203 protein-coding genes, 1 rRNA gene, 1 other RNA gene and 1 riboswitch are annotated in these 213,395 nt (G+C 60.4%); of the genes, 77 read left to right on the top strand and 128 right to left on the bottom strand.

Annotation, left to right across the window (positions count from 1 at the left end; genetic code table 11):
* Window positions 1-183: 183 nt before the first annotated feature.
* Window positions 184-535: RNase P RNA component class A (gene rnpB, locus HDE72_RS14670), an RNA gene on the bottom strand.
* A 204-nt stretch (window positions 536-739) separates the two neighbouring features.
* Here rnpB and HDE72_RS14665 point away from each other — a divergent pair.
* Complete coding sequence (locus HDE72_RS14665; protein ID WP_183742115.1) at window positions 740-2,443, top strand: thiamine pyrophosphate-binding protein; 1,704 nt, start codon at window positions 740-742, stop codon at window positions 2,441-2,443.
* A gap of 67 nt (window positions 2,444-2,510) precedes the next feature.
* On the opposite strand, the gene HDE72_RS14660 is transcribed toward HDE72_RS14665, so the two are convergent.
* The 9 genes from HDE72_RS14660 to HDE72_RS14620 form a co-directional block, all read right to left on the bottom strand.
* Entirely contained in the window at window positions 2,511-3,041 is a 531-nt protein-coding gene (locus HDE72_RS14660) for a hypothetical protein (RefSeq protein WP_183742113.1), read from the bottom strand.
* Window positions 3,042-3,213: 172 nt separating this feature from the next.
* Window positions 3,214-4,335, bottom strand: a complete 1,122-nt coding sequence (locus HDE72_RS14655; protein WP_183742111.1) for a porin — start codon at window positions 4,333-4,335, stop codon at window positions 3,214-3,216.
* A gap of 973 nt (window positions 4,336-5,308) precedes the next feature.
* Window positions 5,309-5,770: a nuclear transport factor 2 family protein gene (locus tag HDE72_RS14650; RefSeq protein WP_183742109.1), complete on the bottom strand. Its 462-nt coding sequence runs from the start codon at window positions 5,768-5,770 to the stop codon at window positions 5,309-5,311.
* Window positions 5,771-5,779: 9 nt separating this feature from the next.
* On the bottom strand, window positions 5,780-6,547 hold the full coding sequence (locus HDE72_RS14645) for an SDR family NAD(P)-dependent oxidoreductase (RefSeq protein WP_183742107.1): 768 nt from the start codon (window positions 6,545-6,547) through the stop codon (window positions 5,780-5,782).
* A complete protein-coding gene (locus tag HDE72_RS14640; RefSeq protein WP_183742105.1) occupies window positions 6,528-7,808 on the bottom strand; it encodes an MFS transporter in 1,281 nt (426 codons plus the stop codon). The genes HDE72_RS14645 and HDE72_RS14640 overlap by 20 nt, the downstream gene beginning before the upstream one ends.
* A gap of 7 nt (window positions 7,809-7,815) precedes the next feature.
* Complete coding sequence (locus tag HDE72_RS14635) at window positions 7,816-8,397, bottom strand: chalcone isomerase family protein (RefSeq protein ID WP_260176701.1); 582 nt, start codon at window positions 8,395-8,397, stop codon at window positions 7,816-7,818.
* A 2-nt stretch (window positions 8,398-8,399) separates the two neighbouring features.
* The gene (locus HDE72_RS14630) at window positions 8,400-9,629 is read right to left on the bottom strand and encodes an SAM-dependent methyltransferase (protein ID WP_183742101.1); all 1,230 of its coding nucleotides are present in this window, start codon (window positions 9,627-9,629) and stop codon (window positions 8,400-8,402) included.
* A 10-nt stretch (window positions 9,630-9,639) separates the two neighbouring features.
* Entirely contained in the window at window positions 9,640-10,443 is an 804-nt protein-coding gene (locus HDE72_RS14625; protein WP_183742099.1) for a DUF1365 domain-containing protein, read from the bottom strand.
* Window positions 10,433-11,746, bottom strand: coding sequence for an NAD(P)/FAD-dependent oxidoreductase (locus HDE72_RS14620; protein WP_183742097.1), 1,314 nt, complete (start codon window positions 11,744-11,746; stop codon window positions 10,433-10,435). Before HDE72_RS14620 ends, HDE72_RS14625 begins: the two co-directional genes overlap by 11 nt.
* 282 nt (window positions 11,747-12,028) lie before the next feature.
* Between HDE72_RS14620 and ftsY the strand changes: the two genes are divergently transcribed.
* From ftsY to rpoH, 4 genes are all read left to right on the top strand, one after another.
* Window positions 12,029-13,096, top strand: coding sequence for a signal recognition particle-docking protein FtsY (gene ftsY / locus HDE72_RS14615; RefSeq protein WP_183742095.1), 1,068 nt, complete (start codon window positions 12,029-12,031; stop codon window positions 13,094-13,096).
* A 6-nt stretch (window positions 13,097-13,102) separates the two neighbouring features.
* Window positions 13,103-13,840, top strand: a complete 738-nt coding sequence (locus tag HDE72_RS14610) for a cell division ATP-binding protein FtsE (RefSeq protein ID WP_183742093.1) — start codon at window positions 13,103-13,105, stop codon at window positions 13,838-13,840.
* Entirely contained in the window at window positions 13,837-14,760 is a 924-nt protein-coding gene (gene ftsX / locus HDE72_RS14605) for a permease-like cell division protein FtsX (protein WP_183742084.1), read from the top strand. Before HDE72_RS14610 ends, ftsX begins: the two co-directional genes overlap by 4 nt.
* A gap of 449 nt (window positions 14,761-15,209) precedes the next feature.
* A complete protein-coding gene (rpoH, locus tag HDE72_RS14600) occupies window positions 15,210-16,109 on the top strand; it encodes an RNA polymerase sigma factor RpoH (protein WP_183742082.1) in 900 nt (299 codons plus the stop codon).
* A 90-nt stretch (window positions 16,110-16,199) separates the two neighbouring features.
* Here rpoH and HDE72_RS14595 read toward each other — a convergent pair whose 3' ends face one another.
* Window positions 16,200-16,466 (bottom strand): hypothetical protein, encoded by a 267-nt coding sequence (locus HDE72_RS14595; protein WP_183742079.1) that lies wholly within the window; start codon window positions 16,464-16,466, stop codon window positions 16,200-16,202.
* 187 nt (window positions 16,467-16,653) lie between these two features.
* On the opposite strand from HDE72_RS14595, the gene HDE72_RS14590 reads away from it, so the two are divergent.
* Complete coding sequence (locus tag HDE72_RS14590; RefSeq protein WP_183742077.1) at window positions 16,654-17,106, top strand: hypothetical protein; 453 nt, start codon at window positions 16,654-16,656, stop codon at window positions 17,104-17,106.
* 3 nt (window positions 17,107-17,109) lie between these two features.
* Here HDE72_RS14590 and HDE72_RS14585 read toward each other — a convergent pair whose 3' ends face one another.
* Window positions 17,110-17,457 carry an antibiotic biosynthesis monooxygenase family protein gene (locus HDE72_RS14585; protein ID WP_183742075.1) on the bottom strand — a complete coding sequence of 116 codons (348 nt, stop codon included), beginning with the start codon at window positions 17,455-17,457 and terminating at the stop codon, window positions 17,110-17,112.
* Window positions 17,454-18,560, bottom strand: a complete 1,107-nt coding sequence (locus HDE72_RS14580; protein ID WP_183742073.1) for a cytochrome P450 — start codon at window positions 18,558-18,560, stop codon at window positions 17,454-17,456. The genes HDE72_RS14585 and HDE72_RS14580 overlap by 4 nt, the downstream gene beginning before the upstream one ends.
* 76 nt (window positions 18,561-18,636) lie before the next feature.
* On the opposite strand from HDE72_RS14580, the gene HDE72_RS14575 reads away from it, so the two are divergent.
* The 4 genes from HDE72_RS14575 (at window position 18,637) to HDE72_RS14560 (ending at window position 23,096) form a co-directional block, all read left to right on the top strand.
* The gene (locus HDE72_RS14575) at window positions 18,637-19,332 is read left to right on the top strand and encodes an ArsR/SmtB family transcription factor (protein ID WP_183742071.1); all 696 of its coding nucleotides are present in this window, start codon (window positions 18,637-18,639) and stop codon (window positions 19,330-19,332) included.
* 51 nt (window positions 19,333-19,383) lie between these two features.
* Window positions 19,384-20,109 carry an ABC transporter ATP-binding protein gene (locus tag HDE72_RS14570; RefSeq protein WP_183742069.1) on the top strand — a complete coding sequence of 242 codons (726 nt, stop codon included), beginning with the start codon at window positions 19,384-19,386 and terminating at the stop codon, window positions 20,107-20,109.
* Window positions 20,106-22,436, top strand: coding sequence for a type II CAAX endopeptidase family protein (locus HDE72_RS14565; protein WP_183742067.1), 2,331 nt, complete (start codon window positions 20,106-20,108; stop codon window positions 22,434-22,436). The genes HDE72_RS14570 and HDE72_RS14565 overlap by 4 nt, the downstream gene beginning before the upstream one ends.
* Before the next feature lie 132 nt (window positions 22,437-22,568).
* Window positions 22,569-23,096 (top strand): hypothetical protein, encoded by a 528-nt coding sequence (locus HDE72_RS14560; protein ID WP_183742065.1) that lies wholly within the window; start codon window positions 22,569-22,571, stop codon window positions 23,094-23,096.
* Window positions 23,097-23,170: 74 nt separating this feature from the next.
* On the opposite strand, the gene HDE72_RS14555 is transcribed toward HDE72_RS14560, so the two are convergent.
* The 5 genes from HDE72_RS14555 to HDE72_RS14535 form a co-directional block, all read right to left on the bottom strand.
* Entirely contained in the window at window positions 23,171-23,389 is a 219-nt protein-coding gene (locus tag HDE72_RS14555; protein WP_183742063.1) for a YqaE/Pmp3 family membrane protein, read from the bottom strand.
* A 95-nt stretch (window positions 23,390-23,484) separates the two neighbouring features.
* Window positions 23,485-24,066 carry a TerD family protein gene (locus HDE72_RS14550; RefSeq protein WP_183742061.1) on the bottom strand — a complete coding sequence of 194 codons (582 nt, stop codon included), beginning with the start codon at window positions 24,064-24,066 and terminating at the stop codon, window positions 23,485-23,487.
* 40 nt (window positions 24,067-24,106) lie between these two features.
* Window positions 24,107-24,802 (bottom strand): TIGR00266 family protein, encoded by a 696-nt coding sequence (locus tag HDE72_RS14545; RefSeq protein ID WP_183742060.1) that lies wholly within the window; start codon window positions 24,800-24,802, stop codon window positions 24,107-24,109.
* Between the two features lie 45 nt (window positions 24,803-24,847).
* Window positions 24,848-25,423 (bottom strand): TerD family protein, encoded by a 576-nt coding sequence (locus HDE72_RS14540; RefSeq protein WP_183742058.1) that lies wholly within the window; start codon window positions 25,421-25,423, stop codon window positions 24,848-24,850.
* A gap of 130 nt (window positions 25,424-25,553) precedes the next feature.
* On the bottom strand, window positions 25,554-26,627 hold the full coding sequence (locus tag HDE72_RS14535; protein WP_183742056.1) for a DUF475 domain-containing protein: 1,074 nt from the start codon (window positions 26,625-26,627) through the stop codon (window positions 25,554-25,556).
* A 113-nt stretch (window positions 26,628-26,740) separates the two neighbouring features.
* Between HDE72_RS14535 and nhaR the strand changes: the two genes are divergently transcribed.
* Together nhaR and HDE72_RS14525 are read left to right on the top strand one after the other, a co-directional pair.
* Window positions 26,741-27,643, top strand: a complete 903-nt coding sequence (gene nhaR / locus HDE72_RS14530; protein ID WP_183742055.1) for a transcriptional activator NhaR — start codon at window positions 26,741-26,743, stop codon at window positions 27,641-27,643.
* Between the two features lie 106 nt (window positions 27,644-27,749).
* Window positions 27,750-29,090 (top strand): hemolysin family protein, encoded by a 1,341-nt coding sequence (locus tag HDE72_RS14525; protein WP_183742053.1) that lies wholly within the window; start codon window positions 27,750-27,752, stop codon window positions 29,088-29,090.
* Here HDE72_RS14525 and HDE72_RS14520 read toward each other — a convergent pair whose 3' ends face one another.
* From HDE72_RS14520 to HDE72_RS14495, 6 genes are read right to left on the bottom strand one after another with little or no spacing between them, the layout of a single operon-like run.
* On the bottom strand, window positions 29,091-30,149 hold the full coding sequence (locus tag HDE72_RS14520) for an AI-2E family transporter (protein ID WP_183742051.1): 1,059 nt from the start codon (window positions 30,147-30,149) through the stop codon (window positions 29,091-29,093). It abuts the gene before it with no gap.
* A 45-nt stretch (window positions 30,150-30,194) separates the two neighbouring features.
* Window positions 30,195-30,791 (bottom strand): SCO family protein, encoded by a 597-nt coding sequence (locus HDE72_RS14515; protein ID WP_183742049.1) that lies wholly within the window; start codon window positions 30,789-30,791, stop codon window positions 30,195-30,197.
* A gap of 22 nt (window positions 30,792-30,813) precedes the next feature.
* Window positions 30,814-31,707: a heme o synthase gene (gene cyoE / locus HDE72_RS14510; RefSeq protein ID WP_183742047.1), complete on the bottom strand. Its 894-nt coding sequence runs from the start codon at window positions 31,705-31,707 to the stop codon at window positions 30,814-30,816.
* On the bottom strand, window positions 31,708-32,877 hold the full coding sequence (locus tag HDE72_RS14505) for a COX15/CtaA family protein (protein WP_183742149.1): 1,170 nt from the start codon (window positions 32,875-32,877) through the stop codon (window positions 31,708-31,710).
* A gap of 29 nt (window positions 32,878-32,906) precedes the next feature.
* A complete protein-coding gene (locus HDE72_RS14500) occupies window positions 32,907-33,545 on the bottom strand; it encodes an SCO family protein (RefSeq protein ID WP_409254968.1) in 639 nt (212 codons plus the stop codon).
* Window positions 33,526-34,230, bottom strand: a complete 705-nt coding sequence (locus HDE72_RS14495; protein WP_311735235.1) for an SURF1 family protein — start codon at window positions 34,228-34,230, stop codon at window positions 33,526-33,528. Before HDE72_RS14495 ends, HDE72_RS14500 begins: the two co-directional genes overlap by 20 nt.
* Window positions 34,231-34,308: 78 nt before the next feature.
* Here HDE72_RS14495 and HDE72_RS14490 point away from each other — a divergent pair, with 78 nt between their 5' ends.
* Complete coding sequence (locus HDE72_RS14490) at window positions 34,309-34,509, top strand: twin transmembrane helix small protein (protein ID WP_183742043.1); 201 nt, start codon at window positions 34,309-34,311, stop codon at window positions 34,507-34,509.
* 112 nt (window positions 34,510-34,621) lie between these two features.
* Here HDE72_RS14490 and HDE72_RS14485 read toward each other — a convergent pair whose 3' ends face one another.
* From HDE72_RS14485 to HDE72_RS14460, 7 genes are all read right to left on the bottom strand, one after another.
* The gene (locus HDE72_RS14485; RefSeq protein WP_183742041.1) at window positions 34,622-35,482 is read right to left on the bottom strand and encodes a cytochrome c oxidase subunit 3; all 861 of its coding nucleotides are present in this window, start codon (window positions 35,480-35,482) and stop codon (window positions 34,622-34,624) included.
* A 65-nt stretch (window positions 35,483-35,547) separates the two neighbouring features.
* Entirely contained in the window at window positions 35,548-35,760 is a 213-nt protein-coding gene (locus HDE72_RS14480; RefSeq protein ID WP_183742039.1) for a DUF2970 domain-containing protein, read from the bottom strand.
* Entirely contained in the window at window positions 35,757-36,341 is a 585-nt protein-coding gene (locus HDE72_RS14475; protein WP_183742037.1) for a cytochrome c oxidase assembly protein, read from the bottom strand. The genes HDE72_RS14480 and HDE72_RS14475 overlap by 4 nt, the downstream gene beginning before the upstream one ends.
* A complete protein-coding gene (locus tag HDE72_RS27585) occupies window positions 36,338-36,469 on the bottom strand; it encodes a cytochrome oxidase small assembly protein (RefSeq protein ID WP_221291274.1) in 132 nt (43 codons plus the stop codon). The genes HDE72_RS14475 and HDE72_RS27585 overlap by 4 nt, the downstream gene beginning before the upstream one ends.
* Window positions 36,470-36,524: 55 nt before the next feature.
* Window positions 36,525-38,126: a cytochrome c oxidase subunit I gene (ctaD, locus tag HDE72_RS14470; RefSeq protein ID WP_183742035.1), complete on the bottom strand. Its 1,602-nt coding sequence runs from the start codon at window positions 38,124-38,126 to the stop codon at window positions 36,525-36,527.
* A 13-nt stretch (window positions 38,127-38,139) separates the two neighbouring features.
* Entirely contained in the window at window positions 38,140-39,348 is a 1,209-nt protein-coding gene (gene coxB / locus HDE72_RS14465; protein WP_183742033.1) for a cytochrome c oxidase subunit II, read from the bottom strand.
* A 464-nt stretch (window positions 39,349-39,812) separates the two neighbouring features.
* A complete protein-coding gene (locus HDE72_RS14460) occupies window positions 39,813-40,730 on the bottom strand; it encodes a methyltransferase domain-containing protein (protein WP_260176697.1) in 918 nt (305 codons plus the stop codon).
* Window positions 40,731-40,787: 57 nt separating this feature from the next.
* Between HDE72_RS14460 and HDE72_RS14455 the strand changes: the two genes are divergently transcribed.
* Both HDE72_RS14455 and trmL read left to right on the top strand, forming a co-directional pair.
* Complete coding sequence (locus HDE72_RS14455; protein ID WP_183742032.1) at window positions 40,788-41,525, top strand: ComF family protein; 738 nt, start codon at window positions 40,788-40,790, stop codon at window positions 41,523-41,525.
* 38 nt (window positions 41,526-41,563) lie between these two features.
* Window positions 41,564-42,034 carry a tRNA (uridine(34)/cytosine(34)/5-carboxymethylaminomethyluridine(34)-2'-O)-methyltransferase TrmL gene (gene trmL, locus HDE72_RS14450; protein ID WP_183742031.1) on the top strand — a complete coding sequence of 157 codons (471 nt, stop codon included), beginning with the start codon at window positions 41,564-41,566 and terminating at the stop codon, window positions 42,032-42,034.
* Here the strand turns inward: trmL and HDE72_RS14445 are convergent.
* The 8 genes from HDE72_RS14445 to HDE72_RS14410 form a co-directional block, all read right to left on the bottom strand.
* Entirely contained in the window at window positions 42,031-42,765 is a 735-nt protein-coding gene (locus HDE72_RS14445; RefSeq protein WP_183742030.1) for a hypothetical protein, read from the bottom strand. The two genes, trmL and HDE72_RS14445, sit on opposite strands and share 4 nt — an antisense overlap.
* Window positions 42,766-42,785: 20 nt before the next feature.
* Window positions 42,786-43,898, bottom strand: a complete 1,113-nt coding sequence (locus tag HDE72_RS14440) for a hypothetical protein (RefSeq protein WP_183759317.1) — start codon at window positions 43,896-43,898, stop codon at window positions 42,786-42,788.
* A gap of 56 nt (window positions 43,899-43,954) precedes the next feature.
* Window positions 43,955-47,632 (bottom strand): tubulin-like doman-containing protein, encoded by a 3,678-nt coding sequence (locus tag HDE72_RS14435; protein WP_183742026.1) that lies wholly within the window; start codon window positions 47,630-47,632, stop codon window positions 43,955-43,957.
* 20 nt (window positions 47,633-47,652) lie between these two features.
* Window positions 47,653-48,087: a hypothetical protein gene (locus HDE72_RS14430; RefSeq protein WP_183742017.1), complete on the bottom strand. Its 435-nt coding sequence runs from the start codon at window positions 48,085-48,087 to the stop codon at window positions 47,653-47,655.
* Between the two features lie 51 nt (window positions 48,088-48,138).
* Window positions 48,139-49,623, bottom strand: coding sequence for a hypothetical protein (locus HDE72_RS14425; RefSeq protein ID WP_260176695.1), 1,485 nt, complete (start codon window positions 49,621-49,623; stop codon window positions 48,139-48,141).
* On the bottom strand, window positions 49,620-51,110 hold the full coding sequence (locus tag HDE72_RS14420; protein ID WP_183742014.1) for a hypothetical protein: 1,491 nt from the start codon (window positions 51,108-51,110) through the stop codon (window positions 49,620-49,622). The genes HDE72_RS14425 and HDE72_RS14420 overlap by 4 nt, the downstream gene beginning before the upstream one ends.
* A gap of 266 nt (window positions 51,111-51,376) precedes the next feature.
* Window positions 51,377-51,853: a D-glycero-beta-D-manno-heptose 1-phosphate adenylyltransferase gene (gene rfaE2, locus HDE72_RS14415; protein ID WP_183742012.1), complete on the bottom strand. Its 477-nt coding sequence runs from the start codon at window positions 51,851-51,853 to the stop codon at window positions 51,377-51,379.
* 31 nt (window positions 51,854-51,884) lie between these two features.
* Window positions 51,885-52,088 carry a DUF3717 domain-containing protein gene (locus HDE72_RS14410; RefSeq protein WP_183742009.1) on the bottom strand — a complete coding sequence of 68 codons (204 nt, stop codon included), beginning with the start codon at window positions 52,086-52,088 and terminating at the stop codon, window positions 51,885-51,887.
* A gap of 153 nt (window positions 52,089-52,241) precedes the next feature.
* Here HDE72_RS14410 and HDE72_RS14405 point away from each other — a divergent pair, with 153 nt between their 5' ends.
* The 8 genes from HDE72_RS14405 (at window position 52,242) to HDE72_RS14370 (ending at window position 57,426) form a co-directional block, all read left to right on the top strand.
* Entirely contained in the window at window positions 52,242-53,177 is a 936-nt protein-coding gene (locus tag HDE72_RS14405; protein WP_183742007.1) for a hydrogen peroxide-inducible genes activator, read from the top strand.
* 76 nt (window positions 53,178-53,253) lie between these two features.
* Complete coding sequence (gene ubiA, locus HDE72_RS14400; protein WP_183742005.1) at window positions 53,254-54,108, top strand: 4-hydroxybenzoate octaprenyltransferase; 855 nt, start codon at window positions 53,254-53,256, stop codon at window positions 54,106-54,108.
* A 128-nt stretch (window positions 54,109-54,236) separates the two neighbouring features.
* Entirely contained in the window at window positions 54,237-54,590 is a 354-nt protein-coding gene (locus HDE72_RS14395) for an ElaB/YgaM/YqjD family protein (RefSeq protein WP_183742002.1), read from the top strand.
* Between the two features lie 78 nt (window positions 54,591-54,668).
* Window positions 54,669-55,055, top strand: coding sequence for a phage holin family protein (locus HDE72_RS14390; protein ID WP_183742000.1), 387 nt, complete (start codon window positions 54,669-54,671; stop codon window positions 55,053-55,055).
* Window positions 55,052-55,417 (top strand): hypothetical protein, encoded by a 366-nt coding sequence (locus HDE72_RS14385; RefSeq protein WP_183741998.1) that lies wholly within the window; start codon window positions 55,052-55,054, stop codon window positions 55,415-55,417. The genes HDE72_RS14390 and HDE72_RS14385 overlap by 4 nt, the downstream gene beginning before the upstream one ends.
* Window positions 55,418-55,512: 95 nt before the next feature.
* Complete coding sequence (locus HDE72_RS14380) at window positions 55,513-56,073, top strand: DUF3455 domain-containing protein (protein WP_183741996.1); 561 nt, start codon at window positions 55,513-55,515, stop codon at window positions 56,071-56,073.
* Between the two features lie 82 nt (window positions 56,074-56,155).
* Entirely contained in the window at window positions 56,156-56,713 is a 558-nt protein-coding gene (locus HDE72_RS14375) for a sigma-70 family RNA polymerase sigma factor (protein WP_183741994.1), read from the top strand.
* A complete protein-coding gene (locus HDE72_RS14370) occupies window positions 56,710-57,426 on the top strand; it encodes an anti-sigma factor (protein WP_183741991.1) in 717 nt (238 codons plus the stop codon). The genes HDE72_RS14375 and HDE72_RS14370 overlap by 4 nt, the downstream gene beginning before the upstream one ends.
* Window positions 57,427-57,430: 4 nt before the next feature.
* Here the strand turns inward: HDE72_RS14370 and proC are convergent, their stop codons facing one another.
* Window positions 57,431-58,261 (bottom strand): pyrroline-5-carboxylate reductase, encoded by an 831-nt coding sequence (gene proC / locus HDE72_RS14365; RefSeq protein ID WP_183741989.1) that lies wholly within the window; start codon window positions 58,259-58,261, stop codon window positions 57,431-57,433.
* An 18-nt stretch (window positions 58,262-58,279) separates the two neighbouring features.
* Entirely contained in the window at window positions 58,280-58,990 is a 711-nt protein-coding gene (locus HDE72_RS14360) for a YggS family pyridoxal phosphate-dependent enzyme (protein WP_183741987.1), read from the bottom strand.
* Window positions 58,991-59,070: 80 nt separating this feature from the next.
* Here HDE72_RS14360 and HDE72_RS14355 point away from each other — a divergent pair, with 80 nt between their 5' ends.
* The 4 genes from HDE72_RS14355 (at window position 59,071) to HDE72_RS14340 (ending at window position 64,023) form a co-directional block, all read left to right on the top strand.
* The gene (locus tag HDE72_RS14355) at window positions 59,071-60,114 is read left to right on the top strand and encodes a type IV pilus twitching motility protein PilT (RefSeq protein ID WP_183741985.1); all 1,044 of its coding nucleotides are present in this window, start codon (window positions 59,071-59,073) and stop codon (window positions 60,112-60,114) included.
* 5 nt (window positions 60,115-60,119) lie between these two features.
* Window positions 60,120-61,250, top strand: a complete 1,131-nt coding sequence (locus HDE72_RS14350) for a PilT/PilU family type 4a pilus ATPase (RefSeq protein ID WP_183741983.1) — start codon at window positions 60,120-60,122, stop codon at window positions 61,248-61,250.
* 1 nt (window position 61,251) lies between these two features.
* On the top strand, window positions 61,252-61,737 hold the full coding sequence (locus HDE72_RS14345) for a glutathione peroxidase (protein ID WP_183741981.1): 486 nt from the start codon (window positions 61,252-61,254) through the stop codon (window positions 61,735-61,737).
* A 186-nt stretch (window positions 61,738-61,923) separates the two neighbouring features.
* Window positions 61,924-64,023, top strand: coding sequence for a putative bifunctional diguanylate cyclase/phosphodiesterase (locus tag HDE72_RS14340; RefSeq protein WP_183741979.1), 2,100 nt, complete (start codon window positions 61,924-61,926; stop codon window positions 64,021-64,023).
* Here HDE72_RS14340 and glcF read toward each other — a convergent pair.
* Genes glcF through HDE72_RS14325 form a run of 3 tightly spaced genes read right to left on the bottom strand, consistent with a single transcriptional unit; the run spans window position 64,004 to window position 67,815 of the window.
* Window positions 64,004-65,236, bottom strand: a complete 1,233-nt coding sequence (gene glcF / locus HDE72_RS14335) for a glycolate oxidase subunit GlcF (protein ID WP_183741977.1) — start codon at window positions 65,234-65,236, stop codon at window positions 64,004-64,006. The genes HDE72_RS14340 and glcF overlap by 20 nt on opposite strands.
* Window positions 65,237-65,242: 6 nt before the next feature.
* Window positions 65,243-66,328, bottom strand: a complete 1,086-nt coding sequence (gene glcE / locus HDE72_RS14330; RefSeq protein WP_183741975.1) for a glycolate oxidase subunit GlcE — start codon at window positions 66,326-66,328, stop codon at window positions 65,243-65,245.
* A 2-nt stretch (window positions 66,329-66,330) separates the two neighbouring features.
* The gene (locus HDE72_RS14325; RefSeq protein WP_183741973.1) at window positions 66,331-67,815 is read right to left on the bottom strand and encodes an FAD-linked oxidase C-terminal domain-containing protein; all 1,485 of its coding nucleotides are present in this window, start codon (window positions 67,813-67,815) and stop codon (window positions 66,331-66,333) included.
* 119 nt (window positions 67,816-67,934) lie between these two features.
* On the opposite strand from HDE72_RS14325, the gene HDE72_RS14320 reads away from it, so the two are divergent.
* Window positions 67,935-68,489 carry a cob(I)yrinic acid a,c-diamide adenosyltransferase gene (locus HDE72_RS14320; RefSeq protein ID WP_183741971.1) on the top strand — a complete coding sequence of 185 codons (555 nt, stop codon included), beginning with the start codon at window positions 67,935-67,937 and terminating at the stop codon, window positions 68,487-68,489.
* A 350-nt stretch (window positions 68,490-68,839) separates the two neighbouring features.
* Here HDE72_RS14320 and HDE72_RS14315 read toward each other — a convergent pair whose 3' ends face one another.
* The 5 genes from HDE72_RS14315 to HDE72_RS14295 all read right to left on the bottom strand — a co-directional run bounded on the left by HDE72_RS14315 (window position 68,840) and on the right by HDE72_RS14295 (window position 74,740).
* Window positions 68,840-69,223: a glutaredoxin family protein gene (locus HDE72_RS14315; protein WP_260176694.1), complete on the bottom strand. Its 384-nt coding sequence runs from the start codon at window positions 69,221-69,223 to the stop codon at window positions 68,840-68,842.
* Between the two features lie 252 nt (window positions 69,224-69,475).
* A complete protein-coding gene (locus tag HDE72_RS14310) occupies window positions 69,476-71,587 on the bottom strand; it encodes an FUSC family protein (RefSeq protein WP_260176693.1) in 2,112 nt (703 codons plus the stop codon).
* Window positions 71,588-71,711: 124 nt separating this feature from the next.
* A complete protein-coding gene (dxs, locus tag HDE72_RS14305) occupies window positions 71,712-73,580 on the bottom strand; it encodes a 1-deoxy-D-xylulose-5-phosphate synthase (protein WP_183741969.1) in 1,869 nt (622 codons plus the stop codon).
* Entirely contained in the window at window positions 73,581-74,492 is a 912-nt protein-coding gene (locus tag HDE72_RS14300) for a polyprenyl synthetase family protein (RefSeq protein ID WP_183741967.1), read from the bottom strand. It lies immediately after the preceding gene.
* Entirely contained in the window at window positions 74,489-74,740 is a 252-nt protein-coding gene (locus tag HDE72_RS14295; RefSeq protein ID WP_183741965.1) for an exodeoxyribonuclease VII small subunit, read from the bottom strand. The genes HDE72_RS14300 and HDE72_RS14295 overlap by 4 nt, the downstream gene beginning before the upstream one ends.
* Before the next feature lie 451 nt (window positions 74,741-75,191).
* Between HDE72_RS14295 and HDE72_RS14290 the strand changes: the two genes are divergently transcribed.
* Genes HDE72_RS14290 through HDE72_RS14280 form a run of 3 tightly spaced genes read left to right on the top strand, consistent with a single transcriptional unit; the run spans window position 75,192 to window position 78,143 of the window.
* Window positions 75,192-76,292 carry an aromatic ring-hydroxylating oxygenase subunit alpha gene (locus HDE72_RS14290; RefSeq protein WP_183741963.1) on the top strand — a complete coding sequence of 367 codons (1,101 nt, stop codon included), beginning with the start codon at window positions 75,192-75,194 and terminating at the stop codon, window positions 76,290-76,292.
* Between the two features lie 55 nt (window positions 76,293-76,347).
* Window positions 76,348-77,274: a DMT family transporter gene (locus HDE72_RS14285; RefSeq protein WP_183741961.1), complete on the top strand. Its 927-nt coding sequence runs from the start codon at window positions 76,348-76,350 to the stop codon at window positions 77,272-77,274.
* Between the two features lie 14 nt (window positions 77,275-77,288).
* A complete protein-coding gene (locus tag HDE72_RS14280; RefSeq protein ID WP_183741959.1) occupies window positions 77,289-78,143 on the top strand; it encodes a sulfurtransferase in 855 nt (284 codons plus the stop codon).
* A 56-nt stretch (window positions 78,144-78,199) separates the two neighbouring features.
* On the opposite strand, the gene HDE72_RS14275 is transcribed toward HDE72_RS14280, so the two are convergent.
* The 3 genes from HDE72_RS14275 to polA form a co-directional block, all read right to left on the bottom strand.
* Window positions 78,200-78,958 (bottom strand): ZIP family metal transporter, encoded by a 759-nt coding sequence (locus HDE72_RS14275; protein WP_183741957.1) that lies wholly within the window; start codon window positions 78,956-78,958, stop codon window positions 78,200-78,202.
* Window positions 78,959-79,216: 258 nt separating this feature from the next.
* A complete protein-coding gene (locus tag HDE72_RS14270; RefSeq protein ID WP_183741955.1) occupies window positions 79,217-80,101 on the bottom strand; it encodes a dienelactone hydrolase family protein in 885 nt (294 codons plus the stop codon).
* 46 nt (window positions 80,102-80,147) lie between these two features.
* On the bottom strand, window positions 80,148-82,898 hold the full coding sequence (gene polA, locus HDE72_RS14265) for a DNA polymerase I (RefSeq protein ID WP_183741953.1): 2,751 nt from the start codon (window positions 82,896-82,898) through the stop codon (window positions 80,148-80,150).
* Between the two features lie 300 nt (window positions 82,899-83,198).
* Between polA and HDE72_RS14260 the strand changes: the two genes are divergently transcribed.
* From HDE72_RS14260 to HDE72_RS14250, 3 genes are all read left to right on the top strand, one after another.
* Window positions 83,199-83,594 (top strand): hypothetical protein, encoded by a 396-nt coding sequence (locus HDE72_RS14260; RefSeq protein ID WP_183741951.1) that lies wholly within the window; start codon window positions 83,199-83,201, stop codon window positions 83,592-83,594.
* An 84-nt stretch (window positions 83,595-83,678) separates the two neighbouring features.
* A complete protein-coding gene (locus tag HDE72_RS14255; RefSeq protein WP_183741949.1) occupies window positions 83,679-84,635 on the top strand; it encodes a homoserine kinase in 957 nt (318 codons plus the stop codon).
* Window positions 84,636-84,638: 3 nt separating this feature from the next.
* Window positions 84,639-85,421, top strand: coding sequence for a BPSS1780 family membrane protein (locus tag HDE72_RS14250; RefSeq protein WP_183741947.1), 783 nt, complete (start codon window positions 84,639-84,641; stop codon window positions 85,419-85,421).
* A 66-nt stretch (window positions 85,422-85,487) separates the two neighbouring features.
* Here HDE72_RS14250 and HDE72_RS14245 read toward each other — a convergent pair whose 3' ends face one another.
* The 14 genes from HDE72_RS14245 to HDE72_RS14180 form a co-directional block, all read right to left on the bottom strand.
* Window positions 85,488-87,800, bottom strand: coding sequence for a UvrD-helicase domain-containing protein (locus tag HDE72_RS14245; RefSeq protein ID WP_183741946.1), 2,313 nt, complete (start codon window positions 87,798-87,800; stop codon window positions 85,488-85,490).
* Between the two features lie 24 nt (window positions 87,801-87,824).
* Window positions 87,825-89,390 (bottom strand): MFS transporter, encoded by a 1,566-nt coding sequence (locus HDE72_RS14240; protein WP_183741944.1) that lies wholly within the window; start codon window positions 89,388-89,390, stop codon window positions 87,825-87,827.
* A 116-nt stretch (window positions 89,391-89,506) separates the two neighbouring features.
* Window positions 89,507-90,358 carry a hypothetical protein gene (locus HDE72_RS14235; RefSeq protein ID WP_183741942.1) on the bottom strand — a complete coding sequence of 284 codons (852 nt, stop codon included), beginning with the start codon at window positions 90,356-90,358 and terminating at the stop codon, window positions 89,507-89,509.
* A gap of 351 nt (window positions 90,359-90,709) precedes the next feature.
* A complete protein-coding gene (locus HDE72_RS14230) occupies window positions 90,710-91,816 on the bottom strand; it encodes an S-(hydroxymethyl)glutathione dehydrogenase/class III alcohol dehydrogenase (protein WP_183741940.1) in 1,107 nt (368 codons plus the stop codon).
* A gap of 106 nt (window positions 91,817-91,922) precedes the next feature.
* Window positions 91,923-92,555: an ANTAR domain-containing response regulator gene (locus HDE72_RS14225; protein WP_183741938.1), complete on the bottom strand. Its 633-nt coding sequence runs from the start codon at window positions 92,553-92,555 to the stop codon at window positions 91,923-91,925.
* Window positions 92,556-92,647: 92 nt separating this feature from the next.
* Window positions 92,648-93,259: a thiamine phosphate synthase gene (thiE, locus tag HDE72_RS14220; RefSeq protein ID WP_183741936.1), complete on the bottom strand. Its 612-nt coding sequence runs from the start codon at window positions 93,257-93,259 to the stop codon at window positions 92,648-92,650.
* On the bottom strand, window positions 93,259-94,056 hold the full coding sequence (gene thiD / locus HDE72_RS14215) for a bifunctional hydroxymethylpyrimidine kinase/phosphomethylpyrimidine kinase (RefSeq protein ID WP_183742137.1): 798 nt from the start codon (window positions 94,054-94,056) through the stop codon (window positions 93,259-93,261). The genes thiE and thiD overlap by 1 nt, the downstream gene beginning before the upstream one ends.
* Entirely contained in the window at window positions 94,056-94,850 is a 795-nt protein-coding gene (locus HDE72_RS14210) for a thiazole synthase (protein WP_183741934.1), read from the bottom strand. Before HDE72_RS14210 ends, thiD begins: the two co-directional genes overlap by 1 nt.
* Before the next feature lie 17 nt (window positions 94,851-94,867).
* A complete protein-coding gene (thiS, locus tag HDE72_RS14205; protein ID WP_183741932.1) occupies window positions 94,868-95,071 on the bottom strand; it encodes a sulfur carrier protein ThiS in 204 nt (67 codons plus the stop codon).
* 16 nt (window positions 95,072-95,087) lie between these two features.
* Window positions 95,088-97,001 (bottom strand): phosphomethylpyrimidine synthase ThiC, encoded by a 1,914-nt coding sequence (thiC, locus tag HDE72_RS14200; protein ID WP_183741930.1) that lies wholly within the window; start codon window positions 96,999-97,001, stop codon window positions 95,088-95,090.
* Between the two features lie 96 nt (window positions 97,002-97,097).
* Window positions 97,098-97,211, bottom strand: a riboswitch (TPP riboswitch).
* Window positions 97,212-97,272: 61 nt separating this feature from the next.
* Window positions 97,273-97,530 (bottom strand): hypothetical protein, encoded by a 258-nt coding sequence (locus tag HDE72_RS14195; protein ID WP_183741928.1) that lies wholly within the window; start codon window positions 97,528-97,530, stop codon window positions 97,273-97,275.
* A 38-nt stretch (window positions 97,531-97,568) separates the two neighbouring features.
* Window positions 97,569-98,381, bottom strand: coding sequence for a response regulator (locus HDE72_RS14190; protein WP_183741926.1), 813 nt, complete (start codon window positions 98,379-98,381; stop codon window positions 97,569-97,571).
* Between the two features lie 24 nt (window positions 98,382-98,405).
* Window positions 98,406-100,310 (bottom strand): hybrid sensor histidine kinase/response regulator, encoded by a 1,905-nt coding sequence (locus HDE72_RS14185; RefSeq protein WP_260176691.1) that lies wholly within the window; start codon window positions 100,308-100,310, stop codon window positions 98,406-98,408.
* A gap of 50 nt (window positions 100,311-100,360) precedes the next feature.
* Window positions 100,361-101,101 (bottom strand): Crp/Fnr family transcriptional regulator, encoded by a 741-nt coding sequence (locus HDE72_RS14180; RefSeq protein WP_183741924.1) that lies wholly within the window; start codon window positions 101,099-101,101, stop codon window positions 100,361-100,363.
* 242 nt (window positions 101,102-101,343) lie between these two features.
* Between HDE72_RS14180 and HDE72_RS14175 the strand changes: the two genes are divergently transcribed.
* Complete coding sequence (locus tag HDE72_RS14175; protein WP_183741922.1) at window positions 101,344-103,428, top strand: putative bifunctional diguanylate cyclase/phosphodiesterase; 2,085 nt, start codon at window positions 101,344-101,346, stop codon at window positions 103,426-103,428.
* 6 nt (window positions 103,429-103,434) lie between these two features.
* On the opposite strand, the gene HDE72_RS14170 is transcribed toward HDE72_RS14175, so the two are convergent.
* Window positions 103,435-104,481 carry a porin gene (locus HDE72_RS14170; protein WP_183741920.1) on the bottom strand — a complete coding sequence of 349 codons (1,047 nt, stop codon included), beginning with the start codon at window positions 104,479-104,481 and terminating at the stop codon, window positions 103,435-103,437.
* Between the two features lie 505 nt (window positions 104,482-104,986).
* Between HDE72_RS14170 and HDE72_RS14165 the strand changes: the two genes are divergently transcribed.
* From HDE72_RS14165 to HDE72_RS14145, 5 genes are all read left to right on the top strand, one after another.
* Window positions 104,987-107,806: a valine--tRNA ligase gene (locus tag HDE72_RS14165; RefSeq protein ID WP_183741918.1), complete on the top strand. Its 2,820-nt coding sequence runs from the start codon at window positions 104,987-104,989 to the stop codon at window positions 107,804-107,806.
* Between the two features lie 110 nt (window positions 107,807-107,916).
* Window positions 107,917-110,571 (top strand): M1 family metallopeptidase, encoded by a 2,655-nt coding sequence (locus tag HDE72_RS14160; protein WP_183741910.1) that lies wholly within the window; start codon window positions 107,917-107,919, stop codon window positions 110,569-110,571.
* A 156-nt stretch (window positions 110,572-110,727) separates the two neighbouring features.
* Complete coding sequence (locus HDE72_RS14155) at window positions 110,728-111,183, top strand: DUF2147 domain-containing protein (RefSeq protein ID WP_183742133.1); 456 nt, start codon at window positions 110,728-110,730, stop codon at window positions 111,181-111,183.
* A gap of 271 nt (window positions 111,184-111,454) precedes the next feature.
* Window positions 111,455-113,767, top strand: a complete 2,313-nt coding sequence (locus HDE72_RS14150; protein WP_183741908.1) for a beta strand repeat-containing protein — start codon at window positions 111,455-111,457, stop codon at window positions 113,765-113,767.
* Window positions 113,768-113,779: 12 nt separating this feature from the next.
* On the top strand, window positions 113,780-114,925 hold the full coding sequence (locus tag HDE72_RS14145; RefSeq protein WP_183741906.1) for an OmpA family protein: 1,146 nt from the start codon (window positions 113,780-113,782) through the stop codon (window positions 114,923-114,925).
* 53 nt (window positions 114,926-114,978) lie between these two features.
* On the opposite strand, the gene HDE72_RS14140 is transcribed toward HDE72_RS14145, so the two are convergent.
* The 11 genes from HDE72_RS14140 to tyrS all read right to left on the bottom strand — a co-directional run bounded on the left by HDE72_RS14140 (window position 114,979) and on the right by tyrS (window position 124,017).
* Window positions 114,979-115,437, bottom strand: a complete 459-nt coding sequence (locus HDE72_RS14140) for a YaiI/YqxD family protein (RefSeq protein WP_183742131.1) — start codon at window positions 115,435-115,437, stop codon at window positions 114,979-114,981.
* Between the two features lie 8 nt (window positions 115,438-115,445).
* Complete coding sequence (ruvB, locus tag HDE72_RS14135; protein ID WP_183741904.1) at window positions 115,446-116,501, bottom strand: Holliday junction branch migration DNA helicase RuvB; 1,056 nt, start codon at window positions 116,499-116,501, stop codon at window positions 115,446-115,448.
* A gap of 7 nt (window positions 116,502-116,508) precedes the next feature.
* Window positions 116,509-117,087 carry a Holliday junction branch migration protein RuvA gene (gene ruvA, locus HDE72_RS14130; RefSeq protein WP_183741902.1) on the bottom strand — a complete coding sequence of 193 codons (579 nt, stop codon included), beginning with the start codon at window positions 117,085-117,087 and terminating at the stop codon, window positions 116,509-116,511.
* A gap of 36 nt (window positions 117,088-117,123) precedes the next feature.
* Entirely contained in the window at window positions 117,124-117,663 is a 540-nt protein-coding gene (gene ruvC / locus HDE72_RS14125; RefSeq protein ID WP_183741900.1) for a crossover junction endodeoxyribonuclease RuvC, read from the bottom strand.
* Between the two features lie 81 nt (window positions 117,664-117,744).
* Window positions 117,745-119,331, bottom strand: coding sequence for a bifunctional phosphoribosylaminoimidazolecarboxamide formyltransferase/IMP cyclohydrolase (gene purH, locus HDE72_RS14120; protein WP_183741898.1), 1,587 nt, complete (start codon window positions 119,329-119,331; stop codon window positions 117,745-117,747).
* A 97-nt stretch (window positions 119,332-119,428) separates the two neighbouring features.
* Entirely contained in the window at window positions 119,429-119,662 is a 234-nt protein-coding gene (locus HDE72_RS14115; RefSeq protein WP_008445162.1) for a helix-turn-helix domain-containing protein, read from the bottom strand.
* Window positions 119,663-119,777: 115 nt separating this feature from the next.
* Complete coding sequence (gene dusB / locus HDE72_RS14110; protein WP_183741896.1) at window positions 119,778-120,818, bottom strand: tRNA dihydrouridine synthase DusB; 1,041 nt, start codon at window positions 120,816-120,818, stop codon at window positions 119,778-119,780.
* Between the two features lie 138 nt (window positions 120,819-120,956).
* Window positions 120,957-121,601, bottom strand: coding sequence for a histidine phosphatase family protein (locus tag HDE72_RS14105; protein ID WP_183741894.1), 645 nt, complete (start codon window positions 121,599-121,601; stop codon window positions 120,957-120,959).
* A gap of 6 nt (window positions 121,602-121,607) precedes the next feature.
* Complete coding sequence (locus HDE72_RS14100; RefSeq protein WP_183741892.1) at window positions 121,608-122,270, bottom strand: YbhB/YbcL family Raf kinase inhibitor-like protein; 663 nt, start codon at window positions 122,268-122,270, stop codon at window positions 121,608-121,610.
* Between the two features lie 23 nt (window positions 122,271-122,293).
* Window positions 122,294-122,755, bottom strand: a complete 462-nt coding sequence (dtd, locus tag HDE72_RS14095; protein ID WP_183741891.1) for a D-aminoacyl-tRNA deacylase — start codon at window positions 122,753-122,755, stop codon at window positions 122,294-122,296.
* On the bottom strand, window positions 122,752-124,017 hold the full coding sequence (tyrS, locus tag HDE72_RS14090; RefSeq protein WP_183741889.1) for a tyrosine--tRNA ligase: 1,266 nt from the start codon (window positions 124,015-124,017) through the stop codon (window positions 122,752-122,754). Before tyrS ends, dtd begins: the two co-directional genes overlap by 4 nt.
* 151 nt (window positions 124,018-124,168) lie before the next feature.
* On the opposite strand from tyrS, the gene HDE72_RS14085 reads away from it, so the two are divergent.
* On the top strand, window positions 124,169-125,536 hold the full coding sequence (locus HDE72_RS14085; RefSeq protein ID WP_183741887.1) for a M23 family metallopeptidase: 1,368 nt from the start codon (window positions 124,169-124,171) through the stop codon (window positions 125,534-125,536).
* 90 nt (window positions 125,537-125,626) lie between these two features.
* Window positions 125,627-126,718 (top strand): anhydro-N-acetylmuramic acid kinase, encoded by a 1,092-nt coding sequence (locus HDE72_RS14080; RefSeq protein ID WP_183741884.1) that lies wholly within the window; start codon window positions 125,627-125,629, stop codon window positions 126,716-126,718.
* A gap of 77 nt (window positions 126,719-126,795) precedes the next feature.
* Here the strand turns inward: HDE72_RS14080 and erpA are convergent, their stop codons facing one another.
* From erpA to rplM, 5 genes are all read right to left on the bottom strand, one after another.
* On the bottom strand, window positions 126,796-127,158 hold the full coding sequence (erpA, locus tag HDE72_RS14075; protein WP_183680207.1) for an iron-sulfur cluster insertion protein ErpA: 363 nt from the start codon (window positions 127,156-127,158) through the stop codon (window positions 126,796-126,798).
* Between the two features lie 92 nt (window positions 127,159-127,250).
* Window positions 127,251-127,640 carry a bactofilin family protein gene (locus HDE72_RS14070; RefSeq protein WP_183741882.1) on the bottom strand — a complete coding sequence of 130 codons (390 nt, stop codon included), beginning with the start codon at window positions 127,638-127,640 and terminating at the stop codon, window positions 127,251-127,253.
* A gap of 95 nt (window positions 127,641-127,735) precedes the next feature.
* On the bottom strand, window positions 127,736-128,773 hold the full coding sequence (argC, locus tag HDE72_RS14065) for an N-acetyl-gamma-glutamyl-phosphate reductase (protein WP_183741881.1): 1,038 nt from the start codon (window positions 128,771-128,773) through the stop codon (window positions 127,736-127,738).
* A 164-nt stretch (window positions 128,774-128,937) separates the two neighbouring features.
* Entirely contained in the window at window positions 128,938-129,330 is a 393-nt protein-coding gene (gene rpsI, locus HDE72_RS14060; RefSeq protein ID WP_010393285.1) for a 30S ribosomal protein S9, read from the bottom strand.
* 9 nt (window positions 129,331-129,339) lie between these two features.
* Complete coding sequence (gene rplM / locus HDE72_RS14055; RefSeq protein WP_010393282.1) at window positions 129,340-129,768, bottom strand: 50S ribosomal protein L13; 429 nt, start codon at window positions 129,766-129,768, stop codon at window positions 129,340-129,342.
* A gap of 225 nt (window positions 129,769-129,993) precedes the next feature.
* Here rplM and HDE72_RS14050 point away from each other — a divergent pair, with 225 nt between their 5' ends.
* Window positions 129,994-130,416, top strand: a complete 423-nt coding sequence (locus HDE72_RS14050; protein WP_183741880.1) for an OsmC family protein — start codon at window positions 129,994-129,996, stop codon at window positions 130,414-130,416.
* A gap of 115 nt (window positions 130,417-130,531) precedes the next feature.
* Here the strand turns inward: HDE72_RS14050 and coq7 are convergent, their stop codons facing one another.
* Window positions 130,532-131,176, bottom strand: a complete 645-nt coding sequence (gene coq7 / locus HDE72_RS14045; RefSeq protein WP_183741878.1) for a 2-polyprenyl-3-methyl-6-methoxy-1,4-benzoquinone monooxygenase — start codon at window positions 131,174-131,176, stop codon at window positions 130,532-130,534.
* Window positions 131,177-131,263: 87 nt separating this feature from the next.
* Window positions 131,264-131,695, bottom strand: coding sequence for a hypothetical protein (locus HDE72_RS14040; protein WP_183741876.1), 432 nt, complete (start codon window positions 131,693-131,695; stop codon window positions 131,264-131,266).
* Between the two features lie 153 nt (window positions 131,696-131,848).
* Between HDE72_RS14040 and HDE72_RS14035 the strand changes: the two genes are divergently transcribed.
* From HDE72_RS14035 to HDE72_RS14020, 4 genes are all read left to right on the top strand, one after another.
* The gene (locus tag HDE72_RS14035) at window positions 131,849-132,637 is read left to right on the top strand and encodes an ATP-binding cassette domain-containing protein (RefSeq protein WP_183741874.1); all 789 of its coding nucleotides are present in this window, start codon (window positions 131,849-131,851) and stop codon (window positions 132,635-132,637) included.
* A gap of 4 nt (window positions 132,638-132,641) precedes the next feature.
* Window positions 132,642-133,838: an ABC transporter permease gene (locus HDE72_RS14030; RefSeq protein WP_183741863.1), complete on the top strand. Its 1,197-nt coding sequence runs from the start codon at window positions 132,642-132,644 to the stop codon at window positions 133,836-133,838.
* 181 nt (window positions 133,839-134,019) lie between these two features.
* Window positions 134,020-134,913: an ABC transporter ATP-binding protein gene (locus HDE72_RS14025; RefSeq protein ID WP_183741861.1), complete on the top strand. Its 894-nt coding sequence runs from the start codon at window positions 134,020-134,022 to the stop codon at window positions 134,911-134,913.
* A gap of 9 nt (window positions 134,914-134,922) precedes the next feature.
* On the top strand, window positions 134,923-138,501 hold the full coding sequence (locus tag HDE72_RS14020) for an ABC transporter permease/M1 family aminopeptidase (RefSeq protein ID WP_183741859.1): 3,579 nt from the start codon (window positions 134,923-134,925) through the stop codon (window positions 138,499-138,501).
* Between the two features lie 45 nt (window positions 138,502-138,546).
* On the opposite strand, the gene HDE72_RS14015 is transcribed toward HDE72_RS14020, so the two are convergent.
* From HDE72_RS14015 to HDE72_RS13995, 5 genes are all read right to left on the bottom strand, one after another.
* Window positions 138,547-138,915, bottom strand: a complete 369-nt coding sequence (locus HDE72_RS14015; protein ID WP_183741857.1) for a hypothetical protein — start codon at window positions 138,913-138,915, stop codon at window positions 138,547-138,549.
* Window positions 138,916-139,133: 218 nt separating this feature from the next.
* Window positions 139,134-140,597, bottom strand: a complete 1,464-nt coding sequence (locus HDE72_RS14010; protein ID WP_183741855.1) for a catalase — start codon at window positions 140,595-140,597, stop codon at window positions 139,134-139,136.
* Between the two features lie 105 nt (window positions 140,598-140,702).
* Window positions 140,703-141,359, bottom strand: a complete 657-nt coding sequence (locus HDE72_RS14005; protein WP_183741853.1) for a DsbA family protein — start codon at window positions 141,357-141,359, stop codon at window positions 140,703-140,705.
* A 41-nt stretch (window positions 141,360-141,400) separates the two neighbouring features.
* Complete coding sequence (locus tag HDE72_RS14000) at window positions 141,401-142,267, bottom strand: MBL fold metallo-hydrolase (protein ID WP_183741845.1); 867 nt, start codon at window positions 142,265-142,267, stop codon at window positions 141,401-141,403.
* A 97-nt stretch (window positions 142,268-142,364) separates the two neighbouring features.
* Window positions 142,365-143,285, bottom strand: coding sequence for a LysR family transcriptional regulator (locus HDE72_RS13995; protein ID WP_183741843.1), 921 nt, complete (start codon window positions 143,283-143,285; stop codon window positions 142,365-142,367).
* Between the two features lie 97 nt (window positions 143,286-143,382).
* Between HDE72_RS13995 and HDE72_RS13990 the strand changes: the two genes are divergently transcribed.
* The 7 genes from HDE72_RS13990 (at window position 143,383) to HDE72_RS13960 (ending at window position 150,243) form a co-directional block, all read left to right on the top strand.
* A complete protein-coding gene (locus HDE72_RS13990; RefSeq protein WP_183741841.1) occupies window positions 143,383-144,405 on the top strand; it encodes an NADP-dependent oxidoreductase in 1,023 nt (340 codons plus the stop codon).
* Window positions 144,402-144,857: a hypothetical protein gene (locus tag HDE72_RS13985; RefSeq protein WP_183741839.1), complete on the top strand. Its 456-nt coding sequence runs from the start codon at window positions 144,402-144,404 to the stop codon at window positions 144,855-144,857. Before HDE72_RS13990 ends, HDE72_RS13985 begins: the two co-directional genes overlap by 4 nt.
* A gap of 201 nt (window positions 144,858-145,058) precedes the next feature.
* Window positions 145,059-145,562 carry a cupin domain-containing protein gene (locus HDE72_RS13980; RefSeq protein ID WP_221291273.1) on the top strand — a complete coding sequence of 168 codons (504 nt, stop codon included), beginning with the start codon at window positions 145,059-145,061 and terminating at the stop codon, window positions 145,560-145,562.
* Window positions 145,563-145,760: 198 nt separating this feature from the next.
* A complete protein-coding gene (locus tag HDE72_RS13975; protein WP_183741837.1) occupies window positions 145,761-146,471 on the top strand; it encodes a hypothetical protein in 711 nt (236 codons plus the stop codon).
* A 90-nt stretch (window positions 146,472-146,561) separates the two neighbouring features.
* Window positions 146,562-148,007 (top strand): alkaline phosphatase, encoded by a 1,446-nt coding sequence (locus tag HDE72_RS13970; RefSeq protein WP_183741835.1) that lies wholly within the window; start codon window positions 146,562-146,564, stop codon window positions 148,005-148,007.
* Window positions 148,008-148,035: 28 nt separating this feature from the next.
* The gene (locus HDE72_RS13965) at window positions 148,036-149,463 is read left to right on the top strand and encodes an alkaline phosphatase (protein ID WP_183741833.1); all 1,428 of its coding nucleotides are present in this window, start codon (window positions 148,036-148,038) and stop codon (window positions 149,461-149,463) included.
* Window positions 149,464-149,541: 78 nt separating this feature from the next.
* Window positions 149,542-150,243, top strand: a complete 702-nt coding sequence (locus HDE72_RS13960; RefSeq protein ID WP_183741831.1) for a hypothetical protein — start codon at window positions 149,542-149,544, stop codon at window positions 150,241-150,243.
* Between the two features lie 50 nt (window positions 150,244-150,293).
* Here HDE72_RS13960 and HDE72_RS13955 read toward each other — a convergent pair whose 3' ends face one another.
* From HDE72_RS13955 to dprA, 3 genes are all read right to left on the bottom strand, one after another.
* On the bottom strand, window positions 150,294-152,942 hold the full coding sequence (locus tag HDE72_RS13955) for a DNA topoisomerase III (protein WP_183741829.1): 2,649 nt from the start codon (window positions 152,940-152,942) through the stop codon (window positions 150,294-150,296).
* Between the two features lie 272 nt (window positions 152,943-153,214).
* On the bottom strand, window positions 153,215-153,679 hold the full coding sequence (locus HDE72_RS13950; protein ID WP_183741827.1) for a Smg family protein: 465 nt from the start codon (window positions 153,677-153,679) through the stop codon (window positions 153,215-153,217).
* Between the two features lie 94 nt (window positions 153,680-153,773).
* On the bottom strand, window positions 153,774-154,889 hold the full coding sequence (gene dprA, locus HDE72_RS13945) for a DNA-processing protein DprA (RefSeq protein ID WP_260176688.1): 1,116 nt from the start codon (window positions 154,887-154,889) through the stop codon (window positions 153,774-153,776).
* A 335-nt stretch (window positions 154,890-155,224) separates the two neighbouring features.
* Between dprA and def the strand changes: the two genes are divergently transcribed.
* Entirely contained in the window at window positions 155,225-155,767 is a 543-nt protein-coding gene (def, locus tag HDE72_RS13940) for a peptide deformylase (RefSeq protein ID WP_183741825.1), read from the top strand.
* A 26-nt stretch (window positions 155,768-155,793) separates the two neighbouring features.
* A complete protein-coding gene (gene fmt / locus HDE72_RS13935; protein WP_183741823.1) occupies window positions 155,794-156,750 on the top strand; it encodes a methionyl-tRNA formyltransferase in 957 nt (318 codons plus the stop codon).
* Window positions 156,751-156,820: 70 nt separating this feature from the next.
* On the opposite strand, the gene HDE72_RS13930 is transcribed toward fmt, so the two are convergent.
* Complete coding sequence (locus tag HDE72_RS13930; protein WP_183741821.1) at window positions 156,821-159,313, bottom strand: hypothetical protein; 2,493 nt, start codon at window positions 159,311-159,313, stop codon at window positions 156,821-156,823.
* Window positions 159,314-159,976: 663 nt separating this feature from the next.
* Here HDE72_RS13930 and metH point away from each other — a divergent pair.
* Together metH and HDE72_RS13920 are read left to right on the top strand one after the other, a co-directional pair.
* Entirely contained in the window at window positions 159,977-163,771 is a 3,795-nt protein-coding gene (gene metH / locus HDE72_RS13925) for a methionine synthase (RefSeq protein WP_183741819.1), read from the top strand.
* 115 nt (window positions 163,772-163,886) lie between these two features.
* Entirely contained in the window at window positions 163,887-164,258 is a 372-nt protein-coding gene (locus HDE72_RS13920) for an SPW repeat protein (RefSeq protein ID WP_183741811.1), read from the top strand.
* A gap of 183 nt (window positions 164,259-164,441) precedes the next feature.
* Here the strand turns inward: HDE72_RS13920 and HDE72_RS13915 are convergent, their stop codons facing one another.
* The 8 genes from HDE72_RS13915 to rsmB all read right to left on the bottom strand — a co-directional run bounded on the left by HDE72_RS13915 (window position 164,442) and on the right by rsmB (window position 172,672).
* On the bottom strand, window positions 164,442-165,722 hold the full coding sequence (locus HDE72_RS13915) for an EAL and HDOD domain-containing protein (protein ID WP_183741809.1): 1,281 nt from the start codon (window positions 165,720-165,722) through the stop codon (window positions 164,442-164,444).
* Between the two features lie 149 nt (window positions 165,723-165,871).
* Window positions 165,872-166,642, bottom strand: a complete 771-nt coding sequence (locus tag HDE72_RS13910; protein WP_183741807.1) for a class II glutamine amidotransferase — start codon at window positions 166,640-166,642, stop codon at window positions 165,872-165,874.
* A gap of 72 nt (window positions 166,643-166,714) precedes the next feature.
* Window positions 166,715-166,972 (bottom strand): BTH_I0359 family protein, encoded by a 258-nt coding sequence (locus HDE72_RS13905; RefSeq protein ID WP_071325424.1) that lies wholly within the window; start codon window positions 166,970-166,972, stop codon window positions 166,715-166,717.
* A 145-nt stretch (window positions 166,973-167,117) separates the two neighbouring features.
* Window positions 167,118-167,519: a GTPase gene (locus HDE72_RS13900; protein WP_183741805.1), complete on the bottom strand. Its 402-nt coding sequence runs from the start codon at window positions 167,517-167,519 to the stop codon at window positions 167,118-167,120.
* Window positions 167,520-167,537: 18 nt separating this feature from the next.
* Entirely contained in the window at window positions 167,538-168,260 is a 723-nt protein-coding gene (locus HDE72_RS13895) for a response regulator (RefSeq protein WP_183741804.1), read from the bottom strand.
* 113 nt (window positions 168,261-168,373) lie between these two features.
* Window positions 168,374-170,650 carry a sensor histidine kinase gene (locus HDE72_RS13890; protein WP_183741802.1) on the bottom strand — a complete coding sequence of 759 codons (2,277 nt, stop codon included), beginning with the start codon at window positions 170,648-170,650 and terminating at the stop codon, window positions 168,374-168,376.
* Window positions 170,650-171,156 carry a DUF4390 domain-containing protein gene (locus HDE72_RS13885; protein WP_260176687.1) on the bottom strand — a complete coding sequence of 169 codons (507 nt, stop codon included), beginning with the start codon at window positions 171,154-171,156 and terminating at the stop codon, window positions 170,650-170,652. The genes HDE72_RS13890 and HDE72_RS13885 overlap by 1 nt, the downstream gene beginning before the upstream one ends.
* 97 nt (window positions 171,157-171,253) lie before the next feature.
* A complete protein-coding gene (gene rsmB / locus HDE72_RS13880; RefSeq protein WP_183741798.1) occupies window positions 171,254-172,672 on the bottom strand; it encodes a 16S rRNA (cytosine(967)-C(5))-methyltransferase RsmB in 1,419 nt (472 codons plus the stop codon).
* A 478-nt stretch (window positions 172,673-173,150) separates the two neighbouring features.
* On the opposite strand from rsmB, the gene argS reads away from it, so the two are divergent.
* From argS to HDE72_RS13845, 7 genes are read left to right on the top strand one after another with little or no spacing between them, the layout of a single operon-like run.
* Window positions 173,151-174,860, top strand: a complete 1,710-nt coding sequence (argS, locus tag HDE72_RS13875; RefSeq protein WP_183741796.1) for an arginine--tRNA ligase — start codon at window positions 173,151-173,153, stop codon at window positions 174,858-174,860.
* Window positions 174,861-174,880: 20 nt separating this feature from the next.
* Window positions 174,881-175,615 carry an SPOR domain-containing protein gene (locus HDE72_RS13870; protein ID WP_183741793.1) on the top strand — a complete coding sequence of 245 codons (735 nt, stop codon included), beginning with the start codon at window positions 174,881-174,883 and terminating at the stop codon, window positions 175,613-175,615.
* Window positions 175,616-175,624: 9 nt separating this feature from the next.
* Entirely contained in the window at window positions 175,625-176,296 is a 672-nt protein-coding gene (locus HDE72_RS13865; RefSeq protein ID WP_183741791.1) for a thiol:disulfide interchange protein DsbA/DsbL, read from the top strand.
* Window positions 176,297-176,342: 46 nt separating this feature from the next.
* Window positions 176,343-177,125, top strand: coding sequence for an SDR family oxidoreductase (locus HDE72_RS13860; protein ID WP_183741789.1), 783 nt, complete (start codon window positions 176,343-176,345; stop codon window positions 177,123-177,125).
* 4 nt (window positions 177,126-177,129) lie between these two features.
* Window positions 177,130-177,921 carry a biotin--[acetyl-CoA-carboxylase] ligase gene (locus tag HDE72_RS13855; RefSeq protein WP_183741787.1) on the top strand — a complete coding sequence of 264 codons (792 nt, stop codon included), beginning with the start codon at window positions 177,130-177,132 and terminating at the stop codon, window positions 177,919-177,921.
* Window positions 177,922-177,924: 3 nt separating this feature from the next.
* Complete coding sequence (locus HDE72_RS13850) at window positions 177,925-178,668, top strand: type III pantothenate kinase (protein ID WP_183741785.1); 744 nt, start codon at window positions 177,925-177,927, stop codon at window positions 178,666-178,668.
* A complete protein-coding gene (locus tag HDE72_RS13845; protein WP_183741783.1) occupies window positions 178,662-179,351 on the top strand; it encodes an SPOR domain-containing protein in 690 nt (229 codons plus the stop codon). The genes HDE72_RS13850 and HDE72_RS13845 overlap by 7 nt, the downstream gene beginning before the upstream one ends.
* Before the next feature lie 3 nt (window positions 179,352-179,354).
* Here the strand turns inward: HDE72_RS13845 and HDE72_RS13840 are convergent, their stop codons facing one another.
* The 6 genes from HDE72_RS13840 to HDE72_RS13815 all read right to left on the bottom strand — a co-directional run bounded on the left by HDE72_RS13840 (window position 179,355) and on the right by HDE72_RS13815 (window position 186,282).
* The gene (locus tag HDE72_RS13840; RefSeq protein ID WP_183741781.1) at window positions 179,355-180,395 is read right to left on the bottom strand and encodes a septal ring lytic transglycosylase RlpA family protein; all 1,041 of its coding nucleotides are present in this window, start codon (window positions 180,393-180,395) and stop codon (window positions 179,355-179,357) included.
* 30 nt (window positions 180,396-180,425) lie between these two features.
* On the bottom strand, window positions 180,426-181,541 hold the full coding sequence (gene rodA / locus HDE72_RS13835) for a rod shape-determining protein RodA (RefSeq protein WP_183741779.1): 1,116 nt from the start codon (window positions 181,539-181,541) through the stop codon (window positions 180,426-180,428).
* 12 nt (window positions 181,542-181,553) lie between these two features.
* The gene (mrdA, locus tag HDE72_RS13830) at window positions 181,554-183,548 is read right to left on the bottom strand and encodes a penicillin-binding protein 2 (RefSeq protein WP_183741777.1); all 1,995 of its coding nucleotides are present in this window, start codon (window positions 183,546-183,548) and stop codon (window positions 181,554-181,556) included.
* 14 nt (window positions 183,549-183,562) lie between these two features.
* The gene (mreD, locus tag HDE72_RS13825) at window positions 183,563-184,075 is read right to left on the bottom strand and encodes a rod shape-determining protein MreD (protein ID WP_183741775.1); all 513 of its coding nucleotides are present in this window, start codon (window positions 184,073-184,075) and stop codon (window positions 183,563-183,565) included.
* Entirely contained in the window at window positions 184,072-185,133 is a 1,062-nt protein-coding gene (mreC, locus tag HDE72_RS13820; protein WP_183741773.1) for a rod shape-determining protein MreC, read from the bottom strand. Before mreC ends, mreD begins: the two co-directional genes overlap by 4 nt.
* A 105-nt stretch (window positions 185,134-185,238) precedes the next feature.
* Window positions 185,239-186,282, bottom strand: a complete 1,044-nt coding sequence (locus HDE72_RS13815; protein WP_010393186.1) for a rod shape-determining protein — start codon at window positions 186,280-186,282, stop codon at window positions 185,239-185,241.
* Between the two features lie 353 nt (window positions 186,283-186,635).
* Here HDE72_RS13815 and gatC point away from each other — a divergent pair, with 353 nt between their 5' ends.
* The 5 genes from gatC to HDE72_RS13795 all read left to right on the top strand — a co-directional run bounded on the left by gatC (window position 186,636) and on the right by HDE72_RS13795 (window position 191,530).
* Window positions 186,636-186,938: an Asp-tRNA(Asn)/Glu-tRNA(Gln) amidotransferase subunit GatC gene (gene gatC / locus HDE72_RS13810; RefSeq protein WP_183741771.1), complete on the top strand. Its 303-nt coding sequence runs from the start codon at window positions 186,636-186,638 to the stop codon at window positions 186,936-186,938.
* 63 nt (window positions 186,939-187,001) lie between these two features.
* Entirely contained in the window at window positions 187,002-188,483 is a 1,482-nt protein-coding gene (gatA, locus tag HDE72_RS27760) for an Asp-tRNA(Asn)/Glu-tRNA(Gln) amidotransferase subunit GatA (RefSeq protein ID WP_409254967.1), read from the top strand.
* A gap of 8 nt (window positions 188,484-188,491) precedes the next feature.
* Complete coding sequence (gatB, locus tag HDE72_RS13805; protein ID WP_409254970.1) at window positions 188,492-189,967, top strand: Asp-tRNA(Asn)/Glu-tRNA(Gln) amidotransferase subunit GatB; 1,476 nt, start codon at window positions 188,492-188,494, stop codon at window positions 189,965-189,967.
* A gap of 58 nt (window positions 189,968-190,025) precedes the next feature.
* Window positions 190,026-190,400, top strand: coding sequence for an energy transducer TonB (locus tag HDE72_RS13800; protein ID WP_260176686.1), 375 nt, complete (start codon window positions 190,026-190,028; stop codon window positions 190,398-190,400).
* An 83-nt stretch (window positions 190,401-190,483) separates the two neighbouring features.
* On the top strand, window positions 190,484-191,530 hold the full coding sequence (locus HDE72_RS13795) for an oxidoreductase (RefSeq protein ID WP_183741767.1): 1,047 nt from the start codon (window positions 190,484-190,486) through the stop codon (window positions 191,528-191,530).
* On the opposite strand, the gene HDE72_RS13790 is transcribed toward HDE72_RS13795, so the two are convergent.
* The 5 genes from HDE72_RS13790 to HDE72_RS13770 form a co-directional block, all read right to left on the bottom strand.
* A complete protein-coding gene (locus HDE72_RS13790; RefSeq protein ID WP_260176685.1) occupies window positions 191,523-191,843 on the bottom strand; it encodes a hypothetical protein in 321 nt (106 codons plus the stop codon). The two genes, HDE72_RS13795 and HDE72_RS13790, sit on opposite strands and share 8 nt — an antisense overlap.
* 2 nt (window positions 191,844-191,845) lie before the next feature.
* Complete coding sequence (locus HDE72_RS13785; protein WP_183741765.1) at window positions 191,846-192,304, bottom strand: carboxypeptidase-like regulatory domain-containing protein; 459 nt, start codon at window positions 192,302-192,304, stop codon at window positions 191,846-191,848.
* Between the two features lie 108 nt (window positions 192,305-192,412).
* Window positions 192,413-192,604, bottom strand: coding sequence for a YqaE/Pmp3 family membrane protein (locus tag HDE72_RS13780; RefSeq protein ID WP_183741763.1), 192 nt, complete (start codon window positions 192,602-192,604; stop codon window positions 192,413-192,415).
* Between the two features lie 101 nt (window positions 192,605-192,705).
* A complete protein-coding gene (locus HDE72_RS13775; protein WP_260176684.1) occupies window positions 192,706-193,584 on the bottom strand; it encodes a lysophospholipase in 879 nt (292 codons plus the stop codon).
* A gap of 17 nt (window positions 193,585-193,601) precedes the next feature.
* Window positions 193,602-194,495, bottom strand: coding sequence for a LysR substrate-binding domain-containing protein (locus HDE72_RS13770; RefSeq protein ID WP_183741762.1), 894 nt, complete (start codon window positions 194,493-194,495; stop codon window positions 193,602-193,604).
* A 124-nt stretch (window positions 194,496-194,619) separates the two neighbouring features.
* On the opposite strand from HDE72_RS13770, the gene HDE72_RS13765 reads away from it, so the two are divergent.
* On the top strand, window positions 194,620-195,363 hold the full coding sequence (locus HDE72_RS13765) for a sulfite exporter TauE/SafE family protein (RefSeq protein ID WP_183741760.1): 744 nt from the start codon (window positions 194,620-194,622) through the stop codon (window positions 195,361-195,363).
* Window positions 195,360-195,602 carry a GNAT family N-acetyltransferase gene (locus HDE72_RS13760; RefSeq protein WP_183741757.1) on the top strand — a complete coding sequence of 81 codons (243 nt, stop codon included), beginning with the start codon at window positions 195,360-195,362 and terminating at the stop codon, window positions 195,600-195,602. The genes HDE72_RS13765 and HDE72_RS13760 overlap by 4 nt, the downstream gene beginning before the upstream one ends.
* On the opposite strand, the gene pyrE is transcribed toward HDE72_RS13760, so the two are convergent.
* Window positions 195,599-196,261 carry an orotate phosphoribosyltransferase gene (gene pyrE / locus HDE72_RS13755; RefSeq protein ID WP_183741755.1) on the bottom strand — a complete coding sequence of 221 codons (663 nt, stop codon included), beginning with the start codon at window positions 196,259-196,261 and terminating at the stop codon, window positions 195,599-195,601. The two genes, HDE72_RS13760 and pyrE, sit on opposite strands and share 4 nt — an antisense overlap.
* A gap of 100 nt (window positions 196,262-196,361) precedes the next feature.
* On the opposite strand from pyrE, the gene HDE72_RS13750 reads away from it, so the two are divergent.
* Window positions 196,362-197,138, top strand: coding sequence for an exodeoxyribonuclease III (locus HDE72_RS13750; protein WP_183741753.1), 777 nt, complete (start codon window positions 196,362-196,364; stop codon window positions 197,136-197,138).
* Here HDE72_RS13750 and HDE72_RS13745 read toward each other — a convergent pair.
* From HDE72_RS13745 to HDE72_RS13685, 13 genes are all read right to left on the bottom strand, one after another.
* Window positions 197,135-198,049: a pseudouridine synthase gene (locus HDE72_RS13745; protein WP_183741751.1), complete on the bottom strand. Its 915-nt coding sequence runs from the start codon at window positions 198,047-198,049 to the stop codon at window positions 197,135-197,137. The two genes, HDE72_RS13750 and HDE72_RS13745, sit on opposite strands and share 4 nt — an antisense overlap.
* Before the next feature lies 1 nt (window position 198,050).
* Entirely contained in the window at window positions 198,051-198,965 is a 915-nt protein-coding gene (locus HDE72_RS13740; protein WP_183741749.1) for a M48 family metallopeptidase, read from the bottom strand.
* Complete coding sequence (locus HDE72_RS13735) at window positions 198,946-200,202, bottom strand: AmpG family muropeptide MFS transporter (RefSeq protein WP_183741747.1); 1,257 nt, start codon at window positions 200,200-200,202, stop codon at window positions 198,946-198,948. The genes HDE72_RS13740 and HDE72_RS13735 overlap by 20 nt, the downstream gene beginning before the upstream one ends.
* Window positions 200,202-200,813 carry a methionine biosynthesis protein MetW gene (metW, locus tag HDE72_RS13730; protein WP_183741745.1) on the bottom strand — a complete coding sequence of 204 codons (612 nt, stop codon included), beginning with the start codon at window positions 200,811-200,813 and terminating at the stop codon, window positions 200,202-200,204. The genes HDE72_RS13735 and metW overlap by 1 nt, the downstream gene beginning before the upstream one ends.
* Complete coding sequence (gene metX / locus HDE72_RS13725) at window positions 200,810-201,979, bottom strand: homoserine O-succinyltransferase MetX (protein WP_409254969.1); 1,170 nt, start codon at window positions 201,977-201,979, stop codon at window positions 200,810-200,812. Before metX ends, metW begins: the two co-directional genes overlap by 4 nt.
* 170 nt (window positions 201,980-202,149) lie before the next feature.
* Window positions 202,150-203,892: a phosphoenolpyruvate--protein phosphotransferase gene (gene ptsP, locus HDE72_RS13720; protein ID WP_183741741.1), complete on the bottom strand. Its 1,743-nt coding sequence runs from the start codon at window positions 203,890-203,892 to the stop codon at window positions 202,150-202,152.
* Between the two features lie 44 nt (window positions 203,893-203,936).
* Complete coding sequence (locus tag HDE72_RS13715; RefSeq protein WP_183741739.1) at window positions 203,937-204,206, bottom strand: HPr family phosphocarrier protein; 270 nt, start codon at window positions 204,204-204,206, stop codon at window positions 203,937-203,939.
* Window positions 204,207-204,301: 95 nt separating this feature from the next.
* Entirely contained in the window at window positions 204,302-204,706 is a 405-nt protein-coding gene (locus tag HDE72_RS13710; RefSeq protein ID WP_183741737.1) for a PTS sugar transporter subunit IIA, read from the bottom strand.
* Between the two features lie 15 nt (window positions 204,707-204,721).
* Window positions 204,722-205,684 (bottom strand): glutathione synthase, encoded by a 963-nt coding sequence (gene gshB / locus HDE72_RS13705; protein WP_183741735.1) that lies wholly within the window; start codon window positions 205,682-205,684, stop codon window positions 204,722-204,724.
* 111 nt (window positions 205,685-205,795) lie between these two features.
* Window positions 205,796-207,094: a glutamate--cysteine ligase gene (gene gshA / locus HDE72_RS13700; RefSeq protein WP_183741733.1), complete on the bottom strand. Its 1,299-nt coding sequence runs from the start codon at window positions 207,092-207,094 to the stop codon at window positions 205,796-205,798.
* A gap of 213 nt (window positions 207,095-207,307) precedes the next feature.
* Window positions 207,308-208,837: an ammonium transporter gene (locus tag HDE72_RS13695; protein ID WP_183741730.1), complete on the bottom strand. Its 1,530-nt coding sequence runs from the start codon at window positions 208,835-208,837 to the stop codon at window positions 207,308-207,310.
* An 11-nt stretch (window positions 208,838-208,848) separates the two neighbouring features.
* Window positions 208,849-209,187, bottom strand: coding sequence for a P-II family nitrogen regulator (locus HDE72_RS13690; protein ID WP_010393464.1), 339 nt, complete (start codon window positions 209,185-209,187; stop codon window positions 208,849-208,851).
* Between the two features lie 11 nt (window positions 209,188-209,198).
* Window positions 209,199-209,972, bottom strand: coding sequence for a TorF family putative porin (locus HDE72_RS13685; protein ID WP_183741728.1), 774 nt, complete (start codon window positions 209,970-209,972; stop codon window positions 209,199-209,201).
* Window positions 209,973-210,251: 279 nt separating this feature from the next.
* Here HDE72_RS13685 and HDE72_RS13680 point away from each other — a divergent pair, with 279 nt between their 5' ends.
* From HDE72_RS13680 to HDE72_RS13665, 4 genes are all read left to right on the top strand, one after another.
* Entirely contained in the window at window positions 210,252-210,500 is a 249-nt protein-coding gene (locus HDE72_RS13680; protein WP_183741726.1) for an accessory factor UbiK family protein, read from the top strand.
* Window positions 210,501-210,593: 93 nt separating this feature from the next.
* Complete coding sequence (locus HDE72_RS13675) at window positions 210,594-212,111, top strand: YifB family Mg chelatase-like AAA ATPase (protein WP_183741724.1); 1,518 nt, start codon at window positions 210,594-210,596, stop codon at window positions 212,109-212,111.
* 42 nt (window positions 212,112-212,153) lie between these two features.
* Entirely contained in the window at window positions 212,154-212,699 is a 546-nt protein-coding gene (locus HDE72_RS13670) for a lipocalin/fatty acid-binding family protein (RefSeq protein WP_221291271.1), read from the top strand.
* A 202-nt stretch (window positions 212,700-212,901) separates the two neighbouring features.
* On the top strand, window positions 212,902-213,246 hold the full coding sequence (locus HDE72_RS13665; protein WP_183741720.1) for a DUF1840 domain-containing protein: 345 nt from the start codon (window positions 212,902-212,904) through the stop codon (window positions 213,244-213,246).
* 61 nt (window positions 213,247-213,307) lie between these two features.
* Here the strand turns inward: HDE72_RS13665 and rrf are convergent.
* A 5S ribosomal RNA gene (rrf, locus tag HDE72_RS28130) occupies window positions 213,308-213,395 on the bottom strand; the annotation flags it as partial.

Raw genomic sequence — 213,395 nt, 5'->3', positions numbered from 1 at the left:
CGGCCCGATCGAAAATTCGACCGGGCCGTCAAGGCAAAACCTCAGCGCTATGCCACTCGCGTTCTACGAAAACCTGCTTAAGTGAACGGCATTACCCCATTGCGGGGGCTTTTTGGTATTACAGCGGAGACATCTTTGTGCTCCGGTCGGTATCACCCTGGCCAGCCAGGATGATCGATATTCAAGTGAAGCAGGCCGGTAGGCCGGATTTTGTTACGGCGCTTTTTCTTGCGAATCGGCGCTATGACAGTCATTCCTCTAGGCGCCAAATTACTCGGGCGCTCAAGCTTTCTACCCGCACGCTCCGCGAGCAGCATCATCGCGTGCCTATTTGAAATTGCACCAGGTGGAGGTTACCGCGTTTCACCGTAACTTAATACGCTCGTCTCTGTGGCCCTATTCCTCGCCTTATACCATGGGCTTGCGCTTGCGGCTTTCAGCGGACGGCCGTTAACCGTCACCCCGCTCTATGGAGTCCGGACCTTCCTCCCGCCAATGCATTGCTGCACCGGCCAGCGACTGTCTGGCCTGCTTCACCCGCCATTGTACCGCGCCGCAGCATGATTCTGCAAAAGCTGCGTGCCGCAGCACTGCGGGGGAATTGTAGAATTCCGTGTCGCCATTTCAAAAGCCGCAACAAATCACCTCACATAGAATGGAGCGAGCCGCGCGCATCGCCGCGCCCGCCCGCGCTTGACCCTGTTTTCTTTGACGATACAACTAGAATAAAGAGCCAACCATGACGCAACAATCCCGTACCGGCGGCCAGATCCTGGTCGATGCCCTGCAGATCCACGGTGTCGACACCGCCTTTGGCGTGCCTGGCGAAAGCTACCTCGACGTGCTCGACGCCCTGCACGATTCCGGCATCCGCTTCATCATCAACCGCCAGGAGGGCGGCGCCGCCTTCATGGCCGAAGCCCATGGCAAGCTGACGGGCAAGCCAGGCATCTGTTTCGTCACGCGCGGACCCGGCGCCACCAATGCCTCGATCGGCGTCCACACGGCCTACCAGGATTCGACGCCGATGATTTTATTCATCGGCCAGGTAGGCAACGATTTCATCGACCGCGAAGCCTTCCAGGAAATCGATTACCGCCGCATGTATGGCCAGATGGCCAAATGGGTGGCGCAGATCGACCGCGCCGAGCGCATCCCGGAATACCTGGCGCACGCCTTCCAGGTGGCCACCAGCGGCCGCCCCGGCCCGGTAGTGCTGGCCTTGCCCGAGGATATGCTCACCTCGCTGGCGACCGTGGCCGATACGCAGCCCTACCAGCCCGTGCAGGCATCCCCATCGGCATCGCAGATGGCGCAGCTGCGCAGCATGCTGGCCTCGGCACAGCGCCCGCTGCTGCTGCTGGGCGGCGCCACCTGGACGCCGCAAGCCTGCGCTGATCTGCAACATTTCGCTGAAGCGAACCACTTGCCGGTCGCCTGCGCCTTCCGCTTCCAGGACTTGCTCGACAATGCGCACCCGAACTATATCGGCGACGTGGGCATCGGCATCAACCCCAAGCTGGCCGCGCGCGTGAAACAGGCCGACCTGGTGATTGCCATCGGTCCGCGCCTGGGTGAAATGACGACCGGCGGCTACACCTTGTTTAGCTCGCCGGTACCGCGCCAGCGCCTGGTACATTTCCATACGGATGCGCTGGAACTGGGCAGCGTCTACCAGGCCGAACTGATGATCAACAGCGGCATGCCGCAAGCCTGCGCCATGCTGGCCGCCCTGGAGCCCGTCGACGCCGTTGCCTGGCAGCATACGCCGGCCGAAGCGAAGGCCGAACTGTCCGCCTGGCAGCAACAGCCGCCCGTCTTCCAGGATGGCCAGGCGCCATTGAACCTGTGGCAAGTCACGCAAGACATCATGGCGCAAGTGCCGCACGACAGCATCGTGACGAATGGCGCCGGCAATTACGCCTCGTGGGCGCACCGCTTCCACCGCTACGGCGGCATGCGCACGCAGCTGGCGCCCACCAACGGCGCCATGGGCTATGGCGTGCCATCGGGCGTTGCCGCCAAGATCGTGCACCCCGAGCGCACCGTGATCACCTTTGCCGGCGATGGCGAGTACCTGATGAATGGCCAGGAACTGGCGACTGCCGTGCAATACAAGGCGGGCCTGGTGATCATCGTCTTCAATAACCAGATGTTTGGCACCATCCGCATGCACCAGGAGCGCGATTATCCGGGCCGCGTGTCGGGCACCACCCTGCACAACCCGGATTTCGCGGCGCTGGCGCAAGCGTATGGCGCGCAGGGTGAAGTCGTCAACACGACGGCAGAGTTCGCACCTGCCCTGCAACGGGCGCTGGCCCATGCGGCAACCCACAGCCTGCCTGCCCTGATCGAGCTGCGCTATGACGGCGACCTGATCACGCCGAACACCACCCTGGCCGCCATCCGCAGCACGGCGCAAAAGGCCAGAGCGGCAAAGTAAGCTTGCACGGGTCGCAAAAAAACAAAGGCCCGGTCAACACCGGGCCTTTTTACTGAACAGCCTGCGTTTAACCCACAGGTGCGCTGGCATTCTCGGGTTCCACCGGCGCTGCCGGTACGGCCGGGCATGGCGTGCAGTTTTTCAAGGCACGGCCAAAGTCGCGGATGCGGCTCAGCTTCATGGGCATGTGCACATTGCCGCCGCAATAATCGCCTTCCAGGGTCAGGGTTTGCCCATCTTTGGAAAACTTGCCGGCGAGCTTGCGCTCTTCGCCGTCGGCAGACTGGATGGTGAAATCGAAGGCACCCGTGGCCGCATCCAGATTGACGTCATTGCCGACGATAGGGTAGCTCAGGGAACCGGCCGTAAATTCATAGATGACCGTGTCGGCTTCGGCAAAACGATGCAGGGTGACGCGCTGTCCACCGATTTCGCCGCTATCCTTTTGCACGCACAGGTCCGAATACACGGCCACGCCATAGCGTTCCAGGCCGGCCGCTTTCTTGACTTTTGCGTTTGCGAATGCAGCGCCGGTGGCGCTGGCCAGCAGCAATGCGGCCAGCATGGCAGCGGCGCGCGGCGATTTCATTTGGTACATGGGATTCCCCCTACTTTAGTAACAGCAACATTGTAAGCGATGTGCAGATGCAAAAAACAGACGTAAAAACGCGCCGCCAGACTAAAGCCTGGCGGCGCGTTTTCTTTTCTGCCTACAACAAACATTCCCGGAGGAATGTGTGTTGCAGATCTAAGCTTCGTTTACACGAAGATTAGAACGAGTGACGCAGACCGACGTTGAAGGCTTTGTCGCCCGAACCAACTTCGCTGTTGCCACCAACGGTGTAGACTGCACCGTTTTTGTTTTTGATCTTGGCGTACGAAGCGTAGGTGCTCGTGCGTTTCGACAGAGCGTACGAGTAGCCCAGTGCGAATTGATCAGCATCAGCGTTAGCGATACCTTTGTCGTTGGCTTTGATGTACGAAGCCATGAAGGTGCCGGCTTCGCCGACTGGTACGGTTGCGCCAACCAGCAGGGTGGTGCTGTCTACGCTAGGAGCAGCAGCGTTGTAGGCGTAGCTGTTCAGGCTGCCCGAGTTAATGTAAGCACCGCCATTAGCAGCAAAGTTGCTGTTGCTCAGACCCGAGTTGTACACTGCGCTGTTTGCGCCTTTGTTCACGCCATATGCCAGGTAAGCCTTGGCAACAGCGAAATCGTAGTTACCAGCCAGCAACAAGTTACGGCCGCTACCCATGTGACCCAGAGCTGCGGTGTCGTTGTTGACCAGGTTGTACACCAGGCGTGCGTTCAGAGGACCGTTGGCGTAGCCAGCCGATGCGCCGATTTGACGACCGGATTTGTTCGAATCAGCTTGTTCGCCGAACGAGTAAGCCACGTCAGCGTCAAAGCCGTTGAAGTTAGGCGAGGTGTAGTACACGGTGTTGCTGGTACGGGTGTTCGCTGGGAACAAGTTTTTAGCGGAACCAGCGTAGCCAACTGCGAACGGGTCAGCAATTTTCGACAGCGTGTTGTAGTACGGGGTGTATTGACGACCCAGGGTCAGGGTACCAGTGTCTTTGCTGGTCAGACCAACGTACGATTGACGATTGAACAGGGAACCGGCTTTGTCTTGCGCGCCAGTGTCAACACTGAAACCCGACTCCAAAACGAACAGAGCCGACAGGCCGTTGCCCAGATCTTCATTGCCTTTGAAACCGATACGCGACGACGAAGCCGTACCGCTGCTGATTTTGTTAACCGTGCCTGCTGCACCGCCACGCTCGCTGACGAAAGCTGCGTCAACGGTACCGTAGATGGTGACGCTCGATTGAGCGTGAGCGATGCCGGTGCTAGCTGCTGCCAGAACTGCCAGGGAGATCAGAGTTTTTTTCATTGCATGTTTCCTTTAATTTTGAAGCAAAAAGTAATACGGCCTATGCATCTCGTGCTGCGCTCTACAAGAACGCTTTTTATGAGTGAGGGCAAGGTCTCCACCTGCCGCTGTACTGTTCCGGTCAGAGGAACATTCATATCGGCATCGGCACGCTATTGCACCGACAAGCAAGAAGGCTGCATGACGACCGTATTTCGTACGCCGGTTCGGTGCTCAAGTGGCACCGGAAGCGGCACTATAACGACCGTTTCACATTCCATCAAGTTCCGACATGTTACTTCCAGTACCAGGCCAGGGGGCTTTTTCAGGCATCCCGACCATCGCTAACCAGACTGCACGACAGAGCCAGTGCCCCTTGCCAAACTATGCATTGGCCTGATTGACCCTTCCATCATAACGCATGCCATCTTGGCGTCCGTTGTATTAGCGCAACAGTAGCAGGGTCGTGATCAAAAGGCCAACATGCTTAAGCCATCATTTCCTTTACATAATTTACGCGACAAAGCGGACAATTTGTAAGGTGATAATGGATAAACGGGACGAAGCATACACCGCATCTCGAATCTTTGCTGTCGACCGCCCAAAAACGCGCAAGCGTACGCCCCAATTTGGTGCGTCGGCGCCTTATTCAGGGGCGTAGCGGGCGATTTTGACGTTGACATACACGCTGGAGACAGTGGCAGAGTCATAAGTGAATTACTGACTCTTCGGTAATTTAAATTGCCGCTCTAGACATATTTTCCTGCCCCACCATGTCGTCCTTCACAAGCGGGCCTGATACTGCTGACAACGACTGTTGCTGGTAAATCTCGCGGCAATTGAAACAATTTCTTACAAACTTGCTTTCTAAATATCAGGATTTTCTTGTGTCGGAAAAACGACACCGCGCGCACCATGCCTCTTTTCGCTGGCCAGTCTGACAAGATTATCTTTTTCTTTGAGGGTTTTCGACGGAATACTGTTGCCTGCTACGCTAGCGCTGGCCTGCGCGCCGCAGCCAGCGCATCAAGCCACCGAGTAGCGGCAGTTTCTGATACAGCTCCTCGGCCACGTCCCAATAATCGCGATGCAGCGATACGCGGCCCTGTGCATCGAAACGCACATGGCTTGCCCCACGCACGCATTGCTCTCCTGACACAAAGCGCCGCATGCGGAAACGGAACTCCCAGGTCAAAAACGCTTGCCCATTCTGCTGCATGCTTTCAAGCACGACAAAGCGGGGGCCATCGACCTGCACAAACATGTGTTCAAAGATAGACAAAATGGCCGCATGGCCCTGCACTTCATTGAAGGGATCCTTGAAACTGGCGTCAGGCGCGTACACGGCGCCCAGCTGGGCCAGGTTTTCCAGGCTCAGGTTTTCGTAGAACGCCACCAGGCGCACCAGGGCGTGTTCGCCATCGAGCGGCGGCACTGCAATTTCCGTGTTCGTCATTCTGTCACCTTATAAACCTGTCACCTTGTTGATCAGCCAAAAATACGCGCGGTACGGCAACAACCGCGCCAGCCGCAGGCTATTCGTAAAACGTTTGGGGAAATGGATATGGAACTGGCCCCGCTCGATGCCGTCCAGCATGGCCACGGCCGCATCGTGCGCCGTCATCAGGGCCGGCATCTTGAAATCATTGCCCGCAGTCAAAGGCGTATCGACGAAGCCGGGATTGATCTGGTACACATCGATGCCGCGTGGATGCAAGTCCAGATACAGTGATTCCGTCAGGTTGATCAGCGCCGCCTTGCTGGCGCCATACACCAGCGCCTTGGGCAAGCCGCCATAACCGGCCACCGAAGCGACGATGCCGATGCCGCCCGCCCCCTGCTTCAGCAGCAGCGGCAAGACTGGCGCAAGACAAGCAAAGACGCCGCCCAGATTCAAGTCCATCAAACGCTGCGCTTGCGCCAGGTCAAAATCGTCGGCGCGCATGGCGGTATAGCCACCGGCCACCACCAGCACCAGGTCGATACCTGACCATTGCTGTGTCAGGGCAGCGCACACGGCCTGCACCTGCTCAGGCTGCGTGATATCGAGCGGCATGGCCAGCGCCAGCGGCTGCCCTGCGCATAATTGTTCCAGCTTGCTCCGCTGGCGCGCCGACAAGGCCACGCTGGCGCCCCGCTCCAGCAGCAGGCTGGCACAGGCGGCGCCGATGCCGGTCGATGCACCGATAATCCACACCCGCTTGCCTGCCCAGCTATCGATCTTGCGATTCATGGAGTCTTGTCTCCTTATATATATGTTGTAGCGGCGCGCGCCATAGCAGCAAGGCAGCGGCCACCTTCAAAACGCAGGGCAGTAAAGCATAGGCGGCGGACAAGGCAGGCAAGCCGCCGCCCTGCCCCGGCACATAACCAAGCCAGGCCAGGAGGGGCAATGCAATGCCGGCCGCCAGCGCCAGGCTCATCTGCACACCCCAGTTCCACCAGCCGAAATACGCCGCCTCATGCCGGCCCGCGTGACCAGCCGCGCCGATCAGGCCGGCCAGCAAGGCGGAAGGCAAGGCCAGGTCGGCGCCCAGCGCCAGGCCCGACAACAGGCAAATGGCGCCAAAACCCCAGGCAGCCCCGGCGCCCAGGCCATACGCCCAGACAAACACCAGCGCTGCCGCCAGCATGCTGGCCGACCAGGCGCGCGCCTCGCCATACCGGCGGGCCAAGCCTGCCCACAGCGGCATCGAAGCGGCGGCCGCACAGAAATACACGATCAGGAACAGGCCCGCAGAATGGCCCAGGCGCAAATAGTCGCTGGCAAAGAACAGGAACAGGGTAGCGGGAATGGCGGCTGCCACGCCGTTGATGAGCAAGACGGCAAACAAATAGCGGAAAGCCCGTTGGCGAAATGGCACGCGCCATGAGCTGGCGGACGTTGTGAGGGACGCCAGCCGCTGCGGCGGACGCGGTGCATAGCGCAGCAACACGGCGCCGCAAGCGAGCAGGCAGACGGCAAACGCCAGCGACAGGCCTTCATAACCGAGCACGGACGTGAGACCGGCCGCCAGTATCACCCCCACCAGGCCACAGCCTTCGCGTACCGCCGTCACTCTTGAACGCTGGGCCAGCGCCTGGCTCAGCGCCGCGCCCCAGCTCTGGTGCGCGATGCTGGCCAGGCCGTAAGCGGCATACACCAGCAGCAAGGATGCCAGGAACCAGGCCAGGGTAGCGCCCGCTGGCAGTAGCGGTGGATGAAACAGGGCGCCAAAGCCCAGCAGCAGCAAAGGCAGGGCCAGCGCGATGCAGCTGGCATAGCTGCGTGGGCCACGGGCGATCCAGGCGCCCAGGGCCGGGTCGATGAAGGCGGCGGCAATACGCGCCGCCAGCAGCACGGCGCCTATCTGCGCCAGTCCCAGGCTGCTGCGCTGCGTATAAAACGGTGCAACATATATATAGATGGGCAAGGCCAGCATGGCCAGCGGCAAGCCAAACAGGCCATACGAGAACAAGGCAGGCAGCGCCAGCGGACTGCCTGATGTGCTCATGGCATGCTCATGGCAAGGCGGATGCCTGCGGCAGCGCATTTTGCAGCAAGGCGCTGCGCAGCTTGGGCGCCGTGGTTTCCGGCGAGAGCCAGATGGCAAAGAAGGCGCGTGCAAAATCGCCATCGCTCACATCGGCCATGACCTTGCCATCCAGATAGAAGCGTACGCCAGGCGCCACGCCGGCCCGGTAGGCACCGGCGATGCGCTGGCCTTGTTTGACGTCCGGGAAGATGCGCTGCATGGTGCGCAGCCATTCCAGGCGCTGCGCTTCCGTGCCGGCCTGGATTTTCTGCATCTGTTCATAACTGGCTTCGGCGATCTTGCTGCCGTCGAGTCCGCGCGCATAACGCAATTCCAGCACGAAGGGCGCGGTGGCCGAGGCCAGGCCTTGATAGCCTTGCGGCCCTACCCATAGCTGGGCCTGGTAAATGCGCATGCCAAACCAGGTATAGTCGCCCTCGCCCGCCAAGCGGGCTTCGGGCACGTCGGCGCTGATAAAAGCGGCAGGCGATGAGGGGGATGCTGGCGGCGCGGCATGGGCCGCCACCGACAGGAATGAGAATAGAAAAACAGACAGCAAACGGCGCATGGTCATCCTTTCAGCAGGGTAAATTGCATGACATCCGTATTATGAGCCTGAAAGGCCGCCTCACAATAGGCCAGATAGAATTCCCAGGTCAGCAGGAAACGGCCATCGAAGCCCTGTTTTTCCAGCGCCACGCGCTGGGCCAGGAAAGTGGCCCGCCATTGGCGCAGGGTTTCCGCGTAATCGAGGCCAAAGCTAAAGGCGTCGACCACGCGCAAACCCTGCGCTTCGGCGGCGCGGCGAAATTCGGTCGGCGAAGGCAGCATGCCGCCAGGGAAAATGTATTGCTGGATAAAGTCGGTGCTCTTGCTATAGCGCTCAAACAGCTCATCGGCGATGACGATGGTCTGGATGCAGGCGCGGCCGCCCGGCTTCAGATTGCGCGCGACACACTCAAAATAGCCGGGCCAGTAGCTTTGCCCTACGGCTTCAAACATTTCTATCGAGGCGATGGCGTCGTACTGGCCAGCGCTGTCGCGGTAATCGCACAGCTGCAAATCAGCCTGCTCAGCCAGGCCAGTTGCCTGCAGGCGCTGGCGCGCATAGGCCAGTTGCTCGGTAGACAGGGTCAAGCCCGTGACATGCGCGCCATGCTCGCGCGCCGCTGTTTCCGCAAAACCACCCCAGCCGCAGCCGATTTCCAGCACTGTCGCACCGGGCTGCAGCTGCAACTGGCCGGCGATGCGGCGGTATTTGGCCAGTTGCGCCTGTTCCAGGCTATCGCCCTCGCTGAACAGGGCGCTGGAGTAGGTCATCGACGGGTCCAGCCATAGTTGATAAAAGGCATTGCCGATATCATAATGGGCGTGGATGTTTTTCTTGCTGCCTGCACGCGAGTTGCGATGCAGCAAATGGCGCAATCGATACAGCAAATTACCCCACCAACTGCCATAGATCAGCGATTCGATCTGGGCGCGGTTGCGTATCATCAACTCAATCAGGCCGGGCAGATTGTCCGTGCGCCAGTCGCCGGCGATAAAGGTTTCCGCAAAACCAATGTCGCCCGAGCGCAAGACGGCCGCACACATATTCCAGTTATGCAAGTCCAGGTGGATGGGCGCGCTGCCGTCGCCATACACCAGCACGTTGCCATCGGGCGTGCGCAGGCGCAAGGCGCCAAATTTCAATTTGTCGAGCAAGGATAAAATCATGCGCGCCGGCGCCGACAAATCCAGGTGCTCGTACGCTGCGCCGCTGCGCGCATGCAGGCCATTGGCCAGGGATTCCGTATTCATCGTACACCTTTCATCGTGACAGCTTTTCTTGGGGAGGATGGGGTTTGCTGAAAAACGGCACGCGCCGCAGCCACAGCCGCAGCGCCTGCCAGTGAATACGGGCCATCACGCCGAAGGTCATCAGCGGATAACGCAGCAAAGCTGCGCCGAGCGCGCGGTCGCGCAAGGGCACGGCGATGCCGGACAAGCTGGTTTGCAGCAGCGGGCCGCTGGCGTCGTCGTAATCGACACAGGCGAGGTGATGCTCATTCTGGCCCGCGTCTTTCTTTGCGCGCAGGAAACGGAAGCGATAGCCACCCTCGACCTTGCAAAAGGGCGAGACGTGAAAAATTTTGTTGGCGCGCAACTCGCTGCCATAGGCAATCGCTGCGCCATGGTCGAGCAGATACAGATGGCGCTCGCCAAAGGTATTGCGCACATCGCACAGCACGGCGCGCAAAGCGCCATCGGCACGGTGGCAAAACCAGAAACTGACGGGGTTGAATACATAACCGAATACGCGCGGCATGGTTTGCAGCCAGATTTCGCCATCGGCGTCCCTCACGCCTTGTTCCTGCAGCACGCCATCTATCCAGGCCAGCAAAGGTGTGCTGCCATCGCCATGGTCGCTATCGCGAAACGACAGCAGATTGGCGCGGTTGCGCGAAATCAACCGCGCGCTGAAATCCTGTTCCCCCATGCTGCGCAAGGGCAGACGCAGGTAATAAATACCGTAACTAAAGAAATGCCGGCGCGGCCGCAAGCGCGTATGGCGCACTTGCCCCAGGCACAGCTGCGGCTGCGCCATGAAGGGCTGCGAGGGATCACGCGGCATGGCCCAGCTCCGCCGCCGCCATGCTCGCCAGGGTGGCGGCCACGGCCAGGCCCGATTTCAAGCCATCTTCATGGAAACCGTAACCTGTCCAGGCGCCCGCAAACCAGGTGTTTTGCATGCCCTGGAAACTGGCCAGCCGCTTTTGCGCCGCGATGGCTGCGCCGTCGAACACGGGATGCGCATAGGAAAACTCGGCGATGACTTTGGCGGGATCGGGTTCATCGAGCGGGTTGAGCGACACCATCACGGGCGTGCTGAAGGGCAGCGGCTGCAACTGGTTCAGCAAATAATGCACGCACACTTGCGGCGCCTCGCCCTCTTCGGCCGCCGGGCGGCCCTGGTAATTCCAGGCCGACCAGGCACGCCGGCGTTCTGGCAAGCAAGAAGCATCCGTATGCAATACCGCCCGGTTCGGCTGGTAGCGCACGGCTTGCAGTACCTTGCGCTCGTCCTCGCGCACGTCCGACAACAAGGCCAGCGACTGGTCGCTATGGCAGGCAAGCACCACCTGATCGACATGCTCGATACCGTGCGCCGTCAGCAGTTCGACCGTGCGCGCACCGCCCTGCGTATGGCGGCGCACACCCAGCACGGGGCAAGCCAGGCGCTGCTGAGGAATGCCCGCCAGCAGTTTTTGCACGTACACGCGCGAGCCGCCACGCACCGTGCGCCACTGGGGCCGCTCATTGACTTGCAGCAAACCGTGGTTGTGACAGAAACGAATAAAAGTGGCCAGCGGAAAGGCCAGCATCTGGCGCGCCGGGCAAGACCAGATGCAGGCAGCCATTGGCAGCAGATACCAGTGCCGAAATTCGCTGCCATAACCGTGCAGATCCAGAAAATCGCCCAGGCTCATGGCTGGCGCCGGCAACTGGGCGGTGGCGATGGCGCTGGCCTGGCGGTTGAAACGCAAAATGTCGCGCAACATGCGCAAGAAAGCAGGCCGCAGCAGATTGCTGCGCTGGGCAAACACGGTATCGAGATTGGCGCCGGCCCATTCCAGCACGCGCGCACCCGGCTCGCTGCCCAGCGGCATCTTGACGGAAAAAGACATATCGCTGTCGGCCGCCTCGACACCGAGTTCGTCGAACAGCTGCACCAGATGCGGATAGGTCGCGTGGTTAAACACCAGGAAACCCGTATCGACACCATGCGTGACGCCGTCCAGAGTGACATCCACCGTGTGGCTATGGCCGCCAAAATAATCGTCCGCTTCATACAGGGTGACGTCCTGCCCCCCTTGCGCCAGACGATACGCACATGACAACCCTGCAATTCCAGCTCCAACGACCGCGATTTTCATATCAGCACCTGTGTGATGTTGATCCTGGACAAGAAAGGCTGCATTAATAATTAATAGTCAGATAATTATTGACTCATGTCAATGCGTGTTCCAGGAGTTCACAAACTTATACGCAGGCAACTTTCAATCGGATTCAGCTATTTGATAGAGGTGTAGAGCAAGAGCGTGCAATGTTGCCAATCGAGCAGTTAAGAATGAAGCCCGCTGCGCGCTCTGGTAGAATACCCAGTCAAAGTGTCCGGCGCCGCCGGGCCTAGCGTAAGCACCCGCCACCATCTATCCATGTTTAGTTTCTTCAAGAAAAAACCTGCCGCCCCTGAAGCTGCGCCCGCTGCTATTCCTGCCACTCCCCCGGTTGCGGCGCCCGACACTGCGCCGCCGTCCTCCGCCCCAGCCAGCCTGAGCGGCGCCCCGGCCCAGCTGGTGCCCGCGATCGTGGCTGCCGAGCCGGAGAAAAAATCGTGGATGACACGCCTGAAAGCGGGTTTGTCGAAGACCTCGTCCACCTTGTCGGTGCTGTTCGTGGGCGCGAAGATCGATGATGCGCTGTATGAAGAGCTGGAAGCGGCGCTGTTGATGTCCGACGCCGGTATCGATGCCACGGAGTACTTGCTCACGGAATTGAAGAAAAAGGTCAAGGAAGACAAGCTGCTCGATGCAGCCGAGGTCAAGGCAGCCTTGAAAGAATTGCTGATCAATCTGTTGACGCCGCTGGAAAAACGCTACGAGCTGGGCCGCCACAAGCCGCTGGTAATGATGATTTCCGGCGTGAATGGCGCTGGCAAGACCACCACCATCGGCAAGCTGGCCAAGCACATGCAATCGAACAATCAATCGGTCTTGCTGGCTGCGGGCGACACCTTCCGCGCCGCTGCGCGCGAGCAGCTGATGGTCTGGGGCGAGCGCAACAACGTTACCGTGATTTCGCAGGAATCGGGCGATCCGGCTGCCGTGGCCTACGACTCGGTGCAATCGGCCAAGGCGCGCGGTATCGACGTGGTGATGGTCGACACGGCCGGCCGCCTGCCGACCCAGTTGCACCTGATGGAAGAATTGAAGAAAATCAAGCGCGTAATCGGCAAGGGCATGGATGGCGCACCGCACGAAACCCTGCTTGTCATCGACGGCAACACGGGCCAGAATGCGTTGACGCAAGTAAAAGCCTTCGACGATGCCTTGCAGCTGACTGGCCTGGTGATCACCAAGCTGGACGGTACCGCCAAGGGCGGCGTGCTGGCGGCGATTGCCCGCGTGCGTCCGGTGCCCGTGTATTTCATCGGCATCGGTGAAAAAATTGAAGACTTGCAGCCTTTCGTGGCTGCCGAATTTGTCGAAGCGCTGCTCGGATAAGCCTACATGATTGAATTTCAGCACGTCTCAAAGCAATATTCCCCCGATGCAGTGGCGCTCAGCGACATTTCGCTGAGCATTGCCAAAGGCGAGCTGGTGTTTTTAGCAGGGCCTTCGGGCGCCGGCAAATCCACCCTGCTGAAAATGATCGCCGCCATGGAGCGCCCTAGTTCAGGCAAGCTGATCGTCAACGGACAAGACATCGGCAAGATCAAACCAGCCGGCGTACCGTTTCTGCGCCGCAATCTGGGCCTGATCTTCCAGCAACAAAAACTGCTGAACGACCGCTCCATCCTGGCCAACGTCATGCTGCCGCTGCTGGTGGTGGGTGCGCACAAGGTGGCCGCTGAGCAACGCGCCCGCGCCGCGCTCGACAAGGTCGGCCTGCTGGACCGCGCCCTGGCGCGCCCGCTGTCGCTGTCTGGCGGCGAACAGCAGCGCGTGTCGATTGCGCGCGCCATCGTCAACCGGCCGCAAATCATCCTGGCCGACGAACCGACCGCCAACCTGGACCGGGCCGCTGCCGACAAGGTGCTCGATGCCTTGAAAGCCTTCCATTCGGTGGGCGTGACTTGCCTCATTTCCAGCCATGATGAACAGATGCTGGACGCCGCCGCGCGCGTAATCCACCTGAAAAACGGTCAATTGGTCTCCATCGAAAAAGCCACGCAAGCGCCCGTGTTCGCGCCGCCCGATCCGAACTTTGCGCCTGGCCTGGGCCACGCCGAAGGAGAATCGCCATGAGAGGCTGGTTCCGTCAACACCGCTTTGCGCTCGGCTCGGCGCTGATTCATTTGCGCAAGTCGCCGGGCGGCTTCTTGCTGAACGTGTTCGTGGTGGCGATTGCCCTGTCGCTGCCGTTTGCCGGCTTGACCATGCTCGACAATGTACGCCCCATGTCGGAACAGATGTCGGTCGACCCGGAAATGAGCGTGTTCCTGAAAATCGATACGCCGCGCGAACAGGCCAAGGGCCTGGCTGGCGAAATACGCAAGATCGTGCAGGACAACAAGAAAGCCAAGATCGTCTTCATCCCGCGCGAAGATGCGCTGGACTCGCTGAAAAGCAAGAATGGCCTGGCCGATGTCTTGAATACCCTGGGCGATAATCCCTTGCCTGACAGCTATGTGCTGAAGCTGGACGCGTTTAATAGCGCCACCGAAGCGCAAGACGTCGATGCGGTAGCGGAACAATTGCGCCAGTTGCCGGGCGTGGAATCGGTGCAAGTCGATTCGGCCTGGGTCAAGCGCCTGGCCGCACTGCTGGGCGTGCTGCGCCTGGTGTTGCTGTTGCTGGCCATCACCCTGGGTGCGGCCGTGATTGCCGTGGTCTTCAATACCATCCGCCTGCAAGTGATGACGCAGCGCGATGAAATCAGCGTCTCGAAGCTGATCGGCGCCACCGACACGTTCATCCACCGGCCGTTTTATTACACGGGCGCCCTGCTGGGCCTGTGCGCAGGCGTGCTGGCGCTGGGCGCCGTAGCGCTGGCGCTGCGGCCATTGAATACGGCGATCGCCGAATTTGCCCGCCTGTATGCCTCGGAATTCCAGCTGGTGCCGCTGGCGCCGCTGCCGATGGCGGCCTTGCTGGCGATGAGCGCGGGCCTGGGCCTGATTGGCGCCTTTTTATGCGTGCAGCGCCACCTGGCGCGCGTCAACTAAGTCTGTAATCACAGGCGGCGCTACCGGCGCCGCCTTCTTCCTCTCCTGCGCCATCCCAATTTACTTGATATTTGACAAGTATTCTTAAGGTAGGCTTCAGTCAAACCCCGTAGACTCGATTACTCAGAAAGCACGCTCGCGCAGTTGTCCATGAGCTGATCATGGCTCAGGCTGCGGCTTGTACGGTGTGCATGATCTTATTATCAAATGTCATCGGCTCATAGCATTAAGGCTATCGGGGTGATTGGAGGAGCCGATTGGCACTCATCACCAGAGAGTGCTAATATATGGCATACCGTTAGCAGAACAGTCATGCGCACCTGTAACAGATGGTGGCGCAATCTGCCCAGAACAAGAGCATCAAGATCAGATAGAGCGACTGACAGAATACAAAATGGCTCCGTGTGCACATGGCCACATGGAATAAAGCAAGACTACGAGGAGTAAACATGACTACGATGTCCGCAACGTCCGCACTGGTTACGAGCAAGAGTAATGCACTGGGCCTCGGTTTTACCGGCAACCTGGGCAATATCGACGCCTACATTTCGGCCGTGAACCGTCTGCCCATGTTGACCCACGAAGAAGAAATGTCGCTGGCTACGCGCCTGCGTGAAAAAAATGATTTGGGCGCCGCCCAGGAGCTGGTGCTGTCGCATTTGCGCCTGGTGGTATCGATCGCCCGCGGTTACCTCGGTTATGGCTTGCCGCACGCCGACCTGATTCAGGAAGGCAATATTGGTTTGATGAAAGCCGTCAAACGCTTCGACCCGAATCAGGGCGTGCGCCTGGTGTCGTACGCCATGCACTGGGTGAAAGCCGAGATGCACGAGTACATCCTGAAAAACTGGCGCCTGGTCAAAGTGGCGACGACGAAGGCACAGCGCAAGCTGTTCTTCAATCTGCGCAGCCACAAGACGGGCCTGGACGCGATGACGCCGAAACAGATCGATGCGCTGGCCAAGCTGCTCGATGTGAAACGCGAAGAAGTGATCGAGATGGAAACCCGCTTGAGCGGCCGCGACATCGCGCTGGAATCGCCGAGCGATGATGAAGACGACAAGTTTTCGCCTATCGCCTACCTGTCGTCGGAGCAAAGCGAGCCGACCAAGGTGCTGGAAGCGGAACAAGTGACGCGTTTGCAATCGGAAGGCCTGGAAACAGCGCTGGGCAAACTGGACGACCGTTCACGCCGCATCATCGAATCGCGCTGGCTGGCCAACGATGACGGCTCCGGCGCTACCTTGCACACGCTGGCGGAAGAGTTCGGCGTATCGGCCGAACGCATCCGCCAGATCGAAGTGGCGGCATTGAAAAAAATGAAGGGCGCACTGGCAGCCTACGTGTAACACCGCTCCAGAGCCGCAGTAAAAAAGGCGCCGCAAGGCGCCTTTTCCATTGTTCTTCGATATTTAGCAACAGGCTAATATTTCCTGCAGTTATGCTGCAGCGAGACCCTTGGTCAACACTTCAGCGACGGCTACGTTCAAGTCCACGCCGCGCTCCTTGGCCAGGGTTTGCAATTGCAACACCAGCTCGCTGTTGAGTTTGACGGCGAATGGCACCAGGCCCAGGGCCTGGTCGAGCTTGCGCTGCTCGCGGCGGTCAACGACCACCGCTTCTTTACCGAATGCACCGGCGCCGGGAACGTTCATCTTTCCCATCAGTTTCTTGGCATCGCTTTTCGCCAGGGCAGTTTTTTTCATGGTTGTTTCCTGATTTTCAAAGCAGCCATTCTACGCAGTATTCAAGACGCCGCGTAGCCAGCGCAGCAATTCATCTCCATGGCGCCAAGAGAGCGCCAAAAAAATAACAATTTGTTATGATCATTTCAATCTCACGCGTGCAGAACACGCCAAGGACGCCTCAGCTAGAGTACCTGAAAGGAAAAACATGTTTTATCTGACCCACACCTACCGTCGCCTGCTGCTACCTTTATTCATCACCTGCCTGGCCGTGCTGGCCGGCTGCGGCGCGCCCAGCAGCGCCAGCGACGCTGAAAACACCCCGCGCACGGTCACGCAAGTGCTGACACCCGGCCAGCAAGTGCCCATCACGGCCAGCGACACCCTGAAACTGGAACGCGTCAACGACAGCCGCTGCCGCAAGGGCGCCGTCTGCGTCTGGAAGGGTTATGTCAGCTACAGCTTCAGCCTGATCGGCACGACGGGCACGAGCGACATCACCTTGTCCGACTCCATGCCCGGCGGCGCCAGTTCCGTCACGGTGAACCACCTCACCTTCACCCTGCTCGACGTCGACCCGGATACGCCGCCGGCCATGAATGCGGCCGAGCCTGTTTATCGTGTGAAGGTCAAGATTACGCAGAACGCCGTACCGCGCTAAGCGCTAAGCCTGGTGGCGCTGGCGGCTGTCTGATGGCGCCTGCTGCCGGTCTTGCATGCCGTAATCGCGCACCACGCCGGCGATGCGCAGCCGGTAATCGTCAAACACACCCTGCCGCCCCGCACTCTGCGCCGCGCGGTGTGCTTCCAGCTGCCGCCATTGCGCCAGCGCCGCCTCATCGCGAAAGAACGATAGCGACAATAATTTGCCCGGCTCGCTCAAGCTGCTGAAGCGTTCGATGGAAATAAAGCCATCGACTTGATCCAGCAAGGGGCGCAAGAATGCGGCCAGGTCCAGATAATGCGCGCGCCCGTCAGCGCTGGGCCAGACTTCAAATATCACGGCGATCATGCGGTTGCTCCTTCCATAAACACGGGGATGCGGGCATTCAATGACGGCTGGTAACGCCAGCCCAGTGGCATGCCGGCCAGCGCATCTGCCCAGGCCTGCAGACAAGCCGCCGCCATCGTCTGCGCCAGTTGCTGGCCCGGACAGGCATGCCGTCCATGGCCATACGTAAGCATCGGCGAAACCGGCCGCTGCAGCACGAAGTCGCCCGGCTCTGCATGGACCGACGCATCGTGGCCGGCGCTGGCCAGCAGCACCAGGATCATCTGCCCCGGCGGCAAGGCCACGCCGCCGATCTCCACGGCACAAGCCGTATAGCGGCGCGTGTTGTGGATAGCCGGGTCGTGCCGGCTGACTTCACGCAGCATGGCTGGCCACAAGCCGGGGTCGCTACGCAGTTGTGCCTGCAGTCCCGCCTGCGTGCGCAAGGCCAGCACGGCATTGCCGACCAGACCCGCCGTGGCTTCGCAGGTTTGCGACAGCAGGCCGATCAGATTGGCCAGCAAGCTGTCAGGCACAGGCTCACGCAGCAAGAATTTAAACCTCTGCAACAAGGACGCAGCGGCCAGCTGCGCGCCAGCCAGCTGGGCGCTATTGGACAGTGGCGACAGACAGGCCACAAAGTCGCGCGTCCAGGCGGCCAGCTGCGGCCATTGCGTGGGGGCAAAGCCCAGCAAGTCTGCCATGGCAAACAGCGGCAATTCAAACATCGCATCGTTCAGTCTGGCTGCGCTAAGGGGAATATGGTCGCAGGCAATCTGCAGCGTACTTTGATGCACGCGCGCCAGGTCCACCTGGCCCAGCGCACTGGCCAGCATTTGTTTCGGCTGTGTATGGCGAACACCATCATTCATGCGCACCAGTTCGGCGAAGATCGCCCCACAGGAAGTACCTGCCAGGTTTTCCGGCACAGCCATGCCAAGTGGGCGCACGCGGCAATCCGCATGCGCCAGCACGGCTTGCACGCCAGCAGTACCCGTAGCTAGCCAGCAATCAAGCCGGGCATCGAAACGTAAGGGCGGGCCTTCGGCCAGGCGCCGATAATAATCATGGGGCGCCGCATGCGTGACGGCGGCGAGCGGGTGGACGGGATCATCAAGAGACATGGCACTTCCATTGCGGTAAGAGATGCCGACGAGTATGCTGACTATTTCACCACAATACTTCGCCTGAGAACGAATCATGGATGACACGCCTGCGTCCGACACGGCCGATGCCAGCCTGGCGCAACTGGCAGGCGCCATCGCCGAACCGGCCCGCGCGCGCATGCTGTGCGCGCTGCTCGATGGCCATGCGCGCACGGCCACCGAATTGTCGGTGCTGGCCGAAGTAGGCGCCTCGACGGCCAGCGCGCACTTGAGCCGATTGCGCGACGACGGCTTGCTGTCCGTCGTCGCACAAGGCAAGCACCGCTACTACCGGCTGGCCAGTACCGAGGTTGGCCATGCACTCGAAGCGCTACTGGTGGTGGCCGGCGTACCGCGCCAGCCCTTCATACCCGCCACACCAGACCGTTTGCGCCATGCGCGCACCTGCTATGACCATATGGCCGGCACAGTCGCCGTCACGCTGCACGACCAGCTATGCACGCAGGGCTGGCTGATCGCAGAGGAAAACAATTACCGTCTCTCGCCTACCGGCGCAACTGCCCTGTCTGGCCTCGGTATCGACGTGGCCGCGCTGCAGCGCCAGCGGCGCCGCTTCGCCTGCCCCTGCCTGGACTGGAGCGAACGGCGCGCCCACCTGGGCGGCGCATTGGGCGCCGCCATCTTGCAACTGGTCCTGCGCCAAGGCTGGGCCGAACGCGAACTCGACAGCCGCGCCCTGCGCATCACGCCCAAAGGCCAACAACGGTTGATAGAAGCATTTGGCAACTAATTAAGTGCAGGCTATTATCTTGCAACCTACTTATTCTTTCCGGGATGCAAGATGATCGCTTTCGAAGGTTTATCCAAGCAGTACGGCAGTTTCGAGGCGCTCAAGCCGCTCACATTGCAAGTGGGCAAGGGAGAAGTATTCGGTTTCCTGGGCCCGAATGGGGCTGGCAAAACCACCACCATCCGCATGATGATGGGTATCCTGGTGCCCAGTGCGGGCCGGGTATTGATCGATGGCCTCGATTGCCACCGCGATGGCGCCGCCGTCAAGCGCAAGGTGGGCTATCTGCCCGACAATCCCATCTTTTATGATTATTTGCGCGGCCGCGAAATCCTGCAGTTCGTCGCTGAAATGCACGGGTTTTCGCGCGCGGAAGCGGCCCAGCGCACGACACGCCTGCTGACAGAATTCGGCCTCGATGAAGCGAGCGAGGATTTCGCCGTCAATTACTCGCTGGGCATGAAGAAAAAGCTGGGCCTGGCCTGCGCGCTGATCCACGATCCCGCCGTGCTGATACTCGATGAACCGATCAACGGCCTCGATCCGCGCGCCTCGCGCGAGGTGCAGGAACGGCTGCTGCGCATCGCCGCCGCCGGCACCACCATCTTCGTTTCCACCCACTTGCTGGACATGGCGGAAAAGCTGTGCAGCCGGGTCGCCATCATCCACCAGGGCGCACTGGCCGCCACCGGCAGCCTGGACGATATCCGGCAGCAACTGTCCAGCGAGGGCAGCCTGGAAGAACTCTTCCTGCAATTGACGGAGTCAGCAGAATGAATGCCGTGCCCGTCACACCCATGCGCGCCATCTGGCTGCTGATCCGTTTGCGCCTGCAACGCATGCTCAATATCGGTGGCGCCCGTTTTATGTTCAAACGCAAGAAAGCCGGGGCTATCTCCCGGCCCGCCACGGCCGGCAAGCGCCGGGGCATGTGGCTGGTCAGCGCACTGGTCATGGGATTGATGCTGTTTTCCTTCGGCAACATTTGCAAGCAGAGCGTGCTGAACCTGCATTGCGGACTCGATGCCATCGCCAGTTGCCAAGGGAACGGCGCCATGGACGCGGTGGCGCCGCAGCTCACGGGCGCGCCGTTCAGCGCGGCGCTGATGGCAGGCCTGAGCTTGCAATTAGGTCTGCTGTGGCTGGTCAGCGTGCTGCTGCCACTGGGCACTGGCGAACTGTCCAGGCCGGACTGGGACCTGGAATGGCTGGTCACCCTGCCCGCCTCGAAAAGCACCTTGCTGTGGGCACGCGTGCTCGAGCGCAGTATCGCCAATCCGGTCGGCCTGGTTGCCTTGCTGCCATCGACCACCGTGCTCGCCTGGTATGGCGGCTATGGCTGGCTGGCGCCCTTGCCTGCACTGGCACTCAGCCTGTTGCTCATGCTGACTGCCGCCATGCTGCGCACCCTGGTCGATACAGGGCTGCGCCTGAAGCTGTCTCCGTCCAGCCTGGGCAATTTGCAAGCTTTCATTTCCATCGGCGGCGTCGTACCCATGTATATCGCCATGTCTTTCGGCATGAACCCACAGGGTTTTGCCATCGGCTGGGCCGCCGCCATGCCTGCCTGGAGCGTCTGGACGCCACCGGGCCTGGTGATACAACTACTGAATCGCCCCAGCTTGGCCTTGGCCGCAACGCTGCTGGTGCAAGTGGCCGCGTTGCTGTGGCTGGGCATGCTGGTCTTGCGCCACCAGCTACGCGATGGCGTGGTCGGCAGCGGCCAGCGGGCCAGCGTGCGCATGCTCCCCAAGGCAAATGCGCCAGTGCTACCATCCAGCCGCTGGCAGATAGGCACGGTGATACAGCGGCGCGAATTGAGCCTGCTCAAGCGTGACCGCAACTTCTTCGTGCAAACCTTGCTGCTGCCACTCGTGATTCTTGGCAGCCAGGTGATATTTGCAGGCCGCCTGCATGATGTCCACGAATTGCTGGACAGCCCGGCCCTGCTGGTCTCGACCGGCTTTTTCCTCGGCACCTACACCCTGATGATGTCCGCCTTCCAGACCCTGAACAAGGAGGGCGGTTCGCTGTGGATGCTGTACACCTTCCCCTTGCCTGTCGAACAGGCTTTGAAGGAAAAAGCCCAGCTGTGGGCCGTGCTGTCCATGATTTATCCACTGATATTGTTTGGCGCAGCCCTATTGTTCATGCCGCAATGGCGCTGGGACATGGCCGGCCTGATGCTGCTGGCACTGGCAGGGATTCCCCTGTATAGCGTGATCGCCGTGGCGCTGGGCGTGTTTGCCAGCGATCCCCTGGCTACCGAGGTGCAGGCGAAGGTGCGCTCTACCTATCTGTATCTGTACATGCTGCTGACGGGCCTGTATATCGGCGCCCTGTCGGCCGGCAGCCTGGTGCAGCGGCTGGTCTTCCTTGTGCTGACGGTGGCGCTGGCGCTGGCGCTGTGGCAAAAGGCGCGCGACCAGATACCGTATCTGCTCGATCCGGCCGCCTCGCCGCCAGCGCGCGTATCGGCCTCGGACGGCTTGATGGCGGCCATGCTGTTTTTCGTGGCGCAAGTGCTGATCTTGCTGCTGCTCAAAGGCAAGGGTACCGCCACCCTGCTGCACATCGCGCTGGCCTTCGGCGGCGCGGGCGGGCTGACCTATCTGCTGGTGCGCCTGCTGTACTGGCGCAGCAAGACGACCGGCGTGCCGTCCGTGCTGGGCGGAAAGCAGCCTCTGCGCTGGGGCAGTCTTGGCGCTGGTCTGGCAGCCATGTGCGGCATAGCCTATCTGTTCGCCTTGCAGGCCAGCGGGCAATTGCCGGCAGCGCCGCTATTGCATGCGGCCGGCTGGAGCCGGGACTGGCTGTGGCTGGCCGGCCTGACTTTGCTGGCCGCCCCACTGTGCGAGGAATTCATCTTCCGTGGCTTGATACAGGGCGGCTTGCGCCGTTCGCTGCCCGCCTGGCAAGCAATTACCATCAGCGCCGCCATCTTCGCCATCGTCCATCCGCCCGCCTCGATGCTGCCCGTGTTCGTGCTGGGCTTGTGCACAGGATACGCTTACCAGCGCAGCGGCTCCTTGCTGGCGCCCATGCTGACCCACGCCGGCTATAACGCCGCGATTTTGCTATGCCAGCGATTCTGGATGTCCTAAGATATACACGCAGCGGCAAATCTTGACTGCAATCAAGACAGAAAATGCTCGCGGGAAGAACAATGGTATTGACATCGTGTAGAAGATAGATACCTCTCCGATCTGCCCACAGCCAACCGTGAAGGATAGAGCATGTTTTGCACTGCGTGCGGTACCAGAAGGCAGCAAGACGATGCGCCATTTTGCGCACACTGTGGTGCAGGATTTCATTCCGGCGCCAATCCGGCAGCGCAGCACCGTAGCACGCCAGGCGCGCTGCCCGATGGCATAGCGGGATGGAGCTGGGGCGCATTCCTGCTGAACTGGGTATGGGCGATAGGCAACCGCACCTGGATAGGTTTATTTTCGCTGCTACCCTATGTCGGCTTCGGCTTCGCCATCTGGCTGGGTATCAAAGGGCGCGAGATGGCCTGGAAAAATGGACAATGGCAAAGCGTCGAACATTTCAACCGCGTGCAAAAAAAGTGGTCACAGTGGGGGATCGGTATTTCTATTGCCTTCGGCATGATCAGCATGTTGTTCCTGCTGCTTATTATCTTTCACATAAGTTCCACCTCAGATAGCGAGGACATGTCTGACAAGGTAGCAACCGTCATCGCGAGTGCCGCCGGTCAGCAGGAAGCCGAGCTGGATCAATGCCCGGTACCGGAAGCAGAATAAAAAAGCCCGCACGCCGATGTTGACACATCGTTCGTGCGGGCTTTAGCGCAAGGATTTCCCGGCGCCCGGGGGATTTAAATCACCCGGCTACGCCTGCGCATGTAGCTGCGGCTTACGGCCCCTTCCAGTTCCTGCTCCGTCTTGTGCTGGTTCACCTTGTGCAGGGCCCACAAGGCCCCCGGCACCCAGCCGATCACAGTGCACTGCAAGATCAGGGCGGCGACACCGGCCAGCGGGCGCCCCAGCATAAAGAACGTGAGACATGGAAGTAGCAGGGCTATCAGCAAACGCATCACAACATACTCTCCTTCAATCTAAGAGCAGCGGGCAAGACCCGGTATCCGGTCCGTGCCCTGCCCGCTGCGGACTACTCCTTGGGGTGATCCCCCTATAAATGCGCCGCGATCTGTGGCATCAAATCGTCAAAGGTACGGCCATTGCCGTTTTCGCCGATCGCGTGCATTTTCCATTCGCCGTTATGGCGGTACAGCTTGGCCATGATCTGCGCCGTGTGGGCGCCTTGCACCGACAGGTTGAAACGCGCGATTTCCTGGTTATTGCCGGCATTGACGATGCGGCAATAGGCGTTTTCCACCTGCGAGAAATTCTGGCCCGTAAAGCTGTTGACGGTGAAGACCAGGCTTTTTACCTGCGACGGTACTTTGGTCAGGTCGACATTGATCTGCTCGTCGTCGCCATCACCGGCGCCGGTGCGGTTGTCGCCCGTGTGAACGATGCTGCCATCGCGGCTTTTCAGCTGGCGGAACCAGACGATGTCGGCCAGCTTGCTGCTGTCATCGAACAGCACGCATGACGCGTCCAGGTCGATGGCTTCCGTTTTCGCGCCGAAACCGAAAAAGCCCTTGGTCTTGATCGAGTCCCAGCCCAGGCCCATGGTGATACGGCTCAGGCTGGCGCCAGCTTCCTTGTCCAGAGATATCTTCTGGCCCTTGCTCAAATTGACAGACATACGCTTTGCTCCTGATGATTAAATTAAATAAATTGCTTGCTTACGCCGGCTTGCTTTGCGTCCAGGCAAGAAAGGCTGCACGGTTGCGCGAGCACACGAGGATTTTCCCGCTGCCGCTGAACTTCAGCACGATGCCCTCACCGCTGGTCTGGCTATTGATCAGATTACCCAGGAACCCTCCGCTGCTGCCGGTGGTCATTGAAATGTCGTACTGCAGGCGGTTGTCCCAGCACACCACGTGCGAGTTATCGATCACCACGTCCTTGCCGGGCGTCACTTCCAGTTCGGACATCGCGCCAAAACCGGACACCGCCAACTGGCCGCTGCCTGCCGTCTCGGTGATGAAGAATCCACCGCTCTGGGCAAACAGCGCATTGCCCAGGCTTTGCGTGCGCACCTTCAATTCCACGCCAGAAGTGGCCGCCACGAAAGCGCCATCGCTGATCATGTATTGCTGGCTACCAATGTCCAGCACCCGCATGGCGCCCGGCAAGATGGGCGACAGCAAACAATCGCCATCGCCGCGCAAGGCCTCGATATGCTGCTGAAAGAAGGACTCGCCGTTGGCAAAGGTGCGCATCAGCGCAGCGCCCAGGCCACCGCTCATCTTGCCTTTCAGCTCGAGATTGGTTTCCATCATCACCATCGCATCGGATTCGCAATAAATCTTTTCGCCCTTGGCCAGTGAAATATGCAAAAACGGATCGACCTCTCCGGTCACATTGAAAATTGGCATACAGCAACTCCTTCTTGACGATGGTGATAATAGAACTATTGCAACTTAGACGCCCACACCGAACGATGCGGCCAAAGGACCTAAACCGCCTTTGTAACCCTGGCCGATAGCCTTGAATTTCCAATCGGCGCCGTTGCGGTAGATTTCACCGAAGACCATCGCCGTTTCCGTCGAGCCGTCTTCCGACAGGTCGAAGCGGGCGATTTCCGTATTGCCGTTTTCATTGACGCAGCGCACATAGGCCTTCGATACCATGCCGAAATTCTGCTTGCGCGCTTCGGCGTCGTGGATGGTCACGCAGACGGCGATCTTGTCGACGTCGGCCGGGACTCTGGACAGGTCGACGATCACGCTTTCATCGTCGCCATCGCCATCGCCGGTGCGGTTGTCGCCCGTGTGGGTGACGGAGCCATCGCTCGATTTGAGGTTGTTATAAAAAATCATGTCGATGTCGGCGCGGACCTTGCCATCCGCCTTCAGCAGGAAGGCTGAACCGTCGATATCGAAGGCGGCGCCGTCGGTGACGCGGGCATCCCAGCCCAGGCCGATGATCATTTTGGCGAGGCCAGGTGCTTCCTTGCTCAGGTTGACGTTGCCGCCTTTTTGCAGATTGATAGCCATGATGTTGTTGCTCCTATATAAAATAAAAACACCTGGCGCCCTCCGCCGGCCCGACTCCCCAGGCCGGCGGCGACGCTTGCTGCCTCATGCTGGCAAACGGGTGTGAACGTTTGCCGCGGTTTTCTGATGCTTACGCCTTGACTGTTTCCGATGCCGGCTCCGGCTCGCCTTCCAGCAAGGCCATCCTGCGCTTGTAGCGTATCGACGACCACAGCGAAGCCAAAATAAACGCTACACCGATCAGGCCCGTGAAGATCTCGGGGATGTGGAACTTCATGCTGGCCAACATGATCAGTGCCAGGATGCCGATCGCATAATGCGCACCATGCTCCAGGTACACGAACTCGTCCAGGGTGCCCTTGCGTACCAGGAAGACCGTCATCGAACGCACGAACATCGCGCCGATGGCCAGGCCCAGCATGATGATCACGACATCCTTGGTGATCGCAAACGCGCCGATCACGCCGTCAAAGCTGAACGAGGCATCGAGCACTTCCAGGTAGAGGAAACCGCCAATACCGCCGCGCTTGACGATGTCGCCCACATTGCCATTGCCGTTCTCGCCTTCCAGCAAGCCGCTGATCACATCCACGCCCACATACGTCAGCACGCCCCACAAGCCGGCCGTCAGCACCACCAGTTTCTGGCCCGCATCGATCATGCTCAGGCTGGCCATCAGGGTGCCCAGCGCGATCATCACGGAGATCGACGAAACCTTGCCCAGCGCGCCCAGTTTTTCTTCAAAGCGGCCCAGCCAGTGGGTTTCTTTCTCGTCATCGAGCAAGAAGTTCAGGAACACCAGCAGCAGGAAAATACCGCCGAAGGCCGCCACTTCTGCATGGTGATTAGTCAGGTGCATCGAATACTGTTGCGGATCGCTCAGCGCCAGATTCCACACTTCAAGCAAGCCCAGGTCAGCCGCCTGCGCCACGATCACCAGCGGGAACAGCAGCCGCATGCCGAATACGGCGATGATGATGCCGACGCCCAGGAACAGGTTTTGCCAGAATTTGTCCCAGGTCTTCAGCACGGACGCATTGACCACCGCGTTATCAAAAGACAGCGACACTTCCATCACGCCCAGGATCACCGCGATGCCCAGCGCCGACATCATGGTCGACACGCCGCCATGCGTATAACCCCACCAGGCCGCGATGGCCAGGCAGATAAATGTCACCAGGAATGACACTCTGAAATGCTTCATGATTCTCCTTGTTGTCACGATTGAATGACAAGCAGTATAGGGACAGTACACTTATTTAAAAATAGAAGATAATGGAAGCATTACTTCATAAAAACAGAAGATAGGACGCAGGCATGAAAACCACAGGCTTCAATTACCGGCATTTGTATTTCTTTTGGGTCGTAGCCCGCGAAGGCGGCGTGACGCGCGCGGCAGAACGGCTGGGCCTGGCCGTGCAAACCATCAGTACCCAGCTGGCGCTGCTGGAAAAGGAGCTGGGCAAATCCCTGCTGCAGCCGCAAGGCCGGCGCCTGGTGCCCACCGAGGCGGGCCGGCTGGCGCTCGGTTATGCGGACCAGATTTTTTTGCTCGGCGAACAGATGCAGGATGCCCTCAGCGACGCCGACGCCGAAAAGATGCGGCTGACAGTCGGCATTTCCGATTCCCTGCCGAAACTGATGGCCTACCGCATGCTGGACGCCACGCGCAGCCTCGACAAACCGGTCAAGCTGGTCTGCCTGGAAGATGAATTCGAATCCCTGCTGGCCGACCTGGCCCTGCACAAGCTGGACCTGGTGCTGACCGACCGCGCCGTGCCGGCCGGCGCCAGCTTGCGCGTATCGAGCTATTTATGGGGAGAAAGTCCGATGAAGCTGTTCGGCGCGCCCGCGCTGGCGGCCCAGTATCGTCCCGGCTTTCCGGACAGCCTGAACGGCGCGCCCTTCTTGCTGCCAGCGCGCAATAACGCCTTGCGCGGGCGCATCGATGAATGGATGGTGCAGCAAGGCGTGCGGCCCGACGTGGTGGGCGAATTCGAAGACAACGCCATGCTCAACGCCTTTGGCCGCAAGGGCCTGGGCCTGTTCTTCGCTTCGGCCAGCCTGGCCGACGAGATCGAGGAACAATTCGGCGCCGTGCTGGTGGGCGAGGCAGCGAGCTTGCGCGAACAGTTTTATGTGATCTCGAACGAACGCAAGATCAAACACCCGGCGTTGGACGTGATCCTGGCCTCGGCAGAGGCCGCGCAAGCGCATTGAAGCGCTTGTCAAGGTCAAGATTGACGCAGGGAACGCGGCAAAATTAGGTTATGCCGCCCTTCGTCGTTTAAGATGACGTTTTTATAGCCCATCTTATTGCGCCCCCATGCACAATGTCTTGCTAGTCCTGCTCGCCCTCTTCCTGGTCGCGCTGAACGGTTTTTTTGTTGCCGCCGAATTTGGCATCGTCACATTAAGGCGCACACGCATACGCGCCATCGCCAAGACACAGGGACTACGGGGACGCATCCTGGCCAAGGTGCATGGCCAGCTGGACGCCTACCTGTCCGCCTGCCAGCTGGGCATCACGCTCGCTTCGCTGGGCCTGGGCTGGGTCGGGGAACCGGCCTTTGCCGGCCTGGTGACACCCTTGTTCTCCACCATCGGCCTCACTTCGCCAGAACTGATACACGGTATTTCCTTCGTGCTGGCCTTCAGCGTGATTTCCTTCCTGCACATCGTGGTGGGCGAACTGGCGCCAAAATCGCTGGCCATCCGCAACCCGGAAGCGATCGGCCTGTGGAGCGCGATTCCTTTGTACGGCTTTTACTGGACCATGTACCCGGCCATCTACCTGCTCAACGGCAGCGCCAACTGGGTGCTGCGCGTGGCAGGTCTGTCCGGCAAAGGTAGCCACGACGCCCATTACTCGTCCGATGAACTGAAACTGATATTGCGCACCAGCCAGCCCGGCGAGAAATTCACGCGCGACGAGCGCAACATCCTGGCCCAGTCGCTCGATTTCGAGCAAATGACGGTGTCGGACCTGATGCGTCCGCTCAATGAAGTAAGCGCCCTGTACGCCTCGCAAAGCTTGGCAGAAAACCTGGAGACGGTGCTGCGCAACCGCTTCAGCCGCTACCCGTATTTCGATACCAACGGCGACGATGTGCTGGGCGTGGTGCACTTGAAAGACTTGTTTTTCGCGCAGCAGGCTGGCAAGCCGATCACCTCGCTGACGCCGTTTTTGCGTCCGGTGGACATCATTTCCGCGCGCACGCCGGCGCTGGAACTGTTCCGCCGCTTCCGCGACGGCGCGCCCCACTTTGCGCTGATCGGTGAAAAGAACAAGCGTCCACTGGGTTTTATTACGCTCGATAACTTGCTGGGCGCCATGGTCGGTGAAATCCGCGATGAATTCCGCCGCAATGAAAACGATTGGCTCAAGCAAAGCGACGGCACCCTGATCGGCAAGGCCAGCCTGCCCATCTTTTCGCTCGAGCGCATCCTCGGTATCGATATCGAAAACGAGGAACTGGGGCTGGAAGACGTGGAATCGGTGGGCGGCTTGATCATGGTCAAGCTGGGTGATATCCCGAAACAGGGCCAGCGCATCACTTTTGTCGACTTCGACATCGTCGTCAAGAAAATGAACGGGCCCCGCATCGTGCTGATCAAGGTGATCCCGAAGCAGGAACGGGATCTGGACGCCGATTCGCGGGACTAACTATTCCTTCACCTGCGGCACGGAGCTTGCTCCCACCGTCCAGGTTTGCAGCAGGCTGTACAGCACCGCCAGTAAAGTCGGGCCGATGAACAGGCCCACGAAACCAAAGGCCAGCACGCCACCGAGCACACCGAGCAGCACCAGCAGGAATGGCAGGCTGCTGCCGCGGCTGATCAGCATGGGCTTGACCACATTGTCTACGCCGCTGATCAGCAAGGCGCCCCACACCAGCATGAAAATGCCCCAGCCCGTATGGCCCTCGTTGAACAGCCAGATGGCGGCGCCGCCCCAGATCAGCGGCGGCCCCACGGGCACCAGCGACAAAATAAAGGTGGCGATGCCCAAAAGGGCCACGGCCGGCACGCCGGCGATCAAAAAGCCCGCCACCGCCACCAGCGCCTGCGCCAATGCCGTGCCCAGCAAACCATACATCACGCCGCGCACGGTGCGGCTAATCGTCAGCAGCACGCCCGGTGCGCTGTCGCCGATGATGCGTGTGCTGCCCTTGAGCAAGACCAGCTGCAATTGCTGGCCATCGCGGTACAGGAAAAAGCTGACGAACACAGCCAGGCTGGTTTGCGCCACACCGCTGCCCAGCACGATGCCGCCGGAAGTCAGGAAATGGCGCGCCGGTTCCAGCAAGGTCTTGCCCACTCTCAGCAATTCTTCGCGGTCGCCGATCAGCCGGCGCAGATAACCATCGATAGTTTCGCCCACCAGCGGAATGCCGGCCAGCCAGGAAGGCGGTTGCAAGCCGCCCGCTTCCAGCGCGGCACGTATCTGGTCAACCAGGCGGGAAACGTTGTCGGCCAGATTGTAGGTGACCAGCACCAACGGCAGCACCACCACCAGCACCAAAGAGACGGTCATGATGGCGGCGGCCAGGTTGCGCCGGCCTTTCAGCATATGCAGCAGGCGCAGATACAAGGGCCAGCTGGAAATACTGACGCAGACGGCAAACAGCATCGCCGCCAGGAAGGGCCGCAAAACAAAAAAGCAGCCGATCACCAAAAAGATGACGGCTGCCAGACGGGCATACGGCTCGAAACGTTTTTCCATAAGCCACGATTATCCTGAAGAGGGCGCCCCACGGGCGCGACCGGATCAGGATAGCAGAAGTTTAAGATCGTGGGCGACGGCGGCCGGGGTTTCGCCGTGGCGGATAAACAAACGGATCTTGCCTTCGCGGTCAAATACATAGGTGCCAGCCGTATGGTCGACCGTGTAGCTGCTGTCGGTTTCGCCCTCGACCTTGGCGTAATAGACCTTGAATTCCTTGGCGACCTTGGCCGTTTCAGCTAGCGTGCCATACAGGCCCACGAAACGCTTGTCGAAGGCTGGCACGTATTCGGCCAGCAACTTCTGCGTATCGCGTTCAGGATCGACGGTGACGAACAGCACTTGTACCTGGTCTGCCTGCGGGCCCATTTCCTTCATCACCTGGGCCATGTCGGCCATGGTGGTGGGGCAAACGTCCGGGCATTGCGTATAGCCAAAGAACATCAGCACCAGCTTGCCCTTGTAGTCAGCCAGGGTGCGGCGCTGGCCGGTGTGGTCGGTCAGCGAAAATTCGCGCGCATACGCGGCGCCCGTGATATCCATATTCTTGAACGCCGGCTTGGGCGCTTCCGGCTTGCCGCAGCCAGCCAGCAAGGCGGTGGTCAGTAAAGCAGTCAACAGCAGATAAAAACGTTTTTTCATGGTCAGCGTGCTCGAAAGAGGCTTAGAAGAAGAAATAATGGTCGATCAGCAAGGCCAGGAATAACAACGCCAGGTAGACGATGGAATACGTAAAAGCCTTGCGCGCGATCAAGTCCGTGTAATGGCGGTACATCTTCCATGAGTAATACAGGAAACCGGCGTTCAAGGCGATGGCGGAAAATAAATAGATCAGGCCGCTCATGCGCACGGCGTACGGCAGCAAGGTGGTGGCGGCCAGCGCGATCGAATACAGCCAGACGTGAAATTGCGTAAATTTCAGGCCGTGCGTGACGGGCAGCATGGGCAGGCCGGACTTGGCATAATCGTCGCGGCGGTACATGGCCAGCGCCCAGAAATGCGGCGGCGTCCAGACAAAGATGATCAATACCAGCAGCCAGGCTTGCATCGGCACGTCGTTGGCAATAGCGGCCCAGCCCAGCGCAGGCGGCATGGCGCCAGACAAGCCGCCGATGACGATGTTTTGCGGCGTGGCCGGTTTCAGTATCAGGGTATAGATCAGCGCGTAGCCGACAAAGGTGACAAAGGTCAGCCACATGGTCAGCGGATTGACCAGGTAATACAAAATCGCCATGCCCAGCCCGCCGATCAGCAGCGCGAACACCACCGTCTGCTTGACGGAGATATCGCCCATGGCCATCGGACGGCGCGCCGTGCGGGCCATGCGCGCATCGATTTCGCGCTCTGCCAGGCAATTGACGGCAAACGCTGCGCCCGCCAGCAACCAGATGCCGATGGTGCCGAACACCACGGCATGCCAGTCCGGCATCTCGTCGCTGGCCAAAAACATGCCGATCACGGCGCAAAATACGGCCAATTGAGTCACGCGCGGCTTGGTCAGCGCCCAATACTGGGCGATTCTGGGGGCAGGTTTACGGCTGAGTGTCTGTGTAGTCATTTATGGGGTACGGGAAATACTGCCGAGTGCCGGGGGCACTGTCGCGGCGGCGGAAGCGGAGGTCCGCGCAACATCGAGTTGGAATTTAGCCTTGTAGTTTAACATGGTCAGCAACAACACGAGCAGCGCCGCCCCACCGTTATGCAGCACGGCAATCGCCAGCGGCCAGTTCAGGTAGATGGTCGCCAGGCCCGTGCAAGCTTGCACGGCCAGCACCACGGCAATCAGGCGGGCTGGCGTGCGCAGCGAGGGCAAGGACCAGGCGCGATAGACCGTGTAGCCTATGCCGAGCAGCACGAAAAAGGCGAAATTGCGGTGCACCCAATGGATCGCCGTCAGCGCGGAAAATGGCAGATAGTGGCCGGCGGCTGTCTTGCCCAATTCGCGCCACAAATGGAAACCGTGCTCAAAATCCATCTCCGGTATCACCTTGCCGCCGCACAGGGGGAAATCCGTGCAGGCCAGGGTGGCGTAGTTGGTGCTCACCCAGCCGCCCAGCGCGATCTGCGCCGTCAGCAGCACGGCCGAGAAAATCGCCAGCGCACGCACGGGGCGCAGCACGGCCACATCGGCATCGGCGCGCAGCACGGGCGAGACGGCATTATCCTGGCGCCCGCCCAGCCACGTCAGCAAGGCCAGCAGCCCCATGCCCAGCAGCAAATGAATGGTGACGATGATCGGTTGCAGCTTCATGGTCACGGTCCAGGCGCCAAACGCGCCCTGCAGGCAGACGAACAGGAATAGCGCCGTCGGCAAGGCCGGGGCGAATTCGGCACGGCGGTGCTTGATCCACTGGCGCCAGGCTTGCACCATCATCGCCACGATCAGCACGCCAATGGCCATGGCCAGGTAGCGGTGCGTCATTTCTATCCATGCCTTGAACACCGTCACGGGTCCGGTCGGCATCAAGGCTTCGGCCGCCACGATATGCTCATGCGCCAGGAAAGGGTTGGCCAAACCATAGCAGCCTGGCCAGTCCGGGCAACCCAGGCCGGAATCGGACAGGCGCGTAAAGCCGCCGAACATGATCAGGTCGATGGTCAAAAACACGGCGACCCAGACCAGCTTGCGGTATTTATTCGCGTCGGACGAAATCCAGACCACGGTCAGCGGCAGCAAGGCCACCAGTAAACCGGTCAGGCCCAGTTGGGCCAGTGCAGAAAAATGCATCGTAGGCATAGTAGACATCAAGCTCTTCTTTAACCGATCGCCGAAGCTTTGAGCAGCTTGGCGATATCTTTTTTCACTTTGCCCGGATCGGCGTCTTTCGGGAAACGCATCATCAGGTTGCCCAGCGGATCGATCAGATACAGATGATCTTCTGCCCTGTCGCCCGCGTCCACCGGCAGCCAGGCCTTCAAGGCGTCGGCATTGACGCGCAGCATATTGGTGCCATCATATTCGCGCATGATCATGGTTTCCAACGGTTGCGCATCCGTCACCAGCCAGACGCGCTCGATGCGCTCCATTTCCTTGCCTTGCATCAGCCGCATCTGCTGCATGAAAAACAGCTGCTTCTGGCATGCTTCCTGGCAATCGGACGGCCCCGTTTGCAGCAAGATCCACTTGCCCTTGAATTGTTCCAGGGGCGAGGCCTTGCCGTCGAGCTCGGTCACATGCAGCTGCGCCTCAGGAATAGGATGCAAACGTGGGTCGATCAGCGCGCCATAATTGGTGCGGCCCGTGGGCTTGATCACGTAATACGTCAGGTAGGAAGCGACGATGGGAAAAGCGCACACCGCGATCACGGCCAGCAGTTTCAAACGGCCGCTATGTTGCGCCTGCCGCTCATGCCGATCCTGGCTGCCTTGCTGTATTTCAGGGTTGTTTGTTTGCACGTCGAAATCCTGTCAAAACAAAAAATAAAAAGGCCATCAGAGCCAGCGCATACCACTGGAATGCATAGCCGCGGTGCTTGTCCGCGCCCAGGTCGGGCGCGGGCCAGTCGCGTACGGGAAGCTGGCTGATGGCTGGCGCGTGGTTGGTGTCGACTGTTTGTTCTATCAAAATGGGTTGGAAAGCCATGCCGCTGGCCTGGGCCAGCTGGGCGATCTCGGCATTTTGCACGATGGCCTGCGGCGTCAACGGCGGCGCCGTGCCCAGTTGCATCACGTGGCCGGCATTCAGGCGCGCGATGCCGCTGATGGTGACAGTGCCTGTGGGCATTGTGTAGTCGGGGATGCGCGTGCGCTCGACATTATTGCGCGGCAACCATCCCTGCGCCACCAGCACATGCATGCCGGAACCGTCAATCTGGAATGGCGTCAGCACGTGGAAGCCGGCCTGGCCGTGGTAGGGGCGGTTGTCCAGATACACCGTCCAGGCGGGCACAAAGTGGCCGGTGACGCTGACGCGGCGAAATTCCATGGCTGGCGCTTCAGCAGGCGACAGCGGTGCCGCCGTCAGCACCAGCGGCGCGGCCAGGTTGCCCGTTTCCAATTTCGCGGCGCGGGCAAGTTTTTCTTCGGCGCGGCGCTGCTGCCATTGCGCCAGAGATATGCCCAGCGCCACCAGTAGCAGCATTACAACAAAGGGTATCCATCTAAAACGGAAGCGTATACGCATTACAATGGAACCTCCTCAAACAGGGCCTTGCCATCCATGAAAATCATCGTCGCGATTGCCTTTATCCTGATACTGGCCAGCCTGGGCTCAGCCCTGTTTTTCCTGATGCGCGACAAGGGCAAGAGCAACCGCACCGTGCAGGCGCTGGCCATGCGCGTAGGCTTTTCAATTACCCTGTTCCTGCTGATCTTGCTGGCGTACAAGCTCGGCTATATCCAGCCAACGGGCATCCACTAATATTGCCGCATTAGCAAAATTCTCAAACCAAGAAAAAAGCCGTACCCGGGATATCCCGGCACGGCTTTTTTCTATGGGCGCACAGTTCAACAGCGCGCGCCCTGCCCCGTCATTATAACCAATACACGACCACGTACAGGCCCAGCCAGACGACGTCGACAAAGTGCCAATACCAGGCGGCGCCTTCGAAGCCGAAGTGCTGCTCGGGCGTAAAGTGGCCTTTCAGCACGCGGTACAAAATCACCGACAGCATGATGGCGCCCATGGTCACGTGGAAACCGTGGAATCCCGTCAACATGAAGAAGGTGGCGCCGTAGATGCCCGACGTCAATTTCAAATTCAGCTCGCTGTAGGCATGCACATATTCATACACCTGGAAACCCATGAAGACGGCGCCCAGCGCTATGGTAGCGAACAGGAACAGGGCCGTGACACTGCGGTGGCCGGCGCGCAGCGCATGATGCGAGATGGTCAGGGTGACGCCCGACAGCAGCAGTAGCGCGGTGTTAATCGTCGGTATCCAGAACGGCGTCATGGTGACGAAGTCCTGTACCGTGCCGGCCGGCCCCGTATTGCCCCAGTGGGCAGAAAAGTCTGGCCAGATCAGCTTGTTATCGAGGTCGCCCAGCCACGGCATCGAGATGCTGCGCGCATAAAACAGGGCGCCAAAGAAGGCGCCAAAGAACATGACTTCGGAAAAGATGAACCAGCTCATGCTCCAGCGGAAGGAGTGGTCGATGCGCTCGCTATACAAGCCTTTTTCGGATTCGCCGATGGCGTCGCCAAACCAGAAGTACAGCACCAGCAAGATGCCGGCTATGCCAGCCAGGTTCAGATACGGTCCCCACGACACATCGTTGACCCAGGCCGAGGCGCCTATCATGGTCAACAGCAGGCTGGCGCCGCCCAGCAGGGGCCAGCGCGAAGGCCCGGGCACAAAATAATACGGGACGGCGGCATGGTTGGAACTCATCATCATCTCCTCAAAAACTTGTAGGGTGGTTTTTATTTGTTATAGAGAACTTATTGAATCACTGATTATGGAACGACAAATTTGACGATCGTAATCAAAATGCCGATCAGGCAAGCCACGGCCAGCAGCGCCGCGATCACCACGTGTACGGGATTGAGCCTGGCCGAATCCGTATCGAAATCGCTCTTGCGGCGCAGCCCCGTAAACGACCAGACCACTGCCCTGAGCGAATACAGGAAAGAGGCCTGTGGCGGTTTGGCGGGCTTCTCGTCAATCATAAATTACCCTGCTGAACGGAGGGCGCCGGCGCCTTGCTCAGCCCGGCGATCTCGAAAAACGTGTACGACAGGGTGATGGTCTTGACCTCTTTCGGCAGGGCGGGATCGAGGAAGAACACCACTGGCATCTGGCGCGCCTCATGCGGTTTCAGGGTTTGCTGCTTGAAACAGAAACACTCGACCTTCTTGAAATGCGGCGTTGCGCTCTGCGGCGCATAGCTGGGTATCGCCTGTGCATTGACGGTGCGGTCTTGCGTATTGACCACTTCATACATGACGGTGGCCAGCTCGCCCGGATGCACTTGCATGGACGACACGACAGGCCGGAAACGCCATGGCCCCTGCGCATTGCCGTCGAATTCGACGGTGATGCTGCGCGTGGTATCGACCTGGGTATTGTTGTCGTAAGCTACCGTGCCATCTTTTTGCGTCAGCACATTGATGCCCATCACTTCGCAAATTTGCTTGTAGACGGGAATCAGGGCATAACCAAAGCCAAACATCACGCAGGCAATCACCACCAGCTTGCCCAGCATCTTGCGGTTCAGTCCGCGTGTTTCCTGTTGTTCTGGCGTTGTCACGACAGCCACAGCCGCTTGGCGAACACAGACAGGAAGAAGAAGGCGGCCAAGGCAGCCAGTATCAGTCCGGTACGCAGGTTATTGGGTTTCTTGCGCTCAGTATTACGCGCAGTATCAAGGTCGGTCATGGCAGGCACTTTATTCAAAGCGGGCCGGCGAACACGCCGGCCCGTGCTACCGGGATTATTTCACTGTCGGCGGCGTTTCAAAGGTGTGGAACGGGGCCGGACTCGGTACGGTCCATTCCAGGCCTTCCGCGCCTTCCCATGGTTTGGCTTCGGCAGCCTTGCCGCCGCGTATGGTCGGCAAGACCACGAACAGCAGGAAGTACACTTGCATGAAGCCGAAACCGAAGGCGCCTATCGAAGCGACCATATTGAAGTCCGTGAACTGCGCCGGATAATCGGCGTAGCGGCGCGGCATGCCGGCCAGGCCCAGGAAGTGCATCGGGAAGAAGGTCACGTTAAACGTGATCAGCGACAGCCAGAAGTGAATCTTGCCGCGCGTTTCGTTGTACATATGACCAGTCCATTTCGGGCTCCAGTAATAGAAACCGGCGAACAGGGCAAACAGCGAGCCGGCCACCAGCACGTAATGGAAGTGGGCCACCACGTAATAGGTATCCTGCAACTGGATGTCAATCGGCGTGACGGCCAGGATCAAGCCTGTGAAACCGCCGATGGTGAACACAAAAATAAAACCTACCGCGAACAGCATCGGCGTCTCGAAGGTCATCGAACCCTTCCACATGGTGGCGATCCAGTTGAACACTTTGACGCCCGTCGGCACGGCGATCAGCATGGTGGCATACATGAAGAACAGCTGGCTGGTCACCGGCATGCCGGTAGTAAACATGTGATGCGCCCAGACGATGAAGGACAGGATCGCGATCGAGGCCGTGGCGTAGACCATCGAGGCATAACCGAACAGCGGTTTGCGGGCAAACGCGGGCAGGATTTGCGAGACGATGCCGAAGGCCGGCAAGATCATGATGTAGACCTCGGGGTGGCCGAAGAACCAGAAGATGTGCTGGTACATGACGGGGTCGCCGCCGCCTGCCGCATTAAAGAACGAGGTGCCGAAGTGGCGGTCCGTCAGGGTCATGGTGATGGCGCCGGCCAGCACAGGCATGACGGCGATCAACAGATAGGCGGTGATCAGCCAGGTCCAGCAGAACATCGGCATTTTCATCAGGGTCATGCCCGGTGCGCGCATGTTCAGGATGGTGACGATGATGTTGATCGAGCCCATGATGGACGAGGCGCCCATCAGATGCATGGCGAAAATCGCCATATCCATGCCAGGGCCCATCTGCGTCGACAGCGGCGCATACAAAGTCCAGCCGGCAGCCGTGGCGCCACCTGGCACCAGGAAAGACGTGGCCAGCAGCAGCGCCGCCGGCGGCAGCAGCCAGAACGAGAAGTTGTTCATGCGCGCAAACGCCATGTCGGACGCGCCCACCTGCAGCGGGATCATCCAGTTGGCGTAGCCGACGAAGGCCGGCATGATGGCGCCGAACACCATCACCAGGCCGTGCATGGTGGTCAGCTGGTTAAAGAATTCAGGGTGGAAGAACTGCAAGCCAGGGTGGAACAGTTCCGTACGTATCATCAGGGCCAGCACGCCGCCCGACATGAGCATGATGAACGAGAACCACAAGTAAAGCGTGCCGATATCCTTATGGTTAGTGGCAAACAGCCAGCGGCGCCAGCCGCTAGGGTGATCGTGATGCGCGTGGTCGTCATGATGGTCGTGACCGGCCTGATCCAAGATACTCGTGCTCATAGACAGCTCCTGATTACTTGCGTGCAGCCACGACTTCGGCTGGTTGAACGATATTTTCTTCGGCCTTGTTCGACCAGTTATTGCGCGTGTAAGTGATCACTGCCGCGATATCCGTGTCAGACAGTTGTTTCCAGGATGGCATTTCAACCTGGTACTTGCCGCTCTTTTGCCCGTTCAACAAAACATGGATCTGTTCCGCCTTCGGACCGTTCACCACGGCCGAACCATCGAGTGGCGCATACGTGCCCGGTACACCCTTGCCTGTCGCCTGATGGCACATTGCACAGTTGGCTGTATAGACTTTTTCACCCTTGACCTTCAACTCGTCGATGGTCCAGGTCTTGTTCGGATCATCGGCCAGTGCCGCCATTTCTTTCAGCTTGCCATCCACCCACACCTTGTAATCTTCTGCCGAGACGACTTTCACGACGATGGGCATGAAAGCGTGTTCCTTGCCGCACAGTTCAGCGCAATTGCCGCGGAAGGTGCCGATATGGTCAGCCTTGAACCAGGTATCGCGCACGAAACCGGGAATCGCATCCTGTTTCACGCCGAACGCCGGCACGGACCAGGCATGGATCACGTCATTGGCCGTCAGCACCATGCGGACCTTCTTGTGCACCGGCACCACCAGTTCATTGTCGACTTCGATCAGATAGTTTTCGCCGCGTTTCTCGGTTGGCGGCATGCCAGGCGCGCCCACTTGCGAGCGCGGTGTGGCCAGGTTGGACAGGAAGGAAATGCCCTCGCCTTCACCCTTCAGATAATCATAGCCCCATTTCCACTGCATGCCAGTCGCTTTGATGGTCAGGTCGGCGTTGGACGTGTCTTTCATGCCGACCACGGTGCGCGTGGCAGGCAAGGCCATGCCGATGACGATCAGGAAAGGCACGACGGTCCAGGCGATCTCGACGGTGGTGCTTTCGTGGAAAGTGGCCGGTTTGTGGCCCACGGACTTGCGGTGCTTGAAGATCGAATAAAACATGACGCCAAACACGGCCACGAAGATCACCAGGCAGATGATCATCATCCAGGTGTGCAGATCGTAGATTTCGTGGGCAATCTGTGTTGCCGGCGGTTGCAGATTCAGCTCCAACGGCCTGGGACCACCGGTGCCGGGATAGGTACTGGCAGCCGGTGCCGCCGTGGCCCATCGCCCGACGCCTAGCGCTGTCAGCGACAGCCCGAGCATCAACGATAGCAATCGCTTTGCATGTTTCATGTTTTCCCCAACCACCCAAAAATAATGATATTTTAAACGGCTGCGGAAAGCTCCGTGTTACACCGCTGCCGCTCCTCCAGGAAAGCATCGCGGCATTCATGCCGCCGCGAGTGCCAAGCACCAGCAAATCCCATGCTGTTTGCACACACAAAGTCTAGTACGAACAACCATGCTGGAATTCTATTTTTCTTGCACGGCCAACCATGGCCCTGCGTGCAAGATGGTTACTATACTAATGCAGTAACTTCTAATAATCTTGCTTTGTTTGATAATTTTTTTCTGGCCACTTGTTTTTATGGCTTAACAAGCTGACAAACAATCAACGATTATAAGCAAGAAAAGTTGAATGCATCAACAATAATCAGCGAGTGTGCGCGCACCCGTGCCAACGCTGGCGCGCTTTGCAACACTTGCTAGTTGGATAAAGATGGAATGGCGGCGCGAGGCGGTGCCTCCTGCAAAGATCAGGGCTTGCGCGGCGTAAACTGGATGATCGCTTCACCATTGCGCGTGACGCGCGGCGCCGGGCGGAAAGCGTGGCCATAGATGACTTCAAAACTCAGGCCCAGCTTGCCGTCGGGCCGGCGCATCTTTTCCAGCGCGTCCAGCATGCGCTGCCAGGCCGCCTTGTCCATCAGGCTGCGGCGGCGTGTGGTCAAGGGATTGCCGCCAAAGGCGCGCACGTCGGCCAGCAGTTTTTCAGCCGTGTCATAGGTGACGGTGATGATTTCCATGTCCAGCACGGGCGTGGAAAAACCGGTCTCGACCAGCATGTCGCCAAAGTCGTGCATGTCGACAAAGGGCAGCGCGTGGGGGAACAGATCCGCTTGCGCAAACGCGTCGCGCACCTCGCGGAAAGTGTCGGGACCGAAACAGGAAAACATCAGCAAGCCATCGAGGCGCAGCGCGCGCCGCCATTCGGCAAACACGCGGTCGGGCTGGGCATGCCAGTGCAGCGCCAGGTTGGACCATACCAGGTCGATGCTGTTGGCGGCTAGCGGCAAGTCGCCCAAGTCGCCGCACAGCAAGTCCACGCCCGTTTTCGAAGGCAACAATTTGCTGAGGAACTGGTTCAGACCAGACAGTTTGGACGCGGGTCCGCGCGCCGCCTGCAACATCGCTTGCGATGCATCGAGGCCGATAATCTGCGCGGCCGGATAATCCTTGTGCAGCTGCGCCAGGTCGGCGCCGGCGCCGCAACCGGCGTCAAGCACGCGCAAGGGGGTGATTTTTACCAGTTCCAGGCGTTCATGCATGCGCTTGGACACTTCGCGGCGCAAAAAGTCCGATGGCGCAATCCGCGCCGGACGGGAAAATAAATCGCGTACTTGCACCGCATCGATGGGCGCACTCATTTTAGGCGGACTGGTGGGAACTGACATGGGCAATCGGGTGAGATGAGATAATGTCGGCAGTGTACATGGAACGGGGCCATCGCGATGGGGAGCGGCTTTTACCAGGTGGTAGCCACTGCGCTGCAATCGCTGAGCTCGCGCCTGCTGCCGGCCCAGTGCGCGCTGTGCGGCGGTGCTTGTGCGCAAGTGCTGTGCGCGCCGTGCCGCGCGCAATACCTGGGCCAGCTTCGCCCCCGCTGCCGCCGCTGCGCCAATCCGCTCGATGATGTGTCCACCTTGTGCGGCCGCTGCCTGCGCCATCCGCCTGCCTATGACGCCACCGTGACGGCGGCCGATTACGCGGCGCCCGTCGATCAGTTGCTATTGCAGCTGAAATTCGGCGCCCGCCTGGCGCTGGCGCCGCTGTTTGCGCAGCTGCTGGTGGACGCGGTGCAGCAGCAAACAGAGTGGCAAGCGCCGCAATGGCTGTGTCCCGTGCCGCTGGGCCCTGCCCGCCTGGCCGAGCGGGGCTTTAACCAGGCGCTGGAAATTGCCCGGCCGCTGGCGCGGGCGCTGGCCATTCCCTTGCTGCCCAGGCTGGCCATCCGGGTGCGCGACACCAGGGCGCAAAGCGCTCTGGAGCCACGCAAGCGGCAAGCCAATCTGGTGCGCGCCTTTGTGGTGGCGCCCGAACACGCGGCCAGGGTGCGCGGCGGCCATGTCGGCATCGTCGACGACGTGATGAGCAGCGGCCACACGGCAGACGCGCTGGCCGCCGCCTTCAAGCGGCATGGCGCAGCCAGGGTCACGATATTGGTGATGGCGCGCACGCCACCGCATTAAACGAACTTTATTGAACTGTCGTATTTGAGGAGAGCATCTTGTTTCACGTCGTCCTGGTAGAACCTGAAATCCCGCCCAACACGGGCAACGTCATCCGCCTGTGCGCCAACACGGGCGCGCAACTGCATCTGGTCGAACCACTGGGCTTTCCGCTCGACGATTCCAAGATGAAACGCGCCGGCCTCGATTACCACGATTATGCCAACATGAAAGTGCACAAGAACTGGGCAGCTTTCCTGGCTGACACGCAACCTGACCCGGCGCGCATGTTCGCCATGACCACGCGCGGTTCACGCCCGTTCGGCGACGTCGCCTTTTTACCTGGCGACGTGTTTGTATTCGGTTCGGAAACCAAGGGCCTGGACCCTGCCCTGCGCGACGGTTTTCCTGCCGAACAACGCATCCGCCTGCCGATGCGCCCGGACAACCGCAGCCTGAACCTGTCCAATACCGTCGCCGTGGTTGTCTATGAAGCCTGGCGCCAGCACGGCTACGCGGGAGGAAGTTAACGCAAGGCCAGTTGTGGGGCCTTATGATCTGTGTCAAGTATCACCAGCTGCGTGCGCATGTCGCGCGTGGCGGCCAGTTTGCCGTTCACGTACAGATTGGTCTTGACGCCGTACACGCCCTGCGACACGCCGGGCGGCAAGGTCAGCTCGAACGAATTTTCAAAGCGTCCACCCGACTTGCTGGTGCTGGACAATTCTTTCGAGCCTGACTTGAAGGGCTGGCCTTGCGGGTCCAGCACCACCAGTTCTTCGCGCACATCGGTGACGTTTTGCGCGCTGCCATTGACCAGCTCTACCACGGAAGTGACTTTGAAAGGCTGGCCGCGCTTGACGGTGCCGGCGCTCAGCTGCGGCGTGTACGACACCACTTGCGGCTCGCGCGGCAGCGAACCACGGGCGCGGATATAGTCGCGGTCAGCCTGGGCCGCCGTCTTGGTCTGGCGTGAATTGACGTTGAAGGCCAGGCAACCGGCGGCGGCCAAACCACCGCCGATGGCCGCGCCTTTCAACGCGCCGTTCTTGCCGCTGACCAGGGCGCCCAGCAAGGCGCCCACGGCTGCACCAGCGGCCGCCGTCGTACCCACGCTGCAAGGATCTGCATCGGCAGCCTGCGGATACTGGCTGTTATCCTGGCGCACACCATTCGGATGCATGGGTGCCGTGGCGCAGCCGGCCAGCATGGCGGCCAGTGTCAATGCGGCAGTGGTCTGCACGGTGGTCTTGTTCAGCATGAAACTCCCCGGTGATTTTCTTATTTGATCGTCGTTTCCGTTTGCAGCACTTGCCGCTCGCGCTCACGGATGCGGCGCGACAAGTTGTCGATGCGCGCATTATCAGGATCAACGCGGCGCGCGCTGTCCAGGTAAGTCTTGGCGGCGTCAAATTTACCGTCGTTCATCGACCGTTCGGCATCGCGCAAAAAGGACAAGGCCATCTCCTTGCGCATGGCCGCGCCATTGTCGACGGGCGCCGGGCTTACACGTTCGACCACGCTGGGCGGCGCAGGTTCACTTTGTATCGGGCGCGCTGGCGCCGTCTCTATCACCCGGGCTGGCGCGGGCACAGGTTCGGGCGCTGGCGCAGCGGCTGCCGTCAAGGCTTGCAAGTCTGCCTTCAATTGCGCCAGCTCAGGATACTCGCGGTCGAGCGCTTCCAGCTTGACGATGCCGCTCCTTGCCGCCGCACCATCCTTGCTATCCAGCGCCTGACGCACGCCCACCTGTATCGACGCGGCTGCCGCCTGCTGGCGTGCCAGCTGCTTGCGCAACTGGTCTACCGTCGAGGCACCCGCACAATCAGTATCGAGCGCGGCAAGCGCTTTGACCACACTTTGCAAACGGCGGGCATTCAAATCGCGTTCGATGGCCCGCACGCTGCGCTGGCAGCCGCCAGAACCCGCCACGGCCTTGCTGATTGCCGCCTGCAAGTCGTCCACCTTGGCGCCGGACTTGCCGGTGCAGACATTCTGCGCTTCCGACAGTTTGACGCGCGCACCATCGAAGCTGCCCTTGCTCACCAGCGCCAGGCCACTGTCGATGGCGTCATTACATAAAGTATCTTGCTTGTTAGAAAACTTGTCGTTGATATAGACGATAGCCAAGCCTGCCACGATCAAACCGGCCAGCCAGCGCGGCCATTGTTTGGCGGGCAGACGTTCCGGTGGCGGCGCAAGCGGCTTCGCTGCCGGTGCAAGCTTGGGTTCAAGCCTGGCCTCGATTTTAGTTTCAAGCTTGGGCGGCAGCCTGGACACGGCGACAGGCGCGACCTTTGTTTCGGTTTTCGGCTCGGTTTTTACCGGCGCCGGTGGCGCCTTGGGCGCAGCAACGCCGGCGACGGCCTGCCCGCAAAATGGACAGAATGGCACGCCCTCCACCAGCATCCCTGGGCACTTGACACACTTGATCACAACACTTCCTTCATTCAAAGCAACGGCGGCGGCGTCATCAAGGGTGGCGGAGCACTCAACAGTAAAGCAGCCAGTTCCGGGAACTGCGCCAGTTCCACCCAGGCCGGCAAACCTTCGCGCCAGACCTTGGTGGCGGCCGGCACAATTTGCCCGGCGCGCACAAACTGCACGATATGCTGGGCCGTGAACGGCCCCTGCTGCTTGCCATCGATACCAAGGAAATACTGGTATTCCAGCAGTGGTGGCGGAGCGCCATTCAGGGATGGCGCGGCAAACACAGGCGCTGGCGCAAACAGCGCTTGCAAGGTTCCCGTTTCCAGCACTTCCGGCTTGAGCGCGTATTTCAGGCGCGGCAAGCCATCTTCATCGGCTTCGCGCACTTCCCATTCATGCGCATCGGCATCGGAATCGGCGATCACATTGGCCCACAGCTTCAGGTTGTCAAGCAGCTTTTCTTCCTGGCGCTTGATTTCGCTATCCGTCATGCCCTTGCGGCGCGCGCTTTCGCGCAGGTCGCCAGCGATTTCATTGGCGATGGCGTTGCCGAAGCCCTTGTTGTCGAGCTGTCCGCCACCCGTCATGTCGACCAGGCGCGGCGTATAAACATTGCTGGCGTAATAGCTGGCCAGCGCGGCCAAGGCGACCGTCTGCACGTCGTCGAATTCGGCCAGGCGGGCGGCCACGCGCTCTTCGATCAAGCCGCGGAAGACGGACAATAAGCCGTTCTGGCGTATCGAACGCTCATTGCCGATGCGGCGCATGTCGCCACGGCCCATGGCAAACAGGTATTGCCCCAGCGGCACCACGCGGCCGTTGTGGCGCGTCAGCACGCCCAGCATGATGGCTTTCAGGAACAAGCTGAAATCTTCGGCCAGACGCCGTATTTCATCCGTACTTGGCGCGATCGGATGATTGAACTGGGTCGTGTCGATATGCGTGTGGATCGGCGCCTTGTCGTTATCGCTTTCCTTGCGATAACTGGTACGCCAGCCTTCCAGGCCGCGCAGCACCGTCATCGGCACGCCGGCCAGTTCGCAATACGCCACGGCGCGGCCCTGGATGCCAGTTTCCACGATTTCCACCTGGCTGCTGGTGATGCCGGCCTGGGTTTGCACGCAGGCATAAATTTCGGCGCCAAACCTGGCCTTGAACGCTTGCGCGCCCGCCACGCCAATCACGCATTTGTACTGGTCAGCCGCCACCGTGAATTCGCCCACCATATTGGCGTCGATCCACGGCATGGCGCAGGCCAGCAATTTACGGAAATAATCCTGGCGCCGGCCTGGCTCCATCTGTTCCAGCGCGTCAAACAGGGGATCTGGCTGGGCAGCACCGCCATCGTTGACGCCCATGCTGGCCAGGCGGTTTTCCGCCATGCGCTTGACCTTGTTCAATATCTCCGTGCGCTGGGCCGGTTCACCGAGCATGGGGAACAGGGTTTTGGAACCGCCAATATCCTGGAACGCTTCATCGGCCCACTCACGCAAGGTGGCCGGGGCCGGCATGACGATGTCGCGCACGGTAACAGGCACCACGATGGCGGTGGCATGGTCTTTCTTTAAATCCTTTTGCACGATCACATTGGCCGTCTGCAATTGCTCCAGCATGTCGAGCACGCCTGCGCGGCCGATCTGCAATTCGCCCACCAGGCCATTCCAGACGGCGCGGCCCTGGCTGTCGACGCCGGTGCGGTTGCCCAGCCAGCGCGACACATCGCGCAGCAGCAGCACGGCTTCTTCGGCCGCGCGCCCGCGCAAATGGAATTTGAGCGTATTGGCGATCTCGGTGCGTAAATGGTCGATCACCACGCCCGCCTGTTTCTCGCCACTGCCGAACACGCCACTGAACATGCCGCCGCGCGTTTGCTCCAGATTGTTCAGCAAACGCTCATACTCGCGCGTGCGCAAGGCTTCCTTGATTTCGCGATAACGTTCGGCATTGGTGTCGATCTGGGCGATCAAGCCGCTGCCTGGCGCTTCGATACGGTCCTTGATCTGTTCCACCAGCGACAGCACATACTCCAGGCCGCCAAACTGCTTGTTGTCCAGGTAGCCATACAACTGGTCGCGCACGACTTTCTTGATGTTTTCGAACAATTCCTGGCGCCGCTTGGCGATGCGGTCTTCCGTCGTGTCGGCCGTGGAATCCTGGTCACGCACGGCGTCGCGTTCAAGCTGGCGCATGGCGTCGCGCACCTGCGCCGGCCATTCCTTGCGGTCGTAACCGGTGCGGATGTCATCGATGCGGCGGTTGACACGGTCTTCCACGCCACTGAGCAAGCTGCCCTGGCGCTCGGCCAGCAAATCGTCGACGATCTGGAAATCCTCGAACGCGCCGTTGGAACGCTTCAGTTCGATGCTCTTGTCGGAAAAGCCAGGGAAATCGTTGAAAGGCGTAGGACGCAAGCCCATGTGGGCGGCCAAAAAGGTATTGCGCTGATCGTCATTGGCGCGGTTGACGCCGGCGTCCACGCCGCCGACGCCAAAGAAGGCTTTCAACATGGCGCCGGCCCAGCGATGGGCGCGTTCGTCGCGCGCCGCTTCCTGGCGCGTATCGAGCACGGCCATGCCGAACGAGGAAAAACGCCTGGAGAAATACAAACGCATGTCGCCGAAGCGGTTTTGCGGCACCGGTGCCTTGTACATGGAATTCTTGTGCTGCGCCTGGTTGACGGCGATCGAGCGCTTGGCGCGGGCAAAATCGGCCGAGGCAAAGTCTTCGAACAGGGAATCGGCCACCATGTGATAGATGTCGTCGATGCTGTCCGTGTGCTGCTGGGCCAAATTGCCCGAATCGACCAGAAATACTTCGTTGTAGGGCACGCTCGTCAATGAGGGATGCTCAACATCCTCCCAGCGGCTCAGATAGTTCTTGTTGCCCATCATCGCCGACTCCAGTTCCATCAGCGCTGCATAAGCATTGCCCTCGGTCCTGTCCTTGTTGTTCTTGCTAAAGCCGCTGGGCAAGAACAGCATCAGCTCCACATCCGCTTGATCGACTTCAGTCCTGGCGATCCAGCGCGCCAGATAACCCATGTCGAGGAAGGAACCGGAACCGGTACCGCCGGCCACCGAGCCCACCACCACGATGCGGAAGCGACGCGTTTCCATGCGCAGGCCCAGTTCGCTCAGCTGGCGCTCGTGCGACAGGCCCGCCTTCAGGGTTTTCAGCTTGAGGCGGATCTTGTCGCGCACCTTGCTGTATTTATCGAAGAAATACAAACGCGATACGGCGCGCACCTGGCCCGCACCCGACTGCATGTCGAAGTTCAGGTCGCGGATTTTCTGCGGCGTCAGCGGCAGCCACTCCTTGATATGCGGATAACGTTCCAGCGAATCGTCATCACGGCTATATTTGTCTGCATCAAAGGACCCGACCACTTTTTCATCATCGGTAAATTTCAGCAAGTCGAACTGCAGGTCTTGCGCCTGCGATTCGCCGCTTTCCACCAGCGCGCCATTGTCGAGATCGAAATGGATGAACTGGGCGACGGGAAACTCGGTCAGGTTCTCGACGCGCGTGCGCTGGCCGGCATTGCCCCACAAGGTGTTGAGGATGCGCCGGCGCACGCGCATCAGCACTTGCATGCCGGTACCGCCCACGCCGATGAACAGCGTGGGGCGCAAATCGATGATCTTGTCCTGCTTGCGCTCGCCTTGCGCGCCGACGGTCTGGTTCAAGGTGTCTGACATGGTATGTGGCCCGCTCAATTTTAGTTACGGCTGGAAGTAAACGTCAGCACCAGCGCCACCAGGCCCACCAGCAGCAGCGGTCCCATGAACAACGGCGCGAGGAATTTATGCGCATTGACGGCTGCCAGCACGACGGCGGTGGCCAGGCTGGCCAGGAAAATGAACAGCCACCAGCCCGAGGCGTTGGCCTTGTTGGGCGGCAAGCGCTTGCCCACCAGGCCATTCGCATACGCATTCTTGGCAAAGAAAAAGGCTATCAACAGCAGCAGCAGCACGGCGCCGCCGATCAGGGTATCGCGCGCCGAGGTATCGGTGGCGCTGGCCGGGTCGAGCGTGGCGGGCGCCTCGACGCTGGCCGTGGTGGCCGAAGCGGCAGCTACGCTGGCTTCCGTGGGCGTGCTCGCTGGGGCTGGCAAGGTGAAGCCTGCATTGTCTTTGGGAGTATCTTGTGCCATCGTCTGCCTCGAAAGAAGGGTAGTGTCATCAGGGGTAAAGGAGATGCGGGCTTAGCCCAGCACCAGCGTCTGGCCATCGGCAACGCGCACGATGACGGGCTTGCCCAGACCGCGCCGCAAGGTGCCTATCTCGCGCCCGCCATCATCTTTGATGACGAGACTCTTGTATGGTTTCAGCAAAACCTGGCGCGGCAGACCATTGACCACGATCCGATAGCGCTTGCTGCTGGTCGATAGCACGCCAAACAGCAAAAAAGCCAGCAACAGCAGCAAAATTGCGCCGGTGATCAGCAGCACCGGCAACAGCGGATACTGGATGCGCACCAGCAGCGGCACCGTCGCTTGCGAAGCGCGCACGCTGTCGGGCGGCGTAAATACTTCCGAAATCGGGTCGCCAGGGAACAAATCCTGCAACTCGTGCGAAAACTCCGGTGACAGGGCCAACTTCTGGCCCGTCAGGCCCACGGTCGCCTTCATCGGCAGCAGCACTTGCTTGCCCATCGCGGCCAGCGCCTGGGCCGACCATGGCGAAGGAATCTGCGCCATCGGCAAGTCAAACCGCACTTCCACCTTCTGGCTGGCGCCTGGCAACAAGCCGCTGATCTCGCCCGGGCTCACCTGCAGCGGCGCGGCCTGGCCCGCCAGGGTGGCTTGCACGGTGGCGTGTTCGATCACATACGGGAAAAACATGTTTTGCAAGGACGCCTGCAAGACCACCCTGGGCACCAGTTTCTCGGCGTCAACGTCGAGCACGATGGTGCGCCCGTCGCGGCCCAGGCTGGCGTGTACATTGGCGCTGTTCTGCACCGATTGCGGCACGATGCGCACGGCGTCCTGGTCGACCGGTTTCAAGCGGGCCGGCGCGCGCGTCAGCACTTGCGACAAGCGGCCCTCGGCCTGGATGCGGTTGAGCGCTTCGGCGGCCGGCTGGCCATACGCCAGCGCATACACCATCAAACCCCTGGCGCTGTAAAGCTTGCCCTGCACCGGCATGCGCAAGGCATACACCAGGGTCTTGGTGATCGATGGTTCCAGATGCAGCAAGCGGTAAAAGTCGCGGTTGCGCTCGGCCGTCTGGCTGTCGTTATTCGGGCTATTCTTGTTGTTCGTAAAAATCCATACGATGCCGGATGCCGAACGAAAAGGGCCGGTGATGGTTTTTGTCACGGCTTCCTGGAAATCCGTGTCGGCCAGCGCATGGCCGCTGCCCTTGCGCGCCAGGCCCAGCGGCGCCAGCTGGCCCGCGATGGCGGCCGCGCCACGGCCTTGTCCCAGCAGCGCAGGCGAGACATTGCCGCCATTGCTCTGGCTAAAGGCCAGCAGGAACAATGGATCGTCAGGCGTGCTGGCCGCCTGCGCCACGGCGCCCACCAGCGCTTTCAACTGCGATTGCGGGTCCGTATAAAACGGCTCCATCCAGCCCGAGTTTTGCACCAGGAAAGCTTGCTGGATGCCGGCCGCCTGTGATGACAAGCCCAGCGACAGGGCAGCCACGGCGATGATGCAGCGCAATAATCGGGGCAGGGAAACCATCATGCTTGCAATTTCCAGCCATCGATGCGGCCCAGCGACGGGTGATACGCCCACAAGGTGCCCTGGTGCGTGAACAAGCGCATGCGCCACGGCTCATCGACAAAAAAGGTGTGGAAAGGCAGTATGCGCACTTCGTCATCCTGCACCAGGGTGGCATACATGCGCTCTTTCGAGCGCAGCACGGTGTCCAGGCTGACGCGCGTATCGAAACGCACGCCCAGCACGCTGTCACCGGCTTCCAGCAGCGGCATCACCGACTTGCTGCTGCCGCCATCGTCGCCCTGTTCCGGCTCTTGCCACGGCGCGCTTTTAAGTTTGGTGGAAAAACGGTAATTAAAGCTGCCCGAGCACAGGCGCGGCTCCATCGCCACGGCGAACTCGCTCACCGTCCCGAGTTTCAGATAACCATAACGGTCGCTGCCGCTGTCAAAGCACAGTTGCCACAGGTCACCATCGCGCGACAGATAGGGGCAGCCAAAATCGAATTGCGGCAGCAAGCCGTCCGGCCATGGGGTCCAGTTCGCCACCATGCTGCCATCCTGGCGCTGCTGCAAGCGCAGCTGGCCATGTTCGCACGGCCAGATCACGCTGCGGCCATAGGCCACAGGCGCGCTGACTTTGCCCAGCGCAATGGCGCCCTCGAGCACCACTTCAGCACCCACCACGTTATGTATATCGAGATTGAGAAAGCGAATCGAGCCGTCTTCGCCCTGCAGCGGCGCCCACAAGCGGCTCTGGAACCAGATCGGCGCCGCCACCGATGGCGCGTCGCCCAGATGCTCGACCTGATAACTGAGCGAGGGGAAATCGGCGGTGATGCAAGCGAGGCCATGGCCACTGGGCACATACAGGCGGCTATTGTAGCCGCTGGCCAACTCGGCGCGCCAGGCCATCTCGCCCAGCAGGCATTCAGACAGCAAGCCGCCTTGCGTTGACTCCAGCGCCAGCCAGAGTTTCTGTCCTGGCAGCCAGCTATACAAAGACCCCTTGCGCGCATCGAGCGCCAGCAAGGCGGCGCCAGTGGTGCCGAAGCGGGCCGAAAAAAATGCATATTCGCCAGGCGGCGGCGCGGGTATGCTGACGTCTGGATCGGCGTTGGCGCCAGCGTCGGCCGACGCCTCGCGCGCAGGGCTGCGCGCCAGCTTCAGCGCTTGCCCCGTCTGGCGCAAGCCGATGGCGCCCGGCATGGCGCTGCTGTTGATGGCACGCGCGCCAAACGGCGGCACCCAGGCGCTGGCCTGCCCGCTCTGGATCGGCGTCTTCAGGGCGATGCCCGTAAAGGGACTGTACTGGAATTCAGGTGGGAAATGCACGTCGGCATCGTCAGGCAGACGGTGGGTACGCATCAGTTGCCCGATATCGTCGGCGTCCAGGCGCGGCGACACCGCATGACCCAAGGCACTACGCTTGAATTGCAAGCCTGACTGCGCTTCATCGGCGATCCATACGCCGGACTGCAGCAGCCATTCTCCCGTGGTTTTATGATCCATTGATTTCTTCTGTCGCAAACGATGACCGCCATGGGACGTGGCGTGTGGCGTAAATTATGACCTAACAGGAAAGGCGGCACTACGCGCTGCGGCTGATTTTCGCTCAGCCGTGGCATGCTGATCATAGTAACGCTTTTTTATCCTTCTGGAAACATTGACCACGCCGATCACATTTCCATTGATATTGTAAATGTAACAAATGAGTGCATCTTTGTGCGGGCGCAAGACGCCCGCCTTGATCTTGCGCTTGCGCTTGCTGAACTACTTTATTTCTCGCGCACTTTGCTCAGCAGTTTGGTAGTCGAGCGGTCGTGTTCAAAATCGATGGCCACGGCTTGCCCGCCATAGGCCAGCACGGCCTTGCCTTCGGGAATCGCCGTCATGTCGTAGTCGCCGCCCTTGACATAGATTTCAGGGGTGATTTCCTGCACCACTTCCAGCGCGCTGTCTTCCGAAAACGGCACTACCAGGCTCACCGATTCCAAAGCGGCCAGCACGGCCAGGCGGTCTTCGCAGCTGTTCAGGGGACGGTCATCGCCCTTGCCCAGGCGCTTGACGGAGGCATCCGTGTTCAAGGCCACCACCAGCGAGGCGCCCAGTGCACGCGCTTGCGCCAGGTAGGTCACATGGCCGCGGTGCAAAATATCGAACACGCCATTGGTGACGACCACCGGTTTCGGCAGGGCAGCGGCACGCTCTTTCAATGTGTCGCGGCTGCAAATCTTGTTTTCAAAATCAGGCATAAAGATAGTCTCTATTAGTTCAGTATGGGTTTCAGTCCCGATGGTGGATCAGCGCCAGGACGGCCGGTTCCAGGCTGTCTTGCTCGATAGTAAGTTGGTGACGGTAAATCATCAGCGCATACACGGTGGCCAGCCGGCTGACGGGCGGCGACAGCGCATATTCGTTGCCGCGCGCCGGTTGCCGCGCCCGCCAGTAATTGATCGCCGCTTCCAGTGTCTGCACACTCAGTTCCATGACCGTCTCCATCGTGACCCTGCCCCGCATTATAGGGGCCGATCCGCTACAATACGCCATCCGCGCCACAGTTTGGCGCTTTCGGCTGTATTCGCCACCTTACATTCATTGCAAGTAATTGCAAGTAAGCACATACTGTGTTCCAATCTCCTTATGACACTGACTGAACTGAAATACATCGTTGCAGTCGCGCGAGCGAAACACTTCGGCCACGCCGCCGAAGCCTGCTTCGTTGCCCAGCCTACTTTGTCAGTGGCCATCAAGAAACTCGAAGACGAATTGGGCGTGGTGCTGTTCGAACGGGGCGGCGCCGAAATTTCCGTCACCCCGCTGGGCGCGCAAATCATCGCCCAGGCCGAAAGAGTGCTGGAACAAACAGCCGCCATCAAGGAACTGGCCAAGCAAAACAAGGACCCGCTGGCGGGCCCCTTGCGCCTGGGCGTGATCTACACCATCGGCCCCTACCTGCTGCCGCCGCTGGTCAAGGCCATGATCGGGCAAGTGCCGCAAATGCCCTTGATTTTGCAAGAAAACTTCACGGTGCGCCTGCTGGAACTGCTGCGCCAGGGAGAACTGGATGTGGCCATCATGGCCTTGCCGCTGCCCGAACACGGCATGGCCATGCAGACTTTGTACGATGAACCGTTCGTGGTCGCCATGCCGCGCCACCATCCGTGGGCGGCGCGCAAGCAGATTGCCGCCCAGGACCTGAAATCGGAAACCATGCTGCTCTTGGGCAATGGCCACTGTTTCCGCGACCAGGTGCTGGAAGTGTGCCCTGAAATGGCGCGCTTCTCTTCACCCGGCAACGGCATGCAGCGCACGTTTGAAGGTTCATCCCTGGAAACTATTCGCCACATGGTGGCCAGCGGTATCGGCCTGACCGTGCTGCCGCGCGCCTCCGTACCCGATATGGATGCCGCCGATGGCATGCTGGCCTACCGTCCTTTCGAAGAGCCGGCGCCATCGCGCAGGGTAGTCATGCTGTGGCGCAAGAGCTTTACCCGCAAGGCAGCCATCGACGCCCTGTGCGCCGCGATTGCCAGCTGCAACCTGCCTGGCGTCGATACGCTTTGCATCGAAGAATAAGAAGCGGCGCTGAAATAGTACATCGCCATACTATTTGCGATAATCGACGTTTCTCTTCAACAAGATTGAGTTATCCATGAATAAGCTGGCGCTGTATTTTCGCCTGATCCGGCTCGACAAGCCTATCGGCACCGTGTTGCTGCTGTGGCCTACCCTGTGCGCGCTGTGGCTGGCGCAGCAAGGCGTGCCGGACTGGCGTCTGATCCTCATCTTTACCCTCGGCACGTTTTTGATGCGTTCGGCAGGCTGCGCCGTCAATGATTATGCGGACCAGGATATCGACAAATTCGTCAAGCGCACGGCCGAGCGCCCGATTACCAGCGGGCGCATCAGCGGCAAGGAAGCGCTGGCCGTGGCCGGCGTACTGACCTTGCTGGCCTTTTGCCTGGTGCTGCCCCTCAATACGCTGACCAGGCAATTGTCGGTGGCCGCCGTCATCATCGCCGCCACCTACCCCTACTTCAAGCGCTTCTTTGCCATCCCGCAAGCCTATCTGGGCATCGCCTTCGGTTTCGGCATCCCCATGGGCTTTGCCGCCATCACGAACGCCGTGCCCGTGGTGGCCTGGCTGCTGCTCTTGGGTAATGTATTCTGGGCCGTGGCCTATGACACGGAATACGCCATGGTCGACCGCGACGATGACTTAAAGATCGGCATCAAGACCTCGGCCATCACCTTTGGCCGCTATGACGTGACCATCATCATGTTGTGCTACGCCGCTTTCCTGCTGCTGTGGCTAGCCTGCGGCTGGTATCTGGGCTTGCGTACCTGGTTCGTGGCAGGCTTGCTGGTCGCTGCCGGCTGCGCGGTTTACCACTACACCTTGATACGCGCACGCGAGCGTATGCCGTGTTTTGCGGCATTCCGGCATAATAACTGGCTAGGAGCAGCAGTATTTGCGGGCGTAGTCCTGGACTTTGCTTTCCGCTAGTCACGCAACCTTGCTTTCAATCCATCTTGACGGTGGCTAGCGCTGCCGTTGAGGCGGCGCAAGACAGCGTGGCCGCTGCTGCCTACACTGGTATTTCATTGTGCAGTTTCACTTCCATGAGGTAATACATGAGCTCAACACATACCGGCAAATCCAATAGCGAAAAAGTCCTGGCGGACGCCGACAAGGCACGCGACAAACTGATCGGCGATTTGAAAGACGTCATCGACGAAGCCGAAGGCTGGCTCGATGGCGCCACCGGTCAGACGGGCGAAAACATCAAGGCCGTCAAGGAAAAATTCCTGGCCACCGTGGAAACGGCCAAGAAAGACTTGCGCAAACTGGAAGAAGACCTGGTGCACCACACCAAGAAAGCCGCCAAGGCGACCGACGACTACGTGCAAGACAATCCATGGAAAGCAGTCGGTGCGGGCGCCGTCGTGGGCGTGCTGTTCGGCTTGCTGCTGTCCTCGCGCCGCTAACGTTGCGCGCAAGACGTACACGGGCGGCCTGGCCGCCATCTCGACTGGCCTGATTCATCCTGACGCGAAAGGCAGCCCATGGCAATCGCTCATCATGTCGCGCAAGTCGCAGCCACCATCGCCGCCATCGTCCAGACCCGTCTGGCGCTGGCGGCGGTGGAAGTAGAAGAAGAGTCGCTGCGCTTTCTTACCTATCTGGCGCTAGCCATGCTGGCACTGCTGTGCCTGTTTGTCGGCCTGGTATTGCTGATCTTTATGGTCATCGTGCTGTTCTGGGATACCCACCGTATCGCCGCCATCGGCCTGACCGCCGCCGTGTTCATCATCGCCGCCATCGCCACCTTGCTGGGCGTACGGAGCAGTTTCCGCAGCAAGCCCAAATTGCTGTCCTTCACCATGGCCGAGCTGAACAAGGACCTGGAAGGCTTGCAAGCCATGACGCGCCGCGGATCGGAGCCATCATGACCACTCACCCCACCAAATTGGCGCGGCTCAGTAGCGCCGCAAGCCTGGCAGAGCGGCGCGATGCGCTGGTGGCGGAATGCGCGCTGCAGCGCCTCGCGCTGGACGTACAAACCCGGCAGTTGCTGGAACCGCTGACCGGCGGCAAGCTGCGCCATACCCTGGCCACCCGCTTCAAGGTGCCGCTGATGATAGGCGGCGGCATTGTGGGCTTGCTGCTGGTGCGGCCGCGCCGCTTCGTGCCGCTGCTGCTGGCCGGCGCATCGCTGCTGAAACACGCCAACACCGCCCTGCCCCTGATACGCACGGTGCTGCAGCGCGTCGGCAAAAGAACGCCGCCGCCGGTGGAACGGCAGCCGCCATAAATATTTTTATTTTGCTGCATCCAAAGACGCTACTGGCGGGTAGTACAGGTATCAGCCAACCGGGCTGACATCACCACTACCGTCAGGAGACCGTCATGACACCATGCGCCACCGTATTGCACACGCTTCCCTCCACCTTGACCCTGCTGTGCGCCGCCGCCCTGCTATCGGCTTGCGCCCCCATGGGTGCGCGCTACTCGCAAGCCCAATTGCCGGCTACCGTGCAAGTGCCAGACGGCCACCAGGTGGCCCTGCAAACCGTGGGCGTGGGCAAGATCGCCTATGAATGCAAAGCTAAAAAAGATGCCAATGGCCACGAATGGGCTTTCGTGGGACCAGACGCGGCCCTGAATAAGCGCAGCGGCCAACAGGTCGGCACCTACGTTGGCCCGCCCGCCACCTGGGCCAGCCTCGATGGCTCGAAAGTGACGGCAACCCAAGTGGCGGTAGCACCGGCCGGCGCCGGCAATATCCCGTATCAATTGGTGAAAGCCAATCCAGCCATCGGCAGCGGCGCCATGGTCGGCGTCACCTACATCCAGCGCGTGGCCACCAGCGGCGGCGTAGCGCCCGGTAGCACATGCACTGCTGAAACGGTAGGCGCGAAACAATGGGTACCCTATCAAGCTGATTATATTTTCTGGAAGGCAGCATAAGAGTGGGAACTGAACGGTAGCCAATGACCTATAATCATTTTCAATTTGCCAACCGTACTATTCCTGAGCGATTGCACCAACCTTGCCGATACCTGCCGCCACTTTCGATTACGACGCCGCCCTGCGCGCCTGCGCCCGGGGCGAGCAGCTGGCATTGCAGCAACTATACCAGCAGGAAAGCCGCTACCTGCTGGGCGTGGCCTTGCGCATCGTGCGCCAGCGGGCGCTGGCCGAAGACGTGCTGCACGACGCCTTCCTCAGCATCTGGCGCCGCGCCGGCAGTTTCGACGCCACGCGTGGCAGCGGCAAGGGCTGGATCTACGTGGTGGTGCGGCACCAGGCGCTGAACCTGATGCGCGCCCGCGCCCATGAAATAGCGGCCGACGAGGATACCGTGGAAACCCTGCTGCAGCAACGCCAGGAGCATGACACCGGCGAGACCTATGCCCTGCAAGCCGGGATGGGCAAGCTGCACGATTGCCTGGGCCACCTGGAACCATCCAGGCGCAACGCCATCGTGTTTGCCTATGTCGACGGCTGTTCCCACAGCGAAATTGCGCAGCGCCTGCAAGCACCGCTGGGCACCGTCAAGGCCTGGGTCAAGCGGGGTCTGGCCGCCTTGCGGGAGTGCATGGGATGACGATATCAACAAGCAATGAAGAACTGCAGCGCCTGGCCGGCGAATATGTGCTGGGCACCTTGTCGCTGGACGAACGCGCCGCGCTGGAGCAGCGCTTGCCGCGTGACCCCGTCTTGCGCGAGGCTGTCGATGCCTGGGAGCAAAGATTGCTGCCTTTAACCACCCTGGCGCCGCCGCAAGAGCCGTCAAGCCAGCTGTGGCCGCGCATCAACGCCAGCCTGTTCACGCCGGAAAAAGTACGCCAGGCAGGTGGCTGGCTGGCATGGTGGAACAATCTGGCTTTCTGGCGGATACTGGCCGGTGGCGGCCTGGCGGCGACACTCGCGCTGGCCGTGACGATGAGCTTGCAATCGCAGTCGCCCGCCGGCCCCGGCTATCTGGTGGTGCTGGTGGCGCCGCAAGACAAGGCGCCGGGCTGGATCGTGCAAGCGAGTAGCAAAGGAAGCCGCGACCTGAGCCTGATACCGCTGGGCGCCACCGCTGTTCCGCAGCAAAAAGCTCTGCAGTTCTGGACCAAGGGCAAGGATTGGGGCGCACCCGTCTCGCTGGGCCTGGTGCAACCGGGCCAGACAGTCAAGATGCGCCTGGATAAACTGCCGCCGCTGCAGCCAGAGCAATTGTTTGAAATCACGCTGGAGCCGGCCACGGGTTCGCCCACCGGCCGGCCGACGGGGCCGGTGCTGTATATCGGCCGCGCCGTGAAAGTCATGTGAGGAGTTACTTTCCTAACTCTTCTCCCATTTCACGCCCGCGCTGCGCCGCCGCCTTGACAGCCTTGACGATGGCCGCCTTGACGCCACTCTCTTCCATGCTGGTCAATGCCGCATAAGTCGTGCCGCCTTTCGAGGTGACGCGTTCGCGCAGCAAGGACACGGCTTCCGTTGATTGCGCCGCCAGTTGCGCCGCGCCCGTAAAGGTGGCGATTGCCAGCTGCGTACCCTGCTCCGCCGTCAAACCCAGTTCACTGGCCGCTTGCTGCATCGCTTCGATAAAGTAAAACACATAGGCCGGACCGCTGCCGGAGACCGCCGTCACCGGGTCGATCTGCGCTTCATCGTCCAGCCACACGGTGGCGCCCACCGCTTGCAAAATGGCGTCAGCCTGCTGCTTTTGCTCGTTGCTGACGCCGCTGCTGGCCACCAGGCCCGTGATGCCCATGCCGATCAGGGCTGGCGTATTGGGCATGCAGCGCACGATGGCGGGGTAGTCGTCGAGCCAGCGCGACAGATCCGTGGCGCGGATACCGGCCGCAATCGACAGCAGCAGCGGCTGTTTTTCCACATTAATGAATGGCAGCAATTGCGCCGTGACTTCTTTCATGCTTTGCGGTTTCACGGCCAGCACGATCACGTCCACCGCGCGCAAGGCCTCGCCGGCGCTGCTGGCCGTGCTGACGCCAAACTGGGACTGCAGTTTTTCCAGCGCTGGTGCATGCGGGTCGATCACGTGGATATTGGCGCCAATCGTCAGCTTGCCCGCCAGGCCCGCGATCAGGGCTGCCGCCATATTGCCGCCGCCCACAAATGCTATTTTCAATGCTGTCGTCATGACCGTTCTTTCAAAAATTCAAGAGTAGTTGCGGGAACCAAAGATGGCGCTGCCCACGCGCACGATGGTGGCGCCTTCCAGCACGGCGGCGCGCAAGTCGGCCGACATGCCCATCGACAAGGTGTCGAGCGCCAGCCCTTCTGCGCGCAACTGTTGATACAGCGTGCGCAGCTGGGCAAACGCGGCGCGCTGGCGGGCAAGATCCGTTTCCGGCTCCGGGATCGCCATCAAGCCGCGCAAACGCAGCCTGGGCATTTGCGCCACCGCGCGCGCCAGTGCCGGCAATTCTGCTGGCGTGACGCCGCTCTTGCTGGCTTCACCGCTGATATTGACTTGCAAACAGATATTCAAATCGGGCAAACCCTCGGGGCGCTGCTCGGACAGGCGCACGGCAATCTTTTCACGCTCGACCGTGTGCACCCAGTCAAAATGCTCGGCGATGGGACGGGTTTTATTACTCTGGATGGGGCCGATAAAATGCCAGTGCAAACCGCCCTGCGGCAACATGGCCTGCACGGCCTGTACGGCGGCAATCTTGTCGAGCGCTTCCTGCAGATAGTTTTCGCCAAACGCCGTCTGGCCCGCCTGGGCCGCTTGCAGCACGGCATCGGCACCAAAGGTTTTCGATACGGCAAGGAGATGCACGTCTTGCGGTGGACGCTGCGCCTCGTCAGCCGCCTGCGCGATACTGCCGCGTACGGCTTGCAAGTTCTGTTCGATTGTGGACATAATCATTTTCTAGTGGATTCGGGCTGCGGCTAGCTCAGTGCGCCCAGTCAGCACCCATATTGCAGGCACAGGGATTATAAATGGACATTTCCGAACTACTCGCATTCTCCGTCAAGAACAAGGCATCCGATTTGCACCTGTCGGCCGGCTTGCCGCCGATGATACGGGTCAATGGCGATGTGCGCCGCCTGAACGTGGCGCCGCTGGAGCACAAGGAAGTGCACGGCATGATCTATGACATCATGAACGACAGCCAGCGCAAGGCCTATGAAGAGGCGCTGGAATGCGATTTCTCGTTTGAGATTCCCGGCCTGGCCCGCTTCCGCGTGAATGCCTACAACCAGGAACGGGGCGCCTCGGCCGTGCTGCGCACGATACCGTCGAAAGTGCTGACCCTGGAAGAACTCAATAGCCCGCGCATCTTCGGCGAACTGGCGATGCGCCCGCGCGGGCTGGTACTGGTGACGGGCCCGACCGGTTCGGGCAAGTCGACCACCCTGGCGGCCATGGTCAACCATGTCAATGAACGGCTCAACCATCACATCCTGACGATAGAAGATCCGATCGAGTTCGTGCATGAACCGAAGAAATGCCTGATCAACCAGCGCGAAGTGGGATCGCACACGCACTCCTTCAGCAATGCCTTGCGCTCGGCGCTGCGCGAAGACCCGGACGTCATTTTGGTCGGCGAATTGCGCGACCTGGAAACTATCCGCCTGGCGCTGACGGCCGCCGAAACAGGCCACCTGGTGTTCGGCACCCTGCATACCTCGTCGGCGGCAAAATCCATCGACCGCATCATCGACGTGTTCCCGGCCGAAGAAAAGGAAATGGTGCGCGCCATGCTGTCCGAATCGCTGCAGGCGGTAATTTCGCAAAACTTGCTGAAAACTAAGGACGGCACGGGCCGCGTGGCGGCGCATGAAATCATGCTGGCCACGCCAGCCGTGCGCAACCTGATCCGCGAAGCGAAAGTGGCGCAAATGTATTCGGCCATCCAGACGGGCAGCAACGTGGGCATGCAAACCCTGGATCAATGCCTCTCCGACCTGGTGCGGCGCGGCACGATTTCAGCGGAAACGGCGCGCTCGGCCGCCAAGTCGCCTGAAAACTTTCCAGGGTAAGCAGCATGAACGATAGTTTGCAAACGATGCACACTTTGCTGGCGCAGATGCGCGAACGCGGTGGCTCGGACCTGTTCATCACGGCCGGATTTCCACCCGCCATCAAGCTCGATGGCAAGCTGACGCCGCTGTCGGCCGAACCGTTCAGTGCGTTTCAAGCCAGCGCCTGCGTGCGCGCCCTCATGAACGAGCGGCAAGCGGCCGACTTCGACGCCAGCCGCGAAGCCAATTTCGCCATCAGCCCGGACGGCCTGGGTCGCTTCCGCGTGTCGGCCTTCGTGCAGATGGGTCTGGCTGGCATGGTCTTGCGCACGATCAATACCGCCATCCCCAAGCTGGACGCGCTGGGCTTGCCCGCCATCCTGCAAGACGTGGTGATGAGCAAGCGTGGCCTGGTCATCATGGTGGGCGCCACCGGTTGCGGCAAGTCGACCACCCTGGCCGCCATGCTGGGCCATCGTAACGCGCACAGCCACGGCCATATCATTACCATCGAAGACCCGGTGGAATTCATCCACCCGCATGGCAACTGCATCGTCACCCAGCGCGAAGTGGGCGTCGATACGGAAGACTGGGCCACGGCCCTGAAAAATACCTTGCGCCAGGCGCCCGACGTGATACAGATCGGCGAAATCCGCGACCGCGACACCATGGACCACGCCATCGCGTTTGCCGAAACCGGCCATCTCTGCCTGGCGACCTTGCACGCCAACAACGCCAACCAGGCGCTGGACCGCATCATCAATTTCTTCCCGGAAGAGCGGCGCCAGCAATTGCTGATGGATTTGTCGCTCAATCTGAAGGGCGTCATTTCCCAGCGTTTGATTCCAGCGCGCGATGGCAAGGGGCGCAAGGTAGCGATGGAAATCCTGCTCAATTCGCCGCTGATGAGCGAACTGATCTTCAAGGGCCAGGTGCATGAGATCAAGGAGTTGATGAAGAAATCGCGTGAACTGGGCATGCAAACGTTTGACCAGGCCCTGTTCGAGCTGCACGAATCGGGCGCGATCAGCTATGAAGACGCCTTGCGCAACGCCGACTCCGTCAACGACCTGCGCCTGGCGATCAAGCTCGACGGCACGCCCGGCTCCGCACAGAATGCGACACAGAACCAGGCATCATGGGGACTGCTCTGATATGAACACCATCCACGACTTCCAGGCCGATAGCCTCGACGGCAAACCTGTCGACCTGTCACAATACCGGGGCAAGGTGCTGCTGATCGTCAATACCGCCAGCGCCTGCGGCTACACACCCCAATACCAGGGGCTGGAAGCGCTCTACCGCCGTTACCAGGACCAGGGCCTGGTGGTGCTGGGGTTTCCCTGCAATCAATTCGGTGGCCAGGAACCGGGGGACAGCGCAGAGATCGGCGCCTTTTGCGAAAAAAACTTTGGCGTCAGCTTTCCCCTGTTTGCCAAAATAGACGTCAATGGCAGCGACGCCCATCCCTTATTCCTGCAATTGAAACAGGCGGCGCCCGGCATATTGGGCACCAGGGCCATCAAATGGAATTTCACCAAATTCCTGGTGCGCAGGGACGGCGCCGTCTTTGCACGCTATGCCAGCGCCAGCAAACCGGAAAAACTGGTGGCAGATATCGAAAAATTGCTAGCAGAATAAGGATAAATTAGATTAATTTTAAACAACTATGATGCAAAATCAATCAATTTGATTTTATTTAAGTATTGCCGTTAATATTGTGTTCCAAATGGCACTATTCGGTGATAATGTTTGCACAATTATTAGCAGATATCGATCAAAATAACGATGCCAGTCTTTGGGAAAATACTATCTTCATGGATGCGGATGGGGTCTTATTCCCGCCTCTTCATTCCCATTTCACTATTGATACTCGGCGTGTCGGCGGTACGCTATCAGGCGCTGCTGAATCAGGAAACCACGCTGGCCAGCTCGCGCTATCAAAACGAGGCGCGCCAGCTTGACCTCTACCTGGCCAATACCGTGCTGCCGCTGGCCGTGCAGACGGATATGGCCAGCTTGCCGCGCGTGCTGCGCAGCGCCCTGCCGCTGAACCACAATCTGTCCTCTATCCGCTGGGGCAACGCCAGCGAGCATATCGAAGTACTGGCCGAAACTTCGCCGGATGCACAGCTGGCCGCTGCCGTACCTGCATGGTTCATCCATCTGGCTGGCATCACGGCCATCAACAGCCGCCTGACGGTGGCGCTGCCCGGCGGCCAGGACGGCATCCTCGACGTGCATTACACGCCCGAGCTGCCCCTGCAGCAAGTATGGGGCCGCGTGCGCCACCAGGCCATGCTCAGCGTCATCAATATCTCCCTGATTTTTGTCTTGCTGGGACTGATACTGGCCTCGCACCGCAAGCTGCTGGCGCGGCTGACCATGGCCACCGAGCGTTTTCGCAGCGGCGACTTCACGATACGCATGGGGGACGGCGCCACGCCGGAAGAGCAAGCCGTGTCGCGTTCGTTCAACAGCATGGCGGGCGATATCGGCCACATGCTGTCTTCGCTGCAGGCCAGCCAGAAACGGCTGGGCGAGCAGCTGAACGAGACGGTGCACATGCAGAAGGCGCTGCAAAAGATGTCCTGGCAAAACTACAATGACGTGCTGACCGGACTACCTAACCGCGCTGCGCTGGCTGCCCGCTTCGAGCAGGAGCTGTTCATTTCGCGCGAGAGGCAAAGGCTGCTGGCCGTGTGCCTGTTCGATCTCGACCATTTCCAGAGCATCAACGACCGCCATGGCGCCGAAGCGGGCGATGAAATCCTCAAGCAGGTGGCGGCACGCCTGCATGACTTCACCGGACAGGTGCACTATGCGGCGCGCCTGGGCGGCGATGAATTCGTCATGCTGCTGTGCGGCCAGGCCAGCATCGCCACCATCGAACAGAATGTCACCCTGCTGATGCAGGAATTGAGCCGGCCCTACCTGTGCGACCAGCAAGCCTTGCACATGACGGCCAGCGCCGGCATCGCCGTCTACGCGGGCAAGGAACTCAATGCGGAAAGCCTGCTGCGCCAGGCCGACCACGCCGCCTACCAGGCCAAGCTGACCGGGCGTAATCAATATCACTTCTTCGACACCAACCTGGACGAAGAAGTGCGCACTCACCACAACCAGCGCACGGAAGTGCGCCATGCCCTGATCAATGGCGAACTGCGTCTGTACTACCAGCCGAAAGTGAATATGCGCACCGGCACGGTGGTGGGCATGGAAGCGCTGCTGCGCTGGCAGCATCCGCGCCGCGGCGTGCTGGCCCCGGCCCAGTTCCTGCCGCTGGTGGAACAGACGGACTTGATCATCGATATCGGCGAATGGGTGCTGCGCCAGGCCCTGTGGCAAATGCAGCGCTGGATCACGGCCGGCCAGCACTGGGTGGTCAGCGTCAATATCGCAGCGCGCCACTTCCAGCAGCCCGATTTCGTGCCGCGCCTGAAAGCCATCCTCGGCGAATTTCCCGGCGTGCGCCCCAGCATGCTGGAACTGGAAATCCTCGAATCGTCCGCCCTGCACGATATCGAACACGTGCGCCGCATCATCCGCGCCTGCCAGGCGCTGGGCATCACTTTCGCGCTGGACGACTTCGGCACCGGCTATTCTTCGATGTCCTACCTGAAGCGCCTGCCCGCCAACATCGTCAAGATCGACCAGAGCTTCGTGCGCAATATGCTCAACGATCACGACGACCTGCACCTGGTGCGCGCCGTGATCGGCCTGGCCCGCTCCTTTTCGCTGACGGTGATTGCCGAAGGCGTGGAAAGCATAGAACACGGCGCGCGCCTGATACAGCTCGGTTGCGACCTGGCGCAAGGCTACGGCATCGCCCGTCCCATGCCGGCCGACGCCGTGCTCGATTGGGCGAGCAATTTCGTGCCGGCGCCGCAATGGCGCGTGGCCCAGCTCACTGAAACGCCGGTTTAAGAGCCGCGTCGATCAATTCTATCCAGTGCCGCACGGGCGTCTCCGTACCCGACTGCAGGTGGTTCAAGCAGCCGATATTGGCGGACACGATCACGTCTGGCGCGCAGGCAGCCAAATTGGCCAGCTTGTTGTCGCGCAGTTGCTGCGACAGCGCCGGCTGCAGCATCGAATAGGTGCCGGCCGAGCCGCAGCACAGATGGCTGTCGGCGCACAGCAGCACATCGACGCCGACGGTCCGCAGCACCTGCTCCACCTTGCCGCGTATCTGCTGGCCATGCTGCAAGGTGCATGGCGGGTGATAGGCCACGCGCCCGGCAATCTTCCCCTGCAGCAGCGCCGCCAGTTCCGTTTCAAACGCCGGCATGATTTCAGACAGGTCGCGGCTCAAAGCCGAGATGCGCCGCGCCTTGTCGGCGTAGACAGTATCATGCGCCAGCAAGTGGCCGTATTCCTTGACCGTGACGCCGCAGCCGGACGCCGTCATCACGATAGCCTCGGCACTCTCTACATATGGCCACCAGGCGTCGATATTGCGGCGCATATCGTCCAGCGCCGCTTCCTGTTCGTTCAAGTGATGGCGCAGCGCGCCGCAGCAGCCGGCTTTCGCTGCAATGATCAATTGCACGCCCAGCGCATCGAGCACGCGCGCCGTGGCCGCATTGATATTGGGCGACATGGCGGGCTGCACGCAGCCATCCAATAGCAGCATGGTGCGCGCATGGCTGCGTGTAGGCCATTGCCCCGGCGCCGCACCGGGCCGCAATTTGTCTTGCAAGCCTTTCGACAGCAAGGGCCGCAGCGCCTGCCCCACTTTATAGGCGGGCGTAAACAACCAGCGGCGCGGCAAGGCCTGCGCCAGCGCATAACGCAACGCCCGTTCATGCAAGGGACGCTGCACGCGCTGCTCGACCACCTTGCGGCCGATATCGACCAGGCGGCCATATTGCACGCCCGATGGACAGGTCGATTCGCAGTTGCGGCAGGTCAGGCAGCGGTCCAGGTGCGTCTGCGTCTTGCCGGTGACTTCTGCGCCTTCGAGCACCTGCTTGATCAGGTAGATGCGCCCGCGCGGGCCATCGAGTTCGTCTCCCAGCAACTGATAGGTGGGGCAAGTGGCCGTGCAAAAACCGCAATGCACGCAGGCGCGCAGAATCGCTTCGGCCTCTTCGCCTTCACGCGTGTGCTTGATGAAATCGGCGAGATTGGTTTGCATGGACCCTCAGTACATTCTGTGTCGGTTGAAGATGGCAGCCGGGTCAAAAGACAGGCGCAGACGCTGGTGTATCTGTTCTACGGCCGGGGCCAAAGGGTGGAATACGCCCACCGCCTTGTCGCCGCCGCGGAACAAGGTGGCGTGGCCACCGGCGGCGGCCACCGTCTGGCGGACGCGCTGCGCACCGGCAGCATCGGCATCGCCATCGAGTTTCAGCCAGCGCTGCGCCCCGCCCCACTCGATCAGTTGCCGCCCTTTCAGAATGACGGCGCTGGCCTGCGGCGGCAACGACAAACGCCACACGCTGCCCGCGCCAGAAAAGAAGGCATACGTGTGTTCGCGCAAGGCGGCCCAGAACAGCGCCGCCTCGGCCGGCGCCACAACGTCGCCACCCAGGGTGTGCAGCGCTTCGGCCACGGCCGCGTCGGCGCCCGACAGGCGCACGCTCAAAACATCATCATGCCAGCAGCTGGCGGACATCGGCAACGGTTTACCGGCCCACTCATTGAGCAAACGCAGGGCCGCGATCTCGGTACACGCCAGGCGCAAGGTGGCCTCGCGCAGCGGCAAGGGCAGCACTTTCAATGACACTTCCAGGATCAGGCCCAGGGTGCCCAGCGAGCCGGCCAGCAGGCGCGAGACATCGTAACCGGCCACGTTCTTCATCACCTGCCCGCCGAAAGCGAGCCGCTCTCCTTGTCCATCCATCAGCACGGCACCCAGCACAAAGTCGCGCAATGCGCCGGACGAGGCGCGGCGCGGGCCGGACAAGCCGCTGGCCACCACGCCGCCGATGGTCGCGCCAGCACCAAAATGGGGTGGCTCGAAGGCCAGCATCTGATTGCGCGCCGCCAGTGCCGCTTCGATCTGCGCCAGCGGCGTGCCGCAGCGGGCCGTGATCACCAGTTCGGTCGGCTCGTAATCGATGATGCCTGCATAGGCGCGCGTGTCCAGCACTTCGCCTAGCAGCTGCTGGCCATACCAGTCCTTGCTGCCGCCGCCACGCAATTGCAAGGGCTTGCCAGCCGCGCTGGCGGCCAGAATAGCCTGCCTGAATTGTTCCTCGATTGCTTGCAAAGGGTTCTCCAGCATGATTAAAAACGCGGCAGGCCGGCAAACGGCAGCCGCCCTGCCGTGACATGCATCTTGCCGAATTCGGCGCAGCGGTTCAGAGTCGGTATCGCCTTGTCGGGATTGAGCAAGCCATGCGGATCGAAGGCCCGCTTGACGGCAAAAAACGCGTCCAGTTCGGCCCGAGTAAATTGCAGACACATGGAGTTGATCTTTTCCATGCCCACGCCATGTTCCCCGGTGATGGTGCCGCCGACCGCCACGCACAGGGCCAGGATATCGGCGCCAAACGCTTCGGCCCGTTCCAGTTCGCCAGACTGGTTTGCATCAAATAAAATCAGCGGGTGCAGATTGCCATCGCCCGCATGGAACACGTTCGCGCAGCGCAAGCCATGGGTCAGTTCCATCTGCGCGATGCCCGTCAACACTTCGGCTAATCGCTTGCGCGGGATGGTGCCATCCATGCAGTAGTAATCGGGCGAGATGCGCCCGGCGGCCGGAAACGCGTTCTTGCGGCCCGACCAGAAGCGCATGCGCTCCGTTTCCGAGGTCGAGACGGTAATCGCGCTGGCGCCCGCCCCTTCCAGCACGGCCGTCATGCGGGCAATTTCTTCTTCCACTTCGGCGTGCGTGCCATCGGCCTCGCACAGCAGGATGGCGGCCGCATCGATGTCGTAACCGGCTTTGACGAACGGTTCGACCATGCGCGATGAGGTTTGATCCATCATTTCCAGGCCGGCCGGGATGATGCCGGCGGCGATCACGCTGGCTACGGCATTGCCACCGGTGACAATATCGCCGAACGACGCCATGATGACCCGCGCCGTGGCCGGCTTCGGTATCAGTTTCACCGTCACTTCGGTGACGATGCCCAGCATGCCTTCGGAGCCGATAAAGACGGCCAGCAGGTCCAGGCCGGGCGCATCCAGGCACTCGCCGCCCAGTTCGATGATGTCGCCGTCGATGGTGGCCACGCGCACGCGCAGCACATTGTGCACGGTCAGGCCGTACTTCAGGCAATGCACGCCGCCCGAATTTTCCGCCACGTTGCCGCCTATGCTGCAGGCGATCTGCGATGAGGGATCGGGCGCGTAATACAGCGCGTATTGGGCAGCCGCTTCGGAAATGGCCAGGTTGCGCACGCCCGGCTGCACCACGGCGATGCGGGCATAGGCGTCGAGGCGCACGATGCGGTTCAGGCGCGCCGTCGACAGCACCACCCCATCGGCAATCGGCAAGGCGCCGCCGGACAAGCCCGTGCCAGCGCCACGCGGCACGATCGGCACGCCAAGTTCACGGCAGACGCGCAGGATGGCGAGCACGTGTTCTTCCGTGTCGGGCAGGGTCACTACCATCGGCAACTGGCGGTAGGCGGCCAGGCCGTCGCATTCATAGGGGCGCGTGTCTTCGGTTGCGGACAACACGCAGCGGGCGGGCAGCACGGCAAGCAAGGCGCTAACCACGGCTTGCTGGCGCGCTGTGTCCACTTCTAAGGCAGCATTGTGCATAAGATGGCTATCTGGCAGGATGGTCTTGCAACGATTGTAAGCACAAACGCCGGGGACATCGCATTTTTTTGCGCAGATGCCGTATGCTGCCCCCATTCTTCTGATCACAAGGCAAAAACATGGGCAAGCGACTCTCGAAAATCGCCACGCGCACGGGCGACAATGGCAGCACGGGACTGGGCGACGGCAGCCGCACCAGCAAGGACAGCCTGCGCGTCCACGCCATGGGCGACGTCGATGAACTCAATTCCCAGCTGGGATTGCTGCTGTGCGAAGCCATGCCCGACACCCTGCACGGCGAGCTGGTGGCCATCCAGCACGATTTGTTCGACCTCGGTGGTGAGTTGTGCATCCCCGGCTACCAGCTGATCAAGGAAGAACATGTGCTGCGCCTGGACGCCATGCTGGCCCACTACAATGCCGACCTGCCCGCCTTGAGCGAATTCATCTTGCCGGCCGGCTCGCGCGCCGCCTCACTGGCCCACGTGTGCCGCACCGTCTGCCGCCGCGCCGAGCGCAGCATCGTTGCGCTGGCCAATGCGGAAACCATCCACGCACACCCGCGCCAGTATGTGAACCGATTATCGGACTTGCTGTTTGTGCTGTCGCGCGTGCTGAACCGTTTTGCCGGTGGTGGCGACGTGTTGTGGCGCCATGAGCGCACACGGGGTTGAAATGAAAACGGCGATGCCTGTCCAACAGCATCGCCGTATGTCATCAGGCAGACAGACGCCGATTAGCCGCAGTTCTGGAGGCAGATTTTATTGGCACGGACGCATTCAGGCACCTTGAACTCCATGACACAGGCATCGAGCGCCATATAGCACTCGGATTGGCATTCCGATATGTCGGCGGTACTGCTGGCCATGGCATACGATGCGCTGACACCCATGGCAAACAAGAAGAAACCCAATTTTTTAATCATTATCACCCCTGTTGATAGACAGACGATCACGGACTACGATGGCGCGCCGTCCCATACGCGCCACCCCATTGCAATTCCTGCTGGCGGCCAATACGCTGATCAGATTTTTTTCAAGGCCGCTGCCAGCGCCCCCGCGTTATAGCCCTGGATCTTGCGGTTGCCGATCAGGACCAGCGGCACGCCGCCGCCACCCAGCGCTTCATGGGCTTGCTTGGCTTGCGGGGATTTTTCGATATCGAGATCGACGAATGCTATCTTGTGTTCTTTGAAATAGGCACGGGTCTTGGCGCAATAGCCGCACCAGTCGGTGCCATATAAAACGACTTTGCTCTGGGCATTCGGGAAATACGCGGCGTAATTGCCTTCCACATAATTCGACTTGAACAAGCCGGGTAATAAAGACAGGCCATAACCGCTGCCCAGGCCAGCGGCAAGGATCACGACATACAGCGCTGCGGTTTTCATTTTTTTCTGCATCGTCATACGCTTTCCTATCGGTCTATGACAAACTGCATCACAGCGCTGATACGCGCTTATGCACTTATCAAATTTGATTGCTATAAAATCAAATATAAAACACGATTATTCGAGCGTCAACATTTCCTTAAAATAATTTTCACTTTGGAAAATATTTATGGAAAGCACGCGAAATGTGGCATTTGGAGAGATTGAGGCGCAATAATTATCTATACAATATCGCGCCCAAGGGGAAGGCGAAGGCGGTTTTTTCCTGCGCTATGTGAGGGCTAACGCGTGCACATGTTCACGCAGCATTCCACGCAGCAATTGCACCTGTGCCACGGCATCAGCTTGCAAGGCGGTCAAACTTTCCGTATTGCATGGACCAGGCGCTGGGGCGTCGGACTTGCCGCGCAGCAGCGCATCGATCTCGCTACTGACTTCGGCGATCCAGCGCTGCAATTCAGGCGTCGCTGGTTCAGCCTGCGGACTCAGGCTGATACGCGCCGTGCTGCCTGCCACGCGGCGCAGCAAGGGCAAGGTGGACATGGCGGCCAGGCCGGCGCCCGTGCTGCGGCCCAGGCGGCGCTCGATGCGCAGGCGCTGCACCACCTGCTCTGCGTTGTTGCTGGCCAGACCGGCCTCGCGGCGCAAATGTGCGATGTTTTTGTCCCATTTGCCGCCGGCCGCCATCACGCCCAGCAGGTATTGCAGATTGGCCGACACGGCCTGGGTCAGGCGCTGCTCCAGGTCGTCCGCCTCGCGGTCTGGCCACAGGAAAAACGTCGCCAGCAAGGCCAGCACGCAGCCGAGCACGTTGTTGCCCAGGCGGCTAAGCGCGTACACCATTTCGTTGGCGGGCGCCGCATAGTCGGCTACCAGCACGAAGGCCGGCGTCATGAACATGACGTGCAAGCCGTAGTTGACGCGGCGCAGCGCCATGGTGGCGACGATCAGCGGGAATACCACCAGCGAAATGGCCAGCGGTGTATGGATCACGATGCCGATCAGCACGGCCAGCACGGCGCCCAGCACGCTGCCGGCCACCCGCTCGATGCCGCGCGGCCAGGTGGTCGACACGGAGGGCTGCAGTATCAGCAAGGTCGCCATGGTGGCCCAGTAACCAAACGGGATATGCAGCATTTCGACCAGCAGGAAACCGGCCGTGGTCGCCAGCGACACGCGCGCCGCATGGCGCCAGCTCAAGGAACGGGGCGTGGCGTTGACCTTCAGCGTTTGCCAGGCTTGCGCCAGCGACAGCAAGGCTTGCTCGCGCCAAGGCAGCTCGGTGGCGCGCGCCATGCCCAGGTCCATGAATTCCACGTTCAGGCGCAAGGGCAGCAAGGCGCCCAGCGCCGCTTCCAGCCGCCGCCCGCACGCCGTCAGGCGGCGCTGCAAGGCCAGCGGTGCCACATCAGGCTGGCGCTGTACCGATAAACCCAGGCGCCGCAGCAGCACCGCCATCGCTTCCAGGCTGCGCCGCGCGCGCGGATCATGCCGCAAACGCGGCCGTTCACGTTCACAGGAATGCGTGACGGCGATCAGGTAGGCAAAGATGCGTTCGGCGTCGCTGAGCGCCAGCAGCAGGTTGTCGTACAAGTCGCCACGGCCCGCGCGCGCTGGTGGCACGGCGGCCAGCGCCACCCGCGCCGCCTCGAGTGCGGCGCGCGCCTGCGAACGGTAGTTGGCGCCATGCGCGGCAGTGTCGCCCTGTTCATTGTCCTGCGCCAGGTAGCGTGCATTGTCGCGCGCGATGCCGGCCAGGCGCGAATAGGCAGCGCCCACGGCGCGCCGGGCGGGCACGAAGGGGTGGATGCGCCAGACAGTAAAACTGAGCACGGTGGCAAACACGCAGCCAAACAGATACAGGCCCAGGAACGGTGCGCTTTGCGTCAATGAATGGAGCGGATGGGTGACCATCACGACGCTGGCCGTGGCCGCCAGGATGGCCACCTGCGCCGTGGCAGCGCCCCAGATGCGCGCCAGCGCGCCGGCCCAGGAAAACAGCAGCACGGCAATCGCCGCCATCAGCAAACCATGGCCGGCCGCCAGCGCCGCCAGTCCGCCCACCACGGTCGACAGCAAGCCGAATCCCAGCATCGAGACAAAACGCATGCGCCGCGTGCCGGCCGCGTCCGCCAGGCAAGTCCAGAAGGCGCCGATGGCGGCCCAGGCGAAATCGGGGTGGTCCAGCAGCAGCCCCAGCAGCAGCACGGCGCTGGCGGCGCTGGCGGCGCGCAAGCCTTCGGACAGATTGGTTTCGTCGATGGCCAGGGTCACCATCCACAGGGGGCGGCGCTGTGCCAATTTGTCGCTCAGCACATGCAGCGCCGTCACAAACCGGCTGGTCGAGGTGCGCGCGCGGCGATGGAGTGTCCTGAGTCGCAAGGTCAGCTTCGTTGAGGATGAAAACAGGATCGTATCATTGCCGCGATCCAAAATGTTGCAGTGCAGCGTAAACACCGGAATCATGCGAAAAAAAAGCGACACCGCAGTGTCGCTTTCGTCTGAATCAGCTGACCACCGCCAGCCGCGGCGCCGTGTCGCCAAAGCGCTGGAGGATGGAGGCGGCAATGCCCGCGCCATCGAGGCCCACGCTTTTCAGCAACTGCACCGGGTCGCCATGGTCGATGAACTTGTCCGGCAAGCCCAGCATCAATACAGGCTTGACGATGGCCTCAAGCGCCAGCGCTTCCGCCACGGCCGAACCGGCGCCGCCCATGATGCAACCCTCTTCCACCGTCACCAGGTAATCGTGGTCAGCGGCCAATTGTTTCACCAGCGCCACGTCGAGCGGCTTGACGAAACGCATATTGGCCACCGTCGCGTCGAGCTGCTCGCCCGCCGCCACGCTTGGCGCCACCATCGAGCCAAAGGCCAGGATGGCGATGCGTTTACCCTGGCGCTTGAGTTCGCCCTTGCCGATTTCGATGCTCGTCAATTCCTGCACGATGGCTGCACCAGCGCCGGCGCCGCGCGGATAGCGAATCGCCGCCGGGCCCGGATAGTGGTAGCCCGTGGTCAGCATTTGACGGCATTCGTTTTCATCCGAGGCGGCCATGATGACCATGTTCGGGATGCAGCGCAAAAACGCCATGTCGTAATTGCCAGCGTGCGTGGCGCCATCGGCGCCCACCAGGCCGGCGCGGTCCAGCGCGAACGTCACGTCCAGGTTTTGCAGCGCCACGTCGTGTATCAGCTGATCGTAGGCGCGCTGCAGGAAGGTCGAGTAAATGGCCACTACCGGCTTCAGGCCTTCGCAAGCCAGGCCTGCGCCAAAGGTCACCGCGTGCTGCTCGGCGATACCCACGTCGAAATAGCGGGCCGGATATTGCTGCTCAAACTTCACCATGCCCGAACCTTCGCGCATGGCCGGCGTGATGCCGACCAGGCGCTTATCTTGCGCCGCCATGTCGCACAGCCAGTTGCCGAACACTTCGGTGTACGTCATCTTGGCCGGCGCCGTGGCCGGCTTGATGCCCTCAAGCGGATTGAACTTGCCGGTGCCGTGGTACAGAATCGGTTCCGCTTCGGCCAGCTTGTAGCCCTGGCCTTTTTTCGTGACCACGTGCAGGAATTGCGGGCCTTTCAGCTGCTTGATGTTTTGCAGGGTCGGGATCAGCGAATCGAGATCGTGGCCATCGATAGGGCCAATGTAATTGAAGCCGAACTCTTCGAACATGGTGGCAGGCACCACCATGCCCTTGGCGTGCTCTTCAAAGCGTTTCGCCAGTTCCAGCACGGGGCCGGGCAAGACGGACTTGCCGACGTTTTTCGCGGCTGCGTAGAACTGGCCCGACATCAGGCGCGCCAAATGGCGGTTCAGCGCGCCCACGGGCGGCGAAATCGACATATCGTTATCGTTGAGGATCACCAGCAGGTTGATGTCTTCCTGCACGCCCGCATTGTTCATCGCTTCGAACGCCATGCCGGCCGTCATCGAACCGTCGCCGATCACGGCAATCGCGTGCAGCGGATCGCCCTTGATCTTGGCCGCTTGCGCCATGCCCAGGGCGGCCGAGATGGAGGTCGACGAATGGGCCGTGCCAAAGGTGTCGTATTCGCTTTCATCGCGTTTCGGGAAACCCGAAATACCGTCGCGCTGGCGCAGGGTATGCATGCGCTCGCGGCGGCCGGTGAGGATTTTGTGCGAGTAAGTCTGGTGGCCCACGTCCCACACGATGCGGTCGTGCGGCGTATTGAATACGTAATGCAGGGCAACAGTCAGCTCGACCGTTCCGAGGTTGGACGACAGATGGCCGCCCGTCTTGGACACGGAATCGAGCAAAAAGCTGCGCAATTCCTGCGCCAGCGGCGTCAGTTGCGAACGCGCAAGTTTACGCACTTGCGCCGGTTCATTGATGGTTTCTAAGAGTTTCATTTATGCCTTCCGCTGCACGACCAGGTCTGCCATCTCGCGCAGGCGGCGTGCCTTGTCCCCGAATGGCGCCAGCGCCGCATGGGCGTCGCACCGCAATTGTTCTGCCAGGGCTCTCGATGGCTCCAGCCCCAGTATCGATACATAGGTCGGCTTGTTGGCCGCCGCATCCTTGCCTGCCGTCTTGCCCAGCGTGGCAGAATCGGCGGTGGCGTCGAGCACGTCGTCGACCACCTGGAAGGCCAGGCCCACGGCGCGCGCATAGGCGTTCAGCGCCGTCATCTCGTCAGGCGTGAGATCCTTGCCAGCCAGCGCGCCCAGCACCACGGCCGCCCGCAACAGGGCGCCGGTTTTCAATTGATGCATCTGTTCCAGCTGCGGCAAGGCCAAGGCCAAGCCCACGCTGTCGAGATCTATTGCCTGGCCGCCGCACATGCCGGCGGAACCCGAGGCTTGCGCCAGCACGCGCAGCATGGCCATTTGCCGCGCCGGTGGAATGGCTGCGCCTTCGGCCAGCAGCATGAAAGCTTGCGATTGCAGCGCGTCGCCTACCAGCAGGGCCGTCGCTTCATCGTAGGCGATGTGCACGGTGGGCTTGCCACGGCGCAAGGCATCGTCATCCATGCAGGGCATGTCGTCGTGCACCAGCGAATACACATGGATCATTTCCAGCGCACAGGCGGCGCGCGCCACCGTGTCCGCGTCCGCATCAAACAGCTCGCCGGCGGCGCGCACCAGCAAGGGGCGCACGCGCTTGCCGCCACCCAGCAGCGCGTAGCGCATGGCCGCGTGCAGCTTGTGCGGCACAGTGTCTGCCGATGGCAGGAATTGATCGAGCTGGCTTTCTACCTGCGACTGTGTCGCTTGCATCCAGTCGCCGAAAGTCACGCCGACCGTATCCAGGCCGGCCGTCATTGTGCGGCCTCGCCATTATCCGTAAACGGTTTGAGCAAATCGCCTTCCAGTACTTTCACCTGGGCTTCGACGCCATCGAGCTGGGCCGCGCAGTACTTGACCAGTTCGGAGCCGCGCTGATAGGCCGCGACCGAAGCTTCCAGCGGCAGCTGGCCCGCTTCCATTTGCGTTACCAGCTGCGCCAATTCAGCCATTGCCTCTTCAAACGAGGCCGGCGGGGCAGCAGCGGCAGTTAATTTCTTCGACATAAACTCAGTTCTCTTCGTGGCAGCCAGGGGCTTGTAGGGAGAAGGCGGGGATGCCCGGCCAGCATGGAAGCGTTATTTTAGAACAAACCACACTCTTAAGTGAAAACTAAAGCGTGAACGACGCTCTGGAAGCTGGCTCAAAAGAGGAGATAGTTGTGGAAATAGTGTCATCCTGTCTGTGGATTTTAGCGTAATCGCCCCCATCTGCCGGAAATTGGCAGCCAGAGTCGCGCTTGTAGCACACAAGCTGCGTATCTTGTGCAGGAAAAACATGGATTTGCTGGGGGTTTTGGCAATCTCGCGCCCGATCCGCGTTATAATCTCCGGTTCTGTCCGAAATACCGTTTCAACAAATTTGAATTCAGGTCTTTGCGGATTCTTTCTCTCTGTAGCGCTTGCCGGGGGATGACTTGGCAAACTGCTGACCGTTGTACATTTATGGGGGGTTGGGATGTCCGATCTGGCTACTCACGCCAAGCTGGCGCGTTCAAACGCGCAACTTCCGGTCCACGTCTATCTTGACGAAACGCTGTTGCAGCGTGAAATGCAGCAATTATTCCAGGCCGGTCCGCGCTATGTCGGGCATGAGCTGATGGTGCCGGAAACCGGCGATTTTGCGACCCTGGCGTCTGAGAACGAAGGGCGCATGCTCGTGCGCAACGCCAATGGCATCGAAGTATTGTCCAACGTGTGCCGCCACCGGCAGGCGCTGATGTTCAATGGCCGCGGCAATGCCAACAACATCGTTTGCCCGCTGCACCGCTGGACCTATGACCTCAAGGGTGAATTGATCGGCGCGCCGCATTTCCCTGAAACGCCGTGCCTGAACCTGTCGAAAACGCCGCTGCAAAGCTGGAACGGCTTGCTGTTCGAACAGAATGGCTACAACGTCATGGACAAGCTGAAACAACTTTCCGTGTCGAAAGAGCTCGACTTTTCCGGCTATCTGTTCGACCACGTGGAAATCCACGAGTGCGATTACAACTGGAAAACCTTCATCGAAGTCTACCTTGAAGATTACCACGTCGAACCGTTCCACCCGGGCCTGGGCAGCTTTGTCAGCTGCGACGACCTGCGCTGGGAGTTCGGCAAGGATTACAGCGTGCAAACGGTGGGCGTGCACCGCGGCTTGCAGCAAGCTGGCTCGCCGGTCTATCAAAAGTGGCAGGAACAGGTGCTGAAATTCCGTGGCGGCGAAGCGCCACCGTATGGCGCCATCTGGCTGACCCTGTATCCCAACATCATGGTCGAGTGGTATCCGCACGTGCTGATCGTCTCAACCCTGTGGCCGGATGGTCCGCAAAAGACCCGCAATGTGGTGGAGTTCTATTACCCCGAAGAAATTGCCCTGTTCGAACGCGAACTGGTCGAGGCGGAACGGGCAGCCTATATGGAAACCTGCGTCGAGGACGATGAAATCGCCCTGCGCATGGATGCCGGCCGCAAGGTGCTGATGGCGCGCGGCGTGAGCGAAGTGGGCCCTTACCAGTCGCCGATGGAAGATGGCATGCAGCATTTCCACGAGTGGTACCGCAGCAATATCGAACTGTAGTTTCCAAGGCCGCCGCGTGCGGCCTTTTTTTATCTTCTCGTTTGTCAGGAATCAAATGCACTCGCTTTGGATGCTGTTTGCCAGTTTTATGTTTGCCATCATGGGTGTCTGCGTGAAACTGGCCTCGGACATGTATTCCACCTCGGAAATCGTCATGTATCGCGGCATCATCGGCATCACCATCATGGCGTCCACCATCCTGTACCAGGGCGGCAGCTTCAAGACCAGCATGCCGGGCCAGCATCTGTGGCGCGGCGTGGTCGGCGTGATCGCCCTGTGGTTATGGTTTTATGCGATTTCCATCTTGCCGCTGGCCACCGCCATGACCCTGAACTATATGGCGCCCATCTGGATCGCCGTGATCCTGCTGGCCGGCGGCTGGTGGAAAGGCGGCAAAGTGGCGGAATGGCCGCTGGTGGCGGCGATTGCCATGAGCTTTGTCGGCGTGACCCTGCTGCTGCGCCCCGTGTTTGAGACAGATCAACTGGGCGGCGCCATCACGGCGCTGATCTCGGGCATGCTGTCGGCCCTGGCCTATTTGCAGGTGCGCAAGCTTGGCTTGCTGGGCGAGCCCGAATACCGGGTGGTGTTTTATTTCTCGGTGGTCAATTTCTTTGCCGGCGTGATCGGCCATGTGGCCAGCGCGGGCGGTGGCCCCGTCGTCTGGCATGCGCATACCAGCGGCTTTGGCATCGGCTTGTTGGCCGCCATCGGCCTGTGCGCCACCATGGCGCAAATGGCCATGACGCGCGCCTATCGACTGGGCAAGACCCTGGTGGTAGCCAATCTGCAATATACGGGCATCATCTTTTCCAGCTTCTGGGGCGTGGTGATCTTTGGCGACCTGTTCGACTGGCATGGCTGGCTGGGCATCGCCGTCATCCTGTGCTCCGGCATCGCCGCAACCTACTACAATAGCCGTAGCCGTAACGCGCCCGCCACCTCGGCCACGCGCACCGATCCCATCGCCAGTGAAGTCTGAAGGAGTTTGTTGTTATGTACACGACCTTGATCAGCGCCAGCGAGCTGGCCCAGCACCTGAATGAGAGCAACTGGGTCATTCTTGATTGCCGCCATGACTTGCTGAACCACAAAGCCGGCAGCGACGCCTTTGCCGCCGGCCACATCCAGAACGCCCAGTTTGCCGACATCGACACGGCCCTGTCCGGCCCCAAGACGGCCTTCGGTCCGCAATTTACGGGACGCCATCCGCTGCCCGACCGCGCCAAGCTGTTGGCCACCCTGCGTGCCTGGGGCATCAGCGATAACACGCAAGTGATCGCTTACGATGCGCAAGGCGGCATGTTTGCGGCGCGCCTGTGGTGGTTGCTGCGCTGGCTAGGCCACCCGGCCGTCGCCGTGCTCGATGGCGGTCTGGCCGCCTGGCAAGCAGAAAACTTGCCACTGGTCACGCCTGTTGCACCACCGCGCGCAAGCGGTAATATCACCGAAAAACCCAGCCTGACACGCAGCGTGACGGTGCAAGAGGTGGTGGCAAACCTGGAAAGCCAGGCGGTGACCGTGCTCGACGCGCGCGCGCCAGACCGGTTCCGTGGGGAAAATGAAACCATCGACCCGGTCGGCGGCCATATTCCGGGAGCGAAAAACCGTTTCTTCAAAGACAACCTGCAAGCCGACGGCCGTTTCAAGAGTACCCAAGCCTTGAAACACGACTTCAAGGCCCTGATCGCCTCACCAGAATCGGCCATCATGCAATGTGGTTCGGGCGTGACGGCCTGCCACAACCTGCTGGCTTTAGCAGTGGCCGGCTTGCCGGGCGCCGCGCTGTATCCGGGCTCGTGGAGTGAATGGTGTGCGGATCCAGCGCGGCCGGTGGCGAAGGGCAGTTAGAAAAATGGCGGACCAGCAGGTCCGCCATTTTTCTTGCTGCATCCTGGCGATGCGTATCAAATACCGTGCCGGTGCCGTGTCAAAAACAGCACGATACACACGCCCACGGCGATCAGTATCACTTGCGGGATGGTTTCACGCAGGGTGGCGCGGCGCTGCATCTGCGGCATCAGGTCGGAGAGGGCAATATAAATGAAGCCGGACGAGGCAAACACCAGCACGTAAGGGATCAGATTGCTGGCGCGGTCCAGGGTAAAGTAACCGAGCAAGCCGCCGGCTACCGCCATCAGGCTGCACAGCAGGTTGAAGACATAGGCGCGCAGACGCGAGAAACCGGCGTTCAAGAGCACGATGAAGTCGCCGATTTCCTGCGGGATTTCATGCGCGATGATGGCCAGGCCCGTGACCAGGCCCAGTTTCGGGTCGGCCAGGAAGGCGGCCGCGATCAGTATGCCGTCCGTAAAGTTATGCAAGCCGTCACCGACCAAAATCATCCAGCCCGCCTTGCCCGCCTCGTGCTTGTCGTGGCCGTGGGCATGGTGGTGGCCATCGCCTTCATGGTGGTGGGAATGGCGCAATATGGCGAATTTTTCCAGCAGGAAAAAGGCGAGCAAGCCGATCAGCAGAGTGGCAAACAGGCTGCGCGGGTCCGCGTGCGACTCGAACGCTTCCGGCAAGGCGTGCAGCAGGGAAGTCGCCAGCATGATGCCGACCGACAGGCTGACCATGCGCTCGACCACCTTGGACAAGAATGCAAACGAAAAAATCGCCGCCGCGGTAATGCTGAACAGGCCCGCGATGGTGGTCGCGAGCAATATGGATAAAAGGACGGGATCGATGATTTCTTACCTCAAAATGGGCGCCGGGTCACGGGCGCCCGCTGTGCTGGCGTCTGGCCTGATGACTGCAATATTGCTAATTATTTAATTTTTTTGAGCGCTTGGCGGCAGCGTAGCGCAGGGAAGATGCAATTGTACTGCATTGAGGCACGCTTGAGGCGCGACCGGGCATTTTCAGCCCGGTGTGCTTGTCACATTAAATGATGGAGAAGAAACGTTGCAGGACGAGCCAGATCACGCAACGCCGTGCGATTTGAACCACGCCAGGCAGCGCGCATAGCCGTCTTTCGCATCGGCCGCGATATAGCTGGCCCGGTAATCGGCGTTGAAGGCATGGCCCGCGTCGGGGTAGACCACGAACTCGGACTGGTTGCCGCCCTTGGCCAGCGCTTCTTTCATCTTGGCGATCGATTCCTGGCTGATGCCCGTATCCTTGCCGCCATACAAGCCCAGTACCGGCACTTTCAGGGTAGGGGCGATATCGATGGGATTGGTCGGCATCAAGGCGCTAGGTTCCCCCACCAGGCGGCCATACCAGGCCACGCCCGCCTTGACGGCCGGATTGTGCGCGCAATACAGCCAGGTGACCCTGCCGCCCCAGCAAAAACCGGTAATGCCCAAGCGGCTGGTGTCGCCACCATTCTGTTTCGCCCAGGCAACCACGGCGTCGAGATCGGACAAGACTTGCGCATCGGGCGTCTTGGCGATAATGCCTTTCATCAATTCCGGAATGCTGCTGACCTTGGTCGGATCGCCCTGGCGCACGAACAAATCGGGCGCCAGCGCCAGATAACCCTGCTTGGCGAAGCGGCGCGCCATGTCGGCGATATGCTCGTGCACGCCAAAAATCTCGGAAATCACCAGCACCACGGGCAACCCCGTCTTGCCTTCCGGCTGGGCCGCATACACGGGCACGGCCTGGCCATCGACCATCACCGTCATGGTGCCGGCGATCAAGCCCACGGTATCGGTCTTGATGACGTTTTGCGCCGCCACCGGCAGCACGGCCACGGCAAAGCCCGTGCCCAGCGCCACCTTCAGGAAACCACGCCGGCCATCGGGCCCGGACAAACTGCTCTGGCCCAGCAAACTTTCACAATCCTTGATCATGTCATGCATGCGTTTCTCCTGAAAGTAGTGCGTTCACAATGTTTCGGCTGACGTTTTAATGCGCTTCATCCCAATTTTTGCCCACGCCCACTTCGGCCGTCAGCGGCACTTTCAATGCAGCCACACCCGCCATCAGTTCCGGCAGCTTGCGCTTGACCAGTTCCAGTTCGGCGTCCGGCACTTCCAGCACCAGTTCATCGTGCACCTGCATGATCATCTTGGTTTGCAAGCCATCCTGCTCCAGCCAGCCTTGCACGGCGATCATGGCCAGCTTGATCAGGTCGGCGGCCGTGCCTTGCATCGGTGCATTGATCGCCGCCCGTTCGGCGCCCTGGCGGCGCGGGCCATTTGGCGAGTTGATTTCTGGCAGCCACAAACGGCGGCCAAACACGGTTTCCACATAGCCGCGCGCCTTGGCTTGCTGGCGCGTATCTTCCATATATTGTTTCACGCCAGAAAAACGGGCAAAGTAACGGTCGATATAGCTTTGCGCGGCCGTGCGGTCCACGCCCAGGTTGCCGGCCAGGCCAAACGCGCTCATACCATAGATCAGGCCAAAGTTGATCACCTTGGCGTAGCGGCGCTGCTCGCTTTGTACTTCGGCGGCCGGTACGCCAAAGATTTCAGCGGCGGTGGCGCGGTGAATATCGATGCCCTCGGCAAACGCGCGCAGCATGGCTTCATCGCCCGAGATATGCGCCATGATGCGCAATTCAATTTGCGAATAGTCGGCCGAGACAATGCTGCTGCCCGGCGGCGCAATGAATGCTTCGCGGATACGGCGCCCTTCCGCACTGCGGATCGGAATATTCTGCAAGTTCGGGTCGTTCGACGCCAAGCGCCCCGTCACGGCCACGGCTTGCGCATAATTGGTATGCACGCGGCCCGTGGTGACGTTGATCATCTTCGGCAATTTATCCGTGTAGGTCGATTTCAGCTTGGCCATGCCGCGGTATTCCAGCAGCACTTTTGGCAATGGGTAATCTTCGGCCAGCTTTTGCAGCACTTCTTCATCTGTCGATGGCGCACCGGTCGGGGTTTTCTTCACCACCGGCAATTTCAGCTTCTCAAAGAAGATTTCACCGATCTGCTTGGGCGAACCCAGGTTGAAGGGCTGCTCGGCCAGTTCATAGGCTTTCTTTTCCAGTTCCAGGATTTTCACGGCCAGCTCGGCCGACTGGATATTGAGCAAGGCATCGTCGATCAGCACGCCATTGCGCTCGATCTTTTGCAAGACTATCGCCGTCGGCAACTCGATCTTTTCGTAAATAAAAGTGAGTTTTTCATCCGCAGCCACATTGCCCCACATGGCGTTGTGCAGGCGCAAGGTGATGTCGGCGTCCTCGGCCGCATATTTGGCCGCCTGCTCCACTTCCACCTGGTTGAAGGTGATTTGCTTGGCGCCCTTGCCGCACACGTCTTCAAATGGAATCGTCGTGTAGTTCAGGTGGCGCAGGGCCAGGCCATCCATGTCGTGTTTCTTGTGCGACTCGAACACATACGATTCGAGCAAGGTATCGTGCTTGACACCACGCAAGGTCACGCCATGGTTGGCGAAGATATGGCTGTCGTATTTCAGGTTCTGGCCCAGCTTGGGCTTGCTTTCATCTTCCAGCCACGGCCGCAGTTTTGCCAGCACGTGTTCACGCGACAACTGGTCAGGCGCGCCCGCATAATCATGGGCCAGTGGAATATAGCAGGCAGCGTGTTCAGCCACGGACAGGGAAATACCGACCATTTGCGCCGTCATCGGTTCCAGCGAGGTCGTTTCCGTATCGACGGCCGTCAGCGGCGCAGCATTGATCAACTCGATCCAGCGATCGAGCTGGGTTTCCGTCAGCACCGTTTCATACTCGGCGGCCGGGGCTGGCGCGGCATCGGCAAACATGTCGCCGGTGGTGTTGGCGCCGGCAACTGGCGCACCCACCGGCGACATCGGCGGCGGCGTGGCGCCCAGTTCGCGCAATAATGCTTTGAAACCATAACGCTGGAAGAAGGCCAGCAAGGCTTCCTTGTCTTCGCCTTTCGCTTGCAGGGAATCGGCTATCGTCGTCATGTGACCGGCCAGGTCGCAATCGGTCTTGACGGTGATCAGGGCACGCGCTTGCGGCAGCCATGGCAGGGCCGTACGCAGGTTTTCACCGACGGCGCCCGTGATCTTGGCGGCGTTTTCCATGATGCCTTCCAGGCTGTCGTACTGCGTCAGCCATTTCACTGCCGTTTTCGGACCGCATTTCGACACGCCCGGCACGTTGTCGACCGTATCGCCGATCAGCGACAGATAATCGATGATGCGGTTCGGCGGCACGCCGAATTTGACCAGCACGGCCGCTTCGTCGAGCTTTTCATTGCTCATGGTATTGATCAGGGTAACTTGCCCGTTGACCAGCTGCGCCAGATCCTTGTCGCCGGTGGACACCACCACGTTCATGCCGGCACTCGCCGCCTGCACGGCCAGGGTGCCGATCACGTCGTCCGCTTCCACGCCTTCGACCATCAATATGGGCCAGCCCATGGCGCGCACGGCTTCATGGATGGGTTCGATCTGCAAACGCAAGTCGTCCGGCATGGACGCGCGCGTGGCCTTGTATTCGGCATACATATCGTCGCGGAAAGTCTTGCCCTTGGCATCGAATACGCAGGCGATATAGGCTGCCGGGTAGTCGGCGCGCAAACGGCGCAGCATATTGACCATGCCATGCATGGCGCCCGTCGGGTAGCCGTCCGGGCTGCGCAAGTCGGGCAGCGCGTGGAAAGCGCGATAAAGATAACTGGAACCGTCGACCAACAGCAGGGTATTTTGCATAATGCCAATAAAATAAGGTGAGCCGCACCTGCAGGATATAAAAGGAAAAGCAGCAGGCGGGTGGAATATCACACAATTATCGCAGAGTTTAGGGCTGCACTTATGGCCATGCTGCACCCGCTTTTTAGCGCTACCAGCCTGGTAAATGTACACTGGCCGGCAAGTGGTGGCCATTTCAGCGTTTTAAAACAGCATTGCGTACCAGTTTGTTACAATGGCCTGTAGACAAATTTATCGCATCGCATTTAATACACTGAATACACTGCACTGCTGCAGTCCACACATGGAAGCGAACCCATCATGATGCGTACATCCACATTCTGGCAATTCCTGGCCCTGCCACTGTTGGCAGTTTCGGCCATTGCGGGCGCCCAGACGCCGGCCAAGCCCAGCGATGCACCGCCCAAGCTGGAACAGATCGAGGAAGCCGGCGACGCGCCCATTACCGTCGCACCAGTAGCTCCCCGTCAACAAATTACGGAAAAACGCGAAGCCGGCGTCGTCAGTGAAGTCAAAGTCAGCACCGGCGGCAGCACCTATTACATGAAACCGGGCACGCCTGGCGACCCGACGAATAGCCAGCTGCGCGGCCCGCAATGGAAAGTACTGGAATTCGACCTGGGCAAGAAAAAACAGAAACAGCGCGACGACGACGCGGCCGATACCACGCCAGAACCGCCTCAACCGACCAAATAAATCAGCACCTTCTGTTGCCCTGCCCCGCCCATCTGCGGGGTAGCAGGCTTTTTTTGACTTTTTGGATTTCACACCTTCTTTCCCATGGCAGTTTTTACCCCGCTACACCTGGACGATATCGGCCAGTGGATGACACAATTTCCACTCGGCAAGCCTCTGGCGCTCAAAGGGATTGCTTCCGGCATCGAAAACAGTAACTTCTTCTTGAGTACCGAGCGCGGCGAGTACGTGCTGACGATCTTCGAGAACCTGAGCTTTGAACAACTGCCGTTTTATCTGCAACTGATGCGCCACCTGGCCGAGCGCGGCGTGCTGGTGCCCAATCCCATTCCGAATGCCGATGGTGAACTGGTCACTGCCCTGCAAGGCAAGCCGGCCGCGATCGTCAGCAAGCTCGGCGGCAGTTCGCAAATGGCGCCGCAAGCCGTGCATTGCGCGGCCGTCGGCGCCATGCTGGCAAAAATGCATCTGGCCGGGCAAGATTTTCCGCTGCAGCAGCCCAATTTGCGGGGACTGGACTGGTGGAACACCACCACGCCGCTGGTATTGCCGCACCTGGATGAGAGCAAGGCGCATCTGTTGCGCTCGGAAATACATTTCCAGGATGCCTTTGCTGCTTGCGATACCTATAAAGCCATCGCGCGCGGCCCCGTGCACGCCGACCTGTTCCGCAACAACGTCATGTTTGACGGTGTACAGCTGACGGGCTTTTTCGACTTTTACTTTGCCGGTTGCGACACCTGGCTGTTCGATGTGGCCGTCACCGTCAACGACTGGTGCATCGATCTGGACACGGGCGTGCTCGACCAGCCGAGAGTGCGCGCCCTGCTAGCCGCCTACCAGGCCGTACGGCCGTTCACGACCGAAGAGCACGCGGCATGGCAGCCGATGCTGCGCGCCGCCGCGCTGCGCTTCTGGCTGTCGCGCCTGTACGATTATTATCAGCCGCGCGTAGCGGAAATGCTGACTCCGCACGATCCGGCGCATTTCGAACGCATACTGCGCGAACGTATTGCCACACCTGCCCCTGAATTGTTTTAAAAAATGGAAAAATTACCTGCAAGTACAGGCTGGTCATGGGTGAAACAGGGTTTCGCCCTGTTTCGCAAGCAAGCCGGCGGCATGTCGATGCTATTTTTCGGCTATATGTTCTGCATGCTGGCCGTCGGTATCATTCCCCTGCTGGGCCAATTGCTGCCGGTCATACTCGTGCCCGTCTTCTCTGTTGCCTTCGCACAAGGCTGCCTGAACATCGACCAGGGCAAACGCGTCTTGCCCAGTTTGCTACTGTCGGGTTTCCGCAAGCCGGCCTTCCCGGTCTTGTTCGGGCTAGGCGTGCTGTACATTGTCGTGGCGATCGTGGCGCTTGGCATCTCGACGCTGATCGACAATGGCACGCTGTGGCAAGTAGTCACAGGACAATTATCACAGAAGGAAGCCGCGCTCAGACCGAATGTTAGTCTGGCAATCTTGCTGGCCATGGCAGTCTACGTGCCAGCCGCCATGGCCTTCTGCTTTGCAGCACCGCTGATCTATTGGCAAAAAGTCAGCCTGGGCAAAGCGCTGTTCTTCAGCTTTTTTGCCGTCTGGCGGTCGCTATCGGCTTTTCTCGTGTTCGCAGCAAGCTGGTCTGCCATCAGCCTCATCACCAGCCAACTGCTTGTTATGCTGTTTGGCACTGGCTCGATCATGTATCAGTTGATGATACCGCTATCGATGATTTTAACCATCATCATGCACTGCTCATTTTATGCGGCCTATCGCCAGATCTTTGGCTTGCCGGTAGATGACAGCAAGAAAGTATCGCTGGACAAGCCAGCAGACTGATGTGATGGAGATCCAGATGTAAAAAAGGCAGCCTGTACAGGCTGCCTTTTTTATCGCCGCAGAGACTTAACGTCCCAGCTTCTCCAGCTTGGCGATGCCCAGGTCCAGCACCTTCATGCCGTGCTGGCCGAAGTTGATTTGCGCACGGGCATTGCCACCGCCGCCTTCGATATTGACGATCACGCCTTCGCCAAACTTGGCGTGGGCCACCGATTCGCCGATGCGCCAGCCGGGGCCGGTCGATTTCTGCGCGATCTTTTGCGCAATCGCATTGTCCGAGCCCAGGCTGCCCACCGTGCGCGGCGCTTCATCCCAGGCGGACTTGCGGTTACCGAACCAGTTGGCCTGCACTTTCGGCGACAACCATTTCAAGGATTCTTCAGGTAACTCATCGAAGAAACGCGATTTCATGTTGTAGCGAGTCTGGCCGTGCAACATGCGCGTCTGCGAGAAGCTCATGTACAAACGCTTGCGCGCACGCGTGATCGCCACGTACATCAAACGCCGCTCTTCTTCCACGCCGCCCTCTTCCTTGGAACTGCTTTCGTGCGGGAACAAGCCTTCTTCCAGGCCCGTGATGAAGACATTGTCGAATTCCAGGCCCTTGGCCGAGTGCACCGTCATCATCTGCAAGGCATCCTGGCCCGCGTGCGCCTGGTTGTCGCCCGCTTCCAGCGAGGCGTGCGACAGGAAAGCGGACAGCGGGGACATCACGGCTGGCAATGGCGCGTCGGCGTCCAGGATCTCGATACCATCCTGGTTGAGCACGGATGCGCCCGATTGCGCCTGCGCGGCCGGTCCCAGATGGGCTGGTGCGCCCTGGCCAAAACCTTCCTCGGAGATGAACTGGCTGGCGGCGCTGACCATCTGCTCCAGATTCTCGATACGGTCGGCGCCTTCTTTTTCATTCTGGTAATGCTGCAGCAAGGTACTCGCTTCCAGCACCACTCTCACCATTTCCGGCAAGGACAATTGCTGCGTTTCAAAACGCACACCTTCGATCAATTTCACGAAGCCGGCCAGCGAACTGCCCGCCTTGCCCGCCACATAGGGCACGGACGCGTACAAGGAAATGCCGTATTGTTCCGACGCCGCCTGCAATTGCTCGATCGAACGGGCACCGATGCCACGCGTGGGGAAGTTCACCACACGCAAGAAAGCCGAATCGTTGTGCGGGTTATCCATCAATTGCAAATAGGCAATCGCGTGCTTGACCTCGGCGCGCTGGAAATAGCGCAGGCCGCCATACACGTGATACGGCATGCCGGCCGAAAACAGCGCATGCTCGATCACGCGCGATTGCGCATTCGAGCGGTACAAAATCGCGATTTCACTGCGCGAGGCGCCGTCGGCGATCAGGCTTTTCGATTCTTCGATGATCCACTGCGCTTCCTGCAAATCGGAGCTGGCTTCATACACGCGCACCTGCTCGCCATGGCCCGCGTCCGTGCGCAGATTCTTGCCCAGGCGCTTGCTATTGTTCGCAATCAGCAAGTTGGCGCTGTCGAGGATATGCCCGTGCGAGCGGTAGTTCTGCTCCAGCTTGATCAAGTTCTGCACCTGGAATTCATGCTCGAAGGCGCTCATATTGCCCACGTTGGCGCCACGGAAAGCATAAATACTCTGGTCATCGTCACCGACGGCAAACAGGGCGCCGCCATCGCGGCTACCATGGCCGGCCAGCAATTTGAGCCAGTTGTATTGCAGATTATTGGTATCCTGGAACTCGTCGACCAGGATGTGGCGGAAACGCGCCTGATAATGTTCCCGCAACGGCTGATTGCGGCTCAGCAATTCATAGGTGCGTAACAGCAATTCCGCAAAATCGACCACGCCTTCGCGCTGGCACTGGTCATCATAGATTTGATACAGCTCAACCATCTTGCGTTCATGCGCGTCATACGCTTCCACGTCGCTGGCGCGCAAGCCCTGATCCTTGGCGTTATTGATGAAATACATCACCGTCTTCGGCGGGAATTTCTCATCGTCGATATTGTTCGCCTTCAGCAAGCGCTTGATCACCGACAACTGATCCTGTGAATCGAGGATCTGGAAGGTTTGCGGCAAGGCGGCATCGCGGTAATGCGTGCGCAGCAAGCGGTTGCACAGGCCGTGAAAGGTGCCTATCCACATGCCGCGCGTATTGATCGGCAACATGGCCGACAAGCGCGTGAGCATTTCCTTGGCAGCTTTATTGGTAAAGGTCACGGCCAGGATGCCGGCCGGCGACACTTGCTGGGTCTGGATCAGCCAGGCGATGCGGGTGGTCAGCACGCGGGTCTTGCCCGAGCCGGCACCTGCCAGGATCAAAGCATGTTGCGCCGGCAAGGTGACGGCGGCCAATTGTTCGGGATTGAGGTTGTGAAGAAGATTTTGCATGCCGTGATTATACCGGCACGCCGCTCAGGATTTTTTCCCGCCGGCGTGTTTATTGCCGATCAGGCGCCAGGCGCACAGGGCGCTGGCCAGCGCCAGCCCGGCCGATAGCCACATCACCCAGCGAAAACCGGCGACATACGATTGTTCAATCGCCTGTTTCAGTGCCGCCGCTTCCTCGGCGCTAATGTGCGCCGGCAATTCGATGGCCGCCAGCCGTGCCCGCTGCGCCCTCACCTGTTCGACCACGGCCGGCTTTGCGGCAACCGTACTCAAGCGGCTGTTCAATACGCCATTGAACACCAGCGCCATGACGATGCCGAACACGGCAATCGCCAGCAAGGCCGCCAGGCGCGACACGGCATTGTTAATACCGGAAGCGACGCCGGCCAGGCTGGCGTCCAGTGCATTCATCACCGTGGTCGTCAGCGGCGCTACCGCGACCGACATGCCGAAGCCCAGTATCAGTACCGCCGGAAAGTAGGTGGTCCAGTAACTGCCACCGATACCGGGCAGCGTGAACACGGCAAACCCGAGCGCTGCAATCGCCGGACCTATCACCAGCGGCAACTTGGCGCCGTAACGGTCGACCAGTCCGCCGCTCCAGCGTGACAGGAAAAACATCAGCAAGACAAAGGGCAGCAAGGCGGCGCCCGCCGCCAGCGCCGAATAGCCTTGCACCTGTATCAAATTGAGAGGAAAGAAATACAGGCCGCCACCGAGCGCCGCATATAGCAGCAGGGTCAGCAGATTGGCGCCGCTGAAATCGCACGAACGGAACAAATGCATCGGCAACATGGGCGCCGGATGACGCAGCTCGACCGCCACGAAGGCGGCCAGCAACACCAGTGCAGCAGCCAAGGCCGCCAGCACGCCAGCATCACCCCAGCCCTGATTCGATGAGGCGATCAAGCCATACACCAGGCTGGCCAGCCCGGCACTGGCCAATGCCGCACCCGTCCAGTCCAGGCGGGCAGGCGCGTCCGGATCGCGGCTTTCCGGCACGTAACGCCAGGTCAGCGGCAAGATCAGCAACGCCAGCGGGATATTGATCAGGAAGGCCCAGCGCCAGGAAAAATGTTCGATCAGGAAACCGCCCAGCACCGGCCCGATGGCCGCCGTGATGGCCGTATAGCCAGACCAGCTGCCGATCGCCTTGCCGCGCTGGTTTTCCGGAAACGAAGCGCTGATCAAGGCCAGGCTGCCCGGCACCAGCAAAGCGCCACCGATGCCTTGTACGGCGCGGGCAACCATCAGCTGGCCCACACTGCCGCTCAAACCACAGCAGACCGATGCGGCGGCAAACACCAGCACGCCCACGATAAACACGCGGCGCCGGCCATAACGGTCGCCGGCCGTGCCGCCCACCAGCAACAATGCCGCCAGGAACAATGCATACGATTCAACCACCCATTGCACGGCACTGGCGCTGGCCTTGAATTCCTGCTGCAACGCCGGCAAGGCCACATTCACTACCGTACCGTCGATAAACACCATGCTCGACGCCAGTATCGTGGCGGCCAGCACCCAGGGGCGCGCGGCGACCGTGCACAGGGAAGCAGGCTGCGCTGCTATCGTGGTCCGGGACATCATGCTGGGCACTCCCGTCTTGACTGCTGGTGCCCACAGCATAGCGCAATGACGCCAGCGCGGCGCCGCTCAGGTGCTCAGGTGCTTACCGTTCACCTACGTCAGGCACAGGCAGGCAATCAGACAGGCCTGGCTTTGCCGCTGCGCAAGGCTTCTTCGATAATGGCGCGCGTCGCCTTGTCAGCTGCCTTGGACGCTTGCTCTTGCTGCTTGCCCAGCGCCTGCATCTGTTTGCCCAGCGCATCCATGGGCTTGCCGTTTTCCTTCATTTGCCGCGACAAGGCTTGCATCGAAGCATCATCGCGATCATTCATCGCGGCAAGACGGTCGCCATGCTGCTCCATCTGGTCTTGCAGGCTTTCCATCTTTGCCTGCAATTTCTCCACCTCGCGGTCGGCCGCTGCCCGCTCGCTATCGCTACTGGCCAGCGCCTGGCGGCGTGAGGCCTGACCCAGTTGACGTCCCACTTCTCCTTGCTGGCGGCCCAGCGCCTTCATTTGCTCGCTCTCGCTGCGCGCTGCGGCCGATTGATTGCGGCCCTGGGCACTCATCTGCTTGCCCAAGGCGCCCATGCTCTTGCCTTGCGCCCCCATTTGCTTGCCCAGGCTGCTCATTTGCTGACCAAGTTCCTGCGTAGGCTGCCAAGCTGCATTGATCCTGGCCAACAAGGTCGCGTCTTGCAGCAGATACGCCTTGCCCTGGTCGCGGAACCACAGGAACTGGCCTTTGACCGTTTCCTTCAAATGCTTGATCTGCACGCCATCGATGCCGCTGCCCGTGGTGGTAACGCTGTCCTTGCTGCTATCGACCAGCGCATACCCCTCGTCAGCGCCGTTGAACACATTAATTTGCTTGCCCGGTGGCGCAGGCGCCACAGGAGGCCGGGGAGCTTCCGGCGGCTGCACGGCCAGCACGCTGCCGCTGATAAGGATGCCGGCCAGGCTGAGGATCAAACGATGGGGAGTGCTCATGGCTGCCTCGTTAAAAAGTGATAGAGCCTGGACTGTAGCGCCGGGCGTCACGCACCTCCAGCGGCGCGCGATAGACAGTCAAAACGGGTATCTGGACGGCATGTTCCGGCGATGGATGGTAAATCGTCCAGGCAAAAAAAAGCGGAGGTGGGGACCTCCGCGGAAAGTGCCGTGGTACGGCATGGGTAAGATAACGTCAGTTGGCCAGTACATCGAGCGCAAGGCGACGAAACGTCAAAAAGGGGGGCTGAACGGCATACCAGCGCGATGGACCACAAGTGGGCCGGATAAAAAAACGGAGACCAAAGGTCTCCGCAAAAACGCCGTGGTACGGCGTAGCTTGATCCAGTGTTAATACAGTACGACGGAGCGTATCGATTCGCCGCTCTTCATCAAATCAAAGCCCTGGTTGATGTCATCGAGTTTCAAACGGTGCGTGATCAGGTCGTCGATATTGAGCTTGCCTTCCATATACCAGTCGACGATCTTCGGCACGTCCGTGCGTCCGCGCGCGCCGCCGAAAGCGGAACCCTTCCATACGCGGCCCGTCACCAGCTGGAACGGACGGGTAGAGATTTCCTGGCCGGCCGCCGCCACGCCGATGATGATGGACTGGCCCCAGCCCTTGTGGCAGCACTCGAGCGACTGGCGCATGGTGGTGGTGTTGCCGATGCACTCAAAACTGTAATCGGCGCCGCCATCGGTCAGCTGGATAATCGTGTCGACCACGTTTTCCACTTCGTTGGCGTTGACGAAATGCGTCATACCGAACTTGCGGGCGATTTCCTGGCGCGCCGGGTTGATGTCCACGCCGATGATCTTGTCGGCGCCGACCATCCTGGCGGCCTGGATCACGTTCAGGCCGATGCCGCCCAGGCCGAACACCACCACATTGGCGCCCGCTTCCACCTTGGCTGTAAACAGTACGGCGCCCACGCCGGTGGTCACGCCGCAACCGATGTAGCAGACTTTATCGAACGGCGCGTCGGAGCGTATCTTCGCCAGGGCGATTTCCGGCACCACGATGTAGTTGGAAAAAGTCGAGGTGCCCATGTAATGGAAAATGGGCTTGCCGTCGATGGAGAAACGCGAGGTCGCATCGGGCATCAAGCCACGGCCTTGCGTGGAGCGGATCGACTGGCACAGATTGGTTTTCTGCGACAGGCAGAATTTACACTGGCGGCATTCGGGCGTGTACAAGGGGATGACGTGATCGTCTTTTTTCAGGCTTTTGACGCCCGGCCCTACATCGACCACCACGCCGGCGCCTTCATGGCCCAGGATGGCGGGAAAGATGCCTTCCGGGTCGGCGCCCGACAAGGTGTAGTAATCGGTATGGCAAATGCCGGTGGCCTTGATTTCAACCATTACTTCGCCTTCGCGCGGGCCGGCCAGGTCCACTTCCTCGATCGTCAAAGGCGCGCCCGCCTTCCATGCCACTGCTGCTTTGGTTTTCATGTCTGTCCTGTCGGTGATGGGATCGGGCGCTTGAACTTAACTACAACACGCCACATCTTCACATGATAACAAACGGGCACGCATCGCAGGCGCCCATGCCGGAAGCTTACTTGGTCTTGGCGCGGTTCAAAAAGGCGCCATGCAAGCCGTTCAGGGTTTCCTCGGCCAGCAGCAGCTGGCTGGCGATCTCGTTGATCTTGCGGCGGCTGGAGCGGGCATGGTCGCGCAGCACTTCGAAAGCCGTATTGCGGTCGGTCTGGAATTTACCCATCAACAGGCCCACGGCCAGGCTGGTTTCACGGCCGGCAGCCAGCGCCGCATTCAGGTTCAGTTCCGTGCGGCGCAGCTGGCGGATATCGTCGGCGCGCGCCAGGCCTGCTTCAAACGCGGGCATCAAACGGCCTTCATCGACCGGTTTCACCACGTAGCCGACGGCGCCGTAAGCGGCCGCCTGCTTGCCCGACTCACTGTCGCCACTGCCGGACAAAAACATGAAGGGCACGGCCGTTTCGCCATGCAGGCGCTTGGCCAGTTCCAGGCCGGACATGCCGGGCATATGGATGTCGAGCAGGGCCAGGTCGGGTTCGCGCTGGGCGATCAATTGCAGCGCCACTTCGGCCGAATTGGCCAGCGCCGTTTCATAACCGGCATGACGCAGGACTTCGCCGAGGAATTCCAACAGGAGCTGGTCATCGTCAACGATCAGGATAAGGCGTTTCGCGGCGGCTGGCTGACTCATGGGTAAAGAAACCTCGGTAATGAACGATGCTCTTATTATATGCCGATTATCTGCCAAAACAGCCGCGGCGCGCCAATCGTCAAGCAGCGATTTCAAGCACCAAACAAGTGATTGAATTGCCTCACCGCAACAACCGGGTCGTCCGCCTGGTACACGCTGCTGATGGCCGCCACCATATCGGCCCCACGCGCAGCCAGCGGGGCCGCGTTGTGCGGCGTCATGCCGCCGATCACCACGCACGGCAAGGCGATTTCGCGCTTGGCTTGCAAGACGATATCGGGCGCCGTCGTGACCGCGTATTTTTTCACCAGCGACGGGTAAAAGCCGCCGAACGCCACGTAGCTGGCGCCGTCCTTTTGCGCCGCATGGGCCAGCGCCATGTCGCCGTAGCACGAGGCGCCGACGATCTTGTCACGCCCCAGCTGCGCGCGCACTTGCGCCACCGAAGCATCGGTGCCGCCCACATGCACGCCGTCGGCGTCCAGCGCTTCACATAGGTCGACAAAATCATTGATGATGAAGGGCACCTGGTACTTGCGCGCCAGCGCCAGCAAGGCGGCCGCCTGCGCGCGCCGCTGGCCCGCGTCGGCGCTCTTGTGGCGGTACTGCAGCAGCGCCACGCCAGCGCGCAAGGCCAGTTCGCTCACCTCCAGCAATTTGTCGGTGTCATCCCAGTTGGGGGTCACCAGATACAGTCCACGCATTATTTCTCCTGTAGATCATTGAGCCGCTGCGGCATGAACTGCCCCGCCGCCACGGCATAAGCACCAGCCAAAGCAGCATGGCAATACGCTTGCGCCCCATCGAGCGCATACTCGATGGCCTGCCCCTGCGCCAGGCGCGCCGCGATGGCGGCAGCCAGGGTGCAGCCGCTGCCGTGAAATTCGCCAGGCAGCCGGGGCCAGGTCCAGGCACGGCACATGCCATCCCTTGCGAACCAGCGGTTGACGACCACGTCATCCTCGCCATGACCGCCCGTCACCAGCACATGCGCACAGCCTTGCGCCCGCAAAAAAGCCGCCTGCTCAGCCACCGCGGCTTGTCCGCTGAGGCCAAGCGCTTCCGGCCCATTCGGTACTAACACGGTAGTGACGGGCAGCAAAGGAGATAGCGCCTGTACCGCATCGTCGCGGCTGAGCATGTCTCCATGGCCGCTGGCCAGCACCGGGTCCAGCACCACCGGCAAACCCGGCTGACGCTGGCGCAGCTGTGCGACCAGTTCGGCGATCACGCGCGCGTTGGCCGCGCTGCCGGGAATGCCGATCTTGATGGCGTGGATGGCCATCTTGTCTATCAGGGCCTGCGCCTGGCGCCGCAGCAAATCGGGCGCCACCGGCTCGACGCCATACACGCGGTCATTGTCCTGCACCGTCAGGGCCGTTATCACCGGCAGCGCATGCGCGCCCTGCGCCGCGATGGCCAGGATATCGGCGGCGATGCCGGCGCCGCCCGAAGGGTCGACGCCGGCAAACACCAGTACCGTGTTGCGCGTGACTGCCATCACGCCAGGCGGCCGGCCATCGGCGACGAGGGCGAGGCGGCGAATTTCTTCGGCATCCGTCCCGCCAAAAACGCTTCGCGTCCGGCCCGCACGGCCAGCTTCATGGCGCGGGCCATGCGCACCGGATCGCGCGCACCGGCGATCGCCGTGTTCATCAGCACGCCGTCGCAACCGAGTTCCATGGCGATCGCCGCATCCGACGCCGTGCCCACGCCCGCGTCGACCAGCACCGGCACTTTGGCCTGCTCGATGATCAGCGAGAGATTCCACGGATTCAAGATGCCCATGCCCGAACCGATCAAAGAGGCCAGCGGCATCACGGCCACGCAGCCGATCTCTTCCAGAATTTTCGCCTGGATCGGGTCATCGCTGCAGTAGACCATCACGTCAAAGCCATCCTTGACCAGCGCTTCGGCCGCGACCAGGGTTTCCGGCATATGCGGGAACAAAGTCTTTTCATCGCCCAGTACTTCCAGCTTGACCAGCTTGCGCCCGCCCAGCAATTCACGCGCCAGCTGCAGGGTGTAGACGGCATCTTTCGCCGTGTAGCAGCCGGCCGTATTGGGCAGGATCGTGTAGCGCTCGGGCGGCACGAAGTCGAGCAGGCTGGGCGCGTTCGGGTCCTGGCCGATATTCACGCGGCGTATCGCTACCGTGATGATTTCCGCTTCGGCCGCATCGGTCGCTTCGCGCGTTTGCGGCAAGTCACGGTATTTGCCGCTACCGACCAGCAAACGCGATTGATACTGCTTGCCTGCGATGGTCAGCAGGTCATTCTGTGTTCCCATATCCATGTGTTTTTCCTTATCCTTCAGCCGCCACCGATGGCGCGTACGATTTCCACTTGATCCCGGGTTTCCAGGACTCTTTCGGGCCATACCTTGCGCGGCACAACGCTGCGGTTGACGGCCAGCGCCAGCGCCTGGTTTTGCAGCGACAGCGCGGTGATCAAATCAAACAAAGTGTGCTGTGGCGGCACCTGGTGCGGTGCGCCGTTCAAGACGATCTCTATCATTGCAATCTCTCCTGCGTCAGACCTTGCGATACAGCTCGGCGCCGTTCTTGACGAATTCGATGGCCTTGATTTCCATGCCTTTTTTCAGCGCCGCATCGTCCGAGATGCCGATGCCGGCCGCATACTCGCGCACTTCCTGGGTGATCTTCATCGAACAGAAATGCGGGCCGCACATGGAGCAGAAATGCGCCACCTTGGCTGAATCCTTGGGCAGGGTCTCGTCGTGGAATTCGCGCGCCTTGTCCGGGTCCAAGCCGATATTGAACTGATCATCCCAGCGAAATTCAAAGCGCGCCTTGGACAGCGCGTTGTCGCGGATCTGCGCGCCCGGATGGCCTTTCGCCAGGTCGGCCGCATGCGCGGCGATTTTATACGTGATGATGCCATCCTTGACGTCGGCCTTGTTCGGCAAACCCAGGTGTTCCTTCGGCGTCACATAGCACAGCATGGCCGTGCCATACCAGCCTATCATGGCCGCGCCGATGCCGGATGTGATGTGGTCGTAGCCGGGCGCGATATCGGTAGTCAACGGTCCCAAGGTGTAGAACGGCGCTTCGCCACACTGCTCCAGCTGCAAGTCCATGTTTTCCTTGATCAGCTGCATGGGCACATGACCAGGGCCTTCGATCATGACTTGCACATCGTGCTTCCAGGCGACCTGCGTCAGCTCGCCCAGGGTTTTCAATTCACCGAGCTGCGCTTCATCGTTGGCGTCGTAGATGGAACCGGGGCGCAAGCCGTCGCCCAGCGAAAACGATACGTCATACGCCTTCATGATTTCGCAAATCTCTTCGAAGTGCGTGTACAAAAACGATTCCTGGTGATGCGCCAGACACCACTTGGCCATGATGGAGCCGCCGCGCGACACGATGCCGGTCAGGCGCTTGGCCGTCATCGGCACATAGCGCAGCAGCACGCCCGCGTGGATGGTGAAATAATCGACGCCCTGCTCGGCCTGTTCGATCAGGGTGTCGCGGAAAATTTCCCAGGTCAGATCTTCGGCCTTGCCATTGACCTTTTCCAGCGCCTGGTAAATCGGCACGGTGCCTATCGGTACGGGGCTGTTACGGATGATCCATTCGCGCGTCTCGTGGATATGCTTGCCGGTCGACAGATCCATCACGTTGTCGCCGCCCCAGCGTATGGCCCAGGTCATTTTTTCCACTTCCTCGCCGATTGACGAGGTGACGGCCGAATTGCCGATATTGGCGTTGATCTTGACCAGGAAATTGCGGCCGATGATCATCGGCTCGACTTCCGGGTGGTTGATATTGGCCGGGATGATGGCGCGGCCGCGGGCGATTTCCTCGCGCACGAATTCGGGCGTGATGTCAGCCGGGATGCTGGCGCCAAACGACTGGCCAGCATGCTGGCGGCCCATCAGGTCGGCCAGGCGCTCGCCCATGGCGCCGGACGCGCGCAGCTCGCGCAAATACTCCTGGCGGCGCATGTTTTCGCGGATGGCGACGAACTCCATTTCCGGCGTGATGATGCCCTGGCGCGCATAGTGCATCTGCGTGACATTCTTGCCGGCGATGGCGCGGCGCGGCTTGCGGTGCAGGTTGAAGCGCAGCTCGGCCAGCTTGGGGTCGGCCAGGCGCGCGATGCCGTAGTCGGAGGTCGGACCAGGCAATTCTTCCGTGTCGGCCCGTTCGGCGATCCACGGCAGGCGCGGCGTATCCAGACCCGAGCGGATGTCGATCTGCACCTCGGGATCGGTGTACGGACCGGAGGTATCGTAGACATAAATCGGCGGGTTTTTCTCGCCGCCGAACGAGGCTTCGGTATCGGACTGGCTGATTTCGCGCATGGGCACGCGGATGTCGGGACGGCTGCCTTCGACGTAGATCTTGCGTGAATTCGGTAGCGGCGCGATGGCGGCTTGATCCACCGTGGCGGTGGCGGAAAAGAATTTCGGATTGGCGTTCATTTTGGCTCCTTGGCTAGACTGTTTTAAGCCTGGAGCCAGCTAAGGAGGTTCGGATGTACACGGCGCACGCTCAATCAAACAATCAATGAACGGGTGTGCAGCATCCTAAAGCTTCCCTTCGCTGGCATTATCCAGATCAGGTTCGGAGGGTATTTCTCACCCGCGCTTCACCGTGTTTCCACAGCGAAGGCAGGACCCCTAGCGTTTGCCGCCTTGCGGCAGCGGAGCAATTATACGCCCTAAATAAAGCGTCTTTCAAATAAAGTGAGCGCTATTTCTTCTTGCCCCATTGCCAGCGCGTCGGCTCTCCCTTGCGCACGCAGATGCCGATCAACAGGGCGAAGACGGCCGCTTCATACACGATGTAAGCGAGCAGCGATTCCTGTGGCGGAAATAAAAAGGCGCCGCAGGCGAACAGCAGCAGCGCCGCCAGGAACACCAGCCAGCCCTGCCAGACGATGGGCAAGCCCCAGCCCATGCCGTAGCTCTTGGCGGGGAACCAGTATTTGGGTGGCGATTTCTCAGCCATGATCACTCCTTGTGCATGTCAACAAGGTGTAGTTTACATCACGGCAGGCGAGCGCGCAGGCGGTCGCTCACGTCGAGGCCGATGCCACGGTAACCGATGAAGCGGCTGCCATTGTCAAACATCGGCTCGCCGCTCACCTGCAGGTACTGCGTGCTGCCGTCAGGATTGCTGCGGCTGTAGATAAAATCGAGAAACGGCTCGCGCGCGGCGATCTTGGCATCGAGCAGGGCCCGTTCATCGGCGTTCCAGCGCTGCGGCTCTTCGGCGCTGCCGATGCCCAGCATCTCGGCCACGGGGCCGGAAAAGCGCGTCAGGTTACCCTGCGCATCCTGTTCCCAGTACCAGTCCGAAGACAATTCCGTAAAGCGCTGGAAGCGTGCCTCGCTGGCGCGCAATTCCGCCGTGCGCTCATCGACCATCACTTCCAGCGACTTGCTGTACTCATTGAGCTTCTGGTACAGCAGCCGCACTTCGAGCATATTGTGGATGCGCGTTTTCACTTCCACCAGGTCGAACGGCTTGCTGACGAAATCCTTGGCGCCCGCCTGCAATGCGCGCAGCTTGTGGCCCGGCTGGGCCGTGATCACCAGCACCGGCAGATAGCTGCCCACCTCGAGGCCGCGCAAGCCTTCCATCACTTCGAAACCATCCATTTCCGGCATCTGCAAGTCGAGCAGTATCAGGTCGTAGCGGTGCTCCTGGTGCAGTGCGTGCACGGCTTTCGGGTCCATGGTGGAACTGATGCGGGTATAGCCGGCGTTGCGCAGCATCTGCTCGAGCAGCATGACATTGGCTTCCTGGTCATCGACGACGAGGATGCTGGCGTTCAAAATCTCGGTAGCTTGCAACATGGTGTATTCCTAAAAAATGCTTGATTAGCGTAATGCGTGAATGTCGTCGGCCAGGCCGTGGGCGGCCGCGTGGTGCAGGGCTACGTCCAGCGCATCCATGAATTCGGCTACCTTGATCGGCTTGGTCAGGTAGCGGAAGAAACCCGCTTCCAGGCCTTTTTCTATGTCGCGCGGCACGGCGTTGGCCGACAGCGCCATGACGGGAATATGGCTGGTCAGCGGATCGTCGTGCAACAGGCGCAAGGCGCCAAAACCGCTGAGGCCAGGCAGGTTGATGTCCATCAGGATGATGTCCGGCTGATAGGTGCGTGCCAGGTCCATGCCCAGATGCGCATCGATGGCCGTCAGCAGCTTCAGGTCGCTGCGGCGCGCGATCAGCTGTTCGACCAGCGCCAGGTTGGCCGGATTGTCTTCCACGTACAGCAAGGTGCGCTGGGTTTCCTGGTTTTCCTGCACCACCGGCAGCGCTTCGCCCTGGCCCAGCACCAGCTCGGGCGCACTGCTCGCCTTGAATTCGACCCAGAAGGTGGTGCCCACGCCGACCGTGCTGTCGACGCCGATCTCGCCGCCCATCAATTCCACCAATTGCCGCGTGACGACCAGGCCGATGCCCGTGCCTTCTTCCGTGCCGCTTTCCTGGCCCAGGCGATTGAAGGGCTGGAACAGCTGCGCCATCTGTTCGGTACTGAGGCCGGCGCCGCTGTCGGTCACGCTGGCGCGTACGCGGTTGCCGTGCTGGCTGCATTCGACGCGCACGCTGCCGCCGCTCTCGTTGTATTTGATGGCGTTCGACAGCAGGTTGATCATCACCTGCTTGACCCGCGTGCGGTCGGCATGCACATAAAATGCCCTGCCGCATTGAGGAAAATGCATGTCGATGCCGCGTTTTTCCGCCTGGGGCGCGATCATCGCCTGGCAATCCTGCAGCACGTCGAGCAGCGACATCGCCTCTTCCGACATGGTGACCTTGCCCGATTCGATCATGGCCAGGTCGAGAATTTCATTAATCAGGCGCAACAGATACCAGCCGCCCTTGAGTATCTGTTCGAGCGAGCGCTGCTGCGGCACGCTGGGCGGCGGCACATCGGAAGCCATCAGCTGGGCAAAGCCCAGCACGGCGTTGAGCGGCGTGCGCAGTTCATGGCTCATGCTGGACAAGAATTCGGACTTGGCGCGGTTGGCCTTGTCCGCCACCTGGCGGGCCTTTTCCAGCTCCACGTTGTTCGATTCGACCAGCGAGCGCGTGTATTGCTCGTGTTCTTGCAGGCGCTGGTCCAGCAGCGCCTGTTCCGCTTCGACCCGCTTGCGGGCCGTGTTGTCGGTGCCGATCAGCAGATAACCGATGACCTTGCTCTGCGCGTCGCGCAAGGCTGTCACGGACACCATGGCGGGGAAGCGGCTGCCATCCTTGCGAATATAGGTCAGCTCATAAATATCCTCGATGCCGCGCTTGGCCTTGAACACCAGCGCTTCCACGCCGGGCGTGATGGGTGTATCGAGTTCGGCGCTCAACGCCTGCGCGCGGGCGATGATTTCCTGTGCGTCGGAAATACCGGCCGGCGTCAGCTTATCGACCACTTCATGGGCTGCATAACCGAGCATGCGCTCGGCGCCCACATTGAATATCTGGATTACACCCTGCGCGTCGGTGGCGATGCAGGAAAAATTGGCGCTGTTGAAAATCGCGTCCTGCAAGGCGCCCGCTTTCAGCAACTGGCGTGGCAAACCGGCCGCGACCGTGCGCCGGTACAGCGCGATCAACAGCATCAGCAACAGCAGCACCAGCGCATCGATCACTCCCGCCGTCGGATGCGGTCCGTGCCAGGCCAGCACGCCCACGGCCAGCAGCACGATGGCACTGAATGCAAAAGCCAGCGCCATGGGCCAGCGCGACGGCAGGCCGGTACTTGTTTTATTTACGGTGTGCATATGCATAATCCAGAGGGTGACAGGTGGGAAAAGCGTGCGAAGGACGGCACTCAGCGGTCCTGACGGCGGCGCACGTCCGACAGCAAGCGGCCAAACTCTTTCTTGACTACCCCATAACATTCGCAGACATGGCCTTCCAGCCCGGCCCGGTCCTGCACGGTGATATGGCCGCGCCGGTAGCTGATGAAGCCGCGCGCCTGCAAGCGGCCCGCCGCTTCCGTCACGCCTTCGCGGCGCACGCCCAGCATATTGGCGATCAATTCCTGCGTCATGGTCAGCTCGCGGTTCGGCAGTCGGTCCATGGTCAGCAGCAGCCAGCGGCACAGCTGCTGCTCCACCGAATGATGGCGGTTGCACACGGCCGTCTGCGACATTTGCGTGATCAAGGCTTGCGTATAGCGCAGCAAGAGGCGCATCACCGGGCCGGAGCGGTTGAACTCGTCCATCAGCACCTGCGCCTTCAGGCGAAAGCCGATGCCGCCCGTCTGCACCACGGCGCGGCTGGGCGTGGAACCGCCGCCCATGAACAGCGACACGCCGACGATGCCTTCATTGCCCACGCCGGCGATTTCTGATGAACCGCCGTTTTCCAGCAGATAATGCAGCGAGACGATGGCGGTGGTGGGAAAGTACACATGATGAATTTTGTCGCCAGAGTCATAAATGACATCGCCCAGCAGCATGGGCACCTGCTCCAGGTGCGGCGCCAGGCGCGCGAAATCGTCGTCCAGCATGGCGGCGAGCAAATGGTTTTGATTCGGATTGTGTTGCAGAGCATGCGGCCTGGACATGGTCAGGATTCCTGGTTTCCAGTCGTCAGCTAGGGGATAAGTTATAAGGCGTCGGAACGAGAGCCGCCACGCGGTGCAGCGTAACACACAGCTTGCATCAGGACCTGACTATATTACTTATCGGCATTTCCGTCCGTTCGCTACCGAACGGACGCTGCCGCGACGCGCGCCCTACAGTTGATCACTGCCCGGGTTGCCTGATCACGGATCGGCTTCGGCGCACCCCGCCATCGGACGCCACCATGCAATCTTTCTTTCAACGCATCTCCATTTCTGTTTCCACTTCCGCCCTGCTCACCCTGGCTGCCGGATTGTGCCTGACCGCCTTGTGCTACGCCTCGGCGCGGCAGATCGAATCGGAAAGCGCCCGGCTGTTGCTGGAAAACCATGCGAACCTGCAGGCGATGAGCGCCGCCATGCTGCCCGCGCACGGCATGCCGCTGGACGCCAACCGCCGCGGCGCGCTGTACGTGCTGCTGGGTGGCCTGTTATCGAGCCTGCTGGCCGCCGCCTATGTCTATCAGCTGGTGTCGCGCAACAGCGTGATTGCGCGCATTACCAGCGAACGCACGGCAGCGCTGCAGTTTGCCAACCTGCGCCTGTCCGAGGATATCGCCGCGCGCATGCGCAATGAAAAGTCGCTGCGCCTGCGCGAACGCATCATCGAAGTGTCGTCGACCGCCATCATCCTGTGCAGCGCCGACGCCCCCGGCCACCTGATCGAATACGTCAACCCGGCCTTTGAACGCATCACCGGCTATGCGGCCGGCGACGTCCTCGGACAGCGCCTGGAAGACGTGCAAGGCCCCGACCACGCGCGCCAGGACATGCAGGAAATCACCGCGGCCCTGCGCGAACAGCGCGAAGGCAAGGCCATCGTGCGCAATTTCCGCAAGGACGGCAGCAGCTACTGGAGTGAATTGTTCGTCGCCCCGGTGCACGATGACGGCCACGGCGCGCTCAGTCATTTCGTGGTGGCCCAGTACGACATCAGCACCGTCATGCGCTTCGAGCAGGAACTGGAATTCCAGGCGCGGCACGATATATTGACGGGCCTGGCCAATCGCCTGCTGCTGCGCGAACGGCTGGAACAGGCCATGGCGGCGGCGCGGCGCAGCACCGTGCCAGTGTGGGTGGTGTTCATCGACCTCGACCGTTTCAAGTTCGTCAATGACACCCTGGGCCACGGTGCCGGCGACAGCCTGCTGAAACTGATCGCCGAGCGGCTGCGCAACGCCACGCGCGAAGTCGATACGGTGGCGCGCCTGGGTGGCGATGAATTCGTGCTGCTGCTGCCGCAAGTTGCCAACAACGATACGGGCCAGGCCATCCTGCAGCGCGTGCTGGACGCCGTGGCGCAGCCGCTGCAGGTGGCCGAGCATGAATTTTTTCTTACTTGCAGCATGGGCGTGGCCAGCTACCCGGACGATGGCGACAGCGCGGAAACGCTGATCAAGCACGCCGACATCGCCATGTACCGCGCCAAGGAGCAAGGGCGCAACCACTGGCAAAGTTATGCGCCGGCCATGAATGCCAGCACGCTGGCCCGGCTGAACCTGGAAAGCGAACTGCGGCATGCGCTCGAACGCGGCCAGTTCCACCTGGTGTACCAGCCGCAGCTGGACTTGTGCAGCGGCAAGATGGTCGGCATGGAAGCGCTGCTGCGCTGGCAGCATCCCAGCCTGGGCACCATAGCGCCAGGCGACTTCATCCATCTGGCCGAGGAAATGGGACTCATCGTCCCCATCGGCGCCTGGGTGCTGCACACGGCGTGTGCGCAGGCAAAAGCATGGCAGCAAGCAGGACTGGGAGAGGTAAGGCTGGCGGTCAATCTGTCCGCACGGCAATTCCGGCAAAACGGTTTGCTGCAATCGGTCAAGGATATCTTGGCGGCAACTGGACTGGAAGCACGCTTCCTGGAACTGGAACTGACGGAAAGCATGATGATGCAAGACGTGGAGCAGGCAATCGTCACCATGGGCAAGCTCAAGACGCTGGGGCTGCAATTGTCGATCGACGATTTCGGCACCGGCTATTCCAGCCTGGCGCATCTGCGCCATTTCCCCATCGACGTGCTGAAGATCGATAAATCCTTCGTCAGCGACATCCTGCACAGCGCCGACGACGCCGCCATCGTGCACGCCATCATTGCGCTGGCGCACAGCCTGCGCCTGAAGGTCATCGCCGAAGGCGTGGAAACGGAGCAGCAATGCGATTTTTTACGCCAGCACGGCTGCGACCAGATGCAAGGCTATCTGTTCAGCCGCCCGCTGGCCGCGCCTGCCTTTGAACGGCTGCTGCGCGAAAACAACATGCTGCCCGCCTAGAGCGAATTAAAACGCGTGGCGCAAGCCGATATTCAAGGCGCGGTCGCCGCTGCCCACTTCGGTAGCGTTGCCCACCATATAGGCGGCGCCATTGCGGTTGCGGATCTGTGCGTAGGCCACATAGAACTTGCTGCGTTTCGACAAAGCATAAGTGGCGCCGATGGCCAATTGCTGCGCATCGCGGTTGGCTGCGTTACGGTCGTCCTTGTGGATGAAGGACGCCAGCAAGGTGGTGGCGCCCAGCGGCACGGCCACACCGACAAGTGCGTCGCGGCTATCGGTCGACACGGTCGGCGCGACCGGTGCGCCGTATGGATTTTCGGCAAAGAACATGGAACTGCCCTCGCCTGTATTGCTGCCGTAGCCGGCAAAAGCGGTGGCCAGACCAAAGCTGTAATTGCCAGCGAGAATGGTGTTATTGACATTGGCCTTGCCCGGTTCGCCGCCCCGGCTCTGGCGCGCCAGGCGCAGGGTCAAAGGGCCATTGACGTAACCGAGCGACAGGCCCAGCGAGCGCTGATCGGCAGCCAGGCCCGAGTGTTCGCCTGCACCCAACATGGCGATCGCCGTCAAGCCGCGCCATTCCGGCGAGGTGTAGCGCACGGTATTGTCGATGCGGGTGGCCGAATAACCGGCAATATTGGTCGAAGCGCCCGCCATGCCGCCCTCGAAGGGGTCGGCCACATCCGTCAGCGCCTGGCTTTGCAGATTGTATTGGCGGCCCACCGTCAGCATGCCCAGCGGACTCTTGATACCGACAAAGGCCTGGCGGCCGAACAGCTGGCCGGCCTGGTCGGAACCGCCCGTGTCCGTCAGCAAGCCCGCTTCCAGGGTGAATACGGCTTGCAGGCCATTGCCGATGTCTTCCGTACCACGCAAGCCCAGGCGCGATCCGGCCGATACGCCACTGGTGAGCTTGCTGATGCCGCGTTCCTGCACCAGGGCCGCATCCATCAAGCCATACACGTCAACGGAGGACTGGGCGTGGGCGACGGGAATGGCGGCGTGGGCGGCGGCAAGGCCGAAACAGAGCGGGAGCGCAATTTTTTTCATGGTAGTTTCCTTAATGCAAGCGAAACCAGGAAAGCTGAGGGCCATGGCGCAGCCACAGGCGTGCTGTAGCCTGCTTCGCGATGCCGTATCGAAAGACGACGGGCCAGAGTTCCTGGCTAAGCTGTGGCGGCGCGGCCGGCAAAAACAATGGCGCGCGGGTGTCCGCCGTGAATGGTGCACCGCTGGCGGCGCGCGTGGCTCAGGCGCCCAAAGGAGTACCTAATGAGTACCTAAGGACAGCGCCTGAAATGGCCGGGACCGCTGCTGCGGCCGGCACGAATGATGCGGGCAGATAGTCAATATGACCATGCGCCGCTGGCACTGTCCGCAAAGCTGGGAGGCAGTACCAAGGCGGCTATGATAACACTGAGCAACGATTATCCCCCGTTCTGTTGCCATCCGATCGGCCGCCAGGCCGCCAAAAGACTGAAAAACAGGGTCATCCACGGCGCAGGACTTGCCGTGTCATCTATAATGGTTCCTTTTGCCAAACACACGCCAAATCATGGAATTAGCCAAGTCTTTCGAGCCCGCCGACATTGAACAATTCTGGCGCACCGAGTGGGAACAACGCGGTTACTACACCGCCACCCTCGATGCCGGAAAACCTTCCTTCAGCATCCAGTTGCCGCCGCCGAACGTCACCGGCACCTTGCATATGGGCCACGCCTTCAACCAGACCATCATGGATGGCTTGACGCGCTACCACCGCATGCTGGGCCACAACACGGCCTGGATCCCGGGCACCGACCACGCGGGCATCGCCACGCAAATCGTCGTGCAACGCCAGCTGGACGCGCAAAAGATTTCGCGCCATGACCTGGGCCGCGAAAAATTCGTGGAAAAAGTGTGGGAATGGAAAGAAAAATCGGGTTCCATCATCACTGGCCAGATGCGCCGCCTGGGCGCTTCGCCAGATTGGAAACGCGAATACTTCACGATGGACGAGCCACGCTCGAAAGTCGTGACCGACGTCTTCGTGCGCCTGTTCGAACAAGGCCTGATCTACCGCGGCAAGCGCCTGGTCAACTGGGACCCGGTGCTGGGTACGGCGGTGTCCGACCTGGAAGTGGTGTCCGAAGAAGAAGACGGCTCGATGTGGTACATCAAGTACCCGCTGGCCGATGGCAGCGGTTTCCTGACGGTGGCGACCACGCGTCCTGAAACCATGCTGGGCGACGTGGCCGTGGCCGTCGATCCGACCGACGAGCGCTATACGGCACTGGTCGGCAAGATGCTGAAACTCCCGCTGACCGACCGCGAAATCCCCATCATCGCCGACGAATACGTCGACAAGGAATTCGGCACCGGCTGCGTAAAAATTACCCCAGCGCATGACATGAACGATTACGCCGTGGGCCAACGCCACAAGCTGGCGCAAATCGTCATCCTGACGCTGGACGCCAAAATCACCGACGACGCGCCAGAAGCGTATCGCGGCCTGGACCGTTTCGCTGCCCGCAAGCAGATCGTGGCCGACCTCGACGCGCAAGGCTTGCTGGAACAAGTCAAGCCGCACAAGCTGATGGTGCCGCGCGGCGACCGCACGGGCGTGGTCATCGAGCCGATGCTGACGGACCAGTGGTTTGTCGCCATGAGCAAACCAGCCCCGGAAGGCACTTTCTTCCCGGGCAAATCGATTGCCGAGACGGCGCTCGACAAAGTAGCCAGCGGCGAAATCAAGTTCGTGCCGGAAAACTGGAGCACCACCTATAACCAATGGCTCAACAACATCCAGGACTGGTGCATCTCGCGCCAGCTGTGGTGGGGCCATCAAATCCCGGCCTGGTACGATGACCAGGGCAATATTTTTGTCGCCAAGACCGAAGCCGAAGCGCAAGCCAAGGCTCAGGCCGCTGGCAGCACCGGCCCGCTGAAACGCGACGACGACGTGCTCGACACCTGGTTCTCGTCCGCACTGGTGCCGTTCTCGACCATGGGCTGGCCGGAAGAAACGCCGGACATGAAGGCTTTCCTGCCATCGTCCGTGCTGGTGACGGGCTTCGACATCATCTTCTTCTGGGTCGCGCGCATGGTCATGATGACGGCGCACTTCACCGGCAAGGTGCCGTTTGAAACCGTGTACGTACACGGCCTGGTGCGCGATTCGACAGGGCAAAAAATGTCCAAGTCGAAAGGCAACACCCTGGACCCTATCGACCTGATCGACGGCATCGGCCTGGAAGACCTGATCGTCAAGCGCACCACCGGCCTGATGAATCCACGCGATGCGGAAAAGATCACCAAGGCCACGCGCAAGGAATTCCCGGACGGCATTTCCGCCTACGGCACAGACGCCGTGCGCTTCACCATGGCCAGCTACGCCTCGCTGGGCCGCAACATCAATTTCGACCTGGGCCGCTGCGAAGGCTACCGCAACTTCTGCAACAAGATGTGGAACGCCACCCGTTTCGTCATGATGAATACGGAAGGCAAGGATTGCTCGCCGAACGAGGCGGACCTGTCGCAAGCAGACAAATGGATCATTTCCCTGCTGCAAAAAGCCGAGCTGGACGTGGCCAAGGGCTTCGAAGACTTCCGTTTCGACAATATCGCCGCATCGATCTACAAATTCGTGTGGGATGAATATTGCGACTGGTATCTGGAAGTGGCCAAGGTACAAGTACAGCAAGGCACGGAAGGCCAGCAACGCGCCACCCGCCACACCCTGCTGCGCGTGCTGGAAGTGGTGTTGCGCCTGGCCCATCCGATCATCCCGTTTGTCACGGAAGCGCTGTGGCAAACCGTGGCGCCATTGGCCGGCAAGCTGCCGAAGGCCGATGGCGAGCCCAAGGGCGTGTCCATCATGATGCAGCCTTACCCGATCGCCAACACCGACAAGATCGACGAAGCGGCCGAAGCGTGGATGCAGCAGCTGAAAGCGCTGACGGACGCCACCCGCAACCTGCGCGGCGAAATGCAGATTTCGCCATCGGTGCGCGTGCCGCTGATCGTCGAAGCGGGCAACGCCGATGAAAAAGCAGCGCTGGTCTCGTTCGCGCCCTACATCCAGTCGCTGGGTAAGCTGGCCGAAGTGCAGATCGTTGACGCCCTGCCCGATTCGCCTGCCGCGGTTGCCATCGTCGGCACCACCAAGCTGATGCTGAAAGTGGAAATCGACGTGGCCGCAGAACGCGAGCGTCTGTCGAAAGAAATGGCGCGTCTGGAAGGCGAAATCAACAAAGCCAACGGCAAGCTGTCGAACGAAAGTTTTGTCGCCCGCGCGCCGGTGGAAGTGGTGGCGCAGGAAAAAGCCCGCGTCGCGAACTTCTCTGCCACGCTGGACAAGATGCGGGAGCAGTTTTCAAAGTTGCCAACCGCGTAATACAACCTAGTCAAGGCCGCTCACTGAGCGGCCTTTTCTTTGGGCGCCAGCGGTGCTGGCATAGCGTAGCGTTCGATTATCAACACATCCCACACAGGAAAGCGCCTCAGATGCAGCCGAATCTTCTATCCCGTACCCTTGCCGCCAGTGCCGCCGCGCTGTTATGCCACGCCGCCGCTGCCGCGCCAGCTCCCCAGCAACTGCCGTTTTCGTTTGACGCCGCACCGGGCCACCTGCCGAAAAACGTCGTCCCCATCGACTACACGGTCGCCATCGTGCCCGATGCCAGCAAACGCAGCTTGCGCGGCAAGGAAAGCGTCAAGCTGCTGTTCCGGGAAGCTACCGCCAGCATCGAATTCAACGCCATCGGCATGCAGTTCCAGCAGGTGCGCCTGGACGGCAAGCCGGTCAAGAGCACGGTGATCGATCCAAAACGGCAGATCGTCACGGTGACGCTGGTCAAACCGGCCGCAGCCGGCGAGCACACGCTGACGCTGGACTACACCGCGAAGATCGACACCGGCCCGCGCGGCCTGTTCGCCCAGCCGTTCAAGAAGCCAGACGGCAGCCAGGACTTGCTGCTGTCCACCCAGTTCGAAGCGACCGATGCGCGCCGCATGTTCCCCTGCTGGGATGAACCGGCCTTCCGCTCGACCTTCCAGCTGAGCACCACCACGCCGGCCAAGTGGGTATCGATCTCGAATATGCCGGTAGCACAGCGCACGGTGCATGGCGGCAGCGCCACCACCACCTTCCAGCGCTCGCCCAAGATGCCGTCCTATCTGGTGGAACTGACCAGCGGCGACATGGCCAGCATCGGCACCAAAGCTGGCGCGACCGATATCAATGTCTGGGCCGTGCGCGGCCAGCAACAGTACGGCGCAACCGCGCTGAACAACGCGCGCCAGATCCTGCTCGACTACAACGACTATTTCGACCACGCTTTCCCGCTGCCCAAGCTCGATCTGATCGCCGTGCCGGGCGGCTTCCAGGGTGCGATGGAAAACTGGGGCGCCATCACCTACAACGACCAGACCCTGCTGGTCACGCCATCGTCGACCATCGACAACCGCCAGACCGTCTTCAGCATCGAAGCACATGAAATGGCGCACCAGTGGTTCGGCGACCTGGTGACCATGGGCTGGTGGGATGATATCTGGCTCAATGAAAGCTTTGCCTCCTGGTTTGCCGCCAAGGAAACCGACTTGCGCAATCCCGACTGGCATGTGCGCGAGCAGGAAGACGCCGGCAAGGAAGCGGCAATGGGCGTCGATGCGCGGGTGGACTCGAAAGCGGTGCATAACCCGGTGATCGACGAACTGGCGCCGGAAAATGGCGCCGATAACCTGATCATCTATAACAAGGGGCAGGCAGTATTGCGCATGCTGGAAGCCTATATCGGCCCGGACACCTTCCGCAGCGGCATCCGCGCCTATATGAAGGACCGCGCCTATTCGAACGCCACCAGCGCCGACCTGTGGAATGCGCTGGGCAAAGCCAGCGGCAGCGACATCGGCGCGCTGGCACATAGCTGGATCAACCAGCCGGGCTTCCCCATCGTGTCGCTGAACGCCAGCTGTGACGCGGCCGGCGCGCGCACCATCAAGCTGTCGCAGCAGCGCTTCCTGATGCAAGGCAGCGACCCGGCCCAGCCGCACTGGAATATTCCGCTGCGCCTGCGCATCGGCGCCAACGGCCAGCCGCAATCGCTGTTGCTGACCGAGGATGGGCAAACCGTGGCTGCCGGCCGCTGCGACGAGGCGCTTTCCCTCAACGCCGGCGCCGACGGCTTTTACCGCACCGCCTACGATGCTGCCACCCTGGCAACCAATACGCAGCAATTCCACAGCCTGCCGGCGGGCGACCGCATCGCCCTGCTCGATGACCAGTGGGCGCAGGTGGAAAACGGCACCCAGCCGCTGGCCAGCTATCTGGCGCTGGCCGGCGCGATGGGCGATGAGCTCAATGAACGCGTTTGGAACCAGGTGATCGACGTGCTGTCGACTATCGAGCGTATCGAGCGCAACACCCCCGGCCACGCTACCTTTGTCGCCTATGCGAGCGGGCTGCTCAAACCGGCCGCCACGCGCCTGGGCTGGCAGGCCGCCAGCGATGAAACGGCCGGCGTGCAGCGCCTGCGCCGCACCGTGCTGTCGCGCCTGGGCGCCTGGGGCGACCAGGACGTGGTGGCCGAGGCACGCCAGCGCTTTGCCACTTTCGTCGCCGACCGCAAGAGCATTGCACCGGACGATCAGGCGATGATATTGACCATCGTCGCGCAGAACGCCGACGCCGCCACCTTCGAGCAACTGCACGCCATCGCCAGGGCGGCAGCCAATGAGACGGAAATGCGCCGCTACTACGCGCTGCTGATGCGCGTGCGCGATCCGCAACTGGCGGCACGCGCCGCAGCCATCGCGCTGTCGCCGGAAATCCCGCCGCAGGCGAATGTATTGCGTCTGGGCATGGTGTTCGGGCTCAATGAAGAAAATCCCCAGCTGTCCTGGAAGACCTTCACCGAGAATATCGAAGCGCTGACCGCCCCCAATCCGGGCAACCGTCCGAATGTGCTGGCAAAGAACGCCCCCGCCATCTACTGGAACAGCGTGCCGCTAGAACAGATGTCCGGCTGGCTCAAAGCACATCTCGACGAGGGTATGACCCAGAGGCTGGCAGACAATATGCAACATGCGCATTTCAAGCTGGACGAAAAAAACCGTTTATTACAGGCGGCCAACAGCATTGCCGGTGCCAGCAAGCAGTAAGCGGTTCGCAACAAAACGAGCGCTTGCTCAGTTTTTCGGCGACAATTGAAAAAATGTGCAAGCAGTTTGCTAAACTAGCCAGCGCATCAGGCGTACACTGAGAGAGTGCCGCCTGTGAAACATCCCAATCATAAAATCAATATTGGAGACAAAGCGATGCGTAATTTAGTCAAAGTAAGTTTTCTCGCGGCAAGTCTGTTGACCGTTGCCATGTCATCGGCCTGGGCCGATGACAGCTCACCCGTCGGTGTCTGGAAAACCATCGACGATGTGAGCGGCAAGCCGAAATCGCTGGTCCGTATCACCGAAAGCAATGGCGTATTGCAGGGCAAGATCGAAAAACTGTTCCGTCCCCCGGAAGAAGATCAAAACCCGAAATGCGACTTATGCAAAGGCGATAAAAAGGATCAACCCATTATCGGACTGGTCATTTTATCGGGCTTGAAAAAAGACGGCAATGAATGGAACGGCGGAGAAATCACCGATCCCAAAGACGGAAAAAGCTACAAAAGCAAACTCGAACTGAGCGATAGTGGCAAGAAACTGCAAGTGCGCGGCTACGTGGGCATACCGATGTTTGGCCGTTCGCAAACCTGGCTGCGTGAAGAATAAGTCTACCGCTCCCGCCATGACGAAGCCGGCCGCTGCGCCGGCTTTTTTACGTCCCTCATGCCTCATCTGTTGTTTTCCGGACCGAAATAGTTTCCTTTGAAAATATTTTCATATTGCCGGAGGCTGTGCGCGCCACCGCACATACCAGTAATTTCCTAAATGAAATAGTGCATGCCAGTCCATCGCCCTGTAGCGAAGGGCGACATGGCTCTGGCGGATGACCTCATCCCCGGATGCCCGGCAAGGTTTTGCCTATGCATAAAGGAAACACATGAATATCTTCAAGCGCTATCTGACCCCGCTGCTCGTCTCGGCAGGTTTATTGGCCATGGCCGCCCTCGCCGGCTGCGGCGGTGGCAGCGACCAGGGCCGCGAGCCCATCCTCGGCTTGCCGGGCGCCACGCTTTCCAGCCTGGCCGTGACGCCAGCCACGGCCACTGTCGCCATCGGCGCCGGCCAGCAATTTTCCGCCATCGCCACCTACAGCGACGGTTCCTCGCAAGACGTCAGTGCGAAAGCCGCCTGGACTTCTGCCACGCCAGCCAGCGCCAGCGTCAATCCCGGCACGGGCCTGGGCATCGGCATTGCAGCTGGCGGCTCGGCCGTCAACGCCACGTTTGGCGGCATGAGTGCCACGGCGCAACTGACCGTGTCGCCAGCCGTACTCAAGGCCATCGCCATCGCCCCGCTCACGCCATCGGTCGCCATTGGCGGCACGCAGCAATTTGCCGTCACCGGCACATTCAGCGACGGCAGCACGCATGACGTTACGGCGGTCTCCGCCTTTGCCTCTGCTACCCCGGCCACGGCGAGCATCGCCGCTGGCGGCCTGGCGCTGGGCAAAGTTGCCGGCGCCACACAGATCACCGCCACCACCGGCGCCTTGAGCGCCAGCACCGTGCTGACGGTCACGCCAGCCGTGTTGTTGTCGATCGCCGTCACACCGCAAAATCCGACCGTGCTGATCGCCGCGACCCGCCAGTTGACCGTGATCGCCACCTACTCGGACGGCACCACGCCTGACGTCAGCGCCACCAGCAACTACAGCGCAGCCAACGCCGCCTCGGCCAAGGTCGGCGCGAATGGCCTGGTAACCGGCGTCGCCGCCGGCAATAGTGTCATGACAGCCAGCTTCGGCGGCAAGACGGCCAACACCACCGTCACCGTGCCTGCCGCTACCATCATAGGCATCGCCGTCACGCCAGCCACCGCCAGCATCGCCGTCGGCGCCCAGCAGCAATTCCTTGCCACCGCCACCTATTCGGATAACTCGACCGCCAACGTCACCGCCAGTGTCCTGTGGACCAGTACCGCGCCTGCCAAGGCGACCGTGCTCAATACAGGCGCCGCCACCGGCGTCACTGCCGGCGTGACCAATATCACTGCCACTTCGGGCGGCCTGTCAGCCAGCGCCATACTGACCGTCAGGGCAGTTGTCCCGCCACCGCCGGCAGTCCTGGTATCCATCGCTGTCACGCCGCAAAACCCGACCGTGCTGATCGCTGCGACACGCCAGCTGGCCGTGGTGGCCACCTATTCAGACAGTAGCACCGCGGATGTGACCGCTGGCAGCAGCTTCGTTTCCGCCACCCCGGCCTCGGCCAGCGTCGCCGGCAGCGGCCTGGTCACCGGCGTAACTGCCGGCAATAGCCTGGTCACTGCCAGCTTCAACGGCATGCAAGCCAGCACCACCGTAACCGTGCCTGCCGCCACCCTGGTCAGCATTGCCGTCACGCCAGCCAACGCCAGCATCGCTGTCGGCGCCGTGCAGCAATTCGTCGCCACCGCGACGTACTCGGACAACTCGAACGCCGTCATCACGACCACCGCCACCTGGAGTTCGGGCACCATCGCCAGCGCCACCGTACTGAACACAGGTATCGCGACCGGCGTTACTGCCGGCACCAGCACCATCACCGCCACGGTGGGTAGCCATACGGGCAACGCGCTGCTGACCGTGACCGCTGCCGCCATCCCGCCCGTGCTCAACCCTATCGATCTCGGCCGCGCAGCGCCATTCGGCGTGCTGGCAGGAACTTCGATCACGAATAATTCGGGTGGCACCACCTTCATCAACGGTGATGTCGGCTCTCCTTCGCAAACGGTCGATCCGACCCAGGCAGCCGGCTTCAACAACTACAAATCGGGCGCGATCCTGGCCGGCGCCATGACCGACCTGCAAGCGGCAATTACCGATGGCAACAGCCGCAACTGCGACGTCAGCTTTGCCGGCGGGGTTGACCTCGGTGGCCTGACCTTTGGCCCAGGCGTGTATTGCTATGCCGGCGCAATCAGCATCACCGGCACGGTGACGCTCAACGGTCCCGGCGTGTATATCTTTCGCACGGCGCTGACCCTGAACTCGACCGTCAACTCGGTAGTCGCCCTGAACAATGGCGCCACTGCCGACAACCTCACCTGGCTGCCTGTCGGTCCGACCACCCTGGCCGCGAACAGCGTCTTCAAGGGCAATATCCTGGGCCAGTCCGCAGCGATCACGGTGGGCGACAACACTACCTTGCTCAACGGCCGCGTCTTGACGGCTGCTGCCGTTACCCTGCGTAACAACCAGATCACCAAATAAACGGAGATGACCATGACGATCGCAAAAACACTGGGCGCCCTGGGCGTGATGACCGGCGCGCTGCTGGCAGCGCAAACGGCGCAGGCGCAGGACAATACTTTCATCAATCCGGACTGGGCCAACAGCGCCTGGTACATCGGCGCGGGCGTGGGCCAGTCGCGCGCCACCATCGACGAACCACGACTGCGCGCCAGCCTGGCCGCGAATGGCGAAAGCGTCACCGGTTTTAGCAAGGACCAGCGCGACACAGGCTATAAACTGTTTGTCGGCCGGCAGCTGAACCAGTATTTCGCCGTGGAAGCGGGCTATTTTGACCTGGGCAAATTCGACTTCAAGTCGACCACCAGCGGCAACGGCGTACTGAACGGCGAAGCGGGTTTTCGCGGCGTGAACCTGGACTTGCTGGGCCAGTTGCCGCTGTCGCAGCGCTTGTCCCTGCTGGGCCGGGTCGGCATGCATTACACCAAGACGAATACCGAATTCAGCGGCAACCGCCTGCTGGGATCGGCCAATACGCAAGCGAGCGAGCGCAAGCTCAATGCCAAGCTGGGCCTGGGCCTGGAATACAAGTTCAGCGAAGCGCTGGCCTTGCGCGGTGAAGTCGAGCGTTATCGCCTGAACGACGCCGTCGGCAACCGCGGCGATGCCGACCTGTACTCGGTCAGCCTGGTGTATAAACTGGGTCGCTCGGCCAGCGCCACGCCGGCCTACCAGCCGCCGCCACCGGAAGCGGCGCCGGTCCCTGTCGTCATGCCGGCGCCAGTCATCGTGGCCAAGCCGGCGCCGGCCCCCGTGTCGGAAAAAGTCAGTTTTGCATCCGAAGCCCTGTTCGATTTCGACCAGTCCAGCATCAAGCCGCAAGGCAAGCTGGCGCTGGACAAGCTGCTGGGCCAGCTGCAAGGCATGGATCTGGAAGTCATCGTCACGGTGGGCCACACGGACGCGATCGGTTCGGACGCCTATAACCAGGGCCTGTCGCTGCGCCGCGCCAATGCCGTCAAGGCCTATCTGGTGACGCAGGGCGTCGATGGCAGCCGCGTCTACACGGAAGGCAAGGGCAAGACGCAGCCGGTAGCCGACAATCGCAGCAGCGCCGGCCGCGCAGCGAACCGCCGCGTAACGGTGGAAGTGGTGGGAACGCGCAAAATCGCGCAATAAATCAAACTACGCATGAAAAAACCGGCTTGCGCCGGTTTTTTTTCGCCTGGCGATTACGCCAGCTTGCGGTGGTGCTTGCTCAAATGCCGGTCCAGGCTGTTGGCAAAGCTTTGCCGGTCCGACTGATTGAACGCGGCCGGCCCGCCCGTATCGACGCCGCCGCTGCGCAGCTCTTCCATGAAGGCGCGCATGGTCAGTTGCTGGGCGATATTGTCCTTGGTATAGAACTCGCCGCGCGGGTTCAGGGCATAGCCGCCCTTCTTCAATACATCGGACGCCAGCGGAATGTCGCCGGTGACTACCAGGTCGCCGGGATTGAGCAGGCGCACGATTTCCTGGTCGGCCACGTCGGCGCCGGACGGCACTTGCACGGTGCGGATAAAGCGCGACGGCGGCACGCGCAAACCCTGGTTCGCCACCAGGGTCACGGACAGTTCCAACCGGTCGGCCACGCGGTACAGGATCTCCTTGATGACGACCGGACAGGCGTCGGCGTCGACCCAGATCTGCATACCCGGCATCACACTTCCCACGCTTCGCCGTTCGGGCCGATGCGCGGTGCGGCCACGCCAAAGTGCAGATAAGCGGCTGGCGTGGCGACCCTGCCACGCGGCGTGCGCTGCAAGAAACCTTGCTGTATCAGATACGGTTCCAGCACGTCTTCGATGGTGTCGGCTGCTTCGCCGATGGCTGCCGCCAGATTGCCGATGCCAACCGGGCCGCCGCCAAACTTGAACAGCACGGCTTCCAGCAGCTTGCGGTCCATCACGTCGAAACCGACGGAATCGACGTCGAGCATGGCCAGCGCGCGGTCAGCCACCTGCTTGGTGATCTCGCCATTGCTTTTTACTTCGGCGAAATCGCGCACGCGGCGCAGCAGGCGGTTGGCGATACGGGGCGTACCGCGCGCGCGCCGGGCGATTTCGTGTGCGCCTTCCGCATCGATAGGCGCTTTTAACAGGGCGGCGCTGCGGCTGACGATCTTGGTCAGCTCGCTGGTGTTATAAAACTCCAGGCGCGCGACGATGCCGAAGCGGTCACGCAGCGGATTGGTCAGCATGCCGGCGCGCGTGGTGGCGCCCACTAATGTAAACGGCTGCAGATCGAGTTTCACGGAACGGGCGGCCGGGCCTTCGCCGATCATGATATCAATCTGATAATCTTCCAGCGCCGGATACAGAATCTCTTCGACCACCGGCGACAGGCGGTGGATCTCGTCGATGAACAGCACATCGTTCGCTTCCAGATTGGTCAGGATGGCAGCCAGGTCGCCCGGACGCTCCAGCACGGGGCCAGAGGTCTGGCGCAGGTTGACACCCATTTCGCGCGCGATGATGTGGGCCAGGGTAGTCTTGCCCAGGCCAGGCGGGCCGAACAGCAAGGTATGGTCGAGCGCTTCCTTGCGCTGGCGCGCCGCCGTGATAAAAATTTCCAGCTGGTCGCGGATCTTTTCCTGTCCCACATACTCATCGAGCTGCTTGGGCCGCAGGGCCCGTTCGATCGCCTCTTCGTTATGCGAAATGGGCGCCGCATCGATGATGCGCTGTTCCGTGAAAATATCAGTCTGGATGCTCATGCTTGCCCTAGCCTTTCGACAGCGCTTTCAGCGCCAGTTTGATGCCGTCCGAGACACCGGTGCTCGCCGGCACGTTTTTCACGGCCGCCAGCGCTTCCTTGTCCGAGTAGCCGAGCGCCAACAATGCGTTGAGGATATCGGACTGCGCATCCGGCGCAGCGTGCGCACCGAGCGGGCCCAGATCCGCACCGATCTTGCCCTTCAGTTCCAGCAGCAAACGCTCAGCCGTCTTCTTGCCGATACCGGGCACTCTTACCAGGCGGCCCGAGTCTTGCAAGGTAATCGCTTGCGCCAGGTCCGCAATCGTCATGCCGGACAGTATCGACAAGGCCATGCGCGCGCCCACACCCGTGATCTTGATCAACTGGCGGAACACGGCGCGCTCGGCCGCATTGCCAAAACCAAACAGCAAATGCGCATCTTCGCGGATGGCCTGGTGCGTGAACAAAATCACTTTTTCGCCCACATTGGGCAGATTGTAGAACGTGCTCATCGGCACATCGACTTCGTAGCCGACGCCCTGGCAATCGACCAGCAATTGTGGCGGATTTTTTTCAAGCAAAGTACCGGAGAGACGGCCTATCATGAGGTGTTCCTAAATAATGATGAGATTAGTATTATTTTATCCAACTAAACGGCCGCGCTTCATGCGCAAACCCTGCAATTGGGGCGCCACCGTACTCAGCATGGCCAGCGCGTCGACGCTGTTGGCGTGGCAAATGGCCACGCCCAGCGCATCGGCCGCATCGCTGCCGGGCAAGCCGGGCAGTGTCAGCAGCCGCGCAACCATATCCTGTACTTGTTCCTTGGCAGCCTTGCCATGGCCCGTAACGGCTTGTTTTACTTGCAGCGCCGTGTATTCGGCCACCGATAAATCCGCATGGACCAGCGCGCAGATGGCGGCGCCGCGCGCCTGGCCCAGCAGCAAGGTCGATTGGGGATTGACGTTGACGAAAACTTTTTCGATGGCGGCGCAATCGGGCTGATAAGTGCGCACAATTTCGCTCACGCCCTGCAGGATGATCTTCAAACGCGGCGGCAATTCGCCCTCGGACGCCGTCTTGACGGTACCCGACGCGATATAGCGCAGCTTGTTGCCGAGTTTTTCGATGACCCCGAAGCCCGTGGTGCGCAGGCCAGGATCGATGCCGAGAATAATCATCGCCAGATTCTATAATGAATACGGCAGGCACCGGTGGAAACCGGTGCCTGCCGCAAATTTGTTGCTTGGGGTAGGACTATCTTAATGACGGAAGTGGCGCGTACCCGTGAGCAACATCACCACGCCGCGCTCATCGGCTGCATCGATCACTTCCTGGTCGCGCATCGAGCCGCCCGGATGGATGACGCAGGTCGCACCGGCATCGACCACCACGTCGAGGCCGTCGCGGAAGGGGAAGAAGGCGTCCGACGCTACCACCGAGCCGGCCAGCGACAAGCCGGCGTTTTGCGCCTTGATCGAGGCGATGCGGGCCGAGTCGATACGGCTCATCTGGCCTGCGCCCACGCCCAGGGTCATGTTATTGCCGCAGAAGACGATGGCGTTCGATTTGACGAATTTCGCTACTTTCCAGGCAAACATCAGGTCTTGCAATTGCTGTTGCGTCGGTTGCAGCTTGGTCACCACGCGCAAGTCGCCGATGGCCACGTTTTTCGCGTCCGGCGCCTGCACCAGCAAACCGCCGCCCACGCGCTTGAAGTCCATGGCATTGATGCCGGAACCCAATGGGATTTCCAGCATGCGCACGTTTTGCTTACTCGACAGAATCTGTTTCGCTTCCTGTGAAAACGATGGAGCGATCAGCACTTCCACGAACAGCTTGGCGATCTCGCCAGCGGTGGCGCCGTCGAGTTCGGTATTGAAGGCGATGATGCCGCCGAAAGCCGAGGTCGGGTCCGTTTGCAGGGCGCGCGCATAGGCTTCCGCTGCATTCTTGCCCAAGGCCACGCCGCATGGGTTGGCGTGCTTGACGATCACGCAGGCCGCGCTTTGCTCGAAACCACCCAGGCTCTTCACGCATTCCCAGGCTGCATCAGCGTCAGCGATATTGTTGTACGACAATTCCTTGCCTTGCAACTGGCGGTAGTTGGCCAGCGCGCCTTCGGTCGTGACCAGGTCGCGGTAGAAAGCAGCGCTCTGGTGCGGGTTTTCGCCGTAGCGCATGTCTTGCACTTTTTCAAACGCCACGTTCAGGGTTTGCGGATAAGCGCCGCGCTCGGCGTGCACCTTGGTCGGGCCCAGGCTGGTCAGGTAATTGGTGATGGCGCCATCGTATTGCGCCGTGTGCGCAAAGACTTTTTTCGCCAGCATGAAACGGGTGTCATAGCTGACCGTTCCCACTGCACCGTCAGCCGCCTTGATTTCCGCCAGCACCACATCGTAATCCGATGGATCGCAGATCACGACCACGTCCTTGTGGTTCTTGGCTGCCGAGCGCAGCATGGTCGGGCCGCCGATATCGATGTTCTCGATCGCGTCTTCCAGGGTGCACGTATCCTTGGCCACGGTAGCCTGGAAGGGGTAGAGATTGACCACCACCATGTCGATGGTCGGCATATCGTGCTCGACCAGTTTCGACATATGCTCAGGGAAATCGCGGCGCGCCAGAATACCGCCATGCACTTTCGGGTGCAGGGTTTTTACGCGGCCATCGAGCATCTCGGGGAAACCCGTGTAGTCGGCGACTTCCGTCACGGGAACACCGTTGTCTGCCAACAATTTGGCGGTGCCACCGGTCGACAGGATGTTGACGCCGAGGGCGGACAGGGCGCGCGCGAAATCGAGAACGCCGGTCTTGTCGGAAACGGAAATGAGAGCTTGTTTGATCATGGCTGAGGCTAGGTGGTTAAGTGTTCTTGGCGAATGCGCAGGACCCATTCAGGCCGCTGCGGCGGATTCAAAGCTTGGCATCACTTGCAAGCCGGCATTACAGCAAACCGTGCTCCTGCAATTTCTTGCGCAGCGTATTGCGGTTAATGCCCAGCATTTGCGCGGCATGCGACTGGTTGCCATCGGCGCGTGTCATCACGACTTCCAGGATGGGCTTTTCCACGGTCAACACGACCATGTCATAGATATTCGATGCTTGCTGTTCGCCCAGGTCATTGAAGTAATCTTCTAGACTTTTCTGTACGACTTCCTGAATGCTTTCTTTGCTCATTTTGCTGTTCAACCGGCTAATTAATTTGTCGTGATGCTGTCATATCATTGACGTCATCATCCGCGTAACGCGAGGCGTACGCCCTGGTTCTATCTTATCTTCCTGTCTTGTTTTCTTATACTGCGGCGGCGGCCTCTATCAAACCGCTATCGCCAACTTCGGAGAGGCGGTATTGTAACCGTTCGCCAAATTTCCATTGCGACTCAAAAAATTGATCGACAGCCAGCAACTGCGCGTCCGTCGACTCCAGCAAATTCATTTGCTGCCGGAACTCCTCGCCGCCCTCCAGGTCTTTCACATACCAGCCGATATGCTTGCGCGCCGTGCGCACGCCGAGGAATTCACCATAAAACGCATAATGGGCGCGCAAATGCTCATCCATCAGGGTGCGTACTTCATCCACATATGGCGCCGGCAGCAAAGTGCCGGTGCGCAAAAAATGGTCGATCTCGCGGCAGATCCACGGCCGGCCCTGCGCCGCGCGGCCTATCATGACGGCGTCCGCTCCCGTTTGATCCAGCACAAAGCGGGCCTTTTGCGGACTGGTGATATCGCCATTGGCCACCACCGGGATGGCCACCGACGCTTTCACGGCGGCGATGGTGTCATACTCGGCGTCGCCCTTGTAGCCATCGGCCCGCGTGCGGCCATGCAGGGTCAGCATCTGGATGCCGGCCTGTTCGGCGATGCGGGCGATATTCAGGGCATTCTTGTTTTCACGGTTCCAGCCCGTGCGAAATTTCAAGGTGACGGGCACATCGACGGCATTGACCACCGCATGCAAGATCTTCTCTACCAGGCTTTCATTTTGCAACAGGGCCGAACCGCACCAGCTGTTGCAGACCTTTTTCACGGGGCAACCCATATTGATGTCGATGATCTGCGCGCCACGGTCCACATTGAATTTGGCGCAATCGGCCAGGTCTTGCGGATCGGCGCCGGCGATCTGTACGGCTTTCGGTTCCATCTCACCGTCATGGTCGGTACGGCGCGAACTTTTTTCCGTCGCCCATAGACGTGGATTCGACGCCGCCATCTCCGACACGGCATACCCTGCGCCCAACTGCTTGCACAACTGGCGAAATGGCCTATCCGTCACGCCCGCCATGGGAGCGACGAAAACATTGTTACGCAGAATGTGAGGGCCGATTTGCACTGAGGGAACCTGAAGGGGACGGAGGAACCTGCTATTTTAACCGATTATCTGCCTAAATAATAAGCACTATTTTTCATGGCACAGTGCGTCAGGGCAGAAAACATCTTGTGCAAAGCAGCAAAACAGCCGCTTGCAACCTTAGCCCAATTCGTCCATCGCGGGCATGTGCAAATGCTCGACATCGCCCCAATGCAGCAGATGCCATTGTCCATCGGCATATGAAAAACGGTTCACGCTGGCATTTTTTACCTGGAAGTCGCGCGGGCTGTCGAGCGACATGCCGACTGCGGCCCGGTAGGCGCATTCCAGCACGCCACCATGCGCCACGATGGCGATGGTCTGGCCCTTGTAACGCTGGGCCCATTCGGCGATGGCCTCCGTGCTGCGTCCATAGAACTGGCGAAAACTCTCGGCCTGGCGCTCGCCCGACGGCATCACGGCATCGATCTGGCGCGCCTGCCATTGCGCATATTCATGCGGGTAGCGCGCGGCGATATCGGCATACAGCAAGCCTTCGAAAGCGCCATAACAACGTTCGCGCAGCAGCGCGTCCGTCTGCACGGGCAAGTCTTGCAAGCCGGCAATGGCTTGCGCCGTTTGCTGCGCGCGCGACAAGTCGCTGGCGATCACGGCTGCCAGTGGCTCGCCCGCCAGCGCCTGGCCCAGCGCGGCCGCTTGCGCCAGCCCCGCCGGATTCAGGGCGATGTCGATATGGCCCTGCAGGCGGCGTTCCGCATTCCAGGCCGTTTCGCCATGGCGTATCAATAAAATCGTGGTGGTCATAAAGTCTTATTTTTTGAGGGTAGCGGCCACGGCGGGATTGAGCGAGTAGGCGGCGACCAGCTGCGCCTCATCGATGACATGGCCATAGATGGCGTCATGCGCATCGCGCGCCGTGAAACGCTCAGGCAAGGCCAGTTGCGGCACGTCCAGTGCATACAGGCGGAAGATGTAGTGGTGCAAACGTTCATCATTCCACGGCGGACACGGTCCATCGTAGCCATGATAATCCCCTGCCATGGCAGGGTCGCCGGCAAACCACAAGCTGTAGTCGTTGATGCCCTGACGTAATTGATAGGGGCCGCTGCCATCGAGCCAGGACACGCTGGCAGCCTGCTTGCCACGCGCCGTGACGCCGCTGGAAAACTGCCCCGCATCGATGACGTCTATTGCCAGCGGGATATCGAGCAAGCTCCAGTGAAAAAAATCCCTGCGCGGCGCCATCAAGGGCAAAGTGCTATCGGCACGGTTGGCCAGGCTGGCGTCTTGCGGCGCATCGGGATCAAAGCAGAACAAGGCCAGCGACTCGGTGCCGTTCGGCACCTCATCCCAGGCCAGATGTGGATTGCGGTTGCCCGCCAGGCGCACGCGGTTGACCGGGTCGATCTCGGCAAATGCGTACTCGGCTGGCATCAGGCCACCATCACGAAAAGTTTCGCTCCGCAATTTCATCTGCCCATCTCCCTGTTTTTTTATTATTTGCCAGCAGCTTGCTTGGCACCCATTTGCAACCAGAAGGTCACTGGACCATCATTGGTCAGCGATACTTGCATATCGGCACCAAACTGTCCGGTCTCTACTGTCGCATGACGGCTGCGCGCCTGGCGCACGACATGTTCAAACAGGCGCAAGCCGTCCTGCGGGGCGGCCGCTGGCGTAAACGATGGCCGCGAACCGGACTTGGTGTCGGCGGCCAGCGTGAACTGGGGCACCAGCAGCAAGCCGCCGGCCACGTCCGTCACGCTGAGGTTCATCTTGCCGGCCGCGTCGGAAAACACGCGGTAGGCCAGTAATTTGGTCAGCAGGGCGTCGGCGTCTTTTTCCGTATCGCCCCGCTCCGCGCACAGCAGCACCATCAGGCCGGCATCGATGGCGCCGATGGTGGCGCCATCGACCACCACCTTGGCTTGCGTAACTCTTTGCAGCAGCGCGATCATGCCGTCAAAGTAATGCGCGCAAACTTGCGCTTGCCAACTTGCAGCACGAACACGCCATTTTCCACCTTCAGAGCCTTGTCGCTGATGGCAGTGCCGTCGATGCGCACGCCGCCCTGGTCTATCATGCGCGCCGCTTCCGAGACCGATGGGCACAGACCCGATTGCTTGAGCAATTGCGCGATGGCCAGCGGACCACCAGCCAGGCTCACTTCCGGCACGTCGTCAGGGATGCCGCCTTTCGAGCGGTTGACGAAGTCGGCCAGCGCATCTTCGGCGGCTTGCTGCGAGTGGAAACGGGCGACGATTTCTTGCGCCAGAGCCACTTTTGCATCGCGCGGGTTACGCCCTTCTTCCACTTCGCGTTTCAGCTGAGCCAGTTCGGCGATCGAACGCCACGACAGCAGCTCGTAGTAGCGCCACATCATGACGTCGGAAATACTCATCAGCTTGGCGAACATGGTGTTGCCCGGTTCGGTGATGCCAATGTAGTTATTCTTGGACTTCGACATTTTCTCGACGCCGTCCAGGCCTTCGAGCAGCGGCATGGTCAGGATGCATTGCTGTTCCTGGCCGTACTGCTTTTGCAGTTCTCGGCCCACCAGCAGGTTGAACTTCTGGTCGGTGCCGCCCAGTTCCAGGTCCGACTTCAGGGCCACCGAATCGTAGCCCTGCATCAGCGGGTAGAGGAATTCATGCACGGAAATCGGCACGCCGCCCTGGAAGCGCTTGGTGAAGTCGTCGCGTTCGATCATGCGCGCCACCGTGTAGTGCGAAGCGAGCTGGATGATGCCGCGCGCGCCCAGCGGATCGCACCATTCCGAGTTATAGCGAATTTCCGTCTTGCTCGCGTCCAGCACCAAAGATGCTTGCGCAAAGTACGTCATCGCGTTAATCTCGATCTGTTCTTTTGTCAACGGTGGACGCGTGACGTTGCGGCCCGATGGGTCGCCGATCATCGAGGTGAAGTCACCGATCAGGAAAATGACTTGATGGCCGAGGTTTTGCAGCTGGCGCATCTTGTTCAGTACCACAGTGTGACCCAGGTGCAAATCGGGTGCGGTGGGGTCCAGGCCCAGTTTGATGCGCAGTGGCACGCCAGTCTGTTCGGAGCGGGCTAATTTTTGCGCAAATTCGCTTTCGATCAAGAGTTCGTCGACGCCACGCTTGGTAATCGCGAGGGCTTCTTGTACTCTGTCCGACAGCACAAGTGGCGCTTGCGTTGCGTTAGCCTTGGCAGGCGATGCGGTGGTGTTGATTTCCATAAAATTTGACAGTAAATCTCAAAATGGTAGTTGGTTTGCGGAGTTTGTTATAATGCCCGATCCCATCAATCTTGCCGTATGAAAACGAAACAAAATAACAATAAAGAGCGCTAGTTCGGGCATCGTTCAAAGGCAAATTTTAACTGATTGCATGAACCCTATACATAAAATCACAGGCTCGCGCCTGTACACACAGCTGACGACGACCCGCAAAGCACGCATTATCGGCGTCTCTGCGGTGCTGCTCACCGTAGTCGCCTTCGGCGCCGTCGCTGTGTCGCCCATGGCGCCCGACGCGTCCGACCTGCCGGTCAAGTCGATCGCCGAGAACCTGGAAATGCCCGACCTGAGCGCGCAAATTTCCGCGATGGAGCAGGTAGACCAGAATTTCACGCACGAAGAAAAAGTCCGCGCTGGCGATACGCTCGCGACTTTGCTGACACGTCTGGGCGTGGATGATGCAGCGGCCACCAATTTCATCAAGTCCGACAAGGTTGCGCGCGGCGTGATGTTGCTGAAAACGGGCAAACGCGTGCAAGCGCAGACGGCCGAAAACGGTGAACTGAACTGGCTACGCGCCACGCTCGTCGACAGCACCGACAAATCGGTCAAGAACATCCTGATCACCCGCAAAGGTGACAAGTTCGTGGCCTCGGAAGTGCCAGCCCAGCTGGAACGCCGCGTTGAAATGCATGCCCGCAAGATCAATTCCACCCTGTTTGCCGCCATCGATTCCAGCCTGGACGGTACCCGTCTGCCAGACACGATTTCCGCGCAAATCGTGGATATGTTCTCGACCAATATCGACTTCCGTTCCGATGTGAAACGCGGCGACAGCTTTAACGTGGTCTATGAAACGTTCTGGCAAGATGGCGAATTCGTCCGCGCAGGCCGTATCCTGGCCGGTGAATTCACCAACCGCGGCAAGACCTATCAATCCGTATGGTTCGAAGACCCGGCCAGCAAGCAAGGCGGCGGTTACTACAGCTTCGACGGCAAGTCCCTCAAAAAAGCCTTTTTGAAATCCCCACTGCAGTTTTCCCGTATCTCGTCCGGCTTCTCGATGCGCGTGCATCCGATTTCCGGCAACTGGAAACAGCACAAGGGTATCGATTTCGCCGCAGCAACGGGTACGCCTATCCACGCCTCCGGCGATGGCGTAGTCGACTCGGTGGGCATGCAAAATGGCTATGGCAACATCGTCGTCCTGAAACACTGGGCCAACTACAGCACCGCCTACGCCCACATGAGCCGCTTCGCTGCCGGCCTGAAAAAAGGCCAGAAAGTCAGCCAGGGCGATGTGATCGGTTATGTCGGCACCACCGGCTGGTCGACGGGCGCCCACTTGCACTATGAATTCCGCGTCGGCGGCGCAGCACAAGACCCAAGCAAAGTGAGCGTACTGGCGCAAGCGCCATTGACGCCAGCCGAGCTGTCGCGCTTCCGCCTGGTGTCCAACGACATGATGCACCGCTTCACCCTGCTGCGTCCTAGCGACACGGCAATCGCTTCGCGCTAAGCGCAGCACCCCACGGGGTAGAGAACAAGGCACCGCCCGTTTCGATGGCCGGTGCCTTTTTATTCGGCTACCTGATTACGAAGGAAAAACATGCTTTATATCGGTCTCATGTCTGGCACCAGCCTGGACGGCGTTGATGGCGCGCTGGTCGATTTCTCGGACGATGGCGTGCGCAGCCTGGCTGATGCTTATATAGCCTTCCCTGCCAGCCTGCGCGCCGACCTGATGGCGCTGCAAGGCGCCGGCCAGAATGAAATCGAGCGCGAAGCGCTGGCCGCCAACGCCCTGGTGCGCCACTATGCCGACTGCGTAGCCATGCTGCTGGAGCAGGCCGGTATCGTCGCCGAGGCCGTCACCGCCATCGGCGCGCACGGCCAAACCATACGCCACCGCCCCGAACTGGGTTTTACGCGCCAGCTGAATAACCCTGCCCTGCTGGCCGAATTGACTGGCATCGATGTGATCGCCGACTTGCGCAGCCGCGACGTGGCGGCCGGCGGCCAGGGTGCACCACTGGTGCCCGCCTTTCACCAGGCCGTGTTCAACGACACTGGCAAGACGCGCGTGGTGGCCAATATCGGCGGCATCAGCAATATCAGCGTGCTGCACGCCGATGGCGCCGTGACGGGCTACGACACGGGCCCAGGCAATGCCTTGATGGATGGCTGGATTTTGCAGCACCAGGGGCAGGCCTACGATGCGCACGGCGCCTGGGCGGCAAGCGGCACGGTGATCCCCGGCTTATTGGCGGACTTGCTGGGCGAGCCGTATTTTGCCCTGCCGGCGCCCAAAAGCACGGGTCGCGACCTGTTTCACGCCGCATGGCTGGCTGGCAAGCTGGCCAACTATGCAAACGCCCTGCCCGCCGACGTGCAGGCGACCCTGACGCGTTTGACCGCCGTCAGCCTGGCGCAAGCCATCCTGCGCGATGGCGCGCAAGCCGATGCCGTGTATGTGTGCGGCGGCGGCGCGTATAACGCTACCTTGCTGCAAGAACTGGCGAAAGAGCTGCCAACGATGAAGGTCGAATCGACGCAAGCCTTGGGCGTGGCGCCCAGCCAGGTCGAGGCACTGGCGTTTGCCTGGCTGGCCTGGCGCTTTACCCAGCGCAAACCGGGCAATTTGCCAGCCGTAACGGGCGCCAGGGGATTGCGCGTGCTCGGTGCGCTGTATCCGCGCTAGAGCACTTTTAGAAACTGCTTTCAGAAACACAAATAGCGGATCAATGATCCGCTATTTTTTACCTACCGGCTTACAGATTAAACCGAGAAGGAAGAACCGCAACCGCAAGTCGAGGTGGCGGTTGGGTTCTTGATGACGAATTGCGCGCCTTCCAGGTCATCCTTGTAGTCGATTTCCGCGCCAACCAGGTACTGGTAGCTCATGGAATCGATCAGCAGCTGGACGCCGTTCTTGACCATGGTGGTGTCATCTTCGTTGACGATTTCATCGAAGGTGAAGCCGTACTGGAAACCGGAACAGCCGCCACCCTGCACGAAAACGCGCAGTTTCAGGTCGGGATTGCCTTCTTCTTCGATCAGCTGCGCAACTTTGTCAGCGGCGCTATCGGTGAAGATAATAGGGCTAGGGATCACATCTTGCATTTCAGCGACGGCATTCATTTCAGACTCCTGAGAAAACATGGCTTCATTATAGACGGTTGGCGCAAGTCGCGCTGTGGCCGGCTTGGTCACGGCCAGCGGCCGTTGTTATTTCACATTTCAGAGACGGCCAGGTGCAGCACGGGGTCGGCGCCCTCATGGCGGCTCAGTTTGCCTTGCACCAGCGCACCGCTGTGCATCTCCAGCACCTTGTAATAGACTTCCCCGCAGATGCGGGCTTTCGGCTGGATTTCAAGCATTTCAGATACATACACGGGGCCGTTGATCTCGCCGCTGACCACCAGCGAGGAGCAACGCACTTCGCCATCGATGCGGCCGCCCTCACCCAGCACCACATACGTGGGTTCGCCCGGCTCGCCCGTCACATTGCCGCGCACATGGCCATCGATGCGCAATCCGCCGGAAAACAGCAAGTCGCCCTGTAGCTGCGTCGCGGCGCCGATCAGGGTATCGATGGGGTTTTTCGCGTTGCGCTCGAACATGAACGCCATCCTTTCGGTAAACGTGACAGTTCAATCTATCACAGGTCCGGGATTCAGGCCCCGGACCTGCACAACGATCGTGCCGCAGCGACTACTTACGGCAGCAGGGCGATATGTTGCAAGCCAGCCGTTTCTTTCAAGCCAAACATCAAATTCATGCACTGCACGGCCTGGCCAGACGCGCCCTTGACCAGGTTATCCTGCACCACCAGCACGATCACGGTATTGCCGCCTTCCGGACGGTGCAAGGCCAGGCGCAGCATGTTCGAGCCACGCGTGGAACGCGTTTCCGGATGCGAGCCAAATGGCATCACGTCGACGAAAGGCTCATCCTTGTATTGCTCTTCAAACAAGGCTTGCAGCTCTTCATTGCTGACATCCTTGTTCAGTTGCGCGTACAGGGTCGAATGCATGCCGCGTATCATCGGCACCAGGTGCGGCGTGAAGGTCAAGGCGACTTTGTCATCCGTGAAACGCTGCAATTGCGCCGTGGTTTCAGGCAAGTGGCGGTGGCCAGCCACGCCGTACGCCTTGAAGCTGTCGCTGCTTTCCGAGAACAGGATGCCGATCTCGGCCTTGCGGCCGGCGCCGGACACGCCCGATTTACAGTCGGCGATCAAGCCGCCTGCATTGACCAGGCCAGCCTTGAGCAGCGGGTAAAAGCCCAGCTGCATGGTGGTCGGGTAGCAACCCGGGTTGGCGATCAGCGTGGCTTGTTTGATATCTTCGCGGTTCAGCTCTGGCAAACCGTACACGGCTTGCGCTATTAGCTCGGGCGCGGTGTGGGGAATCTTGTACCACTGTTCGAACTTGGCCTGGTCTTTCAGGCGGAAATCAGCCGCCAGGTCGATCACTTTCACACCCGCAGCCAGCAGGGCCGGCGCTTGCGCCATGGCCACGCCATGCGGCGTAGCAAAAAAGACCACATCGCATTGTTCCAGGTTCGCCTTGTCCGGCGCCGAGAAGGCCAGTTTTACATGGCCACGCAAGGAAGGATACATGTCAGCAACGGGCAAGCCATCTTCCTTGCGCGAGGTAATCGCCGTCAACTCGACATCCGGGTGATTTGCCAACAAACGCAGCAATTCCACGCCCGTGTATCCAGTGCCGCCGACGATGCCAACTTTGATCATTTTCTTTCCTTGTATGTATAAATGAATAGAACTGCACTATATGCCTGGATGGCAATAGGCATATTTTACAGCGCAACGGCATGCCGCGCTGAAATGCAAAAAGCCGCCGAACCTGAGTCCAGCGGCTTTTCGAGCAGCGCCAGAGAGGCGCTGTAGCGTGAAAATTAACGCTTCGAGAATTGTTTTGCGCGACGTGCTTTGCGCAGACCAACTTTTTTACGCTCAACTTCACGTGCATCGCGGGTCACGAAGCCGGCTTTAGCCAGTTCCGGTTTCAACGCTGCATCGTAGTCGATCAGTGCGCGGGTGATGCCGTGACGAACTGCACCAGCCTGGCCCGACTCACCGCCGCCATGGACGTTGACTTTGATGTCGAAACGCTCGACATTGCCCGTCAGTTCCAGTGGTTGACGAATGACCATCAGACCGGTTTCGCGCGAGAAGTATTCGTTTGCTGGTTTGCCGTTAACAACGATCAAGCCTGTGCCAACTTTGATAAAAACCCGAGCCACTGCACTTTTGCGACGGCCGGTTCCATAATTGTAATTACCGATCATGTCAGTTCCTTAGAGAACAAGTGCTTTAGGTTGCTGAGCAGCGTGCGGATGGGAACCTTCCGCGTACACTTTCAGCTTCTTGATCATTGCGTAGCCGAGTGGGCCTTTAGGCAACATGCCCTTGACCGCTTTCTCAAGCGCGCGACCTGGAAAACGCTGTTGCATTTTCTGGAAGTTGGTTTCGTAGATGCCGCCTGGATAGCCAGAGTGACGGTAGTAAATTTTCTCGGTAGCTTTGGTACCGGTCACGCGCAGTTTGCCTGCGTTGATGACGACGATAAAGTCGCCGGTATCGACGTGAGGAGTAAATTCTGGTTTGTGTTTGCCGCGCAGTCGGAGTGCCACTTCGCTGGCAACACGTCCGAGGACTTTGTCCGTCGCGTCAACCACGAACCAATCGCGCTGGACTTCATGTCCTTTAGCGGAAAATGTTTTCATGTTGACTTCCTAATAGATTACACGCTCAAATGGTGGTTCCACACGGTCAAACTGTGCGGACTCTGCCTTATTTACTTTTCCTGAGCGAACGGAAAGCCGACAAGTATAAGCGGCTTTGCTGTGCCGCGTCAAGCCAAAACGCTGAGCTGTCGCGGCTTGGCGGGCCGCACATGGAGCGGCCTTCCTCTATTACAATACCAAACGCTTATAACTTCGGAGAGTACGATGGAATGCAAAGTTAGCTGGAATGGCCCGTCGGGCATGAGTTTTCGGGCTGAGACCGGCTCCGGCCATCTGGTGAGCATGGATGGCGCGCCCGATGGCGGCGGCCACAACCTGGCGCCGCGCCCCATGGAAATGGTGCTGCTCGGCACCGGCGGCTGCACCGCCTATGACGTGGTGCTGATCCTGAAACGGGGCCGCGAAGACATCAAAGGCTGCGAAGTGACCCTCAAGGCCGAGCGCGCCGACACCGATCCGAAAGTGTTTACCAAGATCCACTTCCACTTCACCGTGCGCGGCAAAGCCCTGAAGCAGACCGCCGTGGAGCGGGCCGTGGCCTTGTCACATGACAAATATTGCTCGGCTTCTATCATGCTGGCCAAGACAGCAGAGATTACACATTCCTTTGAAATCATCGAGGAGTAAGCTGCTTTTTTCAAAGCGCCTGAAAAATGTTCAGGGCAAGGCGCATTGCCGAAGACAGTACGAATAGTACGGCGAGGCATTGCAACGCAGCCATGAACTTTTTCTCAGGTGCTTTTTAAATGTAATACGCGGTTTTGGTCATTACCTTGCCCATCAGGCCCATCAAGGCCTTGACCGGCGCAGGCGTATCGATGGCGCCCAAGCGCTGCGCAGCGGCGCCGTGCTCCACCTCATCGATCTGCATCTGACGCACGATGGCGCGCGATTTGGCGTCTTGCGGCGGCAATTCTTCCAGGTGGCTGGCCAGATGGGCTTCCACCTGGCGCTCTGTTTCCACCACGAAACCCAGGCTGCGGCCGTCGCCCATGCGCGCGGCCAGGGTGCCCAAGGCGAAGGAGCCGGCATACCACAGCGGGTTTAGCAGGCTCAGGCGCGAACCCAGTTCTGTCAGCCGCTGCGCCGTCCAGGCCAGATGATCTTCCTCTTCCCTGCCCGCTTCATCGAACTGGGCGCGAATCGCCGGGCTGTGCGCATAACGCGCTTGCGAGTTGTACAGCGCTTGCGCACACACTTCACCGACATGGTTAACGCGCATCAGTCCGGCGCTATGGCGCTGCTCGGCGGCGCTCAGGGTGGCGTCGGGCGCTTGCGCGGCAGGCGTGGGGCGCGAGGCTGAAGCGACGCCAGCCATCACGCGCAGGGCCTTGTCGGCGCCAACAATCAAACGATCCAGGGGGTGAAAGTAAGGCTTCGCAGTCATCGTTGCTATGCTCATGTGTGGGAAAACATGAATTATAGGACGATCAAGGCCAGTCGTCGCTACGCCAGCGACAGGGTGACTGGGGCTTTATTGAGCTGTGCGCGCTTTTTCCTGCTCGATCCAGTCCACCACGGGACCGACGGCGTCGAGCCCGGACAGGCTTTTGGCCACGCCCAGGTTCAGCGAAATCAAAAAGGAAATACTGTCGATGGGAATGTCGGGGCAGTGTTCGGCAAACGCAGCCAGGAAGCGCTCCGATTGCAGCACGCGCAAGACTTTCTCGCCGCTCATGAACTGCAGCACGCTGGCAATGCTGTGGCCGCCACCGAGGCTGTGATAAATAAAGCGGTTGTAGCGGGCGTCGACCTGCTTGAAATCAATCTCTTCCTGCCGCATCAGGCCGGCCAGGTAATACAGTCCCAGGCTGACACGCAAGAAGCCGATGGCTTCCGCGCTGGTCATGCCGGCGCGCGCCACGGCCAGCACTTTGTCTTGCGTGGCCTGATCGATGCTATTCATTATTCCGCCCTCCTTATGCGCCAGCTGGCAACGCTCCGTGAGCGAGCTTGCATGAAGACGCTGACTTTTTCAATAAGCTTTTCGATATTTCCACCTTGCAAGTTACATTTTTTACATGCTACTCTGTTCTCCCCGACAACATGGACACATCCTATGATAGAGGTCAAGCACCTGGCAAAACGTTTTCGCATGCCACCCAAGAAGGAGAACAAGGGCAAAGCGCCGCAGACACGCGATCCACGCGAGCACGAAGGCTGGTTCCATGCCGTGCGCGACGTCAGTTTCAGCTGTGCTCCCGGCGAAGTGCTGGGCTTGCTTGGCCCTAACGGGGCCGGTAAAACCACCACCTTGCGCCTGCTGTCGACCGCCTTGCAAGCCGATGCAGGCAGCGCCTTCGTCAATGGCGTCGACGTGCTGCAGCAACCGCTGGTGGCGCGCCAGAGCATCGGCTTCCTGTCGGGCTCGACGGGATTGTACGGCCGCCTGACGGCGCGCGAGAATGTCGAATATTTCGGCCGCCTGCACGGCATGCCCGCCGAGCTGCTGAAACAGCGCTGTGATGAATTGTTCGCGCTGCTGCAAATGGAAGAATATGGCGACAAGCGCGCCGACCAGTTATCGACAGGCATGAAGCAGAAATGCGCGATCGCCCGCACCGTCGTGCATGCACCGCAAGTGGTTATCCTCGATGAGCCGACCACCGGCCTCGATGTGATGTCGTCCAAAATCTTGCTCGATTTCATCGCCAGCTACAAGGCGCTGCGCGTGCCGCTGATCTTTTCCACCCACCACTTGCACGAAGTGGAAAAACTGTGCGACCGCGTCTGCATCATCAACCGCGGCACCACCGCCTTCAATGGCACGGTCGATGAATTGCGCCATCTGGGTGGCAGCCACGATCTGTACGACGCCTTTGTCGGTGTCATTAACCAGGGAGCATGAGCGCATGTGGACGATTTACCTGAAAGAATTGCTGGAACTGACGCGTGACCGCAAGACCCTGATTTTCACGATCTTGATCCCGATCTTCGCCATGCCCTTGATCTTTGGCGGTTTTGCTTATGTCTCAAGCAATATGTTCAAGAACGCCAAGCTGGCGGACATGAGCTATGCCGTGTTCGGCAAGGAACATTCGCCAGGCTTGAGCGCGCGCTTTGCACAGCAAGGCAATCTGCATGAAGTGAGCCTGGCCAGTGAAAGCGAGATCCGCCAGGCGATTTCAGACGAGCGCATCAAGTTCGCCGTGGTGATCCCGCCCAGCTTCGATACTGCCCTGCAACAGCAGCAGCAAGCGCGCATCACCCTGCATTACAACAGCGCCAGCACGGTCGATGTCACGCAGCAGCGCGTGCGCGACATCGTCGACGCCTACAACACCAGCCTGCGCTCGACGGCGTTATCAGCCTTGGGCCTGAACGCCGATCAACTGGCGTTTGCCCTCAACCCCATCGTGCTCGACAAGCAATCGACGGCCAACCAGCGCGAACAGATGGGCGCCATCGTCGGCGGCATCCTGCCCTATCTGCTGCTGATGGTGTGCCTGACGGCCGCCATGTACCCGGCCATTGACCTGGGCGCCGGCGAAAAGGAACGTGGCACTCTGGAAACCCTGTTGCTGGCCCCGGTGCCGCGCGGCGCCATCGTGCTGGCCAAATTCCTGGTGCTGTTCACGGTCGGCATGACCTCGGCCGTCCTGATGGTGGGCAGCATGGCGGGCTTGCTGCTGTACTTCGGCAACTCGCTGGAAGGCAATCTGGCCTTGCTGGTGCGCAGCATCGGCTTGCCGGACCTGGCCATGGTGACCCTGATGCTGGTGCCGACGGCCGCCATCTTCGCCTCGCTGCTGCTGTCGATCTCGATCTATGCGAAAAGCTACAAGGAAGCGGCCGGCATGATCACGCCACTGATGATGCTGATCATCTTGCCAACGGTGCTGGCCATGCTGCCCGGCGTGGAGCTGAACTGGATGTGGTCGATGGTGCCGCTCACCAATGTTTCGCTGGCCATGAAGGAATTGGTCAAGGGCACCATGGATTACCGCATGTTCGGCGTCATCCTGGCCTCGACCACGGTGATTGCCGGCGCCCTGCTGCTGCTGTGCAGCTGGTGGTTCAAGCGCGAGTCGGTCCTGTTCAGAAATTAAGGCCAACTGGGGAGCGGACGCGCGCCGTCCGCCCCCGCCCATTGCACTCTGGGCCCGCGAAAATACCGTACATCGCATGCAACTGCCCAGTACGTCTTAAATTCAATACAATGCCACCATACGATAGCCCCGCGCCAGCCCTCTGGCGCCGGGCTGCAACACAGCATGAGTAAGGAGTTGTATGGAATTACAGATCCGCAAATTATCCAAGACCTACGCCAACGGTGTGGTGGCGCTGGATAACATTTCGCTGACGATCCCGCCGGGCATGTTCGGCTTGCTGGGCCCGAACGGCGCCGGCAAGTCGACCCTGATGCGCACCCTGGCCACCTTGCAGGAATGCGATTCCGGCTCGGTCTTTTTTGGCGATTACGATGTCCTCGACGACAAGGACGAGGTACGCCGCATGCTGGGCTATCTGCCGCAAGACTTTGGCCTGTATCCGAAAGTGACGGCGTATGAGCTGCTGGACCACTTTGCCAACCTGAAAGGCTTGTCGAACCGCGCGCGCCGCCGCGAAGTGGTCGACGGCCTGCTGCAGCAAACCAATCTGTTCGATGTGCGCCACCAGCGCCTGGGCGGCTTTTCGGGCGGCATGCGCCAGCGTTTTGGCATCGCGCAAGCCTTGCTGGGCGACCCGAAACTGATCATCGTCGATGAACCGACGGCTGGCCTGGATCCGCAGGAACGCGTGCGCTTCCACAATCTGCTGTCCGACATCGGCGAAGAGAAGACGGTGATACTGTCGACCCATATCGTGTCCGACGTGGCCGACCTGTGCGCCAATATGGCCATCATCAACAAGGGCAAGCTGCTGCTGTGCGGCAAAACGCAAGACTTGATCGATGACGTCAGCTGCAAGATCTGGGCACGCTTCGTCGACAAGAAAGAGCTGGCCAGCTTCCAGCAGCGCCACGCCGTCATTTCCACCCGGCTGCTGTCGGGGCGCACCCTGATCCACGTATATAGCGACGACGATCCGGGCGACGGTTTCGAGGAAGCCATCGGCGACCTGGAAGACTTGTATTTCGCCACCATCACGGGGCGCCACCACGTCGACCCGGTGTGCGATTAAGGAGCTGCCATGTTTGCCATCGCCAGCTTTGAAGCGCGCCAACGGCTCAAGCTCTTGTCCACCTGGGTGTATTTCCTCATGTTCCTGGCGCTGGCCATGCTGTGGATGGCCACCGCCGGCGGCGTTTTCAAGGAAGCCACGATCTCGTTCGGCGGCAAGTTCCTGATCAACGCGCCCCGCTCGCTGGCCTTCACCTGCAGCGTGCTGGGCTGCTTTGGCGTGGTGGTGGTCGCCGCCATGATGGGCCGTTCGGTACAGCAAGACTTTGAATACGGCATGCAGCACTTCTTCTTCAGTGCGCCGCTCAAGAAATATCAATACGTGTTCGGCCGCTTCCTGGGCGCGTATGCCGTGCTGGCCATCATATTTTCCAGTATCGTGCTGGGCGCATGGCTGGGCAGCTACCTGCCCGGCATCGATCCCGAGCGGCTGGGGCCGCAGCGCGTGCAAGCCTATCTGCTGCCCTATGTCTTCACCCTGCTGCCCAATCTGTTCATCTTCGGCGCCATCTTTTTCATCATCGCGGCGCTGACGCGGCGCATGCTGCCTGTCTACATCAGCTCGGTAGTCATGCTGATCGGCTACCTGGTGGCGCCATCGCTGGCGCGCGACCTCGATTTCAAGACCCTGGCCGCCCTGATCGACCCGTTTGGCACCACGGCGCTGATACGGCTGACGGAATACTGGCCCAATGCAGAACGCAACACGCGGCTGATCACGCTCGACGGCGTGTACCTGCTGAACCGCGCCATCTGGTTCGGTTTCGCGCTGGTGGCGCTGCTGCTGGGCTACTGGCGTTTTCACTTCCATGCCGCCCTCGACAGCGGCGCGGCCAAGCGCCACGGTGAAGGCGAAGTGCCGCTGCGCCTGTCGAATGCCTCGCTGGCCACGCATGAAACGCCGGACTTCGCGCAACGCAGCCTGGCCGGCTTGCTGCTCCAGATGAGCTGGCTGAACTTGCGCGAAACCATCAAGAACATTTATTTTGTCGTCATCGTGCTGGCCGGCGTGCTGACCATGTATGCGGGCGCGCTCGACATCGGCTCCATGTATGGCACGAATACCTATCCCGTGACGGAAGCGGTGCTGGAACTGGTGCATAACTCGTTCACCTTGTTCATGCTGGTCATCACCACCTTTTATGCGGGCGAACTGGTGTGGCGCGAGCGCGAGGGCAGCATCCATCTGATGCTCGACGCCCTGCCCGTGCCCAACTGGCTACCCTTGCTGTCGAAACTGCTGGCCCTGATCGGCCTGCAAGCCTTGCTGAGCCTGGCAATCATGCTGTGCGGCATGTCGATCCAGGTCGTCAACGGCTACTACCATCTGCAAGCTGGCCTGTACCTGCAGTCGCTATTGCTGACGTATTTGCCATCCTATGCACTGACGGCCGTGCTGGCCATTTTCGTGCAGGTGCTGTTCAACCAGAAATACCTGGCCTATTTTGCGATGATTCTGTACTACATCGCCAGCATCACTTTCTCGTCGCTGGGCCTGGACGACCCCTTGCTCTTATATGGCAACACGCCTGGCTTCATCTATTCCGCCATGAACGGCGCTGGCCACTACCTGCTGCGCGAGCGCTGGTACTTGCTCTACTGGAGCGGCGCGGCCATCATGCTGACCGTGCTGGCCCTGCTGTTCTGGCCGCGTGGCGCGCAAGACAGCTGGCGCATCCGCCTGCGTTTGGCGCGCCATGCGCTGACGCAAGCAGTGCTGGCCAGTTTCGCGGCCGGCCTGGTGATCTTCCTGGGCGCCGGCGGCGTGCTGTTTTACACCTTCCATGTGGCCAACGATTACAAATCGGACTACGCCCTCGATACGGACCGGGCCAGCTTCGAACAGCAATACAAGAAATTTGCCACCACGCCACAGCCGCGCATCACCGACGTCAAGCTGGACGTGGCCATCTACCCGGATCAGCGCAGCCTGGCCGTCAAGGGCCGCTACCTGCTGGAAAACAAGACCAGCGCGCCCATCAGCCAGATTCTGGTACAGCAAGATCCGACCGCCAGCATGCGCCTGCGCTTCGATACGCGCGTGCACCCGGACCTGGACGACAAACGGCTGGGCTTTTACAGCTACCGCCTGGCCGCGCCGCTGGCGCCTGGCGCCACCCTGGGCCTGGATTTCGAGATCGATTATGCGCCGCGCGGCATACTGGGACTGGGCCAGGACACGCCGGTGGTAGGCAATGGCACTTTCTTCACGAATGCCGTGCTGCCGCATATCGGCTACCAGCCTCAGCTGGAGCTGAGGGATGCGCGCGACCGCAAGAAACATGGCTTGCCGGCGCAGGAACGGGCCTTGCCACGCAACGATCCGCGCGGCCTGGCCAACAATTACATCGCCAACGATGCCGACCGCATCCGTTTTGACGCTACCGTCAGCACGGTCGATGGGCAGACGGCCATCGCGCCGGGCATGCTGGACAAGGACTGGATCGCCAGGGGCCGCCATTACTTCCATTACACGATGGACCAGCCCATGCTCAATTTCTATTCCATCCAGTCGGCCCGCTATGCCGTGCGGCACGAACGCTGGCAAGACGTGGCCATCGACGTGTATTACCAGCCGGGCCACGAATACAATCTGGACCGCTTTATCCGCGGCAGCAAGGATGCGCTTGAGTACTACACGAAAAACTTTGGCCCTTATCAATACAAGGTCTTGCGCATCGTCGAGTTCCCCCGCTACGCCAGCTTTGCGCAATCGTTTGCCAACACGATTCCTTTCTCGGAAGGAATGGGCTTTATCGCCAAGGTCGACGACAAGAATCCCAAGGATCTCGACTACCCGTTTTACGTGACGGCGCATGAAGTGGCGCACCAGTGGTGGGCGCATCAATTGGTGGGTGGCAATACGCGGGGCGCGACCGTGCTCAGCGAAACCCTGGCCGAATATTCGGCGCTGATGGTGATGAAGAAAACCTTCGGTCCGGACAAGATGCGGCGCTTCCTGCGCTACGACCTGAGCCAGTACCTGATGGGCCGCAGCGGCGAGCGCAAGAAGGAATTGCCGCTGGCCGAAAATGAAAACCAGGACTACATCCATTACAACAAGGGCAGCCTGGCCATGTACTTGCTGCAGGATATAGTCGGCGAAGACAAGATCAATGGCGTGCTGCGCGACTTGCTGCTGAACTACGGCCAGAAAGGTCCGCCCTACGCCAGCGTGACGGCGCTGATCGACGGCTTGCGCAAGGTCACGCCACCGGACCAGGCCTATCTGATCGACGACCTGTTCGAGAAAATCGTGCTGTTCGATAACCGGGCACTGTCGGCCACGGCGCACAAGCGGGCCGACGGCAAGTACGACGTCACCATCAATGTGCAGGCAGGCAAGCTGCATGCGGGCGAACAGGGAGAAGAACAGGAAGTGCCGCTGCACGACCTGATCGAGATCGGCGTGGACGACAAGGATGGTAATTCCTTGTTACGCGAACGCAAGCTGATCACAGCCAAGCAGAACAGCTATACGGTGGTGGTGAGCGGCAGACCAGGCAAGGCGGGCATCGACCCCGATAACAAGCTGATCGACCGCAAGCCCGACGACAATATGATCGCCGTCGAGGTCAGCGACAAATAATCATCACAGCAGTAAAAATGGCCGCCACAATGCTGTGGCGGCCATTCAGGCAGTGCGTGTCAGGATGGACAGGCTGATACCCATTTCCGTCAGCACTTGCAAATCAGCCAGCGAGAAATCGAGCGCTTCCTGATTTTCGTCAGCACGCAGTTCCAGTTGCAGTTCAGCCACGATCCGTGGGGCATCGAAACTGACACCGCGCGACGCGCACTCAGCCAGGTAGCTGCGCAGGCGCGAAGGCAAGACTTGCGCTGCACTCACCTGCGCCACCAGCACTTCAAAGCCGGAATCGAGATACACGCGCCCACCCGGCTTCGGATCGCCTTTGCGCCACTGGCGTTCCGGGTCGCTGGGCAAGACTTCGAGGATGGATGTCAAGGTGGCGTCATCGCCATGCACTATCAACTTGGCCATATTCATGTTGCAAGACTTTCTAGTTACGGCGCCGCCTGGTTTGGCGGCGCCATCATCAAAACGACAAGTCTACGCATGCCAGACAAATATGTCCACAGGGCAATATTTCATGCCGATTAGCCTACTCGGTTCACCTTGCTCAGTTACCCCCTTCAGATCTCAAAAGAGAGCAAGGACCAGATAAATAGTGCGTTCATGACTGCCCTTTCATTGCCTGCTTAACTATCGATGCCGCGTGCCTTCAACGCTGCCCGCACGCCGGCGCCGTAGGCCGGGTCGGCCTTGTCGAAGTGGCCCAATTGACGCTGCAAGGTTTCTGCCCGCACCTGGCTCAATGGACCGGCCAGATTGTCGAACAGGTTTTGCTTGCCTTGTGGCGTCAGCAAACGGAACAGATTACCGGCTTGCGTGTAATCGTCTTCCACGCCACGGCCATCGTAGCGCGCCGCGCCGCCATGCAGTTCCAGCGCCGGTTCACCATTGCCCAGGCCTTGCGGGGCACTGCCGGACGCCGCCACGTTGGCATAGTTTTGCGCCGCGCCGCCATTGTGGATCGCCATGCTGCCATCGCGCTGCTGGTTGTGGAAGGGGCAGCGGGCTGCATTCACCGGCAAGTGCTGGTGATTGGTGCCGACCCTGTACAACTGGGCGTCATGGTAGCCAAACAAGCGGCCTTGCAACATTTTGTCCGGCGAGTAACCCATGCCCGGCACGGCGTTGGCGGGCGAAAACGCGGCCTGCTCCACTTCTGCGTGGTAATTGTCCGGATTACGGTTCAGCTCGAACACGCCCACCGGCTGCAGGGGGAAATCCTTGTGCGGCCAGATCTTGGTCAAGTCAAACGGATTCCAGCCCGTGCGCGCTTCCCATGCCGCCAACTGCTCTTCGGTGGCCACTTGCAGTTTGACTTCCCATTGCGGGAAATCACCGCGTTCGATGGCGCCGAACAAGTCGCGCTGGGCGTAATCGGGGTCGGCGCCGGCCAGGCGGCCTGCTTCTGCCGCGCTGAGGTTCTTGATGCCCTGGCGGGTTTTCAAATGCCATTTGACGTACACGCGCTGGCCGTCGGCATTGATCAGGCTATACGTGTGGCTGCCGAAGCCATCCATGTGGCGGTAGCCGTCCGGCGTGCCGCGGTCCGAGAACAGCATGGTGACCTGGTGCAAGCTTTCCGGCGCATGGCTCCAGAAATCAAACATCATTTCAGCCGATTTCAGATTGCTTTGCGGATCGCGCTTTTGCGTGTGGACAAAGTCCGGGAACTTGATCGGGTCCTTGATGAAGAACATCGGCGTGTTATTGCCCACCAAATCCCAGTTGCCCTCTTCCGTGTAGAAGCGCATGGCAAAGCCGCGTGGATCACGTTCCGTATCGGCGCTGCCGCGTTCGCCGCCAACGGTAGAAAAACGCACGAAGGTGGCGGTTTTTTTGCCCACTTCGGAAAACAGCCTGGCCTTGGTCAAGCCGGAAATATCATGCGTGACGGTAAAAGTGCCGTAAGCGCCCGAACCCTTGGCGTGCACCACGCGTTCAGGAATACGCTCGCGGTTGAAATGCTGGAGTTTTTCGATCAAATGAAAGTCTTGCAGCAGCAAGGGCCCGCGGGAGCCGGCGCTGATCGAATTTTGATTATCGGCGACGGGAATGCCCGAGGCGGTAGTGAGTGGCGGCTGTTTGCTCATGGCGGCTTTTCCTTGGTTGTGTTGTCACTGTTTAGCTGATGGGTTCAGTGTACCGAGCCGCACAAAAAAGGAAAAGATAATTGATTTTATTGATTCGATAGGTATTTACAATGAACAACTATCCGCGTCACATGTCTGGCCCAGCATCGCGGTCCATTTGCCGGCCTGCCCCAGATAAGCGCCCACATCGATCTGCCCCAGCCCACCGTTGCCATCGTCGAGTACAAAAGTAGGAAAACCCTGGCCGCCCGCCTTGGCCAGCAAGGCACGGCTGGCGGCGATATGGCTGGCGGTGGGCGCACCGGCCAGCAAGCCGTATTGCGTGTCGAACGCAGCCCCATCCAGACCCAGTTCCTGCGCCAGCGTCACCAGCACAGCACGGTCGGCGATGCGCAAGCCATCGACATAGTGGGCGCTCTGCAGACGGTGCAACATATCGTGTCCCTTGCCCGCCAGCGCTTCGGCCGCCAGGATGGCGGTGGTCGGCGGTTCGGAATCCATCATGGCGGTAGTGTCGTTCAGCAAGCCATTCATATAAGCATCGCCAAACGGCTGGCCCGTCAGTTGGCCGATACGGCGGTCGTGCGGCAAGACATAGTTGCGCCACTCAGGCGTCATCCGGCGGCGATTGCCGCCCGTCATCATGCCACCGCCATGGAAGCTCACCGTCAGGCCGGGCACGGCGCGCGCCGCCGCCACCAGCGGCGCGGCGGCGTAACACCAGCCGCACAGGGGATCGAAAATGTAATGCAATGTGGCCATGGGTTTATCCTTGAATCCTTGCGTATGTAAAAAACGTCTGCTTACCACTGCATCTCGCCCTTGGCGACCTTGGCGCTGATATCGAGTCCGCTATCGAGCCCCAGGTTTGGATAATGCTGTTTCATGGCTGCAATCAGGGCGGCCGCATTGGCGGCCTTGGCCGTTTCCGCTTCAAACGTCACCAGATAGTCGCGGGTAAAGGCGATGCTGTCCGGCGTGAATGGCGAGCCGGGCTTGAAATGGCCAGGCACCACCGTCACGGGTTTCAGCGCGGCGATGCCGTCCAGGGTCTTGAGCCAGTCCTGGCGCGATTGCAGGGTTTGCGTATCGGCCGTCCACACGTGCAGATTGTTGAACAGCACCACGCCACCGACCACCGCCTTGATCGACGGTATCCACACATAGCTGCGCGACGGCGTCGGGCCGCTGATGTTCAGCGACTGGCCTTCGAGCGTGATGCGCTTGCCCGTCAAGGCTTGTGGAATCACGATGGCTTGCGGCGCATTGCCTTTCAGAATAGGCCCCCAGTAGGCCAGCTTGGCCTGCGCCTTGCGCTTGATCTCGGCCACGGTGTCGGCGGTGGCGACGATCTTTGCCTGCGGGAAAGCGGCCTTGATCACGTCGAGACCAAAGTAATAGTCAGGATCGCTGTGGCTGATGTAGACGGTGGTCAGCTTCTTGCCGCTGGCCCGGATCTTTTGCACCAGCTTTTCCGCTTCGCCGCGCGAAAACTGCGCATCGATCAGCACGGCGTCGTGCTGGCCGCTGACCAGTACGGAGGCGACCGGGAAGATGGCTGCCTCGCCGGGGTTGAAAACGTCCAGGGTCAAGGGCGCAGCAGTGGCAGCACTGGCTTGCACGGCGAAAGCGGCGCTACCCAGCAGGATGGTCGAGAAGAAAGTTTTCATGGTCTTGCCTTTGCGAATAATGGAATGAGCACATCTTACGTTGCTCAAACCGAACGAAAAACTGGCTTATCCGCAATGGTTAATTGCATGAATCGCTCTAATTGACACTATTTTCCAGCATTTGTGCCAAACGCTGCAGCCAGCCGCCCGCCTGCTGGCGGTTCCACACCAGCGCCACCTGTTCGCGGCATTCGAAGGCGCAATCGTCGACCTGGATACGCAGCAGCTCCGGGTCTTCCAAGGCGAACTCGGGCAAATAGGCCAGCGCATCGCCAGACTTGACGAAACCCAATAGCAATTGCAAATCGTCGCTCCAGTAGCGTATCTTGCGCGGCAATGCATCGTCGCGCCAGCCATCGGAACGGGCACCGCGCTGGGCGCCGCAAAACAGCGAACGCGACGGGCAGGCAAAGTCATGCTGCAGCACTTCGGCACTGCTTGCGTGCAGCAAACCATCTTCACTCTGCGCCAACTGCGCCAGCAGCGGATGGCTGCGGCCCGCCACCAGATGCAGGGTCACGCTGCCGAGCGGCGTGGTTTGCCATTCCGGCGACCAGTGTTCGCCGCGCCCATCGAGCACTTCACCCGTCACCAGCGCCGCATCGATATCGCCACGGGCCAGCGCCGCCAGCGCTTCTTCTTCAAACATGGCCAGCATGCGCAAGCTCGCTTGCGGATAGCCACGCAAGGCCTCGGCGAGCCCTCTTCCCTGGCGCCACAGCAGAATGGCCGGGCCGCCGAGCCGGCAATCGAGCATGGCTTTTTCGCCCATGATGTCGCTGCGCGTCTGGTCGGCCAGCGCCAGCAAGGTGGCGGCGCGGTCCAGCAGCAGTTGCCCGCTGGTATTGAGCACCAGCTGTTTGGCGGAGCGGTCGAACAGCGGCGTGCCCAGGCTGTCTTCCAGCCGTTTCAAGGCTTTCGAGACGGCCGAGGGCGTCAAATGCATTTCCAGCGCGGCCGCGCCCAGCGATGGGCGGCGTGCGGCACTGACGAAGATGCGCAAGTCAGACAAGTTCATGGCGTCCTGATTGGATACGAATAGTGAATTTAAGTTGCTTTACGGGATACAAACTACAGTCTACCATCATAGCATCCGAATTTTTAGCGAGACCGCCATGTCACTGACCCAACAACAATGGATATACCGCCAGCAACCACTGGCCGCTATTACCGCCGAGCACTACGAACTGGTCGAACAGACGCTGGACACCAGCCTGGCGGCCAATGAAGTACTGATCGCATCGCGCTATTTCAGCGTCGACCCGTATATGCGCATAGGCCAATCGAGCAAGCCTACCTACGATACCGAAGCGCATCCGCTCGATACCGTGCAGGCGGGCGCCGTGGTGGCGCAGGTGCTGGCCTCGAACAGCCCCGCGTTTGCCGAGGGCGACTGGGTCAGCGCCTACACCGGCTGGCAGACGCACGCCAAGGTCAACGCCAGCATCCTGACGAAGATCGATCCGCAGCAGGCGCCCGTCACCACCGCGCTGGGCGTGCTGGGCATGCCGGGCCGCACGGCATGGTTCGGCCTGACCGAATCGGGCAAGCCGCATGCGGGCGAGGTGGTGGTGGTATCGGGCGCGGCCGGCGCCGTCGGTTCGCTGGTGGCGCAATTTGCCAAGCGCCACGGCGCGCGCGTGCTGGGCATCGCCGGCGGCGAGGCCAAGTGCGACTGGCTGCGCGACACATTAAAGCTGGACTGGGCCATCGATTACAAGGCGTTCAGTGACGCCGATACCCTGGGCGCGGAAATCAAGCGCCTGACGGGTGGCGTGGACGTGTACTTCGACAATGTGGGCGGCATGATCACGGACGCCATCATTCCATTGATCAACCGGCGCGCGCGCATCGTCATTTGCGGCCAGATCAGCCAGTACAGCGGCGGCCTGGAAACACCGGAACTGGGTCCCCGCTTGCTGCATCATCTGCTGTATCAGCGCGCCACCATCCAGGGCATGCTGGCACGCGATTATCTGCACCGCATGGATGAGATGCGCCGCATCGTGGCGCCGTGGGTCAAGGCGGGCGAAATCGTGTTCGAGGAAACCATCATCGAAGGCTTCGAACAATTGCCGAGCGCCCTCAATTCCCTGTTCGGCGGCGAACACCGCGGCAAACTGCTGGTAAAGGCATGAAGCGAGCCGTCTTGATGCTGGGCGGCGCACTGCTGTCGCTCAGTGCGCTGGCGGCCGAACCGGCCATGACTGGCATGGCCATGCCTGCCGGCAAGCAGCACATACCGACCTGGGGCACGCATGGCATGGCCATGTTTGGCGGCAAGAACGGGCTGACTGCCTCGCACTTGCCGATGGCCCATCCGCCGCATGATTACCAGGTCATCTTCACCTTCCACGTGGCCGACGCCCACATCGATGCGGCGCTGCGCCAGCGCCTAGAGGCGCACCCCACCTTGTGGACCATCGCGCCGGAAAAGTTTGCACTGGACCGGCTGGACCCGGCCTCGAAAAATCCCTTGCATCAGTTCAAGGCGGATGTGGTGCTCGGCCATTTCGAGCAGGATGGCAAGACCGAATACCATGAGGTCACCATCGTGGTCGACAAAATCGAGCTTTATTTAAAACTATAAAAATATATACGTATTTCGATATTTTAAAATAATAAAACCACAGGCGTGAACTGAGCATTGCATTATAAACAGCATTGCAAATTGGCGGGACTAGGAATACAGTATAAAAAGCATACCGCATTATCAGACCATGATGAATGCGCCGCCTGTATATGCATTACAAAATAGTCACCACCATTAAACACTCACGCCTGAAATCGAATGAAAACGAAAACCACCTTAGCTATTTTCTCTCTGATGTCCTTGCTGAGTTTTGGCGCGGCGTCGGCCAAAGACATGAACGCCACGACCACGGTTGGCAACCAGACGGCAGCCAGCCATCATGAAGAAGAAGCGCCAACCTACCTGAAAGCCGTGCGCCTGATCAACCTGCCCAATGGCGACTGCGCCTTTGAGTATGGCAAGCTGGAAACCAAGGTCCACATGCCAGCCACCAGCTTCTTCGCGCAAACCAAGGTCGACGCCTATGAAAAAGTGGCCCACCCGGCGCCACGCATGCAGTACGTCGTGACCCTGAAGGGCAAGCTGCAGTTCAAGGTCAGCAATGGCGACACCTTCATCATCGAACCTGGCACCATCCTGGTGGCAGAAGACGTGAAAGGCAAAGGCCACACCTGGGACTTGCTGGACGGCGACAAATGGGACCGTTTGTATATCCCGATTCCAGCCGGCGCGGATGACCATTTCATCGCCGACAAAAAATAAGATGCGCTGATTCGATTCAGCCTGTCATAGGTTCAAAGCCTGAAGTGAAAACTTCGGGCTTTTTTTATTCCCGAAACAAAAGCCGGATAATCACCATTATTTATAATGCCCATTCACAAAATTGCATAATCAGTTTTTTATTTTCGCGATTTTCGGATAATATCCATCCTGCTTATAAACCATATCCATCAGCATAATATGTCGAACTCCATTTCTACCGTGCCAAAGTCTTACCAGGGTATCTGGCGGCGCACCGGTATTTTCCGCAGCGATGGCAGAGTCGATTTGACGACCAGCGTCTGGTGGTTCCAGTCAGCGCTGTTCCACATCGATTTGCGCATACCGCAAGACCGCCCCCGCATCACTGCGCCTGCCGCACTGGCCAGCCTGCCGCCCGGGCAACTGGCACGCATCCAAGCCCAGACCGGCTTTGCCGGCATCACCGTGGTAGAAGCAGAGCGTTGCGAGTGGCGCCCGGAAATCGCCTTCCCTGCCATCAGCGACGAGATCGACGCCGGCCTGATGCGTTTCGATACGCCGGACAATCTGCATGAAAGCGGCATCGACGCCAGCTACCAGGAAGACTGGCTGCGCGCAGGCGCTGGCGCGATCCACGGGGCGCGGCTGGACAGCCTGGATGGCAGCGGCAAGATCGCCTACCTGATCATCAGCGGCGACCATGCGGCCTGGGCTTGCGGCGTCGCGGATGCGCAGTTTCCAGCCACCGCAGGCAACGAGTTTTCACTGCTGCGGCGCGCTCACGCCACCGCGCCCTGGCGCATCGTGACCTCGAATCATGGCTGGCTGGAATGTGGCGCAACGATGACTTTGCCAACGCTCAAGGACAGCCAGCCTGGCCAGCTGATCAGTGTGGATACTGAACGTTGGCGTATCGACAAAATCGGATAGTCACACGCATCATAAAAAAATACAGTGTCATTGCCACGTAACAAATGATTGTTATCTTGCCAGCTTCTTTAACCGAGCTGGATCGATCACATGACACGCAGAAAAACTTCCGTCGCTGCCTGCAGCGTCGCAATCACCTTGATGCTGGCCGCCTGCGGCAGCGACAATAAAGAAGTCGTGGTGGAAGCCCCACCGAAAAACGTCATCTTCTTCCTCGGCGATGGCATGGGCCTGACCACCATGACGGCGGCGCGCATTTACTCGGTGGGCGAAGAAGGTACACTGACCATGGACACCTTGCCGGAAACAGCCTTCGTCAAGACTTTCTCGAACGACGCGCAAGTGACCGACAGCGCGCCATCGATGGCCGCCTACATGACGGGCGTCAAGATGAACAATGAAGTGATCTCCATGTCGGCCAATACGCTCGCCATCGAGCCTGGCGTGGACGCCAACGGCAACAAGCTGGTCAACAAGTGCGGCACCGGCAACGGCACGCCAGCGACCACCTTGCTGGAACTGGCCAAGGCCAAAGGTTTTGCGGCAGGCGTGGTCAGCACGGCGCGCGTCACGCACGCCACGCCGGCCGCTACCTATTCGCATATCTGCCACCGCGACCTGGAAAACGATATCGCTGCAGCCCTGGTGCCGGGCGGCGCGGGCTATAACAGCGCCCTGGGCACGAGCGGCCTGGAAGTGGTGCTGGGCGGCGGTGCGCAATTCTTTACGCCATTCAAAAATGGCGGCAAACGCGCCGATGGCCGCGATCTGGTGGCCGAGCTGAAAGCCAAAAGCTACACCATCGCCAACACGGGCGCCGACTTCAAGGCCGTCGACGGCACGAAAACGGACCGTTTGTTCGGCACCTTCACTTCCAGCCACATGAGCTACGACCTGGACCGCGACGCCACCAAGGAACCTAGCCTGGCGGAAATGACCACCAAGGCGATGGACGTGCTGGCCAAGAACAAAAAGGGGTATTTCCTGATGGTCGAAGGCGGCCGCATCGACCATGCGCTGCATGAAACCACCGCCAAGAAAGCCCTGCAAGACACCGTGGCGTTCGACAACGCCATCAAGGCTGCCATCGACAAGGCCAAGCTGACCGACCCGACCCTGGCCAATACCCTGATCGTCGTCACGGCCGACCATGACCACACCCTGGTGCTGAACGGCTACGCCAAGCGCACGGGCAAGACCGCCGCCGGCAACCCTGGCGTGCTGGGCCTGGTGAAAAACTACGTGACCGGCGCGGTCGAAAAAGACCTCGACGGCGCGCCGTATTCCATCATCGGCTTCGGCAATGGTGAAAACCGCACGCAAGCGAGCCGCGCCACCATGGCTGGCCTCGATGAAACCGTCACCAGCGCCAATACCTACCACCAGGAAGCGGTGATCCGCGTCTCGGCCGGCAATGAAACCCACGGCGGCACCGACGTCTTCCTGGGCGCCATCGGCAAGGGTGCAGACACCTTCCTGGGCACCATCGACAACACCAAAGTATTCGGCCTGGTCAAGAGCGCCGGCGGTCTGTAATCCCCAAGATAAAGAATTGGACTAGCATATGAAACTCGCATTGAAACCCGCCCTGAAACCTGCCTTTAAGCTCTCTTTGCTGGCCACCCTGGTGACAGCCAGTGTTGCCAGCGCCTACGCCGCCGACGCCAAGAACGTCATCTTTTTTCTCGGCGACGGCATGGGCCCATCCGTCGTGACCGCTTCGCGCATCTACAAATACGGCGAAGATGGCAGCCTGAACATGGACAAGCTGGAACGCACGGCGCGCATCAAGACCTTTTCCAACGATGCGCAAACCACCGACAGCGCACCATCGATGGCCGCCTACATGACCGGCGTCAAGATGAACAATGAAGTCATCTCGATGTCGCAGGACACCATCGCCAAGGAACCCAGCCGCGACGTCAACGGCAATCTGGGCGTGGACAACTGCCCGGCCAGCGGCAATGGCAAATCCGTGCCGACCATTTTGGAACTGGCGAAAGCCAAGGGCAAGGCCGTCGGCGCCATCACCACCACGGAATTGACACACGCCACGCCAGCGACCACCTTCTCGCACATCTGCAACCGCAATGCGCAATACGCGATCGCCGCGCAAAGCGTGCCCGGCGGCGCAGGCTACAACGCCGCCCTGCTCGACGGCGTCGATGTGCTGATGGGTGGCGGGCGCAACCATTACACGCCATGGTCGGCCAGCAATAAATATGGCCGCGCCGATGGCCGCAACCTGTTGACGGAATTCGCCGCCAAGGGCTACAGCGTGGCCGCCACCAAGGCGGAAATGGCTGCTGCACCGAACAACAAAAAGTTTATCGGCCTGTATTCCACCCGCAGCCATTTGGAATATGAGCTGGACCGTACCGCCACGCCGCCGCTGGGCGAAGGCGCGAGCCAGCCTAGCCTGTCGGAAATGACCTTGAAAGCCATCGACCTGCTGTCGCAAAACAGCAATGGCTACTTCCTGATGGTCGAAGGCGGCCGTATCGACCACGCCTTGCACGGCATCAATGCCAAGCGCGCGCTGAGCGACACCATCGCCTTCGACGACGCCATCAAGGCCGCCATCGACAAGATCAAGCTGACCGACCCTACCCTGTCGAATACCTTGATCATCGTCACGGCCGACCATGACCACACGCTGGCATTCAACGGTTATGGCAAGCGCGGCAATCCTATTCTCGACATCAACCGCGACTACAAGTCCGGCCAGCCGAGCAAGGACGCCGATGGCAATACCTACACCACCCTGGTATTCGGCAATGGCCCGAACCGCCCCAACCTGCGCACCAACGTCGACAGCGCCACGGCACTGGCAGACAACTACCTGCAGGAAACCGGCGTGCGCCTGGCCAGCGAAACCCACGGCGGCGGCGACGTCAAGCTGCTGGCCACCGGCGCGGGTTCGAAAACCTTCAAGGGCACCCTGGACAACACCAAGGTATTCGACTTGCTGAAGGCAGCATTCGGCTTTTGAGCGGCATCAATAAGTAACTAGTCAGGGGCGGATGGCACGCAAGTGGCATCCGCCCCCTTGCACATGTAAAGGAAGACCATGAAAGCTACTTTGATCGCCATCGTGTTCGCGGCCGGCTTTGCCAGCGCAGTACACGCCACCCCTGCCGCCCCGGTGGATCTGGACCTGGGCATCCGCTATTACAACCGCGTGCTGACGCCGGAAGGCGTGACGCGCGAAAGCCGCTACGAAGAAAAGATGCTGCGCCGCCCCGGCCATGTATGGGTAGAACGCGTCTTGCCGGCCGCCCATGATGAACACAGCGGCAACAAGAAAGTGGCGCTGAAAAGCACGCAGCATGAACACAAGCATTTCAACCCGGTCGTGATACCGCGCCATGTGATGCTGGAAAAGAACATCGTCAAGGTCGAATACATCGATGCCCACGACAAGGTGGTGGTGGCGATCCCGAAAGCGGAATACGAGAACGTCAATTTCGACGGTTCCTGGGAAAACAGTTTTTATCTGCTGGACCCGAAACTGGTGGCCGCCATTCCGCTGTCGAAACAGGTCTCGAACGTGGCGGGCGCGCGCTGGCGCGAGGTGGAAAAGAATGGCGTGTTCCAGCGCGTGCTGTGGGATGAGCAAAAACAGATTCCGCTGATCATCGAAAGCGGCGACCGCGCCAACACTTTTTACCGCCGGGTCGACGTCAAGCTGCAGCCCACCTTGAGCCAGGCCCAGCCCTGGGCGAACCTGAAAAACTACGCCCAGCGCGAGTATTCGGATTACCTGGACTAAAAAAAAGCCAGGGCAACCGCCCTGGCTTTCTGTCCTGACTCGCTGGCGGATTACTCCGCCGCGACTGCCTTCTTGGCCGGCGCTTTTTTAACTGCCGGCTTTTTCACGGCCGTGGCCTTTTTCGCTGGCGCTTTCTTCGCGACCGCCTTCTTGGCCGGCGCCGCGCCTTCTTCGCCTTCCACCTCGGCAGCCGCCGCCTTGCCCTTGGCTGGCGTCTTGGCCTTGCGCTCTTCAAACTCGAAGCTCACCTTGCCATCCTTGCCGCGTACCAGGAACGCCTTGAAGGGACGGCGCGTGCGCTGCGAGATGAAACCAGGCAACAGATCGGTCTTGCCATCGTTGAGCAGTTTTGCCATTTGTTCCGGCAAGATTTCCTGCTGCAAGATGATACGGCCGCTGCGGAAGTCGCACGTCTTCGGCTTTGCCACGCTGTGTTCGCAAACATAGGCCAGGCCCATTTCATACACGCCAGCGGCGCACTTGGGACAAGGTCCCAGCGCTGTCTGGCCCGTGAAATCGACGCCTTCGCCATCTTCGCTTTCATCGTTTTGACCGAAATCAAATTCCAGCTTGAAGTTCTTGATTTCTTCATCGCGCACGATGCGCAGGATGGCGGCAAATGGACGGCCCATCTTCGAGCGGAAACCTTGCAGCGGGCCGATGGTGCGGTCCTTCAGCAATTGTTCCACTTCTTCGATTTCAAACTGGCGCGAACCGGGCGTCTTGCTCATCGAGAACTCGCACTTGGTGCAAGCGAAACGACGGTAGTTTTCCTTGACCACGCCGCCGCAATTCGGGCATGGCGTGTGCAGGGTGGCGTAATCGCCAGGAATGGTGTCGTTGTCGTATTCCTTGGCACGCTTGACGATGATTTGCGTCATTTGCGCGATTTCACGCATGAACTCGTCACGCGAAATCTTGCCCTTTTCCATCTGTGACAGCTTGTATTCCCACTCGCCTGTCAGCTCTGGCGCCGTCAATTCATTGACGCCCAGGCCTTTCAACAAGGTCATCAGCTGCGAAGCCTTGGCGGTTGGCATCAGCTCGCGGCCTTCGCGCAGCAGATAGCGTTCCGTCAGCAGCCCCTCGATGGTGGCGGCGCGCGTCGCTGGCGTGCCCAGGCCCTTGCCGGCCATCGCATCGCGCAACTCGTCGTCGTCGATCAGCTTGCCTGCGCCTTCCATGGCCGACAGCAAGGTTGCTTCCGTGTAGCGTGCAGGCGGCTTGGTCACCAGGCCGTTGGCGCTGACACTTTCCGTCTGCACTTTTTCGCCCTTGGCGACCGGCACCAGGTTACCGTTGCCATTGCTTTCCTTGTCGGCATCGGTCGATGCTTCCTTGCCATAAATGGCCAGCCAGCCCGGATTGGTCATGACCTTGCCTTCAGTCTTGAACTGATGGCCGGACACTTCCGTGTAGCGCGTGGTGACCTGGAATTCCGCAGGCGGGAAGAACACGGCCATGAAACGGCGCGTCACCAGGTCGTACAGCTTCTGTTCCGGCTCGGACAGGTTTTTTGGCGCAATGGTGGTCGGGATGATCGCAAAGTGATCCGAGATTTTGGTGTTGTCGAAGATGCGCTTGTTCGGCTTGACCCAGCCCTTGTCGATGATCTGCTTGGCGAACTGGTGGTAATTGCTGTTTTCCTTGACCGTTTCCAGCGCCTGCAGCACGGTCGGCATGTAGTCTTCCGGCAAATGGCGCGAATCGGTACGCGGGTAGGTCAGCACCTTGTGCTTTTCATACAGCGCCTGGGCCAGGCCCAGGGTATTTTTAGCGGAGAAACCGAAACGCGAGTTCGCTTCACGCTGCAGGCTGGTCAGGTCGAACAGGCCCGGCGCCATCGAGGTGGTCGGTTTCGACTCTTCCGTGACGATGCCCTGGCGGCCACGGCAGGCGGTGGCGATCGAGTCGGCAGCCGTCTTGCTCCACAGGCGCTCGGCGCGCTTCTCGGGATCGTTTTCGTCTTTCTTGAATTTGGTGTCGAGCCAGCGGCCTTCATAGATACCGGCTGCGCAGACGAATTCGGCGCGTACTTCCCAGAAGTCGCGCGCCACGAATTTCTTGATCTTGTCTTCGCGCTCGACCACGATCGACAGGGTCGGCGTCTGCACGCGGCCCACGGTGGTCAGGTAAAAGCCGCCCTCTTTCGAGTTGAAAGCCGTCATGGCGCGGGTACCGTTGATACCGATCAACCAGTCCGCTTCCGAACGGCAGCGGGCAGCGTCGGCCAGCGGCAGCATTTCTTCGTCGCTGCGCAGATTGGAGAAACCGTCGCGGATGGCGCCCGGCGTCATCGATTGCAGCCACAAACGCTTGACCGGTTGCTTGGCCTTGGCGTTTTGCGCGATCAGGCGGAAAATCAGCTCGCCTTCGCGCCCCGCATCGCAGGCATTAATCAGGGTGGTAACGTCTTTGCGCTTGATCAGCTTGTTTAATACTTTGAGGCGCGCTTCCGTCTTGGCGATCGGATTGAGCGCGAAATACGGTGGAATCATCGGCAAGTGCGCGAAACTCCATTTGCCGCGCTTCACGTCGAATTCTTCCGGTACGGCGATCTCCAGCAAGTGGCCAACCGCCGACGACAGGACGTAGTCATCCGATTCAAAGTACTCATCGTGCTTGGTAAAGCCGCCAAGCGTCTTCGCGATATCGTTCGCGACAGAAGGCTTCTCGGCGATGATGAGGGTTTTTGTCATATTTTTTAGTCTCGAAAAATGCTCTAGGATAGTTTCAGCATGCGCATCATACAGTGCATTGCCAGACGCTGACGCTTTTGTCTTTCGCTGGCATTGTGACTTATGGTCTTGTCAAGCGGCCAATGATAAGCGCGTATTGAAGAATTCGGCAAGTTATCTACAAGCAAGGATGCGCGGGAGCAAATGCCACGGCAAACCGGGTGGCATCTTGAGAGATCATTGCCGGCGTGCGCTAAAGTGTCCCGGGCAAGGCCTTGCAAGGCCGCCGAGGGCTAGTGTAGCAGGCGGGGAGGAAGGTCTTCGTCGTCGATAAACAAATCGTCAAACATCAGCGCATCCGGTTCCTTGCCCTGGCTCCACAACAGCATCAGCACGATCACTTTCAGCTTGCCCAGCGACACAGGCGCTTCATCGAGCGCCAGCGCGCGTTCGATGACGATTTCGCGCTGCAGCGGCGACAGTATCCTGGCGCTTTCAAGGAACTGGATGAAACCGACGGCAGCCGCACCCAGCACGTCACTTTCTTGCTGGACATAGAAACGCGTGCCCGTCGAACTGGCCGTCAGGATGTGCTCGACACCGGCCATGGCCGTCAGGTCGGTCAGCCAGACCAGGGCTTCGGAAATCTCCACGTCGTCAAAACCGACGGCCGACAGTTTGCGCGCCAGCGCGGCCGGCTCTGGGCAGGCATCGGGGCGGTAATAAGTCTCGTAGAGGTACACCAGGATATCGAACATGACTCTACTCTATCAGCTAAGTTCGCCACGGCACAAGAGTCCATCCCGACAAAGCGCAACCATGCGGCATGGCCGCCACACAAGTGGCAGACTGTCATTTACAACGCTGAAATAATCCACCAGGCAAACGTTCCACCAGGCCAGCCATTTCCAGCGCCAGCAACTCCGCCATCACGGCCCCCACGGCCATGCCGCTACGCCCGGCCAGGGTGTCGGCATCGTGCGGATCGTAGCCCAGCGCAGCCAGCACAGCACTTTGCGGCGCCGCATCGGGTGTGATCGCCAGGGCGTCCATGCCGCCCTGCCACTGTAGTTCCTGCAAGACATCTTCCACCGACTCGACCAGCTTGGCGCCCTGCTTGATCAAGGCATGGCAGCCCTTGGCCAGGGTCGAATGGATGGAACCGGGCAAGGCAAACACATCGCGCCCCTGCTCGCCCGCCAGGCGCGCCGTGATCAATGAACCGGACAGCGCCGCCGCCTCGATCACCAGCACGCCGCGCGCCAGGCCGCTGATCAGGCGATTGCGCCGAGGAAAGTTACTCGGCATCGCAGGCAAGCCCAGCGCATACTCGCTGACAACACAGCCTTGTTCGGCAATTCTTTGCGCCAGATCAAGGTTACGCTTCGGATAGACTAAATCCGCACCGGTGCCGATCACGGCCACCGTCGAACCCTGGCCGCGCAAGCCGCCTTCATGCGCCTGCGTATCGATGCCCAGCGCCAGGCCCGAGATAATGGTCAAGCCCGCCGCGCTCAGCGACTGGGCAAACGCGGCCGCGTTTTGCATGCCCTGCGCGCTGGCGTTGCGGCTGCCGATCATCGCGATGCCCGGGCGCGACAGCAGTGCGGCCCGGCCCCTGACATATAAGAGCAGCGGTGGATCGGCAATTTCCAGCAGCAGCGGCGGATAGGCGGCATCGGCCAGGGTCAGCACGGCGTTGCCGGGACGCTGCAACCACTGCAAGGTCAGTTCCAGCTGGCTATTGGCCACGCGCCGGGGCGGCTCGGCAATGGTGCGCGCCACGCTGGTCGACACCACCTCGCGCAGGGCTTCGAACGAAGCGGAAAAAATCTGCGGCGGAAAGCCGAAACGGGCCAGCAAGGCGCGCGCCGCGACCGGCCCCACGCCAGGCAGGTGCTGCAGCCGCAGCCAGGCCGCCAGGTCGTTGACCACTTGCTGCTTTTCCACCATTGTTTCTGCATGCATGACACGCTCGCTGGTTGATCAGGGTCTGCCCTGATCATGGTAGCGGGGCGGCGGACCAGCGATATCGAACGGCGCAAGAAGTCGCCTCGAACATGGCGCAAAAGGGCTGCCTGCCACAGCCGCATGGGTGTCTGTGATAAAATTTCGACTTGCGGCAGACGCATTACGGCGGACTGGCGAAGCAGGCTGCCACGCCCTTGCACCTTGCGCGCACTGCACTATCGTATCCAGGAAGTATCCAAGAACACTCAGCCTGCACAGCCGCGCCATCTTCCGCATGGCCCAGGCACAAACAACCGGGCGCAGCGGCGTCCACCTTAACCAATCGAATTCGTATGTCCATATTAAACATTTTGCGTTACCCCGATCCGCGCCTGCACACGGTCGCCAAGCCCGTTACGGCCTTCGATGAACGTCTGCACACCCTGGTCGCCGACATGGCAGAAACCATGTATGACGCCCCTGGCGTCGGCCTGGCCGCGTCGCAAGTGGACGTGCATGAGCAACTGCTGGTCATCGACGTGACGGAAACCAAAGACCAGCTGCAAGTATTCATCAACCCGGAAATCATCTGGGCCAGTGAAGAAAAGCAAGTCTACGACGAAGGCTGCTTGTCCGTGCCTGGCGTGTATGACGGCGTCGAGCGCCCATCGCGCATCAAGGTGCGTGCGCTGGACCAGCATGGCAAGCAGTTCGAACTGGAAGCCGATGGCTTGCTGGGCGTATGCATCCAGCATGAAATGGATCACTTGATGGGCAAGGTTTTCGTCGAATATCTGTCGCCGCTCAAGCGCAACCGCATCAAGACCAAGATGATCAAGGAAATCCGTGGCCTGGAACGCGAAGCTAGCCTGCGCGCCCAAAACCGTCGTTTCTAAGCAAGCTACACACGAACAGGAAGAATATGAAACTGATCTTCGCAGGCACGCCTGAATTCGCCGCTATTGCCCTGAAAGACTTGCACGAAGCCGGTTTCACCATTCCGCTGGTGCTGACCCAGCCCGACCGCCCTGCCGGACGCGGCATGCAGATGCACGCCTCGGCCGTCAAGCAATACGCACTGGAACACGGCATCGACGTGCTGCAGCCGCTGTCCCTGCGCATGGACAGCAAGGACCCGCAGCGCGCCGCCGAAGCCAAAGCGGCCCACGAGCGCCTGCTGGCCACCGATTACGATGTGATGGTGGTGGCTGCCTATGGCTTGATCTTGCCGCGCAGCACACTCGATATCCGTCCCTGCATCAATATCCACGGCTCCCTGCTGCCGCGCTGGCGCGGCGCCGCACCGATTCACCGCGCCATCGAGGCGGGCGACGATGAAACGGGTGTGACCATCATGCAGATGGAAGAAGGACTCGATACGGGCCCCATGCTGGCGATCGAGCGCACACCCATCGAGGCGGGCGACTCCACCGCCACCCTGCATGACAAGCTGGCCGTGCTGGGCGGCAAGATGATCGTCGACACCTTGCGCAAGATGCAACACGGGCCTTTGGCCCCCGTGCCGCAGCCGGAAGCGGGCGTCACCTACGCAGCAAAAATCGCCAAGGAAGAAGCGGCGCTGGACTTCAGCCTGCCCGCGCTGGAACTGGGCCTGAAAATCCGCGCCTTCAATCCCTTCCCCGGTGCCAGTGGCCAGGTCGATGGCGTCACCGTCAAGATCTGGGCTGCCGAGGTACTGGAAGCGGACAGCAAGCAGGAGCCCGGCCAGGTGCTGGCGGCCGACGCCCAGCACGGCATCGTGGTTGCCTGCGGTAACGGTTCACTGCGCCTGACCCAATTGCAAAAACCGGGCGGCAAGCGCCTGCCTGCTGCCGAGTTCATCAAGGGCTTCCCGCTCGAAGGCAAGCGTTTCGCCTGACTTGCAACAGTCCCTAGCATGAAAAAAGGGCTTGCCGCGGCAAGCCCTTTTCTTTGTCCATCAACAATGCTCAGCGACGCTGTACCTTCATCAAACGACCGCCTACCGATGACGACAGGCTAATCTCGAAGCGGCCGCCAGCTGGCAGGGCGCTGACGTCGACACTGGCCGTGCCGCCCGTCAAGCCGCTGGCAACGACGTGCTTGCGGCCATCGGCGCCCACGTACAGCACGGCCGCGTATGGCTCCGTTTGCGCATCCCAGCTCAAAGCCAGCTTGCCATCGCTTTGCGTGGTATCAAACGTCACGGCGCTGGTCGTCGCCACTGCCTGGTTGCGGCGGGCTGGTTTGTCCAGCTTGGCCAGGGGCTTGCCTTGCGAAAGTATTTCCACATCCTGGATATCGCCAGGATTGGCCAGGGTAACGCGGAAATGGCTGACATTGCCGCGATGGTCGGCCAATTGCATGCTATCGAATGGCACGTCGATAGTTTTACCGGACGCCGTCAGCACGCGCAGCGTATAAGCAGCATTCGCACCGGCAAGCTGCAAGCCGGCCGTGGTGGATGCTTCAGCAGGACGCAGTTGCACGCCGGCTGGCGTGATGCGGCCGGAAATGGTCAGATAACCATATTCGGGCGGCACGGTGCTGGCGCCGATCTGCACGCTACGCCCAAGCAGGGTGGTGCGTTTTTCCAGGAATTGCTGGATGCGCGTATAGCTATAGTCCGAGAACCAGGCGCCGCTGCAATAGCTCATCACGTCTTTCATTTGCTTGCTGGTATTGCCGCTGGTGTAAGCAGCCTGGCTCAGCTGGCCAATGGTGCCCGCATAATTGCTGCTGTAGAGTGGTTGCGGCCCCAGGTCGCCGTTGTTGTACGGATAATCGGTCACGGGATTGGCTGGCGAGCCGCAGTTGACATGGTACAAGCCATGGTTGTGGCCCAGCTCATGCACCATGGTGGCCAGCCATTGCGGCCAAGCATTGCCAAATGGATCGATCGACGCCGTGCCCTGGAAGCTGGCGTCCAGGCCCAGTGCGGAAGGATTGGCGCCGCCCGTCGAGCGGTCGCTGATATACGCCAGGCCGGCGGTGCGGCTGGCCGACAGCTTCGATACGAAACCAAAGTAGAAGGCCGTATTGTTTTCGTTGGCGCGGGCCGATTCCAGGGCTGGCAAGGCGATATTGGTCCACCAGCTATCGACGCTGCTGCTGCCGGCAATCGCCAGCGGCGCGCGGGTGCTGATCGTAATATTTTCCGCCGCATAAGGATAGACCAGGGTCAGCGCCGTGCGGATCAGATTGGCGTCAGGCACTTGCGAAATGCCATCGTCAGTGCTCAAGGGCACCAGCACCAGATTGATTTTTGCCGCGCTCGAGATGGCTGGCGTGGCTTGCTGGCTCACTTGCGTGCCATCGTTGCCCACCGCCGTCACCCTGACTTGCAAGCCTGGCGCGATCCAGCTTGCCGGCAAGACAGCACTGAAATTGCCATTGAAGCTGTAGGTATTGAGTGCCGTTGGCAAAGTCGCCGGGCCGCTCATGGGGATGCTGCCCAGATTGGCGCCAGTGGCCGACGTCGCGTTCAAGGTCACTGCCGGGCTGCTGCGGCCCGTTTGCGTGCCCAGCACGGACACGCGCACGGCAGCCGCCTTGCCACGCGTCAGGTGCAAGGACGAGTCGCTGGCGTTAAAGTCCAGCACCTGGGCAAAGTCGATGCTGCCCAGGGTAAATGCCGAGACCGTGCCAGCATTGACGTCGAGACGCGAAGGGGCCGACAACAGCACATTGCCGGTCGCCGTGGCAGGCACGCTCAACACCAGCTGGCTGGCGCTGGCGCTGACGATAGTCGCCTGGGTCGCGCCGACGGAGGCCGTGCTCACCTGGTCAAGATTGCTGCCCAATACAGTCACCGACATCGTCGCGCCGCTGATGGCCGTCGTGATCGAGGTCACCGACACATTAGGCAACACGGTATAGCTGTCATTGGTAATGACATCGTTATACGGGCCACGCACCGTCAATGGACCCGTTGCCGCGCCCACCGGCACTACGAAAACCACGCTGTTCGCGCCCTGGCTTTGCAAGCTGGCAGCCGTGCCATTGCTGAACAGCACCGCCGTGACGGCGCCCATGCCATTGCCGCTCAAGCTGACGCTGGAACCGGCGCCACCGCTCGCTGGCGCAATACTGCTCACCGTCAGCGGCACATACACGGTCACGTTATAGCTGGTGGCGGCCGTGCCGCTGGTGCTGACAAGGCTGATTACGCCAGATACCGGCACGCCAGGCATCACCAGGGTAACGCTGGTATCGCTGACACTGCTGGTCGAAACGGTCACGCCGGCGATCTGGAAAGCCGTCACCTGGCTCAGATTCGTGCCGGTCAGGACCAGATTACCGCCGACAGCGACATTGCTCGCCGACACAGCTGTCACGGCAGGCTTGATGGCCGGACTGTTCGAGCTGGTTGCCACCACGGTGTCGCCACCGCCCCCACCGCCGCCGCCGCATGCGGACAGGCCCAGCATGACGAACAGACAAACTAGCAGACGGTATTTCATTGCTGCCCCCTGACTACGCTTGGCAGCTGGCCAGGCAAGAAACATGAGAAATGTGACATATTGGTGACTTTTGGTGAGAATTAGAATTCAGAAAGCCATTATTATCCGCGAGTTCGATTCCGAAATACAACTATCAGTGCTTTTGGTTCAATGAATTTTGATAATGAGTTACATGAATCAAGAAACAATGTTTATTTAAAACATGCCCCGCCTCACTCTGCATTGCAGTAAATCAAGCTGCGTTTTTTTGCCGGTGCGGCGACAAAAATAAATTACGTCAAACAGGAGAATGTGGGAGATTTTCCACACAGCAAATTCATAAGGTTGCTGTATCCGCCAAGGAAAGAAATGAAATAATTAACATTTCAAGAAAGGCACTATTAAAGTGGTAGTCAGTAGTCAGGACGGGAGGCGTTGAAAGTAAAACAATGGAAATCTGGCGCGCCGTGTAGCATGGCAACATCAGAAGGAGCAGCTATCCGCCGGCGCAGAGGGCAACCAGGAAACCAAAGCAGCCTGATGCCGTATAATTTTAGACCCGGTGAATGCAGGCTTGCCACCTCTTGCCAGCCTACCCGGCCGGCACTCTTCGTCAGTTGATCCTACTGATCTGCAAGGCCTCACCGCCGCGCCACACCGCCCGTTGCCTATTGAAAGCTTGAAATGAACGATACCGTGATCCCTGCCCTGTCCCGTACCGAAGCGACCTTGCGTGCCATCATGGCGCGCCGGATCATGATCCTCGACGGCGCGATGGGCACGATCATTCAGCAATACAAGCTGGACGAAGCAGCCTACCGCGGTGGCCCGCAAGGCCGCTTCATCGATTTCGCCGCGCCGGCCGACAGCGGCGCGCGCGAACTGTTCGTCAAGGGCAACAACGAGCTGCTGACCCTGACCCAGCCGCACATCATCCAGGAAATCCACGAACGCTATCTGGCGGCCGGCGCCGACCTGATTGAAACGAATACCTTCGGCGCCACCACGATCGCCCAGGACGATTACCATATGGCCCACCTGGCCTATGAAATGAACGTGGCGGCGGCCAGACTGGCGCGCGCGGCCTGCGATAAATATTCCACGCCGGACAAGCCGCGCTTCGTCGCTGGCGCCCTGGGCCCCACGCCGAAGACAGCCTCGATCTCGCCCGACGTCAACGACCCTGCCGCGCGCAATATCACTTTCGACCAGCTGGTGGCGTCTTACCTGGAACAGACGCGCGGCCTGGTGGAAGGCGGCGCCGATGTCTTGCTGGTGGAAACCATTTTCGATACGCTCAATTGCAAGGCGGCCCTGTTCGCCATCGACCTGTACTACGAGCAAAACCCGGCGGTGGTGCGCCTGCCCTTGATGATTTCCGGCACGGTGACCGATGCCTCGGGCCGTATCTTGTCAGGCCAGACCGTGCCCGCCTTCTGGAATTCCGTGCGCCACGCCAAACCGCTGACCATCGGCCTGAACTGCGCGCTGGGCGCGGCCCTGATGCGTCCGTATGCAGAAGAGCTGTCGAAGATCGCCGATACCTTCGTCTGCATCTATCCGAACGCGGGCTTGCCCAACCCCATGAGCGACACGGGTTTTGACGAGTTGCCAGCCGACACGTCCGCCCTGCTGCGTGAATTCGCCGACGCGGGCTTTTTGAACATGGCCGGCGGCTGCTGCGGCACCACGCCCGAGCACATCGCAGCCATTGGCGAATTGCTGTCCAAAATCACCCCGCGCAGCGTGCCGGCCCCATCGCACGACTTGCGCCTGGCCGGCCTGGAACCGTTCGTCGTCAACGACGAGTCCTTGTTCGTCAACGTGGGCGAGCGCACCAACGTCACGGGCTCGAAAGCGTTTGCGCGCATGATTTTGAACGAGCAATACGACGAGGCGCTGTCCGTGGCGCGCCAGCAGGTGGAAAACGGCGCGCAGGTGATCGACATCAATATGGACGAGGCCATGCTCGATTCGCTGGCCGCCATGACGCGCTTTTTGAACCTGATCGCGTCCGAACCCGACATTTCGCGCGTGCCCATCATGGTCGACTCGTCGAAATGGTCAGTGATCGAGGCAGGATTGAAATGCGTGCAGGGCAAGGCCATCGTCAACTCGATTTCCATGAAGGAAGGCGAAGCGGAATTCTTGCGCCAGGCCAAGCTGTGCCGCCGCTATGGCGCGGCCGTGATCGTCATGGCGTTCGATGAAAAAGGGCAAGCCGACACCTTCGAGCGCAAGATCGAAATTTGCGCGCGCGCATATCACTTGCTGATAGCTGCGCTGGATTTCCCGCCGGAAGACATCATTTTCGATCCGAACATCTTTGCCGTGGCCACCGGCATCGAAGAGCACAACAATTACGCGGTGGATTTCATCAACGCCACGCGCTGGATCAAGGACAACCTGCCGCACGCGAAGATCTCGGGCGGCGTGTCGAACGTGTCCTTCAGTTTCCGCGGCAACGATCCAGCCCGCGAAGCCATCCATACGGTCTTCCTCTACCACGCCATCAAGGCTGGCATGACCATGGGCATCGTCAACGCGGGCATGGTGGGTGTGTATGACAACCTCGATCCGGAACTGCGCGAGCGCGTGGAAGACGTGGTGCTGAACCGCCGCGAAGACTCGACCGAACGCATGATCGAGTTTGCCGGCACCCTGAAAGCGGGCGGCAAGGCCGAGGCGCAAACCCTGGCCTGGCGCGAAGGCACGGTGCAAGCGCGTTTGTCGCACGCGCTGGTGCATGGCATCACGCAATTTATCGTCGAAGATACGGAAGAAGCACGCCAGGAATTGCTGCACAATGGCGGCCGCCCGATCCACGTGATCGAGGGACCGCTGATGGCCGGCATGGATGTGGTCGGTGATCTGTTTGGCCAGGGCAAGATGTTCCTGCCGCAAGTGGTGAAATCGGCGCGCGTGATGAAACAGGCCGTGGCCCACCTGATACCGTTTATCGAAGAAGAAAAACTGCTGGAAGAAAAGCGCACCGGCATCGTCGCCAAGCCCAAGGGCAAGATCATCATGGCGACCGTGAAGGGCGACGTGCATGATATCGGCAAGAACATCGTCACCGTAGTTCTGCAATGCAATAACTTCGAAGTGGTGAACATGGGCGTGATGGTGCCGTGCTCGGAAATCCTGGCCCGCGCCAAGGTGGAAAACGCCGACATCATTGGTCTGTCTGGCCTGATCACGCCGTCGCTGGAAGAAATGGCGTATGTCGCCAAGGAAATGCAGCGCGACGAACATTTCCGCATGCTCAAAATTCCCCTGCTGATCGGCGGCGCCACCACCAGCCGTGCCCACACGGCCGTCAAGATTGCCCATAACTACGAAGGCCCCGTGATCTACGTACCGGACGCCTCGCGTTCCGTTTCCGTGGCGCAATCCTTGCTGACGCCGGAACAGCGCGACAAATACGTGGAAGACATCGAAATCGATTACGCGCGCATCCGCGAACAACACGCCAACAAGAAGGCGCTGCCCATCCTGCCACTGGCGCAGGCGCGCGCCAACCGCATGATCGTGCCGTTCGACGGCGCCAGCACGCCCGTGAAACCCAAGTTCATCGGCCGGCGCCTGTTCAAGAATGTGGATCTGGCCACCCTGGCCCACTATATCGACTGGGGTCCGTTCTTCCAGACCTGGGACCTGGCTGGCCCCTTCCCCGCCATCCTGACCGATGAAGTGGTGGGCGACGCGGCCAGCAAGGTGTATGCGGAAGGCCAGGCCTTGCTGAAAAAACTCATCGACGGCCGCTGGCTGACGGCCAATGGCGTGGTGTCATTGCTGCCCGCCAATACCGTCAACGATGACGATATCGAAGTCTATACGGACGACACGCGCACCACCGTGGCGTTCACCTACTACGGCATGCGCCAGCAAGGCGTGAAACCCATCGTCGATGGCGTGCAGCGGCCGAATCAGTGCCTGGCCGACTTTATCGCACCGAAAGATTCCGGCGTGAAAGATTACATCGGCATGTTTGCCGTCACATCCGGCCTGGGCATCGAGAAATATGAAAAGCGCTTCGAAGATGCGCACGACGATTACTCGTCCATCATGTTGAAATCGCTGGCCGACCGCCTGGCCGAAGCGTTCGCCGAATACCTGCACGAACGCGTGCGCAAGGACTTGTGGGGCTACGCGCCTGAGGAGCACCTGAGCAACGACGACATGATCGGCGAGAAATATGTCGGCATCCGCCCTGCCCCCGGCTACCCTGCCTGCCCCGAGCACACCGTCAAACGGGAAATGTTCGACGTCATGCAAGCCGGGGAAATCGGCATGCTGCTGACCGAGTCCTACGCCATGTTCCCGGGCGCGGCCGTGTCCGGCTTTTACTTTGCCCACCCGGAATCGAAATACTTCGTGGTCGGCAAGATCGGCATGGACCAGGTGCAAGACATGGCAACCCGCCGTGGCGCCAGCATCGACGATGTCGAACGCTGGCTGGCGCCGAACTTATCCTGATCTTTGTGGCCAGCGGCGCGTGGAACTTTCCGCGCGCCGCAGACACTAACGCAGTATGCCGGTCGGCATGCCGCACGCCCACTCCGGCACGTTTCCTCAACGTCAAGGAGTTACCATGGCAAACAATTTCACATTCAAACGCTGGCAGGATCAAGTCATCCTGTTGCTGGGCCTGTGGCTGATCGTGTCGCCATGGGCATTTTCCTATCCTGACGGTTCGGCGCAAATGCTCAACGCCATCATTTCGGGCCTGGTGATCGCCTTGCTGGCCGCCTTCGATTTGTACAAGACTTACTTCTGGGCCGTCGTCGTCAACCTGCTGGTGGGCGTCTGGGTCGCCGCCTCGCCCTGGATATTAAGGCTGGCCGATCAGCGCGTGATGCTGTGGAACGAGCTGATCGTTGGCATCGCCGTCGTCATCCTGGCCCTGTGGGAACTGCGCACCGACCCCGAACTGCACAAGCACTGGCCCGGCGCTGCCGCATAATAAAAAGCCCCGCTACGGCTATGCCGTGCGGGGCTTCAAAAAATGCATATTACGAACGCCACAGCACCTGACATAAGCGTAGCGAGCGGAAGGAAGAGGTGGCTAAGAAGCGCAGCCGTACATAAGTACGGCGAGCATCGCAGGCCGCCTATACCGACGCGCAGTAGCTTAGGTCAGGCGCCCTCAGAGAGCATATCTGACGACGTTATCGCTCCATTCGTAGGCAGCCATTTCCAGTTCGACCAGGTCGTCCGGCGACATCGCCAGGTCACGCAGGGTCGGCACGATTTCGCCTTCCAGGTCTTCGATGCGCTCGATGCATTCGGCCAGGCGCAGCAGGTCGCCGTAGAAACCGCTGCGCGACAGCAAGGCTTCGCTCACTTCCTCTATCACTTCGATCTGCGAGAGGATTTCCGACATCGGCACGCCGAACAGGGTATCCATCAGGGACATGATGCCGACCGTAAAGGCGATGTCGGCCGAGTGCGCGTGATTGGGGCGCAGTTTATGGGCCAGCAATTCCAGCAAACGGCCACGCGTGGTGGCCAGCATCAGCAGCGGCGTCATGCTGTGGCCGCGCTTGCTTGGCTCGGCATACAGCATGATTTGCAGCCAGCGCTGCAGCTGGCGGCGGCCCAGCACGGTCACGGCCTGGCTCAGCGAATCGATGCGCTGGCGCGCGCCCACGGCAGGTGTATTGACCAGGCGCAACAGGTTCAGTGCCAGCGAAACGTCGCGCTTGATGGCGCGCTCGATATCCATATTGTCGGCGTCCGACGTGACCAGGGTCATCAATTCCATCACGGCCAGTTGCGAAGGCGACAGTTTCTTACCGGTAATGATGGCCGGCTTGGCGAAATAATAGCCCTGGAAGTAATCGAAGCCCAGGTCCAGGCCCGTCTTGAATTCTTCGCGCGTCTCGACTTTTTCAGCCACCAGCTTTTTGTGCTCCTGCTTGAAGCGGGGCGCCAGGCTGGCCAGCACGGCCGGATCGACGGTGCTCATGTCCATCTTCACGTAGTCCACCAGCGGCAGCAATTGCTGCACTTGCGAGGTATCGGAGACGACATTTTCCAGCGCGAAGGTGTAACCATGTCCCACCAGTTCGCTGATGCGCGTGCGCAATTCTGGCGTGACCTTCATCGATTCGACGATTTCCAGCACCACTTTTTCGCGCGGCAGGAAAACAAAGATATCGCTCATGATCACATCGGCATCGACATTCACGAAGCCGAGCGCGTCGCCGATGACTTTTTCCATGCCCAGTTGCGAGGCATGGGCGATCACGGCAGCCGTGGCGGACAGGTCGCTGGTGATATTGGCAGGGCCGACGGGGGCGTTGCGGAATAGCAACTCATAGCCGAACAGGGCCTGGTTACGGTCCAGTATCGGTTGGCGGCCCAAATAAAACTCGCGTACGCGCAAGGGTTTGGGGGAAATATCGTTGCTGGAAATATCGATCATTAATTCTTCATCAATCACGTCGAGTGACGCCGGCCTTGCCCTCTGCGCCCGCATCTAGGTTCAATATTGACAATACTTTACCCGAATTTTTTTGTTTCAGATGTATTTTGGCAGCAATTGCTACTATTGTCGTCAACAAATTATGCGGATCACCGTTGCTGTACTGCGCCATCGACAAATAACTTCAATTCGCCCGGCGCAAACGCCGTCCATGACTCATTGGTGGTCAAAGGCTGGGTAACAATGACGGCGACCCGGTCTTGTGGCGTGGTGACCTGGGAAAAGTCCACGCTCAAATCATTGTCAGATAGTTTAGCAGTGGGGAAGGGATGCTGTCGCACCAGATAGTGCAAGCTGGTGGAGCAATGGGCAAACAAGGCGTCGCCGCTGGACAGCATCATATTGAAAGTGCCGTGGGCGGCAATGCCGGGCAGCAGCTCGGCCAGCGCTGCGTGCAGCTGCGGCAGGCCGGGTGGGGCGTCGCCAAAGCGCGCATGCAGCTCTTGCAGCAGATAGCAGAAGGCCCGTTCGCTATCGGTGCAGCCGACGGGGCGGTAGCTGCCCGTCAGCACGGGATTAAAATCCTTCAGGTCGCCATTATGGGCAAACACCCAGTAGCGGCCCCACAGTTCGCGCACGAAGGGGTGGCAATTTTCCAGCGCCACCTGGCCTTGGGTGGCCTTGCGGATATGCGCGATGACATTGCGTGACTTGATCGGGTAGCGTTTGATCAGTTCGGCCACGGGCGAGCTTATCGCTGCCTGGTGGTCGACAAAATGGCGCACGCCAGCGCCTTCGAAAAAGGCGATGCCCCAGCCGTCATGGTGGGTATCGGTCTGGCCGCCACGCATGGCGAAGCCGGTAAAACTAAACACAATGTCAGTAGGGACATTGCAATTCATTGCGAGAAGTTGGCACATGGTCGGTCTGCAGCGAGGTAACCCAGCCACCATACCATGCCGGCTTGCCAATTGGTATGGTGGCTATCGCCATCAATGCAGCAAAACAGGCTGGCTCATCAGGGAATCATAGCTGCCCAGGAATTCATCGATCTCTTCCATGCTGGGCTCGCTGGCGATCAGTTCCGTGACATCGCGGCGAAAGTTTTGCGCCAGCACGCCGGCGATAAAGGTTTCACGCTTGCCGCCCTTGTCGACGATTTCATAACCGCCAAAACGCAAGGCTTCAAGGTCACGGTCGGCGCCGAATTCGACGACGCTATATTGCTCGCTGTTATAGATCAGGTTCATTTTGCGTCCTTCGCTCAAGCAGGAGAAGCTCCTGCGGTTTCAGAACTGAGGTGGGGTCCACACGCGCCATTTCAAGCGTCACACCCAACTCTGCGGGTCATCTTTGTAACGAGATGCAAGAACGATCAAAGTAATGAGCAACGGTTCATGTCAGCAGCAGATCTTGCTCCAGCGCCAGCCAGACGTCGTAGGGGCTGGCAGAAAGCCAGGCGCGCAATTGTTCGATATGTGTGGCGTCTGCCAGGCTGATGAACAAGTGCGCAGGTGGATGGCGCAGGAGACGATTCAATGTTACACGCAATACCAGATTGCCGCTGCAGCACAAGCAGCCTGGCGCAATACGCAATAGTTGCAAGGGTAACGTTGAAGAGGAAGATGTTTGTTCGGCCAGGTCGGCCAGCAGGGAATGCCCCGTCGCCAGGCCTTCCAGGATCACGGCCGTGGCGACTTCAGGCAGCAAGGCTTGCGCGATGGCGGCCTCACGGTCATGAGCGCGCCCGCCGCTGACCAGGGTCAACCGCGTCGCGCGCTTGGGGAGATTACGCAAGGTGTATCACAACAGCCATCACAGGTTTTTCTTGGCCAGCTTGCCCGGTTCCACGCCCAGCTGTTTCAGCTTGCGGTACAAATGGGTACGCTCCAGGCCCGTTTTTTCCGCCACGCGCGTCATGCTGCCGCCTTCGCGGCCCAGGTGGTGCTCGAAATACATGCGCTCGAAAGCGTCGCGTGCTTCGCGCAAAGGCAGGTCAAACGACAGATTGTAGCCATGGCCTTCTGCCGCCGCCGGCGCTGTGATGCCAGGACGCACCATCAGCTGCTGCGGTGCGCTGCCGCCAAAACTGGGCAACGAGTGGCTGCTGCTTTCCTCGGCAGGCGCTGGCGCGGCAGGCCGTGGCGCCACGCTAGGAGCGCGCACGGTTTCCTGGGCCCGCGTCAAGCCTTGCTGGACTGCTTTCAGCAGTTTTTGCAAGGCAATCGGTTTTTCCAGGAAGTTGAGCGCACCGATGCGTGTCGCTTCGACGGCGGTATCGATGGTGGCGTGGCCCGACATCATGATCACGGGCATGGTCAGCAAGCCATCGCGCTGCCATTCCTTGAGCAAGGTAACGCCATCGGTATCGGGCATCCAGATGTCCAGCAGTACCAGGTCGGGCGCACCGGCCGCGCGGGCCTCGCGCGCCTGCTGCGCATTTTCGGCCAGCTGGATAGCATGTCCTTCGTCGCCCAGTATCTCCGAGAGCAACTCACGGATACCCATTTCATCATCCACTACGAGTATGTTTGCCATTCGTGTATTGCCTTCCTCATTTCGCCGCCCCCCGCACACAACAGGCGCACAGCGGACAACTATGATTTTATTAGTGTTTTAAATACTAAACCAGACTTCCCGTTCAGCAATTGCTAAGCCGGGGCGTCGGGAGCTAACTTTAACAGCAAAATGACCACTGAAGCGCCATTGCCGTCCACGCGATTCTCGATATCGATGCGCCCCCCATGCTCATCGATGATTTTCTTCACCATTGCCAGGCCCAGGCCCGTGCCACGCGCCTTTGACGTGACGTAGGGCTCGAAGGCCCGCGCCAGTATCTTCGGCGCAAAACCCAGGCCATTGTCGGTGATGGCCAGGCGCACGGCGATGTTCACGCCGCCGTCCGCACTGCGATAATGAATTGCTTCCGTCCTCACGTCAATCCGGGGATGCGGCGAGTGCGGCGGCAACTCCGCCATGGCGTCCTGTGCATTCTGCAGCAAATTGTGGATTACCTGGCGCAACTGAGTCGGATCGCCCATCACCATCGGCAAATTCGGCGCCAGTTGCGGGTGGATGATGTCGCCATCATCGCCGCGCAAATACAGGTTCAGGATTTCTTCGATCAGTTCATTCAGGCGCAGCGGCACCAGCACGGCCGGCGGCGTGCGCGCATAGTCGCGGAAATCATCGACCATGCGCTTCATCGCATCGACCTGCTTGACGATGGTGGTGGTGGCGCGGCTGAGCAAGTCGGCGTCGGGCTGTTCCAGCTTGCCTTCCAGCTTCATTTGCAAACGCTCGGCCGACAGCTGGATAGGCGTCAGCGGATTCTTGATTTCATGCGCCAGGCGGCGCGCCACCTCGCCCCAGGCGATCGAACGCTGGGCCGAGATCACGTCGGAAATATCATCGAAGACGACGATGTAGCCGCTGCCGGACTCCAGCGGCAAACGCGAGCCACGCGCCAGCAAGGTGATGTCATGCTCGTCGGCACTGCTGCCCAGGCGGCGCGGGATTTCTATCTGCTGCTGCCAGTGCAGGCGCTGCAAGTTGCGGCCCGAGGCCGATTGCGCGCTCTGCGCCGTGAAGGCGCTGATGATGGCGTCGCCAAACTCTTCCATTCCGACAATACTTGCCAGCGGCAAGCCCACCATGCTGATGCCCGAATGCTGCAAGATGCGTTCGACCGATTCATTGCAGGTCACCAGCTTGAAATCGCCATCGAGCACCATCACGCCGGCCGACATATTGGCCAGCACCGATTCCAGATGGGCCTTGGCGTTTTGCAGCGCGGCGCGGTTGCTTTCCACCGAGGTGCGCGCATCGAGCAATTGGCGCGTCATGATGTTGAACGACTGTGTCAGCGTACCTAGTTCATCCTTGGTGGCGACGATGGGGCGCGGCGACAGATCGCCCTCGGCCACGGCGCGCGTACCTTCCGCCAGCAGCAGCAAAGGCTGGGCCAGCTTGCCGGCGATCAAAAAAGCACTGCCGATGGCGCCAAAAATGGCCAGCAGCAAGGTCAGGGTGAGGATTTCCATGTACATCTTGCGCAAGCCCACGCGCGCGACGAAGCGTTCCTTGTACTCGCTGTAGGCAGCGCGCAACATTTCACCGTTGGTAGCCAGCTTGGGCGGCACCGATTGCAGCAATTGCAGATAGCGCGGCGAAACAGATGGCCCCGGCACCGCCACCAGCACGCGCAAGCGCAGGCTGGCGGCCGCATCGAGCGGCGAAGGCGGCGCGCGTGGCGCCGCACCCGACTCCATGCCGTCATCGTGCAATTCCAGCCCACCCTCGGCCGATGCGTAACCGGCCGGCAAAGCGGCCTGCGCCAGCATGGCCGGCGTGGGCAAGTCAGCGGCGCTATGCGGCCCAGCACTGGCCAGCAAGACGCCATCGGTGCTGACCAGCATCACATTTTGCATGCCCTCTTCGCGCAGCAAGCTCGTCAGGATGATGGGGCTGGCCACCGGATCGCGGTGCAGCTCATCGACCGCCTTGTGGCCCCGATGGTCGAGCTCGACCAGGGCCGCATCGAGACCGGCGCGCCCCAGCTCCAGGCCCGATTCCAGCGCCGCTTCGATCTTGACGTTGAACCACGATTCGATGGAGTGGGAAACAAATTGCACTGAGACAAGAAAAATCACCAAACCCGGCAAGATGCCGACGGCGGCGAACAGCATCACCAGGCGCGTCATCAGCTTGGAGCCGAACTTGCCGCTCTTGTAGCGGACATACAGCCGCCCCAGCGAAATGCCGACCAGCGCCAGCAGCGAGACGGCCACGGCTGCGTTCAAGCCCAGCAGCCAGGAATAATATCGGTCGAAGAAGCCGGAGTTGTCCGAGGCGGACGCCAGCAGGAATAGCAGGATACTGACAATGCCGCCGCCCACCACCAGCAGATAGCGCAATGCTTGTGTCACTACTCCGCCGTATACAAGAAGGTTTTTTTATTCGACGCCAGACGCCAGTCGCTATTATTGAAGGCGTTGACCTGTATCGGCTTGGGCAAATAATCACGGTCCATGCCCATGCGCAAGGTCACGTTATACGTCTGTCCCGTTTTCAGCGCGCCGCGCGGCGCCACCAGCCAGCGGCTGGGCCGCCGGATCAGGAATAGCGCATCGTCGAGGCTGGGGAAACTTTGCTGCAAGCCGCCAATGGAGACATGATATTGGCGGGTCAGCACGTTGTACGACAGCCGGCTGGTCTGGCGCGCCACGATGGCTTTTTCATCAAACCAGTACCAGCGGGGCCGGGTCAGCTCGATTTCCGTGGTGAAAAACAGCGGTACGCCATGCTGCACGGCGTCATCCAGATCATGATTCAGATCAAAGGAATAGGCAGCGGCCAGCTTGTAGCCCTCTTCGTTCGACTCGATGTAGGCGCGCGTGATCTCAACCACATCGGCGGCATGCGCGCGTGGCATCAGACATGCCAGCATCAGCAGCAGGGCCAGGAGTCGGAAGAGTCGTTTTGTCACAAGTGTGCCGGTGTAGTCCGTAGGAAAAAGATCGACGTCGTGCTCAAGCCGCATTTTTTTGGAATAGCGCATAGAACAAACCGTCATGGTCCTGTTCCGCGCTGCCGGTGGGCAAGAGCTGGCCAGGGGCTGTCAAACGGGTCGCATTATTGCGTACCGCAAAGGCCGCCGCTTGCGCTTCGGACTCTTGCGGCCACAAAGAGCAAGTCACGAACAGCAATTTACCATCGGGGCGCAGCATCTGCCACAGGTTGTCCAGGATTTTCGATGAAAGTGTTGCAAGTTGGAACGCGTCACCCTTGCGGCGCAGCCAGCGGATATCCGGATGGCGACGCACGATACCGGACGCCGTGCACGGTACGTCGGCCAGGATGCGGTCATATTGCTGGCCGTCCCACCATGCGTTCGATTGCGCATCCTGCGCTTTCAAGGTCGCTTGCAAGCCCAGGCGTTCCAGGTTTTCCGCGATGCGCGGCAAGCGCTTGGCGTCCGCGTCGATGGCAGTGACTTGCACGTCAGCCATTTCAAGAATGTGGCAAGTCTTGCCGCCCGGCGCAGCACAGGCATCCAGCACGCGCATGCCATCCTGCAAATCGAGCAAGGGCGCGGCCAGCTGGGCGCCGGCATCCTGCACCGAAACATGACCCAGCTCGAAGCCAGGAATCAGGTGCACGCCGATCGGTTTTTCCAGGCGCACGGCAAACGGCCCCACCTGGCGCGCTGCGATGCCTGCCTCGGCCAGCACGGCCAGATAGGCTTCCACCGTGCTCTTGCGGCGGTTCACGCGCAGGGTCAACGGTGGCACAGCATTGCCTGCTGTCAAAATGGCTTGCCAATCGCGTGGATAGGCCAGGCGCAAGGAATCGATCCACCACTGCGGATAATTCCATTGTGCCAACGGTTGTTGCAAGGCTGCTTCCAGCAAGGATGTGCGTTCACGCAAGAAACGACGCAGCACGGCATTGACCATGCCCTTGGCCTGCGCCAGGTCCGGGTGCGAGGTGGCGACCGTGACAGCCTGGTCGACCACCGTGAATTCTTCGTAGGGCTGTTCGCCCGGCTCGGGCGACATCAGCGACAGCGCGCAGCACAGCAAGCCGGCCAGCATCGGTGGCTCGGGCGCCTTGGAGGTCATCAAACCAAGCAGGGTTTCGCTGCGGCCCAGCTGGCGCATGGTACGGTAGGAAATATCCTGGATCGCGCCGCGCGCTTGCGGGCTGGCGTTCGATTGCGTAAACACCTTGGCCAGCGCCTGCGGCAAGGCCGTGCCGGTGCGCACTTGCGCTACCGCATTGGCGGCGCCCAGCAGGCAAAAGGCCAGCGAATCGGCGCGCAGATCGGGCTGAAAGCCAGGCTGCAAGACAGGTTTCAAATCGGGATGGTAGCTGGGACGCAATTTCGGCGCCGTCGCCGGGCTAGGCGCCGGCTTGGTGTTCAGTTTCAGCGTGGGGCGCTTGATCATAGAGTATCCGGTGTGGCTGCGCGCGGCAGGCGGCATGGTGGCAATCGCGGCCGCGCGTCATCAATAAAGGGACGATTGTAGCGTTTGTGGCGCCCTCTTAACCAGACGATTGCAGCGATCCAGGCAATTTGCGGCAAAAAACTGTCTATATAGAGGGAGAACTGCTAGCGATGATGTTTTCCTGCATCGTTACACTACATAAAAAGTATTGAATTGATAATGCACATGCCGCCATGCGTCAGCATGCCGCTCTGATAAGATAGTGAAAAAGGCCAGCATGGATACGCTGTCTTACTTGTGCTCCCGCTTGCTGTCCCACTGCAGGCCCGCTTGCGTATTGTTCCTGACAGCAAACCAGTATAATTAAGCTGTCCGGGCGGTGGCGCGTGCCAGCCGTCCGTTTGCTTTTGTTGCAGCTTATTGCTACATCCTTATTCATTCTATTCATTCTTAACGCGGTTCCGCCGCCACCCTGCTCATGCTCGCCCAACAGAAACAAGAAATCATCGCCCTGTTCCAGGCCGCCCTCGCTCCCGTCCTGGCCGGCACTTCGCTTGAGCCTTCCGTGGTGCTCGAGCGACCACGCGATGCATCGCATGGCGACGTCGCCTGCAATATCGCCATGCAACTGGCCAAGCAGCTGAAACAGAATCCGCGCGAACTGGCACAAACCATCGTCACGGCCGTGCTGGCCAACCCGGCCGGCAAAGGCTTGATCGAGGCGGTGGGAATCGCCGGCCCCGGCTTCATCAACGTGCGCGTTTCCGCCGCTGCGAAACAAGCCGTGGTCCAGACCATTCTGACTGAAGGCAGCAGCTATGGCCGCGGCACGGCAGGCGCCGGCAAGCAGGTGATCCTGGAATTCGTCTCGGCCAATCCGACCGGCCCGCTGCACGTGGGCCACGGCCGCCAGGCAGCCCTGGGCGACGCGCTGTCGTCGCTGTTCGACGCGCAAGGCTATAAAGTGACGCGCGAGTTTTACTATAACGACGCCGGCGTGCAGATCCAGACCCTGGCCAATTCCGTGCAGGCGCGCGCGCGCGGCTTCAAGCCAGGCGACGCCGAGTGGCCTGAGTCGGCCTACAACGGCGACTACATCGCCGAGATCGCCGACGATTTCAAGGCAGGCAAGACCGTGTCGGCCAGCGATGGCTTGCCCGCCACGGCCAATGGCAATGTGGACGATCTCGAGTCGATCCGCCCGTTCGCCGTCACTTATCTGCGCAACGAGCAGGACATCGACCTGCAGGCGTTTGGCGTGAAGTTCGACAATTACTACCTGGAGTCCTCGCTGTACGCCGACGGCAAGGTCAACGCCGCCGTGGAAAACCTGGTCAAGGCCGGCCACACCTACGAGCAGGATGGCGCGCTGTGGCTGCGCACCACCGACTATGGCGACGACAAGGACCGCGTGATGCGCAAGACCGACGGCGGCTACACCTATTTTGTGCCGGACGTGGCTTACCACCTGGTCAAATGGCAGCGCGGCTACAACCAGGCCATCAACATCCAGGGCAGCGACCACCACGGCACCATCGCCCGCGTGCGCGCCGGCCTGCAAGCGCTGGACATGGGCATCCCGCAAGGCTACCCTGACTACGTGCTGCACAAGATGGTCACCGTCATGAAAGACGGCGAAGAAGTCAAAATCTCGAAACGCGCCGGCTCCTACGTTACCGTGCGCGACCTGATCGAATGGTCGGGCGGCGGCGATATCGCCAAGGGCCGCGACGCCGTGCGCTTCTTCCTGATTTCACGCAAGGCGGACACCGAATTCGTCTTCGATGTCGACGTGGCCCTGAAAACCACCGATGAAAATCCGGTGTATTACGTGCAGTACGCACATGCGCGCATCTGCCGCATCCTGGAAAACTGGGGCGGCGATGAAAGCACCCTCGCCGGCGCCGACCTGTCTGCACTGACAGCGCCGACCGAAGCGACCTTGCTGGCGACCCTGGCCGCCTATCCCGAAATGCTGGCCCGCGCGCAAAGCGAACTGGGACCGCACCAGGTGGCGTTCTACCTGCGCGACCTGGCCGCCAATCTGCACAGCTTCTACTTTGCCGAAAAAGTGCTGGTCGAAGACGACACCGTCAAGCTGGCCCGTCTGGCGCTGGTAGTGGCTGCACGCCAGGTGCTGCGCAACGGCCTGGCACTGATCGGCGTATCCGCGCCAACCAAAATGTAATCGCGAAAGTCTAACCGCCAATGAACCACGCCGCCTCTGCCTCCCTTCGCGCTTCCCGTTTCTCTCCTGCCCGCCGCCAGCAGGGCAACACCCTGGTCGGCATCATCATCGGCCTGGTCGTCGGCCTGGGCATCGCCGTGGTGGTCGCCCTGATGATCACCAAGGGCGCTTCGCCCTTCACCGACAAGTCGGGCGGCAAGGCCGGTAAATCGACCGAACCGACGGCCGGCCAGATCGCCGACCCGAACAAGCCGATGTATGGCAACAAGGAAGCAGCCAAGGAGGCGGCGCGCGACTTCTCGAAAGAGCCGCGCGAAATTGCCACGCCAGGCGCGCAGCCGGCCACGCCAGCGCCTGCCGTACCGGCAGCGGCAGCGGCTGTACCCAAGGCACCACCGGCAGATCCGCTGCAGGAACTGATCGGCACCCTGAAAGACAAGCCGGCGCCGAAAACGCCTGCCGCCGCGCCTGCGCCACAGGCAAAAGCAGAAACCAGGGCAGCCGATGCAGCCAGCGACAAATGGATTTATTATCTGCAGGCTGGCGCCTTCCAGAATATGGCAGACGCCGAAAGCACGCGCGGCAAACTGGCCTTGCTGGGCTTTGAAGCGGCCATCAGCGACCGCAGCACCGATAACGGCGTGCTGCACCGCGTACGCATCGGCCCCTTCAACCAGGTCGATGCAATGAACCGCGCGCGCACCAAGCTCTCTGAAAACGGCGTCGATGTCGCCGTCGTTCGTAACCAAAAATAAGGAATCAGCATGCGTTTTCTGAACAAAGTCTTGCTCGCCGCCGCCCTGTGCAGCGCCGCCCTGGGCGCCCATGCCTCGCCGTCCAATCCGAAAAACGGCGTCGAGTATGACACCCTGGCCACGCCGCAGCCTACGGATGCAGGCAAGAAGGTCGAAGTAACGGAGTTTTTCGCCTACTACTGCCCGCATTGCAATGCGCTCGAACCACAACTGTCGGCCTGGGTCAAGAAACAGGGCGACAACATCGTCTTCAAGCGCGTGCACGTGTCGCGCGATGAAAGCGTGGCGCCGCAACAGCGTTTGTTCTTCACCCTGCAAGCCATGGGTCTGGTCGACAAGCTGCACACCAAGGTATTCCAGGCCATGCACGTGGAGCGCAACCGCCTGAACACCGATGATGCCGTATTCGACTTCATCACCAAACAGGGCGTCGACCGCCAGAAATTCATCGACACTTACCGCTCGATGGGTATCTCGGGCCGCATCCGCCACGCCGATGCCATGATGCAGGCGTATAACGTCACCTTCTGGCCCATGATCGCCATCGATGGCCGCTACATCACTTCGCCGTCACAAGCCGACCAGGGCAGCAAGACCGCGCAGAATGAAGAGCAGCTGAACACCCAGGCCTTGACCGTGATGGATATCCTGGTGGCGAAAGCCAAAGCGGAAAAGAAATAAGCATGTACACCTCCCTGGCGCGCCGCCATCCGGCGTGCATCGCCTGATGCACGCCAGCGTATTCATCACCGGCGCGTCGAGCGGACTGGGCGCCGCCCTAGCGCTGCAGTACGCGCGCCAGGGCGCCCGGCTGGGCCTGCTGGCCCGCCGTGGCGAAAGCCTGGCCCAACTGATCGCCTCCCTGCCCCAGCCTGAACTGCACCGCGCCTACGCCGTCGATGTCTGCGACCACGCAGCCCTGCAAGCGGCAGCCGGGGATTTTCTGCAGCATGCGGGCCGCATCGACGTCGTCATCGCCAGCGCCGGCGTTTCCTACGGTACCTTGAGCGAACATGCGGAAGACCTGGACGCATTTGCCAGGCTGATGGCCATCAACGTCACGGCCACCGTCGCCACCTTCGCCCCCTTTATCGCCCCCATGAAAGCCCAGGGCAACGGCCGCCTGGTGGGCATCGCCAGCGTGGCCGGCATCCGTGGCCTGCCCGGCGCCGAAGCCTATAGCGCCTCGAAAGCGGCCGTGATCAGCTACTGCGAATCGCTGCGCCTGGAATTGAAACCGGCCGGCATCCGGGTCGTCACCATCACGCCCGGCTATATCGACACGCCCATGACGCGCCACAACGCCTACCGCATGCCCTTCTTGATGCCGGCTGAAAAATTCGCCGCCCGCGCCGCGCGCGCCATTGCCGACGGCGACAGCTACCGCGTGATCCCGTGGCAGATGGGCATCGTCGCCAAGCTGCTGCGCGCGCTGCCCAATACGCTCTACGACCTGGCCTTCGCCAACGCGCCGCACAAGGCACGCCAGACGAACACCCGTAATACCTGACACCATGACCAAGCATACTGACCTGACCAGCGCAGCCATTAGCGCGCACTGCGCCACCGGCGCCGCCCACGTAGCCATCGAAGTAGTCGATGAAACCGGCTCCACCAATGCCGACCTGCTGGCCCGCTGCGCCACCCTGCCCGGCCCTACCTTGCGCATCGCCGGCCAGCAAACGGCAGGCCGTGGCCGCGCCGGCCGTCCATGGCTGTCGCAGCCCGACGCCACCCTGATGTTTTCACTGGCCTGGCGCTTCAAGGCGCCGCTGCATCAGCTGGTCGGCTTGCCGCTGGCCGTCGGCGTAGCGCTGGCGGAAACCATGAGTGGACTGGGCGTGCCGGTGCAATTGAAATGGCCGAATGACTTGATGAAGGATGGCAGCAAGCTGGCCGGCATCCTGGTCGAATCGCAGCAAACGCCCGATGGCGTATGGGCGGTGATCGGCTGCGGCATCAATCTGCTGATGCCCGATGCGCTGGAACAGCAGATCGGGCGCAGCGTATCGGCCGTACCCTGGCTGGCGCAGATGGAACGCAACACCCTGGTGGCAGCCTTGCTCAGCCGCCTGGCTGGCGTGCTGGCCGAATTCGACGATACGGGCTTTGCGCCGTTTACGGAGCGCTGGAACGCCCTGCACGCCTGGCAGGGGCAGCATGTCAAAATCCTCGACAATGGCCAGCTGCTGCAGCAAGGTCTCGCCAGCGGGGTCGATCATCTGGGCCGCCTGCTGCTGCGTACCGACGCGGGTCTGGTCGAAATCATGTCCGGCGATATCTCGCTGCGCCTGGGCCAGGAGTAAGCCATGCTGCTGTTGATCGACGCCGGCAATACGCGCATCAAATGGGCCCTGGTTTCCCCTGACAGTGCGCCCGGCGCCTGGCTGGCCAGCGGCGCCGTGGCGCATATACAGCTCGACACATTACAAGCAGCGTGGGCCAGCCTGGACATCTCGCAAGTGCTGCTGTCGAATGTAGCGGGAGCGGCCATCGCCGCGCGCCTGCAAGCCATGCTGCCGGTGACAGCGCGGCTGTTCGCTTCGCTGCCCCGGCTGGCCGGCGTCGTCAACGCTTACCGCGACCCGTCACAACTGGGCTGCGACCGTTTCGCCGCCGCCATCGCCGCGCACGCGCTGGCGCCAGGCCAGGCCGCCATCGTCGCCAATTGCGGCACCGCCACCACGATAGACGCCGTCACCGCTGACGGCGTTTTCCTGGGCGGGATGATCTTGCCCGGCCTGGGCCTGATGGCCAGCTCGCTAGCGCGCAATACGGCGCAACTGCCGCAGATCGGCGACGGCAGCAGCGCGCCAACCGGCTTTGCCAATAACACCGATGACGCCATCCTCAGTGGCTGCCTGGCTGCCCAGGCGGGCGCCATCGAGCGGGCCGTGCGCATGCATGGCGCCACGGCTTGTTTGCTGTCGGGCGGCGCCGCACCGCGCATCGCGCTGGCGCTTTCCATCCCGTTCCAGCTGGTGGACAATATCGTCATGCACGGTTTGCAAACGGCCGCGCAGGCGGGTTATCAAGGAGAGCAGGCATGCTGAAATTCGTCTTCTGGCTGCTGGCCGCCATCAACCTGCTGGTACTGGCCATCGGCCAGGGCTATCTGGGCAGTTTTCGCAGCGAGACGCGCGAACCGGCGCGCCTGCAAGCCCAGCTCCAGGCCGACAAGCTCAAGCTGCTGAGCGAAGTGCAGGCGCAAGCGATCGTCACGCCGCCCGCCGCTGCGCCAGAAACGCCGGCCGCAGCAAACGCGCCGCAAAGCTACGCCTGCACCGAAGTGGGCAGCTTCTTGCTGGCCGATGGGCGTCGTTTCGAAGCGCAACTGGACGCGCTGGCACTGGGCGACCGCCAGTCGCGCCGCAATGTGCCGGGCCAGGAGATTTCCAGCTATATGGTCTACATTCCGTCGCAAGGCAGCAAGGAAGGCGCCGACCGCAAGGCCGGTGAATTGAAACAGCTGGGCGTGACGAATTACTTCGTCATGGGTGAAGGCAGTCCCATGCGCTGGGGGATTTCACTGGGCGTTTTCAAATCAGAAGACAGCGCGCAAAGCCAGCTGGCGGCGCTCAATAAACGGGGCGTGCACAGCGCCCGCGTCGGTCCCCGCTACAGTGCCAGCAAACAGCTGTCCTACCAGTTCCGCGACCTCGATGCGGCCACGCATGCGCGCCTGGTCGAGATCAAGGCGAAGTTCCCGGAGCAGGAACTTCGCAGCTGCAAATAACAATTAGCGTTGTATCACGATAGGCTTGACGCCGGCCGATGCCGGCAAGCTGGCTGCCGCCCGTGCCGCATCGGCGCGGCTGGCGAATGGTCCGCCATACAAACGGAACAAGGGGCCGGCCGGCACCACTTCAAGCTTGCCCAGGCTGGATGCATACGGCGCCAGCAAGGTGCGTCCCGTTTCCGCATTGTCGGCGCGCGAATAAGCACCCAGCTGCAGATAAAAACCGCTGGCCAGGGCGGCCGGCGCGGGCGCGGCAACGGTCGCATCGACCGCCTGCGCCGTGACTTCAGGCTGCATTACGGCGCTGGTCTCGGGTGGCGTATCGATGGAAATGGCCACCACCGACGGCGTCAAAGGCGCCGGCTTGGGCGCCGCACGCGACGCCAGAATCGCATCGATATCGGCCGGCAGCAAACGCTCGACGATCACCTCGTGGCTACCCTTGCCCAAAAAGCCCAGTTTCAGCGCCGCCGTGTACGACACGTCGATCACGCGCGTAGCGTGGAAGGGACCCCGGTCATTGATGCGCACGATCACCTGCTCGCCGCTCTCGGTGCTGGTCACGCGCGCATACGAGGGGATCGGCAAAGTCGGATGGGCCGCCGTCATCTTGTACATATCGTAGATTTCGCCCGACGAGGTGCGCTGGCCATGGAATTTCTTGCCATACCAGGTACCCGTGCCGCGCTGGGTAAACGGCTGGTTGTCGGTCATCGGCGTATAGGTTTTGCCGAAGACGACATACGGACGGTTGGCGCGCGTCGAATACGGTTCATTGCGCACTTCCGCATCGGGCACGTCGCGCAGGTTGGCCGGCGGATTGTCGCCAGGGCCGTCGTCCTTGTAATAACCGCCACGGCCCGAACCTGCCGCCGGCAGCGCCGGCAAGGTGGGATCCTGGCGCACAGGCACCTTGACCTTGCCGCCAGAAGGCGGCAGCGGCACATTGGATGACTTTTGCGGCGTGGTGCCGCAGGCGGTCAATACCAGCACGGACAACACTGTGGCAGCGTTTCGGATAGTACTTCGATTCATGGGCATGTCCTCATTGTTTTTCCGGCCCGCCGGCCATCAGGTCTGCACCAGCTTGCGGTGGCGCTGTATGCTCATCAGGATACCAGCGGCCACGCCCAAGGTCAGCAGCGCGGTGCCGCCGTAGCTGAGGAAAGGCAGCGGCACGCCGACCACCGGCACAATGCCGCTGACCATGCCCATGTTCACAAAAGCGTAGGTAAAGAAAATCATGGTCAGGGCGCCCGCCAGCAGACGCGTGAAAAAGCTGGGCGCGTTGGCGGCGATCATCATGCAGCGTCCTATCAGCAGCAGATACATCAACATCAGGATCAGGTTGCCGATCAGCCCGAACTCTTCCGAGTACACGGCGAAAATGAAGTCGGTCGTGCGTTCCGGGACAAATTCCAGGTGAGCTTGCGTGCCATGCGTCCAGCCCTTGCCCGTCATGCCGCCCGAACCAATCGCGATGATGGACTGGATGATATGGAAGCCCTTGCCCAGCGGGTCCTTGGTCGGATCGATCAGCATCATCACGCGGTCGCGCTGGTAGTCATGCAGGTGCGACCAGACGATGGGCAGGCTGCATACCACGGCCAGCAGCAAACCCGCCATGACTTTCCACGACAGGCCGGCCAGAAAAATCACGGCAAAACCAGCCGCCACCACCAGCAGCGCCGTGCCCAGGTCGGGCTGGCGCGCAATCAGGTAGACCGGCACCAGCAGCAATACGGCTGCCACGACAAAGGACTTCCAGCGCAGCGCGCCGGCGCTGTGCTGGAAAAACCAGGCCAGCATCAGCGGCGAGGCAATCTTCAGGAATTCGGACGGCTGGATATCGATCACGCCGATATGCAGCCAGCGCCGCGCACCGAGCTTGATGGTGCCGAACAGGGCCACGGCCACCAGCAGCAGCACCGATATCGTATAGGCAGGCACGGCGATGCGCATCAACATTTGCGGCGTCACATTGGCCGCCAGCCACATCACGAAAAAGCACAGCAGGATATTGCGCAGGTGGTCTTCGATCTTGCCGGGGATGCCGATACTGGCGGAGTACAGCGTCACGAGGCTGGTCGCCAGCAGCATCAGGATGATCAGCATGAGCGGCAGGTCGAACACCATCAGATAGGGCTTGGCGCGCCGCCACAGCGAGCGCCTCTCATTGATAGACATGCGGCGGTTTCCTTAATCGTGAGCGTGCGGCGGCGGCGGAAGGTTAGGCTTGGGTGCACCGGCGGCGACCTGGCCATCGTTGAACTCTTCCACCGTTTGCACTTCGTCAGCATCTTCCTTCGGAACCTTGGTAGTTTCCTTGGTCGTTGGCCGCTTGCCGAGTAAATAATAATCGAGCGCCTTGCGTACGATAGGCGCGGCCACACCAGCGCCCCAGCCGCCGTTCTCGATGACCACGGCGATCGCGATACGCGGCTTGTCGGCCGGCGCGAAGGCGGTAAACAGGGCATTGTCGCGCAGCCGTTCGGCGATCAGCTTGGCGTTGTATTTCTCATTCTTGCGTATCCCGATCACCTGCGCGGTACCGGTCTTGCCGCCCACCGTATAGCCGGCGCCAGCAAACACTTTCGACGCCGTGCCTTCCGCTTCGCTGGTCACACCAACCATCGCAGCTTTGATGACATCGATGTTTTCCTGCTTCAGCGGGATGCGATAGCTTTCCTTCGGCACTGTGAGCGTACGCGCGTGGGTGCCGCCATCTTCGATGATCTTGACCAGATGCGGCTTCATCACCACGCCGTTATTGGCCAGGTTGGCCACCGCGTGGGCGATTTGCAGCGGCGTGTACGAGTTGTAGCCAGAACCGTTGCTGACCGAGACGGTGTCGCCGGCAAACCATTTTTGCTGGCCCGGATTTTTCTTGAAACGATTGCGCTTCCAGGCCGTCGACGGCAGCACGCCACGGCTTTCGCCGCTCAGGTCAATGCCGGTAATGGCGCCAAAACCGAACGGCTCCATGAAGTCGTGGATAGAGTCGATACTCATATCGACGCCCAGGTTGTAATAATAGGTATTACAGGACACCACGATCGAGCGGTGCATATTCACCGTGCCGTGGCCGCCGACTTTGTCGTCGCGGAACTTGTGGCCGCCGACCATCAGGAAGCCCGGGTCAAAAATCGATTGCGACGGCGTGCGCTTGCCCAGTTCCAGCGCGGCCAGCGCCATGAAGGGCTTGAAGGTCGAGCCAGGCGCGTACAGGCCGGAAATCGGCCGGTTCACCATCGGCCGGTCCAGCGAAGTATTCAATTCGTTCCAGCTTTGCTGGTCGATGCCGTCGACGAACAGGTTGGGGTCGTAGCCGGGCTTTGACACATAGGCCAGGATATCGCCGGTTTGCGGATCGATCGCCACCAGCGCGCCACGCCATTCACCGAACGCTTCCTCGACCACTTTTTGCAGCTCGATATCGATCGACAGGATCAGATTGCTGCCAGGGATGGCAGCCGTGCGCGACAGGGTGCGCATGGCGCGCCCGCCGGCCGACACTTCCACCTCTTCATAGCCGGTGGTGCCGTGCAGCTGCTTTTCATAGCTTTTTTCCAGTCCTTCCTTGCCGATATGGTCGGTGCCATTGTAGTTGGCGGCGTCGTCGCCTTCGTCCAGCACCTTGGCTTCGTTGCGGTTGATGCGGCCGATAAAACCCACCACGTGCGAGGCGATCTCGCCCATCGGATACTGGCGGAACAAACGCGCTTGCACTTCCACGCCAGGGAAACGGAAACGCTGGGCCGTGAAGCGGGCCACCTCTTCATCGCTCAGGCGCGTGCGCAGCGGCACGCTGACGAAGTTCTTCGATTCTTCCAGCAGCTTCTTGAAACGGCGGCGGTCCTTGATGTCGATCTGGATCAGGGTCGACAACTCGTCAATCACGGAATCGAGACTGGCACTGAGTTTCGACGGCGTGATTTCCAGCGTATAGGCAGAATAATTGCGCGCCAGGACCACGCCATTACGGTCGAGGATCAGGCCACGCGTGGGCACGATGGGCACCACCGAGATGCGGTTATCCTCGGCCTTGGTCGCATAATCTTCGTGCTTGATCACCTGCAGCCAGATGAAGCGCGCCAGCAGCAGCGAAAAGCAGATGAAGACGAGTCCGCCCAGGGCCGTCAGGCGCATCCTGAAAAAATGTAGTTCGCGCTCGGTATTCTTAAGTTCAGTCATGGCGAGGCTGGCGCTTAAATCGGCCGGTTATGATCGCGGTCCACGGCACGGCGCTGCGGCGCCAGCAAGATCCAGGTCGCCACCGGCCACAGGACCACGGCGACAAAGCTTTCGATGAAGTTGAGCCAGCCGGGGAAGCGCCCGGAAACGATCAGGCGCGTCACCATCTGCAGCAGCTGCGTCAGCAGCAGCAGCGGCAGCACGTGCAAGGCTTGCGTCATGACGGGGAACCACAGCACGCGGCGGTGCATCATGATGGCAAAGTAGGACAGCAAGGTATAGGCCAGCGCATTCTCGCCCATCAGGGTCGAGTCGTGCACGTCCATCAGCAGGCCCATGAAAAACGCCACGCCGATGCCAACCTTGCGCGGCTGGTGGATGCCCCAGAAGACCAGCACCACTGCGACGAAATCAGGCACGCCGACGGTCTGCCCCCACGGCAGCAGGTTCAGCAAAAATGCGCACAGCAGGGAAAAACCGATAAACAGGGGGCTGACCGGCAGCAGGATGTAATGCGGACGGTTCATCGTGTCATTTCTTTCGGTGGAACGGCCGCAGGCGCGGGCGTCGGCGCCGGCGCCGGTTTCTGTGCAGGCGGCTTCTGTGCAGTTGCTTGCGGCGCAGGCGCTGCCGTCGCTGGTGTCGTTGCCGGCGCTGTTGCCGGTGCCGTAGCGGCATCCTTGATCGGCGCCATCTTGCCGGCGATCTTGCGGCCCGTCTTGATATCTTCCGCCGGAGGACGCGGCGCGATCTGCGGCGAGGTCATCAGGATCAATAACTGGGTATTGCGCTCGATACCTGCCAACGGCTGGCACACGACGCGGCCGAACGGGCCATGCGCATTGCGCTCGACCAGGGTCACGCGCGCCACGGCCAGGCCGGCCGGGTACAGGCCGTCGAGGCCTGAGGTAATCACGATGTCGCCGATCTGGATGTCGGCGCTGGGCGCCGTGAAGCGCAACTCCATGGTGCCGGACTTGCCGCGGCCATAGGCCACGCTGCGTACGCCGTTGCGCAGCAGCTGCACCGGTATCGCCTGCTCTTCATCGGTGAGCAGGGTCACTTCCGAGGTAAATGGGAACACGCGCGTGACCTGCCCCACCACGCCCAGGTTGTCGATCACCGGGCGTCCCAGTTCGACGCCGTTCTGGGTGCCGCGATCGAGCACGATCTTGCGCGTGGCTGCGTCGCGCGTATCGTACAAGACTTCCGCGAGCATGGTCTTGACGGGCACGCGCTCGCGCGCATCCATCAATTTACGCAAATGGTTGTTTTCGACCAGATTCAACTGCGCCTGCTGCAAGAGCTGCGCCGAGGTGATCTGTTCCTGTTTCAGGTCGCGTACCTGTTTTTCCAGCACGGACAGCGAAGAGAAATAATTGCCCACGCCTTCGGCCATATCACGTGGCATCAGGGCCAGCATTTGCACCGGATACAGCGCGGTGCCGACCGCCTGGCGCACGGCCGTCAAGGCGTGCATGCGGGAATCGACCAGCAGCAGGGCGATCGAAATGCCGGCGAACACCATCATCTTGACGCGGGCAGAGGCGCCTTGTTTGAAAAGTGGCGGAGGACTGTATTCCATGACATCCAATAATCAGGCGCAGTGCGCCAACGTACGGACCCCGGCCAAACGCCGGCGCCAAAACTTAAAAAAGGCCGGAAATACTTCTCCGGCCCTTCTGTCAGATTATTCGTAGGAGAAGATCGAGCCGAGCTTGTCCATACGCTCCAGCGCCATCCCGGAGCCGCGCACCACGCAGGTGAGCGGGTCCTCGGCCACCAGCACCGGCAGGCCGGTTTCTTCCATCAGCAGACGGTCCAGGTCGCGCAGCAGCGCGCCGCCGCCCGTCAGCATCATGCCTTTTTCGGCGATGTCGGCGCCCAGTTCCGGCGGCGTCTGTTCCAGCGCATTTTTCACGGCCGAGACGATGTTGTTCAGTGGGTCGGTCAGCGCTTCGAGGATCTCGTTGCTGGAAATGGTAAACGAGCGCGGTATGCCTTCGGACAGATTGCGGCCCTTGACTTCCATTTCCTTTACTTCCGAACCCGGGAAGGCCGAACCGATGGCTTTCTTGATCGCTTCCGCCGTTTGCTCGCCGATCAGCATGCCGTAGTTGCGGCGGATGTAATTGACGATGGCTTCGTCGAACTTGTCGCCGCCTACGCGCACGGAGCCTTTATAGACCATGCCGCCGAGCGAGATGATGCCCACTTCGGTGGTACCGCCACCGATGTCGACCACCATCGAGCCGGTCGCTTCCGAGACCGGCAAGCCGGCGCCGATGGCGGCAGCCATCGGTTCTTCGATCAGGTAAACCTGCGATGCGCCGGCGCCCAGCGCCGATTCGCGGATCGCGCGGCGCTCGACCTGGGTCGAACCGCAAGGCACGCAAATGATGATGCGCGGCGATGGACGGAAGAATTTCGAGTCGTGCACCATGCGGATGAACTGCTTGAGCATCTGCTCGGTCACGGTGAAGTCGGCGATCACGCCATCTTTCATCGGACGGATGGCTTCAATATTACCCGGCACCTTGCCCAGCATCTGCTTGGCTTCCTTGCCGACTGCCTGAATGGTCTTTTTACCATTCGGACCGCCTTCTTGACGGATTGCAACAACGGATGGCTCGTCCAGGACGATGCCCAGGCCGCGTACATAGATCAGGGTGTTGGCCGTGCCCAAGTCAATGGCCAGATCGGTGGAGATATATCTGCGTAAAAAACCAAACATGAGTGTCCTGTAGCGCATCGAGCTGCGCAAAAGCTGTTTATAGGGAGTTTCAAAGCGGGCGCTTTCCGGGCCCCTTAAAAATCCGATAAGGCGATTTTTCCGGGTTTCACTTGGCGCTTGCGCAATCTTTTCTATGCTGCGGCAGCAGTCCATCAGCGCCGACAACGCATTAACCCGCCATTCTACCTTATAATTTGAATGCGATTTGCTCAAAAACCATGGAAAAGTGCGAGTCTTACGGCCGCGAGTTACGCGGCATTCTGGAGTTTTTGTGAGCAAAAGAGCAGTAAATACCCGCGTTTTATCAAAACGCTAACTCAATATTATCTGCGCGGCACTCCGCGCCATTCGACATGTCCCTGACACTATCCGACGTAAAACGCATCGCCCATCTGGCACAACTTGACATGGCCGACGAGCAGGCGACCGCGTCGCTTGAACAATTGAACAAAATTTTTGCCCTGGCAGAACAAATGCAAGCCGTCAATACGGATGGCGTCGCCCCGCTGAGCCACCCGCTGGCCGCCCACATGGACAAAATCGCCCTGCGCCTGCGCGAAGACGTGGCTACCGAACCAAATCGCCGCGACGACTATCAGAGCGTGGCGCCGAAAGTGCAAGACGGCCTGTATCTGGTACCCAAGGTGCTTGACTAAGCGACACGCTGCACCTGGATACCCCCTTCGCCGAACAGACCAGATAGACTACATAGAAACGCCATGCATACAAAATCCATCAAACAGCTGTCCACGCTTTTGCAGAACAAGGAAATTTCCGCCGTAGCCCTGGCGACGCATTTCCTCGACCGCATCGAAGCAGACAGCTCGAACGCCTTCTTGCACGTCGACCGTGCGCTGACCCTGGCGCAAGCTCTTGAAGCCGATGCGCGCATCGCCAATGGCACGGCCACCGCGCTGACGGGCGTGCCGATCGCCCATAAAGACTTGTTCGTCACCAAAGGCTGGCGCACCACGGCGGGCTCCAAGATGCTGGGCAATTACGTCAGCCCATTTGACGCCACCGTGGTGGAAAAATTCCTGGCAGCCGGCATGGTCAGCCTGGGCAAGCTCAATTGCGATGAATTCGCCATGGGTTCCGGCAATGAAAACTCGGCTTTCGGCGCGGTGCAAAACCCGTGGGACAAAACCGCCGTGCCTGGCGGCTCGTCCGGCGGTTCGGCTGCCGCCGTCGCTGCCGGCCTGACGCCAGCGGCCACCGGCACCGACACGGGCGGTTCGATCCGCCAGCCTGCCGCTTTTTGCGGCATCACCGGCATCAAGCCGACCTATGGCCGCGTCTCGCGCTTCGGCATGATCGCGTTTGCCTCCTCGCTGGACCAGGGTGGCCCGATGGCCCGCTCGGCCGAAGACTGTGCCCTGCTCTTGAGTGCCATGGCCGGCTTCGACGAACGCGACTCGACCAGTTTGACGCCGGAACAAGGCGGCGTAGCGGAAGATTTTTCGCGCAGTCTTGATGAACCCCTCACGGGCCTGCGCATCGGCGTGCCGCGTGAATACTTTGGCGAAGGCTTGTCCAAGGATGTGGAAGCGGCCGTGCGCGGCGCGCTGGCGCAATATGAAAAACTGGGCGCCACCCTGGTCGACATCTCGCTGCCCAACACGGCCCTGTCTATCCCTGCCTACTACATGATCGCCCCAGCCGAAGCATCGTCCAACCTGTCGCGCTACGACGGCGTGCGCTACGGCCACCGCGCCAGCGAGTACAAGGACTTGCAGGACATGTACAAGAAGACGCGCGCCGAAGGTTTTGGCGCCGAAGTAAAACGCCGCATCCTGATCGGCACCTATGTGCTGTGCCACGGCTATTACGACGCTTATTATCTGAAGGCGCAAAAAATCCGCCGCCTGATCGCGCAGGACTTCGAAGCCGTATTGACTGGCCCGAACGCCGTCTGCGACGTCATCATGGGACCGGTCGCACCAACCGTGGCCTGGGACCTGGGCGACAAGACGGACGACCCGGTCGCCAACTACCTGGCCGACATCTACACCCTGTCGACCAGCCTGGCCGGCTTGCCTGGCATGTCCATCCCTTGCGGTTTTGGCGACGGCGAGAAAAACGGCAAGCGCCCGGTCGGTTTGCAAATCATCGGCAATTATTTTGCCGAATCCAAATTGCTGAACGTGGCCCACCAGTACCAGTTGGTGACCGACTGGCACACGCGCGCCCCAGGCGTTTAACTAAAAAAATAAGCGAGAACACTATGCAATGGGAAGTCGTCATCGGTCTTGAGAACCACGTGCAGCTCACGACCGACTCCAAAATTTTCAGCGGTTCGCCGATCAAGTTCGGCGCCGACGCCAACACCCAGGCCAGCCCGGTCGACCTGGCCCTGCCAGGCGTGCTGCCGGTGATGAACAAGCAAGCCGTCGACCGCGCGATCCGCTTCGGCCTGGCCGTGGACGCCACCGTCGCGCCGCAATCGGTCTTCGCGCGCAAGAACTATTTTTACCCTGACCTGCCGAAAGGCTACCAGATCAGCCAGTTCGCCGACCCTGTGGTCATCGGCGGCTCGCTGACCTTCGGCTACGAAAAGGACGGTGAATTCGTCACCAAGACCGTCAACCTGACGCGCGCCCACCTGGAAGAAGACGCCGGCAAATCGCTGCATGAAGACTATGCGGGCATGAGCGGCATCGACTTGAACCGCGCCGGCACGCCGCTGCTGGAAATCGTCTCGGAACCGGAAATCCGCAGCGCCGCCGAAGCCGTAGCCTACGCCAAGGCGCTGCATTCGCTGGTGATGTGGCTGGGCGTTTGCGACGGCAATATGCAGGAAGGCTCGTTCCGCTGCGACGTCAACGTGTCCGTGCGCCCGGTCGGCCAGAAGGAATTCGGCACCCGCTGCGAGATCAAGAACCTGAACTCCTTCCGCTTTATTGAAGAAGCCGTGCACGTCGAAGTGCGCCGCCAGATCGAGCTGATCGAAGACGGCGGCAAGGTTGTGCAAGCGACGCGCCTGTACGACCCGGACCGCAAGGAAACGCGCGAAATGCGCAGCAAGGAAGACGCCCAGGATTACCGCTACTTCCCTGATCCTGACCTGCCGCCACTGACGATTTCGCAAGAATGGATCAACACGGTCAAGGCCTCGATGCCGGAACTGCCGGCGGCCATGCGCGCGCGTTTCGTCAGCGAATACGCGTTGCCGGAATACGACTCGCTGGTGCTGACGCAATCGAAAGCGATGGCGACCTACTTCATCGCCGTGGTGGAAAAAGCCGGCAAGGAAAACGCCAAGGCCGCCGCCAACTGGCTGATGGGCGACGTCGCATCGACCCTGAACCGCGAAGGCGTGGAGCTCGATGAGGCACCCGTCTCCGCCTCCCAGCTGGCCGCGCTGTTGAAGCGCATTGCCGACGGCACGATTTCCAACAAGGCCGCGAAAGAAGTCTTCGCCGGCATGTGGGAAGCCAAGTCGTCCGATGAAAACCTGGTCGACACCATCATCGAGGCCAAGGGCTTGACACAGATTTCGGACACGGGTGCTTTGGAAGCCATCGTCGACGAAGTACTGGCAGCGAACGCCAAGTCGGTCGAACAGTACCGCGCCGGCAAGGAAGCAGCCATCAACGCGCTGATCGGCCAGGCCATGAAGGCCTCGAAAGGCAAGGCCAACCCGGCCCAGCTGACGGAACTGCTGAAAGCCAAGCTGGCGGCCTAAACAGCGCCGGATACATCAGAAGGACGCTGCGGCGTCCTTTTTTAATGGAGAAAATCGAATGCCAGGTTTTTTAAAACGCTTAGTCCCCCTGCTGGCCCTGGCCGGCGTCTGCCTCGGCATGTACGGCCAGGCCAGTGCCGACAATGCACCACTTGCGCTGCAAGCGGCGAACATCGCGCCCAACAGCTGCGTCAGACCGGTCTATCCCAGCGCATCGGTGGCGGCCAAGCAAACAGGTGTCGTCACCTTGTCGCTCGACATCGATGCGAGTGGCAAATTAACCGCAGCGCATGTCATCAAGAGCAGCGGCTACCCGGCTCTCGATGAAGCGGCACGCGATGGCATCGCCAAATGCCGCTTCTTGCCGGGGCTGGCTGACGGCAAGCCTGTCAATTCCAGCTTCAGGATGCAATACGTCTGGTCGCTGGGTTAATGCCAGGGGCGGCGCATCGCAGCAACGATGCCGCCGCCCGCTTGCAGGTATGATCATGGATTCTTCCACGCCCTGAACATGCCATGAAAAAAATCAAAACCGGCCTGGTTGGCTACGGCTTCGCCGGCGCCACCTTCCATGCCCCCGTCCTGTCCACCATCGCCACCCTCGAACTGACAGCGGTCGCGTCAAGCAAACCCGAACTGGTGCACAAGGACTGGCCGCAAGCGACCGTGTACGCCGAGGCGGCGCAGCTGTTTGCCGACCCTGCGATTGAACTAGTGGTCATCGCCGCACCCAACGAAGCGCATTTCAGCCTGGCGCAGGCGGCCCTGCAGGCAGGCAAGCACGTGGTGGTGGACAAGCCCTTCACGATCAGCAGCGCCCAGGCACAGACCCTGATCGACCTGGCGCAAGAACGCAAGCTGGTGCTCAGCGTGTACCACAACCGCCGCTGGGATGGCGATTTCCTCACCTTGAAAGCGCTGCTGGCGCAGGGCACGCTGGGCCGCATCGCCAGCTTTGAATCGCATTTCGACCGTTTCCGCCCGGAGATCCGCCAGCGCTGGCGCGAGTCAGCAGCACCGGGCGGCGGCTTGCTGTACGACCTGGGGCCGCACATGCTGGACCAGGCCATGCAGCTGTTCGGCATGCCGGAAAAAATCTATGCGGACATCGCCCTGCAGCGTGATAACGCGCAAGCCGTCGACTATATGCACATCGTGTTGTACTACGACCGGCTGCGCGTGGTGCTGCAGGCGGGCTGCCTGGTGAAAGCGCCCACGGCGCGCTTTGCCGTGCATGGCGACCAGGGCAGCTTTGTGAAGTTCGGTCTCGATCCGCAGGAAGACGCATTAAAGGCGGGCGGCAAGCCGGGCCAGCCCGGCTGGGGACTGGACCCCGTGCGTGGCGCGCTGCACCTGGGCACACAGCCCGATGGCCAGTTCGACCATCTGCAAATGCAGGCTGGCCGCTACCAGGATTTTTACCAGGGCATGGCCGACGCCATCAGCCATGGCGCACCGCCTCCGGTGGCGCCCGAAGACGCGCTTGCGACGATACGCCTGATCGAGCTGGCCTTGCAAAGTGCACAGGAAGGCCGCGTGCTCAGCGTGCAGAAAACTAACTGACCAGAAAAGCCAGTACCACCGCGCCCAGCGCCAGCATGGCGAGCGAGCAGATGAAAACCAGCTCGCCCCACCATTCGTAGCGCTGGCGCGCATGGCCGGGGCGCAGCGACATGAAGGACAGCACGGCGCTGACCAGAAACAGCAAGGCGTCGATGGCCAGCAGCTTGTCGACCAGCACGCGCAGCTCGCCGCGCGGCCCCAGGTGGCCGATCGACAGCACCGTCATGCATACGCCTATCATCGTCGCCGAGGTTGGCAGGATATGCGCCGACAAGCCCCGTTCACGCGCCTTGGCCTCGTCAGCAGGCGTCAAGGCTAACCCTGGTTCGTCCCTGCCGGCCATACCAGCTCCACGCGCGCCGAACTGCCCGCCTTGATTTCAACTTTACGTTCCAGCGTCTTGCCGGCCAGGCTGGCGTGCAGGCTGTAGCTGCCCGGCGCCAGCCGCGCCAGCAGATACGGTCCGCTGGCGGTTGTCTGCAGCACCACCGTGCCCTTGGCATCGCGCACTTCAAGCTTCACGTCGGAAGCGAATTGCGCACGGCCCGCCGCCTGCACGGAAAACACCAGGCTCAATGGCCAATGCCGGCTGGCGTTCTTGATGGCCGTCGACTCATCGAGGCCGATGCCGCCGCTCAGGTACTCGACCGTACCGCTCTTGTGTATGGCCGGCAGCGCGCTGTCGGCCTGCGCGTGGACGATGCCGGCCGCCAGACTGGCGACCAGAAACAGCGCAGCCACTCCAGGCCCCTTGTTGCGTAGATTGCTTTTCATCTCACTCTCCTCACATCATGCGGTTTGGATCAAAGGTTTGAATCAAAAGTTAGTATCAACATACGCAGCGAAGCTTAGGCCGGTCTTACGGTCAGGCTAGCAAGCCGCTTAATGGCGACGCAGCGCGTCAGCGATCTTCTGGTCGGTCTTGTACTGGCTCAGCGAATACACAGCCCAGATCGTGGCAGGCAGCCAGCCGATCAAGGTAATTTGCAGTATCAGGCAAATGATGCCGGCGATGGGGCGGCCAATCGTGAAAAAAGTCAGCCACGGAAGTATCAGGGCGATCAGCAAACGCATAGTTATCCTTTTATATCCCCCGGTACCGCGGGGGCCGGTTCGGCTGGTGCCGACGGCAAATCCCTAGCAACCATTATAACAATAGTAACGACACCGGCCACTCAAATTGCGGCTGGTTTTTGCCATTTCCCCATCCAGGCCAGGATGCTGGCAAAGATGGCCTCGCGGTTTAACTCATTGAAATTCTCGTGAAAATTGGCCGGGTACAAATGATAGTCGAGCAAGCCGTCCGGCACGCTGCGCAGCAAGGCTTCGGTGGCGCGGCTGCTGGCCAATTTATCATCGCCGGCGACGACCGCAAACAGGGGAAAGGACCAGGCCGACAAACCGCCGGCCATGGCTTTTTGCGCCGTCGTCAAGGCATGGGCGAAGCGCACGGTCACTTCGCTGGCGCGGATGCCGTCACGCTCATCCTGGAAGTGGCGCCCGGTGATGGCCTGGTCGTGCGTGAGCAGCATGGTCAAGTTTCCCAGCGGCACTTTCATGGTGGGGAAACGGCGGGCCAGCCAGCTTGAGAGCATCTGCAGCACTTTCGGCACGGGAATCGCATTCACATAGTAGGGTGACGAGATGATAAAACCGCGAATCGCCGGGTCGCCCGCAAAGCGCTGCAAGCCCAGGTGCGTGGCGATCAGGCCGCCCATCGAGTGGCCCATGACGAAGAGGGGCAAGCCCGGATACGTCTGCTTGACCCAGGCCAGGAACAGTTCGGCGTCGTCGAGAAAAGCATCGAACGACGGGATATCGACGCGGCGCTGGCCATTGTGGTCCACCATGTCGAAGCTGACGGTGGCGTAACCATGCTGGCGAAAATACAGGGCCGGCGTGACGTAGTCCCCCGCATGCGCCATGCCGCCGTGCAGCGCCAGGATCACGGCGCGCGGCTGCACAGGCGATGCTGGCTGCCAGATATGAATCGGCCGCGCGGCCTGGTCGCTGCACAGCAGGCTATCCATCCTGTCTTCAGAAAAACGCATCATGACTCCTGTTTTCCCCGTCACGCCTTCAGATGCTCGATCAACTGGCGCGCATACAGGGGTAATTCACTGAACTGGCGCACGCAAATGGTCAGATTGCGTACCGACCAGGGATCGGATAATTCCATGCAGCGCAGCGCCATCGATTGCTGACAGCGGCGCGCCGCCGCCAGCGGCACCACGCTGATGCCCACGCCACTGGCCACCATGCGGCAGACCGCATCGAAGCTGCGCAGGCGCACCCGTACTTTCAGGGGGCGGCCAGCGCGCGCCGCGTGCGAGATCAAATACTGCTGCATCGCGCTGTCATCGGCCAGACCGATGAAATCGTGCTCGAGCAGCGTGGCAAAATCGACGGCGCCATCCTGGCCGATGGCGCGGTGATGCACGCCGTCGTCGGCAGCGATCACCACCAGGCGGTCGGGCCGGAACAAAAAGGTTTGCAGGCCGCGCATGTCGACCGAATCGGAGACGATGCCCATGTCAGCCAGCCCTTCCGACACAGCCTTGACGATATCGTAGCTGAGACGCTCTTCCAGGTCGACCGTCAGGTTGGGATGGCGATCCAGAAAACTGCCCAGCGCCTCGGGCAAGAATTCGCTGAGCGCCGCCGTATTGCACAGCAGCCGCAACTGCCCTTTCAAGCCGCGCGCAAATTCACCGAGTTCACCGCGCATTTTTTCCATCTGCAGCAAGACCAGGCGTGCATGGTGCAGCAAGGTTTGCCCCACGGGCGTGGCTTCCACGCCGCGCCGGCCGCGCAGCAGCAAGGGCATGCCCAGCGCTTCTTCCATGCCGCGTACGCGCGCACTGGCCGAGGCCAGCGCCAGATGGCTGCGCGCCGCGCCCGCCGTCAGGCTGCCCGATTCCACCACGTGCACGAACAACTGCAAATCGACCAGATCAAAACGCATGAGACCTCCCTCATCACATCTTATCAGCCTATGCTTTTTACTGAGGCTAAGTCAAGATAATCCATCTTTGCAAATACAACAAGGAAGCGCAAAATTCAGCCATTCCCACTCTTTATTGAACGTCATGGATACTTCATTCCTGCTGCTAGTGTGTGCCAGCTTCATCGCAGCTGGCTTCGTCAAAGGCGTAGTGGGCCTGGGCTTGCCGACAGTGGCCATGGGCACGCTGGGCCTGATCATGCCGCCGGTGCAGGCGGCGGCCCTCTTGATCGTGCCATCGATGGTGACGAATGTATGGCAGTTGGCGGCCGGGCCAGGCCTGCGCGCCCTGCTGCGCCGCTTGTGGCCGCTGCTGCTGTGGGTGATGGCGGGCACGCTGGCCGGTGGCGTGCTACTGCCGCGCGACGGTGGCGACTGGGCCGTGATCGCGCTGGGGGTGGCGCTGATGCTGTATGCGCTGGCGGGCCTGCTGTCGCTGCGCCTGCACGTGCCGCCGCAGCATGAACGCTGGCTGGCCCCGCTGGTGGGCGCAGCAACGGGCCTGGTCACGGCCGCCACGGGCGTGTTCGTGATACCCGCCGTACCGTACCTGCAAGGGCTGGGACTGGCGCGCGACGAACTGGTGCAGGCGCTGGGACTGGCGTTTACGGCGTCGACCATTGCGCTGGCGGCCAGCCTGGCCTTGCAAGGCAATTTCAGCCTGGGCGCGGCAGGCGCTTCGGCCTGGGCCCTGCTGCCGGCGCTGGCCGGCATGCTGGCCGGCCAATGGCTGCGCGGACGCATCGCGCCCGAGCTGTTCAAGAAATGCTTTTTTGTCGGCCTGTTCGCCTTGGGCCTGCATGCTGCCCTGAAGCCATGGCTGGGATGATGAGAATAGATTGGCAGAGCGATCACGCCCTGTGCGCGTGGATCGATGGCCAGCAGGTGGCCATGCTCGACATCGGCAGGCAAGCCAATAACGTGACCATCAACATGCTGTTCGTGAAACCGCCCTACCGGCGGCGCGGCATCGGCCGTGCGCTGCTGCGCCAGCTGCTGTTATGCCATCCGCAAGCGGCATTACTCTGCAGCGACCCGCAGCTGCGGGCGCTGCTCAGTAAAGCTTAAATACCGTAACGGGTGCGGTAAGCCGAAACTGCGTCTTTGAACTTCAACAATTCCGGATCGGCGCCGTCGCCGTTCAGGTAGCCGAACAAGTCGTCCAGGTTGCCGATCGAGATGACAGGAATGCCATACTGTTTCGATACTTCCTGCACCGCCGAACTCGGCGACAACTGGCCGTCCGGGCCGGAGCGCTCCATGCGGTCCAGCGCGATCAGCACGGCGCATGGTTCGGCGCCGGCGGCGCGTATCATGTCCACCGATTCGCGCACCGAAGTGCCGGCCGAGATCACATCGTCAATAATGACAACTTTACCCTGCAATTTGGCGCCGACGATGGTGCCGCCTTCGCCATGGTCCTTGGCTTCCTTGCGGTTGAAGGCAAACGAAGTGTTGCGGCCCTTGCCAGCCAGCGCCACGGCGGTGGCCGAGGCCAGGGTGATGCCCTTGTAGGCAGGGCCGAACAGCATGTCGAATTCGACGCCAGAGTCGAGCAGGGTCTGGGCGTAGAACTGCGCCAGCTCGGCCAGGGTAGCGCCGTCGTGGAACAAACCGGCATTGAAAAAGTAAGGCGATTGACGCCCGGCCTTGGTGGTGAACTCGCCGAACCGCAAGACTCCCTTGGATACTGAAAACGCGATAAACTGCTGGCGTAAATTATTCACATGAGCCTCATTATTTGAAAGTGCCTGTATTTTAATCCGGGTGCACCGGCGAGACAATCCGTTCCGTCGCCCTGCTCCGCCCCATTTTTCCTGATTACCTATGCCAAAAATTATCTCCGCCAACCTGAACGGCATCCGTTCCGCCGCCAAAAAAGGCTTTTTCAACTGGATGGGCACACAGACCGCCGATTTCATCTGCGTGCAGGAATTGAAGGCGCAACTGCCCGACATGACGCCGGAATTTCTCAACCCGCACGGCTACCATGGCCATTTCCACTACGCCGAGAAAAAAGGCTATTCCGGCACTGGCGTGTATAGCAAGACCGAACCGGACGCCGTGTTCATCGGCTTCGGCAGCCCTGAATTCGACGCCGAAGGTCGTTATGTACGCTGTGATTTTGGCAATCTTTCCGTCATTTCCGTGTACTGCCCCTCCGGTTCGTCCGGCCCGGAACGCCAGGAAGCCAAGTTCCGCTTCATGGAGCTGTTCCTGCCGCATCTGCTGGAATTGAAGGCGATGGGCCGCGAAATCGTCATCTGCGGCGACTGGAATATCGCCCACCACGAGATCGACTTGAAGAACTGGAAAGGCAACAAGAAAAATTCCGGCTTCCTGCCCGAAGAACGGGCCTGGCTGACGCGCGTGTTCGACGAACTCGGTTACATCGACGTACACCGCGGCCTGGACAAGCGCGAAGAACAATACACCTGGTGGAGCAACCGTGGCCAGGCCTACGCCAAGAACGTGGGCTGGCGCATCGACTACCACGTCGCCACCCCCGGCATCGCCGCCCAGGCGCATACGGTCAGCGTGTACAAGGAAGAACGTTTTTCAGACCACGCGCCGCTGATCATCGATTACACGCCGAAAAATTAATCTCCCAGCTTGCGCCGGCTTGCAAAGTGGCGCAGCTCACCCGTCAAGGGGTCCGTAAAGCGGATCGCCCGCGCCAGCAGCTGCAAGGGCTGCGTCATATCGTCTTCCCTGCATGGCAAAGCCACCGGATAAAAGACATCGTTGACGATGGGGATGCCCAGCGACGCCAGGTGCACGCGCAGCTGGTGCTTGCGGCCCGTGTGCGGAAACAATCGGTACAGATTGAATTCGCCGCGCGGCTCGATCACATCGATGATGGTTTCCGAATTCGGCTCGCCTGCTTCCTCGCGCATCAGGAAAAATTTGTCGCCGTCGACCATGCGGCTGCGGTAGGTAAATGGAAAGGCATGGCCCTCCAGGCGCGGCGCCAGCGCTTCGTACTCCTTCTTGATTTCGCGGCGCTGGAATAGGGACTGGTAAGCGCCACGGCTGGACTGCTGGCGCGAAAAAATCACCACGCCGGCCGTCTCGCGGTCGAGCCGGTGGATAGGCGTCAGTTCGGCGATGCCCAGATTTTTCTTCAGCCGCGTCAGCAAGGTCTCTTGCACGAAGCGCCCGCCCGGGGTCATGGGCAGGAAATGCGGCTTGTCGACCACCACCAGATGCTCATCCTGGAACAATATCTCTTCCTGGAAGGGGATCGGCGTTTCATATTCCAGTTCGCGGTAATAAAAAATGCGCATGCCGCGTTTGTAGGGGCTGGCGGGTGTCAGCACTTCGCCTTCCCCACTGAGCACTTCACTGCGCGCCATGCGGTCCTGCCATTGCGCGGCGCTGATCTGCGGATAGCGCTCGACGAGGAAGGACAGCATGTCCGGCCACTGCCCTTGCGGCAGCCACAGATAGCTGGGCGCCACGCCGTCGCGGATGGGTAGCGGCGGTGGTGCAGACTGATTGCGGCTGGAAGACATGCTAGCGTGTAGCGACCACGTTGCTGCGATAGGGCGGCAAGGCGTCCACGCCAAGACCCTTGGTGCGTGCGTACAAAGGCAGCACTTGTCCCATGTGGTTATTCATTTGCGAGATGCGGTCGCTGCCCGAGGGGTGGGTCGACAGGAATTCTGGCGGCGCGCCCTTGCTCACGGCGGCCATTTTCTGCCACAACACCACGCCGGCGCGTGGGTCGAAACCGGCGCGTGCGGCCAGGTCCATGCCGATCAGGTCAGCTTCGCGCTCATCGTCGCGCGAAAATTTCAGCATCACGCCCTGCGCCGCCATATTGGTGGCGGTGCTGGTGAGATTCGGGTCCACGCCCAGCCAGGCCGACAGACCCGCGCCAGCCAGTTTTGCGCCTACGGCCGCCAGGTTGCCCTTGCCGGCCTGCGCCTGCGCATGTTCGCGCAAGGCGTGCGAGATTTCATGGCCCATCACGACGGCCACTTCATCGTCGGTCAGATTGAGTTTGTTCAGGATACCGCTATAAAAGGCGATCTGCCCGCCCGGCATGCAGAAGGCATTCACTTCATCCGAGTTCAGCAAATTGATTTGCCACTGCCAGCTGCTGGCGGCATTGTTCCAGCGGGCCGCAAACGGAATGATGCGCTGGGCGATCGCGCGCAGGCGCTTGACCTGCGGATCGCTGTCGCTCACCAGCGCGTTCTTGTCTTTCGCTTCGCGCAGCAGCTGCGTGTACTGCAGCCTGGACTTTTCATTGAAATTTTCGCCGCCGGCAAACAGGCGCGTGTTCGACAGCGGACGCACCTTGATGCCATCCTGTACCGTCGCCTGCTGGGCAAAGACGGGCAGCGGCGCCAGCGCGGTGGCCGCGCACAGGCTGGCCGCCAGTACAGTCAAAGAAGCAAGGCGTTTAAACGGGTGTCGTGTCATGAGTCCTCCATGGAGCAATTTTTGGCAACATCATCATGGCCGGGAAAGCCAAAAAGAAGCAGACGATAAAAAACGAGAACCAGCCCAGTTCCGCGACCAGGAAGCCCACCGAGGCATTGATCAGGGTGCGCGGCACGGCGCTGAGGCTGGAAAACAATGCATATTGCGTGGCCGTGTAGCGCGGGTCCGTGCTGCGCGACAAAAACGCGACAAAGGCCGCCGCGCCCAGGCCCAGGCTGGCAAATGCTTCAAAGCCGATCACGGCGCTGAGCAAGACAGTATTCGGCCCCACATGCGCCAGCCAGGCAAAACCCAGGATGGCGCAAGCCTGCAAGGTGCCAAACACCCACAGACCCCGGTTGATGCCCAGCTTGAGCATCCACACGCCGCCCACGATGCCGCCCGCCAGGCTGGCCCAGAAACCTGTGGTGTTGGCGGCCAGGCCGATCTGCGTCATGCTAAAACCCAGGTCCAGATAAAACTTGGTCGCCAGCGCGGTGGCCATGCTGTCGCCGATTTTATACAGTAGCACAAACGCCAGTATCCACATGGCGTTGCGCCAGCCATCGCGCGCGATAAATTCCTTGAATGGCAGGATGATCGCATCGCGCATGGTGCTGGGCGGCGCACCATACACTGCCGGCTCGCGTATCAGCAAGGTACAGAGCAGGCCAGGCAGCATGAAGGCGGCCGTAATCCAGAATACGGCTTGCCATGGCATGCGATCGGCCAGGATCAGCGACAGCGCGCCCGGCACCATGCCCGCCACCTTGTAGGCATTGACGATGACGGCCGCGCCCAGGCCCTGCTCCTTATCGCTGAGGATTTCGCGGCGGTAGGCGTCGATCACGATGTCCTGGCTGGCGGACAAAAAGGCTACGCCACCGGCAGCGGCCGCGATCAGTCCGATCTGCGTGAGGGGGTTGAGCATGCCCATGGCGCCGATGGCGAAAAACAGCGCCAGCTGGGTCAGCGCCATCCAGCCGCGCCGCCGTCCCAGTCCCAGGATGGGGTAGCGGTCCATCAAGGGCGCCCACAGGAATTTCCAGATATACGGAAACTGCACCAGGGCGAACAGGCCCAGCGCCTTGACGTTCAGCCCCGACTTGGCCAGCCAGGCCTGCAGCAGATACAGCAAAATAAACAGCGGCAGGCCGGAACTGAAGCCCAGCACCAGCACGGCCAGCATGCGGCCGTTGGCGTAGCTACGCCAGCCTGGCGCCGGGGTGTCTGTCATCAATGCACCGCTTTTTTACGCAAGCGGAACACGGCCAGGTCGCCGCGCAGATTCGGCAGCACGGAGACCATCTTGCCTTCGGACAGCGCCACGCAGTCGATCACTTCCAGGCCGCATTCCTCGGCCAGTTCGCGGAAATCCGTGATGGTTGCGCAGCGCACGTTGGGCGTGTCATACCACTGATAAGGCAGCGATTTCGACACCGGCATGCGGCCCTTGAGCAGCGCCAGCCGGTGCGGCCAGTGGGCAAAGTTCGGGAAGGAGACGATGGCTTCGCTGCCCACGCGCACGATGTCGCGCAACAGCGGCTCGACCTGCTTCATCATTTGCAAGGAGGACAGGCACAGCACCGTATCGAAGCTGTTGTCGCCAAAGATGGCCAGGCCTTTTTCCATGTCTTGCTGGACCACGTTGACGCCGCGCAGAGTGCTGACCAGCACCTTGTCGTCGGCGATCTCGATGCCATAACCGCTGCATTCCCGGTCGCTTTGCAGGTATTCAAGCATTACGCCATCGCCGCAGCCGACGTCGAGCACATGGGCGTTTTTCGGCACCCAGTGGGCGATGAACGCCAGGTCGGGACGCAGCGCGCTCAGTTCATCAAAAGTCATGCTGTCTCCTTCACGCCCTGGCGGGCCGTCTGCGGTTGCCGTGCCGAGGCGGGAATCCCCGCCTCGATCTCATTCCATACCTGGCCGTAATAGGCGCGTACCATATTCATGTAGCGCGCATCTTCCAGCAAGAAGGCGTCGTGGCCGTGCGGCGCGTCGATTTCGGCATACGTGACCTGGCGGCGGTTGACCACCAGCGCTTCGACGATCTGGCGGCTGCATTCGGGTGAGAAGCGCCAGTCGGTGGAAAACGAGGCCAGGAAAAACTTGGCTTGGGTGCCAGCCAGCGCCTTGGCCAGGTCGCCGCCATGGGCGCGCGCCGGGTCGAAATAATCGAGCGCCTTGGTGATCAGCAGATAGGTGTTGGCATCGAAGTATTCGGAGAACTTGTCGCCCTGGTAGCGCAGATAGGATTCAATCTCGAAGTCGATGCCGAAGCCGAATTTGTAGTCGCCCGTCTGCGCCGCGTCGCGCAGCTTGCGGCCAAATTTTTCAGCCATGTCGTCATTCGACAGATAGGTGATGTGGCCGACCATGCGCGCCACGCGCAAGCCGTTTTTCGGCACCACGCCATGCGCATAAAAATCGCCGCCACGGTAATCGGGGTCCGACAGAATCGCCTGGCGGGCGACATCATTAAAGGCGATATTTTGCGCCGACAGCTTGGCCGTCGAGGCGATCACCACGCAATGGCGCAAGCGCTCCGGGAACATGATGCTCCAGGCCAGCGCCTGCATGCCGCCCAGCGAGCCGCCCATCACGGCCGCAAACTGGCTGATGCCCAATTGATCGGCCAGGCGCGCCTGCGCGCTGACCCAGTCTTCCACCGTCACGACAGGAAAGGACGCGCCATACGGCTTGCCGGTGGCAGGATTGGTGTGCATCGGGCCCGTCGAGCCAAAGCAGGAGCCCAGGTTGTTGACGCCGATGACGAAGAATTTGTTGGTGTCCAGCGGCTTGCCGGGGCCGACCATATTGTCCCACCAGCCTGCGCTTTTCGGCTCGTCCGCATACACGCCGGCCACGTGGTGCGAGGCGTTCAGGGCGTGGCAGACCAGCACCGCGTTCGATTTGTCGGCGTTCAGGGTGCCGTAGGTTTCATACATCAACATATAGTCCAGCAGCGATGCTCCGCTTTGCAGCTGCAGGGGTTCCGCAAAATACATGGTTTGCGGTGAAACGATTCCAATGGATGACATGTTCGTGTCGGTTTATAAAAGGGGGGTGGCCCCACGGGCCATGATCGATGCAGAGCCGCGATGATAGGTTCTGCAACTTTGACACCAGAGTACAGCTTGCCGCGCGCGCGGTACTCCGGTGCTGATAAAGCGATAGTTTACATGAGCTGCAGCTGGTGAACAGCTTCTGCGATCACATTGGGCTCCATCGAGCGCATAATTTTGCGCATTTGTGGTGCAATCAGACCCAGATCGCTGTTCAGGATCTCTTGTTTGACTGCCAATAGCTGTGCCGGGTGCATGGAGAATTCCCGCAAGCCCATGCCCAGCAGCAAACGCGTGAGTTTCACGTCGCCCGCCATCTCGCCGCACACCGCCACGTCGATGCCCGCCTTGTGGCCGGCAGTGATCGTCATCGAGATCAGTTGCAGCACGGCCGGGTGCAGCGGATTGTACAAATGCGCCACTTCGTAATCGACACGGTCGATCGCCAGGGTGTACTGGATCAAGTCGTTGGTGCCGATCGACAGAAAATCCATGCGCTTGACGAACATGGGCAGCGCCAGCGCGGCGGCCGGGATTTCGATCATGGCGCCCACTTCGATCTCTTCATCGAACTTGACGCCCTCTTCGCGCAAGCTGGCCTTGGCTTGTTCTATCATCGACAGCGACTGGTCGATCTCGAACGCATGCGCCAGCATCGGGATCAAAATGCGCACCTTGCCAAAGGCCGACGCGCGCAGAATCGCCCGCAACTGCGTCAGGAATAGCTGCGGCTCGGCCAGGCAGTAGCGGATGGCGCGCAAGCCCAGGGCAGGATTCAACGCCGTATGGTCGGACTGGTCGAGCGGCTTGTCGGCGCCGATGTCGAGCGTGCGGATGGTCACCACGCGCCCCTTCATCGACACCACGGTATTGCGGTAAGCGTCGAACTGCTCGTCTTCGGACGGAATCTTGTGGGCGCGGCCCATGAACAGGAATTCGGAGCGGAACAGGCCCACGCCGCTGGCGCCCGACTCCAGCGCAAACGGGCAATCTTCGGGCAGTTCGATATTGGCCAGCAGGGTAATCGGCGTGCCGCACTTGGTGACGGCTGGCGTTTTTTTCAGCTTGCCCAGCTTTTTGCGCGCGCGCTGCATGGCCAGCTGGCGTTCGCGGTACTGTTCCAGCACCAGCGCGCTGGGGTTGGCGATCACCACGCCGGCGTCGCCGTCGATGATGATCCAGTCATCCTGCTCGATCAGAGTCGATGCCTGCGACATGCCGACAGCCGCTGGAATATCGAGGCTGCGGGCGACGATGGCCGTATGCGAGTTCTGGCCGCCCACGTCGGTGATGAAACCGATGAAGGAACGGTCGCGGAACTGCAGCATATCGGCCGGCGAAATATCATGCGCGACAACCACCATCTGCGCCATCAGCTCATCTTCGGCGGCGGCCACCGGCAGCAATTGTTCGGTGCCCAGCAAGACTTTCAGCACGCGTTCGGCGACTTGCTGGATATCGGCCTTGCGTTCGCGCAGGTAGGGATCTTCGATTTCGTCGAACTGGGCCGACAATTCATCGATCTGCGTCAGCAGCGCCCATTCGGCGTTGTAATGGCGCGTGCGGATGATGTCGAGCGGCGCTTCGGAAATCATCGGGTCGGACAGGATCAGCGCATGCACGTCGATGAAGGCGCCCAGCTCGGTGGGCGCATCCTTGGGCAACTCGTTCCACAGGGTTTGCAGTTCCTTGTGGACAGTAGCGAACGCATGCTGCAAGCGCAATACTTCGGCTTCGATCTGTTCCTGGGCGACCAGGTAATGTTTGACGTCAAGGGCGGCCGGCGCCAGCAGATGCGCTCGGCCTATGGCGATGCCGCGGGAGACCGGGATGCCGTGGAGCGTGAAAGATGCCATGGGTTGACCTGTCGGGATGCGGCTGCGGCTGCGTTCGGCGGGCATTACTCGCCTTCGCCAAACCTGTCGTTAATCAGGATGGTGAGCGCGTCGACGCATGCCTGCTCGTCTTCACCCTCAGCTTCCAGGGTCACTTTGGCGCCCTTGCCGGCAGCCAGCATCATCACGCCCATGATGGACTTCGCATTGATGCGGCGCGCGTTGCGGGTCAGCCACACATCGCTCTTGAACTTGGCGGCCAGCTGGGTAAATTTGGCGGAAGCGCGTGCATGCAGTCCCAGCTTGTTGATGATTTCGAGTTCTTTTTGAATCATTTTTGTATAGTCTCTATCCCTGAATACTACGCTGATGACAGTCCGATTTTATAAAATCCGCCGCCTTCAGGGCGGCGGCCATAACACTTCCTTCCTTACTCGCCCACGCGAATGCGGTTGTCGACGCGCACGGCGCCGCTTTGCGCACCGGCCAGCGCCATTTCCACCACCACATCGAGCGTATCGCGGCGATAGGTGATGGCGCGCAGCAGCATCGGCAGGCTGATGCCGGCGATGACTTCCACCCGGCCCGCGTCCGCCAGCTTGTTGCAGCAATTGGACGGCGTACCGCCCTTTACATCGGTAATCACCAGCACGCCTGAACCATCGTCGAGGCGGCAGATGGCTGCCGAGGCCAGTTTCTGCACTTCAGCCAGATCCTGATCGGCCAGCACATCGATTGCTTCAAAACGCTCGGTCGGCCCGCGGAACACATGGGCGCAGGCGGCAACAAAAGCCTGTCCCAGTGGGGCGTGGGTCATGAGCAAGATCCCTACCATAATCAATTCACCTTGTTAACTTTGCTGGGCGCGATGCTGCGTTACGCCGTGTTCGACCGCATCGATAAACATGGCGGCCACATCAAAACCCGTCTGCTGCATGATTTCCTGGAAGCAGGTCGGGCTGGTGACATTGACTTCGGTCAGGTAGTCACCAATCACATCCAATCCTACCAGCATCAGGCCACGGCCGGCCAGGATGGGGCCAAGCTTTTCAGCGATTTCCAGGTCGCGCGCCGTCAATGGCTGCGCCACGCCCGTACCGCCGGCGGCCAGGTTGCCGCGCACTTCACCCGCCTGCGGAATACGCGCCAGCGCAAACGGCACCGGTTTGCCGCCGATCACCAGGATGCGCTTGTCGCCCTTGGCAATAGCGGGAATAAAACGCTGCGCCATGATGGTTTGTCCACCGTTTTCCGTCAACGTTTCAATGATGGCGCCCAGATTCAAGCCATCGGCCTTGACGCGGAAGATGCCCGTACCGCCCATGCCATCGAGCGGCTTGAAGATCACATCCTGGTGCTTGGCGTGAAAAGCGCGCAAGCGCGCTTCGCTGGATGTGACCAGAGTCGGCGAAGTGAATTCGGAAAACTGGGCAATCGCCAGCTTTTCATTGTTGTCGCGAATCGCCGACGGCTTGTTGAACACGCGCGCGCCCTGCTTTTCCGCCAGTTCCAGCAAATAGGTGCCGTACACATATTCCATATCGAACGGCGGGTCCTTGCGCTCGATGATCGCGTCCAGGGTCGACAAACGCACTTCCTCGCGGGACACGACCTGGTACCAGTCGTGCTCATGCCCCGTCAGCACGATGTGCTGTACTTCGGCCGTGACGATGCCTTCTTCCAGCGCCATATCCTTTTGTTCAAAGGCATAGATGGCGTGACCGCGGCGGGCGGCCTCGCGCATCATGGCAAAAGTGGAATCTTTATAAGTCTTGAAGCCCGCCAGCGGGTCGGCAAGGAATGCGATTTTCATGTACGGTCCAGTCGGAAATGCTTGATGGTGAATGCTTGAGGTCAATACCTGATTCTAGCCGAGATCGCCAGGCGAGGTTGGCGCCGCGCCTGGCAGTCCCGACTTGAAGGATCAATACACCTCGGGATTCGGGTCGGTGCGTTCCATTTCCAGCGACGCCGCCAGCAAGGCCAGCCGCGCCACTACGCCATACACATAAAAACGGTTAGGCGCCGCCGTGCCCGGCTTGGCCTTCAAGTCCGGCACCGCGTGCTGCTGGGCAAACGCCAGCGGCACATATTGCGAACCGGGCGCGTTCAGGTTCTGGTCCACGCCCTTTTCCGCGTGCACGCGATAGAAACCGCCCACCACATAGCGGTCTATCATATAGACCACCGGCTCGGCTACTGCATCCTTGATGCTTTCAAAGGTCGGCACGCCTTCCTGGATGATCACGTCGGTGACTACCTTGCCATCCTTGACGATGGACATGATGTCGCGTTGCTTGCGTGACAAATCGCGCACTTCGCTGGCGTCGCGCACCGTCATGATGCCCGTGCCATAGGTGCCCGCGTCGGGCTTGACGATCACGAACGGCTTTTCCTTGATGCCGTATTCCTTGTATTTCTTGCGGATCTTCGCCAGCAGCACGTCCACGCTGGCGGCCAGCGCGTCTTCGCCCTCGCCTTCCTGGAAGTTGATATCGCTGCACTTGGCGTGGAAAGGATTCAGCATCCAGGGATCGACATCGATCATCTTGCCGAACTTTTTCACCACTTCATCGTAAGCCGTGTAGTGGTTGCTCTTGCGGCGCAAGGCCCAGCCCGCATGCAAAGGCGGCAACAGGCTTTGTTCATGAATATTTTGCAAGATATCGGGTATGCCGTCCGACAAGTCGTTATTCAGCAAGATCGTGCAAGGGTCGAAATCCTTCAAGCCCAGGCGGCGGCCATTGTTCAGGCGCACCAGCGGCTCGATTACCAGCATATTGCCATCAGGCAACGCCAACGGCGTCGGCTGGGTAATTTCAGGCGACCAGGAACCCAGACGCACATGCAAGCCGGTCTGGCGGAAGATCTGCATCAGGCGTGCCACGTTTTGCAGATAATGCGGCGTGTTGTTATTCAACTCCGGAATCATCAGCAGATTGCGGGCGTCCGGACAATACTTGTCGATGGCCGCCATCGCCGCCTGCACGGATAAAGGCAGCATTTCCGTCGCCAGGTGATGAAAACCGCCAGGGAACAGATTCGTGTCGACGGGCGCCAGTTTATAACCGGCATTGCGCAAGTCTACTGAGCAATAGAAAGGCGGCGTGTGCTCTTGCCACTCCATGCGGAACCAGCGCTCAATGGCCGGCGTCGCGGCCAGGATCTTTTTTTCTAGGTCGAGCAGCGGTCCAGTCAGGGCCGTGACGAGATGGGGAACCATAGTTACATCCTTAAATTATGTGCAGTCATCGAAAAGCACACAGAACTGCCGACTATATTACCGTGTAAGTACCCCAAATCGGGGCAAAAGCCTTGTTTTAAAGACCTTTTGCATTCGTATAAGGAAAAAAAAGGCGCCTCGATGAGGCGCCCTTACAAGCAAAACAACGTTGACACGGTGCGCCGGGGCGCCGCCATGCCAAAGAATTAATAATTATCCGTGATAAGCCTGCTCACCATGGCTGGTGATATCGAGGCCTTCGCGCTCTTCTTCTTCCGGTACGCGCAGGCCGATGACGATGTCGACCAGTTTATAGGCAATGAAGGACACCACCGCCGACCAGATGATGGTCGTGCCGACGGCTTCGGCCTGCACCAGTACCTGGTGGCCGATCGAATACGGGTCAGCCGACATCTTGTTGGTGACATAGTCAAAAATGCCCTGCCCACCCAGTTGTGGCGCAGCAAACACACCGGTCAGCAAGGCGCCCAGGATACCGCCCACGCCGTGCACGCCGAATACGTCCAGCGAATCATCCACACCCAGCAGACGTTTCAAGCCATTCACGCCCCACAGGCACACCACGCCAGCGAGCAAGCCGATCACCAGGCCGCCCATCGGGCCAACAAAACCTGCTGCCGGGGTGATGGCCACCAGGCCAGCCACGGCGCCCGATGCGCCACCGAGCATGGAAGGCTTGCCCTTGGTGATCCATTCGCCAAATACCCACGACAGGGTAGCGGCGGCGGTCGCGAGCAAGGTGTTGATGAAAGCCAGCGCAGCCACGTCGCCTGCTTCCAGCGAAGAACCGGCGTTGAAACCGAACCAGCCCACCCACAGCAGGGAAGCACCGATCATGGTCATCGTCAGCGAGTGTGGCGCCATCGATTCACGGCCCAGGCCCACGCGTTTGCCGATCATGATGGCACCCATCAGGCCGGCGATCGCGGCATTGATGTGCACCACGGTGCCGCCGGCAAAGTCCAGCGCACCTTTTTGGAACAGCCAGCCCGCTTTCAGCGTTTCGCTGGCCGAGGTCGCCGCATTGGTGATGGCGTCAGGGCCGGTCCAGAACCAGACCATATGCGCCACTGGCAGGTAGCCAAAGGTAAACCACAGCACGACGAAGGCCAGCACGGCGGCAAACTTGGCGCGCTCGGCAAAGGCGCCGACGATCAGTGCGCAGGTAATCGCGGCAAACGTGCCCTGGAAGGCGACATAGACGAACTCGGGAATGACCACGCCCTTGCTGAAGGTGGCGGCGGTGGCAAACGTGCCTTTCACCGGGTCCCAGATACCGTTCAGGAACAGGCGGTCAAAGCCACCGAAGAAGGCGGTTTTTTCCGTGAAGGCGATCGAGTAGCCATAAATGCACCACAGCACCACGATCAAGGCAAATACCATGAACACTTGCATCAGTACCGACAACATATTCTTGGAACGCACCAGGCCGCCGTAGAACAGGGCCAGGCCGGGGATCGTCATCAAGATCACCAGCAAGGTGGATAACATCATGAAACCGGTATCGCCCTTGTTGGGAACGGGTGCGGCAGCAGCAGCGGCAGCCGGTGCGGGTGCAGGTGCAGCAAGTGCTGGCGCCGCATCCGGTGCAGGCGTCACGGCAGGCGTAGCGACGGCCGAGGTCGCGGCGGCAGCCGGCGCATCGGCAAAACTGGGCGCGGCCACGCCAAAGGCAAACAGACAGGCTATCCCAGCAAGTACTTTTGTTATATTTTTATTCATTAAGATTCCCCTTAAAGCGCTTCGTTACCGGTCTCGCCGGTACGGATGCGGATAACTTGTTCCAGGTTGTAGACGAAAATCTTGCCATCACCGATTTTACCGGTGCGCGCGGCGCCCTCGATCGCTTCGATGGCCTGGTCGACGATGGCGTCATCGACGGCAGCCTCGATTTTGGTTTTTGGCAGGAAATCGACCACATACTCGGCGCCGCGGTACAGTTCCGTGTGGCCTTTCTGGCGGCCGAAGCCTTTGACTTCAGTAACAGTTATCCCTTGCACATTGATAGCCGACAAGGCTTCACGTACTTCGTCCAGCTTGAACGGTTTAATGATTGCGGTAATCATTTTCATGGCGGTCTCGTTTAAAAAGTTTTGGAAACAGTAACTACCAGGCCAGTTTTGGCCAGATTCTTGCCATTGGGCGCCAGCGAGGTGATATTGGCATGCACAGCAGCCAGCGATACGGTGGCAAAGCCGGGGAAATCCTTGCTCACGCCCAGCTTGTAGTCGTAATAGCTGAGCTCATCACTGTGTTTGACGCTCTGGTGGCCCACATGCAGGTTGAGCGTGTAGTCGTCGTACACCGGCACGTTCACACCCGCATCGATATAGCCGCTGTGTTTGCTATCGGCCACGCCGAACAGATTCGTGGTTGCATGCGAGTACTTGATATAGGCCGGACCGTAACTGAGCTGGCCGTACAGCTCAAAGGTATTGGCATTCGTGCTCAGGCCATTCGAGGGATAGTAGTAATACAAGCCACCGACATCGTAGCTGACCCCTGCGCCAAGGTCGCCCCGCTTGCCGCCATAGATGTCCCACTCCAGATTGTCATCACCGCCACCGTCCCTGATCCACTTGATGCTCGACAGCCACGTGCCCACATACAGTCCCGTGGGGTTGTGCGTATAGTCGATGCCACCGTTGATGGCGGGGTCGAGACGGCTTTGCGAGAGTCCGCGATAACGGTAATCGTTGGTCAGCGCCACGTTATAGCTCACCACATTATCTGGCACAGTGTCCGCTACGGCAGGAGCAGGACTTGCGGCCTCCTGCGCCATGGCATTGCCGCACAGAATAGCCATGGCCGATGTCAACGCTGCTGCTAGAGTGATACCGTGGGACAGATTCTTCATGGCGATTTCCTTTTCTTGAGCTTTTAAAGCAGTTGAGGTTTAAAATCTTGCCTGGAGATCACAGAGCGTTTATGAATTCTTTAGCAGAATACGTGCCAGCTGCCTTGTCACCTTGATAGCTGTATTTATGCCCACACATAGCCTGCAAACAGCAGAAATGACGGACATACCATGTTGAAGATTTGAAAATTAGCCCAGCTGCGCACCAGATTAAGGCTGAAGTGCACCGCAATGGTGCGATGCACCTGCCACCCCACTAAGAACACCTAAAGGACCATCATGGACATGAATACTTTTTTTAATGATTTGCAAGGCAAGATCCACCAAGCCATCGAAAACTCGCCAGCCAAGGATATCGAGAAAAATGTGAAGTCGATGATGACCCAGGGCTTTGCCCGCCTGGATCTGGTGACGCGCGAGGAATTCGATATCCAGGCGCAAGTGCTGGCCAAGACCCGCGCCAAACTGGACGCACTGGAATTGCGCGTAGTGGAACTGGAAGCGCGCTTGAACGAGCCCAAGGCTTAAACCTTATCAGCGGCCTTGCTGGCGCATCTCAATCGCTACGCCAGCACGAACGCTAGACTGAACCTGCCCGCAACTGCGGTGCAGGGAGTCACAATGAGCCTGGCAGTCCTGAAAAGCCGCGCCCTGGCCGGCATGGACGCGCCAGAGGTGAACGTCGAAGTCCACCTTGCCAACGGCTTGCCTTCGTTTACCATCGTCGGCTTGCCCGATACCGAAGTCAAGGAATCACGCGACCGTGTGCGCGCCGCCCTGCAAAACTGTGGTTTCGACATGCCGGCGCGGCGCATCACGGCCAACCTGGCACCCGCCGACCTGCCAAAAGAATCCGGACGTTTCGACCTGCCGATCGCCCTCGGCATCCTGGCAGCCTCGGGCCAATTGCCGGGCGATCAATTACACCGCTATGAATTTGCCGGCGAACTATCGCTGTCCGGCCAGTTGCGTCCCATCCGTGGTGCACTGGCGATGACCTTTGCCATGCAGCGTAACCACGATGGTGCAAAGCGGGCCTTCATCCTGCCCTACGGCAACGCGGACGAAGCGGCCCTGGTGCACGACGCCTGCATCTATCCAGCCCACACCCTGCTCGAGGTGTGCGCCCACTTTGCCGCCCGCGACAGCCAGACTGTCTTGCAACGCCACCAGCCGCAACTGGCGCCGGCGCCCTTCCAGTTCCCTGACTTCATGGACGTGAAAGGCCAGCAGCAAGTAAAACGCGCACTGGAAGTGGCAGCGACAGGTGGCCACAGCCTGCTGATGGTGGGTCCGCCCGGCGCCGGCAAGAGCATGCTGGCCTGCCGCTTTCCCGGCATCTTGCCACCGATGAGCGAAGACGAAGCGCTGGAATCGGCGGCAGTGCATTCCTTGAGCGGCAATTTCAAGGTAGAAAACTGGAAACGCCGGCCCTATCGCGCCCCTCATCAGACGGCGTCCGGCGTAGCCCTGGTAGGCGGCGGCAATATACCGCGGCCAGGCGAAATTTCACTGGCGCATTGCGGGGTGCTGTTTCTCGATGAAATCGCCGAATTTGACCGCAGGGTGCTGGAAGTCTTGCGCCAGCCCATGGAGTCGGGTCTCATCAGCATTTCACGGGCTGCCCGCCAGGCCGAGTTTCCAGCCCGCTTCCAACTGATTGCCGCCATGAATCCCTGCCCCTGCGGCTACCTGGGCCATGCTTCAGGACGCTGCCGCTGCACGCCCGATGCCGTGTTGCGCTATCACGGCCGTTTGTCAGGTCCCCTGCTCGATCGCATCGATATGCAGATCGAGGTGGCCGCCATGCTGCCCTCTTCTCTGGCACGCCAGTCGGCCGGTGAAAGTTCCGCCACCATCGCGGCCCGCGTGGTGGCCGCCTTTGCCTTACAACAGGCACGCCAGGGCAAGAGCAACCAGCAACTGTCCAGCATCGAGATCGAGCAGCACTGCCCGCTGGACCAGAGCGGTGAGCAACTCCTGCTCAATGCCATGCTGCGCCTGCACTGGTCAGCGCGCGCCTATCACCGGGTATTACGTGTGGCCCGCAGCATCGCCGACCTGGCGGACAGCCGCAAGATTGCCCACCCGCATGTAGCTGAAGCGATCCAGTACCGGCGGGTGCTGCGCGAGCATTGAAGCGTGATTGCCAGCTGTGTATGGCCCTGCTACCATGAAGTGATGAAAAGAACATCACTCGCCATGGTTTTTGCCATGCTGACCACGGCCAGCGTGCTGTCCGCCTGCAGTCCAAAATTCGACTGGCGCGACTATCGCAGTCCTGACGGGCAATTCAGCGCCCTCTTCCCAGGCAAGCCCTCGCGCCTGACGCGCGACGTGGATCTGGATGGAACGAAAGTCAGCCTGACCATGACGGCCAGCCAGGCCGAGGATAGTACCTTTGCCATCGGCAATGCACTGATGCCGACGCAAGCGCAGGCCGAGGCGGCCTTGCCCGCCATGAAAGCTGCCTTGCTCAACAATATCAAGGGCAGCGTACGCAGTGAAAAATCGGTATCGGCAGCCAGTAGCACTCCAGCCGCCACGCGGCAACAAAGTTCATTGAGCATCGAAGCAACAGGCACGCAGCAAGGCAAGCCCACGTTGCTGATAGCGCGTTTCATCGCACAAGACAAACGCATCTTCCAGGTCGTCATCGTCGGCGATGAAAAGAAACTATCGCATGAGACCATCGACACTTTTATGGATTCGGTCAAGCTGGAGTGAAGCAAGATTAACCACCAAGCAATACTTAGTTTTAACTTAAAGAAAGAGTTATTGCTGGTCGAAGGGCTTGTAAATTAGTACGCTGTCCAACAGATAAGCTCAGCTGGCTTACCAGCATGCGGGTACAGCAAGCCGACGTCCTGTGCGAATGATCAAGTCGTGCTACTGTTTCGACACCAATAACAAGTTTCAGAAAGTTTTTATGTTGATCTCATTCAAATCCAAATCCTCCCCCGCTGTCCTGATGTATCAGGAACATGCCCAGCGCATCCTCGACATCCTGCACAAGAACCCGACCCGCGGCGTGATCACGCCGGAGGAAGCAGGTGCAGCACTGGCCTTGCTGGAACAGGAAGTGGCGGAAACCAGGCTGCATCCGGAAAATGACGTCGAGCATGATGTGCATACGCCAGAGGCGCGTGAAGCTGGTGAAACAGCCGAACACGCACTGGCGCAAAGAGTTCACTTCTCGCAACGTGCATTCCCATTGATGGAAATGCTGCGCTCGGCCAAGGCCGAAGGCGAAAGCATCATCTGGGGCATCTAGGCAGATGAGCGTTACAGACGAAAAAAAACCCCGCATCTAGCGGGGTTTTTTTATATAACAAGCCTGACAATAACCTACTTTCACACTGGTTGCAGCACTATCATCGGCGCAAAGTTGTTTCACGGTCCTGTTCGGGATGGGAAGGGGTG

The organism is Janthinobacterium saanense (assembly GCF_014200675.1).
Classification (GTDB): domain Bacteria; phylum Pseudomonadota; class Gammaproteobacteria; order Burkholderiales; family Burkholderiaceae_D; genus Janthinobacterium.
The sequence above is the reverse complement of the archived record's forward strand: the minus strand, read 5'-3'. Positions and strand labels throughout refer to the sequence as shown.

What these genes read in the sequence shown, in the direction of transcription:
- HDE72_RS14665 (WP_183742115.1), top strand. Translation starts at nt 740, where the DNA reads ATGACGCAACAATCCCGTACCGGCGGCCAGATCCTGGTCGATGCCCTG.
- HDE72_RS14660 (WP_183742113.1), bottom strand. Translation starts at nt 3,041, where the DNA reads ATGTACCAAATGAAATCGCCGCGCGCCGCTGCCATGCTGGCCGCATTG.
- HDE72_RS14655 (WP_183742111.1), bottom strand. Translation starts at nt 4,335, where the DNA reads ATGAAAAAAACTCTGATCTCCCTGGCAGTTCTGGCAGCAGCTAGCACC.
- HDE72_RS14650 (WP_183742109.1), bottom strand. Translation starts at nt 5,770, where the DNA reads ATGACGAACACGGAAATTGCAGTGCCGCCGCTCGATGGCGAACACGCC.
- HDE72_RS14645 (WP_183742107.1), bottom strand. Translation starts at nt 6,547, where the DNA reads ATGAATCGCAAGATCGATAGCTGGGCAGGCAAGCGGGTGTGGATTATC.
- HDE72_RS14640 (WP_183742105.1), bottom strand. Translation starts at nt 7,808, where the DNA reads ATGAGCACATCAGGCAGTCCGCTGGCGCTGCCTGCCTTGTTCTCGTAT.
- HDE72_RS14635 (WP_260176701.1), bottom strand. Translation starts at nt 8,397, where the DNA reads ATGCGCCGTTTGCTGTCTGTTTTTCTATTCTCATTCCTGTCGGTGGCG.
- HDE72_RS14630 (WP_183742101.1), bottom strand. Translation starts at nt 9,629, where the DNA reads ATGAATACGGAATCCCTGGCCAATGGCCTGCATGCGCGCAGCGGCGCA.
- HDE72_RS14625 (WP_183742099.1), bottom strand. Translation starts at nt 10,443, where the DNA reads ATGCCGCGTGATCCCTCGCAGCCCTTCATGGCGCAGCCGCAGCTGTGC.
- HDE72_RS14620 (WP_183742097.1), bottom strand. Translation starts at nt 11,746, where the DNA reads ATGAAAATCGCGGTCGTTGGAGCTGGAATTGCAGGGTTGTCATGTGCG.
- ftsY (WP_183742095.1), top strand. Translation starts at nt 12,029, where the DNA reads ATGTTTAGTTTCTTCAAGAAAAAACCTGCCGCCCCTGAAGCTGCGCCC.
- HDE72_RS14610 (WP_183742093.1), top strand. Translation starts at nt 13,103, where the DNA reads ATGATTGAATTTCAGCACGTCTCAAAGCAATATTCCCCCGATGCAGTG.
- ftsX (WP_183742084.1), top strand. Translation starts at nt 13,837, where the DNA reads ATGAGAGGCTGGTTCCGTCAACACCGCTTTGCGCTCGGCTCGGCGCTG.
- rpoH (WP_183742082.1), top strand. Translation starts at nt 15,210, where the DNA reads ATGACTACGATGTCCGCAACGTCCGCACTGGTTACGAGCAAGAGTAAT.
- HDE72_RS14595 (WP_183742079.1), bottom strand. Translation starts at nt 16,466, where the DNA reads ATGAAAAAAACTGCCCTGGCGAAAAGCGATGCCAAGAAACTGATGGGA.
- HDE72_RS14590 (WP_183742077.1), top strand. Translation starts at nt 16,654, where the DNA reads ATGTTTTATCTGACCCACACCTACCGTCGCCTGCTGCTACCTTTATTC.
- HDE72_RS14585 (WP_183742075.1), bottom strand. Translation starts at nt 17,457, where the DNA reads ATGATCGCCGTGATATTTGAAGTCTGGCCCAGCGCTGACGGGCGCGCG.
- HDE72_RS14580 (WP_183742073.1), bottom strand. Translation starts at nt 18,560, where the DNA reads ATGTCTCTTGATGATCCCGTCCACCCGCTCGCCGCCGTCACGCATGCG.
- HDE72_RS14575 (WP_183742071.1), top strand. Translation starts at nt 18,637, where the DNA reads ATGGATGACACGCCTGCGTCCGACACGGCCGATGCCAGCCTGGCGCAA.
- HDE72_RS14570 (WP_183742069.1), top strand. Translation starts at nt 19,384, where the DNA reads ATGATCGCTTTCGAAGGTTTATCCAAGCAGTACGGCAGTTTCGAGGCG.
- HDE72_RS14565 (WP_183742067.1), top strand. Translation starts at nt 20,106, where the DNA reads ATGAATGCCGTGCCCGTCACACCCATGCGCGCCATCTGGCTGCTGATC.
- HDE72_RS14560 (WP_183742065.1), top strand. Translation starts at nt 22,569, where the DNA reads ATGTTTTGCACTGCGTGCGGTACCAGAAGGCAGCAAGACGATGCGCCA.
- HDE72_RS14555 (WP_183742063.1), bottom strand. Translation starts at nt 23,389, where the DNA reads ATGCGTTTGCTGATAGCCCTGCTACTTCCATGTCTCACGTTCTTTATG.
- HDE72_RS14550 (WP_183742061.1), bottom strand. Translation starts at nt 24,066, where the DNA reads ATGTCTGTCAATTTGAGCAAGGGCCAGAAGATATCTCTGGACAAGGAA.
- HDE72_RS14545 (WP_183742060.1), bottom strand. Translation starts at nt 24,802, where the DNA reads ATGCCAATTTTCAATGTGACCGGAGAGGTCGATCCGTTTTTGCATATT.
- HDE72_RS14540 (WP_183742058.1), bottom strand. Translation starts at nt 25,423, where the DNA reads ATGGCTATCAATCTGCAAAAAGGCGGCAACGTCAACCTGAGCAAGGAA.
- HDE72_RS14535 (WP_183742056.1), bottom strand. Translation starts at nt 26,627, where the DNA reads ATGAAGCATTTCAGAGTGTCATTCCTGGTGACATTTATCTGCCTGGCC.
- nhaR (WP_183742055.1), top strand. Translation starts at nt 26,741, where the DNA reads ATGAAAACCACAGGCTTCAATTACCGGCATTTGTATTTCTTTTGGGTC.
- HDE72_RS14525 (WP_183742053.1), top strand. Translation starts at nt 27,750, where the DNA reads ATGCACAATGTCTTGCTAGTCCTGCTCGCCCTCTTCCTGGTCGCGCTG.
- HDE72_RS14520 (WP_183742051.1), bottom strand. Translation starts at nt 30,149, where the DNA reads ATGGAAAAACGTTTCGAGCCGTATGCCCGTCTGGCAGCCGTCATCTTT.
- HDE72_RS14515 (WP_183742049.1), bottom strand. Translation starts at nt 30,791, where the DNA reads ATGAAAAAACGTTTTTATCTGCTGTTGACTGCTTTACTGACCACCGCC.
- cyoE (WP_183742047.1), bottom strand. Translation starts at nt 31,707, where the DNA reads ATGACTACACAGACACTCAGCCGTAAACCTGCCCCCAGAATCGCCCAG.
- HDE72_RS14505 (WP_183742149.1), bottom strand. Translation starts at nt 32,877, where the DNA reads ATGCATTTTTCTGCACTGGCCCAACTGGGCCTGACCGGTTTACTGGTG.
- HDE72_RS14495 (WP_311735235.1), bottom strand. Translation starts at nt 34,230, where the DNA reads ATGCTGCTACTGGTGGCGCTGGGCATATCTCTGGCGCAATGGCAGCAG.
- HDE72_RS14490 (WP_183742043.1), top strand. Translation starts at nt 34,309, where the DNA reads ATGAAAATCATCGTCGCGATTGCCTTTATCCTGATACTGGCCAGCCTG.
- HDE72_RS14485 (WP_183742041.1), bottom strand. Translation starts at nt 35,482, where the DNA reads ATGAGTTCCAACCATGCCGCCGTCCCGTATTATTTTGTGCCCGGGCCT.
- HDE72_RS14480 (WP_183742039.1), bottom strand. Translation starts at nt 35,760, where the DNA reads ATGATTGACGAGAAGCCCGCCAAACCGCCACAGGCCTCTTTCCTGTAT.
- HDE72_RS27585 (WP_221291274.1), bottom strand. Translation starts at nt 36,469, where the DNA reads ATGACCGACCTTGATACTGCGCGTAATACTGAGCGCAAGAAACCCAAT.
- ctaD (WP_183742035.1), bottom strand. Translation starts at nt 38,126, where the DNA reads ATGAGCACGAGTATCTTGGATCAGGCCGGTCACGACCATCATGACGAC.
- coxB (WP_183742033.1), bottom strand. Translation starts at nt 39,348, where the DNA reads ATGAAACATGCAAAGCGATTGCTATCGTTGATGCTCGGGCTGTCGCTG.
- HDE72_RS14460 (WP_260176697.1), bottom strand. Translation starts at nt 40,730, where the DNA reads ATGTCAGTTCCCACCAGTCCGCCTAAAATGAGTGCGCCCATCGATGCG.
- HDE72_RS14455 (WP_183742032.1), top strand. Translation starts at nt 40,788, where the DNA reads ATGGGGAGCGGCTTTTACCAGGTGGTAGCCACTGCGCTGCAATCGCTG.
- HDE72_RS14445 (WP_183742030.1), bottom strand. Translation starts at nt 42,765, where the DNA reads ATGCTGAACAAGACCACCGTGCAGACCACTGCCGCATTGACACTGGCC.
- HDE72_RS14435 (WP_183742026.1), bottom strand. Translation starts at nt 47,632, where the DNA reads ATGTCAGACACCTTGAACCAGACCGTCGGCGCGCAAGGCGAGCGCAAG.
- HDE72_RS14430 (WP_183742017.1), bottom strand. Translation starts at nt 48,087, where the DNA reads ATGGCACAAGATACTCCCAAAGACAATGCAGGCTTCACCTTGCCAGCC.
- HDE72_RS14425 (WP_260176695.1), bottom strand. Translation starts at nt 49,623, where the DNA reads ATGATGGTTTCCCTGCCCCGATTATTGCGCTGCATCATCGCCGTGGCT.
- HDE72_RS14420 (WP_183742014.1), bottom strand. Translation starts at nt 51,110, where the DNA reads ATGGATCATAAAACCACGGGAGAATGGCTGCTGCAGTCCGGCGTATGG.
- rfaE2 (WP_183742012.1), bottom strand. Translation starts at nt 51,853, where the DNA reads ATGCCTGATTTTGAAAACAAGATTTGCAGCCGCGACACATTGAAAGAG.
- HDE72_RS14410 (WP_183742009.1), bottom strand. Translation starts at nt 52,088, where the DNA reads ATGGAACTGAGTGTGCAGACACTGGAAGCGGCGATCAATTACTGGCGG.
- HDE72_RS14405 (WP_183742007.1), top strand. Translation starts at nt 52,242, where the DNA reads ATGACACTGACTGAACTGAAATACATCGTTGCAGTCGCGCGAGCGAAA.
- ubiA (WP_183742005.1), top strand. Translation starts at nt 53,254, where the DNA reads ATGAATAAGCTGGCGCTGTATTTTCGCCTGATCCGGCTCGACAAGCCT.
- HDE72_RS14395 (WP_183742002.1), top strand. Translation starts at nt 54,237, where the DNA reads ATGAGCTCAACACATACCGGCAAATCCAATAGCGAAAAAGTCCTGGCG.
- HDE72_RS14390 (WP_183742000.1), top strand. Translation starts at nt 54,669, where the DNA reads ATGGCAATCGCTCATCATGTCGCGCAAGTCGCAGCCACCATCGCCGCC.
- HDE72_RS14385 (WP_183741998.1), top strand. Translation starts at nt 55,052, where the DNA reads ATGACCACTCACCCCACCAAATTGGCGCGGCTCAGTAGCGCCGCAAGC.
- HDE72_RS14380 (WP_183741996.1), top strand. Translation starts at nt 55,513, where the DNA reads ATGACACCATGCGCCACCGTATTGCACACGCTTCCCTCCACCTTGACC.
- HDE72_RS14370 (WP_183741991.1), top strand. Translation starts at nt 56,710, where the DNA reads ATGACGATATCAACAAGCAATGAAGAACTGCAGCGCCTGGCCGGCGAA.
- proC (WP_183741989.1), bottom strand. Translation starts at nt 58,261, where the DNA reads ATGACGACAGCATTGAAAATAGCATTTGTGGGCGGCGGCAATATGGCG.
- HDE72_RS14360 (WP_183741987.1), bottom strand. Translation starts at nt 58,990, where the DNA reads ATGTCCACAATCGAACAGAACTTGCAAGCCGTACGCGGCAGTATCGCG.
- HDE72_RS14355 (WP_183741985.1), top strand. Translation starts at nt 59,071, where the DNA reads ATGGACATTTCCGAACTACTCGCATTCTCCGTCAAGAACAAGGCATCC.
- HDE72_RS14350 (WP_183741983.1), top strand. Translation starts at nt 60,120, where the DNA reads ATGAACGATAGTTTGCAAACGATGCACACTTTGCTGGCGCAGATGCGC.
- HDE72_RS14345 (WP_183741981.1), top strand. Translation starts at nt 61,252, where the DNA reads ATGAACACCATCCACGACTTCCAGGCCGATAGCCTCGACGGCAAACCT.
- HDE72_RS14340 (WP_183741979.1), top strand. Translation starts at nt 61,924, where the DNA reads ATGGGGTCTTATTCCCGCCTCTTCATTCCCATTTCACTATTGATACTC.
- glcF (WP_183741977.1), bottom strand. Translation starts at nt 65,236, where the DNA reads ATGCAAACCAATCTCGCCGATTTCATCAAGCACACGCGTGAAGGCGAA.
- glcE (WP_183741975.1), bottom strand. Translation starts at nt 66,328, where the DNA reads ATGCTGGAGAACCCTTTGCAAGCAATCGAGGAACAATTCAGGCAGGCT.
- HDE72_RS14325 (WP_183741973.1), bottom strand. Translation starts at nt 67,815, where the DNA reads ATGCACAATGCTGCCTTAGAAGTGGACACAGCGCGCCAGCAAGCCGTG.
- HDE72_RS14320 (WP_183741971.1), top strand. Translation starts at nt 67,935, where the DNA reads ATGGGCAAGCGACTCTCGAAAATCGCCACGCGCACGGGCGACAATGGC.
- HDE72_RS14315 (WP_260176694.1), bottom strand. Translation starts at nt 69,223, where the DNA reads ATGACGATGCAGAAAAAAATGAAAACCGCAGCGCTGTATGTCGTGATC.
- dxs (WP_183741969.1), bottom strand. Translation starts at nt 73,580, where the DNA reads ATGAAACTCTTAGAAACCATCAATGAACCGGCGCAAGTGCGTAAACTT.
- HDE72_RS14300 (WP_183741967.1), bottom strand. Translation starts at nt 74,492, where the DNA reads ATGACGGCCGGCCTGGATACGGTCGGCGTGACTTTCGGCGACTGGATG.
- HDE72_RS14295 (WP_183741965.1), bottom strand. Translation starts at nt 74,740, where the DNA reads ATGTCGAAGAAATTAACTGCCGCTGCTGCCCCGCCGGCCTCGTTTGAA.
- HDE72_RS14290 (WP_183741963.1), top strand. Translation starts at nt 75,192, where the DNA reads ATGTCCGATCTGGCTACTCACGCCAAGCTGGCGCGTTCAAACGCGCAA.
- HDE72_RS14285 (WP_183741961.1), top strand. Translation starts at nt 76,348, where the DNA reads ATGCACTCGCTTTGGATGCTGTTTGCCAGTTTTATGTTTGCCATCATG.
- HDE72_RS14280 (WP_183741959.1), top strand. Translation starts at nt 77,289, where the DNA reads ATGTACACGACCTTGATCAGCGCCAGCGAGCTGGCCCAGCACCTGAAT.
- HDE72_RS14270 (WP_183741955.1), bottom strand. Translation starts at nt 80,101, where the DNA reads ATGCATGACATGATCAAGGATTGTGAAAGTTTGCTGGGCCAGAGCAGT.
- polA (WP_183741953.1), bottom strand. Translation starts at nt 82,898, where the DNA reads ATGCAAAATACCCTGCTGTTGGTCGACGGTTCCAGTTATCTTTATCGC.
- HDE72_RS14260 (WP_183741951.1), top strand. Translation starts at nt 83,199, where the DNA reads ATGATGCGTACATCCACATTCTGGCAATTCCTGGCCCTGCCACTGTTG.
- HDE72_RS14255 (WP_183741949.1), top strand. Translation starts at nt 83,679, where the DNA reads ATGGCAGTTTTTACCCCGCTACACCTGGACGATATCGGCCAGTGGATG.
- HDE72_RS14250 (WP_183741947.1), top strand. Translation starts at nt 84,639, where the DNA reads ATGGAAAAATTACCTGCAAGTACAGGCTGGTCATGGGTGAAACAGGGT.
- HDE72_RS14245 (WP_183741946.1), bottom strand. Translation starts at nt 87,800, where the DNA reads ATGCAAAATCTTCTTCACAACCTCAATCCCGAACAATTGGCCGCCGTC.
- HDE72_RS14240 (WP_183741944.1), bottom strand. Translation starts at nt 89,390, where the DNA reads ATGATGTCCCGGACCACGATAGCAGCGCAGCCTGCTTCCCTGTGCACG.
- HDE72_RS14235 (WP_183741942.1), bottom strand. Translation starts at nt 90,358, where the DNA reads ATGAGCACTCCCCATCGTTTGATCCTCAGCCTGGCCGGCATCCTTATC.
- HDE72_RS14230 (WP_183741940.1), bottom strand. Translation starts at nt 91,816, where the DNA reads ATGAAAACCAAAGCAGCAGTGGCATGGAAGGCGGGCGCGCCTTTGACG.
- HDE72_RS14225 (WP_183741938.1), bottom strand. Translation starts at nt 92,555, where the DNA reads ATGAGTCAGCCAGCCGCCGCGAAACGCCTTATCCTGATCGTTGACGAT.
- thiE (WP_183741936.1), bottom strand. Translation starts at nt 93,259, where the DNA reads ATGCGTGGACTGTATCTGGTGACCCCCAACTGGGATGACACCGACAAA.
- thiD (WP_183742137.1), bottom strand. Translation starts at nt 94,056, where the DNA reads ATGGCAGTCACGCGCAACACGGTACTGGTGTTTGCCGGCGTCGACCCT.
- HDE72_RS14210 (WP_183741934.1), bottom strand. Translation starts at nt 94,850, where the DNA reads ATGGATATGGGAACACAGAATGACCTGCTGACCATCGCAGGCAAGCAG.
- thiS (WP_183741932.1), bottom strand. Translation starts at nt 95,071, where the DNA reads ATGATAGAGATCGTCTTGAACGGCGCACCGCACCAGGTGCCGCCACAG.
- thiC (WP_183741930.1), bottom strand. Translation starts at nt 97,001, where the DNA reads ATGAACGCCAATCCGAAATTCTTTTCCGCCACCGCCACGGTGGATCAA.
- HDE72_RS14195 (WP_183741928.1), bottom strand. Translation starts at nt 97,530, where the DNA reads ATGGCTGAGAAATCGCCACCCAAATACTGGTTCCCCGCCAAGAGCTAC.
- HDE72_RS14190 (WP_183741926.1), bottom strand. Translation starts at nt 98,381, where the DNA reads ATGTTGCAAGCTACCGAGATTTTGAACGCCAGCATCCTCGTCGTCGAT.
- HDE72_RS14185 (WP_260176691.1), bottom strand. Translation starts at nt 100,310, where the DNA reads ATGCACACCGTAAATAAAACAAGTACCGGCCTGCCGTCGCGCTGGCCC.
- HDE72_RS14180 (WP_183741924.1), bottom strand. Translation starts at nt 101,101, where the DNA reads ATGTCCAGGCCGCATGCTCTGCAACACAATCCGAATCAAAACCATTTG.
- HDE72_RS14175 (WP_183741922.1), top strand. Translation starts at nt 101,344, where the DNA reads ATGCAATCTTTCTTTCAACGCATCTCCATTTCTGTTTCCACTTCCGCC.
- HDE72_RS14170 (WP_183741920.1), bottom strand. Translation starts at nt 104,481, where the DNA reads ATGAAAAAAATTGCGCTCCCGCTCTGTTTCGGCCTTGCCGCCGCCCAC.
- HDE72_RS14165 (WP_183741918.1), top strand. Translation starts at nt 104,987, where the DNA reads ATGGAATTAGCCAAGTCTTTCGAGCCCGCCGACATTGAACAATTCTGG.
- HDE72_RS14160 (WP_183741910.1), top strand. Translation starts at nt 107,917, where the DNA reads ATGCAGCCGAATCTTCTATCCCGTACCCTTGCCGCCAGTGCCGCCGCG.
- HDE72_RS14155 (WP_183742133.1), top strand. Translation starts at nt 110,728, where the DNA reads ATGCGTAATTTAGTCAAAGTAAGTTTTCTCGCGGCAAGTCTGTTGACC.
- HDE72_RS14150 (WP_183741908.1), top strand. Translation starts at nt 111,455, where the DNA reads ATGAATATCTTCAAGCGCTATCTGACCCCGCTGCTCGTCTCGGCAGGT.
- HDE72_RS14145 (WP_183741906.1), top strand. Translation starts at nt 113,780, where the DNA reads ATGACGATCGCAAAAACACTGGGCGCCCTGGGCGTGATGACCGGCGCG.
- HDE72_RS14140 (WP_183742131.1), bottom strand. Translation starts at nt 115,437, where the DNA reads ATGCAGATCTGGGTCGACGCCGACGCCTGTCCGGTCGTCATCAAGGAG.
- ruvB (WP_183741904.1), bottom strand. Translation starts at nt 116,501, where the DNA reads ATGAGCATCCAGACTGATATTTTCACGGAACAGCGCATCATCGATGCG.
- ruvA (WP_183741902.1), bottom strand. Translation starts at nt 117,087, where the DNA reads ATGATAGGCCGTCTCTCCGGTACTTTGCTTGAAAAAAATCCGCCACAA.
- ruvC (WP_183741900.1), bottom strand. Translation starts at nt 117,663, where the DNA reads ATGATTATTCTCGGCATCGATCCTGGCCTGCGCACCACGGGCTTCGGG.
- purH (WP_183741898.1), bottom strand. Translation starts at nt 119,331, where the DNA reads ATGATCAAACAAGCTCTCATTTCCGTTTCCGACAAGACCGGCGTTCTC.
- HDE72_RS14115 (WP_008445162.1), bottom strand. Translation starts at nt 119,662, where the DNA reads ATGAGCAAAGAAAGCATTCAGGAAGTCGTACAGAAAAGTCTAGAAGAT.
- HDE72_RS14105 (WP_183741894.1), bottom strand. Translation starts at nt 121,601, where the DNA reads ATGACCACCACGATTTTATTGATACGCCATGGCGAAACGGCCTGGAAT.
- HDE72_RS14100 (WP_183741892.1), bottom strand. Translation starts at nt 122,270, where the DNA reads ATGAAATTGCGGAGCGAAACTTTTCGTGATGGTGGCCTGATGCCAGCC.
- dtd (WP_183741891.1), bottom strand. Translation starts at nt 122,755, where the DNA reads ATGATCGCGCTGCTGCAAAGAGTTACGCAAGCCAAGGTGGTGGTCGAT.
- tyrS (WP_183741889.1), bottom strand. Translation starts at nt 124,017, where the DNA reads ATGGAAATCAACACCACCGCATCGCCTGCCAAGGCTAACGCAACGCAA.
- HDE72_RS14085 (WP_183741887.1), top strand. Translation starts at nt 124,169, where the DNA reads ATGAACCCTATACATAAAATCACAGGCTCGCGCCTGTACACACAGCTG.
- HDE72_RS14080 (WP_183741884.1), top strand. Translation starts at nt 125,627, where the DNA reads ATGCTTTATATCGGTCTCATGTCTGGCACCAGCCTGGACGGCGTTGAT.
- erpA (WP_183680207.1), bottom strand. Translation starts at nt 127,158, where the DNA reads ATGAATGCCGTCGCTGAAATGCAAGATGTGATCCCTAGCCCTATTATC.
- HDE72_RS14070 (WP_183741882.1), bottom strand. Translation starts at nt 127,640, where the DNA reads ATGTTCGAGCGCAACGCGAAAAACCCCATCGATACCCTGATCGGCGCC.
- argC (WP_183741881.1), bottom strand. Translation starts at nt 128,773, where the DNA reads ATGATCAAAGTTGGCATCGTCGGCGGCACTGGATACACGGGCGTGGAA.
- rpsI (WP_010393285.1), bottom strand. Translation starts at nt 129,330, where the DNA reads ATGATCGGTAATTACAATTATGGAACCGGCCGTCGCAAAAGTGCAGTG.
- rplM (WP_010393282.1), bottom strand. Translation starts at nt 129,768, where the DNA reads ATGAAAACATTTTCCGCTAAAGGACATGAAGTCCAGCGCGATTGGTTC.
- HDE72_RS14050 (WP_183741880.1), top strand. Translation starts at nt 129,994, where the DNA reads ATGGAATGCAAAGTTAGCTGGAATGGCCCGTCGGGCATGAGTTTTCGG.
- coq7 (WP_183741878.1), bottom strand. Translation starts at nt 131,176, where the DNA reads ATGACTGCGAAGCCTTACTTTCACCCCCTGGATCGTTTGATTGTTGGC.
- HDE72_RS14040 (WP_183741876.1), bottom strand. Translation starts at nt 131,695, where the DNA reads ATGAATAGCATCGATCAGGCCACGCAAGACAAAGTGCTGGCCGTGGCG.
- HDE72_RS14035 (WP_183741874.1), top strand. Translation starts at nt 131,849, where the DNA reads ATGATAGAGGTCAAGCACCTGGCAAAACGTTTTCGCATGCCACCCAAG.
- HDE72_RS14030 (WP_183741863.1), top strand. Translation starts at nt 132,642, where the DNA reads ATGTGGACGATTTACCTGAAAGAATTGCTGGAACTGACGCGTGACCGC.
- HDE72_RS14025 (WP_183741861.1), top strand. Translation starts at nt 134,020, where the DNA reads ATGGAATTACAGATCCGCAAATTATCCAAGACCTACGCCAACGGTGTG.
- HDE72_RS14020 (WP_183741859.1), top strand. Translation starts at nt 134,923, where the DNA reads ATGTTTGCCATCGCCAGCTTTGAAGCGCGCCAACGGCTCAAGCTCTTG.
- HDE72_RS14015 (WP_183741857.1), bottom strand. Translation starts at nt 138,915, where the DNA reads ATGGCCAAGTTGATAGTGCATGGCGATGACGCCACCTTGACATCCATC.
- HDE72_RS14010 (WP_183741855.1), bottom strand. Translation starts at nt 140,597, where the DNA reads ATGAGCAAACAGCCGCCACTCACTACCGCCTCGGGCATTCCCGTCGCC.
- HDE72_RS14005 (WP_183741853.1), bottom strand. Translation starts at nt 141,359, where the DNA reads ATGGCCACATTGCATTACATTTTCGATCCCCTGTGCGGCTGGTGTTAC.
- HDE72_RS14000 (WP_183741845.1), bottom strand. Translation starts at nt 142,267, where the DNA reads ATGAAAACTTTCTTCTCGACCATCCTGCTGGGTAGCGCCGCTTTCGCC.
- HDE72_RS13995 (WP_183741843.1), bottom strand. Translation starts at nt 143,285, where the DNA reads ATGAACTTGTCTGACTTGCGCATCTTCGTCAGTGCCGCACGCCGCCCA.
- HDE72_RS13990 (WP_183741841.1), top strand. Translation starts at nt 143,383, where the DNA reads ATGTCACTGACCCAACAACAATGGATATACCGCCAGCAACCACTGGCC.
- HDE72_RS13985 (WP_183741839.1), top strand. Translation starts at nt 144,402, where the DNA reads ATGAAGCGAGCCGTCTTGATGCTGGGCGGCGCACTGCTGTCGCTCAGT.
- HDE72_RS13980 (WP_221291273.1), top strand. Translation starts at nt 145,059, where the DNA reads ATGAAAACGAAAACCACCTTAGCTATTTTCTCTCTGATGTCCTTGCTG.
- HDE72_RS13975 (WP_183741837.1), top strand. Translation starts at nt 145,761, where the DNA reads ATGTCGAACTCCATTTCTACCGTGCCAAAGTCTTACCAGGGTATCTGG.
- HDE72_RS13970 (WP_183741835.1), top strand. Translation starts at nt 146,562, where the DNA reads ATGACACGCAGAAAAACTTCCGTCGCTGCCTGCAGCGTCGCAATCACC.
- HDE72_RS13965 (WP_183741833.1), top strand. Translation starts at nt 148,036, where the DNA reads ATGAAACTCGCATTGAAACCCGCCCTGAAACCTGCCTTTAAGCTCTCT.
- HDE72_RS13960 (WP_183741831.1), top strand. Translation starts at nt 149,542, where the DNA reads ATGAAAGCTACTTTGATCGCCATCGTGTTCGCGGCCGGCTTTGCCAGC.
- HDE72_RS13955 (WP_183741829.1), bottom strand. Translation starts at nt 152,942, where the DNA reads ATGACAAAAACCCTCATCATCGCCGAGAAGCCTTCTGTCGCGAACGAT.
- HDE72_RS13950 (WP_183741827.1), bottom strand. Translation starts at nt 153,679, where the DNA reads ATGTTCGATATCCTGGTGTACCTCTACGAGACTTATTACCGCCCCGAT.
- dprA (WP_260176688.1), bottom strand. Translation starts at nt 154,889, where the DNA reads ATGCATGCAGAAACAATGGTGGAAAAGCAGCAAGTGGTCAACGACCTG.
- def (WP_183741825.1), top strand. Translation starts at nt 155,225, where the DNA reads ATGTCCATATTAAACATTTTGCGTTACCCCGATCCGCGCCTGCACACG.
- fmt (WP_183741823.1), top strand. Translation starts at nt 155,794, where the DNA reads ATGAAACTGATCTTCGCAGGCACGCCTGAATTCGCCGCTATTGCCCTG.
- HDE72_RS13930 (WP_183741821.1), bottom strand. Translation starts at nt 159,313, where the DNA reads ATGAAATACCGTCTGCTAGTTTGTCTGTTCGTCATGCTGGGCCTGTCC.
- metH (WP_183741819.1), top strand. Translation starts at nt 159,977, where the DNA reads ATGAACGATACCGTGATCCCTGCCCTGTCCCGTACCGAAGCGACCTTG.
- HDE72_RS13920 (WP_183741811.1), top strand. Translation starts at nt 163,887, where the DNA reads ATGGCAAACAATTTCACATTCAAACGCTGGCAGGATCAAGTCATCCTG.
- HDE72_RS13915 (WP_183741809.1), bottom strand. Translation starts at nt 165,722, where the DNA reads ATGATCGATATTTCCAGCAACGATATTTCCCCCAAACCCTTGCGCGTA.
- HDE72_RS13910 (WP_183741807.1), bottom strand. Translation starts at nt 166,642, where the DNA reads ATGTGCCAACTTCTCGCAATGAATTGCAATGTCCCTACTGACATTGTG.
- HDE72_RS13905 (WP_071325424.1), bottom strand. Translation starts at nt 166,972, where the DNA reads ATGAACCTGATCTATAACAGCGAGCAATATAGCGTCGTCGAATTCGGC.
- HDE72_RS13895 (WP_183741804.1), bottom strand. Translation starts at nt 168,260, where the DNA reads ATGGCAAACATACTCGTAGTGGATGATGAAATGGGTATCCGTGAGTTG.
- HDE72_RS13885 (WP_260176687.1), bottom strand. Translation starts at nt 171,156, where the DNA reads ATGCCACGCGCGCATGCCGCCGATGTGGTTGAGATCACGCGCGCCTAC.
- rsmB (WP_183741798.1), bottom strand. Translation starts at nt 172,672, where the DNA reads ATGATCAAGCGCCCCACGCTGAAACTGAACACCAAGCCGGCGCCTAGC.
- argS (WP_183741796.1), top strand. Translation starts at nt 173,151, where the DNA reads ATGCTCGCCCAACAGAAACAAGAAATCATCGCCCTGTTCCAGGCCGCC.
- HDE72_RS13870 (WP_183741793.1), top strand. Translation starts at nt 174,881, where the DNA reads ATGAACCACGCCGCCTCTGCCTCCCTTCGCGCTTCCCGTTTCTCTCCT.
- HDE72_RS13865 (WP_183741791.1), top strand. Translation starts at nt 175,625, where the DNA reads ATGCGTTTTCTGAACAAAGTCTTGCTCGCCGCCGCCCTGTGCAGCGCC.
- HDE72_RS13860 (WP_183741789.1), top strand. Translation starts at nt 176,343, where the DNA reads ATGCACGCCAGCGTATTCATCACCGGCGCGTCGAGCGGACTGGGCGCC.
- HDE72_RS13855 (WP_183741787.1), top strand. Translation starts at nt 177,130, where the DNA reads ATGACCAAGCATACTGACCTGACCAGCGCAGCCATTAGCGCGCACTGC.
- HDE72_RS13850 (WP_183741785.1), top strand. Translation starts at nt 177,925, where the DNA reads ATGCTGCTGTTGATCGACGCCGGCAATACGCGCATCAAATGGGCCCTG.
- HDE72_RS13845 (WP_183741783.1), top strand. Translation starts at nt 178,662, where the DNA reads ATGCTGAAATTCGTCTTCTGGCTGCTGGCCGCCATCAACCTGCTGGTA.
- HDE72_RS13840 (WP_183741781.1), bottom strand. Translation starts at nt 180,395, where the DNA reads ATGCCCATGAATCGAAGTACTATCCGAAACGCTGCCACAGTGTTGTCC.
- rodA (WP_183741779.1), bottom strand. Translation starts at nt 181,541, where the DNA reads ATGTCTATCAATGAGAGGCGCTCGCTGTGGCGGCGCGCCAAGCCCTAT.
- mrdA (WP_183741777.1), bottom strand. Translation starts at nt 183,548, where the DNA reads ATGACTGAACTTAAGAATACCGAGCGCGAACTACATTTTTTCAGGATG.
- mreD (WP_183741775.1), bottom strand. Translation starts at nt 184,075, where the DNA reads ATGAACCGTCCGCATTACATCCTGCTGCCGGTCAGCCCCCTGTTTATC.
- mreC (WP_183741773.1), bottom strand. Translation starts at nt 185,133, where the DNA reads ATGGAATACAGTCCTCCGCCACTTTTCAAACAAGGCGCCTCTGCCCGC.
- HDE72_RS13815 (WP_010393186.1), bottom strand. Translation starts at nt 186,282, where the DNA reads ATGTTTGGTTTTTTACGCAGATATATCTCCACCGATCTGGCCATTGAC.
- gatC (WP_183741771.1), top strand. Translation starts at nt 186,636, where the DNA reads ATGTCCCTGACACTATCCGACGTAAAACGCATCGCCCATCTGGCACAA.
- gatA (WP_409254967.1), top strand. Translation starts at nt 187,002, where the DNA reads ATGCATACAAAATCCATCAAACAGCTGTCCACGCTTTTGCAGAACAAG.
- HDE72_RS13800 (WP_260176686.1), top strand. Translation starts at nt 190,026, where the DNA reads ATGCCAGGTTTTTTAAAACGCTTAGTCCCCCTGCTGGCCCTGGCCGGC.
- HDE72_RS13795 (WP_183741767.1), top strand. Translation starts at nt 190,484, where the DNA reads ATGAAAAAAATCAAAACCGGCCTGGTTGGCTACGGCTTCGCCGGCGCC.
- HDE72_RS13785 (WP_183741765.1), bottom strand. Translation starts at nt 192,304, where the DNA reads ATGAAAAGCAATCTACGCAACAAGGGGCCTGGAGTGGCTGCGCTGTTT.
- HDE72_RS13780 (WP_183741763.1), bottom strand. Translation starts at nt 192,604, where the DNA reads ATGCGTTTGCTGATCGCCCTGATACTTCCGTGGCTGACTTTTTTCACG.
- HDE72_RS13775 (WP_260176684.1), bottom strand. Translation starts at nt 193,584, where the DNA reads ATGATGCGTTTTTCTGAAGACAGGATGGATAGCCTGCTGTGCAGCGAC.
- HDE72_RS13770 (WP_183741762.1), bottom strand. Translation starts at nt 194,495, where the DNA reads ATGCGTTTTGATCTGGTCGATTTGCAGTTGTTCGTGCACGTGGTGGAA.
- HDE72_RS13765 (WP_183741760.1), top strand. Translation starts at nt 194,620, where the DNA reads ATGGATACTTCATTCCTGCTGCTAGTGTGTGCCAGCTTCATCGCAGCT.
- HDE72_RS13760 (WP_183741757.1), top strand. Translation starts at nt 195,360, where the DNA reads ATGATGAGAATAGATTGGCAGAGCGATCACGCCCTGTGCGCGTGGATC.
- HDE72_RS13750 (WP_183741753.1), top strand. Translation starts at nt 196,362, where the DNA reads ATGCCAAAAATTATCTCCGCCAACCTGAACGGCATCCGTTCCGCCGCC.
- HDE72_RS13745 (WP_183741751.1), bottom strand. Translation starts at nt 198,049, where the DNA reads ATGTCTTCCAGCCGCAATCAGTCTGCACCACCGCCGCTACCCATCCGC.
- HDE72_RS13740 (WP_183741749.1), bottom strand. Translation starts at nt 198,965, where the DNA reads ATGACACGACACCCGTTTAAACGCCTTGCTTCTTTGACTGTACTGGCG.
- HDE72_RS13735 (WP_183741747.1), bottom strand. Translation starts at nt 200,202, where the DNA reads ATGACAGACACCCCGGCGCCAGGCTGGCGTAGCTACGCCAACGGCCGC.
- metW (WP_183741745.1), bottom strand. Translation starts at nt 200,813, where the DNA reads ATGACTTTTGATGAACTGAGCGCGCTGCGTCCCGACCTGGCGTTCATC.
- metX (WP_409254969.1), bottom strand. Translation starts at nt 201,979, where the DNA reads ATGTATTTTGCGGAACCCCTGCAGCTGCAAAGCGGAGCATCGCTGCTG.
- ptsP (WP_183741741.1), bottom strand. Translation starts at nt 203,892, where the DNA reads ATGGCATCTTTCACGCTCCACGGCATCCCGGTCTCCCGCGGCATCGCC.
- HDE72_RS13715 (WP_183741739.1), bottom strand. Translation starts at nt 204,206, where the DNA reads ATGATTCAAAAAGAACTCGAAATCATCAACAAGCTGGGACTGCATGCA.
- HDE72_RS13710 (WP_183741737.1), bottom strand. Translation starts at nt 204,706, where the DNA reads ATGGTAGGGATCTTGCTCATGACCCACGCCCCACTGGGACAGGCTTTT.
- gshB (WP_183741735.1), bottom strand. Translation starts at nt 205,684, where the DNA reads ATGAAAATCGCATTCCTTGCCGACCCGCTGGCGGGCTTCAAGACTTAT.
- gshA (WP_183741733.1), bottom strand. Translation starts at nt 207,094, where the DNA reads ATGGTTCCCCATCTCGTCACGGCCCTGACTGGACCGCTGCTCGACCTA.
- HDE72_RS13695 (WP_183741730.1), bottom strand. Translation starts at nt 208,837, where the DNA reads ATGAATAAAAATATAACAAAAGTACTTGCTGGGATAGCCTGTCTGTTT.
- HDE72_RS13690 (WP_010393464.1), bottom strand. Translation starts at nt 209,187, where the DNA reads ATGAAAATGATTACCGCAATCATTAAACCGTTCAAGCTGGACGAAGTA.
- HDE72_RS13685 (WP_183741728.1), bottom strand. Translation starts at nt 209,972, where the DNA reads ATGAAGAATCTGTCCCACGGTATCACTCTAGCAGCAGCGTTGACATCG.
- HDE72_RS13680 (WP_183741726.1), top strand. Translation starts at nt 210,252, where the DNA reads ATGGACATGAATACTTTTTTTAATGATTTGCAAGGCAAGATCCACCAA.
- HDE72_RS13675 (WP_183741724.1), top strand. Translation starts at nt 210,594, where the DNA reads ATGAGCCTGGCAGTCCTGAAAAGCCGCGCCCTGGCCGGCATGGACGCG.
- HDE72_RS13670 (WP_221291271.1), top strand. Translation starts at nt 212,154, where the DNA reads ATGAAAAGAACATCACTCGCCATGGTTTTTGCCATGCTGACCACGGCC.
- HDE72_RS13665 (WP_183741720.1), top strand. Translation starts at nt 212,902, where the DNA reads ATGTTGATCTCATTCAAATCCAAATCCTCCCCCGCTGTCCTGATGTAT.